The 230686-nt window shown below is 69.8% G+C and carries 187 protein-coding genes (2 of these 187 only partly in view); 98 read left to right on the forward strand and 89 right to left on the reverse strand.

Annotated features, from left to right (window positions below; genetic code table 11):
- The 3 genes from BO221_RS10780 to BO221_RS10790 all read left to right on the forward strand — a co-directional run.
- A protein-coding gene (locus BO221_RS10780) for a M14 family zinc carboxypeptidase (protein ID WP_073560345.1) crosses the window boundary here: on the forward strand, positions 1 to 82 show its final stretch. The gene continues 1676 nt to the left of window position 1, outside the view; the window shows 82 of its 1758 coding nt (coding positions 1677-1758); its start codon lies off the left edge, out of view; the stop codon is at positions 80 to 82.
- A 107-nt stretch (positions 83 to 189) separates the two neighbouring features.
- A complete protein-coding gene (locus tag BO221_RS10785) occupies positions 190 to 3525 on the forward strand; it encodes an adenylate/guanylate cyclase domain-containing protein (protein ID WP_073560346.1) in 3336 nt (1111 codons plus the stop codon).
- Between the two features lie 26 nt (positions 3526 to 3551).
- On the forward strand, positions 3552 to 3935 hold the full coding sequence (locus BO221_RS10790; RefSeq protein ID WP_073560347.1) for a DUF2914 domain-containing protein: 384 nt from the start codon (positions 3552 to 3554) through the stop codon (positions 3933 to 3935).
- A gap of 81 nt (positions 3936 to 4016) precedes the next feature.
- Here BO221_RS10790 and BO221_RS10795 read toward each other — a convergent pair whose 3' ends face one another.
- Positions 4017 to 4766, reverse strand: coding sequence for a YceI family protein (locus tag BO221_RS10795; RefSeq protein WP_073560348.1), 750 nt, complete (start codon positions 4764 to 4766; stop codon positions 4017 to 4019).
- Positions 4767 to 4891: 125 nt separating this feature from the next.
- Here BO221_RS10795 and BO221_RS10800 point away from each other — a divergent pair, with 125 nt between their 5' ends.
- Positions 4892 to 5635, forward strand: a complete 744-nt coding sequence (locus tag BO221_RS10800) for an SAM-dependent methyltransferase (RefSeq protein ID WP_073560349.1) — start codon at positions 4892 to 4894, stop codon at positions 5633 to 5635.
- An 83-nt stretch (positions 5636 to 5718) separates the two neighbouring features.
- Here BO221_RS10800 and cglD read toward each other — a convergent pair whose 3' ends face one another.
- Positions 5719 to 9048, reverse strand: coding sequence for an adventurous gliding motility lipoprotein CglD (gene cglD, locus BO221_RS10805; protein ID WP_073560350.1), 3330 nt, complete (start codon positions 9046 to 9048; stop codon positions 5719 to 5721).
- A gap of 283 nt (positions 9049 to 9331) precedes the next feature.
- Between cglD and BO221_RS10810 the strand changes: the two genes are divergently transcribed.
- Complete coding sequence (locus tag BO221_RS10810) at positions 9332 to 10165, forward strand: TIGR02266 family protein (RefSeq protein ID WP_233165898.1); 834 nt, start codon at positions 9332 to 9334, stop codon at positions 10163 to 10165.
- Positions 10166 to 10169: 4 nt separating this feature from the next.
- On the opposite strand, the gene BO221_RS10815 is transcribed toward BO221_RS10810, so the two are convergent.
- The 4 genes from BO221_RS10815 to BO221_RS10830 form a co-directional block, all read right to left on the reverse strand.
- The gene (locus BO221_RS10815; RefSeq protein WP_073560351.1) at positions 10170 to 13955 is read right to left on the reverse strand and encodes an AAA family ATPase; all 3786 of its coding nucleotides are present in this window, start codon (positions 13953 to 13955) and stop codon (positions 10170 to 10172) included.
- Positions 13952 to 15196 carry an exonuclease SbcCD subunit D C-terminal domain-containing protein gene (locus BO221_RS10820; protein WP_073560352.1) on the reverse strand — a complete coding sequence of 415 codons (1245 nt, stop codon included), beginning with the start codon at positions 15194 to 15196 and terminating at the stop codon, positions 13952 to 13954. Before BO221_RS10820 ends, BO221_RS10815 begins: the two co-directional genes overlap by 4 nt.
- Before the next feature lie 423 nt (positions 15197 to 15619).
- Positions 15620 to 16411, reverse strand: a complete 792-nt coding sequence (locus BO221_RS10825) for a PhzF family phenazine biosynthesis protein (protein ID WP_073560353.1) — start codon at positions 16409 to 16411, stop codon at positions 15620 to 15622.
- A gap of 15 nt (positions 16412 to 16426) precedes the next feature.
- Positions 16427 to 17218 carry an SDR family oxidoreductase gene (locus BO221_RS10830; RefSeq protein ID WP_073560354.1) on the reverse strand — a complete coding sequence of 264 codons (792 nt, stop codon included), beginning with the start codon at positions 17216 to 17218 and terminating at the stop codon, positions 16427 to 16429.
- Between the two features lie 384 nt (positions 17219 to 17602).
- Here BO221_RS10830 and BO221_RS10835 point away from each other — a divergent pair, with 384 nt between their 5' ends.
- Positions 17603 to 18316, forward strand: coding sequence for a YqiA/YcfP family alpha/beta fold hydrolase (locus BO221_RS10835; RefSeq protein ID WP_073560355.1), 714 nt, complete (start codon positions 17603 to 17605; stop codon positions 18314 to 18316).
- On the opposite strand, the gene BO221_RS10840 is transcribed toward BO221_RS10835, so the two are convergent.
- From BO221_RS10840 to BO221_RS10855, 4 genes are read right to left on the reverse strand one after another with little or no spacing between them, the layout of a single operon-like run.
- Positions 18310 to 20139 (reverse strand): hypothetical protein, encoded by a 1830-nt coding sequence (locus BO221_RS10840; protein WP_073560356.1) that lies wholly within the window; start codon positions 20137 to 20139, stop codon positions 18310 to 18312. The two genes, BO221_RS10835 and BO221_RS10840, sit on opposite strands and share 7 nt — an antisense overlap.
- Positions 20140 to 21186, reverse strand: a complete 1047-nt coding sequence (locus tag BO221_RS10845; protein ID WP_073560357.1) for a prepilin-type N-terminal cleavage/methylation domain-containing protein — start codon at positions 21184 to 21186, stop codon at positions 20140 to 20142.
- Positions 21180 to 21584, reverse strand: a complete 405-nt coding sequence (locus BO221_RS10850; RefSeq protein ID WP_073560358.1) for a hypothetical protein — start codon at positions 21582 to 21584, stop codon at positions 21180 to 21182. Before BO221_RS10850 ends, BO221_RS10845 begins: the two co-directional genes overlap by 7 nt.
- On the reverse strand, positions 21581 to 22114 hold the full coding sequence (locus tag BO221_RS10855; RefSeq protein ID WP_158079820.1) for a prepilin-type N-terminal cleavage/methylation domain-containing protein: 534 nt from the start codon (positions 22112 to 22114) through the stop codon (positions 21581 to 21583). The genes BO221_RS10850 and BO221_RS10855 overlap by 4 nt, the downstream gene beginning before the upstream one ends.
- Positions 22115 to 22345: 231 nt before the next feature.
- Between BO221_RS10855 and BO221_RS10860 the strand changes: the two genes are divergently transcribed.
- From BO221_RS10860 to BO221_RS10875, 4 genes are all read left to right on the forward strand, one after another.
- On the forward strand, positions 22346 to 24295 hold the full coding sequence (locus BO221_RS10860; RefSeq protein ID WP_073560360.1) for a metallophosphoesterase: 1950 nt from the start codon (positions 22346 to 22348) through the stop codon (positions 24293 to 24295).
- A gap of 75 nt (positions 24296 to 24370) precedes the next feature.
- Entirely contained in the window at positions 24371 to 25390 is a 1020-nt protein-coding gene (locus tag BO221_RS10865) for an alpha/beta hydrolase family protein (protein ID WP_073560361.1), read from the forward strand.
- Between the two features lie 85 nt (positions 25391 to 25475).
- Complete coding sequence (locus BO221_RS10870) at positions 25476 to 26021, forward strand: hypothetical protein (RefSeq protein WP_073560362.1); 546 nt, start codon at positions 25476 to 25478, stop codon at positions 26019 to 26021.
- A gap of 14 nt (positions 26022 to 26035) precedes the next feature.
- Positions 26036 to 27136, forward strand: coding sequence for a hypothetical protein (locus tag BO221_RS10875; RefSeq protein WP_073560363.1), 1101 nt, complete (start codon positions 26036 to 26038; stop codon positions 27134 to 27136).
- Here the strand turns inward: BO221_RS10875 and BO221_RS10880 are convergent.
- Positions 27127 to 27915 carry a hypothetical protein gene (locus BO221_RS10880; RefSeq protein ID WP_073560364.1) on the reverse strand — a complete coding sequence of 263 codons (789 nt, stop codon included), beginning with the start codon at positions 27913 to 27915 and terminating at the stop codon, positions 27127 to 27129. The two genes, BO221_RS10875 and BO221_RS10880, sit on opposite strands and share 10 nt — an antisense overlap.
- Positions 27916 to 27990: 75 nt before the next feature.
- Entirely contained in the window at positions 27991 to 29325 is a 1335-nt protein-coding gene (locus tag BO221_RS10885) for a DcaP family trimeric outer membrane transporter (RefSeq protein WP_143195383.1), read from the reverse strand.
- Between the two features lie 199 nt (positions 29326 to 29524).
- Here BO221_RS10885 and BO221_RS10890 point away from each other — a divergent pair, with 199 nt between their 5' ends.
- Positions 29525 to 31597 carry a neutral/alkaline non-lysosomal ceramidase N-terminal domain-containing protein gene (locus BO221_RS10890; protein WP_073560366.1) on the forward strand — a complete coding sequence of 691 codons (2073 nt, stop codon included), beginning with the start codon at positions 29525 to 29527 and terminating at the stop codon, positions 31595 to 31597.
- A 10-nt stretch (positions 31598 to 31607) separates the two neighbouring features.
- On the opposite strand, the gene BO221_RS10895 is transcribed toward BO221_RS10890, so the two are convergent.
- Complete coding sequence (locus BO221_RS10895) at positions 31608 to 32330, reverse strand: double-CXXCG motif protein (RefSeq protein WP_073560367.1); 723 nt, start codon at positions 32328 to 32330, stop codon at positions 31608 to 31610.
- Positions 32331 to 32355: 25 nt separating this feature from the next.
- A complete protein-coding gene (locus tag BO221_RS10900) occupies positions 32356 to 33075 on the reverse strand; it encodes a TIGR02269 family lipoprotein (protein WP_083680938.1) in 720 nt (239 codons plus the stop codon).
- A 161-nt stretch (positions 33076 to 33236) separates the two neighbouring features.
- Between BO221_RS10900 and BO221_RS10905 the strand changes: the two genes are divergently transcribed.
- The 8 genes from BO221_RS10905 to BO221_RS10940 all read left to right on the forward strand — a co-directional run bounded on the left by BO221_RS10905 (position 33237) and on the right by BO221_RS10940 (position 42858).
- Positions 33237 to 34772, forward strand: a complete 1536-nt coding sequence (locus BO221_RS10905) for an FAD-binding oxidoreductase (RefSeq protein WP_073560790.1) — start codon at positions 33237 to 33239, stop codon at positions 34770 to 34772.
- A 105-nt stretch (positions 34773 to 34877) separates the two neighbouring features.
- Positions 34878 to 35828, forward strand: coding sequence for a hypothetical protein (locus tag BO221_RS53605; protein WP_143195385.1), 951 nt, complete (start codon positions 34878 to 34880; stop codon positions 35826 to 35828).
- A gap of 106 nt (positions 35829 to 35934) precedes the next feature.
- Positions 35935 to 37122, forward strand: a complete 1188-nt coding sequence (locus BO221_RS10915; RefSeq protein WP_073560368.1) for a tetratricopeptide repeat protein — start codon at positions 35935 to 35937, stop codon at positions 37120 to 37122.
- A gap of 65 nt (positions 37123 to 37187) precedes the next feature.
- The gene (locus BO221_RS10920; RefSeq protein ID WP_073560369.1) at positions 37188 to 38900 is read left to right on the forward strand and encodes a GNAT family N-acetyltransferase; all 1713 of its coding nucleotides are present in this window, start codon (positions 37188 to 37190) and stop codon (positions 38898 to 38900) included.
- Between the two features lie 109 nt (positions 38901 to 39009).
- Positions 39010 to 39702, forward strand: coding sequence for a hypothetical protein (locus BO221_RS10925; RefSeq protein ID WP_073560370.1), 693 nt, complete (start codon positions 39010 to 39012; stop codon positions 39700 to 39702).
- Positions 39699 to 40031 (forward strand): transcriptional regulator, encoded by a 333-nt coding sequence (locus tag BO221_RS10930; protein ID WP_073560371.1) that lies wholly within the window; start codon positions 39699 to 39701, stop codon positions 40029 to 40031. The genes BO221_RS10925 and BO221_RS10930 overlap by 4 nt, the downstream gene beginning before the upstream one ends.
- A 72-nt stretch (positions 40032 to 40103) precedes the next feature.
- Positions 40104 to 40829, forward strand: a complete 726-nt coding sequence (gene ccmA / locus BO221_RS10935) for a heme ABC exporter ATP-binding protein CcmA (protein WP_073560372.1) — start codon at positions 40104 to 40106, stop codon at positions 40827 to 40829.
- A 10-nt stretch (positions 40830 to 40839) separates the two neighbouring features.
- Positions 40840 to 42858: an ABC transporter permease subunit/CPBP intramembrane protease gene (locus BO221_RS10940; RefSeq protein ID WP_073560373.1), complete on the forward strand. Its 2019-nt coding sequence runs from the start codon at positions 40840 to 40842 to the stop codon at positions 42856 to 42858.
- 27 nt (positions 42859 to 42885) lie between these two features.
- On the opposite strand, the gene BO221_RS56060 is transcribed toward BO221_RS10940, so the two are convergent.
- From BO221_RS56060 to BO221_RS10960, 4 genes are all read right to left on the reverse strand, one after another.
- Positions 42886 to 43557 (reverse strand): hypothetical protein, encoded by a 672-nt coding sequence (locus BO221_RS56060; protein WP_233165900.1) that lies wholly within the window; start codon positions 43555 to 43557, stop codon positions 42886 to 42888.
- A 48-nt stretch (positions 43558 to 43605) separates the two neighbouring features.
- Entirely contained in the window at positions 43606 to 44502 is an 897-nt protein-coding gene (locus BO221_RS52430) for a DUF2381 family protein (protein ID WP_073560374.1), read from the reverse strand.
- A gap of 23 nt (positions 44503 to 44525) precedes the next feature.
- On the reverse strand, positions 44526 to 46202 hold the full coding sequence (locus BO221_RS10955) for a serine/threonine-protein kinase (RefSeq protein ID WP_073560375.1): 1677 nt from the start codon (positions 46200 to 46202) through the stop codon (positions 44526 to 44528).
- A 131-nt stretch (positions 46203 to 46333) separates the two neighbouring features.
- Entirely contained in the window at positions 46334 to 46675 is a 342-nt protein-coding gene (locus BO221_RS10960; protein ID WP_043404129.1) for a hydrogenase maturation nickel metallochaperone HypA, read from the reverse strand.
- A 233-nt stretch (positions 46676 to 46908) separates the two neighbouring features.
- On the opposite strand from BO221_RS10960, the gene zwf reads away from it, so the two are divergent.
- The 4 genes from zwf (at position 46909) to BO221_RS10980 (ending at position 51017) form a co-directional block, all read left to right on the forward strand.
- Positions 46909 to 48453: a glucose-6-phosphate dehydrogenase gene (zwf, locus tag BO221_RS10965; protein WP_073560792.1), complete on the forward strand. Its 1545-nt coding sequence runs from the start codon at positions 46909 to 46911 to the stop codon at positions 48451 to 48453.
- The gene (pgl, locus tag BO221_RS10970; RefSeq protein ID WP_073560376.1) at positions 48450 to 49118 is read left to right on the forward strand and encodes a 6-phosphogluconolactonase; all 669 of its coding nucleotides are present in this window, start codon (positions 48450 to 48452) and stop codon (positions 49116 to 49118) included. The genes zwf and pgl overlap by 4 nt, the downstream gene beginning before the upstream one ends.
- 113 nt (positions 49119 to 49231) lie before the next feature.
- The gene (gene gndA / locus BO221_RS10975) at positions 49232 to 50653 is read left to right on the forward strand and encodes an NADP-dependent phosphogluconate dehydrogenase (RefSeq protein WP_073560377.1); all 1422 of its coding nucleotides are present in this window, start codon (positions 49232 to 49234) and stop codon (positions 50651 to 50653) included.
- Positions 50654 to 50765: 112 nt separating this feature from the next.
- Complete coding sequence (locus BO221_RS10980; protein WP_073560378.1) at positions 50766 to 51017, forward strand: hypothetical protein; 252 nt, start codon at positions 50766 to 50768, stop codon at positions 51015 to 51017.
- A gap of 14 nt (positions 51018 to 51031) precedes the next feature.
- On the opposite strand, the gene BO221_RS10985 is transcribed toward BO221_RS10980, so the two are convergent.
- Together BO221_RS10985 and BO221_RS10990 are read right to left on the reverse strand one after the other, a co-directional pair.
- Complete coding sequence (locus tag BO221_RS10985) at positions 51032 to 52360, reverse strand: aminotransferase class V-fold PLP-dependent enzyme (RefSeq protein WP_198956095.1); 1329 nt, start codon at positions 52358 to 52360, stop codon at positions 51032 to 51034.
- A 117-nt stretch (positions 52361 to 52477) separates the two neighbouring features.
- On the reverse strand, positions 52478 to 52975 hold the full coding sequence (locus BO221_RS10990; RefSeq protein WP_143195387.1) for a hypothetical protein: 498 nt from the start codon (positions 52973 to 52975) through the stop codon (positions 52478 to 52480).
- A gap of 205 nt (positions 52976 to 53180) precedes the next feature.
- Here BO221_RS10990 and BO221_RS10995 point away from each other — a divergent pair, with 205 nt between their 5' ends.
- From BO221_RS10995 to BO221_RS11005, 3 genes are read left to right on the forward strand one after another with little or no spacing between them, the layout of a single operon-like run.
- Positions 53181 to 53693: a (2Fe-2S)-binding protein gene (locus BO221_RS10995; protein WP_073560379.1), complete on the forward strand. Its 513-nt coding sequence runs from the start codon at positions 53181 to 53183 to the stop codon at positions 53691 to 53693.
- A complete protein-coding gene (locus tag BO221_RS11000; protein ID WP_073560380.1) occupies positions 53690 to 55849 on the forward strand; it encodes a molybdopterin cofactor-binding domain-containing protein in 2160 nt (719 codons plus the stop codon). The genes BO221_RS10995 and BO221_RS11000 overlap by 4 nt, the downstream gene beginning before the upstream one ends.
- Positions 55850 to 55858: 9 nt before the next feature.
- Positions 55859 to 57106, forward strand: coding sequence for a uracil-xanthine permease family protein (locus BO221_RS11005; RefSeq protein ID WP_073560381.1), 1248 nt, complete (start codon positions 55859 to 55861; stop codon positions 57104 to 57106).
- 68 nt (positions 57107 to 57174) lie between these two features.
- On the opposite strand, the gene BO221_RS11010 is transcribed toward BO221_RS11005, so the two are convergent.
- The 4 genes from BO221_RS11010 to BO221_RS11025 all read right to left on the reverse strand — a co-directional run bounded on the left by BO221_RS11010 (position 57175) and on the right by BO221_RS11025 (position 61354).
- Positions 57175 to 58563: a sigma-54 dependent transcriptional regulator gene (locus BO221_RS11010; RefSeq protein WP_073560382.1), complete on the reverse strand. Its 1389-nt coding sequence runs from the start codon at positions 58561 to 58563 to the stop codon at positions 57175 to 57177.
- Positions 58560 to 60023, reverse strand: coding sequence for a sensor histidine kinase (locus BO221_RS11015; RefSeq protein ID WP_073560383.1), 1464 nt, complete (start codon positions 60021 to 60023; stop codon positions 58560 to 58562). Before BO221_RS11015 ends, BO221_RS11010 begins: the two co-directional genes overlap by 4 nt.
- Before the next feature lie 114 nt (positions 60024 to 60137).
- Positions 60138 to 60779 carry a hypothetical protein gene (locus tag BO221_RS11020; RefSeq protein WP_073560384.1) on the reverse strand — a complete coding sequence of 214 codons (642 nt, stop codon included), beginning with the start codon at positions 60777 to 60779 and terminating at the stop codon, positions 60138 to 60140.
- Positions 60776 to 61354, reverse strand: coding sequence for an RNA polymerase sigma factor (locus tag BO221_RS11025; RefSeq protein WP_073560385.1), 579 nt, complete (start codon positions 61352 to 61354; stop codon positions 60776 to 60778). The genes BO221_RS11020 and BO221_RS11025 overlap by 4 nt, the downstream gene beginning before the upstream one ends.
- 287 nt (positions 61355 to 61641) lie before the next feature.
- Here BO221_RS11025 and BO221_RS11030 point away from each other — a divergent pair, with 287 nt between their 5' ends.
- The 4 genes from BO221_RS11030 to BO221_RS11045 are packed head-to-tail and all read left to right on the forward strand — an operon-like array spanning position 61642 to position 69495.
- Positions 61642 to 63291: a SulP family inorganic anion transporter gene (locus BO221_RS11030; RefSeq protein ID WP_073560386.1), complete on the forward strand. Its 1650-nt coding sequence runs from the start codon at positions 61642 to 61644 to the stop codon at positions 63289 to 63291.
- A gap of 37 nt (positions 63292 to 63328) precedes the next feature.
- On the forward strand, positions 63329 to 66559 hold the full coding sequence (locus BO221_RS11035; RefSeq protein WP_073560387.1) for a YbcC family protein: 3231 nt from the start codon (positions 63329 to 63331) through the stop codon (positions 66557 to 66559).
- A complete protein-coding gene (locus BO221_RS11040; protein ID WP_073560388.1) occupies positions 66546 to 67964 on the forward strand; it encodes a proton-conducting transporter membrane subunit in 1419 nt (472 codons plus the stop codon). Before BO221_RS11035 ends, BO221_RS11040 begins: the two co-directional genes overlap by 14 nt.
- Position 67965: 1 nt before the next feature.
- Entirely contained in the window at positions 67966 to 69495 is a 1530-nt protein-coding gene (locus BO221_RS11045) for a NuoM family protein (protein WP_073560389.1), read from the forward strand.
- Between the two features lie 5 nt (positions 69496 to 69500).
- Here BO221_RS11045 and BO221_RS11050 read toward each other — a convergent pair whose 3' ends face one another.
- Both BO221_RS11050 and BO221_RS11055 read right to left on the reverse strand, forming a co-directional pair.
- Positions 69501 to 71279 (reverse strand): serine hydrolase, encoded by a 1779-nt coding sequence (locus BO221_RS11050; protein ID WP_083680942.1) that lies wholly within the window; start codon positions 71277 to 71279, stop codon positions 69501 to 69503.
- A gap of 82 nt (positions 71280 to 71361) precedes the next feature.
- Positions 71362 to 73014: an acyl-CoA synthetase gene (locus BO221_RS11055; RefSeq protein ID WP_198956096.1), complete on the reverse strand. Its 1653-nt coding sequence runs from the start codon at positions 73012 to 73014 to the stop codon at positions 71362 to 71364.
- Positions 73015 to 73098: 84 nt separating this feature from the next.
- Here BO221_RS11055 and BO221_RS11060 point away from each other — a divergent pair, with 84 nt between their 5' ends.
- Positions 73099 to 73644: a metal-dependent hydrolase gene (locus BO221_RS11060; protein WP_073560390.1), complete on the forward strand. Its 546-nt coding sequence runs from the start codon at positions 73099 to 73101 to the stop codon at positions 73642 to 73644.
- 7 nt (positions 73645 to 73651) lie between these two features.
- Here the strand turns inward: BO221_RS11060 and BO221_RS11065 are convergent, their stop codons facing one another.
- From BO221_RS11065 to BO221_RS11080, 4 genes are all read right to left on the reverse strand, one after another.
- Positions 73652 to 74671: a type VI immunity family protein gene (locus tag BO221_RS11065; protein WP_233165902.1), complete on the reverse strand. Its 1020-nt coding sequence runs from the start codon at positions 74669 to 74671 to the stop codon at positions 73652 to 73654.
- Positions 74668 to 75474, reverse strand: a complete 807-nt coding sequence (locus BO221_RS11070; protein WP_143195388.1) for a hypothetical protein — start codon at positions 75472 to 75474, stop codon at positions 74668 to 74670. Before BO221_RS11070 ends, BO221_RS11065 begins: the two co-directional genes overlap by 4 nt.
- A gap of 74 nt (positions 75475 to 75548) precedes the next feature.
- On the reverse strand, positions 75549 to 80855 hold the full coding sequence (locus tag BO221_RS11075; protein WP_073560391.1) for an ATP-binding sensor histidine kinase: 5307 nt from the start codon (positions 80853 to 80855) through the stop codon (positions 75549 to 75551).
- A 109-nt stretch (positions 80856 to 80964) separates the two neighbouring features.
- Positions 80965 to 81849: a LysR family transcriptional regulator gene (locus BO221_RS11080; RefSeq protein ID WP_073560392.1), complete on the reverse strand. Its 885-nt coding sequence runs from the start codon at positions 81847 to 81849 to the stop codon at positions 80965 to 80967.
- A 133-nt stretch (positions 81850 to 81982) separates the two neighbouring features.
- Between BO221_RS11080 and BO221_RS11085 the strand changes: the two genes are divergently transcribed.
- From BO221_RS11085 to BO221_RS55425, 6 genes are all read left to right on the forward strand, one after another.
- Positions 81983 to 82618 (forward strand): CHRD domain-containing protein, encoded by a 636-nt coding sequence (locus BO221_RS11085; protein ID WP_073560393.1) that lies wholly within the window; start codon positions 81983 to 81985, stop codon positions 82616 to 82618.
- Between the two features lie 379 nt (positions 82619 to 82997).
- Positions 82998 to 83294, forward strand: coding sequence for a hypothetical protein (locus tag BO221_RS11090; protein ID WP_143195389.1), 297 nt, complete (start codon positions 82998 to 83000; stop codon positions 83292 to 83294).
- Positions 83295 to 83778: 484 nt separating this feature from the next.
- Positions 83779 to 84888: an S-(hydroxymethyl)glutathione dehydrogenase/class III alcohol dehydrogenase gene (locus BO221_RS11095; protein ID WP_073560395.1), complete on the forward strand. Its 1110-nt coding sequence runs from the start codon at positions 83779 to 83781 to the stop codon at positions 84886 to 84888.
- On the forward strand, positions 84888 to 85739 hold the full coding sequence (gene fghA / locus BO221_RS11100; protein ID WP_073560396.1) for an S-formylglutathione hydrolase: 852 nt from the start codon (positions 84888 to 84890) through the stop codon (positions 85737 to 85739). The genes BO221_RS11095 and fghA overlap by 1 nt, the downstream gene beginning before the upstream one ends.
- Positions 85740 to 85932: 193 nt before the next feature.
- Positions 85933 to 86976, forward strand: a complete 1044-nt coding sequence (locus tag BO221_RS11105; RefSeq protein ID WP_073560397.1) for a polysaccharide lyase — start codon at positions 85933 to 85935, stop codon at positions 86974 to 86976.
- A 172-nt stretch (positions 86977 to 87148) separates the two neighbouring features.
- A complete protein-coding gene (locus BO221_RS55425) occupies positions 87149 to 91621 on the forward strand; it encodes an AMP-binding protein (RefSeq protein ID WP_073560398.1) in 4473 nt (1490 codons plus the stop codon).
- On the opposite strand, the gene BO221_RS11115 is transcribed toward BO221_RS55425, so the two are convergent.
- On the reverse strand, positions 91558 to 91857 hold the full coding sequence (locus BO221_RS11115; RefSeq protein ID WP_073560399.1) for a hypothetical protein: 300 nt from the start codon (positions 91855 to 91857) through the stop codon (positions 91558 to 91560). The genes BO221_RS55425 and BO221_RS11115 overlap by 64 nt on opposite strands.
- Positions 91858 to 92102: 245 nt before the next feature.
- Between BO221_RS11115 and BO221_RS11120 the strand changes: the two genes are divergently transcribed.
- The 4 genes from BO221_RS11120 to BO221_RS57295 all read left to right on the forward strand — a co-directional run bounded on the left by BO221_RS11120 (position 92103) and on the right by BO221_RS57295 (position 99147).
- On the forward strand, positions 92103 to 92615 hold the full coding sequence (locus tag BO221_RS11120; RefSeq protein ID WP_073560400.1) for a hypothetical protein: 513 nt from the start codon (positions 92103 to 92105) through the stop codon (positions 92613 to 92615).
- 136 nt (positions 92616 to 92751) lie between these two features.
- Positions 92752 to 93300 carry a hypothetical protein gene (locus tag BO221_RS56065; RefSeq protein ID WP_233165904.1) on the forward strand — a complete coding sequence of 183 codons (549 nt, stop codon included), beginning with the start codon at positions 92752 to 92754 and terminating at the stop codon, positions 93298 to 93300.
- A 99-nt stretch (positions 93301 to 93399) separates the two neighbouring features.
- Positions 93400 to 97422: a serine/threonine-protein kinase gene (locus BO221_RS11130; protein ID WP_073560402.1), complete on the forward strand. Its 4023-nt coding sequence runs from the start codon at positions 93400 to 93402 to the stop codon at positions 97420 to 97422.
- An 87-nt stretch (positions 97423 to 97509) separates the two neighbouring features.
- Positions 97510 to 99147, forward strand: coding sequence for a hypothetical protein (locus tag BO221_RS57295; protein ID WP_143195390.1), 1638 nt, complete (start codon positions 97510 to 97512; stop codon positions 99145 to 99147).
- A 7-nt stretch (positions 99148 to 99154) separates the two neighbouring features.
- Here BO221_RS57295 and BO221_RS11140 read toward each other — a convergent pair whose 3' ends face one another.
- A complete protein-coding gene (locus BO221_RS11140; RefSeq protein ID WP_083680944.1) occupies positions 99155 to 100969 on the reverse strand; it encodes an OPT family oligopeptide transporter in 1815 nt (604 codons plus the stop codon).
- The gene (locus BO221_RS11145; RefSeq protein ID WP_083680945.1) at positions 100966 to 103275 is read right to left on the reverse strand and encodes an ATP-binding protein; all 2310 of its coding nucleotides are present in this window, start codon (positions 103273 to 103275) and stop codon (positions 100966 to 100968) included. Before BO221_RS11145 ends, BO221_RS11140 begins: the two co-directional genes overlap by 4 nt.
- Before the next feature lie 207 nt (positions 103276 to 103482).
- On the opposite strand from BO221_RS11145, the gene BO221_RS11150 reads away from it, so the two are divergent.
- Positions 103483 to 104874, forward strand: a complete 1392-nt coding sequence (locus BO221_RS11150; protein WP_073560404.1) for a serine/threonine-protein kinase — start codon at positions 103483 to 103485, stop codon at positions 104872 to 104874.
- Positions 104875 to 105210: 336 nt separating this feature from the next.
- A complete protein-coding gene (locus BO221_RS11155) occupies positions 105211 to 106143 on the forward strand; it encodes a hypothetical protein (RefSeq protein ID WP_073560405.1) in 933 nt (310 codons plus the stop codon).
- Positions 106144 to 106146: 3 nt separating this feature from the next.
- On the opposite strand, the gene BO221_RS11160 is transcribed toward BO221_RS11155, so the two are convergent.
- Both BO221_RS11160 and BO221_RS11165 read right to left on the reverse strand, forming a co-directional pair.
- On the reverse strand, positions 106147 to 106905 hold the full coding sequence (locus tag BO221_RS11160) for a YqjF family protein (protein WP_233165907.1): 759 nt from the start codon (positions 106903 to 106905) through the stop codon (positions 106147 to 106149).
- A gap of 42 nt (positions 106906 to 106947) precedes the next feature.
- Entirely contained in the window at positions 106948 to 108549 is a 1602-nt protein-coding gene (locus BO221_RS11165; RefSeq protein ID WP_073560407.1) for a Na+/H+ antiporter, read from the reverse strand.
- Positions 108550 to 108772: 223 nt separating this feature from the next.
- On the opposite strand from BO221_RS11165, the gene BO221_RS11170 reads away from it, so the two are divergent.
- The 3 genes from BO221_RS11170 to BO221_RS11180 are packed head-to-tail and all read left to right on the forward strand — an operon-like array spanning position 108773 to position 111357.
- Positions 108773 to 109963, forward strand: a complete 1191-nt coding sequence (locus tag BO221_RS11170) for a hydroxymethylglutaryl-CoA synthase (protein WP_073560408.1) — start codon at positions 108773 to 108775, stop codon at positions 109961 to 109963.
- 58 nt (positions 109964 to 110021) lie between these two features.
- Positions 110022 to 110579, forward strand: a complete 558-nt coding sequence (locus BO221_RS11175) for a hypothetical protein (RefSeq protein ID WP_143195391.1) — start codon at positions 110022 to 110024, stop codon at positions 110577 to 110579.
- 40 nt (positions 110580 to 110619) lie between these two features.
- Positions 110620 to 111357 carry a hypothetical protein gene (locus tag BO221_RS11180; protein WP_073560801.1) on the forward strand — a complete coding sequence of 246 codons (738 nt, stop codon included), beginning with the start codon at positions 110620 to 110622 and terminating at the stop codon, positions 111355 to 111357.
- 198 nt (positions 111358 to 111555) lie between these two features.
- On the opposite strand, the gene BO221_RS11185 is transcribed toward BO221_RS11180, so the two are convergent.
- Complete coding sequence (locus BO221_RS11185; protein WP_073560410.1) at positions 111556 to 112896, reverse strand: M24 family metallopeptidase; 1341 nt, start codon at positions 112894 to 112896, stop codon at positions 111556 to 111558.
- Positions 112897 to 113059: 163 nt separating this feature from the next.
- Here BO221_RS11185 and BO221_RS11190 point away from each other — a divergent pair, with 163 nt between their 5' ends.
- The gene (locus BO221_RS11190; RefSeq protein WP_198956097.1) at positions 113060 to 114403 is read left to right on the forward strand and encodes an MFS transporter; all 1344 of its coding nucleotides are present in this window, start codon (positions 113060 to 113062) and stop codon (positions 114401 to 114403) included.
- A 107-nt stretch (positions 114404 to 114510) separates the two neighbouring features.
- A complete protein-coding gene (locus BO221_RS11195; RefSeq protein ID WP_073560412.1) occupies positions 114511 to 114738 on the forward strand; it encodes a hypothetical protein in 228 nt (75 codons plus the stop codon).
- On the opposite strand, the gene BO221_RS11200 is transcribed toward BO221_RS11195, so the two are convergent.
- The 4 genes from BO221_RS11200 to BO221_RS11215 are packed head-to-tail and all read right to left on the reverse strand — an operon-like array spanning position 114727 to position 118292.
- Positions 114727 to 115335, reverse strand: a complete 609-nt coding sequence (locus BO221_RS11200; protein ID WP_073560413.1) for an MBL fold metallo-hydrolase — start codon at positions 115333 to 115335, stop codon at positions 114727 to 114729. The two genes, BO221_RS11195 and BO221_RS11200, sit on opposite strands and share 12 nt — an antisense overlap.
- Before the next feature lie 21 nt (positions 115336 to 115356).
- Positions 115357 to 116709 (reverse strand): coproporphyrinogen-III oxidase family protein, encoded by a 1353-nt coding sequence (locus BO221_RS11205; protein ID WP_073560414.1) that lies wholly within the window; start codon positions 116707 to 116709, stop codon positions 115357 to 115359.
- Entirely contained in the window at positions 116706 to 117845 is a 1140-nt protein-coding gene (locus BO221_RS11210) for a DegT/DnrJ/EryC1/StrS family aminotransferase (RefSeq protein ID WP_073560415.1), read from the reverse strand. The genes BO221_RS11205 and BO221_RS11210 overlap by 4 nt, the downstream gene beginning before the upstream one ends.
- 18 nt (positions 117846 to 117863) lie before the next feature.
- Entirely contained in the window at positions 117864 to 118292 is a 429-nt protein-coding gene (locus BO221_RS11215; protein ID WP_073560416.1) for a hypothetical protein, read from the reverse strand.
- A 343-nt stretch (positions 118293 to 118635) separates the two neighbouring features.
- Here BO221_RS11215 and BO221_RS11220 point away from each other — a divergent pair, with 343 nt between their 5' ends.
- Positions 118636 to 120579: a thiamine pyrophosphate-binding protein gene (locus BO221_RS11220; RefSeq protein WP_073560417.1), complete on the forward strand. Its 1944-nt coding sequence runs from the start codon at positions 118636 to 118638 to the stop codon at positions 120577 to 120579.
- 40 nt (positions 120580 to 120619) lie between these two features.
- Positions 120620 to 122173 (forward strand): peptide MFS transporter, encoded by a 1554-nt coding sequence (locus tag BO221_RS11225; protein WP_083680948.1) that lies wholly within the window; start codon positions 120620 to 120622, stop codon positions 122171 to 122173.
- Between the two features lie 13 nt (positions 122174 to 122186).
- On the opposite strand, the gene BO221_RS11230 is transcribed toward BO221_RS11225, so the two are convergent.
- Genes BO221_RS11230 through BO221_RS11295 form a run of 14 tightly spaced genes read right to left on the reverse strand, consistent with a single transcriptional unit; the run spans position 122187 to position 135278 of the window.
- Positions 122187 to 122933 carry a hypothetical protein gene (locus BO221_RS11230; protein WP_073560418.1) on the reverse strand — a complete coding sequence of 249 codons (747 nt, stop codon included), beginning with the start codon at positions 122931 to 122933 and terminating at the stop codon, positions 122187 to 122189.
- Positions 122930 to 123490 carry a hypothetical protein gene (locus tag BO221_RS11235; RefSeq protein WP_073560419.1) on the reverse strand — a complete coding sequence of 187 codons (561 nt, stop codon included), beginning with the start codon at positions 123488 to 123490 and terminating at the stop codon, positions 122930 to 122932. The genes BO221_RS11230 and BO221_RS11235 overlap by 4 nt, the downstream gene beginning before the upstream one ends.
- Before the next feature lie 50 nt (positions 123491 to 123540).
- The gene (locus BO221_RS11240; protein WP_073560420.1) at positions 123541 to 124443 is read right to left on the reverse strand and encodes a MerR family transcriptional regulator; all 903 of its coding nucleotides are present in this window, start codon (positions 124441 to 124443) and stop codon (positions 123541 to 123543) included.
- A 28-nt stretch (positions 124444 to 124471) separates the two neighbouring features.
- Complete coding sequence (locus BO221_RS57300; RefSeq protein ID WP_073560421.1) at positions 124472 to 125332, reverse strand: MerR family transcriptional regulator; 861 nt, start codon at positions 125330 to 125332, stop codon at positions 124472 to 124474.
- Positions 125329 to 126012: a lysophospholipid acyltransferase family protein gene (locus BO221_RS11250; protein WP_073560422.1), complete on the reverse strand. Its 684-nt coding sequence runs from the start codon at positions 126010 to 126012 to the stop codon at positions 125329 to 125331. The genes BO221_RS57300 and BO221_RS11250 overlap by 4 nt, the downstream gene beginning before the upstream one ends.
- The gene (locus BO221_RS11255; RefSeq protein WP_073560423.1) at positions 126009 to 126356 is read right to left on the reverse strand and encodes a lycopene cyclase domain-containing protein; all 348 of its coding nucleotides are present in this window, start codon (positions 126354 to 126356) and stop codon (positions 126009 to 126011) included. Before BO221_RS11255 ends, BO221_RS11250 begins: the two co-directional genes overlap by 4 nt.
- Positions 126353 to 126736, reverse strand: coding sequence for a lycopene cyclase domain-containing protein (locus tag BO221_RS11260; RefSeq protein ID WP_073560424.1), 384 nt, complete (start codon positions 126734 to 126736; stop codon positions 126353 to 126355). Before BO221_RS11260 ends, BO221_RS11255 begins: the two co-directional genes overlap by 4 nt.
- Positions 126733 to 127869: a glycosyltransferase family 2 protein gene (locus tag BO221_RS11265; RefSeq protein ID WP_073560425.1), complete on the reverse strand. Its 1137-nt coding sequence runs from the start codon at positions 127867 to 127869 to the stop codon at positions 126733 to 126735. Before BO221_RS11265 ends, BO221_RS11260 begins: the two co-directional genes overlap by 4 nt.
- Entirely contained in the window at positions 127866 to 128843 is a 978-nt protein-coding gene (locus BO221_RS11270) for a carotenoid 1,2-hydratase (RefSeq protein ID WP_198956098.1), read from the reverse strand. The genes BO221_RS11265 and BO221_RS11270 overlap by 4 nt, the downstream gene beginning before the upstream one ends.
- The gene (locus BO221_RS11275; RefSeq protein WP_073560427.1) at positions 128840 to 130297 is read right to left on the reverse strand and encodes an NAD(P)/FAD-dependent oxidoreductase; all 1458 of its coding nucleotides are present in this window, start codon (positions 130295 to 130297) and stop codon (positions 128840 to 128842) included. The genes BO221_RS11270 and BO221_RS11275 overlap by 4 nt, the downstream gene beginning before the upstream one ends.
- On the reverse strand, positions 130294 to 131616 hold the full coding sequence (locus tag BO221_RS11280) for a hydroxymethylglutaryl-CoA reductase, degradative (protein ID WP_073560428.1): 1323 nt from the start codon (positions 131614 to 131616) through the stop codon (positions 130294 to 130296). The genes BO221_RS11275 and BO221_RS11280 overlap by 4 nt, the downstream gene beginning before the upstream one ends.
- Positions 131613 to 132638: a phytoene/squalene synthase family protein gene (locus BO221_RS11285; RefSeq protein WP_073560429.1), complete on the reverse strand. Its 1026-nt coding sequence runs from the start codon at positions 132636 to 132638 to the stop codon at positions 131613 to 131615. The genes BO221_RS11280 and BO221_RS11285 overlap by 4 nt, the downstream gene beginning before the upstream one ends.
- Complete coding sequence (locus tag BO221_RS11290; protein WP_073560430.1) at positions 132635 to 134179, reverse strand: NAD(P)/FAD-dependent oxidoreductase; 1545 nt, start codon at positions 134177 to 134179, stop codon at positions 132635 to 132637. The genes BO221_RS11285 and BO221_RS11290 overlap by 4 nt, the downstream gene beginning before the upstream one ends.
- A gap of 13 nt (positions 134180 to 134192) precedes the next feature.
- Positions 134193 to 135278, reverse strand: coding sequence for a polyprenyl synthetase family protein (locus tag BO221_RS11295; RefSeq protein ID WP_073560431.1), 1086 nt, complete (start codon positions 135276 to 135278; stop codon positions 134193 to 134195).
- Between the two features lie 113 nt (positions 135279 to 135391).
- Between BO221_RS11295 and BO221_RS11300 the strand changes: the two genes are divergently transcribed.
- From BO221_RS11300 to BO221_RS11315, 4 genes are read left to right on the forward strand one after another with little or no spacing between them, the layout of a single operon-like run.
- Positions 135392 to 135946: a peroxiredoxin gene (locus tag BO221_RS11300; protein WP_073560432.1), complete on the forward strand. Its 555-nt coding sequence runs from the start codon at positions 135392 to 135394 to the stop codon at positions 135944 to 135946.
- Positions 135943 to 136845 carry a TIGR01777 family oxidoreductase gene (locus BO221_RS11305; RefSeq protein ID WP_073560433.1) on the forward strand — a complete coding sequence of 301 codons (903 nt, stop codon included), beginning with the start codon at positions 135943 to 135945 and terminating at the stop codon, positions 136843 to 136845. The genes BO221_RS11300 and BO221_RS11305 overlap by 4 nt, the downstream gene beginning before the upstream one ends.
- A gap of 55 nt (positions 136846 to 136900) precedes the next feature.
- A complete protein-coding gene (locus tag BO221_RS11310; RefSeq protein ID WP_369864711.1) occupies positions 136901 to 138127 on the forward strand; it encodes a metallophosphoesterase in 1227 nt (408 codons plus the stop codon).
- A gap of 46 nt (positions 138128 to 138173) precedes the next feature.
- Positions 138174 to 138809 carry a TetR/AcrR family transcriptional regulator gene (locus BO221_RS11315; RefSeq protein ID WP_073560434.1) on the forward strand — a complete coding sequence of 212 codons (636 nt, stop codon included), beginning with the start codon at positions 138174 to 138176 and terminating at the stop codon, positions 138807 to 138809.
- A 114-nt stretch (positions 138810 to 138923) separates the two neighbouring features.
- On the opposite strand, the gene BO221_RS56085 is transcribed toward BO221_RS11315, so the two are convergent.
- Positions 138924 to 143570, reverse strand: a complete 4647-nt coding sequence (locus BO221_RS56085; RefSeq protein ID WP_073560435.1) for an amidohydrolase family protein — start codon at positions 143568 to 143570, stop codon at positions 138924 to 138926.
- 251 nt (positions 143571 to 143821) lie between these two features.
- On the opposite strand from BO221_RS56085, the gene BO221_RS11325 reads away from it, so the two are divergent.
- A complete protein-coding gene (locus tag BO221_RS11325; protein WP_073560436.1) occupies positions 143822 to 144373 on the forward strand; it encodes an FHA domain-containing protein in 552 nt (183 codons plus the stop codon).
- Positions 144374 to 144397: 24 nt separating this feature from the next.
- Here the strand turns inward: BO221_RS11325 and BO221_RS11330 are convergent, their stop codons facing one another.
- The 4 genes from BO221_RS11330 to BO221_RS11345 all read right to left on the reverse strand — a co-directional run bounded on the left by BO221_RS11330 (position 144398) and on the right by BO221_RS11345 (position 149254).
- Positions 144398 to 145087 (reverse strand): tetratricopeptide repeat protein, encoded by a 690-nt coding sequence (locus BO221_RS11330; RefSeq protein WP_073560437.1) that lies wholly within the window; start codon positions 145085 to 145087, stop codon positions 144398 to 144400.
- Positions 145059 to 146384, reverse strand: coding sequence for a serine/threonine-protein kinase (locus BO221_RS11335; protein WP_083680952.1), 1326 nt, complete (start codon positions 146382 to 146384; stop codon positions 145059 to 145061). Before BO221_RS11335 ends, BO221_RS11330 begins: the two co-directional genes overlap by 29 nt.
- 177 nt (positions 146385 to 146561) lie before the next feature.
- Positions 146562 to 147986, reverse strand: a complete 1425-nt coding sequence (locus tag BO221_RS11340; protein WP_073560438.1) for a MopE-related protein — start codon at positions 147984 to 147986, stop codon at positions 146562 to 146564.
- Positions 147987 to 147988: 2 nt separating this feature from the next.
- Positions 147989 to 149254, reverse strand: a complete 1266-nt coding sequence (locus tag BO221_RS11345) for a PEGA domain-containing protein (RefSeq protein WP_073560439.1) — start codon at positions 149252 to 149254, stop codon at positions 147989 to 147991.
- Between the two features lie 212 nt (positions 149255 to 149466).
- Between BO221_RS11345 and BO221_RS11350 the strand changes: the two genes are divergently transcribed.
- Together BO221_RS11350 and BO221_RS11355 are read left to right on the forward strand one after the other, a co-directional pair.
- Complete coding sequence (locus tag BO221_RS11350; protein WP_143195394.1) at positions 149467 to 150033, forward strand: hypothetical protein; 567 nt, start codon at positions 149467 to 149469, stop codon at positions 150031 to 150033.
- 183 nt (positions 150034 to 150216) lie between these two features.
- Positions 150217 to 150687 (forward strand): NUDIX hydrolase, encoded by a 471-nt coding sequence (locus BO221_RS11355; RefSeq protein WP_073560441.1) that lies wholly within the window; start codon positions 150217 to 150219, stop codon positions 150685 to 150687.
- Between the two features lie 54 nt (positions 150688 to 150741).
- On the opposite strand, the gene BO221_RS11360 is transcribed toward BO221_RS11355, so the two are convergent.
- Positions 150742 to 151905, reverse strand: coding sequence for a M20 family metallopeptidase (locus tag BO221_RS11360; RefSeq protein ID WP_073560442.1), 1164 nt, complete (start codon positions 151903 to 151905; stop codon positions 150742 to 150744).
- A gap of 196 nt (positions 151906 to 152101) precedes the next feature.
- On the opposite strand from BO221_RS11360, the gene BO221_RS11365 reads away from it, so the two are divergent.
- From BO221_RS11365 to BO221_RS11375, 3 genes are all read left to right on the forward strand, one after another.
- Positions 152102 to 152536, forward strand: coding sequence for a host attachment protein (locus tag BO221_RS11365; protein WP_073560443.1), 435 nt, complete (start codon positions 152102 to 152104; stop codon positions 152534 to 152536).
- Between the two features lie 197 nt (positions 152537 to 152733).
- Positions 152734 to 154629, forward strand: a complete 1896-nt coding sequence (locus tag BO221_RS11370) for a methyl-accepting chemotaxis protein (protein WP_073560444.1) — start codon at positions 152734 to 152736, stop codon at positions 154627 to 154629.
- Positions 154630 to 154639: 10 nt separating this feature from the next.
- Positions 154640 to 155242, forward strand: coding sequence for an HAD family phosphatase (locus tag BO221_RS11375; protein WP_073560445.1), 603 nt, complete (start codon positions 154640 to 154642; stop codon positions 155240 to 155242).
- Positions 155243 to 155248: 6 nt separating this feature from the next.
- Here BO221_RS11375 and BO221_RS11380 read toward each other — a convergent pair whose 3' ends face one another.
- Together BO221_RS11380 and BO221_RS11385 are read right to left on the reverse strand one after the other, a co-directional pair.
- Entirely contained in the window at positions 155249 to 155902 is a 654-nt protein-coding gene (locus tag BO221_RS11380; protein WP_073560446.1) for a glutathione S-transferase family protein, read from the reverse strand.
- A gap of 38 nt (positions 155903 to 155940) precedes the next feature.
- Complete coding sequence (locus BO221_RS11385; protein WP_143195395.1) at positions 155941 to 156537, reverse strand: adenylate/guanylate cyclase domain-containing protein; 597 nt, start codon at positions 156535 to 156537, stop codon at positions 155941 to 155943.
- A gap of 231 nt (positions 156538 to 156768) precedes the next feature.
- On the opposite strand from BO221_RS11385, the gene BO221_RS11390 reads away from it, so the two are divergent.
- Together BO221_RS11390 and BO221_RS11395 are read left to right on the forward strand one after the other, a co-directional pair.
- Entirely contained in the window at positions 156769 to 157164 is a 396-nt protein-coding gene (locus BO221_RS11390) for a hypothetical protein (RefSeq protein ID WP_073560447.1), read from the forward strand.
- A 76-nt stretch (positions 157165 to 157240) separates the two neighbouring features.
- Complete coding sequence (locus BO221_RS11395) at positions 157241 to 157783, forward strand: OsmC family protein (protein WP_073560448.1); 543 nt, start codon at positions 157241 to 157243, stop codon at positions 157781 to 157783.
- Positions 157784 to 157985: 202 nt separating this feature from the next.
- Here the strand turns inward: BO221_RS11395 and BO221_RS11400 are convergent, their stop codons facing one another.
- Positions 157986 to 159983 carry a S46 family peptidase gene (locus BO221_RS11400; RefSeq protein WP_083681004.1) on the reverse strand — a complete coding sequence of 666 codons (1998 nt, stop codon included), beginning with the start codon at positions 159981 to 159983 and terminating at the stop codon, positions 157986 to 157988.
- Positions 159984 to 160175: 192 nt separating this feature from the next.
- Here BO221_RS11400 and BO221_RS11405 point away from each other — a divergent pair, with 192 nt between their 5' ends.
- From BO221_RS11405 to BO221_RS11445, 9 genes are all read left to right on the forward strand, one after another.
- Complete coding sequence (locus BO221_RS11405; RefSeq protein WP_073560450.1) at positions 160176 to 161309, forward strand: triacylglycerol lipase; 1134 nt, start codon at positions 160176 to 160178, stop codon at positions 161307 to 161309.
- A gap of 36 nt (positions 161310 to 161345) precedes the next feature.
- A complete protein-coding gene (locus BO221_RS11410) occupies positions 161346 to 162065 on the forward strand; it encodes a triacylglycerol lipase (protein WP_083680953.1) in 720 nt (239 codons plus the stop codon).
- 139 nt (positions 162066 to 162204) lie between these two features.
- Positions 162205 to 162762: a DNA starvation/stationary phase protection protein Dps gene (gene dps, locus BO221_RS11415; protein ID WP_083680954.1), complete on the forward strand. Its 558-nt coding sequence runs from the start codon at positions 162205 to 162207 to the stop codon at positions 162760 to 162762.
- Positions 162763 to 162846: 84 nt separating this feature from the next.
- Positions 162847 to 163710 carry an SDR family oxidoreductase gene (locus BO221_RS11420; RefSeq protein ID WP_073560451.1) on the forward strand — a complete coding sequence of 288 codons (864 nt, stop codon included), beginning with the start codon at positions 162847 to 162849 and terminating at the stop codon, positions 163708 to 163710.
- A complete protein-coding gene (locus tag BO221_RS11425; RefSeq protein ID WP_073560452.1) occupies positions 163707 to 164333 on the forward strand; it encodes a glutathione S-transferase N-terminal domain-containing protein in 627 nt (208 codons plus the stop codon). Before BO221_RS11420 ends, BO221_RS11425 begins: the two co-directional genes overlap by 4 nt.
- Positions 164334 to 164407: 74 nt before the next feature.
- Positions 164408 to 164884, forward strand: a complete 477-nt coding sequence (locus tag BO221_RS11430; protein ID WP_073560453.1) for a hypothetical protein — start codon at positions 164408 to 164410, stop codon at positions 164882 to 164884.
- 83 nt (positions 164885 to 164967) lie between these two features.
- Positions 164968 to 165516 carry an inorganic diphosphatase gene (locus tag BO221_RS11435; protein ID WP_073560454.1) on the forward strand — a complete coding sequence of 183 codons (549 nt, stop codon included), beginning with the start codon at positions 164968 to 164970 and terminating at the stop codon, positions 165514 to 165516.
- A gap of 13 nt (positions 165517 to 165529) precedes the next feature.
- Positions 165530 to 166420, forward strand: coding sequence for a CHAD domain-containing protein (locus BO221_RS11440; RefSeq protein WP_073560455.1), 891 nt, complete (start codon positions 165530 to 165532; stop codon positions 166418 to 166420).
- 60 nt (positions 166421 to 166480) lie between these two features.
- Positions 166481 to 167731, forward strand: coding sequence for an Hsp70 family protein (locus tag BO221_RS11445; RefSeq protein WP_073560456.1), 1251 nt, complete (start codon positions 166481 to 166483; stop codon positions 167729 to 167731).
- Positions 167732 to 167743: 12 nt separating this feature from the next.
- On the opposite strand, the gene BO221_RS11450 is transcribed toward BO221_RS11445, so the two are convergent.
- The 3 genes from BO221_RS11450 to def all read right to left on the reverse strand — a co-directional run bounded on the left by BO221_RS11450 (position 167744) and on the right by def (position 171278).
- Entirely contained in the window at positions 167744 to 169129 is a 1386-nt protein-coding gene (locus tag BO221_RS11450; protein WP_073560457.1) for a hypothetical protein, read from the reverse strand.
- Between the two features lie 150 nt (positions 169130 to 169279).
- Positions 169280 to 170548, reverse strand: a complete 1269-nt coding sequence (locus BO221_RS11455) for a cellulase family glycosylhydrolase (RefSeq protein ID WP_233165915.1) — start codon at positions 170546 to 170548, stop codon at positions 169280 to 169282.
- Between the two features lie 127 nt (positions 170549 to 170675).
- Positions 170676 to 171278, reverse strand: coding sequence for a peptide deformylase (gene def / locus BO221_RS11460; protein WP_073560458.1), 603 nt, complete (start codon positions 171276 to 171278; stop codon positions 170676 to 170678).
- Positions 171279 to 171440: 162 nt separating this feature from the next.
- On the opposite strand from def, the gene BO221_RS11465 reads away from it, so the two are divergent.
- Positions 171441 to 172421, forward strand: coding sequence for a M28 family peptidase (locus tag BO221_RS11465; protein WP_233165917.1), 981 nt, complete (start codon positions 171441 to 171443; stop codon positions 172419 to 172421).
- Between the two features lie 3 nt (positions 172422 to 172424).
- On the opposite strand, the gene BO221_RS11470 is transcribed toward BO221_RS11465, so the two are convergent.
- Positions 172425 to 172787 carry a helix-turn-helix domain-containing protein gene (locus BO221_RS11470; RefSeq protein ID WP_073560460.1) on the reverse strand — a complete coding sequence of 121 codons (363 nt, stop codon included), beginning with the start codon at positions 172785 to 172787 and terminating at the stop codon, positions 172425 to 172427.
- A gap of 191 nt (positions 172788 to 172978) precedes the next feature.
- On the opposite strand from BO221_RS11470, the gene BO221_RS11475 reads away from it, so the two are divergent.
- A complete protein-coding gene (locus tag BO221_RS11475) occupies positions 172979 to 174187 on the forward strand; it encodes a cyclic nucleotide-binding domain-containing protein (RefSeq protein ID WP_158079821.1) in 1209 nt (402 codons plus the stop codon).
- A gap of 6 nt (positions 174188 to 174193) precedes the next feature.
- On the opposite strand, the gene BO221_RS11480 is transcribed toward BO221_RS11475, so the two are convergent.
- A complete protein-coding gene (locus BO221_RS11480; protein ID WP_233165919.1) occupies positions 174194 to 174787 on the reverse strand; it encodes a chalcone isomerase family protein in 594 nt (197 codons plus the stop codon).
- A 165-nt stretch (positions 174788 to 174952) separates the two neighbouring features.
- On the opposite strand from BO221_RS11480, the gene BO221_RS11485 reads away from it, so the two are divergent.
- From BO221_RS11485 to BO221_RS11510, 6 genes are all read left to right on the forward strand, one after another.
- Complete coding sequence (locus BO221_RS11485) at positions 174953 to 176314, forward strand: erythromycin esterase family protein (protein ID WP_073560461.1); 1362 nt, start codon at positions 174953 to 174955, stop codon at positions 176312 to 176314.
- A gap of 46 nt (positions 176315 to 176360) precedes the next feature.
- Positions 176361 to 177143 carry an alpha/beta fold hydrolase gene (locus BO221_RS11490; protein WP_073560462.1) on the forward strand — a complete coding sequence of 261 codons (783 nt, stop codon included), beginning with the start codon at positions 176361 to 176363 and terminating at the stop codon, positions 177141 to 177143.
- 89 nt (positions 177144 to 177232) lie between these two features.
- Positions 177233 to 177670: a hypothetical protein gene (locus BO221_RS11495; protein ID WP_073560463.1), complete on the forward strand. Its 438-nt coding sequence runs from the start codon at positions 177233 to 177235 to the stop codon at positions 177668 to 177670.
- 78 nt (positions 177671 to 177748) lie between these two features.
- On the forward strand, positions 177749 to 178612 hold the full coding sequence (locus tag BO221_RS11500) for a general secretion pathway protein GspE (protein ID WP_073560464.1): 864 nt from the start codon (positions 177749 to 177751) through the stop codon (positions 178610 to 178612).
- A 123-nt stretch (positions 178613 to 178735) separates the two neighbouring features.
- Positions 178736 to 179509 carry a hypothetical protein gene (locus BO221_RS11505; RefSeq protein ID WP_073560465.1) on the forward strand — a complete coding sequence of 258 codons (774 nt, stop codon included), beginning with the start codon at positions 178736 to 178738 and terminating at the stop codon, positions 179507 to 179509.
- Positions 179510 to 179635: 126 nt separating this feature from the next.
- Positions 179636 to 179863 (forward strand): hypothetical protein, encoded by a 228-nt coding sequence (locus BO221_RS11510; protein ID WP_073560466.1) that lies wholly within the window; start codon positions 179636 to 179638, stop codon positions 179861 to 179863.
- Positions 179864 to 179872: 9 nt separating this feature from the next.
- Here BO221_RS11510 and BO221_RS11515 read toward each other — a convergent pair whose 3' ends face one another.
- The 9 genes from BO221_RS11515 to BO221_RS11560 all read right to left on the reverse strand — a co-directional run bounded on the left by BO221_RS11515 (position 179873) and on the right by BO221_RS11560 (position 193687).
- Positions 179873 to 180199: a hypothetical protein gene (locus BO221_RS11515; protein WP_143195396.1), complete on the reverse strand. Its 327-nt coding sequence runs from the start codon at positions 180197 to 180199 to the stop codon at positions 179873 to 179875.
- Positions 180200 to 180336: 137 nt separating this feature from the next.
- On the reverse strand, positions 180337 to 181134 hold the full coding sequence (locus tag BO221_RS11520; protein WP_158079822.1) for a nucleotidyl transferase AbiEii/AbiGii toxin family protein: 798 nt from the start codon (positions 181132 to 181134) through the stop codon (positions 180337 to 180339).
- Entirely contained in the window at positions 181131 to 181802 is a 672-nt protein-coding gene (locus BO221_RS11525; protein ID WP_073560469.1) for a hypothetical protein, read from the reverse strand. The genes BO221_RS11520 and BO221_RS11525 overlap by 4 nt, the downstream gene beginning before the upstream one ends.
- Before the next feature lie 11 nt (positions 181803 to 181813).
- Positions 181814 to 182560, reverse strand: coding sequence for an RNA ligase family protein (locus BO221_RS11530; protein WP_073560470.1), 747 nt, complete (start codon positions 182558 to 182560; stop codon positions 181814 to 181816).
- A gap of 309 nt (positions 182561 to 182869) precedes the next feature.
- Positions 182870 to 184513, reverse strand: coding sequence for a discoidin domain-containing protein (locus BO221_RS11535; protein ID WP_083680957.1), 1644 nt, complete (start codon positions 184511 to 184513; stop codon positions 182870 to 182872).
- Between the two features lie 1239 nt (positions 184514 to 185752).
- Positions 185753 to 187186 (reverse strand): hypothetical protein, encoded by a 1434-nt coding sequence (locus BO221_RS11545; protein WP_143195397.1) that lies wholly within the window; start codon positions 187184 to 187186, stop codon positions 185753 to 185755.
- A 260-nt stretch (positions 187187 to 187446) separates the two neighbouring features.
- Positions 187447 to 189786, reverse strand: coding sequence for an alpha-2-macroglobulin family protein (locus BO221_RS11550; protein ID WP_073560474.1), 2340 nt, complete (start codon positions 189784 to 189786; stop codon positions 187447 to 187449).
- Positions 189783 to 192851: an MG2 domain-containing protein gene (locus BO221_RS11555; protein WP_073560475.1), complete on the reverse strand. Its 3069-nt coding sequence runs from the start codon at positions 192849 to 192851 to the stop codon at positions 189783 to 189785. The genes BO221_RS11550 and BO221_RS11555 overlap by 4 nt, the downstream gene beginning before the upstream one ends.
- A gap of 74 nt (positions 192852 to 192925) precedes the next feature.
- Entirely contained in the window at positions 192926 to 193687 is a 762-nt protein-coding gene (locus BO221_RS11560; protein WP_073560476.1) for a GNAT family N-acetyltransferase, read from the reverse strand.
- A 189-nt stretch (positions 193688 to 193876) separates the two neighbouring features.
- Here BO221_RS11560 and BO221_RS11565 point away from each other — a divergent pair, with 189 nt between their 5' ends.
- The 4 genes from BO221_RS11565 to BO221_RS11580 are packed head-to-tail and all read left to right on the forward strand — an operon-like array spanning position 193877 to position 197671.
- Positions 193877 to 194347: an Lrp/AsnC family transcriptional regulator gene (locus BO221_RS11565; RefSeq protein ID WP_043403872.1), complete on the forward strand. Its 471-nt coding sequence runs from the start codon at positions 193877 to 193879 to the stop codon at positions 194345 to 194347.
- 2 nt (positions 194348 to 194349) lie between these two features.
- On the forward strand, positions 194350 to 195567 hold the full coding sequence (locus tag BO221_RS11570) for a PLP-dependent aminotransferase family protein (protein WP_073560477.1): 1218 nt from the start codon (positions 194350 to 194352) through the stop codon (positions 195565 to 195567).
- A 16-nt stretch (positions 195568 to 195583) separates the two neighbouring features.
- Positions 195584 to 196474, forward strand: coding sequence for a RimK family alpha-L-glutamate ligase (locus tag BO221_RS11575; protein WP_073560478.1), 891 nt, complete (start codon positions 195584 to 195586; stop codon positions 196472 to 196474).
- A gap of 9 nt (positions 196475 to 196483) precedes the next feature.
- Positions 196484 to 197671 carry a hypothetical protein gene (locus BO221_RS11580; protein WP_073560479.1) on the forward strand — a complete coding sequence of 396 codons (1188 nt, stop codon included), beginning with the start codon at positions 196484 to 196486 and terminating at the stop codon, positions 197669 to 197671.
- 13 nt (positions 197672 to 197684) lie between these two features.
- Here the strand turns inward: BO221_RS11580 and BO221_RS11585 are convergent, their stop codons facing one another.
- Both BO221_RS11585 and BO221_RS11590 read right to left on the reverse strand, forming a co-directional pair.
- A complete protein-coding gene (locus tag BO221_RS11585) occupies positions 197685 to 197969 on the reverse strand; it encodes a hypothetical protein (RefSeq protein ID WP_073560480.1) in 285 nt (94 codons plus the stop codon).
- Between the two features lie 78 nt (positions 197970 to 198047).
- A complete protein-coding gene (locus tag BO221_RS11590; RefSeq protein ID WP_073560481.1) occupies positions 198048 to 198275 on the reverse strand; it encodes a hypothetical protein in 228 nt (75 codons plus the stop codon).
- Positions 198276 to 198481: 206 nt separating this feature from the next.
- Here BO221_RS11590 and BO221_RS11595 point away from each other — a divergent pair, with 206 nt between their 5' ends.
- On the forward strand, positions 198482 to 198697 hold the full coding sequence (locus BO221_RS11595) for a hypothetical protein (RefSeq protein WP_043403859.1): 216 nt from the start codon (positions 198482 to 198484) through the stop codon (positions 198695 to 198697).
- A 13-nt stretch (positions 198698 to 198710) separates the two neighbouring features.
- Here BO221_RS11595 and BO221_RS11600 read toward each other — a convergent pair whose 3' ends face one another.
- Positions 198711 to 199613: an AEC family transporter gene (locus BO221_RS11600; RefSeq protein ID WP_073560482.1), complete on the reverse strand. Its 903-nt coding sequence runs from the start codon at positions 199611 to 199613 to the stop codon at positions 198711 to 198713.
- The gene (locus BO221_RS11605; protein ID WP_158079823.1) at positions 199610 to 200542 is read right to left on the reverse strand and encodes a LysR family transcriptional regulator; all 933 of its coding nucleotides are present in this window, start codon (positions 200540 to 200542) and stop codon (positions 199610 to 199612) included. Before BO221_RS11605 ends, BO221_RS11600 begins: the two co-directional genes overlap by 4 nt.
- Positions 200543 to 200665: 123 nt before the next feature.
- Here BO221_RS11605 and BO221_RS11610 point away from each other — a divergent pair, with 123 nt between their 5' ends.
- The 3 genes from BO221_RS11610 to BO221_RS11620 all read left to right on the forward strand — a co-directional run bounded on the left by BO221_RS11610 (position 200666) and on the right by BO221_RS11620 (position 203885).
- Positions 200666 to 201280, forward strand: a complete 615-nt coding sequence (locus tag BO221_RS11610) for a hypothetical protein (protein WP_073560484.1) — start codon at positions 200666 to 200668, stop codon at positions 201278 to 201280.
- A gap of 256 nt (positions 201281 to 201536) precedes the next feature.
- Positions 201537 to 202997 (forward strand): hypothetical protein, encoded by a 1461-nt coding sequence (locus BO221_RS11615; protein WP_143195398.1) that lies wholly within the window; start codon positions 201537 to 201539, stop codon positions 202995 to 202997.
- A 171-nt stretch (positions 202998 to 203168) separates the two neighbouring features.
- Complete coding sequence (locus tag BO221_RS11620) at positions 203169 to 203885, forward strand: hypothetical protein (RefSeq protein WP_073560486.1); 717 nt, start codon at positions 203169 to 203171, stop codon at positions 203883 to 203885.
- Between the two features lie 122 nt (positions 203886 to 204007).
- Here BO221_RS11620 and BO221_RS11625 read toward each other — a convergent pair whose 3' ends face one another.
- Both BO221_RS11625 and BO221_RS11630 read right to left on the reverse strand, forming a co-directional pair.
- Positions 204008 to 204475, reverse strand: a complete 468-nt coding sequence (locus BO221_RS11625) for a hypothetical protein (RefSeq protein WP_073560487.1) — start codon at positions 204473 to 204475, stop codon at positions 204008 to 204010.
- 134 nt (positions 204476 to 204609) lie between these two features.
- Positions 204610 to 205494 carry an ATP-grasp domain-containing protein gene (locus tag BO221_RS11630; protein ID WP_073560488.1) on the reverse strand — a complete coding sequence of 295 codons (885 nt, stop codon included), beginning with the start codon at positions 205492 to 205494 and terminating at the stop codon, positions 204610 to 204612.
- 311 nt (positions 205495 to 205805) lie between these two features.
- Between BO221_RS11630 and BO221_RS11635 the strand changes: the two genes are divergently transcribed.
- Genes BO221_RS11635 through BO221_RS11645 form a run of 3 tightly spaced genes read left to right on the forward strand, consistent with a single transcriptional unit; the run spans position 205806 to position 210403 of the window.
- A complete protein-coding gene (locus BO221_RS11635) occupies positions 205806 to 206837 on the forward strand; it encodes a histone deacetylase family protein (protein ID WP_073560489.1) in 1032 nt (343 codons plus the stop codon).
- 34 nt (positions 206838 to 206871) lie between these two features.
- Positions 206872 to 210120, forward strand: a complete 3249-nt coding sequence (locus BO221_RS11640) for a type 2 lanthipeptide synthetase LanM family protein (RefSeq protein WP_073560490.1) — start codon at positions 206872 to 206874, stop codon at positions 210118 to 210120.
- Between the two features lie 37 nt (positions 210121 to 210157).
- Positions 210158 to 210403, forward strand: a complete 246-nt coding sequence (locus tag BO221_RS11645) for a mersacidin/lichenicidin family type 2 lantibiotic (RefSeq protein ID WP_073560491.1) — start codon at positions 210158 to 210160, stop codon at positions 210401 to 210403.
- A 69-nt stretch (positions 210404 to 210472) separates the two neighbouring features.
- On the opposite strand, the gene BO221_RS11650 is transcribed toward BO221_RS11645, so the two are convergent.
- The 3 genes from BO221_RS11650 to BO221_RS11660 are packed head-to-tail and all read right to left on the reverse strand — an operon-like array spanning position 210473 to position 212194.
- A complete protein-coding gene (locus BO221_RS11650; RefSeq protein WP_073560492.1) occupies positions 210473 to 211141 on the reverse strand; it encodes an SRPBCC domain-containing protein in 669 nt (222 codons plus the stop codon).
- Positions 211138 to 211791 (reverse strand): 2OG-Fe(II) oxygenase, encoded by a 654-nt coding sequence (locus BO221_RS11655; protein ID WP_073560493.1) that lies wholly within the window; start codon positions 211789 to 211791, stop codon positions 211138 to 211140. Before BO221_RS11655 ends, BO221_RS11650 begins: the two co-directional genes overlap by 4 nt.
- 16 nt (positions 211792 to 211807) lie before the next feature.
- Positions 211808 to 212194 (reverse strand): VOC family protein, encoded by a 387-nt coding sequence (locus BO221_RS11660; RefSeq protein ID WP_233165921.1) that lies wholly within the window; start codon positions 212192 to 212194, stop codon positions 211808 to 211810.
- A gap of 105 nt (positions 212195 to 212299) precedes the next feature.
- Between BO221_RS11660 and BO221_RS11665 the strand changes: the two genes are divergently transcribed.
- The gene (locus tag BO221_RS11665) at positions 212300 to 213559 is read left to right on the forward strand and encodes an MFS transporter (protein ID WP_073560494.1); all 1260 of its coding nucleotides are present in this window, start codon (positions 212300 to 212302) and stop codon (positions 213557 to 213559) included.
- Positions 213560 to 213661: 102 nt separating this feature from the next.
- Positions 213662 to 215659, forward strand: coding sequence for a P-loop NTPase fold protein (locus BO221_RS11670; RefSeq protein ID WP_073560495.1), 1998 nt, complete (start codon positions 213662 to 213664; stop codon positions 215657 to 215659).
- Here the strand turns inward: BO221_RS11670 and BO221_RS11675 are convergent.
- The gene (locus tag BO221_RS11675; protein ID WP_073560496.1) at positions 215635 to 216165 is read right to left on the reverse strand and encodes a hypothetical protein; all 531 of its coding nucleotides are present in this window, start codon (positions 216163 to 216165) and stop codon (positions 215635 to 215637) included. The genes BO221_RS11670 and BO221_RS11675 overlap by 25 nt on opposite strands.
- A 155-nt stretch (positions 216166 to 216320) precedes the next feature.
- On the opposite strand from BO221_RS11675, the gene BO221_RS11680 reads away from it, so the two are divergent.
- The 5 genes from BO221_RS11680 to BO221_RS11705 all read left to right on the forward strand — a co-directional run bounded on the left by BO221_RS11680 (position 216321) and on the right by BO221_RS11705 (position 225006).
- The gene (locus BO221_RS11680; RefSeq protein WP_073560497.1) at positions 216321 to 216875 is read left to right on the forward strand and encodes a D-alanyl-D-alanine carboxypeptidase family protein; all 555 of its coding nucleotides are present in this window, start codon (positions 216321 to 216323) and stop codon (positions 216873 to 216875) included.
- Positions 216876 to 217058: 183 nt separating this feature from the next.
- The gene (locus BO221_RS11685) at positions 217059 to 218498 is read left to right on the forward strand and encodes a TolC family protein (protein WP_073560498.1); all 1440 of its coding nucleotides are present in this window, start codon (positions 217059 to 217061) and stop codon (positions 218496 to 218498) included.
- Entirely contained in the window at positions 218486 to 219694 is a 1209-nt protein-coding gene (locus tag BO221_RS11690; RefSeq protein ID WP_073560499.1) for an efflux RND transporter periplasmic adaptor subunit, read from the forward strand. The genes BO221_RS11685 and BO221_RS11690 overlap by 13 nt, the downstream gene beginning before the upstream one ends.
- 6 nt (positions 219695 to 219700) lie before the next feature.
- The gene (locus tag BO221_RS11695) at positions 219701 to 222871 is read left to right on the forward strand and encodes an efflux RND transporter permease subunit (RefSeq protein ID WP_073560500.1); all 3171 of its coding nucleotides are present in this window, start codon (positions 219701 to 219703) and stop codon (positions 222869 to 222871) included.
- Between the two features lie 905 nt (positions 222872 to 223776).
- Positions 223777 to 225006, forward strand: a complete 1230-nt coding sequence (locus BO221_RS11705; RefSeq protein ID WP_198956099.1) for an aminotransferase class I/II-fold pyridoxal phosphate-dependent enzyme — start codon at positions 223777 to 223779, stop codon at positions 225004 to 225006.
- A gap of 6 nt (positions 225007 to 225012) precedes the next feature.
- Here BO221_RS11705 and BO221_RS11710 read toward each other — a convergent pair whose 3' ends face one another.
- Positions 225013 to 226581, reverse strand: a complete 1569-nt coding sequence (locus tag BO221_RS11710; protein WP_073560503.1) for a DUF1570 domain-containing protein — start codon at positions 226579 to 226581, stop codon at positions 225013 to 225015.
- Between the two features lie 97 nt (positions 226582 to 226678).
- Positions 226679 to 228232 (reverse strand): DUF1570 domain-containing protein, encoded by a 1554-nt coding sequence (locus tag BO221_RS11715; protein ID WP_073560504.1) that lies wholly within the window; start codon positions 228230 to 228232, stop codon positions 226679 to 226681.
- 118 nt (positions 228233 to 228350) lie between these two features.
- Between BO221_RS11715 and BO221_RS11720 the strand changes: the two genes are divergently transcribed.
- On the forward strand, positions 228351 to 230686 hold the 5' portion of the coding sequence (locus BO221_RS11720) for a U32 family peptidase (protein WP_073560505.1). Its footprint extends 274 nt past the window's final position; the window shows 2336 of its 2610 coding nt (coding positions 1-2336); the start codon lies at positions 228351 to 228353; the stop codon falls past the right edge of the window.

The raw sequence follows: 230686 nt of genomic DNA on the forward strand, positions 1-230686 counted from the left end.
CCCCGCCCACGACACCCGCTTCAACCTCTACCCCGTCTTCCGCACCGACTCGGCCCCCGCCGGCCTCAAACCGGCGCGCTGACGCCTCTCACTCCGTGTAGGTGGCACACCCCGGAGCCCCCCGTTATCGTGATGGGTCGATCGCCGAGCATGTGGTGAAATAAGGCCCATGCCGGCTCCGGGAGGACGATGATCAAGGAACGCGACCTGCTCGAGCAGGCCATGGCCCTGCTGGAGGCCCAGCGCCCCATGCTGGGCCAGGAGGCCACCGAGGCCGCCCTGGCGGCCTTGCGCGCTCGGCTCGCGGCCCTCGCCTCCCGCGTTCCCCTGGAGCGCCGGCACGTCACGGTGCTCTTCGGCGACCTGTGCGGCTTCACCTCCCTCAGCGAGCAGATGGACCCAGAGGACGTCAGCGAGCTGATGAACCAGCTCTGGGCGCGCGTGGACGCCGCCATCGTCCGGCACGGGGGCCGCATCGACAAACACATCGGAGACGCCGTGATGGCGCTCTGGGGCGCGGACGGCGCGCGCGAGGACGACGCCGAGCAGGCCATCCACGCCGCCCTGGACATCCAGGCCCAGCTCGACTCCTTCCTGGCCGGCCCCCCCGAGGGCCTGCGCATGCGCATCGGCATCCACACCGGCCCCGTCCTCCTCGGGGTGGTGGGCACGCTCGGGGAGCTCACGGTGATGGGGGACACCGTCAACACCGCCAGCCGCCTGGAGCAGGCCTCGCCCGAGGGCGGCATCCTCATCTCCCACTCCACGCACCGCCACGTGAGCGGGGCCTTCGATGCCGAGCCCCAGCAACCCCTCCGGCTCAAGGGCAAGCAGGAGCCGCTCCAGGTGTACCGGGTGACGGCCGCCCGGCCCCGCAGCTTCCACCGCCAGGGACGCGGTCTGGACGGCATCTGGGCCCGGCTGGTGGGACGCGAGGAGGAGTCGCGCCAGCTGCGCTCCGCCCTGTCCACCGCGCTCTCCGGTGACGGCTGCCAGCGCGTCACCCTCACCGGCGAGGCGGGCATCGGCAAGTCCCGGCTGCTCGGCGAGTTCGAGACGTGGCTCGAATCGCTGCCCTCGCCTCCCCTCTGCCTGCGCGGCCGCGCCAGCCCGGAGATGCGCAGGCACCCCAACGCCCTGCTCAGGGATTTGTTCTCCTTCCACCTCCAGGTGCAGGAGAGCGATCTGCCCAGCGTGGTGCGCGCCCGCCTGGAGGAGAGCTTCTTCGAGGCGCTCGGCCCGGAAACCTCCAGCCGCTACCGCGCCCACCTCGCCGGCTCGCTCATCGGCTTCGACTTCAGCGACAGCCCCCTGTTGAAGGGCACGCCCCTGGACGAGCAGGGCCTCCGGGCCCGCGGCCTCGCCGCCCTCAGCGAGTACTTCCGCGCCCTGCTGAGCCGCGAGCCCATGGTCCTCTTCCTCGAGGACATCCATTGGGCGGATGACAGCGCGTTGGACCTGCTGGAGCGCCTGCTCCAGACGCTCGCCCCGGAGCGGCTGCTCGTGCTGTGCACCGCGCGGCCGGAGTTCTTCGAGCGGCGCCCCCAGTGGGCCACCGCCCTCCACCACACCCGGCTCGAGCTGCGCCCCCTCTCCCAGCAGGACAGCCAGGTGCTCGTGGCGGAGCTGCTGCGCAAGGTGGAGTCCATCCCCCCGGCCCTCCACGAGCTCGTGGTCTCCCGCGCCGAGGGCAATCCCTTCTACCTCGAGGAGCTCATCCAGATGCTGCTCGAGGAGGGTGTCATCCTCGCCGAGGGCGAGCACTGGCGCGTCGAGCCCCGCAGGCTCACCTCGCTCAAGGTGCCCTCCACGTTGAGCGGCGTCCTCCAGGCCCGCCTGGACAGCCTCCCCGCCCACGAGCGCGACGTCCTCCAGCGCGCCTCGGTGGTGGGACGCCTCTTCTGGGACGAGGCGCTCGAGCGGATGGGACAGGGCGAGGAGCCCCCCATCCCCATCCACCAGGCCCTGGCCGCCCTCCAGGAGCGCGAGCTCATCTTCGAGCAGTCCAACCCCGCCTTCTCCGGGACGCGCGAGTACATCTTCAAGCACGCCATCGTGCGCGAGGTCACCTACGACACGGTGCTCAAGCGCGAGCGGCGCGCATTCCATGGACGCATCGCCGAGTGGCTGCTGGCCCGCGGTGGCGAGCGCTCCCGGGAGCACCTCGGACTCATCGCCGACCACCTGGAGGCCTCCGGCCAGGGCGCCCGGGCCGCCGTCTACCTGCGGCGCGCGGGCGAGGAGGCACTGTCCCTCTTCGCCAACGCGGAGGCCCGTGCCTTCCTGGACCGGGCCCTGGACGTGACGTCCGAGGCGGACCTCCCCGAGCGCTACGCCATCGTGGCCGCGCTCGAGAAGGTCCACGGCGTGCTCGGCGAGCGGCAGGCCCAGCGGTTGGACCTGGAGCTGATGGAGGCGCTGGCCGAGCTGCTCGCCGATGATCGGCGGCAGACCGAGGTGGCCCTGCGCCGTGCCCTCTACGCCACGGAGATCGGCGAAATCACCGAGGGCGTGGAGGCGGTGCGCAAGGCCATCCGGCTGGCCCAGAAGACGGGAGACGTGGCCAGCGAGGCGCTCGGCCACCTGCGCTGGGGACGCATGCTGCGCCACCACCAGGGTGATTTCGAGGGCGCCCGGACCCAGTTCGAGCGCAGCCTGGCGCTCGCCGAATCCGCGCGGCTCGAGCAGCTGGAGGTGGAGAGCATCCTCAACCTCAGCGCCACCCTCAACGAGATGGGGGACCTGGGGCCGAGCCTCGGCTACATCCTCCGGGTGCTCCCCTTCTGCCGGGCCATGGGCAACCGCTGGCTGGAGTTCTCCGCCCTGCGGCACCTGGGGTACGTGCGCAAGAGCCTGGGTGACTTCACCGGAGCCCGGACCGAGCTCGAGCAGACCCTCCAGTTCAGCCGCGTCATCGGCTACCGCTTCTGGGAGTGCGTGGACCACTGCACGCTGGCGCTCGTCCACCACCACCTGGGCGACGAGCCCGCAGCGCTCGAGAGCGCCGAGCAGGCCCTGCGCATCGCCCAGGAGATCGGCAGCCCCCGCAACCAGGGTTATGCCTGGATGGCCCGGGGCCACGTGCTGCTCACCCTGGAGCGCCTGCCCGAGGCCCAGGAGTCCTTCCAGCAGGCCCGCAGAATCCGGGTGGAGACGCGGATGCGGCACCTGGAGATGGAGTCCGTCTCCGGCCTGGCCGCCGTCGCGCTGGCGGCCGGCGAGCAGCAGCAGGCCCTCGGGTACGCCGAGGAGCTCCTCTCTCACCTGGAGCAGGGCTCGCTCCAGGGCGTGGAGGAGCCCTTCGGGATGTGGCTCACGTGCTTCCGCGTCCTGAGCGGCCACGAGGACACCCGCGCAGCCCGGGTCCTGGAGACGGCCCACCGACAACTCCAGGAGCGGGCCGGGAAGCTCCAGGACGAGGGACTGCGGCGCTCGTTCCTCGCCATCTCCGCGCACCGCACACTCCTGGAGGAGGCCGGCCGCCACACCGAAAGCTCGACGCGTCAGGGGGATGAACTAGCGTAGGTGTTCCTCTCACCGAGGACACAACCATGCTCAAGACTGCCCTGAAGCTCCTGCTGCCCACCCTGCTGCTCGCCACCACCGCCTACTCCGCCGAGGCCACCGTGAAGATCGGCACCGGCGTGGAGAAGTATGAGATCACCGGCGCCTCCGACAGCTTCACCGTGGCCCCGAACACCCGCATCTACGCCGCCACCAGGCTCACCGGCGTTGAGCCCGGCGTCGTGAACGTCGTCTGGTCCAAGGACGGCAAGGAGGTCTCCAAGACGGAGCTGAAGGTGCCCCGCGCGTCGTACCGCACGCACGCCTACCGCACCTTCCGCGAGGGTGACAGCGGCGCCTGGACGGCCAAGGTGGTGGGCGCGGACGGCGCCGAGCTGGCCACCGCCAGCTTCCAGGTCACCGTCCAGTAACACCCCGCCGCACCCGGGGTGCCCCCGCTCCCCTCGTTGCCTCCAGGGGAGCATGGGGCGCCCCGAAGACGCTTCACCCTCTCACTTGCCCGTCACACGCTGGCCGCGCACGTCGACGACGAAGTAGAGCTCGTCCTTGTTCTTGAAGAGCCCGCCCATCATCGAATAGGGCTCGAAGCCGAAGTCCGAGTGGCGCGTGGTCAGCACGCCCCGGGCCGCCACGCGCTCCTCGTCCACCGCCACCTCCAGGGGAAGCACCACCTCCCGGGTGGCGCCGCGCAGCTTCAAGTCCCCCGTCACCGCCACCACCGAGCGCCCGTCCTGGCCCTTCTCGCCGGTGAGCGCGCAGGACTTCGAGGTGAACTCGATGCTCTTGTGCTCGTCCAGGTTCAGCTGCTCGCTGGCGCGCAGGTGATCGCGGATCTGCTCCCGGTCGGCCCGGGAGACGCGCTCCTGGCCCGTCAGGTCGCGCATCTCGTCACGCTCGGGGTCGAGCCCCTCCACCTGCACCGTCACCGACACCGCGCACGCGGACAGGTTCGACGGGTCGAAGGCAAGCGAGCCCCACCAGTCCGTGGCGCGCACCACGTGGTCATGCCCGAGCGAGGCGCTGAAGATCTGCACGAAGAGGTGGCTGCTCTCCAGGCCCGGGTCGAACGTATAGGTGCGCGAGAGGGACGAGAGGGACTCCATGTCACCCAGGCCCGGGAAGTCGTCCCGGGCGGGGAAGGTGATGCGCTCGCGGTCCTCGGCGGGGGTGGTGCCGCAAGCGGAGAGGGAGGCCGCGCCAAGAAGCGTCGCGGCCAGCACGAGGGGGAATCGGTGGTGCATGGATGAACTCCGTGACAAGGGGAAGGATCCGGAAGCCCGGAGCGGAGGAGTCTAGCAGCCCCGTCACCTCCCTTTCCCGTCGGCTATGGTGACGCCGTCCCGCATGGCGGGAGAGGGAGGAAGCGATGGGTCACGAAGCGGAGCCGACGGCGCCCAACACGGGCCGGATGATGGACTACTGGCTCGGAGGCAGTCACCACTACCCCGTCGACGTGGCGGCGGCGCAAGCCTTCGAGGTCGTCTTCAAGGACTTCCGCCCGGTGTTCCGCGCGCTGCGAGACTTCATCGGACGCGTCTCGCGCTACATCCAGGCCCAGGGCGTGGACCAGTTCCTCGTGCTGGGCGCCGGCCTGCCCACCCAGGGCAATGTCCACGAGACGGTGCCCGGGGCGCGCGTGCTGTACACGGACATCGACGACTCCAACGTCGCGCTGGGCCAGCGCATCCTCGCCGGCGTGCCGGGCACGGGCTACATCCGGTGCGACGCCACGGACCTGTCCACGCTCGACCTGGGCGTCCTGCGGCAGGTGCTCGGCCCCCTGCGCCGGCTCGGCATCATCGTGGTGGGCGTCGAGGCCTTCATGACCGACGAGCAGGTCCGCGACTCGTTCCAGAAGCTCCATGACCTGGCGCCGCCGGGCAGCTACCTCGCCTTCGACTGCGACAGCACCAAGGCCCTGGAGCACCCGGAGCTGGTGCGGATGATGGGGCCCAACTTCCACATGCGCACCCCGGCGCAGCTCGAGGCGGTGCTCGGCCCGTGGCGGCTCACCGAGGACGGCATCCAGCCCGTCGCCGTCTGGCGCAACCCGGAGACGCCCGCCAGCGTGGGCCCCTACATGAATGGGGGCGTGGCGGCGAAGCCCTGAAACACGAGGGCCGGAGACCGCTGGGACTTCCGCGGCTCCGGCCCGGTACCGAGCCCCTGTGGGGGCCATGCCCCGAGGAACGCTCAGTTCAGCTTGGGATCACACCGGCAGAGGCTCTGCCTGCATTCCGTCCCCGCCGGGCAGCCGCCACAGTCGTCCTTGCAGACACAGGCACAAGCGTTGGCGTCGGCCTGGTAGGTGGAGCCGCAGTTGAGCGCCGCCGTGTCACAGACGCACGCGCAGGCCGCCGGGTCGAACGTGAAGCCCGGCGCGCACGTGGCGCTCGCCATGCACTGGCAGGTGCACGTGGACGTGTTGCACGTCTGGTAGCCGCCACAGGTGCCACCGCAATCCGCCGTGCACGTGAAGTCACACACGTCCTTGCTGGTGTTGCACACCTGGCCCGGTGCGCCCCCTCCGCCGCAGTCCGAGGGGCACTCGCACCGGTTCGTCTGCCGGTTGCACGTGAGGTTGCCCTTGCAGAAGTCCGGAGCCGATGGGTCGTAATAGCCCGTGTCCGTCGAGCAGGGCGGCGGATTGCCGTCCTTGTTGGGCGTGAGGTCGCTCCAGTAGCGGTAGGAAACGGCGGCCTTCGTCGCCCCCGCGGAGGCCGGGCGGCAGGCGCCGTAGAAGGACAGCGCCCCACTGATGCCATCCACGTCGAAGCCGTTCGTCCGGCCACGGGGCAGATCGTTCGCCGTGCACGCCGCGGGGTTCTGCACCGACTCCAGCGCCACCCGCACCGAGGCGCCAATGGGCGGCTTGAGCGTCCGGTAGCCCGTGGAGGCGATAACGCTGTCCACGATGGTGTTGATGGCGTTCTGGATGGACGTGGTGCTGCGGATGCTGCCCACGATGCCGCCGGTGGCCTGGATGACGTCCAGGTGCCGCGGGTTGGCGGAGGGCTCGCCCGGATAGCAGTCGCCGCCGGCCGGGTCACAGATGATGCCGTGCATCTGGATGAGCCCACCGGTGGGGTTGGCCCCCTTGAAGTAGTCGATGTACGTGCTGACCGGGACGGAGTCGGGCTGGTCTCGCACGTCCGTGAGGAGGATGACCACGAGCCGGGCACCCGGGCGGTACTTCTTGTCCGCGGGCGTGCTGGCTCGGGTCATGTAGTCCACCGCCACGCGCGCGCCCTCCAGGGAGCGCTCCTCGCTGGCACCATTGATGTCCACCCAGCAGTACTGCGTGGGGTCCGGGCACCTCGCGCCCTGCTGCAGCCACGCCTTGAACTGGTCGATGTTGCGCGTGAAGCCGCGGAACACATCGCGGTTGGGCCACGTGTAGTCCGGCTGGGTGTACGACGTGGTCACCATGGCAATGCGCCAGTCGAGCTGCGAGTTGCCCAGCCGGTTGGCCACGGCCGCGGCGGCATCGCCCAGGGCGCCCTGCGAGGTCTGCATGGAGCCGCTGTCGTCCACCACGAAGAGGAAGTCGGCCATGCCGTTGCCCGTGGTGAAGGTCTCGCACTGCACCGCGTCCGCGTCACCGAACTGGGCCAGCGCCGTGCCGCCCGCGGTGTCTCCCATGACGAAGAGCCCCGGGGCCTTGTAGAGACTCGCCGGCGTGATGGCCAGCACCACCAGCACGCTCGCGTTGGAGCGGTGGACGTACTGCGCTTGAATCTTGTAGCCCCCGCTCACGCCCGAGCCGCCCGTGAGCGTCCCGGCGCCCGCGCCCACGAGCTGGTTGGCCACCGCGTTGGCGTAGTCGCGCAGGTTGGTGGTGGCCCCCTGGTCGTAGAAGGCCTGCAGCGCGGGGTGGCCATCCCACGTGGTGAAGGTCTGCGTGGTGCCCGCAGTCACCGATGGGGAGAACTGGCCACGCACGAACAGCTCGTCCCCCACCACCGTGGTGGAGGAACCCGCCTGGCCCCGCTTGTAGGCGATGAAGGCCACCTTGTTCGTGTCGTCGTAGCCGATGAAGCCCCGGCCCTTGCCGCCGAGGACGAGCTGCTTCACCTCCGTGAAGGAGGGCCGGAGCGCCAGACGGATGTCCCCGCCGCTGTCCTCCTTGAAGACGACCTCCCGCAGGTTGCCCGCCGCGCAGGCCTGGCCGGCCGGCGTGTTCGCGGCACCATCGGAGCCGTCGCGGGGATCCAACTCGCCCGGATCCTTCTGGCCGTTCTGGTTCGAGTCCTCGGCACCGTCGGCGATGCCGTCACCGTCGGAATCGGGGTTGAGTGGATCCGTGGAGGTTCCCGGGTTCGCGTCACCCGGGTAGCCACAGGTGGTGATGGGCGCCGAGCCCGCGGGAATGCCGCGCTCCACGCCATCCAACAAGCCATCCCCGTCCGTGTCGCGCTGGGTGGGGTCCGTCTCGCCCACGTCGCGCAGGCCGTTGCCGTTGGTGTCCTCGCCCTTGAAGCCACCCTGGTCCGCGCCGTCGAGCAGGCCGTCGCAGTCCGTGTCCTTCACCCGCGGATCGCTCTCGCTGGAGTCCACCACGCCGTTGTGGTTCCGGTCCTCCACACCGTCCAGCAGGCCATCTCCGTCCGTGTCCGCACGACGGAAGTCGGTCTCGGACGCGTCCCTGGCTCCGTTGCCGTTGGTGTCCTCTATCTCGTCCGGCAGGCCATCGCCGTCCGTGTCCTGGGTGCTGGTCCTGCCACCGCAGTCGGAGCCGTTCTTCGGGTCGGTCTCACCCGGGTCCTTCACGCCATTGCCGTTGCGATCCTCGGCCCCGTCCATGCACGAGTCACCATCGGTGTCGGCCTTGAGCGCTTCCGTCCGGGTGACGTTCAGCTCGGTGGAGTCCGAGAGGCCATCCGCGTCCGTGTCCCGCTTGCGCGGATCCGTCTCGCCGAAGTCCACCACGGTGTTCTGGTTGGCATCCTCCACACCGTCCTTCAGTCCATCCCCATCCGTGTCGGGGTTGACGGGATCCGTCTCGCCCGCTTCCAGCTTGCCGTTGTAGTTGCGGTCCTCCAGGCCATCCTTCAGCCCATCGCCGTCCGAGTCCGCGACGGTCGGATTCATCCTGGAGGCCCGGGATGGATCCGCGCTCGCGATGAAGCGGGCCTGGCACTCCGCGCTCTTGTTGACGGTGGTGGTACGGCCCACCTCGACACCATCACGCACGCCATCGCCGTCGGTGTCCCACCGGCCCGGATCAGTCCTCAGTCCACCGGGGTAGACGTTGCCGTGCTCCTCCTCGTCCGTGAGGCCGTCACAGTCGGTGTCGATCAACGCGTTGGTGGGGTTGACCGGGCCCGGAGGCTCTCCGAACGGATCCTCCTCCGTGGGCAACGGTGGAGGCGGAGGTGGGGGCGGCCGAGGCACCTCGTCAACAGGCTCCTCGGACTGTCCACCACCCGGTGGGGGGTCATGGACCACGTCGGTTCCACCACAGCCTGAGACAAACGCGGACACGAGCAACACGGCCGCGAGCAACCGGGAGGGAGTACTCATGGCGGTCAACACCGGGGGAAATGGGGAGAAAAACAGTCCGCCAAGCTGGGAACGCGGCCCTCCGTTGCCCAGGTGGGTGTCTAGGCGCAGGGCCCGGCATGCCCGAGCCAGGACGAACCGCCTCCCGGTGGCCCCTCCCCTTGTGCTCGCCTGCCCGCGGAGCGTTCAGTGACGGGAAATGCACGATGGTTGACCCACCCCCGGGCGGGCTCGGCTATTGTCCGTCGACGTGCCTGTGTTCGGTCTCGCGGCGTTGTGGAATGGCTCAGCCCGTGCGGAGCGGGTGAGAGAGCTGGTGGAGGGGCTGGGGGCATTGCTGCCCTCGCCGAAACCGCCAGGCATCGTCGTGGCCTTGCGGGAAGCCGAAGCCACCCTGGAAGTGAAACTGGAGGTCCCCAGCTACCCGCGCACCGCCCTCGAGGAACTGACCCAGCAGGTGGAAGAGAGTGGGGGCACGCTGGTGGAGCTGTGGCGCCTGCCCAAGGCGTCTCGCGACGCATTCCGCAAGGACTCGCTCACCGGCCCGGACACCCACCAGTTGGAGGACTTCGAAGCCGCCGCCATCGTCCTGCACGGACACCTGCAGCAGCTCGCCGTGCGGGAGCCCGTTCCGGAAGGGCCGCCCCCGGGGCCCGCCTCCGTCCCCATCGACTTCTTCGCCCAGGGGAACAAAGCCGCGGCCACGCCCGCGCCGGCCGAGCCCCCGAAAGCAGCCACGCCGGAGGTGGCCGCCGAGCCCGCTCCGGCGCAAGAGACGGCCCAGGAGTCCTCCCGCGCCTACGAGACGTTCGACACGCAGCGACTGGGGCGCCGCTTCGCGGTGAAGCTGGACATGGTGTTCCGCACGGAGCTGGACTTCGTGCGGGAGCACGCGACGAACATCTCCAACGGCGGCCTCTTCGTGCGCACGGCGCACCGGCCCCCCGTGGACAGCGTGGTGACGGTCCAGGTGAAGCTGCCCAACGGCGAGCGCCTGCAGGGAGACGCGCTGGTGGTGCACGTGGTGGATGACCCGTACAAGGGCGGCGTGGGGCTCGCCTTCCTCAACGACGACCCCACCTTCGCCGAGACGCTGGACCGCTACCTGGCGAGTCTCGCCAGCTCCCCGGCGAGCTGACGCCCTACCCCACCGACGCCGTGGGCCGTGGCTCGGAAGCCACCGGGACCAGGAGTCCCGGCTCGCCCACCACGACGAGCCGGCTGCGTCCGGCCCCCTGCTTCACCACGCGCACCTGCGCGCCAATGCGCTCGGCGAGCCCGGACACGTGGGAGATGATGCCCACCTGCCGGCCCGTGGCCTGGAGCGCATCGAGCGTGGCCAGCGCCATCTCCAGGGTCTCCGGGTCCAGGGTGCCGAAGCCCTCGTCGATGAAGAGCGTCTCCACCTGCGTCGTCTCCGACGAGAGCGAGGCGAGCCCCAACGCGAGCGCCAGGGAGACGAGGAAGCTCTCTCCGCCCGAGAGGCTGGAGACACCCCGCACCTCGTCACCCATGTCCCCATCCACCACCTGCAAATCCAGGTCGTACTTCGGCACGCGCATGAGGCGGTAGCGCGGGGCGAGCTCCTCGAGGTGTGCGTTGGCGTAATGCAGGAGCGCGTCCAGGGTGAGGCTCTGGGCGAACACCTTGAACTTGCGGCCATCGTGCGAGCCGATGAGCTCGCTGAGGGTGCGCCACACGCCGCTGGCGCGTTGCTTCTCCTCCAGGAGGCGGGCCTGCTCCCCGTGGCGGCGGCGGGCCTCATCGTCCTGGTCGAGCCGGGCCTTCAACGTGGCGACGGCCTGACGCCGGGCCTCGGTATCCGCGCGGGCCTCCTTGCAGACGGCGGGGGCATCCTCCTCGGGGATGGAAGGGAGACCGGAGGCCTCGTGGCGGGTGCGCTGCGTCTGGCGCTCCATCCGCACGGCCTGCGCGTGCTCATGCGCCTGACGAAGGGCCGACAGCGCACGCTCCTCGGCCTCGCACCAGGCGGCATCCCTCGCGAGCAGGAGACGCGCGGCCTCCAGCGTGAGGCTCCGCGCGGACAGCAACGCAGAGAGCGCCGCCTCGGCCTCGGCCCTGGCCGTTCCCGTGGAGGCATGGACCCGCTTCGCGTCCTCGACACGCGCGGCCGCGGTGGCGGCATCCCGCTTCGCCTTCTCGGCCCCATCTCGAACGGACTCGAAGGCCTGGGCGGCTTCCTTCAACTCCCGTTGGAGCGCCTCACGCACCTCGGCGGTGGGACGTCCGCCGAGCACCGACCCGCGCGCGGCCTGCTTCTCCCGCAGCGCCTCCTGTGCCCCGGAGAGCGCCTGGGCGCAGCTCTCGGTGAGCGCGTGCTGCACGCCGGCCGCCGTTTCCGCCGGCGTCCGCTTGTCCCGGGCCTGCGCGACGCGCGCCTCCGCGTCCTTCAAGGCCTGCTCGCGAGTGTTCCACTCCGCCACCCGCTTCGCGCAGTGCGCACGGAAGTCGACCGGCTTCGCGGACAGCGACTCCTGCCAGCGCGGCAGCTCCTTGAAGGGCACCGCCAGCACCTCCAACACCTCCTGACGGATGCGCGCGGCCTGCTCCACCTCACGCCCGGCGGCGGTCTCGGCGTCCGTGTTCTGGCGCAGCGCCTCCTCCGCCTCACGCACGGCCTTCTCCACCCCCTCCTGGCGCTCGAGCGCGGCGGTGAGCGCCACGCGAGCCTCCTTCGCCACACGCTCCAGCTTCTCCGCTGCCTCCTCCTCCGCGTTCAGCCCGGCCTGCCGCGCCTTCACCTCCGCGAGCGCCGCCTCCAGCCAGGCCTCGAGTCCCTCGGCCTCCACGTCCTCGGAAGGCAGCGCCCCCCCGAGTTTCGCGCGGGAGTCGCTCCAGGCCGCGCGTTGCTGCACACGCCGCCGCGCCGCGACCTCTCTCCGCGCCTCCGCCTGCTCCGCACGAGGGCCCGCCGCCGCCGCGCGCGCACTGGCCTCGGCCTCCGCCCGCGTCACCTGCGCGACCTCTCCCTCCAGTTCCTCCACCCGCGCCCGCGCCTTCGTGGCGAGCCCCTCCAGCGCCGTCCCCGTCCGCCGGTAGGGATGCTCGGTGGCACCACAGAGCGGACAGGGCTGGCCCTCCCGCAGCTCCGCACGGTGCTCCGCGAGGTCCAACGTCGCCCGCGCCTCGGCGGATGCCCGGCGAGCCTCCTTCAGCGCGGCTTCCCGCTCGAGGCGGCGCCCCTTCGCGGCGTCGGCCTCGGCCGTCGCGGACGCCTGCTCCGCCCGGGCCTTGCCGGCCTCCTCGGCCGCCTCCTGCTCCGCCCGGGCCGCCTCGCTCGCGCCCTTGCGCGCGTCCGTCAACGCCCGCAAACCCTCCTGCCGGGACTGCAGTTCCACACGACGGGCCCGCCGCTCCGCACCGGCCTCCTTGCCCTGTGCGGCCTCGGCGCTGGCCACCCGGGCCTTCGCCTCCTCCAGGGCCGCGTCCGCCTCGCGCTTCTCCCCTCCGCGACGCTCGGCCTCCGCGCGCAGCGCTCCAGACCGCGACCGCACCTGCTCGAGGGCGTTGCGCGCCTTCGTCTCGTCCTGGGCCGCGCGGCCGTAGCGGAGGAGCTCCGCCTCCCAGCGGGGCCACTCTCGGGCCATCGCCTCCAGGCGCTTGTTCTCGCCGAGCCACGCCTCCGCCGCCTTCTGCTCCGCGCGCGCGGCCTCCTCTTCCCGGGCCACCCGCTCCAGTGCTTCCCGCGCCACGCGCTCGGACTCGCGGGCGGACTCCAGCTTGCGCGCGGCCTCCTGCTCATCGCTCCGCGCGCGTGCCAGTTCCGCGTCCAGCTTCAGCGCTTCTTCCAGCGCCGGGCGCGCGGCCGTCTCCGCCTCCTCCGCCGCGGTCTTCCGTGCCTCCGCCTTCGCCCTCGCCTCCTCGCACACCTGTGCCGAGGCCCGTGCCGCTTCCACCTCCGCGCGCCGCGCCGCCAGCGCCGCTTCCGCCTCCACGAGACTCCGGGACGCCTCGTCCACCCGGTTCAGCGGCGCCCGCAGCACCTCCGCCGCGCGCACCCGCTCCAGCTCCGCCTTCCGGGGCTCCGCGGCCTCCAGCGCCTGGACCGCGCGCTGGCGCGACTGCTCCGCATCGGCCTCCTGCGCCACCAACCGCGCCCGCTCCGTGTACCAGAGCAGCGCCTGCTCGGCCCGCGTCTGTGCCGCTTGCGCCTCGCCCAGCGCCGCTTCCTCCCGCGCGCGCTGCGCCTCCGCCGCCGAGCGCTCCTCGTCGGACAGCCGGGCAATGGCCGCCACGCCCTGCTCCAGCTTGGACAGCTCCTCCTGCACCTCCTTGTGGCGCTGGTGCGCGGCCATGGACACCCGGCTGTACACCTCCGTGCCCGTCATCCGCTCCAGCAGCTCCGCGCGCTCGTTGGCGTCCGCGCGCAGGAAGGCGGCGAACTCGTTCTGCGCCAGCAGCGCCGAGCGCCGGAACTGGTCGAAGGACAGCCCCAGCCGCTCTTCAATCGCCTTGAGCACCTCGGACTTGGTGCGCCCGAACTGCTGCTGGCTGGCCACGTCGGTGAGGCTCATCTCCTGCGGCCGGAAACGGCCCTCGGCGAGCTTGCGCGCCCGCCACACGGACCAGCGCGCGCGGTAGCGCCGGCCGTCCTTGCCCAGGAAGTCCACCTCCGCGAAGCCCTCGCCCGCTCCGCGCCGCAGCATGCCGCGCACGTCGTTGGCCATCAGCCGCGCTTCCTCGTCCTCGTCGGCGCGCCCCACGGGGACACCACCGCGCTCGCCCAGCCGGGGGGTGCGGTCGAAGAGGGCCAGGCACATGGCATCCAGCAGCGTGCTCTTGCCCGCGCCGGTGGCACCGGTGATGGCGAACAGCCCCATCTTGTCGAGCGGCGGTTGATCCAGCTCCAGCGCGAAGTCACCCGCGAGACTCGTCAGGTTGCAGCCACGAATGGCGAGAATCCTCATGACGCGTCCTCCTGTACCTGGGTGAGCAGCGAGTGGAAGGCCTCGAGCAGCACGGGCTCCAGGGGCTCGGTGTAGTCGCGCGCGTAGCGGGCCCGGAAGACGTCCTCGGGAGTGCGCTCCTTGAGGGAGACCCCCGGCCGCGCGTCCGCGAGCGTGTGGCCGCTGCCGGTATAGGCGGGAGTGAGCTTCACCAACCGCGCGGCCTTGCCCTCGAGCGCGGCCTCCACCCGGCGGCGCAGCGCGGGCTCGGGGCGGGGCAGCGCGACGCACACCTCCAGGTAGGGGCGCCGCCAGTCGGGCGTGCCCTCCTCCAACGGGGGCAGGGCCTCCAACATCTGCACCACATCATCCAGCGTGGCCGCGTCGCGCTTGGGCACGCGCTCGATTTCCACCCGGCGCGGCACGTGCAGCGGCCGCACGGAGGAGAGCTGCGCACCGTCCAATTCCACCAGCAGCACCTGGTGCGCGTAGCTGGCCTCGGAGAGCGACAGGGGAATGGGCGAGCCGCTGTAGCGCACGCCCTCGCGCCCGCCCACGCGCTGCGCCTTGTGCAGGTGGCCGAGCGCCGCGTACGCCATGTCCTCGGGGAAGAGGTCCACCGGGAGCGCGTGCTGGTTGCCACCGAGAATCTTGCGCTCACTGAGCGCCGACAGCTCGGTGCCCACCATGTAGCAGTGGCCCATGGCCACGAGCGCCTGGTTCGGCTTGCGCTTCGCCCGCGCGCCCTCCAGCACCTCGGCGTACACCGAGCGCACCCCCTCGATGAGCTTGTCCCCCGCCTCCTCGGAGACGAGCGGCAGATCCGCGGGGCGCAGGTACGGCACGGCCGCCACCCACGCACCCACCTTGCCCTGGGCGTTCTTCAGCGGCACCAGCAGACGATCCAGGTCCAACGAGCCCCGGGCCTTGGGCAGGCCGCCCACCACGCGCACATCGAGCGCGGCGAAGAGGGGGTCTGGCGCATCCAGCCGGGCCGCCGAGTCATGGTTGCCGCCGATGACGACGACGTCGAGCTTGGGGCACCGGATGCGGGCCTGGGCGACGAAGCGGTACCAGGCGGCCTGGGCCTCGGCACTGGGGTTGGCGGTGTCGAAGATGTCGCCGGCCACCAGGAGCGCATCCACCTTCTGGGTCTCGAGCGTGTCGAGCAGCCACTCGAGGAAGGCCGCGTGCTCGGCCTCGCGAGAGGTGTCGTACAACGTGTGTCCCAGGTGCCAGTCCGACGTGTGCAGCAGGCGCATCCGACCCATCCCCTCCTGTGTCCGCTGCGAGGGGGTGGGGCGGGTCCCCGCCCTGCTCGCACGTTCAGGCGGCGCGCAGTGTGCCCGCTAGGGGACGCCGCGCCAATCCCGGGCATACACCTACATGGCGGATCCATCGGCAGCAGGGCGGGGGCAGCCTGTAAAAAATGCCGCGCGGCGGCCCGAGCCGTTTCACTTGTCGCCGGCGACAAGTGGAATGCACCCCCCTCGTTTCACTTCTCATCGATGAGAAGTGGAATGCGGGTGCCTCGTTTCACTTGTCACCGGTGACAAGTGGAATGCACCCCTCCCATTCCGGTTCTCATCGATGAGAAGTGGAATGCGGGTGCCTCGTTTCACTTGTCACCGGTGACAAGTGGAGCAGACCCTCACCCCAACCCTCTCCCAGAGGGAGAGGGAGTCTCACAGGGTGATGTGGCCCTCGAGGTACAGCACGGCCTGGCCGGAGATGCCCACGCGCTCGCCGCGGTCCTCGCACTGGAGCACGCCGCCCCGGTGGGAAATCTGGTGCGCCAGCAACTGCCGCTTGCCCAGCTTCTGGGCCCAGTAGGGCACCAGCGTGCAGTGCGCCGAGCCCGTCACCGGATCCTCCGGCACTCCCACCCGCGGCGCGAAGAAGCGCGAGACGAAGTCCGCCTCCGAGCCCCTCGCCGTCGCCGTCACCGCGAAGAACTCCAGTTGCGCCAGCTTCGCCATGTCCGGGGCCAGCGCCCTCACCTGCTCCTCCGTGTCGAAGACGGCCAGCAGATCCCGCGACAGCAGCGTCTCCCGCGGCTCGGCGCCCAGGGCCTCCGCCAGCCCTTCCGGTATCGCGCACGGCTCCGGCGGCCGCGAGGGGAAGTCCATCTCCATCCACTCCCCCTCCTGCTGCGTCACCACCAGCGGCCCCGAGCGCGAATTGAACTGGGCCCGCTCCAGTCCCGGCGCCAGCCGCGTGAAGAGGATGTAGGCCGCCGCCAGCGTGGCATGACCGCACAGGTCCACCTCCTGCGAGGGGGTGAACCAGCGGATCTGCCAGCCGCGGACCTCATCGCGCAGCACGAACGCCGTCTCGGAGAGGTTGTTCTCCGCGGCGATCGCCTGGAGCATCTCGTCCGGCAGCCACGCGTCGAGCGGACACACCGCGGCGGGGTTGCCGCCGAAGACCTGGGAGGAGAAGGCATCGACCTGGTAGAGGCGCAGGCGGGTGGGCATGGATGACCTCTTCCTTTACTTGCTGGACTGGTTGAGGGCGCTGGCGAACTGCATGGCGTAGTTCACCTCCAGGCCACCATCCACCACCAGCGTCTGGCCGTTCACGTACGAGGAACCCTCGGAGCACAGCCATTCAATCGTCTTGGCGATCTCATCCGCGCTGGCCACGTAGCCCACGGGCACGCTGTCCTTCACCTTGGCCTCCAGCGCCTCCCAGGCCTCGCCCATGTAGAAGCGGCTGGAGTCCGTGTCGATGTAGCCCGGGTTGATGGCGTTGACGCGCACGCCGGAGGACGCCAGCTCGGCGGCCAGGTACTTCACCAGGATTTCCATGGAGCCCTTCATCGCCCCGAGGAAGCCGTGGAAGGGCAGCGGCATGCGCGAGTCCATGCCGGACACCGCCACGATGCGGCCCTTGCGGCCCTGCATCAGCGGCACCGCGCGCTGGGCCCCCAGCAGGAAGCTCTTCACCGTGACGTTGAAGGTCTTGTCCATCTGGTGCAGCTTCATCAGCATCAGCGGCGTGAAGGCGGTGGAGGCGGCATTGGCCACGAAGACGTCCAGCCCGCCGAACTCCTCCTGGATGAGATCGAAGGCCGCGTGGAGACTGGCCGGCTCGAGCTGATCCGCGATGACGGTACGGCAGCGGCGGCCGAGCGCCTCCACCTCCCGGGTGAGCTCGGCGGCGGCCTCGGCGTCACGCCGGTAGGTGGAGACGATGTCGTAGCCCGCCTTCGCGAGCCGCAACGAGAGGGCGCGGCCCACGCCTCGCGAGCCACCGGTGATGAGCGCCACGGGTGCAGTCATATGACCCACGGCATACCATCTTCCGGCCGGGGAGCGCGCCTCCCCACCCTCGCGGGGTGTCCTGCTTCCGATCACCCGCCCGTCCGCGTGTCCCATTCCGGGACAGGCCCGCGCACGGCGGGTTTCCAGAGGGAATCCCAGAGGTTGGCTCCCGGAGTGCATGGCCGCTTTACACAGCCCCCGCGCGCCCATGTTCCAACCCCTCCAGCCCCGGGGCGGGTCCGAGCCAGGAACTCCAGGCACTTGGAGGTTGGCACGGGCAGTGCTCCAGGAGCGCGCGGCGGTCCGTGATTCGCGTCGTGCGGTCCCTGACGCGAGCTGGAGGGCCCCGGGTTTCCCACCAACCCGGGGCTCTCATCCTCGCGGACGGTAGAGTGCGCCGCCATGAGCGCCTCCCCTGCCCCGTCCTCCCCCTCCGGCCCCCGCTGGCTCTACCTGCACGGCTTCGCCTCGGGGCCTCAGTCCGCCAAGGGCGTGGCGCTCGCCGAGCACTACGCGCGCCAGGGCATCCACCTGGAGCGGTTGAACCTGCGGCAGCCCTCGCTCGAGCACCTGAGCCTGAGCGCGATGATGCGCACGGTGCGCGACGCCATTGGCGGCGAGCGGGACAGGGCCATCGTCTTCGGCTCCAGCCTGGGCGGGCTGACGGCCTGTCGCGTGGCGGAGGAGGACGCGCGGGTGTGCGCGCTGGTGCTGCTCGCGCCCGCCCTGCGCTCCCCGGAGCAGATGCGGCGCAACGTGGGCGAGGAGGGCATGCGCCGCTGGCAGGAGACGGGCTGGATGGAGACGCAGGACTACGCGGAGAAGCGCCAGACGCGCGTGCACTTCGGCCTCATCCATGACCTCGACACCCTCGACGCCCGCTCGGGCGGCTGGCCGGACGTGCGCGTGCCCACGCTCCTCATCCACGGACGCAAGGACACGACGACGCACATCCGTTATTCGCGCGAGTGGGCACACGGCAAGCGCCACGTCCGGCTCGTCGAGGTGGACGATGGCCACGAGCTGGCGGAGTCGCTCGGACGCATCGCCGCCGAGGCGGATGACTTCCTGCGCCCCTTCCTCGTCCCGGCGGAAGGGGCGGCGGGGCCTCAGTAGGAGGACTCGCTCCACTCGAGCACGGAGGCGGGCCGGCCCGAGGAGATGGGCGGCTGCTCCGGCACCTCGATGGTGGCGTTGCCCTTCAGGGTGACGCCGGAGGGGCCGTTGACGAGTCCGGAGCAGGCCCCCGCGTTCTCCACCACGAGCTGCCCCGTCAGGTGGGTGTTGGCGCCCATGTAGAACTGCTCGTGGACGAGCAGGGCCGCGCTCTCGCCACACGTGTCGATGAAGGTGTTGCCCTGCCAGACCTTCATGTCGCGGCCGGCGAGCAGGGCCACCCCCGTGGGGAGGGCGGGGCTCAGGCTCAGCCCGGCTTGAATGTCCATGTTCCCCTGGGCCAGGACGGAGGCCTTCCAACTGGTCGCAGCCGTACAGGACGGCGAGTTGCTCAGGAACTCCACGTTGCCCTCCACCATCCAGACCCCAGGGAGCAGTGCCCCTTGAGACTGGAAGCTCCCGGAAAAGGAGGCGTCCTTGCTCCACTTACCGGGCGATGGTTCCGGGTAGAGACCACTGCCCGGGTCACAACCCCCCGCGATGGAGGCGAAGGCCGGGTTGCTCGTCTTCCAGATCAACGGAGCCGAGTTGCCACACGGCGTCCAGGGATCGGGGTCGGGCTTCGTCAGGCCCGAGTCCTCGCTCTTGCGAACCTCCTTGGTCTTGGCGCCCGTACAGGTCGAGGCGTCGTAGACACTCTTCCAGCATCCGCCGCAGGTGGTCGCGGCCTCCCCGGGATGGAAGATGCGGGAGCACGTCTGGGGCTTCTCACAGCCGAGCTTCGAGTAGTTCCACATGAACACCTGCGCCCCACCGCTCTGTTCACGCAGATAGTAGAAGGGCGTGCAGAGGCCGCTGACACAGCCCGGGGGCGCGTTGAGGCTGCTCCACACCCGCACGGGCGGAGGCTGGGGCACGGTGGTGCCGGGGATGCACTGGCTCGACGAGCCTCCCCCCGTGGCGGAGCAGACGTCTCCGCCCGACTGAGCCACACAGGTGGTGTTGGCCTCGCACGCCTGCTTCGCCGGTGGGCCGCCCGTGCAGCCGGTGCCGCACATGCAGCCGGTGCCGGAGATGTCCCCCGTGGCGAAGATGTCGCCATGGGCGCCGCACACGTGCGAGGCGCCATCCATCTCGATGGTGCCTCCGGCGATGATGCCCGCCGCGGGCTGCGGCCCGACACGCACGCGCAGCACCTTGCGCGCCTGGGCGGTGGCCGGGTCCGTGCCCGGGTAGATGCCCACCACGGTGAGGATGACCGTTTGATCCCTGTCCCGCACCGGGTTGCTCTTTCCCGGCGCCAGGTCATCCCCCTCCGAGCAGCCGAGGCCAGGGTTGCTGAGGGTCGCGGCCTCGGAGGCGGGTGAATCCCCGTCATCGTCGTTGTCATCGAAGCGCACCAGGTACGCTCCGCCCTCGTGGGGGACGAGGCGGAAGTACTTGCCCGTGCCCGGCAGCTCCACATCCTCCCATCCGGGATCCGTGAAGACTGGCAGGTGGTCATCCTCCTGCCCGGCCCCGAGGGTGGGCAGCAGGATGCACTCGGTGTTCAGCATCGGGTCCAACGCCCGGTCCAGGTCCACGTCCGTGGCGAGCAGGGCGGCCAGGTACGCGCGGGAGCGTTCCACGCCGAGCTCGGCGAGCGCCAGCGCACGCGCGTCGTGACGCACGAGGCTCGCGCTGCGCCGCTCGTCCTCACCGAGCTGCAGCGTCGTGGCAACCACCAGGGTCATCGCGGCCAGGACGAGGAGAAGGGCCAGCAGCGTGAAGCCGGCACGCCCACCTCGCGGCTCTGCTCTCGCACTACACACGGGCGGACGCATTCATTGCCTCAGGGAGACGGAGAGGGAAGCGGAGTAACGCAGCACCTCGCCATCGGGCAGCGGGCGCTCGAGCTCGAGCTCGATGTCCACCCGGCGGATGCCGCGCAGGTCGGCCGGCTCCGTCACGGGAACGGGGAGCAGGGTTCCGTTGGCGCTCCAGTAGGTGAAGCGCAACCCGTTGGCGGCCGCATGGGGGGTCAGCGCCTCCCAGCCCGTCGCGTTGGAGGCGTAGAGGTCCGGACAGCCCAGCTCGAAGGGGCCGCCCGGCGAGGAGAAGAGGCTGCCCCAGCACTGGTTGCGCCTCACCTGGCCGTCCTGGAGCCCGTAGTACACACGGTCCGGCGTGGAGACGAAGCCCCGGTTGGAGCCGAAGAGGAAGTCCGGCGGGGGGGCCTGATCGAGGACGATCGTCCTGCGGCCCCCGGGGACCTCGGCATACAGCGACGGCTGGATGCGCCGCTCCACCCAACGGCCCTTCACGTTGGCCACGATGAGGTACTCGTTGCCCTGGTAGCGGTTGAGGCCCCAGGGGCAGGTGGGCGACGTGGGCTCGCTCGCGCAGTCGTCGATGCCCGCGCCCGGGCCGAAGAGCAGGCTCTCCTCGCTGGAGGAGCAGTGGGCGGGGGCGGAGGAGATGTCGCAGCCGCCGTTGAGCTCGTTGAGCAGGGCAATCCCATTGGCGGGGAGCCCCGTGGTCTGGTCATCCGCGAGCTGCGAGTACCCGTTGAAGTTCGAACCCCGCCGGGGCAGGTCCGCGAGGAAGCCGAGCTGATTCTCCTCGGCGGCCAGGAAGGTGGGCGGGAAGAGCTCGGCGGGGCCATCGGCGCGCGCGTGACGGGGACATCCGAGCCCGGCCTGCCGCAGCTCCGTGCCCAACTGCCCCAGCACGAGCGCGGCGCTCCGCTTCATCTCCGCGAGCTCCACCTGCCGGCGATGCATGACGGTGGTGCGCACGAAGGCGGCGAACGCCACGGCCAACACGACGAGGGCGACCGCGCCGCCCACCAGGAGCTCGATGAGCGTGAAGCCCCGGCGCCCCTTCACCATCTCAGCGCCTCCAGCGACAGCGAGGTGCCGCGGTAGCTCACCTGGACCACGGCCCTTTTGTAGGACAGGGCGCCGGAGACGGGCGCGCCCACGTCCGTGTCCGCCACCTCCGTCACGGTGACGGTGCACGTCCACCCGGTGGGCAGCGGCACCTGCAACGCCTGACAGGGCTTGGGGCCTCCCGCCCCCCAGGCCCCGGCCGTGGAAGGCTGCGCGCGCATCCACTCGAGCTGCTCGGTGGCCCGCTGCGCCGCGTCCTGATCCGCCACGGCCCGGCCCACGTCCTCTCCGCCCCGCGACAGGGCCCCGAACACCCCCACGAGGGCGAGCATCATCACCACCCCGCCCACCAGGGCCTCGGCGAGCACATACCCCCGCCTGCGCTTCGCTCCGCTCATGGACACACCTCCGACGAGGGCTCTTCCCTCACGCACACCGGGCCGTGGACCGCCAGCAGGATGGACAGCTCCTCGCCCCCGGACGTCACCCTCAGCTTCGCGGGCGTCTTCGCGATGTCCTCCGTGTGCAGCCGGCCGCTGGGCCGCCACACCGCCTCCACGCCGGGCTCCACCCGCACCGTCGTCAACGAGGGCATGGATATCCACTCCACGGGCTGCAGGTCCGCCACGGGGGTGGGGTGCTCACAGTCCGCGCTCGGACGGCGCGACAGGCGCAGCCGGTTGCCGGGAGTCCCGGTGCTCACCGGGGTGTCGTCCTGGTAGACGTCCAGGTGGAAGCACCGCCCCGAGTCCCGGGCGAAGAGCCGGGCCCGCGCCGCTCCCGCCGCGACCAGCTCCGCGGCCTGCCTCCGGCGATAGCGCCCGTTGAGGGGTCCGAGCGCCACCACGGCCATGCCCGCGAACAGGCCCAGCAACGCCACCGTCACGAGCACCTCGGTCAGTGTGAATCCACGTTTCTTCCGTGGCATGGAGGGTGCACGCATCGTGTCGCTTCCCGTGGCCTGTCCTGAAAAATCCGTACGTGGGAGAAGACCCCACAGGACTTGCATCGCTCACCGAAAACACGCCGGGGGCCCGGCTCCGGGCCGCGGTGGGACGGAAAACCCGGGCAATGGGCCCGTCAGCCCAGCAGCCGGGCACTCAGCGGAGCAGGCCTGGCCGAGGAATGCCTGCCCGGAGCTGCCGTTTGGGCACCCACGATGCACAAACGAAACCGACTGCTCTCCTCCTCGTGTCTGCTGGGCGTCCTGCTCACCACGGCGTGTGAAGCGCCCTCCACCCCTTCTCCCTCGGCGGCCCCGGCCTCCGAGGCCCCCACGGCCCCGGCTCAGGCTCCGGCCAGCCCACCCGCCGCCAGCCCGCCCGCTTCCGATGCACCCGAGACCCCGGCCGCCGGGAACCTGGGCAGCACCAGCTCCGGGCTCATCGCGAGCAACTGCCGCCAACTCACCACCGCCACGGCGACCGCCAGCGGCGATGACGGTCAGGGCAGCGTGGCCGCCAACACCCAGGACGACAAGCTGGACACGCGCTGGAGCGGCCCCGGCAAGGGCTCGTGGCTCAAGCTCGACCTGGGCAGCTCTCAGACGCTCGCGGGCGCAACCATCGCCTGGCACGAGGGCACCCGGCGCCAGAACCACTTCACGCTGGAAACCTCCGAGGACGGCACCACCTTCACCCAGGCCTACGCGGCCACCAGCGCGCTGACGGCCGACGCCCAGACGTACCGCTTCACCGGCACGCGCAAGGCGCGCTACCTGCGAGTCACCGTCAACGGCAACACCGTCAACGACTGGGCCTCCATCACCGAGGCGCGCGCCTGTGGCGACGACACCACGACGCCGCCCTCCGCCCCCACCACCGACTCGGGCCCGGCGCTGCCGCGCCAGCCGTACCTGCAGAGCGTGGGCACCACCAGCGCCCTGGTGGCCTTCCGCACCGGCGTGTCCTGCACGCCCTTCGTCCGCTATGGCGAGGGCTCGGACATCTCGCGCACCGCCACGGCCACGGCGGCCGGGTGGCAGCACGGTGTGAAGCTCACCGGCCTGCTCCCGGGGAAGACGTACAGCTACGTGGTCGAGGCCTGCGGCTCCGTCACCGGCGTGCGGCGCTTCCAGACGGCCACCGGTCCCGAGACGACGCGCCTGCACTTCACCGCCATGGGCGACTTCGGCACCGGCGGCTCGCTCCAGACCAAGGTGCTCCAGCAGCTCACGGCCGCGCGCGCCGGTGAATTCCTCCTCACGCTCGGTGACAATGCGTACTCCTCCGGCACGGACGCGGAGTTCCAGAGCAACATGTTCAAGCCCATGGCGGCCCTGCTGCGCGAGGTGCCCCTCTTCCCCACGCCGGGCAACCACGAGTACGTCACCAGCAACGCCAAGCCGTACCTGGACAACTTCTACCTGCCGGCCAACAACTCCGCGAAGAGCGAGCGCTACTACTCGTTCGACTGGGGTCCGGTGCACTTCGCCTCGCTGGACTCCAACTGCCGCAACTTCACCATCGCCGACTGCACGACGGCGCTGCAGAAGACGTGGCTCGCCCAGGACCTGGCCGCCACGAGCCGTCCCTGGAAGATCGTCTTCTTCCACCACCCGCCCTGGTCCAGCGGCGAGCACCTCTCGACCACGGCCATGCGCCGCGAGTTCGCTCCCATCTTCGAGCAGTACGGGGTGGACCTGGTCCTCACGGGCCATGACCACAACTACGAGCGCACCAAGCCGATGAAGGGTGACGCGGTGGCGCCCGCGGGCACACGTGGCATTCCCTACCTGGTGGTAGGCAGCGGCGGCGCGACCCTGCGCCCCTTCCCCGGCGCGCAGCCGAGCTGGACGGCCTTCCGCGACAACACCAACGTGGGCTACCTGGATGTGGTGGTGGACGGCGGCACGCTGACCACGAAGTTCATCACCTCCAGCGGCACCGTACGCGACAGCCTCACGCTGACGAAGACGCTGCCCGCCGCGGTGGCCTCGCCGTCCGGTGTCTCGGCCATGTCCGTGGACGCGCCCCAGGGCCCCACGTACGACCCCAGGCATCAGCCCGAGTTCCTGCGCGACCAGAAGCCGGTGCCTCCGGCCGACACGCTGGAGTCCGTGGCGGACGAGCCCGAGCCGGCGCCCGCCACCGCCCTCGAGCAGCAGTAACCTGGTACTTCCGGTTGGAATGCCGCCCGGACGCGGCGAGGATGCCGGGCGGCATTCCCCGGGAGTCCCACGAGAATGAATCGCATGCACTGGTTGGACGCGCTCGCCGCGAAAGTGACGGTGGCGCGCCAGCCCCGCTTCTTCGAAGACGGCTGGGGCTCCAACGCGCTGTTGGAGAAGCTCACCCGGGGCCCCCAGGGCTTCGCCTTCCCCGAGCTCTCCGAGGTGACGGTACGCCAGGCGAAGCGCGAGGGGCACCTGCTCGTCCAGGAGGGCCGCTTCCCCAGCCCCGCCGCCGTGGGCTCGCTGCCCGAGGCCTGCCGGGAGGCGCGTTTCCAACTGCTGCTGCCCCATGACGCGGGCCCCCGCCCGCCGGTGTGCGTCTTCCTGGCCGCCTCCGGAGACGAGGGCTTCGGCCTGCGCCGCTTCATCGCGAAGGAGCTGGCCCGGGAGGGCGTGGGCGCGCTGCTGCTGGAGAATCCCTTCTACGGCTCGCGCCGCCCGCCCGGACAGAAGGGCGCGGCGGTGCGCACGGTGGTGGATCTGCTGCTCATGTTCCGCGCCACGGCGGTGGAGGCGACGGCGCTGCTCGGGTGGCTGCTGGCCACCGGCCACCCCAAGGTGGGCATCTCCGGCTACAGCATGGGGGGCAGCATCGCGGCCTATGCCGCCGCCATGTTCCCACTGCCCGCGGCCGTCATCCCCCTGGCGGCGGCGCACTCGTCGGCTCCCGTCTTCACCGAGGGCGTGCTGTCCGCCGTCCCCGACTGGGAGACGTTGGGCCGCACCACCGGAAGCCCCGAGACGGCGCGGCAGCGGCTGGCCGAGCTGCTCTCGGCGGCGGCCACCACCGCGCTGCCGCCCCTGTCCAACCCGCGCCGCGCCATCCTCCTGGCCGCGCGCCAGGATGGTTTCGTCCCCTCCTCCTCCACCCTGCGCCTGTTGCAGCACTGGCGCGGGGCGGAGCTGCGCTACCTGACGGGGGGACACATCAGCGCCTTCTTCACCGGGAGGAGCACCATCATCCGGGCCATCCTCGACGCCTTCTCCCGCATCGAGCCCCTCCAGATCCCCCCCGAGGAGCAGCCCACGTGAGCACGCCCCGGTGGGCTGGCTGGTGGCGCATCGCCTGACGTACGCTCGGTGAGACGGGCCCGGAGGCCCGCCCCGAGGTGTGCAGATGGTCCGCTCCCCACTCCCGCTCGTCGCGCTCATGGGTGCCATGGGCTGCACCCAGGACGCATCCACTCCGGCCGAAGCGGCCGCCGATGACACCTCGCTCCTCCAGCGGATGAAGGGAGAGGACACCCGCGGGGGCTCCGGCATCCGCGCGATCTCTCCCGAGGAGCGCGCGAGCCTCTTCCCACAGCCCATCCCCGTCCCCGAGGGCTGGGAGGCACGGGACGCCTCCGTCGAGCCCGTGGACTACGCGGAGCAGCGCCGCCAGAGCTACGAGCAGCGCATGCAGCAGTTGCAGGAGGACGCGGCGCTGCGGGATGCGGGCATCGAGAGGACGCTCGAGGAGAGGGCGGCGGACGAGGCCCTGGTGATGGGCCCGGTGCCCCAGGACATCGCGGGCCAGCGCCGCCAGCAGCTCGCGAAGGAGCGGCTGGAGAGGGAGGGGTTCCGCAGGTTCGGCAAGGGCGGCGGCATGAAGCGCAGTGAGACCATCCACATCATCCGCGACCCTGACGGAGGCACCCAGGCCGCCGCGCTCAAGGAGTAACGGAGCACGCCCCCATGTCTCCCCCGAGCCCCCCGCTGCGCGTTGCCTACGACGTGGAGGCCGCCACCGTCCTCACACGCCACAATCCGCTCCACCCATACGCGCCAGACGTCGAGCGGATGAAGCAGAGCTCCGACGCCTTCCCGCTCGCGAAAGCGCTCACCCAGGCGGGCCGCCCGGCCACTCCGCTGGCGCTGGACGCGAACGCACTCGAGACCCTCCACGCCCTGGCCCGCGAGCGGCCACCGCTCGTCTTCAACCTGTGCGACACGCTCGGCGGCGAGGGGGCTCCGGCATTGCTGGTGCCCACCGTGCTCGACGCGCTGGCCATCCCCTACACGGGGGCGGACGCGAAGGGCCTGGCCCTCACGAAGAGCAAGCACGCCCTCAAGGCGCTGCTGGCCAGCGAGGGCGTCCCCACGCCACGCTTCCAGTGCATCCACGATGCGGCGGAAGCGGAGGGCTTCACGCTGACGCTGGAGCCACCCGTCGTCCTCAAGCCCTGCGGTGAGCACGCCTCCATCGGCCTGGAGGCGGCGAGCGTGGCGTGGAACGACGCCGAGGTCCGGGCCCGGGCGAGGCACCTGCTCGGCCGTTTCGACGGCCCGGTGCTGGTGGAGGAGTACGTGGACGGCCGCGAGTTCCACGTGTCGGTGGCGGGAGACCCGCCGCGGGCGCTGCCGGTGATGGAGCAGACGTTCGACGACATGCCCCAGGGCTACCTGAGGATGCGCACCTTCGACACGAAGTGGTTCACGGAGCCGGGCCTGTCCGGAGACGCACCGCTGCTCGAGCGGGACGCGCGGTGGAGCAGGCCGGTGCCCAGGCGGCAACCGGCCTCACCCTGGCGGCGGCGCGAGACGGTGGAGGAGTTGTGCGTGAGGGCCTTCCGGCTCGCGGGAGGCCGGGACTGGGGCCGGGTGGAGTTCCGGCTGGACGCGGGCGGAGTACCGCTGCTCATCGACATCACGCCCAACTCCTACCTGGCCCCGAGTGCCCCCTGTGTGCTGGCCGCGAAGGAAGCGGGCCTGTCCTACGCGGCCTTTCTCGGCCTCATCATCGACGGAGCCCTGGGCCGGGCGTCCGCGGGAGGCCGGACGCGGCGTCAGGGCTGATCGCCACCCTGCCCCTGCCCCCGCCCCCGCTGCCCTCCGCCCCGGGGACGCTCTTCACGCCGCTCCTCGCGCCGCATCTGCTCGTACTGCGCCCGCTGCGACTCATCCAGCACGGACGCCATCTCCTTGTCCGTCTGCTGGCGCAGCTGGCGGAGCTCCTGCCGGGCATCCCGGAAGGACTTGCTCCCGTCCCGCACCGAGTCGAAGAGCGCCTGGCGCTGGGTTTCCTCGGTCTGCATGCGCCGCGTGAGCTCCTGCTCCTGGCCGTAGCTCAACTTCGCGTCGGAGGCGAACTGGCGCAGGCGCTCGGTGCGACCCGCCTGGGCCTGGGCCTGAGCCTGAATCATCTGCTGCTGCCGGAGCTCCCGCTGCTCGGTCCGCATCTCCTCCTGCACCGAGCGCACCGCGTCCTTGAGGTAATCACGGCCGCCCTGGGAGTTCAGGGCCTCGCCGGCGATCATGCCGCGCACCTCCGAGCGAAGCTGCTCCACCTCGGCGGACAGGGAAGCCGGGACCGCGGCCACCACGCCCCCGTCGGAAGCCACCACCGGCCGCTGCTCCAGCAACATCAGCCGCTTGGACAGGCTCAGTGAGGTCTGCTCGAGGGATTCCACTCTCCGTTCGAGCGCCTCCAGCTCCAGTGAAGCGAAGGTGTCGGCATCGGAGGCCGGCTCGCTGGCCGGAGGGGGAGCCGCCGGCTCGCCTCGCCCGCCGAAGAGGGCGATCGCAAGCGCCAGGACGGACAGACCGAGGGAAGCGGGGCCAAGGAATCGATTCATGATGTCATCCAGACGGAGGAACGGGCTGCGTATTCCAAGATTCTACGGGCCCGTAGGATAGGGCCTGGTGACGGCTCAGTAGAAGACGCGGGTGGAGAAGATGAGCCGCACGGCGTTGTCCCCGGCGCCGTCCTTGTTCTCCCGCCTTCCGAAGAGCAGCTCCGCGCCGAAGGTGACGGAGCGCACCGGGGTCACGAGGAGGTTGCCGGAGAGGTAGTGCGTGCGCTTGAGCGTGCCGCCCGGCTGGACGTCGAGGGGGTACATCTCGAGGTAGCCGTAGACGAACGAGGAGGCGAGGTGCTCGGTCCAGCGAGGCTCGATGGAGCCGAACACGCCGAAGGTGGGCACCGCCTCCAGCCGGCCCGGGGCCACCACCACGGCGTCGAGCCCCAGCCCGGCGATGTCGGCCGTGTAGCCGCCGAGGCCGGCGCCGTAATGCACCTGGGTCGAGGCGCGCCAGCCCCGCTGGCCCCACGTCCAGAGCGCGCTCAGCATGCCGCCCCACCCCAGCACCGAGCCCTGCGCGCCGCCGGTCTCGTAGTACGAGAGCCACCGGGCGAGGCCCGCCGCGCGCACGTGACGGCCCTTGCCGAGGTTCCACTCCACCGCGCCCGCCACGTCCGGCAGGGGTGTGCGCTCCTCCTGCGTGTCCGGGTTGGAGAAGGTGAGGTCCGGCAGCGGCCGCTCCAGCGACGCCTGCACCAGCAGCGGGCCGAAGGTGTTGCCGTAGCGCAGCACTTCGTGCCGAGAGGCCAGCATGGAGCCCGGCCCCTGGAAGTCGAGCGTGTCGGGCACGGCCTCCAGGTCCATGAACGTCGTCCACTTCCGCCCCGCCAGCAGCGGGCCGATGATGGCGTACGCTTCGTAGACGCGGAAGTCACCGCCGCTGGAGCCCTCGCCGTAGAAGTCCGCGGAGATGTGGCCGATGAGCGTGCCCAACTGCGTCAGCTTTCCACCCTCGAAGAAGAGCCGGGACTGCTTCGCGTTGAAGTTCAGGTTGGGCCCCCGGGAATCCACGCCCACGGGGATGGAAGCCGGAACGAAGTCCTCTTCGTTGCCGATGGGCCGGAGGTCGTAGTTGACGTCCACCTTGAGGCGGGCGCGGAAGGAGACGTAGCCGCGCTTCAGGTCATCCTCCGTCGCCGGGCCCACCTTCATCACCATGCCCGTCAGGGAGGGGTCCACCACCGCCGGCTCCGAGCCCGGCGACGCTTCGAAGGGCTTCGCGCTCCCCGTGTCCGCTTCCTCCGCCTCGGGCTTCTGCTCCGGGGGAGACTCCGGAGTCTTCACACCGCCGGGCGTCTCGGGCGCCTCGGGGATGGAGGTGTCCTTGGATTGCGCGGAGGCACTCCCTCCGGCGACGGCGAGCAACGCACCCAACACTGCTCCGAGACGGCTGAGCCTCCGCATGCGGCGAGCACCTCCCCGGCACCTGTGTCCGGGGACAGGAGAGCATGGGGCCTCCGCTCCCGGTCAGCACTCGGGGGCCGGAAGCGGCTTCATTGTCGCGGACAGAACCCTCTCCTTCGACGCACCGCACCAACCGAAGCGGGCGGCAACCCGGGCAGACTACCGCCGACAATCTCCGAATTCCGGCACAGGAGCCTCCATGAAACGACGTCTCTTCTCCTCACCCCGCCTGCTGGCGGCCGTGGCGCTCGCACTCACCCTGGGTGCCTGCGACACGCAGTCCCCGGATGAGGACTCCCTCTCCACGCGGAGCGACGCGCTCGCCGACCCGTGCGCGGCCAACCAGGGTTTCCAGGTGGGCGCGGGCCTCTATGACATCACCGGCCCGGCGGCGGAGCTCGGCATGATGGGCTACGCCATGGTGGACCAGAAGACGGCGGGCATCCACCAGCGCCTGCGCTCGCGCGCCTTCGTCGTCGCCTCGCCCTGCAATGGCAAGCGCGCGGTGTTCGTGAGCGCGGACCTGGGCCAGATCTACCAGGGCGTGCGGCAGCAGGTGGTGGAGAAGCTGCGAGCCCGTTACGGCACCCTCTACACGGACGACAACGTGCTGCTGAGCGCCACGCACACGCACTCGGGGCCGGGCGGGCACTCGCACTACGCGCTCTACAACCTCACCATCCTCGGCTACGACAAGCAGGGCTTCGACGCCATCGTGGATGGCATCTTCCAGTCCATCGTCCGCGCCCACGACAACCTGGCGCCCGGCACCATCCGCGTCGCCTCGGGAGATCTGCTCGACGCGAGCATCAACCGCTCCCCCGGGGCCTACCTGCGCAACCCCGCCACCGAGCGCGCGCAGTACGCCCACGACACGGACAAGCGCATGACGCTGCTGCGGCTGCAGGCGGATGACGGGCAGGAGGTGGGCCTCATCAACTGGTTCGCCGTGCACGCCACCTCCATGGGCAACGACAACCTGCTCATCAGCGGCGACAACAAGGGCTACGCCTCCTACCTCTTCGAGAAGCTCAAGGGGACGAACTACTCCACGCAGCGCACCTTCGTGGCGGCCTTCGCGCAGAGCAACGAGGGAGACGTGACGCCCAACATCTACGGCGGCACCAACGGCGGCGGCGCCAACGACTTCGAGAGCACGGAGCTCTCCGGGCGCAAGCAGTACAACCTGGCGAAGACGCTCTATGACACGGCCTCGGCGCCGCTGACGGGCGGGGTGGACTTCCGGCACGCGTACGTGGCGATGGACTCGGTGCAGGTGGGGCCCGCGTACACGGATGGCGTGTGGCGCACCACCTGCGAAGCGGCCATTGGCGACTCCATGCTGGCGGGCGCCGAGGACGGCCCGGGCTACGGCTACGAGGGCTCCACCTGCGAGAGCATCGATGACGCCTGGGGCGTCTTCAACTGCGCCCTCTTCACCACGGCGTGCCAGGGGGAGAAGCCCATCGTCCTGGAGATGGGCACCATGCAGCCCTACCCGTGGACGCCCGAGGTGCTGCCGCTGCAGGTGGTGCGGCTGGGCAACGTGGCGCTGGTGGCGCTGCCCTTCGAGCCCACCACCATGGCGGGGCGGCGGGTGCGGCAGCAGGTGCTCGCGCAACTGTCCCCGGTGGGGGTGGATCAGGTGGTCATCGCCGGCCTGTCCAACGCCTACGCGGGCTACCTGTCCACGCGAGAGGAGTACGCGAAGCAGGACTATGAGGGCGCCTCCACGCACTTCGGCCCGTGGACGCTCGCGGCGGTGCAGCAGGAGGTGGACAAGCTGGCCAGCGCCATCCGCACGGGCGCCACGGTGGCCCCGGGCCCTACCCCGCGAGATCTCCGCAACAACCAGTCCACGTTGCAGACAGGCGTGGTGTACGACGACAAGCTGCTGACGGTGAGCTTTGGCAGCGTCGTGACGAACGCGCTCGCCAGCTACACCCGAGGCCAGACGGTGAGCGTGAAGTTCTGGGGAGGCCACCCGAAGAACAACCTCCGCCGCCAGGGCAGCTTCCTGCAGGTGCAGCGCAAGTCGGGCACCTCGTGGGTGACGGTGGCCAACGACTGGGACTGGGAGACGAAGTACCGCTGGAAGCGCTACGACTGCGCTCCTACCTACGGCTGCTCGCACGTCACCACCGAGTGGACGATTCCGGCGGACGCAGTGCCGGGCACCTACCGCATCCGCCATGAGGGCGACTGGAAGTCCGGCTGGGACGGGCTCATCCGCGCCTACAGCGGCACGTCGCGCGAGTTCACCGTGAACTGAGCCGTACGCGTCAGCGGACCTCCAGCTCGTGGAAGAGCACCCCATCCAGCTCCAGGCGCCGCACCGTCTCCACGAAACGCTCATTGGCGACGATGAGCGTTCCGCTCTGCCTCAACCGGAAAAGGTCGGGCTCCGAGGGGAGCGTAGCGGCATCGAGGATGATGGGCTCCGGGAGGGTGAGGAAGTCATTCCCGCAGGTGGGGCATGGGGGCTGGAGGTCTGGCGGCAGGCAGTCGGGGTGGAACTGGCCGTGCAGTTCCATCTGCAGCTCGAGCAACGTGGGGGCATGTTTGGTGCGGAAGCGGATGCGGGTGGGGCAACCCTGAAGGCCCCGCACGCCCGCTTCCTGTAAGCGCTCCAACGCCTCGCGGCGCAGGCACAGCGCCCAGGGCACATACAGATCCAACTGGCCGAAGTAACCCACCCCGGTGCCTTGCAGGGGCCCGAACAGTGTTCCTGGCTCCAGCATGGCTCCCGGAGGGACCAACGGGCGCACCACCTCCCGCAGCCGCTCGATCTCCTTGAGTGGGACGGGCCAGAAGTCGGACAGCTTCTTCAACTCGTGCGGTGGCAAGCTGGACAGGTCCACGCACGGGTATTCGAGGCCTGCCCCCGCCCCTCCGCATTTACATGTCGGGCAGGGCTCCAGACCGGGCAACCCCCACTTGTGCGCGGCATTCAGATAACCCGTGTAGCGTGGCGAGGGGTCTCGCTCGAGTTGATAGAACTTCATGCGTTCATGTCTCCATCCTCGGCGGTCACGGACCGAGGAGTTGGGGGCCTGGAGGGGAAACCGTGGCGGAGTACGGCATGAGGGGACCGACGATGTCGAAGCGGAAGGCGAACTCGAACGCCGTGCGCAGCAACTCCTCCGGCGACACACGGCGATACCGGTTGGCGCGCATGAATTGATCCCACGCCGCGTTCCACGCGCCGCCCCGCGCTCCACTGTGGATGCGCAAGTGCACATGCTCCGGAATGAGCATCGTCCACTGATGGATGTTGATACCTTGGATCTTGAACCACTGCGCCAGTTTCTCCTGCTGCGGGAACAGGTGGTGTTTGATCAGCCTGCCTTCGAGCCGGGGGAAGGCCGGAAGGTAGCCGTGGCGGTACTCGAAGTGGAACGTCATGCGGGGCCGGACACCATCCCTGAGCCCGGCACGCCTCCAGTTGCGCTGCGTACCAGGGGTGCGGAAGGAAGGACGGGAGCCGCGAGCCAGCTCCGCACCATGGCTCAGCTGCGCGCGTGCGACCGCCTCCGGATCCACATCCTCACACCCGAAGATGCCGCACTCGCCCTCTTCACAGGCCAGCACGACACACCGATCGGCGTCCGCGTCCTCACAGGCGAGGGCATCGTCATGCTCCGTCGCCTCCCACTCACGCACCACGGGTGAAGAAGTGGCGCACGCGGCCAGCAGCAGCGCGGCGGGAAACAGCGACAGCAAGGAGCGAAGTGGGAAGAGCCTGTGCATCCCGTCCCCTTGTATCAATGACGCGGAGGCACCGCGACGCACGCGCAGGCCCATGCGGTCCCGCTCGTGGTGTCTGGCATACTTAGGTGCGTGAGCCTTCACCACCGGAAGCCGTGCCCCCCTCCCCCGAGCCCGTGCCCGTCTCCGTCCTGGAGGCGCCCATGAGCGCGCTGGAGTCCGCCCTGGCCGCGTGGCGCTCCGCGCTGGGCGAGGAGCACGTCGTCACCGAGCCCGAGGCGCTCGCGGCCGCGGAGACGGCCACCTTCGCCACCACCCAGCGCATCCCCGCCATCCTCCGCCCGGCGAGCACCGCCGAGGTCCAGGCCTGCCTGCGCATCGCCCAGGAGCACCGCGTCCCCGTCTACCCGGTGAGCACCGGACGCAACTGGGGCTACGGCTCGCGCGTGCCGCCCCGGGACGGCAGCGTGTTGATGGAGCTGGGCCGGATGAACCGCATCCTCGCCCATGACGAGAAGCTCGCGTATCTCACCGTGGAGCCCGGCGTCACCTTCCGCCAGGCCCATGCGTGGCTGCGGGCCCGGGACTCCCGCACCTTCATCACCTCCATTGGTGGCTCCCCGGACGCGAGCATGGTGGGCAACGCGCTCGAGCGGGGGGACGGGCGCGGGCCACACGCGGACATCTTCCAGCACGTGTGTGCCCTGGAGGTGGTGCTTCCCACGGGCGAGCGGGTGGAGACGGGGCTGGCGCGTTTCCCCGGCGCCCGGGCCGCTCCCGTCTTCCGCTGGGGCGTGGGCCCCTCGCTGGACGGCCTCTTCAGCCAGTCCTCGCTCGGCGTGGTGACGCGCATGACGTTCTGGCTCGCGCGCAAGCAACCCTACCTCCGCGAGTTCTTCATCTCGGTGGACGAGGACGCGCAGCTCTTCGAGCGGTTGGACAAGCTCCAGGAGCTCGCGCTGGACGGCACGCTGCGCAGCAGCTTCTTCTTCTGGAACGACATCAAGGCGCTCAGCCTCGCGCAGCAGTACCCGTATGCCGCCACCAGTGGGCGCACGCCCCTGCCGGCCTTCCTGCTGGATCAGTTCCGCGAGGGCTTCGGCCGCTGGGCCATCAGCGGCGCCCTCCACGCCCCGGACGTGGACATGGGCGCGGTGCTGGAGCGGCGGCTGGCCTCCGCGCTCGAGGGACTGCCACGCCCGCTGCGCCTCTCGCCTCCTTCCGTGGACGGAGAGAGCCCCTTCCAGGGCGTCCCCACGGACATCAACCTGTCCATGACGTACTGGCGCAAGCGCACGCCCAAGCCGGACGAGCCCCACCCGGACCGGGATCGCTGCGGCTTCATCTGGTGCTCGGTGGCCCTGCCCTTCACGGGCGAGGAGGCCCAGCGCGCCGTGGCCATCGCGGACCGCCTCCCCCGCATGTTCGGCTTCGAGCCCAACCTGGCGCTGCTGGCCCACTCCGCCCGCTGCCTGTACCTCGTCGTGGCCCTCGCCTTTGATCGCGACAAGCGCGGCGAGGACGAGCGCGCCCTGGCCTGCTACCGGGCGCTGGCGCGCGAGCTCACCACCGCCGGCTACTACCCCACCCGCCTGGGCCTCCAGTCCGCGGAGGACGCCCTGCCCACCGGGGATGACTCGGCCGCGCTCCTGCGGCGCCTGAAACAGGCCGTTGATCCGGCCGGCATCCTGGCCCCGGGGCGCTATGTGCCCGGAATTCCTGGGGAAGACCCCGGGTAGTCCCGGGAAAATTCACGAAAAATAAGTGTGCAGGAAACTCCCCGCGATCACCGCCGATAACCTGTTCAACGCCGCACTCGCCAAATTCCCCTGGAGCCCCCCGTCATGACCTCGATCTCGCGTTCCGCTGAGTTCAACCGCTACCGTCCCGTGTCGCAGAGCCGCGCTGAGCCGGGTGCGGAGCGCAACCAGGCGCACCGTGAGATCCAGCGGGACTTCCGCGCGGACAACAACCCGCAGCGCCAGGCGGACATCGACGCCGCCGTTGCCAAGCAGAAGCGTGGCGAGACGCTCAACCCGCACGAGCAGGGGCTGATCGACGGCCAGCGCCGCACCACCAGCACCACGCAGACCAACAGCCCCGGCCAGACGGCCACCCAGAAGACGCTCGAGACGAGCGGCTTCGAGCAGGAGCTGGCCTCCGGCAGCGTGGGCGCGGAGTGGGCGGCGTTCCAGGGCTCGCACACCTCCGGTGATGTGAACGGCTCCTTCCACAACACGGTCGAGGGCCAGGCCCTGACGGCCGGCGCCAGCGCCAACGGCTCGGTGGCCTTCGACCCGGCCAACGGCAAGGTGATCGCCTCGGGCGGCGCCGAGGCCCAGGCCAACCTGGTGCGCGGCTCCGTCGAGGGCCACGTGGACAGCCCCGTGGGGAAGACCTCGTGGCAGGCCGAGGGCAACGTGGGCGCCGAGGCCAGCGTGCAGGGCCAGGTGGTGGTGGATCCGCTCAACGGTGACGTGGCGGCCACGGTGGGCGGCGAGGCGTTCGCCGGCGCCCGCGCCAGCGGCGAGGTGTCGCAGGAGATCGGGCCGGCCACCGCCACGGTGGGCGCGGAGGCCTTCGCCGGTATCGGCGCCGAGTTCGAGGCCAACGTGGGCCTGCAGGACGGCAAGCTGTCGGCCAACTTCGACGTGGGCGCCGCGCTGGGCATCGGCGGCAGCGTGGAGTTCGGCGTGGAGCTGGACGTGGGCAAGGCCGTGGACACCGTGAAGGACATCGGCGGCGGCATCAAGGACGCGGCCGAGGGCGTCAAGGACTTCGTCACCGCCTGGTAGTCCCTCGCGCTGACCGCTGTACCCAGGGGCCTCGCTTCGGCGGGGCCCCTTCGCGTTTCCAGCCCACGCTCGACAGCCCCCGGACCCTGGGGGACACTCCCACTCCATGAATCCTCTCGAGAAGCTCCTCGCGGCGGGGCAGCTGGCCCAGGCCCACGCGGAGGCGAAGAAGGTCCTCGCCCGTCAGCCCACGAACCGCGACGCCCTGGTGGTGCTGGCCAAGTTGACCCTGCTGCAGGGCAATCTCCCGCAGGCCGAGGAATTCATCACCAAGGCCGAGGCCCAGGGTCCCACCGGGGACACCGTGCTGCTGCGCGCGAACGTCGCCGCCCAGAAGGGCCAGCTGGACGTGGCCCTCAAGGCCTACCAGCAGGTGATGGCGAAGGAGCCCAAGCGCGCCGAGGCCCACTTCGGCCGCGGGATGATGCTCATCAAGCAGGACAAGACGGAGCAGGCGCTCGAGTCGCTCGCCAAGGCCGCGCAGCTCGACCCGGCCAACTCCGTCTTCCTCTACCGGCTGGGGCAGGTGCAGGTGGAGGCGGGCAAGGACGCCGAGGGCCTCGCCACGCTGCGGCAGGTCATCTCCAAGCACCCCCGCTTCATGCCCGCCTACCTCAGCCTGTCTCACGCGCTCGCGTCGCGGGATGACCTGCTGGGGGCCAAGCGCGTGCTCGAGCAGGGACTCAAGGAGATTCCCCGCCACCCGCGCCTGCTCGGGACCCTCACCGTGCTGAGCATGGCGCTGCGCGACGTGAACGCCTCCTACAAGGCGGCCTCGGCGCTGGCGGCGAGCCGGCCCAGGGATCCGGACGCGCAGGCCAACCTGGCGCAGCTCATGCTGGCGCGTGGCCAGTACCAGCAGGTGCTGCACCTGTGCCGCACCATGGACTCGCTGGGCCTGGCCACCGAGTCCCTCAAGATGGCGGAGGCCACCTGCTACGAGGCGGAGGAGCCGCCCGCGTACGACAAGGCGGTGGCGGCCTACGAGGCGGGCATGGGCCTGGCGCCCGACGGCTGGCGTGCCGCCAACAACCTCGGCCAGTTGCTGCTGCGCATGGCCGAGGAGAACGAGGCGCAACACCTCACCCGCGCCATCACCGTGTTGGAGGAGGCCACCCGGCGGGCCCCTCAGCGGCCCGAGCCCCTGCTCAACCTCGCCCTGGCCTTCGCGCGGGCGGAACAGCCGGCCAAGGCGCGCGAGCAGGTGAAGAAGGTGCTGGCCCTGCCCCTGCCCGAGACGGACGAGGTGCGGCAGGAGGCCGCCCGCCTGGAGCAGGCGCTGGCGAAGGCCTGACCCCCTGGCGGCCCCCGCCCGGGGAAACCGCCCGGGTGTAGAATCGGCCTCGACAGGAGGCCGGCATGAGGAGCGCGCTTCACGAGCGATTCCGCACCCTGGGTGAGCGCTACCGCACCGAGCGCACGAAGCAAGGCCGCCAGCGGCGCAAGGGCGAGGCGGCGGCCCCGGGTTTCGATCGCGCGGCGTTCCGGTGGCTCGGCGACGCGGGCCTGTTCCGCGTGGCCCTGGAGCCCTCCATGGGGGGCGAGGGACTGCCGGGCGCGGTGCATGCGCTCGCGGGCTTCGCGGCGGGCTCGGGAGACCTCGGGCTGGCCACCTCGCTGCTCGCGCACCTCGTCTGCGTGCGGCTGCTGGCCCGGGCCGGCACGGAAGCCCAGCTCGCGCGGCACCTGCCCCGGTTGCTGTCCGGCGAGTGGGTGGGCGCGGTGGCCAACACCGAGCCCCGCGCGGGCACGGACCTCCTCGCCCTGCGCGCGCGCGTGGTGCCCACGCCGGAAGGCCCCCGGCTGGACGCGCGCAAGTGCAGCATCACCAACGTGGGGCCCGCGGACCTGGCCATCGTCTCCGCGCGGCTGGGCGGCGTGCCTCCGGCCCACGCGGTGAACCTCTTCCTGGTGGAGACGGCCTGGCCGGGCGTGCACCTGCGCCCGGTGACGGACCTCACGGGACTGAACACCTCCGCCACCGGCAACCTCATCGCCCGCCGGGTGGTGCTGCCCGAGGACGCGCGGCTCGGCGAGCTGGGGGACGGAGTACGCCTGTTCCGCGCCACCTTCACCGAGGAGCGGCTGCTCACCGGGGTGCTGTACCTCGCGGCGGTGCGCCGCTGTCTGGAGCGCGGGCTGGCCCACGCGCAATCGCGCCGCACCTTCGGCGAGCCCCTGGGGCGCCACCAGTACATTCAAGAGCGGCTGGTGCGCATGCGCGTGGCCGAGGAGACGCTGGAGGCGCTGCTGGACGCGACGCTCGGCGCGCTGGCCCGGGGCGAGGAGGTGTTCGGCACCCTCTCCATCCTCAAGCTGCACGGCGTGGAGGCGGCGGTGGACGCGGCCCAGGGCCTCATCCGGATTCTCGGAGGCAAGGGCCTGCGCCGGGGCGAGGGCGCCGAGGGAATGCTGAGGGACTTGCTGTGCCTCTCCGTCTTCGGCGGCACCGTGGAGCTGCACAAGGTGGTGCTCTACAACGAGACGGTGAAGGCACGCGGGAGGGCCCGGCCCGCCGCCAGCGTGGACGAGTCGCTCGAGGTGCACGACACCCGGCAGCTGCCGCCCGGGCTGGAAGCGGAGCTGTGCGCCCTGGTGGCCCGCTGCATCCCGGGGGAGCCCGCGCTGCATGGCCGCTACTACTACGATACGCGGCCGGACCTGGTGGTGACGGTGCGGCGGGGCGGAGTGCTCGCGGGCTTCCGTGCCATCACCTTCCGCGAGGTGATGCTGGGCGGCCGGATGGTGAAGGTGGCGGGCCTGGGCATCGCCGTGGCGCCCGAGCACCAGCGGCGGGGACTGGGCACGCTCCTCACCCAACACGTGCTGGGGCTGCTCGCCGGGCGCGGCGTGGAGCTCGCCCTCGCCTTCCTCATCACCCGCGCCGGGGAGAAGCTGCTGCGCTCCTCCGGCTTCTCCCGCCTCGGCGCCCCGGTGACCTACCTCGCCCGGGACGACGGCCGGCTCGTCACCGAGTCCATGCCCGCCTACGCCCTGGCGCTCGGCGGCTCCGCGCTGCTGGAGGAAATCGAGGCCCGCGGCGGGCTGCACCTCGGCGTCGGCGTCTGGTGAACCGGGCGCGGTTTGCACCACAAACTGGTTGTTGACACCGAGCAGGCGGGCGGGTTACCTCTTGGTTTGTAGTGCAAACCTGTCTGCCCTGCTGAAGGGGGAGGCCACCATGTCCGAGCAACAGCTGCAGCGCATCCAGTTCGTGACGACGTACTACGACTGGGTGCAGGGCCTGCGCTTCGTGCCGCTGGGGGTGGTGTACCTCGGCTTCGCGGCGTGGATGGCGCTGCCCACGCCGGAAGGGGTGGACGCGAAGAAGCACCTGGCAATGGGCATCCTCGTCATGCTGGGGGCCTCGGTGCTGGCGCTGGGGTGCTACGCGCTGCTGGGGCCGTACTACCGCCGGAGGTTCGGCGAGGTGCGCCGGAGCGTCACCACGAATCGGCGCATGAATCGGGCCCTCGGCGTGTCGGTGGTGGCCGGGCTCGCCGTGGGCGTGCTCACCGTGGTGCTCCACAAGTCCATGCTGGCGAACCCAGCGGAGCCTCCGGTCGTCTGGATCCTCTCCGTCTCGGCGGTGGGGCTGGCGTGGTACTGGAAGTGGAGCGGCGGGGTGGCGGGCCACTACCTGGGCGTGGCCGGCGGCTTCGTGGCGATGGCGGTGCTGCACGCGATGGATGCCAACCCGGTGTACGCGCTGCTGAGGGCCCTGCCCTTCACGTCGGACGCGTGGGCCGCGGGAGTCACCCTGTCGGGGATGTGGGGTCTGGCCGTGGTGGTGATGGGGGTGATGGACCACCGGCTGCTCGTGCGCACGCTGGGCCATGAGCCCGAACCGGAGACCGAGGAGGTGCCGGGATGAAGGCGCCTTTCGAGGAGCTGGCGGCGCTGGACAGGCTCATCCACGAGCCCGCGCGGCTGGCGCTGCTCACCGCGCTGACGTCGTGCGAGAGCGCGGACTTCCTCTACCTGCAGCGGCTCACGGGCCTGTCCAAGGGCAACCTGTCCAGCCACCTGGCGAAGCTGGAGGAGGCGGGGCTGGTGGCGGTGGAGAAGCAGTTCAAGGGGAAGACGCCGCTGACGCGCATCGCGGTGACGAAACCGGGGCGCGAGGCGGTGGAGCGGCACTGGCAGCAGCTGGAGCAGTTGCGCAGCAAGGCCCGGGGCTGGGTGCCGCAGGGCACGGACTGAGCACGGACACATCGTGGAAGAGCACACGGCCCTCGCGCGCGGCGGGAGGGGCCGTCACGGGAGGGGTACGCCATGATCGAAGCGCGGAGGTTGACGAAGCACTACGGCGGCTTCACGGCCGTGAAGGAGGTGAGCTTCACGGTGGCCGCCGGAGAGGTGGTGGGGCTGCTGGGCCCCAACGGCGCGGGGAAGACGACGCTGTTGCGCATGCTGGCCGGAGTGCTGACGCCCTCGGAGGGGGAGGGCCTGGTGGACGGGGCGAGCACGGCGGCGGACGCCTTCCGCGTCAAGCAGCGGCTGGGCTTCCTCTCGGGGGACACGGCGCTGTCGCAGCGGCTGAGCCCGCGCGAGGTGCTCACCTTCTTCGGCCAGCTGCACGAGCTGGAGCCGGCGCACCTGAAGCGGCGCACGGAGGAGCTCATCGCGCGTTTCGAGATGGGCGCCTTCGCGGACAAGCCCTGCGGGACGCTGTCGGCGGGGCAGAAGCAGCGGGCGAATGTGGCGCGGGCGTTCCTGCATGACCCACCGGCGCTCATCCTGGACGAGCCCACCACGGCGCTGGACGTGCTCTCCGGACGCTTCCTGCTGGACGCCATCCGCGCGGCGAAGGACGCGGGCAAGGCCATCCTCTTCTCCACGCACGTGATGGGAGAGGTGGACTACCTGTGTGACCGGGTGGTGCTGCTGCACCAGGGCGAGGCGCTCGATCAGGGCCCCATCCCCGAGGTGTGTGCACGCGCCGGAGTCCGCACGCTCACCGAGGCCTTCCTCCACTACCTGCCCTCGCGGTCCGCCTGAGAGGTGTCCCATGCGTTTCGCCATTGCCTACGCGCTCTTCCGGAAGGACTTGCTGGAGGCCCTGAGAGACCGGCGCACGCTCGCGCTGCTCGTCGGGGTGCCGATGCTGCTCTACCCGCTCATCCTGGTGGGCTCCGTGCTGATGTCCGGGATGGCCAATCAGCGGTTCCAGGAGCAACCGTTGAAGCTGGCCATCTGGGGGCCCGCGCCCGCCTCGGTCCTGGAGCAGATGGAGAAGGCGGAGCACGTGGAGTGGGTGGAGCGCCGCGACGCGATTCCGGAGGCGCCCGCCCGCGAGGCCCAGAAGCTGATGGAAGAGCGCCAGGTGCAGGTGGTGCTCACCGTGAAGACGGTGCCAGTGGAGGGAGCCGGGGAGAGCCTCGTCCTGGAGCTCTACTTCGACACGGGGCGCCTGGGCTCGGCGGTGGCGCGCAAGCGGCTGGACAAGGTGCTGGAGGGGGTGCGGCTGCACGCGGTGCGAGGCCGCTTCGAGCAGGCGGGGCTGTCGCCGGAGCTGGCCGAGCCGCTCCAGGTGAAGGAGACGAACTTCCGCTCGATGGGCATATGGCTGGCGTGGGTGCTGCCGTACCTGCTGCTGTGCGCGCTGGTGATGTCGGGCTTCTACCCGGCCATCGACGTGACGGCGGGCGAGAAGGAGCGGGGCACGTTGCAGACGCTGCTCTGCGCGCCAGTGCGGCCGCTGGAGGTGGTGCTGGGCAAGTACGGGGTGGTGAGCATCTTCACGCTGGGCGGGGCGCTGGTGAACCTGGGGGCGATGGGGCTGGCCATCGTGGGAATCGCGGGAGGGGCGATGGGGCGGGTGCACGTGAGCGTGGGCGTGTTGGCGGCGGTGTTCGCCGCGCTGGTGCCGCTGGCGCTGCTGGTGAGCGCGATGCTCGTGGCGGTGGGGGTGATGGCGCGCAGCTTCAAGGAGGGCCAGAACTACCTCACGCCGCTGTTGCTCGTGGTGATGGCGGCGGCGCATGCGGCCATGGTGCCGGGGCTGGAGCTGACACCCGGGTTGGCCATGGTGCCGCTGGTCAACGTGTCGCTGCTGCTGCGCGAGCTGCTGACGGCGAAGGTGTCGGCGGGGATTTTCGGAGTGGTGTTCACGACCACGCTGGCCTGGGCGGTGGCGGGGCTGCTCTTCGCGGCGCGGGTCTTCGAGAGCGAGCAGGTGCTGCTGTCGGGAGAGAAGCCGTGGAGGGACGTATTCGGCCGGAAGGTGCGGCGGGGAGACCACTTCTCGCCCGGGAGCGCCCTGCTCTACTTCGCGGTGGTGCTGGTGGGCTCGCTCTTCGCGGGGGTGCTGCTGTGGAAGCGGCTGCCGATGTGGGGCGTGCTGGCGGTGAGCCAGGTGGGCATCTTCCTGGCGGTGGCGGTGCTGTGGGTGAAGCGCTCGGGAGCGGACATGCGGGAGGTGTTCTCGCTGCGGCTGCCCACGGGGCGAGGGGCACTCGCGGTGCTGCTGCTGGTGCCGGGGGTGTTCGGCCTGCAGGGAGTGCTGAGCCGGGTGCTGGAAACCGTATCGCCGCCGGGGACGGAGGAGTTCATGCGGCTGCTGGAGCTGCTGATGAAGGAGAGTGCCCGCTGGCCGCTCGCGTTGGCGCTGGCGGTGGTGGCACTGGCTCCGGCGGTGTGCGAGGAAGCGGCCTTCCGAGGGGTGATGTTGTCGGGGCTGTCGCGCACGGGCTCGCGCACGGTGGCGGTGGTGGGCAGCGCGCTGACCTTTGGCCTGCTCCACATCCACCCGGTGCACGTGCTCATCGCCGCGGTGGTGGGGCTGGTGCTCGGCTACGCCACGCTGGGCACGCGCTCGCTGCTGGCCGGAGTCGTCCTGCACTTCGTCAACAACGCCAGCAGCGTGCTGTTGGCGCGCATGGAGACGCAGCCGGCGTGGACCCAGTCCTGGCAGGTGACGCTCGTGCTGTGCGTGCCCGGGGTGGTGGCGCTGTGGCTGCTGCGCGGGGAAGCCGCGGTGCCGGCCCCTGAGCAGATCTCGCCCGTGCCGCGGCCCAATGCAGCCTGAGAGCAAGGCACTGCGAGCCAGGGAGTCTCAGGCCTGTCCGCCCGGAGTAGAGGGCGGCGGGCCACGCCTCAGCGGGTCCCACGTGTACTCCTCCGTGGGCGTCAGCTTCATGTTGGTGAAGCCATGCCGGGCCACGAAATCCGCGAAGCGCTTGGAGACGACAATGGAACCGGGCAGACCGCGGGCGGTAAAAATGTCGTCGCCATTCCAGCTGCCCTGTTCGAGAACAACCCCGTGGATGGAGTCTACTCCGGTCTCACGGCACCAGTTACAGGTGATGGGCGAGGAGCGCCGGATGCAGCTGCGGGCCTCATCCACCGCCGCACTACCGAAGACGGGCGTGACCAGGAAATAGCCAGGCACGATGGAGGGTTTGGGCCCTCGGCGCTGCCTGCGCACCCGCCTCACTTCCACGGGGTGGAAACCCTGCAGCCTCCTGAGGCCCTCCGAGCGGAAAGCCTCGGCGAAGCGCTCACTGACGAGCGAATTGCCAACCCCTCTCATGAAGTCACCCAACTCCTGACCATAGAGGTCCAACGTGACACGATAGGGAGGCAGCCACGGCAACATGCTGATGAAGTCTCCACATCGAGGGCATCGAGCGGCTTCACCTACGTTGTCGTCGTCATCGATTCTGCCGAACTCGGCATCGTGGACTCCCCTGTATTCATCTTTCAAAACGAAGAAGCGCGGTACCATGGTGGATTCAGTAACCCTTGGGGAACCATGCCCGTCCTGGAGCCCCGTCTACGGGAAGGTGACCTTGGGCAGCGTGATGATGCGTCCCCGCTCGTCCCACAGCGTCAGCGTCAACTCACCACGAGCCTGCGCGTAGGACGCATCCACTTCCACGATGACCGGTTTGAGCTGGCCGGGCGCGATGTCCTCGTCCTGCCGGAACTTCAACCCCCTCATCTCCACGCCCCGCGCGTCCACCAGTGAGCCTCCGGCCACTCGCCACGGCTCTGGCCCGGAGTTGCGCAGCCACACCTCCGCCGCCACGGTCTTGTTGGCACGGTAGCTGATCCCACTCACCCAGGAGAGGCCCCCTTCCGGCTGCCCGGGCCGTTCCGGGAAGATCGCCTGGGCCTGCACTCCGCTGGGCCCCATCGTCTTGCTGGCGATGAGGCTCCGCAAATCCCCCGACTGCGCGAGCAGGGCCTGGGTTCGCGCCAGCGCCTCGCTCAGTTGCGCCGTCCTGGCACGCTCTTGCAGCAACTCCTGCCGGAGCGACTCCCGGGTGCGCGCGTCGCGCGACACCTCTACCTGGTGTGTCGCCTGCCCCGAATGGCCCACCAGCATCAACGTGGTACCGCTCGAGGCCGGTTCTCCCTCGAAGCGCACCGTGAGCCGCAGCCGTTCCCCCGCGCTCATCTCGGGGGGCGGCATCACCGTGAGCAGTTTGCGGTTACGCACCACCGCCTCGAAGTGCACCTCGTCCTGCAGATCCACGCTCACGGGAGCGTCGAAGCGCAGGCTCGTCGTGAGCCCCGGACTGACACAGATCTCCCGGGCCGCGGCGGAGGGCTCGAGTGCCAGTTCGATGCGCTGGACGTCCTCGCAGCGAGCCACCGGGGATGGCTCCACGACGGCGCCTTGAAAGGGCAGGAGTGCCAGGAGGGACCAGAGCGGGGATGAGAGCACGGAAGACGGCCTCCAGCGCGGGACTAGCGGAAGCTGAACACGGACATGATGCGGGGATCCCACCAGATGTGTGCTTCCTTCGCCGTGCTCCCCGGGCGCATCTCCCAGCCAACGCCCGCGGGAGACACCCACTCCAAGCAGACGGGCAGGATCTCCCCTCCGGGCAGAAGGGCCTCGCTGAAGCGGCCATAGACCCGCCCCGTCCCGAAGATGGCCTGGCCCCGGAAGCGGGTGTGCTCCGGCAGTCTTCCCCAGGTGCCCAGCATCTCGACGGTGACCTCGCCCTCGCGGATGACGGCGATCCGGGTGCTCTCGAAGGCGGGAAAGATGGTGGGCTGCACCTCTCCCGCGGGAATCTGGAACCGCTCGCGGGTGGCGGCGGCTCCGGGCGGGCACTCGGCCGGAGCGGGAGGCGGGCGCTGCGCGCTCGCACAGCCGGAGCCAGCGAGACAGCCGGCGGCGAGCAGGGAGCGGGTCGTCTGGGATTTCTTCATGGCGGGTTCCTCGCTTCGCGGCGTCGCACGGGCGACTGGCGCGGAAGTGGAAGGGGGTGACGCCTCGGAAGCCGCGCCCTGGTCAACTTCTCCCGTCGTATGAGCGGACGCGACTTCCTGGCGTGGGACAGCCTGCTGCGACGGGAGAGGGGTGGTGGACGCGGGACGTTGGGTGGCTTCTGGCCGGCGCGCGGAGATTCCCCACAGGACGCCCCCCAGCACGGCCGCACAGAGCCCGGCGGCCCAGGGCCATCTCCGTCCCTCCGGACGAGAACGTGGCACCGGAGCCGGCTCGGGGCGCTTCTCCCGCTTCCCCCCGGGAAACAGCGGCACGCGCCAGGAGTCATCCGCCCGGGCCGCCGCGTCCTTCAGCGCGTCCTCCAGGGCCTCCTCGAGCGCCACGGCATCCGCGAAGCGGGCCTCGGGCGCCTTCTCCAGCATGCGCAGACACAGCGTGCCCAGTGCCGGGGGCACCCGCGGGTTGAGCACCTGGGGAGCCGGAGGCGTCTCCTCGAGGATGACGCGCATCAGGCCGGGGTTCTTCCTGTCCCCGAAGGGCAGCTCGCGCGTGAGGAGCCAGTAGAGCATCACCCCCAGCGCCCACAGGTCGTCCGACGGGCCGAAGGGATAGGGCTCGCCCTCCCACTGCTTCGCGAAGCGCAGCGCCTCGGGGCTGCGGTACTCCGGGGTGCCCGGCGGCAGTTGCATCGTCAGGCGCCGGGCGCCCTCGTACGCGGCGGCGCCGAAGTCCACCAGCACCGGCTGCCCGTCCGCCTCGCGCATGACGATGTTGGCTTCCTTCACGTCCCGGTGCACCACGCCTGCGGCATGCACGTCCGCCAGGGTGTCCACCAGCGGCACCAGCACCCGCTCCACCAGCTCGAGCGCGGACGGGTTCTCCTCGCGGACCCACGCGTCCAGCGGGAGGCCCTCCACCAATTCCAGGGCCAGGACGAGGAAGCGGGGCGCGTCCTCCGGCCAGACGCTGTAGCCGAGGAAGCCGACGACATTGGGGAACTGGGCCCGGCGCAACGCGTCCACCTCGCGCTCGCCCCGGGGGCCCATGCGCACCAGCTTCACGGCGAAGCGGCGCCCATCCCGGGAGGCCCTGAAGACGGTGCCGAAGCTGCCGGTGGCGATCTTCCCCTCGAGGGTGAAGCCCGCCACGCGCCCGCCCACACCGGGCCCGTCCATCTCATCGTGCATCCACACCCACCTCCAGCGGTCAGGTTACCCGACCGGTGGGTGGGGGCCCCGGACGCACTGGGTAGGGCCTGTTTCACAGGACGTCTTTGAGAAGCCCGCTGAGAGGCTCGGTGAGAAGCCCGGTGGGAAGCTCAGTCCACCTCGATGGCGGTGACGGCCAGGCCCGTCTGTCCGAGCTGCTCGCCGTCGCCGCTGCCACACACGGGGCAGCGCAGCAGGTGGTGCTCGGGGGCGTAGGTGCGGCCACAGGTGCGGCAGCGCGCCTCCACGTGGATGAGGTGGAGCAGGAGCCGGGCCCCCTCGGCCGGCGTGCCCCGGGCGTGGGTGGCGAACTGGGAGGACAGCCGCTCCGAGGACAGGGACTCCGTCTCCGCCACCCAGCCGCGCACCACACGGATGCGCGAGGTCCGATGGAAGACGGACCGCTGGAGGACGGTGTCGAGCACCTGCCGGGCGAGCGCGGACTCGTACATGGGACACTCTCGGGGGGAAGGACGCGGGGGCGGCCGTGCCAGCGTACGTGTCCGCCCCGAGCCGCCGCGAGCAGGGGGCCCCAGGCACGTCATCCGGCCAACGGTTGTCCCTCCCACATCCGGCACCGGACCGAGGGCTCGGACTCGTGGGAGGGGGCGTGTGACGACGTATTGATGCACCCGCGAGGAGCCGAGCGCATATGTTCCCCCGCATCGGCGTTCCGGAGGGTGACATGGACGAGCAGGGCGTACACATCGAGACCCATCCCCGCGAGGGAGATCCACTGCTGCGGGCGGGCAGACCGGACCCCTGCGTCATGGTCCTCTTCGGGGCCACGGGAGACCTGGCGCAGCGCAAGCTCTTCCCGGCGCTCTTCGAGCTGGCGCGGCAGGGGAATCTGCCGGAGCACTTCGCGGTGGTGGCCTTCAGCCGCTCGGAGCACAACCTGGAGCAGTTCCGCGCCCAGGTGAAGGAGGGGCTGAAGAAGTTCGCCCGCACGCAGCCGCTGGACGAGGCCACGTGGGAGCGGCTGTCCTCGAAGCTGGAGATGATGACGGGGGCGTACGACGACCCGGCCTCCTACCAGCGCCTGAGAGATCATCTGGAGCGTACCGCCGAGCGCTTCGGGACGCAGGGCAATCAGCTCTACTACCTGGCCACGCCGGCCTCCACCTTCCCCTCGTTGCTGGAGGGCCTGTCCGGCGCCGGGTTGCTGTACCGGGAGAGCGCCGGGGAGAAGCGGCCCTGGAGGCGGCTCGTCATCGAGAAGCCCTTCGGGAGGGACCTGGCCACGGCGAAGGAGCTCAACCGGGCGCTGGCGGCGGTGCTGGACGAGAAGCAGATCTTCCGCATCGACCACTACCTGGGGAAGGAGACGGTGCAGAACATCCTCGTCTTCCGCTTCGCCAACGCCATCTTCGAGCCGCTGTGGAACCGGCAGCACATCGACCACGTGGAGATAACGGCGGCGGAGAAGATTGGAGTGGAGGGGCGAGGGCGCTTCTACGACGAGACGGGCGTCATCCGGGACATGGTGCAGAACCACCTGTTGCAGGTGCTGGCGCTGTGCGCGATGGAGCCGCCGGTGTCGTTCGCGGCGGAGGACATCCGGGACGAGAAGAACAAGGTATTCCGCGCGCTGCGGCCCATGGTGGGGAGCGAGGTGGAGAAGTACGTGGTGCAGGGGCAGTACCGGGGCTACCGCGAGGAGCAGGGAGTCGCGAAGGACTCGAAGACGCCCACGTACGTGGCCTTGAAGACGTACGTGGACACGTGGCGTTGGCAGGGGGTGCCCTTCTACGTGCGCGCGGGCAAGGGCCTGAGCAAGCGGGTGACGGAGGTGTCCATCCACTACAAGTCCGTGCCGCACTGCCTCTTCAACACGAGCGACACGTGCCAGCGGTTGCAGCCCAACGTGCTCACGCTGCGCATCCAGCCGCGCGAGGGCATCGCGCTGAGCTTCGAGTCGAAGGTGCCGGGCGAGGACATCAACATCGCCGGAGTCACCATGGACTTCGACTACGCCAACAGCTTCCACAAGCCGGTGCCGGAGGCGTACGAGCGGCTGATGCTGGACTGCATGCGGGGCAACACGACGCTCTTCGCGCGGCAGGACAGCGTGGAGCAGGCGTGGGGGTGGGTGACGCCCATCATCGAGTCGCTGGACTCGGGGAAGGGAGGAGCGCTGCACACGTACGAGCCTGGGAGCGCGGGGCCGGACGCGGCGTCGGCGCTGCTGGGCCGGGACGGACGGCGGTGGATGGAGCTGAAGGGATGAGGCCGGCGCCCATCGTGGTGGAGAAGGAGGAGTTGGGGCGGGCGGGCGCGGACTGGGTGGCGCGGCAGTTGGTGGAGGCGGTGGCGGGAGGCCAGCGGGCGAGCCTCGCGTTGTCGGGCGGGAGCACGCCGGGGCCGGTGTACCGGGAGCTGGCGAAGCGGGACGTGCCGTGGGCGCTGGTGGACTTCTACTTCGTGGACGAGCGCTTCGTGCCGCCGGACCACCCGGAGAGCAACTACCTGTTGGCGGAGGAAGCGCTCTTCAAGCCGCTGGGGGTGCCGCCGCATCAAATCTTCCGGATGCAGGGAGAGCGGGCGGACCGGGAGCAGGCGGCGCGGGACTACGCGCGGCAGTTGCCGCCGGTGCTGGACGTGGTGGTGATGGGGATGGGCGAGGACGGGCACACGGCGTCGCTCTTCCCGGGGCACGAGGCGCTGAAGGAGGAGGAGCAGCGGGTGCTGGCGGTGGTGGGACCCAAGCCGCCGCCGTGGAGGATGACGCTGACGTTGCCGGTGCTGAGGTCGGCGAGGAAGGTGCTGGGGCTGGTGAGTGGGGCGGGCAAGCGGGACATGGTGCGGCGGGTGCTGGCGGGAGAGGACCTGCCGGCGGCGAAGGTGGAGCACGCGCAGTGGATGATGGACCGGAGCGCGGCGGGCCAGGAGTAACAGTCCCCTCCCCCGCCAATCACCCCTCTCCCCTCGGGAGAGGGACGGGGTGAGGGTATCGAGAACCCAGGGCTGAACGCCGTGAGCCCACGGCGGGCACAGGAGTCAACGCAATGACCACAGCACACGCGCAGTTCGGAGTGGCGGGGATGGGAGTGATGGGGCAGAGCCTGGCGCTCAACGTGGCGGACCACGGCTACCGGGTAGCGGTGTGGGACCGGCACCCCGAGCGCTTCGACGAACTGCGGACGAAGGGCGCACCCGAGAGCCTGAAGGGCCACGCGAAGCTGGAGGACTTCGTGGCGGCGCTGGAGCGGCCGCGCCGCATCATGCTGATGGTGACGGCGGGAGCGGCGGTGGACTCGATGATGGAGAAGCTGGAGCCGCTGCTGCAGCCTGGGGACGTGGTGCTGGACTGTGGCAACTCCTGGTTCCAGGACACGCGCAAGCGCGAGGAGGCGTGGAAGCAGAAGGGGCTGAACTTCATGGGGGTGGGCGTCTCGGGCGGCGAGGAGGGAGCGAGGTACGGTCCGTCGATCATGCCGGGAGGCCCGGCCGAGGCGTACGCGGTGGTGCGTCCGGTGCTGGAGGCGATCGCGGCGAAGAGCGAGGCGGGGGTGTGCGTCACGCACGTGGGCCCGGACGGAGCGGGACACTTCGTGAAGATGGTGCACAACGGCATCGAGTACGCGGACATGCAGCTGCTGGCGGAGACGTACGACTTGCTGCGCCGCGGGCTCGGGCTGCCGGCGGAGCAGGTGGCGGACCTCTTCGCGAAGTGGAACGAGGGCATCGCCGAGTCCTTCCTGCTGGAGACGACGGTCAAGGTGCTGCGCAAGAAGGACGGGGAGACGGGCAAGCCGCTGGTGGACATGGTGTTGGACAAGGCGGGCCAGAAGGGCACGGGGAAGTGGACGGTGCAGGTGTCGCTGGACCTGGGGGTGCCGGTGCCGTCGATCGCGGGGGCGCTGGACGCGCGCAACCTGTCCTCGATGAAGGACGAGCGCGTGGCGGCGAGCCGGGTGCTACCGGGTCCACAGGGCGAGGGCCTGTCGGCGGAGGAGAAGACGAACCTGGCGGCGTGGGCGCATGACGCGCTGTACGCGGCGCGGGTGGTGACGTACGCGCAGGGAATGCGGCTGATCCAGGCGGCGTCGAACGAGTACAAGTGGAACGTGTCGCTGGCGGAGATGGCGCGCATCTGGCGAGCGGGGTGCATCATCCGCGCGAAGCTGCTCACGCCGTTGCGAGAGGCCTTCGAGAAGAAGCCGGACCTGCCGAACCTGATGTTGGCGGACAGCCTGGCGCCGGTGCTGGGGAAGATGGCGCCGGCGTGGAGGCGGACGGTGGGGGTGGCGGCGCGGCTGGGAATTCCGGTGCCGGTGTTCAGCGCGAGTCTGGCGTACTTCGACAGCTACCGGAGCGCGGAGCTGCCGCAGAACCTGACGCAGGCGCAGCGAGACGCCTTCGGAGCGCACACCTACCAGCGCCGGGACAAGCCCGATGCGGGCTTCGTCCACTCGGACTGGAGCTGAAGCAAAGCGCCCCAGATTCCCCCACTTCGCCCAAATCCCCCACTCCGCCCAAATCCCCTCGCCCCCCGGGAGAGGGACGGGGTGAGGGTATCGAGAATCCCGGGTTGAACCCATGACTCCGCACCTCGTCGCCGGCCCGGTGTTCTCCCATTACGGGTTCAAGAACTGGACGATGCTCTTCCTACCGGAGGAGCTCGTCTGTGTTCCCCACCGCCTCTGGCCGATCTTCCAGATGGGATTCTTCGCGGGTCTCCTCATGCATGGTCAGGCCTACGCCGTGGCCAGGAAGGAGCTGGCCAGGGCGCGCGAGGAGTGGAGCACCGTCGACCGCCGGGCGTATCCGCGCATCTACTTCGAGCAGTAGCGCCCGGCGCCCACTCACACCATGGAGCGGATGGCGGCGAGCGTCTTCTCCACCTCGGCCGTGGTGTTCTGGATGCTGAACGCCACCCGCGCGAAGGGCACGGCGTAGGGCGTGGTCGAGGCGAGGATCCTGTTCCGCTCCGCGAGCCGCTGCACGACCTGCTGCGGCGACATGCCCTTCACGTCGAAGCAGACCATGCCGGAGGACAGCTCCTTCGAGCGGGGCGTGTACAGGGTGACGTGCTTCATCTTCGCCAGGCCCTCGCGCATCTGGGCATTCAACTCGTGGATGCGCTCGGTGATGCGAGCGGGGCCGATGGCCCGATGGAACTCGAACGCGGGGGGGACGGCCCAGTAGTGCTCGAAGGCCTGGAAGCCGCCGGGGGAGAACCAGGTGGCGCGAGCGGGCATGTCGGGAGGCTTCTCACCGGCCCAGGCGAAGAACAGCTCGGCGGACGAGGTGCTCGGCATGAGGGGCCGCATGACGGACCACACCTCGGGGCGGGCCCAGACGAAGCCGGTGCCGCGCGGGCCAAATATCCACTTGTGCGTCCCCGCGGAGAACGCATCCATGCCCATGGCCACGATGTCCGGCGACTCGACGCCGAGCCCATGCACCCCATCGACGACGAAGAAGACCCGGCGATCCGGGGAGCGCTCGCGATTCACCACCGCGAGGGCATCGGCGATGCGCCGGAGCGGCAGCTTGAGCCCACTGCTCGAGTGCACCCACGTCACGCCCAGCACGCGTGTCTCCGGACGGATGGCCTTGCGCAGACGCTCGACCATGTCATCGGCGGAAACACTGTCGTAGGAATCGAAGAGCGGAATCTTCCGCCACGTCGAGCCAGCGCGCTCGGCCGCGAGGCGGATGGCCTCGTGGTGCACGAAGTGGTCGTGCGTGGTGGTGAGGATCTCATCTCCGGGCTTCAGGGGCAGGCCCTGGTAGATGACGGCGAGTCCGGTGGTGGTGTTCTGGGTCAGCGCGATGTCATCCGCGCTCCCGCCGATGTACGAGGCAATCGCGTTGCACACCTTCGCGGGGACGTGCTCCTCGGGCGGCCCACCGAACGCCAGCCGCTCCACGGTCTGGAGCGGGTTGGATTCGAGTTGCTGGCGGTAGGCCGCGATGGCCTCACGCACAGGGCGCGGATGCGACGTGAGGAAGAAGAGGCTGAGGTGGATGTAACTCGGGTCGAGGTCGAACTGCCGCCGCACGGCGCCCCAGTCCTTCGAGTCGAAGGGAGCGGCCCTCGGCTTCTTCTCCGCGGCGACTCCGGTGGGAACAGCACCCGCACCCGCGGCGAGCGCACTGGTGAGGAGAAAACCGCGCCGGCTCAGCATGCACGCAACTCCTTCCAAGGATGGTCATGCAAAGCCTAACGGCGCACGCGCGGGCATTCCATACGCACTTCTCACATTCTCCGATGTTGCAAGTGTTTCATGCCATTGGGCCCGCGTTCACCGGGACTCGGGGGATTTCGCGACCCGCCGCCCGCGGAGCCACACCCTGGCGGGCCAGAGACCCAGCAGCAGCGGTGGCAACCAGCTCGGAACGCCCACCCAGAACGCCCCCGCGTTCGCCGAGGATTGCACCGGCACGAGGGGCCGCGGGTGCTCCGCGTGGATGAACCAGAAGCCCACCCGGTTCCACGAGGAGCGAGGCTGTGGCCTGCGCGGCGCACGGAAGAAGGCACCACCCAGGTCGAAGGCATCCACGGGCTCCGAGGCCGGCATCCAGAACGACTCGGCACCCACCCAGAAGGAGCCATCCCCTGGCCAGCGGATCCGATGATGCGTCCGCCTCACGGCACCTTCCCGCTCCCGGTCCATGTCGAGCCCAAACGAGGTGTAGAAGCCGTAGCTGAACGCCCACATCACCAGGAAGGCCAGACACGGCAGCCACACGGCTCCACGGAGGAGCCCGGTCAGGAAACGAGCGGAGGTCGCTGTCTTCATGCGCGGCCGCATGCTGAAGGGCTCCGGTGGCGTCCATCAACACGCAAAAGAAGCACACTCCACGGAATGCGCACCCGGAGTAGCGGCGAGCATGGAGGCAGGCGGAGGAATGAGAACCCGAGGCGCACGCCCTGCCGCTGGGTTATCTTTCCTCACCCCCCTGGCAGAGGAAGCACAACCCCTGCCCGCCCCCCCTGAAAAACACATGAAGCTCACCATCAACGACCGGGAGTACGAGGTTCCCGACGAGAACCCCCACCGCGTGCTGCTGTGGGTCCTTCGGGACGAGCTGGGCCTGGTTGGCACCCGCTTCGGCTGCGGTGCCGGCATCTGCGGTGCGTGCACCATCCATGTGAATGGAGTGGCCACGCGCGCATGCCTCACCCCGGTGTCCACGCTGGCCGCTGACGCACGCATCCGCACCGTGGAGGGCCTGTCCACCCCGGGGCCGGATGGCAAACCCCAGCTGCACCCCGTGCAGCGGGCATTCCTCGACGTGCAGGTGCCCCAGTGTGGGTGGTGCATGAGCGGGCAGATGATGAGCGCCGCCGCCCTGCTGGAGCGCAACCCGAGCCCCACGCCCGACCAGGTGGTGGAGGCCATGCAGAACAACTACTGCCGCTGTGGCACCTATTGCCGCATCAAGAAGGCCGTGCTCTCGGCGGCGCAGCAGCTGGCGCAGGAGACGAAGCCGCTGACCCAGGAGACGAAGCCATGAGTGACGCGGTGGCTCCGAAGAAGAGCTGGCGCCCCACGCGCCGGCAGTTCCTGTTGGGCCTCGGCGTGGGTGGCGTGGGAGCGCTCGCCCTGGGCCTGCCCGCCATACGCCTGGAGGTGGCGCGCGCCGTGGACAAGGGCCTCGTCCCCTCGTCGGATCCGCTGGACCCCACCCTCTGGTTCGAGGTCCTGCGGGACGACCGGGTGCGCCTGCACCTGCCCAAGGTGGAGATGGGCCAGGGCATCCACACCGCGCTGGCGCAGATCGCCGCCGAGGAGCTGGAAGTCCCCTGGGAGCGGCTGGAGGTGGTGCACGCCACCACCGCGCATGGACCGGTGGACAAACAAGGCACCTCGGGAAGCATGACGGTGGTGGGCCTGTACCAGCCCCTGCGCGAATCAGCCGCCACGCTGCGGGAGATGCTGCGCGCCGAGGCCGCCCGTCAGCTGGGCGTGCAGGCCAGCGCGATCGTGGCCGCCGGGGGGACGCTGAGCGTGAGGGACCAGCCCGAGAAGAAGCTGCGCTACGGCGAGGTGGTGGCGAAGCACACGGGCACGTGGGAAGTGCCCGAGCAGCCACCGGCGCTCAAGCCGGCGAAGGACTTCCAGTTCATCGGCAAGTCGATGCCGCGTGTGGACCTGGAGGCCAAGCTCACCGGCCAGGGCGTGTATGGCTATGACCAGCGGCTGCCCGGCATGCTGTACGGGGCCACGGCCCGGCCGCCGCGGCTGGGGAGCACGCTGCGCGCCGCGCGTGAGGGCAAGGCGCGCCAGCAGCCCGGCGTGGTGGAGGTGCTGATTGGAAGCGACTTCGCCTCCGTGGCCGCCGAGTCCAGAGAGCAGGCCCACGCGGCCCTGGCGCACCTGGAGCTGGAGTGGACCGAGGGCGAGTCGCTCCAGCAGGCGGACGTCGACGCGCGGACGACGGTGAAGGACGGAGAGGGCGTGCTCGTCCAGGAAGAGGGCGACGTGCCGGCGCACCTGGGGCGCGGCAAGCAACTGAGCGCCGAGTACCGCACGCCGCTGGCGGCGCACGCGCACCTGGAGCCTCAGGCCGCGCTGGTGGAGGTGAAGCCGGAGCGGGTGCGGGTGTGGACGTCCACCCAGATGCCCGGGAGCATCCGCAAGCAGGTGGCGAAGGCGCTGGAGCGGGACGAGGAGAGCGTCGAGATCGTCCCCACGCACCTGGGGGGTGGCTTCGGCCGGCGCCTGGACGCGAAGGCCCCCATCGAGGCCGCTCGGCTGTCCCGAGCCACGGGCCGGCCGGTGCACGTGGGGTGGACGCGCGCCGAGGAGTTCCGCCATGGCTTCTTCCGCCCGCCCACGCACCACGTACTGAAGGCCTCGCTGGAGTCCGGCAAGGTGCTGGCCTTCGACCACCAGCAGGCCAGCGGTGACGTGATCTTCGCGCTGATGCCCGGAGCCGTGAGCGCGGTGATGGGAGCGGACTTCGGCTCCTGGCGAGGGGCCACCATCCGCTACGACATGCCCCACCGCCGGACGCTGGCCCAGCGTGTGGAGCTGCCCGTGCCCACCGCCACCTGGCGGGGCCTGGGCCTGCTGGCCAACACCTTCGCGGTGGAGGGCTTCATGGACGAGCTCGCCCACGCGGCGGGCGAGGACCCACTGGCCTTCCGGCTCAAGCACCTCGGCGACGACGAAATGGGACGCCGCTTCCGCCGGGTGCTGGAGGCCGCGGCGAAGAAGGCCGGCTGGGGCACGGCCGCTCCCGAGGGCCGGGCGCGGGGCATCGCGTGCTCCGTGGACATGAACACCGTGGTGGCCCAGGTGGCCGAGGTCTCCGTGGAGAACGGGCGGCCGCGCGTGCACCGCTTCACCTGCGCCGTGGACTGCGGGCTCGTCATCAACCCGGACGGCGCCGCCGCCCAGGTGGAGGGCGGCATCATGATGGCCCTGAGCTCCACCCTCTCTGAGCGGATCACGCTCAAGAACGGGCAGGTGGAGGCGGAGAACTTCTACGACTACCCGCTGCTGACGATGCGGGAAGCGCCGGACATCGACACGCTGCTGGTGGGCGAGGGCGACAAGCCGCTCGGCATGGGCGAGCCGCCCATGGGTCCGGTGGCCGCCGCCGTGGCCAATGCCCTCTTCACGCTCACCGGGAAGCGCTTGCGGACCCTGCCCCTGAAGCTCTAAGGCGGGCCCATGCCCCTCCCGCTCCAGAAGAAGGTCGTGCTGGGCCTCCAGCACACCATCGCCATGTTCGGCGCCACGGTGCTGGTGCCGCTGCTCACCGGCCTCAATCCCAGTGTGGCCCTCTTCGGAGCCGGGCTCGCCACCCTCCTCTTCCACGTGCTCACCGGGCTGGGCGTGCCCATCTTCCTGGGCAGCAGCTTCGCCTTCATCGCCCCCATCATCGCCGTGCTGAAGGCCGAGGGCCCCGCCGCCGTGGGCGGTGGGCTCCTCGCCGCGGGCGCCATGTACCTCGTCTTCTCCGCCCTGGTGAAGGCCGTGGGCATCCGCCTCGTCCAGCAGGTGTTTCCCCCCATCGTCACCGGCCCCGTCATCATCGTCATCGGGCTGAGCCTCGCCGGCGTCGCCGTCAACCAGGCGCAGAGTCACTGGGTCCTCGCGCTCGTCACGCTGCTGGCCGCCATCGTCACCAGCGTCTTCGCCCGCGGCCTCTTCAAGATGATTCCCATTCTCATCGCCGTCATCACCGGCTACCTCGTCGCGCTGGTGCTCGGCGCCGTGGAGCCCGCGAAGCTCGGCGCCATCCGCGATGCCGCCTGGGTGGGCCTGCCTCCCTTCCACGGCCCCGCGTTCTCGTGGAGCGCCATCTTCGTGCTCGCCCCGGTGGCGATCGTCACCTTCATCGAGCACATCGGCGACGTCATCGTGAATGGCCGCGTGGTGGGGAAGAACTTCCTCGAGCGCCCCGGCCTGCCGCGGACCCTCTTCGCCGATGGCCTCGCCAACATGGCCTCGGCGGTGCTCGGAGGCCCCGCCGCCACCACCTACGCGGAGAACACGGGGGTGCTCGCCGTCACCCGTGTCTATGATCCCGCGGTGCTGCGCATCGCCGCCGGCTTCGCCATGCTCTTCGGCCTCTCGCCCAAGCTGGCCGCCGTCTTCCAGAGCCTCCCCGCGGGCGTGCTCGGCGGCGTCAGCATCCTGCTCTTCGGGATGATCGCCTCCGTGGGCATCCGCACCCTCTCCGAGGCGCGCATCGACTTCGCCCACAGCCGCAACCTCATCGTCGTCAGCCTCATCCTCGTGCTCGGCCTGGGCGGCGCGAAGATTCCCGTGGCCTTCGGCGACGTGCACCTGGAGTTGCACGGCATGGCATTGGCCGCGCTCGTGGGCATCCTCGCCAATGCGCTGTTGCCCGCCTCGCTCGACCGCGAGGAGGTGGATGCCCATCCCGCCGGGGAGCCCCCGTCCGGCTCGTGACAGGGGCTCAACCCGGGAACTCCGATACCCTCACCCCGTCCCTCTCCCGGGGGGAGAGGGGTTGTGACTCAGGCCTTGTCGTCCTTGTCCTCGGCACCAGCGTGGCGCCGGCCCAGCTTGCGGTAGATGGTCTTCCGGTCCACCCCGAGGATGCGCGAGGCCAGCGTCCGGCTGCCCCCCACCGCCTCCAGCACCCGCTGGATGTAGCGGCGCTCCATCTCCTCGAGTGACACCAGCTCGGACACGTCATCCGCCTGGGCACGGTTGGAGCCGCGGTAGTCGCGGATGCGCTCGGGCAGGTCCTCCACGGTGAGCTGCTCGTAGGAGGTGAGGGCCACGGCGCGCTCGATGCAATTCTGCAACTCACGCACGTTGCCGGGCCAGGTGTAGGCCAGCAGCCGCTGGGCCGCTGCGGGGCTGAGTCCCAGGACGCGCTTGCCGCCGCGGCCGGCGAAGTGCTCCACGAAGCGCTGGGCCAGCAGCAGCACGTCATTGCCGCGGGCACGCAGCGGGGGCAGCTCCAGGCCGATGACGTTGAGCCTGTAGTACAGGTCCTCGCGGAAGCGCCCCTCCTCCACGGCCAGCTCCAAATCCCGGTTGGTGGCGGCGACGATGCGCGCGTCGAAGGGCAGCTCCGAGTCCCCTCCCACCGGACGCACCGTGCGCTCCTGCAGGGCCCTCAGCAGCTTGGGCTGCAACGCCAGGGGCATCTCCCCCACCTCGTCCAGGAAGAGGGTGCCGCCATTGGCCTTGATGAAAAGGCCGGTGCGCGCGGCCTTGGCATCCGTGAAGGCCCCCTTGGCGTGGCCGAACAGCTCGCTCTCCAGGAGCTGCTCGGGCATGGCCGCGCAGTTGATGGCCACGAAGGGCCCCGCGTGGCGCCGGCCGCGCGCGTGCAGGGCCCGGGCGGCCACCTCCTTGCCCGTGCCGCTCTCCCCGGTGATCAGCACCGAGGTGTCCGAGTCCGCCACCCGCTCGATGAGCTCATACACCCGGCGCAGTGCCGGGCTCTCCCCCACCCAGCCTCCGTCCGCGGACGCATCCCCCAGGGCCTGGCGCAGCCGGCGCACCTCCTCGCGCAGTGCCCGGTGCTGCACCGCCCGCTCCAGCACCAGCACCAGCGCGTCCACGTCCACCGGCTTGGTGACGAAGTCGTACGCCCCCGCCCGGATGGCCGCCACCGCCGTCTCCAACGTGCCGAACGCCGTCAGCACCACCACCGGAATGTCCGGCCGGTTGAGGACGATGCGCTCGCACAGCTCCAACCCGTCCATGCCCGGCATCCGCAGGTCCGTGAGGACGGTGTCGAAGTCCTCCGTCTCCAGCAACGGGAAGGCCTCGTCCGCACGGCCTCGCACCGTGGGGATGAACCCCCGGCGCGCCAACCCCTTCTCCAACAGCGCGCGCATCTCACGCTCGTCCTCGACGATCAGGATGCGGCCCTTCGTCGCGCTCATGCCTCGGCCTCCTGGGACTCGCCGCCCCCGGGTGGAAGGAAGATGGAAAAGCAACTCCCGCGCCCGGGCTCGCTGCTCACGGATATCCATCCTCCATGGTCCCGGATGAGTCCATAGGAGACGGACAGCCCCAGGCCCGTCCCCTCCCCCACGTCCTTGGTGGTGAAGAAGGGCTCGAAGACGCGCGGGAGCGTCTCCGGGGAGATGCCCTCCCCCTCGTCCAACACGTCCATGCGCACCCACTCGGCCTCGGGGCCACCCAGCTCCACTGGAGGCAGGGCGCGCGCGTGGCCCAGCCGCACCCTCAAGGTGCCCGGGCGCTTCATCGCGTGGATGCCATTGACGACCAGGTTGGTGAGCGCCTGCTGGATCTGCCCACCGTCCACCTCCAGCCGCAGCGGCCCCTCGGCCTCGCTGGCGAGGTGGATGCCCCGCCGCGTCGCCAGGGGGTGCAACATCCGCAGCGTGTGCGCCACCAGCTCCGCCAGGTCTTCCGGGGCCCGCTGGGGCGTGCGCCGCCGGGCGAAGTCCAGCAACTGCCGGATGATGCCCGTCATGTGCTGCACCTGCTGAGTGATGATCTGCGCGCACTCGCGCGTCTCGTCGCCCTCGGCCTCCCCGGAGGCGATCATCTTCGCCCGGCCGAGCACCACGTTGAGCGGAGTGCCCAGCTCATGGGCCACGCCGGAGGCGAGCTTGCCCACCGTGCCCAGCCGGTCCGCGTGCCGCAGGTGCTCGAGCGTGGCCAGGCGCGCCGCCGTCTCGGCCGCCACCTGGGCGCGAGCGGCCGCCAGCCCACTGGCCATCTGGTTCATCGCCTCCGCGAGGGTGGACAGCTCGTCCTTCTGTCGCAGGTGGACGCGCGCCTCCAGGTCTCCCTGGCCGATGCGCCGCGTGAACTCCACCAACTGCTCCACCGGACGGCCCACCAGCCGGTGGCCCATGGCCATGGCCACGCCCAGGAAGGCCAGGAAGATGAGGGCCGTGGCCACCGCCATGCCCAGCACCGTCCGGCTCACGTACAGGCGCTGCTCCGTCAGGGGCTCGGTGATTTCGATGACGCCCTGCCGGGGGCCGATGCCCACCGGGGTGAAGGAGCGCAGCACGCCCGGAGCCCGCCGCTCGTCCACGAAGGAAACGTCCTGCCCCGCGAGCAGCTCCGCCCGTTGCTCGGACGACAGGTCCGCCGCCTCCGGCGAGTCCAGCCAGAGCCAGCTCAGCTTCACCTGCTCCTGGAAGCGGTTGGCCTGCGACAGCAACATCAGCGCCTGCTCCCCGCCCTCCACCTCCCAGGCCCGGACGAGGGAGCCACCCAGCGCGTGGCCGAGCAGGCGGTGATCCTGCTGCATGTCCAGGGCCGATCGGGACAGCTCCCGCCGCACCTCCACCGTCTCCAGCCCCGCGATGACCGCGAAGGCGAGCAGCACCAGGGCGAAAACGAGCTTCCTCGCGAGCGTCATGCCGCCATCCACACCACGGCCCGCCCCGCGATGTCCAACCTGTCCACTGGCGCGGGGCAGAATGCCCCCTGGGGGCAAAATGCCCCATTCACGTCATGCCGGGAGCCCGGCGCTTCAGTGCCCCGCCTCCACGACGAAGCGCTCGTTGATCTGCCGCTCATCCGAGGCATGCGACACGCGGAACTCGTAGCGGCCCGGCTTGTGGATGCGCACGCGCAGCGGCTGGGCGGCCGAGCCGCTCGGAGCCTCGAACTGGTGCAGGCAGCGATCCGCCTCGCAGCTCACCAGTTGGAGTGCGGGCAGGTGCTCGGCGTGGTGCTCGTGGAAGTTCATCTCGGCCGGGGTCTCCATGTGCACCACGGCCGTGCCCTCGGGGTGGTTGTCGATGTTCCAGGGGAGCTCCACCCAGCCGAAGCCCTCCTCGGGAATCTGGACGGACAGGTGCCGTGCGGGCAGGGACTCGTGGGAGATGAGCTGGGAGTCGTCGCCGTCGAGGTTGACCGTCACTCCCAACATGAGCGCGCCCGTGAGCACCGCGCCCATGGCCACGCGGAGCCCGGCGGAGGCGCGCCAACCGGCGTACTTCGGGGGAGGCGCGGGCCGTGGGGGCGCGGACCGGCCGGCCTCGGCCGCCTCGAGCGCCTCGTGGATGCGGAAACGGGCCTGCGTCGAGGGACGCTCGGAGCGGAAGGCCTGGATGGCGAACCGTGCCTCCTCGGGCAGCGGCGGCAGCTTCGTCTCGTCGTCCTTGCTCACGAGCCTCCTCCTGTGCGCACGGCGCACTCCTGCTGGTCCAGCTCCGCCTGGAAGGCTGTTCCCAACTGGGCCCGGCCGCGGAAGTGACGGCTCTTCACCGTCCCCACGGGCACCCCCAGGATGGAGGCTACTTCCTCGTAGCCCAGCTCTTCCACGTCACACAGCAACACCACCAACCGGTACTTCTCCGGCAAGGCATGCAGGGCGCGCAGCAGCATGGCCGACTGCTCGGACTGACAGGCCCGCGACTCCGGATCCGGCTGCTCCACCCCTCCCGTGAAGAGGGAGCCGAGCACCGACGACGCCCCCTCCAGCACGCTGTCCAGGAGCGAGCGGCGCCGGGCCGCGGACCGCCGGCCCTCGATGAACTGGTTGCGGACGATTCCGCACAACCATCCAAAGAAGGAGCCATGCCCCTGGTAGCTGCCGCGGTGGAGGTACGCCCGCACCAGGGAGTCCTGGAGCAGATCCTCCGCCTCCTCCCGATCCTTGCACAGCGTCAGACAGAACCGATGGAGCCGGGGCATGAGCGCTTCGACGTCGGCCTCGAAACGGGCCCGCTCGTTAGCGGACACGGGGGGCCTGCCTCTCCCGGCCTCTACCTCCAACCACCTGGCGCCCTGTTGTCCCATGCATCACATCCACCCTCCAGACGGAACGAACCGTCGGCCGGTTCCCACTCATTTTGTTTTCCGAGACGTTTCTCGGGAGGTGCCAGGAACCCGGCGGCCGTGCGTCCGGCCCGCCTGGGTGCCCAGAGGGGAAACAAGCGGGAAACGAGGGAAAAAACCCATCACGGGAACCGGAAGGCGGCTCATCCCATCCCCAGTGAATCCGATGCAGAAGAGGAGTCACGAACCCCATGCAATCCCCTTCCACACCTTCCTCCACGCCCCGCCCCGAGCAGGCGGACGCGTCGACCTGGAAGAGTGATCTCGTCTCTGGCTTCCTGGTCTTCCTCATCGCGCTGCCGCTGTGCCTGGGCATCGCCATGGCGAGCGGCTTTCCTCCGGTGTCCGGCATCCTCACCGCGGTGGTGGGCGGCATCCTGTCCTCCTGGCTGGGAAGCGCCCGGCTGACCATCAAGGGGCCAGCGGCGGGTCTCATCGTCATCGCGCTCGGCGCTGTGCAGGAGTTGGGCCAGGGTGACATGGCCCTGGGTTACCGCCGGGCGCTGGCCACCATCGCGGTGGCGGCGGCCATCCAGATCGCCTTCGCGCTGCTGCGCGCCGGAACGCTCGGGGACTTCTTCCCCTCTTCGGTGGTGCACGGAATGCTGGCGGCCATCGGCGTCATCATCTGCTCGAAGCAGGTCCATACGCTGCTGGGCGTGGCGCCCAAGGCCAAGGAGCCGCTGGCGCTGCTGGGTGAGATTCCCCAGAGCGTGGGGCGGCTGAACCCGGAGATCGCCCTCATCGGTGTCATCAGCCTGGTGCTGCTCTTCGGGCACATGGCGCTGTCCAAGAAGGTGGCGATCCTCAAGCGAGTGCCGGCCCCGTTGCTGGTGCTGCTCGCCGCGGTGCCCATGGGTCTGTATTTCGATCTGGACCACGAGCACACCTTCACCTTCTCCGACCACCTGTATTCTGTGGGCCCCAACTTCCTCGTGAACCTGCCGGGCAATCTGCTGTCGGCCATCACCTTCCCGGACTTCTCAGTCGTCGCCTCGAGCACTTCCATCAAGTACATCGTCATGTTCTCCTTGGTGGGCAGCATCGAGTCGCTGCTGAGCGCCAAGGCGGTGGACATGCTGGATCCGCAGAAGCGCCGCTCGGACCTGGACAAGGACCTGCTGGCCACGGGCGTAGGCAACCTCATCGCCGGCCTCATCGGCGGCCTGCCGATGATTTCGGAGATCGTCCGCAGCTCGGCCAACATCGGCTACGGGGCGAAGAGCCGGCTGTCCAACTTCTTCCACGGCCTCTTCCTGCTGTTGTTCGTGACCTTCGCGCCCATGCTCATCCACCGCATTCCGCTGGCCGCGCTGGCCGCGATGCTCATCTTCACCGGCGTGCGGCTGGCGTCGCCGAGCGAGTTCGTGAAGACGTTCCGCATCGGCGCCGAGCAGCTCACCATCTTCAGCTTCACGCTGGTGGTGACGCTGGCCACGGACCTGCTGGTGGGCGTGGCGGCGGGCATCGTGCTGAAGCTGGTGGTGCATGTGATCAACGGCGCGCCGCTCGGCGGCCTGTTCCGGCCCGCCATCGAGGAGCAGCTGCACGGGGACAAGGTGGTGCTGCGCGTGCGGCACGCGGCCGTCTTCAGCAACTACCTCAAACTCAAGAAGCAGATCTCCAAGCACGCCCAGGCGAAGCACGTGGAGCTGGACCTCGAGGACGCGCGCCTGGTGGACCACACGGTGATGGAGCGGCTGCACGAGCTGGAGGATGAGTTCTCCCGCTCGGGCCGGCACCTGCACATCCGTGGGCTGGACCAGCACCGAGGCCTGTCGAGGCACCCGCTCGCCGCGCGCAAGAAGCTGCCGGGCAACAACCCCGTCGGCGCCCAGTAGCCATTCCTTCCGGTACCCCTGAACCAGGACGTCTCAGATGAGCCACTCCCACGCCTCTCCGCACGGCACTCCAGAGGACCGCGGCCAGCACCTGCACGAGGTGCTGAAGCATGCGGCCCACCTGCTGCCGGCCCAGGGCCCCATCGGCGTGTTCGTGCACCACAACACGCTGCATGCCTTCCAGCACCAGCCCTTCCACGAGGCGGTGGAGGCCGCCAGTGCCGTCTTCGGCACGGAGGGCTACTACCCGGAGTCGCGCTTCCGCGAGCTGTACCAGCGCGGACGCATCACCGACGGGGACCTCGAGGCGGCCCTGGCCGAGCGTCACGAGGGCAGGCCGGTGGTGGAGCTCGCTCCGGGCGCCCTCACCCCGCTGGAGGTGGAGCGGCTGGCACTGCGCCACGCCATTCCGGTGGAGACGGCGGCCTCGCTGCGCTGGAAGCTGGAGGAGCTGTCCTCTTCGCGGCGGCTGCGTCCGGACGTGCCGGAGGCGGCGCGGGCCCGGCTGCTGCAACGCTCCACCGAGGGCCTGCGCGGCTGGATGGATCGGGTGGGTAGGGACTGGACCTTGAACGACCTCGCGGCGGCGCTGCTCGGGCCGTCGTGGAAGCCGGCGGACGTGAAGGCGGTGACGCGGGAGCTGGCGGCCATCTTCGGCGGCAATGGCAGCCTGCCCTCCCTGCGCGAGCGCCTGGCGAAGGAGCCGGAGGTGTTCGCGGTGAGTGCGCTGTGGGCCGCCTGCCGGACCCCGCTGCTCACGCCGGAGACCCCGGAAGCGCCGGCTCCGGAGACAGTGCGCAGCCACCGCGAGGTGCTGCGGGACATCACCGGGGAGGATGCGTCGGACCTGGTGAACCCGCACCTCATCCGCGCCTGCGCGGCCTTCCTCGACGAGGGGGTGTCGCACTGGCCCATGCCGGAGCGGGAGCGCGGGCTGTTCGCCGCGTGGCGCGCCTTGAAGCTGCGGGGCAGCGGTGTGTTGCCCCACTGGCTGGCGGGGCTGCACGAGGAGCTCGCCGAGTCCGAGCGCCGGGGCCTGTCCGCCCGGGACACGGTGCTGGCCGCGCTCGACACGCTCGGCGTGCCCGAGTCGCAGTGGGAGGAGTACGTCGTCCGGGTGCTGCTGGCGCTGCCCGGCTGGGCCGGCATGGTGAGCCGCCTGGAGCAGAACCCCGCGGACCGCGCTCCGGGGGCGCCTCCGGCCGCGCTGGTGGACTTCCTCGCCGTGCGCCTCACGCTGGAGCTGTACGCGCTGCGGGACGTGGCGAAGCGGCGCCTGGAGTACACGGGTCCGCTCTCCGGGTTGATGGTGCACGCCCGGAACCTGCCGCCCCGGAACGGCTTCACCGAGCGCCCGGAGGAGGAGGGCAGCTGGCGTTTCTTCCAGCTCGCGCAGGTGGCCGGACTCTCCGCGCCGGAGGTGGCCGGGCTTCCGGTGTCCCAGCGCCGCACGCTGCTCACGTGGCTGGAGTCCTTCGACGAGCTGGCGCGCCGCCGGGTGTGGCAGGAGGCCTACGAGCACCGCTACCGCATGGAGGTGCTGCACGGCCTGGAGCAGAACCAGCAGCGTCCCGAGCCGCTGCGGACGGTACACGGCGCCCGCTTCCAGGTGTTCTTCTGCATCGACGACCGGGAGGAGGCCATCCGCCGGCACTTCGAGGAGCTGAGCCCCGCGCACGAGACGTTCGGCGCGGCGGGCTTCTTCGGCGTGGCCATGGACTACCGGGGTCTGGACGACGCGAGCCATGCCTCGCTGTGCCCGGTGGTGGTGACGCCCGGGCACGAGGTGGTGGAGCAGGCGCACCCGGGGCACGAGCACCTGGCGCGGGCCCGCGCCCGGACGCGCGCCCTGTGGGCCCGCTTCGACCACTGGCTGCACGGCGGGGCCCACTCGCTGGAGCTCGGCTGGCTGCTGACGCCGCTGGTGGGGTTGCTCTCCGCGCTGCTGCTGCCGCTGCATGTCTTCTTCCCGCATCAGGTGGACCGGATGCGCCGGGCGCTCGCCAGGAAGATGGTGCCCACGCCGCGCACGAAGCTGGCGAGCCTGCGGGACGAGTCGCTCCCCGCGCCCCAGGTGGGCAAGTCGCGGGGCTTCACCGTGGCCGAGAAGGCGGACCGGGTGGCGGCCCTGCTGGACAACGTGGGGCTGGTGAAGGACTTCGCCCCGCTGGTGCTGCTGCTGGGGCACGGGGCGGTGAGCGTCAACAACCCGCACATGTCCGCCTATGACTGCGGTGCCTGCGGCGGCCGCCACGGCGGCGCCAACGCGCGCCTCTTCGCGGAGATGGCCAACCGGCCCGAGGTGAGAGCGCGCCTGCGCGAGCGCGGCATCCACATTCCCGCCGGCACCTGGTTCATCGGTGGGCTGCACAACACCACCACCGACGAGGTGGTGCTCCTCGACACGGAGGAAGTGCCTCGGGCCTTGCAGGGCGAGCTGGAGGAATTCCGGCGCGAGATGGACGAGGCGCGGGCCCTCTCCGCGCACGAGCGCTGCCGGCGCTTCGAGTCCGCTCCGGCCCGGCTCTCGCCCAGGGCCGCGCTGCGCCACGTGGAGGAGCGCGCGGTGGACCTCAGCCAGGCCCGCCCCGAGCTGGGCCACGTCACCAACGCCTCCTGCATCGTGGGCCGCCGCTCCCTGTCCCGCGGCCTCTTCCTGGACCGGCGCGCCTTCCTCGTCTCGTACGATCCCACCCACGATCCCACGGGCTCCATCCTCGAGCGCGTCCTGCTGGCGGTGGGGCCGGTGGGCGCCGGCATCAACCTCGAGTACTACTTCTCGTGCGTGGACAATGACCGGTACGGGTGCGGCACCAAGCTGCCCCACAACCTCACCGGCCTGCTCGGGGTGATGGACGGCGTGGAGAGCGATCTGCGCACCGGCCTGCCCCGGCAGATGATTGAAATTCACGAGCCCATGCGCCTGCTGCTCGTCGTGGAGGCGAGCGTGGCGAAGCTCGCGGCCATCTACGAGCGCCAGGCGTCCATCCGCGAGCTGGTGGGCAACGAGTGGGTGCAGCTGGTGAGCGTGGACCCGGAGACGGGCGTGATGACGCGCTTCACGCCCAAGGGGGGCTTCCGTCCGGTGGCCCTGCCCTCGACGAAGCTGCCGGTGGTGGCGCACTCGACCGATTGGTACCAGGGGCATCGGGACTTCCTGCCTCCGGCGTTGATTCAGCTGGCGGAGCCCTCGGGCTCGGCGGTCCCCCGGGTGGGCCGCGGCGCCATTCCCTCGCTTCAGGGAGATTCCATCCATGCAGCTCAGTGACGTCGTGGTGGGAGGAATCGCCACCACCGTTCCGTTCTGGCCCCTGCTGGCCTTCGTGGGGCTGGGGCTCGTGACGCTGGCGCATCGCACGCCGAGCGAGCGGACGGTGGCGGGGTGCGTGTTGTGGTCGCTGTCGTTGTCGCTCATTGGCTCGCTGGCGACGGCGGCCTTCATGCTGTCGCACCACCAGGATGTATTGATGGTGGACGTGGGCCCCTGGTTCTCCACGGGGACGTACACCTTCGAGATCTCCTTCCTGGTGGACCGGCTGTCGGTGACGATGATGGTGCTGTCGAGCGCCATCAGCCTGCTCATCGGCCGCTTCTCGGTGAACTACCTGCACCGCGAGCCGGGCTTCACGCGCTTCTTCCTGCTGCTGGCGCTGTTCGCCACGGGGATGATGCTGCTGGTGGAGGCGGGCAGCATCGACCTGCTCTTCGTGGGCTGGGAGCTGGTGGGGCTCACCTCGGCGCTGCTCATCGGCTTCTTCCACGAGCGGACGACGCCGGTGAGGGCGGGGCTGAAAGCCTTCACCATCTACCGGCTGTGTGACATCGGCCTGCTGCTGGCGGTGGTGCTGCTGCACCACTACGCCGGGAGCGCGGAGTGGGTGGAGGCCTTGGGCGAGTGGGCGTGGCCGGGCCCGGCGGCGGTGATGGGTGTGGGGCCGGCGACGGTGCTGGGGCTGTGCCTGGTGCTGGCGGCCATGGGCAAGTCGGCGCAGCTGCCCTTCAGCAGCTGGCTGCCGCGCGCCATGGAGGGCCCCACGCCGTCGAGCGCGCTCTTCTATGGAGCGCTGTCGGTGCACGCGGGCCTGTACCTGTTGCTGAGGGCCGAGCCCCTGCTGCAGCGCGCGCCGCTGGCGTCCGGGGTGCTGGTGGTAGTGGGCCTGCTGACTGCGCTGCACGCCACGCTGGTGTGGCGCGTGCAGACGGACGTGAAGAGCGCGCTGGCGTACGCGGTGCTCACCCAGGTGGGCCTGATGTTCGCCGAGGTGGGCATGGGGTGGTACCGGCTGGCGCTGGTGCACCTGGTGGCCCACGCCTGCCTGCGCTGCCTGCAACTGCTGCGCGCCCCATCCGCGCTGCGCGAGGTGCAGATGCGGCACGCTGCCACCCAAGGCGTGAAGCCGCCGTCGGTGGCGGTGGCCCACCATGTGATGCCCGAGGGCCTGCGGCAGCGCTTCTACCGGCTGGCGCTCGAGCGCTTCGCACTGGACGTGCTGCACGAGCAGTGGGCGCTGCGTCCGCTGCTGTGGCTCGGCGCGTGGATCGACAAGGCGGAGCGGGTGTGGGTGGGCGTCGTGAGCGGCTGGATTCCGCGTGCGGCGGAGACCCGGCGGTTGGAATCCGAGCACCGTACGGCCACGGAGCCGTCGGACGGCAAGTCGACAGGAGCGGTGTGAGATGCAAGCGAGTGTCCTTCCTCTTCTCTCGATGATGGTTCTGCTGCCGGCGCTGGGCGCGGCGGTGCTGGGGCGGGTGGTGTCGCCGGAGCGCACCCGCCGGATGGCGGTGACGGTGGCGTCGCTCGCGCTGGTGCTGGCGGTGGGCGTGCTGGCGCTCTTCCAAGCCGGCGCGGGAGCACAGGCGACGGCGTCCTGGGGCCAGGTGCCGGGGCTCGGGCTGAGCCTGCGGCTGGGCGTGAATGGCATGAGCGTGGTGGCGATGCTGCTCACCGCGCTGCTCACCCTGGGACTGGTGGCGGCAGGTCCTCGCCAGATGCTGGACCTGGCGACGCTCCGGGCCCTGCTGCTCACCGAGAGCGCCGCGCTCGGCTTCTTCTTCGTGCAGGACCTGGGGCTGATGCTCGTCTTCTGGGTGGCCATGCTGCTGCCAGCGGAGGTGCTCATCTCCCGCCGGGCCAAGGCCCAGCCGGAAGCGCGGGCGCTGCGGACCTTCCGCATCTACCTGCTGGCGGGCTCGCTGCCGCTGCTGGCGGCGGTGGTGCTGCTGGGGCTGCCGGGCTGGCAGTCCGGCGCGGAGGCCCCGCTCGGCCTGTCCGAGCTGCTCGCGCGAGGCATTCCCGCCCCGCGGCAGACGGCCATCCTGGCGCTGATGATGCTGGCGGTGGCCTTCCGCATGGCGGTGGTGCCCTTCCACTCGTGGCTGCCCGTGCTGCTGGCGCGGGGGCCCTTCGGCGTGGGGCTGCTGATGGTGAACGCCCACACGGGGCTGTACCTGCTGGTGCGGGTGGCGATGCCCTTGCTGCCCGAGGCGTGGACGGCCTTCAGCCCGCTGATCGAAGGCGTGGGCCTCTTCTGCGCCTTCTACGGGGCGGTGCTGGCGCTGGCCCAGGTGGACCTGCGCCGCACGGTGGGCTTCCTGCTGGTGAGCCAGTCGGGGCTGATGCTGGCGGGGCTCGCGGAGCGCAACCCCGAGAGCCTCGCCGGGGCGCTGCTGCAGAGCGTAGCCGCGGCGGTGCCGCTGACGGGGCTGATGCTGGTGGTGCGGGCCATCGAGGTGCGCACGGGCACGGCGGACATGACGCGGCTGGGCGGGCTGGTGCGCCGCGGCCCGAGGATGGCGGCCCTCTTCTTCCTGCTAGGTATCGCCAGCCTGGGTTTCCCGGGCACGCTGAGCTTCGTGGGCGAGGACCTGTTGCTCCACGGAATCCTCGGCACGCATCCGCTGGTGGCGCTGCCGCTGCTGCTCACCACCGCCATCAACGGCATCACCTTCCTGCGGGCCTTCCAGCGCACCTTCCTCGGGGTGCCGGCGCACGGCCATGCGTCCGTGCTCGCCACGGTGGAGGATCTGCTCCCTCGCGAGCGGATCGCCGCGCTGGCCTGCTGCGTGCTGGCCTTCCTGGGCGGGCTGTTCCCCGGACCGCTGATGCGCCTGCGGGAGCACGAGGTGTCGTCCCTGTCGGTCCCGGCGGCCGGCGCGGCGCACGCCGATGCCGGGGCTCACGGTCCGGCCATCGCCTCCCACTGAAGGACTCACCGCGTGTTGACCGCACGGAGGATGAGCTGGGGGAGCAATTCCTCCCGGAACTTCCTCCAGATGGACACATGGTTGTAGTTGCCAGCGGTGAACATGACGACGAGGTCGAGCTCGGGGACGACCATCACCAACTGCCCACCGTTCCCGCTCGCCTCATACTCTGAATAGACGCGGTCGCCGGCGCGGATGTCATGGCGCCACCATGTGTAGCCGTACGTTCTGCCTGGCTCCAGGGTCGCGTGCTTCGCCGTGGAGCGCTCGACCCATTGCTTGCTCACGACACGCCTCCCGTTCCACATGCCGCCGGAGAGGTAGAGCTGCCCGAGCTTCAACGCATCACGCGGGCGCATGTAGATGCCCCCACCCAGGTACTGCTCGCCCGAGGGCATCAGGTCGACATGGTATTTCCGCATCTGGAGCGGCGTGGCCAGATGGCGCTCGAAGAACTCCGGAATCCAGGTGTGCGTGGCGTTGCGAAGGACCCCGCCCAGGAGGTTGATGTTCGCGGAGCAGTACACGCCCTTCTCTCCCGGCGCCGTCACCATGGGCAGGTCGAGCGTGTACTTGTACCAGTCCGCCACATCGTCCTGGAGCCGCTCCTCGTTCCCCGGAGAGGACGCATCATCGTCGTCGCACGCCAGGCCCGTCGACATCGTCATCAGATGCTCCACCGTGAGGCCGCGCTTGCGCTCGTCCAGGTGGGAGATGCCGCCCTGGTACTCGGGGAACAGGGAGACCACGGGCGTGTCGACGGAAAAGGCCGCCCCCTGGTCGAGCGCAATGCCAATCAGCACCGAGGCATAGGTCTTCGCCGCGGAGCGGAGGTCATGCGGCCGCTCCTTGTCGAAACCGTAAAAATACTCCTCGACCACCAGCTTTCCATGGCGCGCGATGAGCAGCCCCTGGATTGCTGGAGCCGAATTTGGGCCGGGCTCCTGCTCGAGGATCTGCCGCACGAGCTGGCGGATGGGCTCGGCATCCATGCCGACGTCGGCGAGCGAGGCAGTTGCCCAGCCATCCTCCTCCGCGATGGGTGGGCGGTAGAGGTACGGGCCCGGTGCCGGCGTGCGCGGGTAGAGACCCACGGCATGGTTCCGGTCGCGCCGTGTGAAGTCGAAGGTGCGGTCCAACTGCGGGAAGAGCAGCGACAACCGCTCGGCCCGCGCGTCGACCGTGCCCTCGAAGCTCATCCCACCCGAAGTGGCGACGAGCCGGACCACGCCCTGCCGGAGGGTGACGCGGAACATCAGCCTGTTTCCGAAGTTCCTCTCCGGATTGCGGAAGAAGGCACCGATGGACCCATCCGGCTGCTTCTGGACCACCAGGTACAGGGAGAACCGGTCCTCGAGTGGAGCCACCTCTCCGCGCCAGACGTCCTTTTGAAGGGAGCGCAGCTCCACCGGGGTGGCGAACCGCATCCCGCTCATGAGGACGCGTGGTTGCAGCCAATGCCCGCGGATGCTCTTCCCGTCCTCCGCCACCGAGGCCCGCAGCTCCCCCTGCCCTCCCGGAAGAACGACGGAGACCTTCTTTCCCTCCACCCGTGCTGGCACGTCGAAGCCCGCGATGCGGGCACGCCACACGTCCGCGCTACGCACCAGGGTCAATTCCCCATGGACTTCCGGACCCAGACGCGGCTCGCTTCCCCATATCCCGACGAGCTGCTCCACCGGGGCTCGCGGCGCCGGACCGGCGGCCACGAACGCGGGGAACAAAGTCAGGAGGAGCCACGCCACCCGCCAGGCTCGAGCCGTCTCGTTGCGAAGGGCAGTCATCGAGCGATGCTGCCACAGCGCATACGGCGGACGCAGAAGGCATCCGCCTCCCGCGAGCCTTCTCACAGGCCGAGAAGAAGGTTCAGTCCTTCTTGGCGGGCTGCTGCGACATGGCCCGCAGCTCCGTGCGGCGGATCTTCCCGCTCACCGTCTTGGGCAGCTCCGTAACGAACTCGATGTCCCGCGGGTACTTGTACGGGGCCGTCGTCTTCTTCACATGCTCCTGGAGCTCCTCGGCGAGCTTCTCCGAGCCGGTGAACCCCGGCGCCAGCACCACGTAGGCCTTGATGCGCTGGCCGATGCGCTCGTCCGGGACCCCCACCACCGCAGACTCCGCCACCGCCGCGTGCTCCAGCAGCGCCGATTCCACCTCGAAGGGGCCCACGCGGTAGCCAGACGTCTTGATGACGTCATCACTGCGCCCCACGAACCAGAGGTAGCCGTCCGCGTCCTTCACCGCCCGGTCTCCCGTCACGTACCAATCGCCCCGGAAGGCCGCCAGATTCGCCGAGTCGTCGTTGAGGTAACCCGTGAAGAGGCCCACCGGCGGCACCGGCTTCACCCTCACGGCGATGTCTCCCTCCTGGCCGGTGGGGACTTCCTTCCCCTCACCGTCGATGACGGACACGTCGAAGCCCGGCGACGGCTTGCCCATGGAGCCCGCCTTCGGCTCCAGCGCGGGGAACATGCCCACCACCACCACGGACTCCGTCTGCCCGTAGCCCTCGCGGATGTGCAGCCCCGTGGCCTGCTTCCAGGTGTCGATGACCTCGGGGTTGAGTGGCTCGCCCGCGCTCAGCGCGTGCCGGATGGAGGACAGGTCGTACTGCGACAGGTCCTGCAACACGAGGGCCCGCCACGCCGTGGGCGGCGCGCAGAACGTCGTCACCCGTTGCTGCTCGAGCATCCGGAGGATGCGCGCGGCGTCGAAGCGTCCCCGATAGTCGTACACCACGTTGCACGCGCCCTGGCTCCACGGGCCGAACAGCTTGCCCCACGCGCACTTGGCCCAGCCGGTGTCCGACAGCGTCAGGTGCCGGTCCTCGGGGGTCAGGTCCAGCCAGTAGCGGCCGGTGATCTGATGCCCCAGGCCGTAGCTGGCCTGCGTGTGCTGCACCATCTTCGGCATGCCCGTGGTGCCCGAGGTGAAATAGATGAGCATCGGGTCGTCCGCCCGCGTGCGCTCGAAGTTCCCACCGTGCTGGCCGGTGCCCGCGGAGCCCGGCGCGTAGGACACCCAGGGCGAGGGCGCGTTGCCCACGGCCACCCACGTCTCCACGCGGCCCGTGCCCGCCAGGCCCTCGAATCTGTCCAGGCAGCTCGTGTCGGCGATGACGCCGTTGGCATCCGCGGCCAGCAGCCGGTAGCGGATGTCCTTGGCGGTGAGCATGGGCGTACCGGGCATGAAGACGATGCCCGCGCGGATGCAGCCCAGCACGAGGAACCACCACTCCGGAATGCGCGGCATCATCACGAAGACGCGGTCGCCCTTGTGCAGGCCCTGGCTGGTGAGGAACTGCGCGGCGTGCAGCGAGTGCTGTTTCACGTCCTTCCACGTGAAGAGCCGCGAGTGTCCCGCCTCGTCACTCCACTGAAGGGCGGGGGCATCGGGACGCTCGGAGGCCCAGCGGTCGACGAAGTCGGCGGCGAAGTTGAAGTACTCGGGGCGCTCCCACTGGAAGGCCCGGTGGGTGGCCTCGTAGTCGGTCATGTTGCGCGGAGAGGGTGTGGACATGACTCGCTCCTGGAGTGAAGGACGCCGCGAGCCTGCCACGGCACGGGCTGGCAAAGCACGGGCTCCGGGCACCAGAATGTCCACATGAATCCCATCGTGCACGCCGAGCTGTCCTGGTTGGTGACACAACGCCTGGAGGCGCGGAGGGACCGGGTGCTCGTGGTGTGCGCGGGGCTGGCGCCGGACCTGGATGGGCTGACGATTCTCGGCGGGGGCGAGCTGTACGCGCGCTACCACCACCTCATCTTCCACGGGTACGTGGGAGCGCTGGTGACGGCGGGGGTATGCGTGGCGCTGGCGCGGCAGCGGCTCCAGGTGGGGCTGCTGGCGTTGCTGACCTTCCACCTCCACCTGCTGTGTGACCTCGCGGGCAGCGGCCCGGGTTGGCCCATCTGGTACTTCTGGCCCACCAGCCTGCGCGAGTGGTTCTGGGACGGCCAGTGGGATCTGGCCTCCTGGCAGAACAGTGTCATCGGCCTGGCGGCCACGCTGGTGTGCCTCGCGTGTGCACTGCGCTACCGGCGCACCGCCGTGGAGCTGCTCTCCACGCGCTGGGACGCGGAGGTGGTGCGCACCCTCCGGGCCCGCTTCCTCGGCGAGGGCAGGCCCGATAGCCCATCCCAGCCCTGATTCGTGCTCAGTCGAGGAAGCGGAGCCACCACCTCAGGGCCTCTTCCTCCGTGAAGCCCATGAGGGAGTTCCCTGCGGCCATCCAGGTGTTGGGAGATGACCGCTCCAGGGGTTCGAGCAGTGGCCTGAGGACGAGTGCAAGCTCCCGGTAGGCAGGCAGGGTCAGCCCCCGCTCCAAATCACCCGACTCAGGCCATTCCCCCAGTGTGACGAGCACACGGTCTCCATCGAGCGTCTCCACACGTATGCTTTCGGAGCGGAGCCGCTCCCGGAGGCCCCGCGCTCCGCCAGGCGTCCCGAGCACGGAGGGAGCGAAAAAATTCAGCCAGTGGACACCATCCACGTGGAGGCCCACATCCTCTTCCCAAAGCCAGGCCGGGCGCAGATCGATACCTGGATACCGGAAGGCCGCGGCACGAAGAGCGGCATCCGTGGATCTCAAGGGCCAATAGAGTTGAAGGGCGAGGCCTGCATGCCCCGTGGCGAATCGAAGCTGGGAAGCCATCGTGCGAGCGAGCCCGGCCACGTGGGCAGGCCCGTGGGTCTCCAGGAACTCGGTGGGAACAGTCGCCGTCAGCAGACTCACCTTGTTCGAAGCAGGCTCCCGCCATGGGATGCGCGCTCGATACCGGAAGCTGTAGCCATTCCGAGCGCTACCTCCCTCGAGGAAGAGCTGCGTCTCATAACGTCTCTTCTCCACGCGATTCGCGTAGGACTCGCTGTAGTCGTCAGCGAAGCGCCAGTGGCGCTCGGGCCGGAGACGCTGGCGGATCGACTGCCAACGTTCCGGTGAAAGAGGCGCTCCCTCATCGTCATCGACGAAAGCCTCGTGGATGGTCGCGGAACCTTCCCCCACCGCCCGCATGTAGCTGTCCAGGGCAAGGCTGACGCCCGAGGCGATGTCCGGATGATCGTACGGCAGATAGAAGGCGAGCCGGACAACTTCACGGGCGAGCAACTCCTCGCCGCACGCCCCCGCCCCGGGAGGAACGCCCACGGGACGGATTCGAGGGTAGCGGTGCATCATGGCGGTAGATGAGTCATGCCCATCTGAGGAGTCACAACCGCTGGCTGGCATTCCATGCTCAAGGGTTTGTAGCTCAGAAGTTGCTGGAGGATATCCGGGTCGCCCAGCGGGTTTCCCATCCGTTTGGGAAGACATGGAAATTTGAAATCAAAGACGCACTGGATCCGGGTCGCGTTCCGCGTGAAGTGCAGGACGAAGTCCGGCTTGAGGGAACCGATCTTCCGGTCGGTCAGAACATAACCACTCGTGCCCGGGTCTGGATCTCTCCGGTACCTGGGCTCGATGGAGAAATTGTCCGGAAACCTTGGAGAGAGACGTGCCTTCACGCAATCGAAGGCAGCCGAATGTTTCAGACGCCCGAGTTCCCTGGCGAGCGTCACTTCCTCATCGCCTTCGATGCGGAGGACCCTGTTGCATTCATTCTCGTTCGGGAACTGACCATTCGTGAATCGTCCGATGTCCTCGCGCTTCTGGGCTGCCTGGTTGACGTCCGCCTCGGCCTGCTTCGCACAGTCCTTCAGGATGTCCTCCACTTCGGCCACTTCAGCCTCGGTCAGCAATCTTTCGAGCGTGATGTAGCCCTGGATTGCCTCGACGGCTCGTACGGAGGTTCTGATGGCCTGAGTCGCTCTACCTGCTGCCGGGATGAGAATTTCCCCAGTGCTGGTGGGCGCCGATGCGTTGCAGATGGCAGCGCCGGCCGGAGTCGAACACGACTGGTTGTACCGGCTCGGAACACCAGGAGAAATGGCACACGACACGAGGAGCAGGAGCGGAGTCGAAGAAAGCCAGCCGCCAGCCACGGAGCGACTGCTCGGAATGCCAGCGAGGCGTGAGAACAAGATACGCCCTGGAACCATGAACGTGGTCCTCCACCCTAACGCGTGAAGGGAAGCTCGAGGGTGGCGGTAGCGCCCTTCCCCGGTCCCTCGCTCTCCAAGGTCAGCCGTCCACCCATGAGGCGGGCCGCCAGCGCGCTGGCGTGCAGGCCGTAGCCATAACCATCCTTGCGCGTGCTGAAGCCCTGCGTGAACAAACGCTCGCGCACCTCCGGAGCCAGGCCCTCGCCGTTGTCCACCACCTGGATGCGGACCCAGCCGCCCTCCACTTCCATCCGCACCCCCAGGTAGCGCTGCGCCTCGGGGATGGGATCCAACGCACTGCGCGCGTTGCTGAGCAGGTTGAGGAGGATCTGCAACATCCGATGCCGGTCCACCCTCACCGGAGGCAGCGCCGCGAGTTCCTTCGACACCTGGACCGGGGACTGACGCGAGGCCACCTGGTGGATGCGCAGGGCTTCCTCCACCAGCCCGCCCAGGTCGCACTCGTCCGCCAGCAGCGTGGACTTCGCGTAGGTGCGCTGCATCTGGATGATGGTCCGCACCCGCTCCACGTGCCCATCCAGGTCCTCCAGGCCCTGCCGCAGCACCGCCTGCTCTCCCAGCAGCTCGTCCGCGAGCCCGGAGAGGTAGGACGGCAGGAGGGCGCCGCGCGGGTCCCGGGAGAGGAAGTCCCCCAGGTCCTCGCGCCGCGCATCCATCATCTCCACCACCTGCTTCACCCGGCCCACCCGCGACTCCTCCACCGTCCTGCGCAGCAGGTCCGAGTCCACCACCACGCTCGTGAGGGCATTGCCCGCGTCGTGGAGGATGTTGGAGGCGATCTCCTCCATGCCCACCACGCGCGCCGTCTCCATCAGGTGGGCCTGCGCCTGCTTCAGCTCGCGCGTGCGCGCCTCCACGCGCCGCTCCAGCTCGTCATTGGACTGGCGCAGCGCCGTCTCGGCCCGCCGCACCTCCTCGTACAGGCGCGCGTTCTCCACGGAGATGGATGCCTGCGAGGCGATGTGTTTGAGCAACGAGATGCGGCTCGGGGAGAAGGCCTCGGTGGTCAGGTCGTTCTCCAGGTACAGCACTCCGCCGAGCGCCTCCCCACGGCCCAGGGGCAGGCACAGCAGGCAGCGGGCCGCCCCGTGGGAGAAGTAGGGATCGTTGGAGAAGGCGTGGGGCTGGGAGATGTCATTGAGGAGCACATGCGAGCCCGAGCGCCGCACGTACGTCAGCAGCGTCCAGGGCAGCCGCCGGGCGGGATCCTCGGGGAGGGGAGCCCGGCCCGGGGTGGCGTCCACGATGGCCGCCACCTCCAACGTGTCCTGCCGCAACAACAGGAGCGCGCCGCGCTGGGCACCGGCCGTCTCCAGCGCCACGCGGATGAGCGTGTCCACCAGCCGCTCCAGGACGATCTCACTGGAGATGGCCTGCTGGGCCTTCACCACCGTGAGCGCATCCAGGTGGTTGGAATTCGTGTCGTAGCTGGTATCGGATTCCTGGAGCCCCACCTTGGGCGAGGCCAGGGACGGCCACTGCTCGTCCAGGTGCCGCACCTTGGCCGCGGCCCCCCATTGCGCCCAGGCCTCGCGGGCCTCCCGGGCGAAGAGGAGCGCGGTGGTGGACATCCCCCGCTCCTTCCAGAAGCCCGCGGCCAGCTCACAGATCAGGGCCGCGCTCTGCAGGGAGCCCTGCTCGCGGGCGGACTGGAGTGCCTCCTCGTAGGCGCGGTGGGCCTTGTCCGGTTCTCCCGCCAGACGCGCCAGCTCCGCGGCCACCAGCCGCTCGGCCGCGCGGAAGTTCTCCGGACAGTTCCCCGCCCACTCCGCCAGTTGCCGGTGGTGCTGTCCGATGGTTTCCAGGTACTCGAGCCGCCGCGCCGGCGGAGCATCCCGGCAGCACGCCGCCAGGGTCAGCGCCTCGTACAGCACGTACAGGTAGTAGTAGAGCTGGCCGATCGTGGACCAGAGCAGCCCCTTGACGCTCTCGGCCGCCTGCCGCGCCTGCTCGTACGCGCCGCACATGAAGCGCGACATCATCTTCACGATGGCGTAGCTGGAGCGCAGGGGAATCAGGCTTCCCGCGGCCAGCCTCGCCTCGAAGGCCGCCTCGTCGAAACCCTCTCCGTTCAACGAGGAGAAGGATTCGGAGCGCCCCTGCAGCTGCGCCACGAGCCGCAGGAAGACGCGCATCATCTGGATGACGTCCCAGAACAACACCTTGGAGGCGAAGTCGAAGCCCACCAGGGCTTCCCGGCGGACCTCCTCCAGTTCGCGCCCCATGACGAGGGGAATCAGCGTGCTGTGGTTGAAACAGAGGCTGGCATTGCGGAAGGCCCCCGCCTGGGACGACTGCTGGATGGCCTTGTGGATGAGATCCCGCGAGGAGGACAACGGGCCCACCCAGACGCCGTTCATGGACCGGGCGTGGAGGGCCTCGCCCTGGAAGGTGGTGCTGCCCTGCCGCTCGGCGAGCCTGCACGCGAAGTCGCTGATGGCCAGCCCCTCGCGGTAGCGCTTGAAGACGTTGCTGCTCAGGAAGCCGAACCACGCGTAGGCGTGCGCGGAAGCATCCACATGCCCATGCCGGATGGAGAGCGTCACCATGCGGCAGATGTGCAGGACGTGCAGGTTCCTCCGGCTGAAGAAGGCCGGCGCGTACAGGGCCGCGAGGACGCCCAGGACCGCCCTCATGTCCGGATCCGTCAGGGCCGGCAGCGAGAGGAAGCTCTCCAGGGGACGCGCGTGGAGCAGGGACCACGCCTCCTCGTGGGCCGCCACCACCTCCTCCCAGGAGGGCTCCAGCGGCAGGGGCATGCCGAACTTCTCCAGGCACTCCAGCAGACAGGCGACGGCGCCCTCCGCGTCACTGGAGGAGAGGAGCAGATCGCTCTTGAAGCGGTAGGCCTTCGCCATCTCCGAGCGCGTGCGGGCCCAGGGCAGCGCGCCGTCCACCAACCGGCGCGCCTCGGAGGCGTTGCCGCTCATCACCTCGCTGCTCGCCTGGGTCAGGCGCAGCTTGAAGGCCATGGCCCTGTCCGTCTCCCAGGGGTTGCCGGGCAGCAGGGAGAAGGCCGTGTCGAAGCACGTCACCGCCGAGCGGTGGGCGCTGGAGGCCTTGGCCTTCCAGCCCGCTTCGGCGTTCAGGTACGCCAGGTGGGAGCGCTCCGAGTCGTCCCGCATCAGCTCCACGCCCATGTTGAGGTGGCTCACCACCTCGAAGAGCCGCTCGCGCAGCTCCTCGGGTGACAGCCGCTCCAACAGCAGCCGGCCCACGCGCAGGTGGACGGCCTTGCGCTCCTGCTCGGGGATGAGGGCATAGGCCGCCTGCTGGATGCGGTCGTGCGCGAAGCGGTACCGCTCGGCATCCGCCCGCACCAGCAACTCCTCCTGGAGCGCGGGCTCCAGGTCCTGCTCCACCTGGGAGCTGTCCTGGTGGGAGAGGAAGGCCAGCTTGAGCAGGGCGAAGGAATTGCCCATGCACGCCGCCAGGCTGAGCATCTGCCGGGTCTGCTCCGGCAACTGCAGCAGGCGGCCCACCATGAAGTCGATGACGTTGTCCGAGTAGCCCCGGGCCCGGACACCCGCGGCGTCCCAGCGCCAGCCGCCCTCCGGGGCCCGCACCACCAGTCCGTCCTGGTGGAGCGCCTGCACCCACTGAAGGAGGAAGAAGGGGTTGCCGCCCGTCTTCTCCTGGACGAGCGACGCCAGGGGCACCACCAGCTCCTGCCCGGCCCCGGGAAAGGCATCGGCCACCAGCCGCCGCGTGTGCTCCAGCGTCAGCGGGCCCAGGTAGATGTCCCTCACCCGCGTCCCGCTCGCGCGGACCTCCACCAGGGTCCGCGCCAACGGGTGCGAGGGGCTCACCTCGTTGTCCCGGAAGGCGCCAATCAACAACACGGGCGGCGTCTCCGGGTCCGTGGCGATGTACCGCAGCAGCTCCAGGCTGGCCGGGTCCGCCCACTGCAGGTCATCCAGGAAGAGGACGAGGGGACGCTCGAGGCTGGCGAAGACGCCGAGGAAGCGCTGGAAGACGCGGTTGAAGCGGTCGCGCGCCTCGAAGGGGGGCAGCTCGGGGAGGACGGGCTGCTTGCCGGCGACGCGCTCGAGCTGGGGCACCAGGTCCACCAGCAACTGGCCGTTGCCCTCCCACGCCTCCAGCAGCCGCTGGCGCCAGACCGCCACCTCCTCGTCGCTGCCGGCCAGCAGTTGCTGCACCAGCTCCTGGAAGGCCCGCGCCAGGGTGGAATACGGAACGTCGTGCTGGAGCTGGTCGAACTTGCCGCTGAGGAAGAAGCCGCGCCGCCGCAGCACGGGGCGGTGCAGCTCGCGGACGGCGGCGGACTTGCCGATGCCGGAGTAGCCCCGCACGAGCACCCACTCGGTGCGCCCCGAGAGCGACACCCGCTCGAAGGCCTTCAGCAGGGCTTCCACCTCCGCCTCGCGGCCGTACAACCGCTGGGGGAGCTGGAAGCGGGCGGGGACGTCCCGGCTGCCCAGGGGAAAGGTCTCCAGCGAGCCGAGCCGCAGCGCCTCCTGGCACTGCTCCAGGTCCGCCCGCAGCCCCTCGGCGCTCTGGTAGCGCTCCTCGGCCACCTTGGCCAACAGCTTCATCACCACCGCCGAGAGCGCGGGGGGAATGGACGGCACCACCTGGTGCGGAGGCACCGGGGCCTGGGCCAGGTGCGCGTGGAACCACTCCAGCATGTCCTGCCCGCGGAAGGGCAGCCGCCCCGTCAGCACCTCGTAGAAGGACACCCCGAGTGAATAGAAGTCCGTGCGGTAGTCCACCGCGCGGTTCATCCGCCCCGACTGCTCCGGGGACATGTAGGCCGGAGTTCCCTCGGCGAGCGGCTGCTGGAGGACGACCTCCACGTGCTCCACCCGCTGCAGGGTGGCGATGCCGAAGTCGATGAGCCAGGCCTTCCCCGAGGGCGAGACGAGGATGTTGCCGGGCTTGATGTCCTTGTGGATGACGCCGCGCCGGTGGACCTCCCCCAGGGTGGCCACCAGGGAGGGGGCCCAGGTGAGGAAGCGGGACGGCTCCAGGGCCTTGCTCCCCTGCTCCGAGAGGGCCTTGCCCCCCACGTCCTCCAGCACGAGGATGGGCCGCTCCTGGAACACCTCGAGTGCGTGGGCGGTGAGCACTCCGGGTATGCCCTTGAGGTGGCGCAACAGCTCGTACTCGCGCCGGTAGCGGGCACGCTCGCGGGCGCCGACGGGCCAGGAGCGGGGCGCCTTGATGATGACGGGTAGCCCATCCGCCTCACGGACCGCGCGGAAGAGAAGGCTCGTCGCCGTCTCTTGAAAGCGGCCCAGGAGCCTGTACCCGGGGAGGAGGAGAGACGTGATGCTCATGAGGTCGGGCCCTGCTCTTCTCTGAGGCGTAGAGCCATGGGACACCATATCACCTCCGGCGTGCTGCTCTCGCGGCTCCCCCCGAGCCCCTGGTCCGCCCGGCCCCCCGTCACAGAGGCTCCAGGAACTGGCGGATATGCGAAAGCACCCATTTGATTTTTGGAATCTCGGCGAGCGCCTCGGGGACGCTGATTCTCACCGGGCGCTCCCGCCCCACCAACTCGGGCAGTACGGGCACCAACGAGTCCGCCGGGATGCCCGGGTCCTCCAGCTCGACGCTGGGCACCAGGCCGATTCCCAGCCCCGCGAGGCAGCAGGAGCGGATCAGATGGATGTCCGGTGTAACGAGCGCCGGGGCGACGGTGAAGGTGGCGCCCCGGAGGGTGGGCCAGGAGTGCGCATCGTCCCCCGGGGCCTCCCAGGAGAAGAGCTCGTGGCCCTGTAGCTCCTGGAGCGAGCCCGGGGTTCCCCGCCGCCGCAGGTACTCCCCGCTGGCGAAGAGCCCCTCCCGCACACGCATCACCACGTGGGAGAGCCAGGGCCCCCGGGGCATGTCCTCCCCGAAGTGGACGGCCATGTCCACGCCATCCAGCGGCTCGCCCAGGGGATCTCCGCTGAAACGGGCATGGACGCGCAGCAGCGGCCAGGTGCTCCGCAACAGCCCGAAGACGGGCGTGAGCAGATGCGGTGGCAGCCCCACGGGCAGCACCAGCCGGAGCACCCCCGAGGGCGCCTGGCCCACCTCGCGGATGGACGACAGCAGCGCGCTCGTCTCCTGCATCATGACGCGTCCGCGCCGGGCGAGCACCTCACCGGCTTCCGTCAGGATGATGCCCTGGGCCGTGCTCTTGAGGAGCGGCACGCCGGCCCGTGCCTCGAGCGCCTCGACGCGGCGCCGCAGGGTGGTGCGCGACACGCCCAGGGACTCCGCTGCGGCCAGGAACGAGCCCGTGTGCACGACGTCGAGAAAAGCACGCAACTCTTCCAGATCCATGCTCTTGCCTCGCTGCCTGGGACTCCGGCGCCCGACGCTGTGCAGGGAGTGGCCACCCCCTGTCCGTCTGCGGCCATCGGCCGCGCCTGGAGGGAGCTACGAAGAAAGGCGTCCCTTCCAGGAGGAACGCCCCATGCGTACACCCACCACGGCCCTTGCCTTCGCCCTCGCGCTGTCCACCCTGCCCGCCCACGCCAAGGACCCGGCCCTCGGCGCGACGACCTTCACCGTCTACGAGGCCTTCCTGAGCCCCGCCCAGGAGCCCGGTGAGGAGTCGGAGGTCCCCAAACCGCTGGAGAAGAGCCTCGGCGCCACGGCCCCCTCGACGCCCCGCGAGCAGCGGAAGTCCCGGGGGCATGGGCAGCTGCGGTTCGCCCGCGACCTGAGCAAGGCCTATGTCGAAGTCGAGATCCAAGGAGTGAACCCCGCCGACATCGTCATGTTCCACATCCACTGCGGCCCGCCGGGAGTGCTGGGCCCCATCATCGTGGACTTCGGTGAAGCTGGCAGTCCGGCGAAGAAGTTCACCGATGGCAGGTTCTCCGTGGAGCTCACCAACAAGAACGTCGTCTTCGTCAAGGATATGCCGGGCCTCAAACCCTCGCTACCCGAGGGCTGCCCATCCGAACTGGGACTCCCGGGACAGGTCAAGACGCTCTCCGGGCTCGAGTACCTGGCGAGAAAGGGAGTGCTCTATTTCAACCTCCATACGAAGGCGCACACCTATTACGGGGAGATGCGCGGCCAGCTCTACCCCGCGAAGGACTAGCCCTCCAGGACAGGCAGGTACGGCACCGCACGGGCCCGCAATGGGCCGTGTGGCGCTGAATTCAGCGCGATCTCCACGCGGAGGGCGGACGCGATGTATCTGGTGGTCGTCCCGAGCGCGTCGCTCCAGGCCACCCTGAACACGCCCACGCGGAGGCGGTCCGGAGTCCCATTCGCGGTATGCGCGAGACGGTGGGCCCTCGGGCCCGTGCGCGAGCACGAGCCCTCCCACGGTTCCCCAGGCCACGGAATGTGGCGGGGTCTCCTCTGGGCCCGGGGGACGTCCCACCGCTTCAGGTGAGCGTCTCCACGGCCCCTCCACGCCCGCTGTTCCACCCGGTGTCCTGGGGGTTCCACGGTGCGCGAGGAGTGGCGGAGGGGTGGGAGTGCCCATCAGCGGGCGCTCCACGGTGTCCGACGGCTCGGTGGAGTGCACCCACCTGCCACGGACGACGCCTTGCAGCCGCGGCGCGCTCACGCTGACTGCCAGACGGATGGCCTTCACCGGCCGCGAACCGGAGGAGGCCGGCGGCCGCGCCAGGTCCCTGGGCGCGGCGACCCGTGTCCGCGCCAGGGCGGACCCGGCACCGGGTGTGAGTCCCGTCTTCACCTGCGGGGACTCGAGTCTCCGGGCCTGCCTCGGAGGCGGTGCCTCCTGGCCCGGCGGGGACCGGTGAAGCCCGGTGCCCCCTGTGGGCGGAATGTCCGCGCGGCTGACCGCGAGACCCGCGATGAGCGCTCCCCGGACCCGGGCGGAGCGCTGCGTGGGCTCCGGCTCCCACTCACGCACCGAGGCCTGGTGCGGGAGAGCCGTGCCCTGTCCGGACTTCCCGGCGGTGCCGTGCCGGTGCCGGTCCCACTCCTCCAACCGGAGGGTGAGGGAATCAATGGAATCGTTCAGCTGGCCGCACCCGGAGGCCGACACGGCGAGCAGCAGCGCCACCAGCAGGACACTCGTCCCGCCGGGCCGCTCCACTGCCCTCGTTCTGTCGGCCACGCCGCTCATGCGCCTCGTCCAGTGTTACTTCGATGACCAGCCAATCCCACCATGTGTTACCGCGACTGCCGGGAAGCGCAATTCTTCGGCCGGTGCACCCACGAGGCCTCTCGCGTGCTAGCTACCGTCCGACTCAACCCGCTACATCCCTGGAGGACACGAGCATGGACATCAAGGCAGCGGTGGCATTCGAACCCGGTAAGCCCCTTCGCATCGAGACGGTGCACCTCGAAGGCCCCAAGGCCGGCGAGGTCCTCATCGAGCTGAAGGCCACGGGCATCTGCCACACGGACGCGTACACGCTCTCGGGCAAGGATCCGGAGGGACTGTTCCCCAGCATCCTCGGCCACGAGGGCGCGGGCGTGGTGGTGGACGTGGGCCCCGGCGTCACCTCGTTGAAGAAGGGTGACCACGTCATCCCGCTCTACACGCCCGAGTGCCGCCAGTGTAAGTCGTGCCTGTCGCAGAAGACGAACCTCTGTACGGCCATCCGCGCCACGCAGGGCAAGGGCCTCATGCCGGACGGCACCAGCCGCTTCCGGATCGGCAAGGACCCCGTCCACCACTACATGGGCACGTCCACCTTCGCGACCCACACGGTGCTCCCGGAGATCGCCGTGGCGAAGATTCGCGAGGACGCGCCCTTCGAGAAGGTCTGCTACATCGGCTGCGGGGTGACCACGGGCATCGGCGCCGTCATCTACACCGCGAAGGTGGAGGCGGGCGCGCGCGTGGTCGTCTTCGGCCTGGGCGGCATCGGCCTCAACGTGGTGCAGGCCTGCCGCATGGTGGGCGCGGATCAGATCGTCGGCGTGGACCTCAACCCCGCCCGGCGCGAGATGGCCGAGAAGTTCGGTATGACCCACTTCGTCAACCCGAAGGAGGTGGGCGCGGACCTGGTGCCCTACCTCGTCAACCTCACGGGCGGCGGCGCCGACTACAGCTTCGAGTGCATCGGCAACGTGACGACCATGCGGCAGGCACTCGAGTGCTGCCACCGCGGCTGGGGCGAGAGCATCATCATCGGCGTGGCGGCGGCCGGGCAGGAGATCAGCACCCGTCCCTTCCAGCTCGTCACCGGGCGCGTGTGGAAGGGCAGTGCCTTCGGCGGCGCGCGCGGCCGCACCGACGTGCCCCGCATCGTCGACTGGTACATGGACGGGAAGATCTCGATCGACCCGCTCATCACCCACACGCTGCCGCTGGAGCGCATCAACGAGGGCTTCGACCTGATGCACAAGGGCGAGTCCATCCGCGCCGTGGTGAAGTACTGATGGACACGACCCTCCGGCTGGCCTCCGAGCACCGCTGCTTCGGAGGCACCGTCGCCTTCTACCGCCACGACTCGGCGGTGTGCGGCGGCGAGATGCGCTTCTCCGTCTACGTGCCCCCCCAGGCCCAGACGGGCAAGGTGCCCGTGCTCTACTTCCTCTCGGGCCTCACCTGCACCGAGGAGACCTTCCAGATCAAAGGGGGCGCGCAACGGCTCGCCGCCGAGCTGGGAGTGATGCTCGTGGTCCCCGACACCAGCCCGCGCGACACCGGCATTCCGAACGAGAGCGCAGACTGGGAGGTGGGCACCGCCGCTGGCTTCTATGTGGATGCGACCCAGGCGCCCTGGGCCTCGCGCTTCCGCATGTTCAGCTACGTCACCCAGGAGCTGCCCGGGCTCATCGGCAAGCACTTCCCCGCCCGCATGGACCGCGAGGGCATCTTCGGCCACTCCATGGGAGGACATGGCGCCCTCGTGTGCGCCCTGCGCCAGCCTGGCCGCTACCGCTCCGTGTCCGCCTTCGCCCCCATCTGCGCGCCCATGCGCGTGCCCTGGGGACAGAAGGCCTTCCGCACCTACTTCGGGGCCGACTCCGAGGCCTGGAAGCAGTGGGACACCACCGAGCTCATCCGCTCGGCGGGTACGCGTCTTCCCCCACTGCTGGTGGATCAGGGCACGCGTGACAAGTTCCTCGGGGACCAGCTCAAACCCGAGTTCCTCCGCGATGCCTGCGAGCAGGCGGGGCAGCCCCTGACGCTCCGCTCCCAGGACGGATACGACCACGGCTACTACTTCGTCTCGACCTTCATGGCGGACCACCTGCGGCACCACGCCGCGGCGCTAACCGCCTGAAATCGTGGAGTGCATGAGCCTCCTCGCCGGACGGGCAACCGGCGAGGGGCTCGTGTGTCCCGAAGCAGCACGAGGAGGCCAGACGGCTCCTGCTCCAAGGAGCCTCCAAGGAGGGCTGACAGGGAAGCACGCCGGGAAGTGGGAAGGCGTTCCGTTTGTCCGAGGTGACCCAAACGGAACGAAAGGACAGAGCTTGAAGCGTTTGCTGAAACTTGCCCCCTTCGCGTTGCTGCTACCCACCCTGGCGACCGCCTCCACCGTGTGGCGGGGAGATTTCGAGACCGGCAACCTCTCGCAGTGGGACCGCGAGCAGACCGTCTCCTCGAGCCGCCTGCTGGTGGTGAGCTCGCCCACGCGAGAGGGCCGCTACGCGCTGAAGACCACCGTCCGTCAGGGCGACAACCCCATCAACGCGAGCGGCAACCGCAACGAATTGCTCTACCTGGACCGGGAGAAGGCCGGCTCCGAGTTCTTCTACAAGTGGAGCACCCTCTTCCCGAAGAGCTTCCCGCGCTCTCCCAAGTGGCAGATCTTCACCCAGTGGCACCACGACGGGAACGGTGGCTCGCCGCCGCTCGAGTTCTACGTGGTGGATGATCAGCTGCGCCTGCGTGTGGGCGGCACCAGCGGGAAGATCATCTGGCGGGCTCCGCTCCAGCGCGAGCTGTGGAACGACTTCGTGTTGCACGTGAAGTGGTCGCCGGATCCCAAGGTTGGCTTCGTCGAGCTGTACCACAACGGCAAGGTGGTCGTGCCGCTGACGAAGATCGCCACGCAGTACTCGGGCCAGCTCAACTACCTGAAGCTCGGCCTGTACCGCGACGCGTCCATCGCCCCCGAGGGCGTCGTCTTCCACGACGGCTTCGTCCAGGCCACGCGCCTGGAGGACGTGATGCCCCCGCCCGTCGTCGCCACCCCGGAGCCCCAGCCCGAGCCCCAGCCGGCCCCGGAGAGCCCGCCGGTGGATGGTTCCTCCGATGAGGGAGATCCTCCGCCCGAGGAGTCGGACCCCATCGCCCAGCAGCCCTCGGACTCCGCCCCGGGAACGGGCAGCCTCGTCCCCGGGGACGCGACGCTCTCCGGCACGGGAGTGCCTCCCGCGAGCTGCGGTGCGTCGTCGACCGGGGGAACGCCCCTGCTCGTCGCCGCCGGGCTGGCCCTGGCCGCACTGATGGGCCGGCGCAAGGCGGCCACCGCGCCCGCCCACGCACGGCGCTCGCACTCCCAGCGTCGCTGAATACCCGGGTGGGGTGACCCTGCCCCACCCGGTGCATCCAGGCTCTCCCCACCGGCATTGAAGCCCGGAGGCGGGCGGATGAAGATCCGTCCGCTGGGGGGAACCCCCTCATGTCCCCCGGCACCGCCGCGTCCCCCACGCGGCGGCCCCCCCATCCGCAGTGCCGAGAGACATGAAGCCCCAGGTAGTGGTGCGTCGCGAGCCCGGCTCGACCTTTGTGGACATCCTGCGCAAGAGGGCTCTGGAGCAGCCCTCGCGCCGCGTCTTCACGCTCCTGGAAGACGGAGAGACGGAGACCCGGCACCTGGACTTCGCGGGCCTGGATCAACGGGCCCGGGCCATCGCCGCCACGCTCCAGCGCTCGGCCGCGGCCGGCGAGCGCGCCCTGCTCCTCTACCCCTTCGGGCTGGACTACGCCGCCGCCTTCTTCGGGGCGCTGTACGCCGGCGTCGTGGCCGTGCCGGTGTATCCGCCAGACCCGTCGCGCCTGCACCGCACGCTGCCGCGGCTGCGCGCCATCGTCCAGGATGCCCAGGCCACCCTGGTGCTCACCACCCACGCCATCCGCGAGCTGGTGGATGGGCTCACCAGCCACGCACCGGAGCTCGCCTCGCTGCGCTGGGTGGCCACCGATGCACTGGAGCCGGACAGCGAGCGGACGTGGCGGCCTCCGGAGGTGACGGCCAGTACGCTCGCCTTCATCCAGTACACCTCGGGCTCCACCGCCGTGCCCAAGGGCGTGCGGCTCACCCACGGCAACCTGCTGCACAACTCCGCCATCATCCAGCGGGCCTTCGGTTCCACGGAGGACTCCGTCGGCGTGAGCTGGCTGCCGATGTACCACGACATGGGACTCATCGGCTGCGTGCTGCAACCGGTGTACGCCGGCTTTCCCATCGTCCTGCTGCCGCCCGAGTCCTTCCTGCAGAAACCGGTGCGCTGGTTGCGCGCCATCTCGCGCTACCGCGGCACGCTCAGCGGCGGGCCCAACTTCGCGTTCGACCTGTGCGCGCGCAAGGTGACGCCGGAGCAGCGCGTGGGGCTGGACCTGAGCAGTTGGAGCTACGCCTTCAACGCCGCCGAGCCCGTGCGCGCCGACACGCTGGAGCGCTTCACCCGGACGTTCGCGCCCACCGGCCTGCGCTCGGACGCGCTGCGCCCCCTGTACGGCCTGGCCGAGGCCACGCTCATGGTGACGGGCGGCTTCCAGGGCACACGCCGCACGGTGCGCACGGTGGACGGCGCGGCGCTGGAGTCCTGGTGGGTCGTCGAGCTGCCCGAGGGCACGCCGGGCTCACGGCGCCTGGTGGGCCTGGGCCGCCCGTGGCTGGACGAGCAGGTCCTCATCGTGGACCCCGTCACGCGCACGCGTTGCTCCTCGGACCGGGTAGGAGAAATCTGGGTGTCGGGCCCGAGCGTCGCCCAGGGCTACTGGAACCGCACCGGGGAGAGCGAGCACACCTTCGGCGCGATGCGCGCGGACACCGGTGATGGCCCCTGGCTGCGCACCGGGGACCTGGGCTTCCTCCAGGAGGGCGAGCTGTTCTTCGCCGGCCGCATCAAGGACCTCATCATCATCCGCGGCCGGAACCACTACCCGCAGGACCTGGAGCGCACCGTCGAGGAGAGCCACCCCGCGCTGCGTCCCGGCTGTGGCGCCGCCTTCTCCGTCGACTCCGGGCAGGAGGAGCGGCTCGTGGTGGTGCAGGAGGTCCACCGCGACCACGAGGGAGACAGCCCCGAGGACATCACCCACGCCGCGCGCCAGTCCGTGGCCGCGGCGCATGGCATCCACCTGGGCACGTTGGTGCTGGTGCGCCACGGCACCATGCCCAAGACGTCCAGCGGCAAGATTCAGCGGAGCGCCTGCAAGCAGGAGTACCTCGCGGGCTCGCTGGAAATCCTGCACACGGCCCGGCTCGCGCCGCCCCGCGCCGAGCCCACCGACGCGAGCCCCTCCGCCTTCCTGCGCGAGCAGCTCGCCCGCCTCATCGGCATCGCCCCCGAGGCGTTGGACCCGAGGCTCACCCTGGCGGAGCTCGGGCTGGACTCGATGCGCCAGCTCGAGCTGCAGCAGTTGCTGGCGGACCGGTACGGGCTCACGCTCCGGGGGGAGGAGCTGCTGAGCCATCCGCTCGGGCAGTTGCTGGAGGAGCTGGGCACGCGCAAGCCGCGCGCGGAGTCGGGCCCGTTCTCCATTGCCTGGGACGTGGCCCGCGACGCGCCCGCGCTCTGGCGCTACCTGCGCGAGGCCGAGCCCTGGGTGGCCGAGGAGCTGGAGCGGATGAAGCGGGACATCCCCGTGCCGCCCACCAACGGCACGTTCGACACCGAGGGCTTCTTCCGTCCCCAGGGCCACTTCCGCTCCTTCTACCGGCGCGGCCCGGGCGAAAGCGTGCTGGCCATCAAGGGCGCCGAGGTGCGGTGCGAGGATCAGAGCGGCTTCTTCCATCTGCTCCAGCAGCGGCTCTTCGAGCGCTTCGCGAAGCACTCGGTGACGAACACGCTGGAGTACTTCCTCATCCAGGAGCGCAAGGTGCCCGGCGCCGTCACGCTGCCCGAGGCGCTCACCGAGGCGCAGCGCGCGGCCGAGCTGCAGGGCCGTTTCCTGGAGGAGTTCCACGAGCCCGGCGGGCTGCCGCTGCCGCTGCTGGTGGTGCGCTGGTCCGAGGAGGTGGTGGCGCGCTTCCGTTCACGGCTGCTGCCGCTGCTGTCGGGCTTCACGCTCACCATCGCCCAGAACGAGCTGCGCGATGGGCTGGCCTGCTACGTCTACTGGTTCCCCAAGGCGCCCTTCCCGCGCGTGAGCCACTTCGCCGGCACCCTGGCCCAGGAGAGCCAGCGCACCGGCTCGGGCGGTTTCTCCAACACGCGCCTCGTCTACGCCACCCTCAAGCACAACCTGGATCCCGAGGCCGTCGTCGACTCGTGGGTGCGGCTCACCGCGCGCATGCTGTTGCTCGGTTACTTCCCCAGCGACATCCAGCACTTCAAGAACGGGCAGTGCATCGAGCCGCAGAACGTGCTCCTCAACGGCACCTTCGCGGACCTGGACTCCGTCATCCCCATGCGCCAGCTCGGGAGCGACCGCGAGTTCTACGCCAGCTTCCTCGCCATGCTGAACCTGCTGGCGCACACCGTCCGCGTCTTCCTCACGGCCGAGAGCAACGGCACCACCACGCTCCCTGGTCCCTTCCCCCAGCAATTCCAGCGCCCCGACTTCCTGGAGATGCTCTCCGTCATCCACATCTGGGAGCGTCTCAAGGTGCACCTGCGTGAGCAGCGCCAGGGCCTGCGCGGCACGTTGGACCCGAGGCTGGAGGAGCTCGTCTCGTCCCGCCTGTCCTTCCCGGTGCTCTTCGAGAAGGTGCTGTTCTCGCTCTACTACGCCGGGCCCACCCTGCCCGAGAGCGCCGTGCACCTGCTCTCCGTCGCGGACGTCTACAACGACGTGGGCGGCGCCGAGGAGCGCAAGCCCGCGCGCAAGGTGGAGTACAGCGCGAAGCTCTCCGTGGACGCCGCCGCGCTCGCCACCCTGCCCCGTGCCTTCCTGGAGCAGTTGCGGCTCACGCCCCGCGAGTTCATCCGCGACTGTCTCCACGGCGAGGCCTCGCTCGTCAGCGTGTACGAGACGTTCCTCGGCCGCATCGGGCTCATCGTGCTGCCGCTGGAGGACGCGGGACTCTACGTGGACAAGCAGCGCACCGTGGACGCCGTCGTCCGGGGACTCGAGGAGGCCGCGCGCCTGGGCGCCGACACCGTGTCCCTCACGGGCCTGGTGCCCTCGGCCACGGACTACGGACGTGCACTCGTGGAGGCCACGGCTGGCCGCTCCGGACTGCCCCGGCTCACCACCGGCCATGCCACCACCGCCGCCTGCTTCGTGATGATGGTGGAGCAGGTGCTGCGCGCCGGAGGACGGAGGCTGGAGGACGAGCACGTGGCGCTCCTGGGTGCTGGCTCCATCGGCACCGCCATCCTGCGCCTGCTGCTGCGCACGCTGCCGCACCCGCGCTCCCTCCGGCTGTGTGACGTCCCAGCACGGCGCGAGTACCTGCTGCGGCTCACCGAGGAGCTGGTGACGGAGCTGCGCTTCCAGGGGAAGGTGGAGGTGACGTGCATCTCCGGCAACACCGCGCCCGACGAGGTGTACGAGGCCTCCGTCCTGCTCAGCGCCACCAGCGCCGCGAACCTGCTCGACGTGGACAAGCTGCGCCCCGGCACGCTCGTGGTGGATGACTCGGCGCCCCACTGTTTCGATCCGCGCCGCGCCATCCGCCGCTTCCAGGAGCGCCGCGATGTCCTCTTCACCGAGGCCGGCGCCATCCGCAGCCACAGGCCCGTGGGGGAGATCCGGGAGATCACCTTCGCCACCGGATGGGATCACAAGATTCGCGCCGCGCTCAAGCTGCTGCACCCGCTCGATGACACGCTCATGGGGTGCGTCTTCTCCAGCATCCTCAGCTCCCGCTTCGAGGACGCTCCGTGCCTCGTGGGCACGCCGGCTCCGAGAGACCTGGACCTGCACTACCGCAAGCTGCGCGAGCTGCGCTTCGAGGCCGCGCGGCTCTACATCGAGGATTACGTGCTCGATGAGGACCTGGTGGCCATGTTCCGCGCACGCTTCGGCTCGGGCTCACGGTAGCTCTTGGAGTGGAGGCCCCTGGCGAATCCAGCGGGGAGGCTCGCGCGGGCCCGGGCCTCGGCCAGCAGCTCCGAGAGGGCCTGCTGCCCCATGGGCGTCGCGGCCATCACCCGCTCCTGGAGGCGGAAGAGCAGCGTGGCCGCCCCCAGCACCAGCGGGTGCAACCGCTTGCCCAGGAGAATCGAACCGGCACCCACCCCGAGCCCCAGCAGGAACGAGGAAAAATCGAGCTTCACTGGAGATACCTCCCAGAGTGGCTCCCCCAGCCTCCACCCGTGACCCTGACCCCTTCTAGGTGGAGCCGCTCGCCCGCCGGTGCAAGGTGTCACGCTCCCCGCCTTCGCGGAGCAGCGGACGGAGCGCCCCTCTCTCGTCCCCTTGCACCTGGGAGAGCCCGTGCGTAGGGGCTCGCATCCTCGGCAACAACCCCACGCGCCCACGCGGTAGCTTCCGGGCCCCATCACGGAGACAGAGGAGCCCCATGTTCGCGAGCCTGCTGGTGCTGCTGCTCACGCAGCTTCCCTCCACACCCGACCCAACGCCGGTGGAGTGCCTGTGCGACACCGAGGCGAGGGTGGTCGACGCTGCCATGGAGGCCGTGAAGCTCATAGAGAAGCTCTCCTCGCGGAACAGTGAGGTGGAGAAGGCCATCCGTAAGGGGGATGACATCCTGCAGGATGTGGCCTCGGACTGCTCCGAGCCCATCCAGTGCACCGGACAGTTGCACCACATCATCTCCCGGCTCATCGCCAAGGAGTTACAGGAGCACAGGACGCTCAAGGGCCAGTACAAGGAACGTGACCCGCGCTTCGTCAGCCGGGCCGTGGATGAGAAAGCCCACTGCGGCTACCAGCAGTGGCACCGGGATGTGGACGCGGAGGTCGTCGAATGGCTCAAGCGCAACCGCGATGCGACCGCGAAAGAGTTCGAAGCCCACCTCCGGGAGATCTACAACCGGCCCGACATGTTGGCGAGGTTCCCCCATGGTTTCTGAGCCAACGGCTTCCCCACGATTCTTCATCCTGGAGAAGGACAAGCTACGGTCCCGTTACGATGTCGAGGTCGACAAACTTGACCCCATCAATCGCGGAGAGGGGCCCGACTGCCCACGGTGCGGTGGTGCGATTGGGATGCTGGAGTGGCTGCCCCCCTACCGCGTCGAGTTGGTACTGCACGGTGAGGAGCTCGGGGACTTCATCGAGCCCTCGGGTGATGACCTGCTCGTGTCCGAGCGGTTCGCCCAGGCCTTCAAGGAAGAAGGGCTGACGGGGCTGGAGGGCTTCCACCCGGTGGAGGTGGCCCGGGTGCGCCGCAAGCGGCGGGGCCCCAAGGCTACCCACGTTCCCGCGTACCTCGTCGTCAGGACCAGCCCCATCAGCCGCGCGGCCGTGGACATGGCGCGCAGCCGCATCGTCTACGCCGACGCCCCTCCCACATGCGAGGAATGCCGCGAGGCGACCAAGAACGCCATCTACGGCTACACCCTGGAGCCTGGCACCTGGGGAGGAGAGGACATCTTCCGTCCTCGGGGACTGTATGGATGCCTGACCGTCTCCGAGCGCTTCGCGCGTTTCGTCGAGCGCCACGGGTTCACCAACATGAAGCTGATCCCCACCGAGCAGCTCGTGTGGGATCCCCTGCGGCGCGGGCCACCACGCACGAAGCCGGACGCGCTCTGAGTCCTGCTTATCGGGTGGGTTCATTCCAACCCCCTGGGGGGACTCCCGATTTTGGCCCGGAAGCGGCGAAAGCCGGCCGGGTTGCGGTAGATTGGGGACGTGCCGCGTTGTGTGACATGCGGGCAGCGTTGGGAGGGGACCCACGCGCACTGTCCTCGAGGAGCCACCCCGACCAACGCCCCCTCCGCGGGGCGTGGCCGGCCGTCGCCGTCCCTCGAGCTCGCCGGCTACCGGCCCGAGGAGGAGGTGGCCCGTGGCGGCTTCGGCACCCTCTATTCCGCCCGGCGCGAGCACGATGGCTCACGCGTGGCCATCAAGGTGGCCCACTCCGAGGTGCCCCTCGCCCGCGCGCAGCTCGCCCGCGAGAGCGAAGTCCTGCGCGTCATCGGCCCGCCCACCGTCCCCGCGGTGCATGACACGGGCACCCTCCCCAACGGCGCCCCGTACCTCGTCATGCAGTTCATCGCCGCGCCCACCCTCGCGCAGCGCATGGCGCAGGTGTCCGGCCCCATGCCGCTCGCCGAATTCACCTCGCGCACGCAGTCCCTGCTGGACGCACTCGCGGTGGTGCACGGCCACGGCTACCTCCACGGCGACCTCAAGCCCGAGAACGTCTTCCTCGATGACGCCACGCGCTCCGCCGGATTCTTCGACTTCGGCCTCGCGCGCTCCGTGAGCACGCCAGCCCACTCCTCCGCTGACGAGCCCACGCCCCCCATCGGCGACTCCTTCGCGGGCACCGTCGAGTACATGTCCCCGGAGCAATGCTCCGGCCAGTCCGGCCTGGACATCCGCTCGGACATCTACTCCCTGGGCGTCCTCCTCTACGAGATGCTCACCGGCCGGCCGCCCTTCTTCGGCACCCCGGCCGACGTCATCCACGCCCACCTGGCGCGCCGGCCCCTGCGTCCCTCGGAGCTGGTGTCCGTGCCCGCGGCGCTCGAGCAGGTGGTGCTGCGCTGCCTCACCAAGGAGCGCGAGCGCCGTTATGACTCCGTGTCCGCCCTGCGGCTCGCGCTCCAGGAGGCACTGGCCAGCACCGAGAAGCCCTCCACCCCGCCCCCCCTCGCACGCGAGAAGGCCGCCCCTACCCCGCCCGCGCCCGTGCGGCGCTCGGTGGCGGTGCTCTTCTTCCGCTCGGGCGCCAACCCCGTCACCGTGCAGAAGGCGCTCGCCGGCTTCGGCGGGCAGATGGCCTCCCACGAGGGCACCCGCTTCGCTGGCGTCTTCGATCCGGACGCGGGAGAGAATCCCGTGCGGCGCGCCCGGCAGGCCGCCGAGGGCCTCGCCGCGCAGAACCTCGCGCCCGCCGCGCTGATCGACGTGGCCACGGTGACGGTGCAGCGCCGTCCCGGTGGCCCCGCGCGCTACCTCGGCCCCATCTTCGCGCGCAAGGACCGCTACCCCACCGACGACGATCCCTCCACCCTGCTGCTCACCACCGCCGCGGCCGAGGCCCTGCCAGACCTGCCGTGTGAGCCGGTAACGGGCCGCGAGGGCGTCTTCCGCCGCGCGCCGGCGAGCCTGGGACGCGAGGACGTCACCATCCTCCAGCATGGCAGTGGCGTGCTGGTGGGCCGCGGCAGCGAGCTGGCCGAGCTGATGGAGAGCGCGGGCCTGGCGCTGGTGGAGGGCGCGCCCACGCTCGTCACCGTGCTGGGAGACCGGGGCCACGGCAAGACGCACCTGAGCGCCGCGCTCACCCAGCAACTTCAGGTGGCCCTGCCCAACGCGCGGGTGGTCACGTGGCGCGCCCGCGAGCCGGTGCAGGGCGATCCCGAGGGCACCCTGCGCATGCTGCTGCGCGGCGCCCTGTACGACTTCCGCGGCGACGCCGAGCTGACGGGCTCCGACCACGAGGGCCGCGCCACGTGCTTCGAGCTGCTGGGGCCCCAGCTGGCCACCGAGCTGTGGCCCGGCGTGGCCTCCACGTTGGGGTGGCTGGCACCTGGCGCCGCCGGACTGCAGAACTGGGCCGCTGCACCTGGCGCCCTTCGCTCGCTGGCCATGCGCGCCGCCGGTGAATTGCTGGCCGCGCGTGCCCGCCGCCGGCCGCTGTGCCTGCTGCTCGACGACGCCCAGTACGCCGAGGAGACGGCCCTGGACGCGCTGGAGTACGCCGCGCTCGCCGAGTCCCGCCTGCCCCTCTGGGTGTGCGTGCTGGCGCGCCCCGGCTTCGAGCGCCTGCGCCCCTCCTGGGGTACGCGCGCCGCCCGCCGGCACGTGCTGCCGCTCGGCCCGCTTTCACCGCCCAGCGCCGTGGAGTTGTGCCGCACCCTGCTGCGCCCCGCGGAGAACATCCCCGCCGCCGCGCTCGAGCACCTCTCCGAGCGCGCCCAGCGCGTCCCCCTCTTCCTCGTGGAGCTGGTGCGGGGCCTCAAGCGCCAGGGCCTCGTGCGTCAGCGCGCCAGTGGCGGCAGCTGGTTCCTGGCCACGGACGAGCTGGACCGGATGCCGGAGCTGCGGCTGGTGGACTGGCTGGCGGACCGCGAGTTGGGCGCGCTGCCCGTGGAGCTCGCGGCCCACGCGCGGCTGTGCGCACTGCTCGGCCCGGACTTCACCGCGGCCGAGGCCGAGGGCGTGGTGCACGCGTTGGAGGAGGACGGCGGCGCGGCGGACTTCCCGTTGGATCCACGCCATGCCACGCGCCGGCTGTTGGACCTCGGCCTGCTGGTGAGCCACCGCCAGGAGGGCCTCAGCTTCCGCAACGAGCTGCTGCGCGCCACGGTGGAGCGCTCGCTGCCCGAGGCGGACCGGGCGCGCATCCACCGCGCCGCGTTCCGCTACTACCAGAGCAAGGCCGGAGCCGCCGAGCGCCAGCGCCTGCCCCGACTGGCCCTGCACGCCGCCGCCGCCGGCCTGCGTGACGAGGCCGCCGCCCTCTACATCGACCTGGCCGAGTCCGCGCGGGGCCGCCACGCCTATATCGAGGCCGAGTCCACCTATACGCGCGCGCTCGAGTTGCTGGAGCCCGATGACCGGCGCCGCCGCCTCACGGTGCTCCGGGGACGGGGCCTCATGCGTTACCGCGTGGGGCGTTACGAGGACTCGCTGGCGGACTTCGCCGCGGCGCGCGAGCTGGCCCGGCAGCTGGAAGCGGTCTCCGACGAGGTGGACCTGCTGCTGGACGAGGCCATGGCCTACGACTGGATCAACGACTACGCGCGCTCGGAGGAGCGGGTGTACGCGGCGCAGGATCTGGCCTTCTCCCGGAAGCTGCAATCGCCGCTGCTGCAGCTGCGGCTGCTGCTGGGCCTGGGGCGCGCGCAGTTCCGCAACGGCCAGTGGGTGGAGTGCTGCGAGCCGCTGCGGGAGGCGGCCGAGCGGGCGCGGAAGCTGGGAGATGCCGGCTACGAGTCGCTGGTGGTGGCGCAGCTGCTGCTGGGAGTCATCCTCCCCAACATCGGCCACATCGACGAGGCGGAGCGCATCCTCGAGGAGGTCATCGCCGAGTGCAGCGAGCGCGGGGACCGGCTGCACCTGGGCAGCGCCATCAACAACCGGCGCAACCTGTGGGTGGCGCGCAACGACGTCCAGGGGGCGATGCAGGACCAGGAGCGCTTCCTGCACCTGGGGCGCGAGCTGGGCATGGTGGGCTGGGAGTACTTCGCCGAGCACAACATGGGCGAGCTGCTCCACCAGGCGGGGAACGCGGAGGCGGCGGCCCCGCACATCATCCGCGCCATCGAGCTGGAGCGGCACCACCCGGAGATGGCCCCGAGGCCCTGGGCGCTGCTGTTGCAGGCCCGGGCCCTGGCCTACCTCGGGCAGGACGAGAAGACGCGCGTGCTGCTGACGGAGATCCGCCAGACGTTGAAGCAGAGCGGCGCGGAGTTCAGCCCCTCGGAAGAGGTCATGTTCGACGCGGTGGATCTGGCCACGCGCGACGCCACCGACGCGGAGTGGGAGGCACTGCTGGAGCGCTCCAACGAGTTCTCGGTGGAGCAGGAGCCCCTGGAAGTGCTGGAGCTCATGGGGCGGGCCTTGCTACGGCGGGGCCGCCGGAAGGAGGCCGTGCGCATCCTGGAGGAGGCCCTGCGCCGGGCGGAGACGATTCCCAACGTCATGAGGGACCGGCTGAAGCGCAGCCTGGAGAGCGCGCGCCTCTTCCCCGAGGCGTGAGGCCGCGAACCAGCGGGGCGCTTGCCTGGAAGCCCGGTGGAAGGTCCGTGCCGGCCACGTCCCGTGAGGTAGAGTCGCGCCCTTGCCATGAGCAGCGACCCCTCCGCCCCGAGTCCCTCCGTCCCCGCCTCCACGACCCTGGAAAGGCGCCTTGGCTGGCTGGTGGGCGTGGGCTGTGGGGTGGCGGTGCTGGCGCTCACCTTCGCCCTCGCACCCGAGTACTGGCGGTCGCGCGGCTTTCCGCTCGATGACGCGTGGATCCACGCCGTCTACGCGCGCAGCGTGGCCCGGGGGGATTGGCTCAGCTACAACCCCGGCGTGCCGGCCACCGGGGAGACGTCCCCCCTGTGGGCCTTCGTGGTGTCGGTGGCGCACCTCGGCGAGGCGAGCGTGGGGCGGGCGGTGCTCGTCACCAAGCTGCTCGGCTTCCTGCTGCATGCGCTCACCGCGGCCGGCCTGTACGCGGTGCTTCGGGACGCGGGCCGGCTCCGGGCCCTGAGCGCGGCCCTGGTGGTGCTGGTGAGCCCTCACCTGGTGGGGGCCAGCATTTCCGGCATGGAGGTGCCGCTGGCCACGCTCGCGGCGGTGGGCTTCGTGCTCGTGCAGCGCGGCCAGCGCCCCTGGCTGTACGCGCTGTGTGGCGCGCTCGGTCCGCTCGCCCGCCCCGAGGTGGGCGTCTTCCTGGTGCTCCTGCCGCTCGTGGTGCGCCCCCAGCCCGGGTGGAGGCCCGTCGTGAGGCGCTGGCTCGAGGCGGCGGCGGGGCTCGTGCTCGGCGGCGGCGCGTGGGCCGCGTGGAACCTGTATGCCTCCGGCCGGCCGCTGCCGGCGACGTTCTACGCCAAGGTCACCTCCTCCCGCGCTCCGCTGCTCCCGTCCCTGTGGCACTCGCACCGGGTGGGCTACTCCGAATTGCTGCCGGAGGTCTCCTGGCCCGGGCCCGTGCTGCTGGTGCTGGTGGCGCTGGCGCTGCTGACCGTGTGGCGCCGCCAGTCCGCGAGCAGCACGGAGCGCCTGGCGGCCGGACTCGTGGCCGTGGGGCTGGCGTTCTGCTCCGTCTCGCTGGCGCTGGGGCGCCTGGGCAAGGTGGAGAGCTTCTATGCGCAGCGCTACGTGCTGCCCGCCCTGCCCTTCCTCCTGGCGGCCCTGCCGGTGCTGCTGGGCGGGTGGCTGGAGCGGCGGCTGGCGAGCCACGGCCCCCGGATTCCCGCGCTGGCCGTGGCGGTACTGCCCCTCGTGATGGCCACGGGGCTGGCGCCCCGTCTGGCGCGGCTCGAGAACGACGCGCACAACATCGACGATCTGCAGGTGCAGGAGGGCCTCTTCCTCTCGCACGCCTCGCCCGGGGACGTGGTGTGGGTGCTCGACGCGGGCGCCTCGCGCTTCTTCGGCAACGCCTTCGTGGTGGACCTGCTCGGCCTCAACACGCCGCAGATGCTGGAAGAGGACGCGCAGGCCTGGCTCACCCAGCACCCGCCGCGCTTCCTCGAGTGGACCAAGGGCTGGGCCGCCATCCAACCGGACGACAGGTCCGGGCTGCGAATCGCCGGCACCTTCCAGACGAGCACCGAGTACACCGTCTCCCACCAGAAGGAGATGGGGACGCGCCTGTTGATGGAGTGCAGCCCCGGGGTGGGAGGCGTGTACGCGCGCAAGTCGAACCGGTGGCGCTACGCGTGCGCGGCGGCGCCCTCCGCGCAGCCCGTGGTGGAGGACGCCCAGCCCTGAGCCGCGCTCACCCCTGGTGGATGAGACCGGCGGCGATGAGCGCCGCGATGAGGACGCTCAGGAGGGACTCGCCGATGATGGCGCCCGCGCCCGCCGACTGCACCGTCTGCGTGGCCGAGGGACGGAAACGAGCCACCCCGGCGGCCAGCAGGGACCCGAGGCACAGCGTCACCGCGTAGTAGGCCGGCACGACGAAGCCGATACCCATGGCCGCCGCCGAGGGCAGCCACTTCGCCAGCCGCCCGCGCGCGCCCACCGACAACAGCACGCCCGCGAGGAAGCCCAGGCCCGTGGCCAACGCGGAGGACTGGGGCAGCTCTCCCAGCCCCTTCGAGGCCAGCTCCGCCACGGCCTTGAATTGCTGCGCCGTGGGCATGGGCAGCGTCTCGGAGCCCAGCCCGTGCGCGGACACCAGCAACGCGTACGTGGGGATGGCCACGGCGGCGCCCAGCAGCACCCCCGGGAGCTGGACGAGCAACTGGCGCGAGGCACTGGCCCCCAGCAGCCGTCCGGCCTGGAGCGACCACAGGCTGCCGCTGGTATGCGACGCGGCGCCCGACACCACGCCACCGGCCGCGACGTTGAGGCCGGGATGGCCCGGCACGCCCAGGCCGAAACCCACCTGCGCGAGCTGTCCCACGGGGCTCATGGGCGCGATGTCCGTCTGGCCCGTCGCCCGGGCGCACACCGCGCACAGCGGGAACGTCAGCAGCAGCGCCAGCAGGAAGTACAGCGGGCTCAACTGGAAGGCGAACCACGCCATCACCCCGGTGAGCACGATGGCCGGGAGCACCGCCCTCGCCACCCACCGGCCGGCCGTGGACTCCCAGCCCGTCCCGTCCTGTCCCAGCTTGCGCAAATCCCTCATCACCGAGGGAAGGGCCCCCACCTGGGACAGGAGCGACGTGGCCGCCGCCCCCACCATCAGCCCCACGCCGGGCCACAGCAGCCACCCGGCGAGCGTGGGGAACGAGGCATCCTTCACCACCTCCGCGCGAACCAGCCAGGGTGCCAGTCCGGTCCACGCGAGCGCCGAGCCCAGCAGGATGCTCAGCCCCGCCTGCGGTCCCACCAGCACGCCGATGCCCAGCATCATCGGATTCCAGCCGATCCCCAGCATCAGGCTGTTCGCGCCCAACCCGCCCACCGTCAGTGAGCCGGGCAGCAGCGAGGCCTGGGGCACGAGGCCCCACGCATCCCGCGAGAAGGTGAGCCCCATGGAGGCCAGTCCGCTCACCCACAGGCCCCGGACACGCGCCGCGTAGGCCGAGCCGGTGGAGTGCAGCGTGGAGATCAGCTGCGCGGTGGCGGCACCGGTGGGAAAGGGCAGGGCCTCGTCCTCGAGCAGGCGCCGGCGCAGCGCGAAGGCGAACAACACCCCGAGCGTCCCCAGCCCCACGCCCCACAGTGCCACGGCCCAGCCCGGCGGCTGTGTCCCCAACATGGCGAGCGCGGGCACCGCGCCCAGCAGTCCCGCGGTGGCGGGCACCGCGCCCACGGAGACAGCGGCCGTCTGGGAGAGGTTCGTCTCCAGCGGGGAGACAGGCGGGCCACGCCGGGCCATCGCCGACAGGCCACCGAAGGCCAGCAGCGAGGACAGCACACACCCCGACTCCCAGAAGCCCGTCTTCAGCCCCGTGTACACGTTGGTGATGGCCACCACCGCGCCGATGAGCCCTCCGGCCACCAGCGCACGGGCCGTCAACTCGGGGGGACTGGAAGCCGGCGCCACGGCGGGCACCGGGTGGAGCGAGGGAGGCGAGGACTCGTCTGGAACGAGCACGGGGGTGGCCGCGGCGCTCCCGGATTGCCGCTCACTCATCTGGCGTCTCCCTGGAACACGGTCACGGGCGAGGACGGTGACGGCGTCGTGGCCGGAGACTGCGCGGAGCGGCCCACCAGCGCCTTCAACTGGCGCATATCCAACGGCTTGCTGAGCTTCGGGTTGGACACCTCCTGCAGGAAGCTCAGCGCCCTCGGGGTGAAGGCCCCGCCCGTCATGAAGACCACGCGCTGGGCCTGGTCCGGCGAGGAGCGGTTCAGCTCGGCGTACAGGTCCATGCCCGTCATCCCCGGCATCATCACGTCGCAGAGGATGAGGTCGAAGCGGTTGCCCTGGTCCATCAGCTTGAGCGCGGCCCGGGCACCGTTGACGGTGGCCACCTCATGGTCCGGCGACAGCGAGCGCTGGAGCGCCCGCGTCACGTACGGCTCGTCGTCCACCACCAGGATGCGCGCGCGGCCCGCGGTGGGCACCGGCGCGGGCTCGGCCCGCACCTCGACCGGCGTACCCGCCACGCCCAGGCTCACGCGGAACGTGCTCCCCTTGCCCGGATGGCTCTCCACGCTGATGCGTCCACCCATGGAGTCGACGATGCCGTGGCAGATGGACAGCCCCAGCCCCGTGCCCTCGCCCACCGGCTTGGTGGTGAAGAAGGGATCGAAGATGCGCGCCTGCACCTCCGGCGCCATGCCCACGCCCGTGTCGCGCACCTCCACCACCACGTCTCCCGAGCCGCTCTCGCGGATGACGACGCGAATCTCGTGGTCCCTCGCATCTCCCTCGGGAATGGCGTGCGCCGCGTTGAGCAGCAGGTTGAGGAACACCTGGCACAGCCTCGACTCGTTGCCCTGCACCGAGGGCACCGGCTCGAACTGCGTCACCAGCCGCGCGCGGTGTTTGATGACGTTGTCCGCCATCTTGCACGCCAGCTCCACCGCCTTGCTCACCTCCACCGGTCCCAGCCGGTCCTCCTGCTGGCCCCGGGCGAACGTCTTCAAATCCCTCACGATGGAGGCGATGCGCTCGGCGCCCTCCACCGTCTCGCGGATGACCTGGTGCAGCGGATCCACCGTCTCCGCCACCGGCGAGCTCCGCAGCCGGTCCAACCCCTCGGAGATGAGGTGCAGGTTGACGAGCATGTAGGCCAGCGGGTTGTTGATTTCGTGCGCCACGCCCGCGCCCAGCGTGCCCACCGAGGCCAGCCGGTCCGCCATCTGCAGCCGCGACTGGAGCAGGCGGCGCTCGGTGGTGTCGCGGTGGACCATGATGTGGGCGATGGTCCGGCCCTCCGCGTCCCGCAGCGGCGCCACCACGGACTCGCAGTAGCTCTGCGTGCCATCGGCCCGCTTGAAGTCCATCTCCCCCGTCCACCGGCCGTCACGCTCCAACGCGGCGAGCACCTCGCCCGTGCGCTTGTCCTCCACGCCCGGGTGCAGCAGCGAGAAGAGCGTCTGCCCGAGCGCCTCGGCCTTGCCCCGGCCGAACATCTTCTCCGCGCTCGCGTTCCAGTCGATGATGCGCCCGGCCCGGTCCGTGACGACCACGCCCTCGCACAGGCTCTCGAAGATGAGCGCCTGACGGCGCAGCTCCTGCTCGGCCACCTTGCGCTCGGTGATGTCCATCACCGTGCCGGTGATGCGCACCGGAGTGCCCGTCTCGTCGCACAGCACGTCACCCTTGCAGGACAACCACCGGCCGCGCGCGCCCGTCAGCTCGATGCGGCACTCCACGTCCAGGTGGACGCGCTGGGCGAGCGCCGTGGCCAGCGCCTCGCGCACGCGCTGGAGATCTCCCGGGTGCACCACCTCGGACAGGTCCGTGGGGCGCCCCGACAGCGAGCCCACCGGCAGGCTCAGCAGCCGGTCCACCTGCTCGCTCCACGTCACCGCGCCCGTGACGGCGTTCCAATCCCAGATGCCCACGCGCGCCGCGCTCAGGGCCTGGCGCAGCTGCTCCTCGCCCTGCTCCACCAGCTCGCGCATGGAGAAGCGCAGCACCGTGACGGTGCCAATCTGGACCCGGTCCCCCTCGTGCAACTCGGCGGACGCGATGCGCACGCCATTGAGGTAGGTACCATTGGTGGAGCCCAGGTCCGCCAGGTGGAAGTTGCCCTCGGGCGCCCGGGTGATGCGCGCGTGCCGGCGCGACACACCATGGTCGTTGATCTGGAATCCCGCGTCCGCTCCCCGTCCAAGCACGTGCTCCGCGGTCTCGATGCGGAACACCTTTCCGATCGCCGCCGGCGTCGTCGTGCTGGTGAGGATGAGGCACGCACTCTCCGAGGACTGGAGCGGCTTCGCGGGCCCTCCACACATCGTGAGATCGTCCACCATCTTCATGGCCATGCTCTTCCCGGGGGCAGGAGTTTTTCGTCAGCTGAGAAAGTATCCCGCAGAGTCGGGGCTCGGGGCACCTCACCCTCCCGGTGTCTCGCGAGCCCATCCATCCACCAGTGGACACCTCGTTCCACGAGGGTAACCCAAGTGCCGTGCGCTCGACAGAGGGGGGGCCCCCTCCGGAGGCCCTCGTCCGGGGGTGGTAAACTTGAAGCAATGGCGGACACGGACAGCACTTTTCACATCCTCCCCCGCACCGAGCGGACGCCGCCCCGCGAGCAACCCGCCCGCGTGCAGCTCGCTCCCGGTGCCCTCGCCGGTGAGTACATGCTCAAGGCGGTGCTCGCCTCGGGCGGTCATGGCGCGGTGTACGAAGCTGAACATCGCATCCTCGGCCGGCGCGCCGCGGTGAAGGTGCTGCATCCGCACCTGACGGATCAGGGCGAGATGCTGCAGCGCTTCGTGCGCGAGGCGCGGGTCGTCAACCAGATACGCCACCCGCACATCGTGGACGTGTACGACTTCGGCATGCTGCAGGACGGCAGCCCGTACTACGTGATGGAGCTGCTGCCGGGGCGCACGCTCAGCCAGTTGTTGCAGGAGCGCGGGCGGCTGTCGCCGGAGCGGGCGCTGGCATACCTGGAGCCGGTGTGCGCGGCGCTGGAGGCGGCGCACCAGGCGGGCGTGGTGCACCGCGACCTCAAGGCGAGCAACGTGGCGGTGGTGTCCGAGGGAGAGTCACCGGTGGTGAAGCTGCTGGACTTCGGCATCGCCAAGTTCATCCACCCGGAGCCGGGGCAGGAGGGGCTGACGGTGGCGGGCCAGCGGCTGGGCACCTCGCAGGCCATGGCGCCCGAGCAGTTCCGCAGCGGCCACATCGGGCCCGGCACGGACATCTACGCGCTGGGCGTGCTGCTGTACCAGATGCTGACGGGCCACTACCCCTTCCAGTCCGAGGACCGGCTGGAGGTGGAGCGGATGCACCTGGAGGCGCCGGCGCCGCGGCCGAGCAGCGAGGTGCCCGTGCCGCCCGCGGTGGACGCGGTGGTGCTGCGCTGCCTGGAGAAGGAGGCGGAGCGGCGCTACCCGGACGTGGCCTCCTTCCGCGCCGCGCTGCGCGAGGCCGTGGCTCCGGCGGGCCCGGGCAAGGCGACGGCGCAGGGCCGCAGCGTGCGCGCCTTCGCCCTGCACGCCGAGGTGGAGCTCGAGGAGGGCGCCGAGGATGACGCCGCGTATGCCGCCGTCAGCGAGGTGCTCGACGGCCTGGAGCAGGAGCTGCGCGCCGCGGGCTTCGTGCTCGCCGTGCAGACGGGCATGGCGCTGCTGGGCGTGTGCCCGCTCGACGAAGCCTCGCACGCGGATGCCCGGGAGCTGCTGGAGAAGGCGCGCGAGCTGCACCAGCGCGCGCGGAAGCTCGCGGCCGGCACGCGCGTGAGCGTCCACGCCTGCGTCCACGTGGGCCAGGTGGATGCGCGGCGCGGCCCCGAGGGCCTCGACATCACCGGGGGTCCCCTGGCGGACATCGCCGGCTGGGTGGTGCGGGACGCGAGCGGTTTCGGCGTCACCCCCTCGGCCGCGCGCGCCTGCTCCCTGCCGCTGGCCGGCTGACGCGGGCCGGTAGCAACTCCCCTTTCCCTCTCTCAATCCCAGACGGCGTGAGGCCTCGCGCTTCACGCCGTCTTCGCACGTCCACGGACAGGACGTGAAACGCCATTCACTGCCTGACGTCGCGGGTGGGCCGGTTGCCCATTACCGACGTTTCAGGTGTCTCAATTTTGACCGACTAGGCGGTTTTCACCTGATTACCCTTTCTTTCATCAATACCAGTAGTCACACTGATGGCGTGGAGTTCAGCTTGTCGGGCTGGAATTCCGAAGGGCTCCACGAGGGGGAGTGAAAGGCAGAGCGACATATCCCGCGTCATCCGTTCCCAGGGGGTGGACCATGCTGTTGAAGACCTTCGAGTCTCGGCGCAACGGTTGGGAGTTTCTGGCAGTGGTGCTGGCCTGCGCCGTGGGGTGCGGACCGGCGGAGGAGCTGCCAGAAGAGATGGGCGGGCAGGAGGAGTGGGGGAGCACGGCCCAGGAGATCATCGTGGGCAACGGGCTGAGCCTGAATGGCCTGAGCCTCAACGGGCTGAGCCTGAATGGCCTGAGCCTCAACGGGCTGACGCTCACCGGTCTGGCGACGAGCAGCTTCAACACCTGGTTCCAGGGCGACCCGACGGTGCGCAACGAGGTGATGAAGTACGTGGTGGCGTGCGCGGTGCCCTCGGGCCAGACGCGCTCGTACACGGGCGGGGGCACCACCTATACGTGGAATGGCCTGCTGGGACTCGCCCCGGGCTGGGCGGGCGGCTCGGCGGCCACCACGGCGGAGTTGCAGGTGGTGTCCGGCTGCATGGCGGCGCACGCCAACAAGTTCGGCATCAACGTCACCATCTCGCTGCTGGGGCTGGACGGGGCCGGCAACACCATCACCTATACGACGCAGGAGCTGGCGGACTACAGCGTCAAGGAGGCGTGCTTCTTCGGCAACCTCTTCGACGGGAGCACCGGCGTCTACGGCGGCAACGACGGCCTGAGCCTGACGAGCAGCCAGAGCAGCCCGCGCGTGTGTGGCCTCGCCGGCTCGCCCAATGCCTCGCAGTGCACGCCCATGACGTACGTGGGCAGCTGCTCCAACTACTGCACCCGGGACGGGACCAACACCTTCTACACCACGTGCACCTACAACGGTGTCACCTACCGGCCCATCACCACGCGCATGAAGCCCTCGGACTTCTACACCTGCGGTGACGGCGTGTGCCAGGCCACGGAGAGCTGCGGCACCGGCACCACCGCCAAGAGCTGCGCGGCCGACTGCGGCTCCTGCTGAACGTCACCGCCCTGAAAGGGATTGGACGCGCCGGAGGCTGAACACGTCCACGTCGACGCCTTCCGAGAAGAGCGCCATCGGAGGCTCGGCGGGACGGGGAATGCCAGCGGCCGCCAGGAGCGACTCGTCCAGGCCCTCCGCATCCGCGCCGCGCACCTGGTAGGGCGGGTGGTGCACCTGGCCGCGAAAGAGCGAGCCCCTCGCGGTGGAGTAGAGGAAGTAGCGCTCGACGAGGAAGTGCTGGAGCGTGCCCGGAATCGAAGGCGCGGCCGGACCCCGGGGCGTGCAGCGCACGGCGCACGTGGCGGGCGTGGGCCCGGGCCAGAGACGCTCGGAGCGGTAGGCGAAGGACTCCCCTGCCCCGCCCACGGTGAGCTCCATGCGCGCGTACTGGTAGGGCAGCTTGAACCACGCCCGCGCGAGCCGCACCGCGATGGCATTGGCGGCCTCCAGGCTGAAGAACCAGACGCCGGGGTCCTTCCCCTGGAAGTGCACGTACGTGCGCACGTTGGTCTCGTGGAAGTCCGACAGGAAGCCCACCGCGGGAAGGCCCCGGGGCCGCACGCCGCGCATGGTGAAGGGCACCAGGCCCACCCATGCCTGGCCATCGAAGGTGTCCAGCGTCAGGCCCGGCGGCAGCAGCGGCGCCATCACCTCCGGCGGCAGCGGCCAGTGCAGGAAGAGCAGATGGCGCCAGCTCTGGTACATGACGGGCCGCTCGTCCGGCCGGCGCGTGGGACTGAGGCGATCGATCTCGGGCACGGGCTCCTTCATAACCCCGGAGCCCGGCGCGAGCCTACGGTCTCAGGTCCCCACCGCTCCCGGAGCTCCGGGGGCACCGCCCTGCTCCGGGGGCACATGGTTCTCGGCGGCGTCCGCCCGGGCGATCCGCTCGTCCAGGTCCGCCATCAGGTGCTCGAAGGCCTCCTTGCCGATGGCCGCCTTCTGGTACGCCTTGATCAGCGCCTCCTTCTCCACGATGAGCACGCGCCGGACCGCCTCCTGGTGCTCCTCCTCGTGGAAGCGCATGGACTGCTGCTTGAGCGCGGACAGCTCCTGCTCGGCGGCGGCCGCCTTCTGTTGATAGTCCCGCTCCAGTTGCTCCAGCACGTCGGCGGGAATCTCCCGCGTGCGGCGCATGCCCTCCAGCGCGGCCAGCGCGGCGTGGACCGAGCCCAACCGGCCCCGCACCATCTCGTACTGCTCCTGGTAGGCGTCCTTCATGCCGGTGATGCCCAGCCGCTTCAGCAGCGGCGCCATGGTGAGCCCCTGGAAGATGATGGCGAGCACCACCACGCCGAACGTCATGTTCACCAGCAGCTCCCGGTGGGGGAAGGTGGCCGGCAGACTGAGGATGAGCACCATGGAGATGGCCCCGCGCAGCCCGCTCCAGGTGAGCACCGCGCTCCAGCTCCAGGGCATGCGCTCCGAGGTGAAACGCAACAGGCCCGACACGCCGTACACCACCAGCGCGCGCCCCGCCACCACCGCCACGTACGCCGCGAGAATCGGCTTCCAGGAGGCCAGCAGCGAGCCGAGCTCCACCTCCAGGCCGATGAGCAGGAACACCACCGAGTTGAGCGCGAAGGCCAGGTACTCCCAGAAGCTCTCCACCGCCACACGCGTGGCGGGGCTCATGCCCTCGTGCGCCGCCCAGTTGCCGCACAGCATGCCCGCCACCACCGTGGCGATCACACCCGAGAAGTGGAAGTGCTCGGCCACCACGAACGAGCCGTACGCCGCGATGACGGTGAGGGTGATTTCCACCATCGCGTCATCCACGCGCTGGATGACCTGCGCGACGGCGAAGCCCACCGCGCCGCCCACGGCCACGCCCATGCCGGCCACCTTCACGAAGTCCCACACCGCCCCGCCCACCGTGAAGTGGCCTCCGTTGGCCACCGCGACGATGAGCGTGAAGAGCACCACGGCCGTCCCATCGTTCAGCAGGCTCTCGCCCTCCACGAGGATGGCCAGGCGCTTGGGCGCTCCCAGCGCCTTGAAGAGCGCCACCACGGCGATGGGATCCGTGGAGACGATGACCGCGGCGAACACCAGCGCGTGCATGAAGCCGAAGCCGGGCGCGAAGTGCCACTGCGAGAGGATGAGCGCGGTGACCCCCACGGAAGCCACGACACCGGGAATGGCCAGCGAGTGGATGGCCAGCTTGTTCTTCCAGAACTTGCGGAACTCCACATGGAAGGCGGCCTCGAACAACAGTCCCGGCAGGATGATGGCGAAGAGCAACTCCTTCGTCAGGTGCGGCGGCTCGAAGATGTGCACCGAACCAAGCACCAGGCCCGCCACCACCAGGGCCACCGTGTACGGGAACTTGAAATAGCGCGCCGCGATCGCCACCGCCGTCGCGATGGAGAAGACCAGCACGAAGGCCAACTCGAAATGCATCCCTCAACTCCGTTTGAGCTCAAAGCAATTGACTTTATCACAGCCTCGGCCCCGGCTCCCAACCCGGGCCACGAATCCGGACCCCGAATCCGGGCCACATGCACCCACCTTGTCACCAGGACAAAGGGGCCGGCGGGGGGTGGAAACGCACCCGGTGGATGGGTCAGACTGTTCTCCCCCCAACCTTCAGTGTTCCCCTACTGAAGAATTGAAGGAGTGCTGGATGCAGGCAGGACTGGAGAGCCTTGGTATCGCGGTACCGCCCACGTACGTGGAGTTGGCGGAGCTGGCCAGGGCGCGCGGTGTGGCGCCGGGCAAGTACGTGGATGGGCTGGGCGTGACGCGGATGGCGGTGCCGTTGGTGGAGGAGGACACGGTGACGCTGGCGGCGCGCGCGGCGCGCATGGCGATGGAGGCGGCCGGGTGCACCGCGGAGGACGTGGGCATGCTGGTGGTGGGCACCGAGACGGCGGTGGACCACTCCAAGCCGGTGTCCTCGTACGTGCAGGGCCTGCTGGGGCTGTCCACACGCTGCCGCGTCTTCGAGACGAAGCACGCCTGCTACGGCGGCACGGCGGCGCTGCTGCTGGCCATGGACTGGGTGCGCTCGGGAAGCGCCAAGGGGAAGAAGGCGCTCATCATCTGCTCGGACATCGCGCGCTATGGCGTGGGCACGCCGGGAGAGCCCACGCAGGGCGCGGGCGCGGTGGCCCTGCTGGTGTCCGACAAGCCGAAGCTGCTGGCCTTCGAGACCGGGAAGACGGGCGCGTACGCCAAGGACGTGATGGACTTCTGGCGGCCGCTCTACTCGAAGGACGCGGTGGTGGACGGGCACTACTCGGTGCAGTGCTACCTGGACGCGCTGGAGGGAGCGTACAGGGCCTACCAGGAGGCGGCGGAGGACGCGGGCGGCGAGGGCGCGTACAGCGACCGTTTCGCGGCGCTCGTGTACCACGTGCCGTACGGGAAGATGTCGCGCAAGGCGCACCGGCACGTGCGCACGCTGGATGGGGACAAGGAGCCGGACGCGAGCTTCGACCGGCTGGTGGGCCCGAGCCTCGTGCTGCCCTCGCAGGTGGGCAACATCTACACGGGCTCCATGTACCTGGCGCTGGCGAGCCTCCTGTCGTGCTCGCGCGAGGATTTGACGGGCAAGCGGGTGGGCCTGTTCTCGTACGGCAGCGGCTCGTGCGCGGAGTTCTTCAGCGCGGTGGTGCAGCCGGAGGCGCAGGCGCGGGTGAAGGCGCTGGGCCTGGAGGTACTGCTGGAGAGGCGGCGAGCGCTGAGCATCCCCGAGTACGAGGCCATCATGGCCGCGCGCGAGAAGCTGGACGACAAGCCCGCCGAGGAGACGCCGGGCGAGGGCTTCCGCTACCAGGGCACGCGCGACCACAAGCGCATCTACGCGCGCTGAGCACCCCGGGGGACGTGGGATTGCACGGCCCGCGAGCCGCCTGACATGCTCGCGGGCCATGAGCTCCGAAACGCGGCCCCCGTTGAAGCCCCCCAAGGGCTTCCGCTTGGAGGAGGACGGCCAGCGGGCCACACTGACCTGGCGGTGGTACTCGACCGACACGGTCGCCCTGATGATTGTCAGCGTCTTCTGGACCGTGTTCCTGCTCGAGAAGCACTCCCGGCTGAGCCTGCTCGAGCTGTTCTTCTTCAGCTCGGTGGCCGGGGCCTTCGTCTACGCCACGCTGATGGGCCTGCTGAACTCCACCCGCGTCGAGGTGGGCAACGGCGAGCTGCGCATCCAGCACGGCCCCCTCCCCTTCTGGCGCATGACCCGGAGCCTCACGATGTCCGGCGGCTCGCTCACCCGGCTATACGGTGAGGAGTTCCGGAACGCGAAGGGAGGGCTCTCATACACACTGCTCGCGCTCGACACGCGGGGACGCCAGGTGAAGCTGGTGTCGCGTCTCGAGAACAAGGAGCAGGTGCTCTACCTGGAGCGGTTCCTGGAGCACCGGCTCGGTATCGAGGATCGCCCCGTGAAGGGAGAAGTCGCCCAGCGCGATCAGGTAGCATGAGGCTCCGCACGCCGAGCGCCCTGCTCTATGCTTGCGGGCCATGCAGCTCGAGTGCGAAGCCTGCCATTCCCCGTTGCGCGCCCAGGACGTGAACTTCGACCTGGCGCTGGCGAAGTGCCACGCGTGCAACGCCGTCCATGATTTGTCGGCCCGCCGGGGCCTCGGGCCCTCCCCCGCCCCCGCCTCGAGGCCAGCCGCGCGTGAGCGGGCGCCCACCCGGGCCAGGGTGACGCTCCCCGTGCGGTTCCACATGACGGAGGATGAGCAGCGCACCGTCATCTCGTGGCGCACGTTCGATGGGATGGAGCGCGTCCTGCTGCTCATCGTCAACGCCATCTGGAACGTGCCGCTCCTCCTGCTCTACCGGCACCTGCTCTCGACGGACACGTCCCTGATGTTCCTGCTCCTGCCGCTGCTCTTCGTGGGACCGGGCCTGTTCCTCGCCCATACGGCGCTCGTGAGCTTCCTGAACAGCACCCGTATCGAGGTGAGCCGCGACAAGCTCACCATCCGCTGCGGTCCCCTCCCCTGGTCGAAGAACCACACCCTCTCCGGTAAAGAGCTCGTCCAGCTCTACGTCCACGAGCCAGCGGACCACACGCAGACCTCGACCTATAGCCTGCTCGCGCTCGACAAGCATGGCCGCAAGGTGCAGCTGATCACGGGACTCGAGAAGGAGCAGGTGCACTACCTGGAGCAGGCGCTGGAGCGGCAACTGGGCATCGAGGACGCTCCCGTGGAGGGAGAGATGTCCCGGCGCGCCGGGGACGCGGCCTGAGCCCTCGCGGGCCGGGGTGGGCCCGGGCGCCCAAGCCATCGGAACAAAGTCCTTTCAGGGGTGGGTGAGTCCGCCTTCCGGGCGCGCTCTTCACGAACTTGTCCAACTGTTGGACAAGTCTGGCGAGACCGTGCCCGGAGGGCTCCCTCCTGCTTTCGAGCTGAGGACAGCCCCCTGAACGGACTGACTTCGGCTGGCTTAGGGGATGAGGTAGTACGCCTCCTGCCGGGGCACGAAGAAGCGCCAGCCCTCGGTGGTGAGATACGCGGGGTCCTCCTCCATCACGTACACCTCCTCGCCGTCCCACTCGGGCACCGGGGTGCGCGTGTTGAGCTCGATGGAGATGTACGAGCCATCGCGCAGCTTCCTCGGCTCGTCCTTGCGGTTGGCCGAGCGGAAGTCGATGGAGGCGCCCAGCGCGTGTCCCTGGTTGCCCAGCGGGTGCGAGTACACCTGGGCCACGATTCCCCGCTCCTTCATCGCGGCCATCACCGCCTCGTACACCTCGCCGGACAGGCGCCCCGGACGAGACTCCTTCACCATCGCGTCCTGCAGCGCATTCGTGTTCGCCAGCGCCCTCTTGAGACCCTCGGGCGCGTCCTTTTCGCCCTCGCGCAGCACGTAGGCCATCTTCTGCCAGTCGCTGTGCAGGCCCATGTAGCTGATGCCGAAGTCCACGTGCAGCAGGTCTCCCCGCTGGATGACCACGTCCTCCTTCGCCACCGCGAGGAAGCCCCGCGACGAGCCGTAACCCTGCCCCTTGCGCTGCACACGCAGGTCCGGCTGGAACCAGGTGCCCACGCCCCATCGGCCCAGCTCGTCATAGAGCCAGCGGCGCACGTCCCCTACCGTCGTGACACCCGGCTTCACCACCTCCGGCGAGAAGGCCTGCTTCACCATCCGCTCCGTGAGCGCCACCAGCGTGCGGTAGTGCTCCAGCTCCTCGGGGATGCGCGTGTCCAGGTACTCCTCGATGAGCGGCGCCGCGCTGACGAAGCGTGCCTCCGCCTCGGGTCCCAGCGCCTCGACGAGGTACGTGTACGCATCCCGCGTCAGGCTGTGCGTCACCGCGCGCCTGCCGCCGATTCCCAGCGCGATGGTGGCCGGCCGGTATTGCTTGTCGAGCTCACCCAACACCTGCTTGTAGACCCGCGTCTGAGACGGCACCTCGAAGAAGCGGGCGAGGTTCTCCTCCTCATAGGCCGGGAGTGCGTACTTCTTCAGTCCCTGCTCACCCGCGTCGATGAAGACGAAGACATCGCGGAGCCCCACGTAGGGCCTCGGCGGCGCCACGTATTGGGTGAGCGGATCATCGTGGAACTCCTCGTTCACGATGATCCACATGCCCACGCCGTGCTGACGCATCATCGGCAGGAGCATCTCGTGACGCTTCTTCAACCACGCCTCGCGCACGTCGAGCTGCTGGGACCAGGACAGCAGCCGGAGAGGCTCCTCGCCCGTGGGGGCGGAGCGGGCCGTGGCACACGCCACGTTCAGGGCAAGCAGACAGACGACGACTGCACGGCGGTCCAACGTCATCGAGCGACTCCAGCGCAAGGGGCGTCCAGGTTACCCCTGGGAGGCCGGTGGCGCTCGGCTGACCGAGGCCGGCTGGCTCGTGTTGAGGCGAGCTTGTAGCATGCGCCAGTGCTCCAGATGAGCCCCGGTGGCGCTCGTGGCATGCGAGCGGCGAGGCAACAGCGTGTCTGAGCGGACTCCGAAACTGAGCGGCATGACGGGCTTCACGGCGGCGTGGCTGGGCCAGATGGTCTCCGTGTTCGCCACGCAGATGACGGCGTTTGGCGTCACCCTGTGGGTGTACGAGCGGACGGGGAGCGCCACGGCGCTGGGGCTGACGCAGTCCTGCTTCATGGCGCCGCTGCTGTTGTTGTCTCCGCTGGCCGGGGCGCTGGTGGACCGCTACGACCGCAAGTGGCTGATGGTGGCGAGCGACCTGGGGGCGGGGTTGGGCACGGTGACGATGCTGGTGCTGCAGTCCCTGGGATGGCTGGAGACGTGGCACCTGTACGTGGTGAACGCGGTGATGGGGGCCTTCCAGAGCCTGCAGTGGCCCGCCTGGTCCGCGGCGGTGAGCACGATGGTGCCGAAGGAGCAGCTCGGGCGGGCCAACGGGATGATGTCGCTGGTGGAGGCGGGGCCGGGCGTGCTGGCGCCGCTGCTGGCGGGGGCGCTGCTGCCGCTGATCCACCTGCGGGGATTGCTGGTGCTGGACGTGCTCACCTTCCTGGTGGCGGTGGGCACACTGCTGATGGTGCACGTGCCAGCACCGCGGGCTACCGCCGAGGGACGGCGGGCCCGTGGGAGCATGCTGGAGGAGTCGCTCTACGGCTTCCGCTACATCGCCGCGCGGCCGGGCCTGCTGGGACTGCAGCTGGTGGTGTTCGCGGGCAACATGGTGGTGGGCATGGGCTTCACGGTGCTGGCGCCGCTGCTGCTGTTGCGCACGGGGAACAATGGGCTCGTCTTCGGCACGGTGCAGTCCATGGGCGCACTGGGTGGGGTGGTGGGTGGGGTGCTCATGAGCGCATGGGGAGGACCCCGGCGCCGGGTGCACGGGGTGCTGATGAGTTGGATCATCGCGGGACTGTTCGGCCAGGTGCTGCTGGGGCTGGGGCGGAACCTGCCGGTGTGGAGCACGGCGATGTTCGTGCTCGGGCTGGTGGCCGCGGTGAGCAGCACCTGCAACCAGACGCTCTGGCAGGCGCAGGTGGCGCCGGACATCCAAGGCCGGGTGTTCGCGGCGAGGAGGCTGGTGGCGTGGCTGGCCGTGCCGCTCGCGCCCCTGCTGGCCGGCCCGCTGGCGGACCACGTCCTGGAGCCGGGCATGAGGGAGGGTGGAGGCCTGACGGGGCTGTTTGGAGGCTGGGTGGGCACGGGCCCAGGGGCGGGCATGGCGCTGCTCTGCGTGCTCTCCGGCCTACTCATGGCGCTGGTGAGCCTGGGAGGCTACCTGTGGCCGGCGGTGCGGGAAGTGGAGGGGCCTCGATCTGAGCAGCAACCGGCCTCCCTCGAAGGGCAGGTCTGACTCCGCTCCCCTCCGCGATACGTGAGAGCGGGCCACGGCACGCCTTCCCGCTGGGAGGGCGGCCGGGACTCCTTGCGGGTGGGGTAGCGGGCGGTTACACCCTCGGGGTGAGCGACGTGAAAGACCCCCGCGTCCAGGAAGCGCTGCGGCAGGCGTGCGACGAGCTCGGGCTGCCCCTCACCTACCGCGGCTGCGTCCATCCCCTCCTGCGCGACCCCGAGGGCGAGTGGCCCCAGTGCTGCGGCGGAGGTTGCTATCCGTGCGCGCAAACGCTCGTCGATGTCGCGGTGCGCACGCTGCAATTGCTCGGGACTCCGCGCACCTCACCCCTGTAATGCCTGCGCGAACTCCTCCAGGGCCGCGCGCCCGCCGCGGAATACCGGCCAGCCATCCCCCACCAGCACCGCGTCGATGCGCGGCCATCGCGCCACCAGCTCACGCACCGAAGCGCGGGCACGGCTGGCGTCCTTCAGCTTCGCATCTGGCAGGAGGTTGAGCCGGCCGCCCATGTGGCCGCGAATCAGGTCCCCGGTAATCAGCGTGGTGTCCTCGAGGAGCAGGGCCAGCTCGCCAGGTGTCTTGGAGCCGTGGAGCTCCAGCGCCACCAGCCCGGGGACGAGCTCATCACCCGTGGCGAGCCACCGGTCGCACTGGAGCGGAAAGGTGTCAGCCTCGGCGCGGGGGCCGGCCACCTTCGCGCCAAACGCAGAGACCAGCTCGCGGGTGGCGCGGACATGCTCCGAGTTGGTCACCACCACCCACGCCACGCCTCCGAGCGAGCCCAGGTGCGCGGCATCGTGCGTGGACAGCGGGAGTGGATCGATGACGACGTTGCCCTCGGGGCGCACCCACAGGACGCTGTGGAAGTCCAGGTTGCGCGCCTCGTTGAAGACGGACCAGCCGTAGAGCTCTTTGCGATGCAGGGCTTTCATGGCGCCCGAGACTACGCGGGCTCAACCCGTGGTCCGCAATGCTTCCGGCAGTGGCATGCGCCCAGACAGCCACTCCACTGCTCCCGGGGCGTAGAAGAGGGCGCGGATCCACGGCAGCTCGCGGAACCGGCCCGACTCCACTCCGTACACCCCACCCTTCTCGCGCAGCCAGCCCACCCGCCGCGCATGTTCGAGCTGCGGCCCGTACATCGTCTCCAGCGCCACGCCCGCGAAGGCCTGGAATCGCACCGGGTCGATGAGCCCGAAGTTCAACGAGAGCAGCACATACTTCGCGCACCGCTCCGCGTCCGGAAGCGTGTACCCGTCCTCCTCCGGCAGCACCGCTCCGCCCTCCACCGCCTCCACGTACGCGTCCACCTCGTACGGCGCGAACCACCAGCGTGGCCCCACCATGCTCGATGCGTAGTTGCCCGCGCCCACGTACGGCAATCCGTCCAGCAGCCGTCCCTCGAAGTACGGCGACGTCCCCGTCTCCCCCGCGTGCCGCGAGAAGTTCACCGAGCCATAGGGCGCGTGGAAGCCGTTCGCCGTCAGGTGCTCATACGCCAGGTCGTACAGCGCCCCGTAGTCCTCCGGCGTGGGCCGCACCGCCGTCAGCCTCGGCATTGCCCGTCCCGCTCCCCGGTACAGGCAGTCGTACGTCGTCACCGAGTCCACCGGCAACGCCGTCACCCGCTCCAGATCCGTCCACCAGTGCTCCCGCGTCTGCCCCGGCAGCCCGAACACCAGGTCCACGTTCACCCGCCGGAAGCCCACCGCCGCCAGCGCCTCCACCGCCCGCTCGCCCAGGCTCCGCTGCGCACGCCGGTTCACCTGAGCCAGCGTCTCGTCATTCGTGCTCTGCAACCCCATCGACACCCGGTCCACCCCGCCCGCCTTCAGCACCGCCAGCCGCTCCCCGTCCGTCGCCGCCACCCGCGGCGTCGTCTCGATGGACACCGGCCACGCCTCCTCGCACCGCCGCCTCCACGGGCGCAGCGCCTCCAGCACCCGGCCGAGCAACTCCGGCGGCAGCAGCGTTGGCGTTCCTCCGCCAATGTCGATGCCCGGCACCGTGCACCCCGCGGGCAGCGCCGCGTCCAACCGCTCGAGCTGCGCGCACAGCGCGTCCACGTAGCGCGTGTGCACTCCCGCGCCCTTCCGCAGGTCCACCGCGAAGTTGCAGTAGAAGCACTTCGCCTCGCAGAACGGCACGTGCACGTACAGCAGCACTCGCTTCAGCGCCTCCAGCGACACGCCCGCTCCAGGCGGTGACGTGAAGCGCTCGCGGAAGTACTCCCGCGAGGGCGGGTACTGAATGGTGAAGTCCAGCGGCCGCGCCGAGGCCAACGCCAGCGCCCGCCTCCAGCTCACCGCCGCGACTCCTCGGCGATGATGCGCGCCACCGCCGCCACGTCCCCCTCGCTCAGCGTCTGGTGGATGCCCACGAAGAGCGACGCCTCCGCCAGCGCAGTGCAATTCGCCAGCCCATCGTGCGGCAGATCCTTCCACGCCGGCTGCCGGGTGATGGCTCCACCCATCAACGTGCGAACCTCCACCCCGCGCCCCAGCAACCGCTCGGCCAACCCCGCCGCGCTCCCCGTCTTCACCGTGAACGGGAACACGAAGGGCGAGCCATTGTCCCTCGGCGCCGCGTACACCGTCAGGCCCCGCTCGTCCCGCAGCGCCTCGTACAGCGTGGCGTAGTGCGCGTGCCGCTTCGCCTCGTGCGCCTCCCATTTGCGCAGCTGGAAGCGCCCGAAGCAGGCGTTCAGCTCGGACATCTCCAGGTTGTGCCCCTGGCGCACGTAGTGGAAGTTGTGGTGGATGCCCGGCGGCGCCGTGCACGCACCCGGGTCATAGTGACAGGTGCACTCGCGGCCCCAGTGCGTCACCGACTCCACCACCCGCTGCCAGCTCGCATCCGGGCACACCACCGCGCCCCCTCCAAACGAGGACAGATGATGCGGGTGGTAGAAGCTCCACGTCGCCAGCGTTCCGTACGCGTGCGCCGGCTTCCCGCCGATGCGCAGATCCATCGTCTCGCACGCGTCCTGCAGCACCAGCAGATCGCGCTCCCGCGCCAGCTCCAGCAACGCCTCCAGCGCCGCCGGGAAGCCCAGGAAGTGCGTCACGCACACCACCCGCGTCTCCGGCCGCAGCGCGCGCCGCACCGCCTCCGGATCGATGCAGAAACCGCCCGGTTCCGTGTCCACCACCGTCACCGCGAAGCCCGCGGTGCGCAGCGACGACACCGTCGTGGGAAAGGTGAAGCCCGCCGTCACCGCGTGCGCCCCGGGGCCCGCGCGCTCCGCCAACGCGAGCGCCGCCGCCAGGTTCGCCGAGCTGCCCGAGTTCACCAGCGCCAGGTGCCTCGCACCAAAACGCTCGCCCAGCTCCCCCGCGAAGGCCTTCAGGTTCGCCCTCGCGGGGCCCAACTGCCCCGCCACGAAGTGCTCGAAGCCCTCCGTCTCCACCGGGCCGGTGCAGGGATACCGATAACGCGCCATCGCAGCGGCCCTCCGCGCTCAGCGCGCCTGCTTCTGCGCCGGCTGCGGCAGATCCGGATCGAGGCCGCGGACGATCCAATCCACCGCCTTCGCCTCCCACTCCGGATCCTTCAGCGCGTCCAGGTAGCGCTCGTACGCGTACACGCCCGTGGCCTTCGCCAGCCGGAGGATTTGGATCAGCGCCACCGTGCTGTCCAACACCACCACCGAGCGCTCCATGCCATGGCCGCGCAGCCACACCATGGACTCCTTGATGAGCTCCTGCGTGTCCGGCGGGTTGGCCTTCTGCGATCTCGAATCCACCAGCAACCCGAAGGACTTGCCCTCGAGCGCCACCACCCGCGAGCGCAGATCCTCGAACCAGGCACGCGCCTCCGCCGGAGTGATGTACCCGGGCGCGTGCACCCGGAAGCCGTAGTCCGTGACGACGTTTTGTGGGACAGGCATCACTTGCCTCGTGTTCCTGCTGGGGACGCCCCTCGCGCCCCGATCAGCCCCCGATGGGACCGCGGAGCTTAGCCCGAACTCTCTTCCGCTCGGAAATTCAAGGGGTTGGACGGAGGCCGCGCGCCCTTACCACATCCAAAATCCAGCGGACCTGAAAACTTTTAATTTAATTGTTTTCTTCGTTGGAGAAACTGGGGTACTTTGCGATGCTGTCACCCTCCGACACACCGCGTCGCGCGCACGCGAGCCTCGCCTTCTCAGTACCTGAGATCCAAGCGAGGTCCACAAACCCGCTGTTCTGGGGAAGCGCGTACCCCGGACGTCGAAGAAGAAAGGGGAGCCAGTGTCCCAGCCCGCCCTCGCCAAGTCCCTCACCAGTGCCCTGCTTCGTGGAGAGAGCACCAGCGCCCTGTTCCCGCAGGGGATGAGCCCCCTGAGGGATGGCTCGAGGGACGGGAGGATGGAGGCGGCCGGAGCGGAGCCGAACGCGCGGCAGGAGGAGCCGCAGGTCCGGATGGCGCTGCGCTCCTTCCACACGTACGAGGACCTCACGGTGGCCGAGGCGCTGCTGGCGCACCTGGAGGCCGAGCAGGTGGACGCGGTATTCGGCATCCCCGGGGGCAACATCGCGCCGCTGGTGCAGGCACTGCGGCGGCAGGCGCGCATCCGCTTCATCATCGGCAGCCATGAGGGAGGCTCGGCCTTCATGGCGGACGGGTACGCGCGCGCCACGGGCAAGCTGGGCGTGTGCGCGGTGACGGCCGGCCCCGGAGCCACCAACGCCATGACGGGCGTGGCCTCGGCGCACCTGGATCAGGTGCCGCTGCTCACCATCAGCGGGCAGGTGTCCACCGAGCGCTTCGGGCTGGGCGCCATCCAGGAGAGCACCGACGAGGGCGGCATCAACACCAACGAGATGTTCCGCCACTGCACGGCCTCGAGCACCACCATCGTGGACGCCAAGAGCTTCCCGCGGCTGCTGGAGCGGGCACTGAAGACGGCGCACGCACTGCCGCACGGCGCGGTGCACGTGAGCATCCCCACCAACATCGCCCGGCAGAAGCTGGCGAAGGTGAGCGTGCCCACGGCGCCGGGAGCCTGGAAGGGCACCCTGCCCGCGGCGCCGGCCTCCGAGGTGTACACGGCGTTCGAGCTGCTGCGTCACGCGAAGCGGCCGCTGGTGTACCTGGGCTCGGGCGCGCGCGAGGCGCTGGAGAGCCGGGGCCCCGAGTTCGCCGCGTTCGTGCGCCGCTATTGCGTCCCCGTGGCCACCAGCCTGCGCGGCAAGGGGCTCTTCTCCGAGGAGGATCCGCTCTCGCTGGGCGTGCTGGGCATCGCCGGCAGCAAGCGCGCGGAGCAGTACCTGGCCGAGGGCGTGGACGTGCTGATGGTGCTGGGCAGCCGCCTGGGCGAGTGGGCCACCAAGAGCTTCTCCTCGCTCTTCGAGACGGCGCACACCGTCATCCAGGTGGACGCCACGCCGTCCGTCATCGGCCAGTTCCTCCAGGTGAACCTGCCCATCGTGGCGGACGTGGGCTCGGTGGTGGCGGGGCTGGTGGAGTTCGGCCATGGCGCCGCGCCGGGCAACGAGGCGCACGTGCGCGAGCGCCGCCAGCACCTCAACGCGTTGAACCTGGCCCACCGCCTGGCCACACCCGTGCTGCCCGAGGACGGGCCGCTCAAGCCGCAGCACGTGATGCAGGAGCTCAATCCGCACCTGCACACGAACACGGACCTGTACGTGGACATGGGTAACTGCACCGGCTGGGCCACGCACTGTCTGCGCATCACGCCGCCGGCCCGTGTGTTCTACCCGTGTGGCCTGTCCTCCATGGGCTGGTCCATGGGCGCGGTCATCGGCGGGAAGGTGGGGAGGCCGGAGAACACGGCCATCGCGCTCACCGGGGACGGCTCGTTCCTGATGAATGGCACGGAGCTCGTCACGGCGGTGCGCTACGGGGTGGGCGCCGTCTACATCGTCCTCAATGACAACTACCTGGGGATGGTGAACCACGGCGAGCACGCGCAGTCCGGAGGCGAGTACGAGCTGGACGACCCCTACTTCAGCCTGGGAGACCCGGACCTGGTGAAGTTCTCCGAGTCGCTGGGCGCGCGGGCCTACGAGGTGACGCGGCCGGGCCAGCTGGCGGAGCTGCTGCCCGAGGTGCTCAAGCGCGCGGACGAGGAGCGCCGGCCGCAGGTGCTGGTGTGCCGCATCGACCACCGCGAGGTGCCGCCGTACGGGGACCGCTTCGCCGCCGTCGCCTCGGCCCCGAAGGAAGACTGAACCCGCCTTCACGGGTAGAGTCCGGGCGCAGGAGCCCGGAATGAACCAGACCCCCGCACCGCAGTCCGCCAACGACCCGGCCGTCCCCTTGGTCCCTGGAGGCCCGTCCTCCCGCCCGGAGCAGGGGAGCTTCTTCGGCCACCCGCGCGGACTCTCCACGCTCTTCTTCACCGAGCTGTGGGAGCGCTTCAGCTACTACGGCATGCGGGCGCTGCTCATCCTCTTCATGACGGCGGCGGTGGACAAGGGCGGCCGGGGTTTCGACACGAACAAGGCGGGGGCCATCTACGGCCTGTACACCTCGGGCGTGTACCTCGCCGCCATGCCGGGCGGGTGGCTGGCGGACCGGTTCATCGGCCAGCGGCGCGCGGTGCTCTATGGCGGCATCATCATCGCCCTGGGGCACTTCAGCATGGCACTGCCCGGGACGTTCTTCTTCTTCCTGGGGCTGTTGCTCATCGTGATGGGCACGGGACTGCTCAAGCCCAACATCAGCAGCATGGTGGGCGGCCTCTACCCCGAGGGCGGCGCACGGCGGGACGCGGGCTTCTCCATCTTCTACATGGGCATCAACCTCGGCGCCTTCGCCGCGCCCATCGTGGTGGGCACCCTGGGGGAGAAGGTGGACTGGCACCTCGGGTTCGGCGTCGCGGGCCTGGGCATGGTGTTCGGCGTCATCCAGTACCTGGTGGGCGGCAAGCACCTGGGCGACGTGGGGCAGAAGCTCCAGAGCGAGCCCCCGGCGCCTGGACAGGCGGAGCGCGGCGGCGGCTCGCGCACGGTGGGGTTCGCGGTGGTGGGCGTGCTGGTGGGGCTGCTGGTGGTGCTGCAGGTGCTCGGGGTGGTGGATCTGACGACGGCGGTGGGACTGGCCAACGCGGGCGGCCTCATCATCGTGACGCTGGCGCTCGCCTTCTTCGCCTTCCAGTTCACGGCGGGCGGGCTGGACGCCACGGAGAAGCGGCGGCTGGCCGTCATCGGCGTGCTCTTCATCTGCTCGGCCATCTTCTGGGCGGGCTTCGAGCAGGCGGGCTCCTCGCTCAACCTCTTCGCCCGCGAGCTCACGGACCGGACGGTGTTCGGCTGGCAGATGCCGGCGAGCTACCTGCAGACCGTCAACGCGCTACTCATCATCAGCTTCGCGCCAGTGTTCGCGTGGCTGTGGGTGTGGCTCAACAAGCGCGGGCTCGAGCCGTCCAGCCCGGCCAAGTTCTCGATGGGACTGGTGCTGCTGGGCTTGGGCTTCGGGGTGATGGTGGCGGCCTCACTGGCGGCCGCGGGAGGCAAGCAGGTGAGCCCGCTGTGGCTGGTGCTCACCTACCTGCTGCACACGCTCGGAGAGCTGAGCCTCAGCCCGGTGGGACTGAGCACGGTGACGAAGCTGTCCCCGCCGCGGGCGTTGGGGCAGATGATGGGAGTGTGGTTCATGTCCATGTCGCTGGGCAACCTCATCGCCGGGCGCGTGGCGGGACAGTTCGAGGCGATGCCGCTGCCCCAGCTCTTCGGCGCGGTGGCCGCCGTGGCCATCGCAGCGGGCCTGGTGCTGTCGCTCTTCGTGCGCCCCATCCGGCGGATGATGGGCGGGGTGCACTGAGCCCGCGGACGGCTCACCGCGAGGCACTGAACTCGGCGGCGAAGTCGAGGAACTTCAGGGCGGCCTTCCGGTGGTCGCCCTGGCAGTCCTGAAGGTATTTGACGTGCCAGCCCTCGCCCGGGGCCTCCTTCTTGACGTCCCGGAGCCAGTCCTGGAAGGGCGCTACCGTCAGGTCCTTGCTCTGGTTGAAGACGGAGTTCTGGATCCAACCCAGGGTGAAGGAGTGAAGCGATTCCACGGTGTCCTGCCCCGTCAAGAACGACAGCTCCCGTCCTTCGCGCATCCGCTGCCGCAACCACAGCAGCGCATCCAACAATTCCACCTGACGCCCGCCCCACGCCTTGGGCAGAGGCCCATAAGTCGCGGCGACTCGCTCATCCGTGGCACTGGCGCGGCCTCTCGGAGTCGGGCTGAATCGCTCCACGTAGGTGGCGACGAGATCGAGGAGCACCAACACGGCTCTCTCGTGGTCGCCCTCGCAATCGCGCAGAGGCTTGACGTACCAGTCCTGGAGCAAGGGCTCGCCCTGACTGCCCTGGTACCACTCCAGAAACTCCTGCCAGGCCAGATCGTGCCCTCCATTGAAATGGGTATGCGCGAGCCATCCACGCGTCATGGGAAGGAGTGAATCGACGCTTTCAAAGCCGGTGATGAACCACAGCGCATGCCGCTCCCTCACCCACCAGCGGCACCGAAGCAACGCATCGAGCAGCCCCACCCTTCGTCCGCGCCACGCCTCGGGGAGTTGTTCCTGGCTCATGGCTCGTCCACCACCTCGTGGATGACACGGCTCCCGTGGACCGTGCTGAGCCGGGACAGGTACTCACGCAGGGGAAGACCTACCAAGCCTGTATAGGCATCGATGACTTTGTCACCCAGCTTCACCGCCACATGTTGGCCGGTCGATGAGACCTGGAGGTTCCTGACCACCACGCCATTGCTGGTCACATCGTAGCCCAGTTGCTTGAATTCACCTTCCACGGTGAACCGGATGAACACTGGCTTCTGCGCGAACTTGAGCAGGCCCTCATGGATGGCCCTGGCCACCTTCTCGCATTCACCCGCGCGGCGGTTCGCCACGGCGAAGGCGTTCTGGAACGCCACCAACCAGCCCGGCATCCTGCCCAGGTTCTTGAGTAACAGGTACTGATCGACGACACACTGCATCTCCCCCATGAGCAGGCAGGCCTTGATCCGGGCCCGGATCGACTCATCCTGTGGTCCCGGAGGGGAGGCCCACGCCACCTGATAGAAGAGCAGCACTGCCACGAGGGCAGGCCAGTTCCACCTGATGGCGCTTCTCGCCGTGATCATCATCCGGACCTCCCAAGCACTGGCACTCATCCGTACCAGCCCGGCGGAAACACTCACCCGCCCAGCAACCGTGGCCAGTCGTCCGCGCTGTCGAACAGGTGCACGCCCAGCCGCTCGCAGACATCCTCGTGCACCCGGGCCGCCGCTCCACCCACCCAGATGGGCGTCCCCTTGGGCACCCCCGCCACGATGCGGGACAGCGTCTCCTCGAAGTCCTGCGCCCCGTGGTCCGTCACCGCCGACAACCCCACGAACTCCGCCTTCAGCTCGCGCGCCATCCGGCCCACCTCCGCCGCCGGCATCCGCTGGCCCAGCAACGTCACCGACAGCCCCGCGTGCCTCATCCGCAACGCCGCCCCCAACAGGCCCAGCTCGTGCTGCTCGTCCGGAAAGCACGCCAGCACCACGCGCCGGCGCCCCGTGTCCGGCGCCGCGTGCAGCAGGCTGATGACCCGCGCCCGCACCTCCTGCGTCACCAGGTGCTCCTGCCCCACCGAGAACGCCCCCGCATGCCAGCGCTCGCCCACCTCGTGCAGCAAGGGCACCAGCATCTGCTCGTAGGCCTTCAGCGGTGTCAGCGACGCCAGCACCTCGTCCAGCACCCGCGACACCCGCCGCTGATCCAGCGCCGCCGCCGCCGCCAGCACCTCGTCCCTCCAGGCCGTCAGGCTCGTGGCCCCAGGCTCCGGCGTGGGCTCGGGCTCCGGCCGCGCCGTGTCCAGCTCCGCCTGCAGCTGCGGCAGCATCGTCGCCGCCTCGCTGATGGACACGCCCTCCTCGGTGAGCTGCTTGAGCCTCCGCAGCAACGCCACGTCCCGGTCCGTGTACACCCGGTAGCCCGATGGCGTGCGCCGGGGCGCCAACACCCCGTAGCGCCGCTCCCACGCGCGGATCAGCTCCACCCTCACCCCCGACAACTCGGCGGCCACGTGGATTCTATAGCTGCGCTCGGCCATCCCACTCCTCCTCCGCCCCCCAACCTCCTCAGGTGCGGTTCGACGCGCCGCGCGCCTGCTGCCAGAGGGCCACCAGCTCCTCCGTGGACTCCGCGTACTGTGCTCCCGAGCCGAAGATGACCTTCAGGTGCTCGCGCGCGCCCTGCCCCCCTACTACTACCATCGCCGGAGCACACGCCTCCACCGCGCTCTGCAACACCTGCCGCAGCTCGTCCGCCTCCCGTCTCCTCACGCACGAGAGCGCCACCACGTCCGGATTCAACTGCACACATGCCCCCCGCAGGGCCTCGGCCGGTGTGTCCGCTCCCAGAAACGTCACCTGCCAGCCCCTGCGCTTGAGGTGCAGGCCCAGTGCCAGCAACCCGCCCTCGTGCATGTCACGTTCCGGACAGGCCAGTAGCACCCGGGGGCCTCCCGGCCGGGAGTCCTCCGCCAGCAGCAGCGTCCGCAGCCGCTGGCGGATGAGCGCCGAGGCCAGGTGCTCCCGTGCGATGTCCAGCCGATGCTCCATCTCCCGCAGCAGCGGCATGAGCACGGTGTCCACGTAGGGCTCCACCGCCATGGCCGCCTGCGCCTCGCCCAGCACCCGGTCCGCCGCTTCCCCGTTCAACACCATCACCGCCGACCAGAAACGCTCCTCCAGCCGCTCGCGCACCGGCAGCTCCGCCACCGGCACCGAGCGCACCTGGGCAATGGCCTCGCTCACCGACAGGCCCTCGGAGATGAGCTTCGCCACCCGGTGGATGTTCTCCACCTCTTCCCGAGAGTAGACGCGGTAGTTGCTCTCCGTGCGGTGCGGGCGCGGAAAGCCATAGCGCCGCTCCCACGCCCGCAGCGTGGCCTCGCGAATGCCCGTCAGCCGGGCGATGGTCCGGATGCGCAACGTCATGCCGAGGGCGCCCTCCCCCGCACCGCGTCCCAGCGCTCCGCCACCCCCAGCCCTCCCGACACCACCCGCGTGAAGCCCTCCAGGCCCGTCACCCCGGAGAGCCGGCGCACCGAGCCCTCCAGCTCCGACTGGAAGCGCGCCAGCGCTCCCGCCCCGTGCGGCGCTCCCACCTCCACCAATACGTCCGGCCGCTCGTGCTCGAAGAAGGCGTAGCGGATGGCCAGCGGCACGCACTCCACCTGCCCCACCCGCGCCAGCAGCTCCACCCCGCGCTCCAGCTTCAACGGCAGCACCCCGAAGGGGCGCAGCCCGCCCTCCGGGAAGATGCACACCGCGGCTCCCGGCCTTCCCAGCAGCTCACGCGCGTAGCGCAGCGTCTCCAGCGACGAGGCCGCCTCGCCCCGGCGGATGCTGAAGGCGCCCAGCCTCGACAGGAAACGGTAGCGCTCCAGGTTCCGCTCCTCCATCACGCAGTACGTGTCCCAGCCCGCCGCCTGCCCCACCTGGTGCAGCACGAAGCCGTCCCACCAGTTGGAGTGGTTCGCGTACACCAGCCGCGCCCCCTCTCCTCCCGGCAACTGCCCGCGCACCCACAAGCCCCGGAACGCCGACCGGAACTTCCACCCCACGTACCCGTCGAGCACCCACCCGAAGAGCCCTCCCTTCGCCGCGCGTATCACGGCGCTCGCGCCTCCCGCCGCGAGAGAAGCACCGTGAAGAGCGTCAGCCCGAGCGACACCATCACGCTCGTCAGCAGGAAGAAGAAGATCTCCTCCAACGGCACCCCGGCCACGTACACGCCCAGGTGCTTTCCCTCACCGAAATTCCAGATGCCCACGCGGATGGCCAGGTGGTCCGCCACCGCCAGGTACGTCCCCACTATCAGCGCCGGCGGCAGCACCGCGCGCAGCACCGCCCACGTGCGGCTCCGGAAGTGGTGCACCAGAAACCCCAGCTGCAGCACGATGAAGGGCACCGCCCACGCAAACAGGTGGATCATGTACGCCCAGCGCGACTCCATCATGACGCCACCTCCTCGGCGTCCAGTGGCTGCTTCGGTGCTTCCGTACTCCCGGCCGGACGCCGCTGGGGCTCGGACGCCTCCAGCACCCGGAGCAGCCTCGCGCGCGCCCACAGGCCCACCAGCACCGTCTGCAGCCCGAAGAAGAGGTACTCCTCCAGCGGCAGGTAGCCCAGCTTGATGCCCCAGATGAGCTCCGGCTTGAAACCCCACAGGCCCCACTTCACCGCCAGGTTGTCCCACGGCGACGTCGCCGCGTAGACCACCACCAGCAACACCCCCATGGGCGCCAGCCCCCGCGGCGTCAGCGTGCGCCGGTAGCGCACCAGCAGGAAGAGAATCGGCAGGACCACGAACAGTCCCAGGAAACGTGCGTACGTCATCCCCGGCCTCCACCGAGCTCCGGCGACATCCGGCCACCGGAATGCAATTCGTAGGTGCGGCCCCTCCACGTCACCCGCGACGGCCGCACGAGAGAAGTCATGAACGCGGCGAGCAACAGCGCCTCGCCCAACAGCCAGTCCCACAGCAACGGGGACGGAGAGGTGAACCCGGCACCCTCACCCCGTCCCTCTCCCGGGGGGAGAGGGGAAGTGAGTACGGTCAGGCGCCAGGAGAGGAGGGTTCTCACCGTCAGGAGACCCGCGACTCCCACGAGCAGCCACACCGAGCCCGTGAACAGGCCTAGTGCCAACAACGGCCACGTCGGAGTGAAGAGCAGTGGCACCGTCGGATACAGCCCTGGACGGTGGCTGCTCAGCACCTGCATCCACCTCGTGAAGCGCTCCAGCGCCGCGCTCCACGTCCCCGGCGCCATCGGCACCACCGCCGGTACTTCGCACAGCTCCACCTCGAGGCCCTTCGCGTGCAACCGCTTGGAGAGCTCCAGGTCCTCGCCGATGTGATCCTCCAGCGCCCGCAGCTCTTCCACCGCCCGGTCGCTCAACCCGAGCGCCTTGCCGCACACCGCCCTCGCCCCCGCGCTCATCACGTGCAGCGCCCGGAAGCTGTGGTGCGTGCGGCGCAGCAGCCCCGCCACCGCCCGGTCCGCCAACGCCCGCTCGCCCACCGGCGTCGGCGCCGCCGTGCTCAGCGCCGCCCCCGCCGCTACCGGCGCCGCCAGGCCTTCCACCAGCTCGCCCGTCACCGCCACGTCCGCGTCCACCACCAGTACCACCCGCCCGTCCCGCGGCAGCTTCTCCAGCGCGTACAGCAGGTGTCCCACCTTCCGGTTCGGCGCCACCGGATCGCTCCGCAGCCACTGCACGTCCTCGGGCAGCCGCGGCCGCTGCGGCGAGAGCACCACGTGCGTCAGCGGCCCCTCGTAGCCGATGGGCCTCGACAGGTTCTCCAGCTCCCGCTCCGTGGGCACGTCCACCGGCCGCAGCAGCAACACCGGCACCCGCGTGGACCCCGGCGCGCGGCGGCGCTGGCTCAGCAGGCGTCCCAGCGCCACCGCGCTGAAGCCTCCCGCCAGCACCACCCAGCCCAGGCCCATGGCCTCCAGCGCATTCATGTCCCGCGCTCCACGCGCGTGCGGAAGTGCGCCATCCAGCGGATGAAGGGCGAGTGGAACCGGCGGAAGTCCGCCACCTCCCCCATCACGTCCAGCCCGTCCCGCCGCGCCTCCACCCGCGCGTAGAAGGGCGAGGACTCCAGCAGTCTCGGCTCGCCCACGGCCTCGTTGCCCGCGTACAGCCGCGATGGCACACGCAGGCCCCACCCCGTCAGGCGCGTGTCCCGCGCCTCCGCCAGCAGCGGCCTGCGCTCGGACTTCGTGCCCAGCGCGCCCGCCGTCACCCGCAGCGGCGCCACTCCGCCCGGCAGGTGGTAGTCCACCACCGTCTCCTCCGGGCCGTGCACCCGCGCCCAGTGCCACCCCGGCAGCCGCGCGCCCAGCAACTCCTCGCCATGGTTGGTGTCGTGGTAGCCGATTCCCTCCGCCACCACGCCCTCGGAGGACACCTCCAGCCGCGCCTTCGCCCGGGGCGCCAGCGCCCGCCAGTAGTGCGGCAGCCCCGGCACCAGCTGCACCTCCTCCGCCGCCGTCACCTGCGGCTCCAGCTCCAGCCGCGCTCGCACCGGCCCACCGAAGGGCGCGCACCGCTCGTCCACCTCCATGCGCACCGTGCCGTCCAGCCCGTACTCCAGCAGCGAGCGGCCGATGCGCAGCGCCCGGCCATCCCGCTGCACCTCCACCGCCGCATGCGGGTACTCGCTCAACACCCAGCGCCGGTTCGTGCTCCGGTGGTACAGCGCGAAGTTCACCGCGCAGTGCTCCAACGGCAGCGCGCCCCGCTTCACCCCCGCCGAGTAGCGCGGAGAGAAGAGCGAGCCCATCATGAAGATGCACACCGCGCTGTACTCGCCCGCCGTCACGTCGGCGTAGAACCAACGGTACGCCCCCGAGGTGCCCGGCGGCGCCGGCAGCGCGTCCCGCCACGCGTACCCCTCCGGCGAAACGGGGATGGCGAGTTCCATCCGCCTCATGCGCTCCTCCGCAGGTGCTCGGACGCCATCTCCGCGGCGAAGCGGCCCGACAGCATCACCAGTGGAACCCCGCCGCCCGGGTGCGTGCCTCCACCCGCGAAGAAGAGCCCCGGCGTCCCGCCCCGGATGCGCGGACGGCGGAAGGGACCGAACTTCCCGTGCGGCAGGAAGCCGTAGATGGAGCCACCCGGCGCGCCCAGGGCCGCCAGATCCACCGGCGTGCGCTGCCCCACCACCCGCATGCGCCCGCGCAGCTCCGGGTAGTGCGCCAGCAACTTGTCGAACATCTGTGTCTTCACCCGCTCGGCCTGCAGCTCCCACGCGGCCGCCGCCCGCTCAGACGCGGCCGGCTCGCGCGGCAGCGCCGGGGCATTCACCATGACGAAGAGCCCCGTCTTGTCCGGCGGCGCCACCGTCGGATCCGACGCCGAGGGGTTGCAGAAATACACCGTCGGATCATCGGCCAGCTGGCCCCCGAAGAGCTCGTCGAACTCGCGGCGGTAGTCCCGGCCGAAGAGCACCGTGTGGTGAGGCAGCGCGGGGCGGCCGTCCACCTCCAGCAGCAGCACGTAGCCCGACAGCGACAGCGGCTCGCTTTCCCGCCCCAGTTTGTCCAGCGGGTCCGCGTTCACCACCACCGAGTCGAAGCGCGCCTCTCCGCCCGGAGGCCCCACGAGGTACCCCCGCGCGTCGCGCTTGTAGCCCACCCGCGCGTTGAGGTGCACCTTCACGCCCTGGCGTTTCACCGCCGCGCCCAGCGCGTCCACCAGCGCGCCGATGCCACCCCGCACGTGGTGCACGCCATACGCGCGCTCGATGTGGGGGATGAGGGCGTAGGCCGCGCTCGCCTCGTACGGCGAGGCCCCCGCGTACGTGGCGAAGCGGCCCACGAACTGCTGCATGTGGTCCGTCTTGAAGTGGGCCCGCGCCAGCTCGTCCAGCGTGGCCAGCTTCATCCCCTTGGCCATCGCCGTCACGCCCCGCCGCGCCACCCGCGCCATGAAGCCGGCCATGCCCTCGAAGGGCGCCTCCAGGTACGGCTCGCCCGCGGCGCGCCAGATGGCCTCGGCCTCCTCGTAGAAGCCGAACACCCCACGCCGCTCACTGGACCGTAGCTCGCCCGCGCTCTGCGCCGTGCGCTCGAGGTCCCTGTACGCCACGAAGCCGCACCCGTCCGCGAAGCGGTAGGTGCACTGGGGCTCCAGCTCGGCGATGGGCGGCAACAGGTCCGCCCCGCCCAGCCGCTCGAACAGCCCCTTGACCACGTCCGGCAGCGTGAGCAGCGTGGGTCCGGTGTCCAGCCGGAGCCCATCCACCCGCACGCACTGCGCCTTTCCTCCGAGGGTAGGGCTGCCCTCGAAGAGCGTGACGTCGTGGCCCTCCTTCGCCAGGAGCCCGGCGGCCGTCAGCCCTCCGATTCCGCCGCCCACCACCGCGACACGCATCGTCTTCATCTCGAGGCCCCCTTCCGCCGGACCTCCTCGGCGAGGATCTCCCGTGCTCGCTCCGGCCGGTAGACGCGCTCACGCGCCAGACGCTCGGCGACGATCTCCACCAGCTCGCCCTGGGCGCCCGCCTCCGCGGCCACGCGCCGAGCGTGCAGCGCCATGTGGCCCTTCTGGATGCCCTCGGTGGACAGCGCCTTGAGCGCCGCCAGGTTGGTGGCCAGTCCCGCCGCCGCTGCCACTCCGGCCAGGTCCACCGCGCTCGTCACCCGCGCCAGCTTCAGTGCCCGCTGCACGCCCGGATGGGTACGCGCCGCGCCGCCCACCGTGGACGTGGCCAGGGGCATCTCCAGCAGGCCCACCAGCTCGCCCGCCGGGCCCTTCTTCCACGCGGTGAGCGGCCGGTACACGCCCGAGCGCGCCGCGTACGCGTGCGCCCCCGCTTCCACCGCGCGCCAGTCGTTGCCGCATGCCACCAGCACCGCGTCCACTCCGTTCATCACACCCTTATTGTGGGTGACGGCCCGGTATGGATCCATCTCCGCGAACGACTGGGCCTCGAGGATGGCGTCGCGCACCGCCTCGCCCTCGGTAAAACCCTCGGAGACCAGCGCCGCCGCTGGCACCGTCGCGCGCACGTACACCTTCCGGCGATCCGCCAGGTTGGTGAGGATCTTCAACCCCACCCGGCCGCCCGAGAGGGCCGCGAGCCGGGGAGCCATCCGCTCGGCCAGGCCGTTGACGAGGTTGGCCCCCATGGCGTCCCGGGTATCCACATGCACGTGGACGACGAGCGTGGTGGCGTCCAGCACGCGCACCTCCAGCTCCCGCGCCCCGCCGCCCCGGGCGCACATGGCGCCCATCCCCGCGTTGGCCTCGGCCAGCAGCTCCGCCGCGTGGGCGCGCAGCACGGCCTCGGCGTTGGCCAGCACGGGCACCTCCAGCAGCTGCACCTGGGCGGTGGTGATGGGCTCGTCCCACGACACGGAGAAGCCACCGCCCTCGGCGCACAGGCGCGCGGCGTAGCTGGCCGCGGCGATGATGGAGGGCTCCTCCACCGACATGGGCACCAGCCGGTCCTGCCCGTTCACCACGAAGTTGAGCGCCAGGCCCAGCGGCAGGCCGTGCAGGCCGATGACGTTCTCCACCATGGCGTCCGCGCAGGCCTCGTCGAAGCCGCCCAGCCCCGCGCACGCCTCGGCCTCCTCCGGCGCCAGCCAGCGCGACTCCACCAGCCGTGTCCGGCGGCTCTCCGGCGTCTGCCGGTAGAAACCCGACAGGCGCGAGGAGCGCTTCACCTTCAACGTCTGTACCTTGTCGTCGCTCATAACCGCACTCCCGTGGTGACCCCCGTGGGCAGCAGGGGCACCGACACCTCGGGCGTCTGCGGCGCGGGCAGCACCGCCGCCGGCCGCACCAGGATGGTGGAAGCCAACGCCAGCTTGCGCTTGCCCGGCACCGACAGCCGGCCCTGGAAGACGTCGTAGTCGTTCTCCTCGATGACGCGCAAAATGTCCCCGTAGATGGAGCCCATCAGCTTCACCATGCGCTGGCAGCCGAAGCCGGTGAGCGCGGGGATGCCCGCCGCCGCCCGCGAGTAGTACGCGCGCGCCCGGTCGATCTGGAAGCGCATGAAGCCGCGCCACCGGTCATCCACCACGCCCGCGCGCAGGTCGTCCACCGTGAGGCCGAAGGCCGCCAGCTCCTCCAGCGGCAGGTAGACGCGGTCTCGGTCCAGGTCCTCCTTCACGTCCCGGAGGATGTTGGTGAGCTGCATGGCGCGGCCCAGGTCCGCCGCCGGCCCGAGTGCCCACTCCGCCGAGCACCCGAGCATGGGCGCCATCATCAGCCCCACCACGCCGGCCACCCGGTAGCAGTACAGGTCCAGCTCGGCCCAGCTCTCGTAGCGGCGCTGCGTCAGATCCATCTCCATGCCGGAGATGAGGTCCTGCATGGGCTGCTCGGGGACGCGGAAGCGGCGGATGACGTCCTGCAGGGCGGCGAACTCGGAGGGATCCCACGGGCCATCACCACCGCTGGCGCGCGTGGCGGGCGGAGGCATGCGCGGGTCTCCCAGCTCCGGCACGTCCACGAAGAGCTCGGCCACGGCCCGGCGCGCACGTATCAGCCGCTCGCCCAGGTCCTCGGGCACCGCGCCCCGGTCCGCGCCGTCCGCCACGTCCACCATGTCGTCCAAGCGCCGGCAGTAGGCATAGAGGGCGAACGCCGCCTTGCGCCGCATTCCGAAAAGCATGAAGGAAGCGAAGAAGAAGCTCTTGGCGTGATGACGCGTCACGCGCTCCGCCATCTCGTAACCACGTGTCACCAGGGTGTTGTCGGACTTCCTCATGCCGCCTCCTCGATTGCTGCGCGTCCGTCACTTCCGGGCTCCGTCACCACATCCGCCGCTCCCGACCACGCCAGGATGCGTTCCACGGCCAGCCGCGCCGAAATGAGCACCGTGGGAAGCCCGGTGCCCGGCTGCGTGGAGGCCCCCACGAAGAACAGGTTCCGCACCCGTGCATCCTGGTTCGCGGGGCGGAAGGGGCCAATCTGGAAGAAATTCTGCGCCAGCCCGAAGGCGCTGCCCCGGGCCAGGTTGAAGGTGGCCGCCCAGTCATCCGGCGTGTAGACGCGCTCCACCTCGATGTCCCGCTCCAGCTCCGGGTAGCCCAGCTCGGCCAGGCGCCGGAACACCTTGGCCCTCACCTTCGGGCCCTCCACCTTCCAGTCCAGCCCCGGGTGCTGATGCGGCACCGGCACCAGGATGTAGAGCGCGTCCTTGCCCGGCGGCGCCAGGCTCGGGTCCGTATGCGCCGGTGCGTTGACGTAGAAGCTGGGGTCCTCGGGCACGCGGAAGCGCTCGAAGATGTCGTCGAACGAGCCCTTGTAGTCGCGGCCGAACACCACGTTGTGGTGGTGGAGCCCCTCGTACCGGCGCTTGAGTCCCAGGTAGAGCATGTATCCGCTGGACGTGTAGCGAAGCTTCTCCGCGCGCTTGAGCCGGGTGACGCCCGGATCCAGCAGCTTCTCGTACGCGTAGGGGAGATCCGCGTTACACAGAACCACGTCCGCCTTCACCACCTGCCCGTCCTCGAGCTCCACGCCCACCGCGCGCGAGCCCCCGGTGAGGATGCGCTTGACGGGTGTGCCGTAGTGCAGCCGTACACCCTCCTCGCGCGCCACCTTCTCCAGCGCGAGGGGAATCGCATACAGGCCCCCCTTGGGGAACCACACGCCCACGCCCAGCTCCGTGAAGGGCAGCAGCCCGTACACCGCCGGCGAGGCGAAGGGCGACACGCCCAGGTACATCGTCTGGAAGGTCATCGCCGCGCGCAGGCGCTCGTCCTGGAAGAAGCGGCTGACGTCCGCGTACATGCGGCGGTGGGCGCGCACTTGAAAAATCTTCTTCAGCACCGAGGGCGCGAAGTAGTCGGAGATGCCCGCGTAGTTGCGGCCCACCAGATGATCCAGGCTGGTACGGTACTGGGTGCGGCCCTGGGCGAGGAAGGCGAGGTAGCGCGCGTAGCTGCCGGGCTCTATCCGCTCCAGCTCGCGCCCCATGGCGCACAGCTCGGAGGTGAAGGTGATGGCCGAGCCGTCGCGGTAGTGGATGCGGTAGTTCGGGTCACACCGCACGAGCGTGAGGTAGTCCTCCAGGCGCCGGCCGAGCGAGGCGAACGTCTCCTGGAACACCTCGGGCATGAGGACGATGGTGGGGCCGATGTCCCAGGTGAAGCCGTCCACCTGGAGGCGGTTGCAGCGCCCGCCGGGGCCGTCCGTCTTCTCGAAGAGCTGGACGTCGAAGCCCTGGTGGGCCAGCCGCGCCGCCGCCGCGAGCCCGCCGACGCCCGCGCCCACCACCACCGCCTGTCGCTTGCCACTGCTCACGGTACGGCTCCTCTCAAACGATGCGGTGTGCCAGCTGGCCGATGAGGGCCTGCACCAGCTCACGCAGGCCATTGGGGTTGGGCAGCTCCGCGAGCGCGTGCACCGCGCCGTGCGAGGCCCGTGTCACCAGATGCTCGGTGGCGCTCCGCCCCCCGCTCTCCTCCACCAGCCGGCGCACCCGCCCGAGCGCGAGCTCATCCCTCCGCTCGGCGGGCAGGCTCCACAGCGCCTCCAGCTCCCGGCGCGCCTCGGGCAGTGCCCGGGACCAGGCCGCCGCCACCGGAAAGGTCCGCCGGCCCCGGAGGAAGTCGCACCGCGGAGCCTGGACGGCCCCTCGCGCCTCTCCGAAGAGGCCCCTCAACTCCTCGCGCAGCTCGTGGGCCAACCCCATGTGGCAACCCACGCGCGCGAACCGCAGCCGCAGCTCCGCGTCCGCCCCGGCCAGCATCGCCCCGCACACCAGGGCCGGCGCCAGCCCCTCGCGCACCATCCGCAGACGCGCCAGGCGCCAGGTCCGGAGCACGCCGCCGGGGCCCAGGAACGCACCGCCCCGCTCCAGCTCCGCGTAGCGCCCCACCGCCGAGTAGCGGCACAGCTTCAGGAAGTACTGGCTGGCCTGCGTGGCGCCCGGCAGCTCCGAGCCCAGCAGCGTCTCCATGGCGCGAGCGTAGAGGTGGTCTCCCACCACCACGGACAGGTGCTGGCCGGTGGCGCCCGGTGCCAGCAGGTGGTGCAGCGTCAACCCTCCGCGCCGCAGCACCGACTGCTCCGCCGCGTCGTCATGGATGGCCGCGCAGGCATGCAGCAGCTCCAGCCCCGCGGCGAAGCGCCACAAGCCCGCCGGCACGGACGCCGAGCCGCGCGCCAGGCAATAGCCCGCCAGCAGCAACGCCGGCCGCATCCTCCAGGTGGGGCGCAACACGTACTCGCGGACGTAGCCCAGGGCTTCCGTCCAACGAATGTCCAACCTGGCCTCGTCCGGCAGCTCCAACAGTTCCGCCAGCGACGCATCCACCCGGGCCCGCACCAACTGCAGCCACGCCTGCTCCACCGAGGGAGCCGGCATGGGCGCTGCAGAGATGAAGGGCGTGAGCCCCATGCAACCTACCTCCCGGCGGATGGGTGACCTCTGTGTAGGAGGTAACCTTTGTGTCCACATTCTGTCAAGGCTATGTTCAAGGTTCGTACAAGCTTCGTTCACAGGAGGCCCCGATGACTGCACGGATTGCTGGCATGCTGACGGCGGCTTTGTTGGCCGTGAATCCATCGCTCGCCGCCGAGCCACAGGTTGGACCGATGGATGCAACCTTGCGGGGCTCCAACGGAAAGGAAGTGGCGCTCTCCAGCTGGCGGGGAAAACCCGTCATTCTTTTTTATGAGGATCGCCACTCCACGACACTCAACTCGTCCTTGAAGGAGGCCCTCTTCTCGAAGGGCCGGGAACTGGGGCTGTTGGACGCGGCGTCCGTGGTGGCGGTGGCCAACCTGGAGTCGTTCAACTTCTTCCCCGCTCGGGGCATCGCCTTGTCCCACGTGCGCGACGAGGAGAAGAAGTGGGGCATTCCCATCCTGGTGGACCTGAAGGGCACCCTGGGGGCGGCGCCGTGGAACCTGCCCACCAAGACCTCCTCGGTGTTGCTGCTGGACAGTCAGGGGGCGCTCGTCTACCGCTACTCCGGCCGCATGAAGGAAGAGGATCAGAAGGCCTTCTTCCAGACACTCGGCGCCCTGCTCGGCCGGGAGATTCCCGAGGAGAGCCACCCATGAAAGTCGCCGTCACCGGAGCCAGTGGTTTCCTCGGCCCGCTCTTCGTCCAGCGGTTGATGGAGAGGGGCCACACCGTTCACGTGCTGGCGAGGAACGTGGAGCGCACGCTGGGCAAGCTGCCCCAGGGGGTGGGCGGCTCCTTCTTCGACGCGGCCACGCCCCTGTCCCCGGAGGCCCTGGGAGGAGCCGAGGCGGTGGTGAACCTGGCGGGCGAGCCGGTGGCACAGCGGTGGACGGAGAGCGCGCGCCAGCGCATCCATGACAGCCGGGTGGTGGGGACGCGGTTGCTGGTGGAGGCCATGCGGGCGGCGGGCACGGTGCGGCACTTCGTGTCGGCCTCGGCCATCGGCTACTACGGAGATCGGGGCGCGGAGCCACTCACGGAGAGCAGCGCGCCCGGGGACGACTTCCTCGCGCGGGTGTGCCGGGATTGGGAGGCCGAGGCCCAGCAGGCGGCCACGGCGGGCATCCGCACGGTGACGGCGCGCATCGGCGTGGTGGTGCACCCGGAGGGCGGCGCGCTCCAGCAGGTGCTGCCCCTCTTCCGCCTGGGCGTGGGTGGGAGGATGGGCTCGGGGCGGCAGTACATGAGCTGGGTGGACCGCGAGGACACGCTGGGCCTGCTGCTCTTCGCGCTGGAGAACCCGGAGCTGAAGGGCCCGCTGAACGTGACGGCGCCGGAGCCGGTGACGAACGCGGACTTCGCGCGGGCCCTGGGGGCGGTGCTCCACCGGCCGGCGGTGCTGCCGGTGCCCGGCTTCGCGCTGAAGGTGGTGATGGGGGAGATGTCCGAGGCGGTGCTGGGAGGCCAGCGGGTCCTGCCCCGGCGTGCGCTCGAGGCCGGCTACCGCTTCCAGCACCCCGAGCTGACCGGCGCCCTCCGCGCGATGCTGGGGTGAGGGCGCGGCTTCACGTTTCTTCACGTACGATTGGGTTGCGGCGCACGGGGCGCCGATGAGTATTCGGACCCACATGCGCTTCACGCTTCAATCCCTCATCTTCTTCGGCACCATGTCCCTGCTCGTGGTGCTGGGGCATGTCTACCTGTACCGTCGGCTCTTCCGGGACACGGCGAAGCACCCCCACTGGCGGCGGGCCGGCGTGGTGCTGATGGGCCTGCTGGCCACGCTCATGACGAGCTGGTGGTTCGTGCCGCGCCTGCTGCCCGGGGAGACGGCGTCCGTCCTCTCGCGGCTCAACTGGTTCTGGATGGGGGTGGCCACCTACCTGCTGCTGGCGGTGCTGTCGCTGGGGGGTCTGCGCGGACTCACCGGCTGGTTGAAGCGCGGCCGCGTGGCGGAGGCGCCCGTGGCCCCGGTGGTGGACCCGGTGGTGGATGAAGCGCGGCGGCAGTTCCTCGCCCGGACGACGGCGGGGGTGGCGCTGGCGGCCACGGGAGGCGTGGCCGGCTACGGCGTGTGGCGCGCCTACCACCCGCCGGTGGTGAACGAGGTGGCGGTGAAGCTGCCCGGCCTGCCCAAGGCGCTGGACGGCTTCAGCATCATCCAGCTCAGCGACGTGCACGTGGGCCCGCTCATCCAGCGCCGCTTCATGGACGCGGTGGTGGCGCAGTGCAACGGCCTGAAGGGCGACCTGGTGTGCATCACGGGAGACCTGGTGGACGGCCGGGTGGCGCAGCTGGGGCACGGGGTGGGCGCGCTGAGCAACCTGCGCTCACGGCACGGCACGTACTTCGTCACCGGCAACCACGAGTACTATTCGGGTGACGAGGAGTGGGCCGAGGCGCTCACGCGCATGGGCGTGACGGTACTGCGCAACCGCCACGTGCGCATTGGCGAGCCGGGAGCCTCGTTCGACCTGGTGGGCGTGGACGACTGGGGCGCCCACCGCTCGGGCTACCCGCGCGAGCGCAGCTATGACCTGGCGGCGGCCACGGCGGGGAGGGATCCGTCACGTGCCTCGGTTCTGTTGGCGCATCAACCAGCGGGCTGGCGCGAGCACGCGCTGAAGGCGGGCATGGGGCTGCAGCTGTCCGGGCACACCCATGGGGGGCAGTTCTTCCCTTTCAACCTGGTGGTATCTGCCATCTGGGAACATGACGCCGGCCTGTTCCGCGAGGGAGACAGCCACATCTACGTGAGCCGCGGCACGGGCTTCTGGGGCCCCCCCCTGCGGGTGGCCGCCCCGCCGGAGATCGTCAAGGTGACCCTCCTGGCATGACACGACGTGACGCAACTCGCCGTGCGTGGGTAGGATAATCACGTAGATGCGTAAGGCAGCGGCGAAGCGGGAGATCAAGCAGGAGCGCGCGGCTCGGACGCGAGTGGAGATCCTGGAGGCGGCCATCACGCTGTTCGCGAGACGAGGAATCCTCGCGACGACGATGGCACAGCTGGCCAAGGCGATCCGGATGACACCGGGGGCGCTCTACTGGCACTTCCCCACGAAGGAGGACCTGCTGCTGGCGGCCATCGACGAGCTGCACGCGCGTTACCTCGCCGAGTTCGAGGTGGTGTTGGACGAGCACCGCCAGCATTCGGCGAGCGTCCAGCTGAAGAGCTTCATGGAGCGCACGCAGCAGTTCCTGCGCTACCACCGCGAGTACGGCATCTTCTTCGGGATGGTGTCGGCGGAGTCGGCGGAGAACAACGACCGGGTGGCGGATGCCATCCGGGAGAAGCTGGGCATCTACGTCCTGGCGGTGGAGAACATCATCCGCTACGGCCAGGACAAGACGAAGGAGTTCCGGCTGGACGTGGACGCGCACCAGGCCGCGCACAACATCATCGGCGGCTACATCGGCGCGGTGGTGCACCAGAACCTGTTCCGCGAGTCGGTGACGTACGACGCCACGCTCACCACGCTGGCGCGGCTGCTGGTGGAAGGCATCGTCGCGCGCTGAAACGGCAACGCCCCCCGCGTCACCCGGACTGCGTGACACGGAGGGCGTGAGGACTTCAGGGGACTTCACCGGCCCCGCCCGCCCCACGGTGGAGGCGGACGGGTCCAGCTTGGCTCAGGGAACCGGCACGATCTGGTTCACCGCGCCCGGCGTGCTCTTCGTCGTGAACTTGAAGTCGTCCGCGTTCGAGTCGGAGTCCTGGCTGGTGATGCTGCGCGACAGCGAGCCATTGGTGCCAACGCCCGGATCCACCAGCCCGGTGGTGGACTTGGGGCCCTCCGTCAGACTGAACTTCGTCGCCGTCTTGTCGAGCGTGACGCTCCGCATGTCACCTTCGTACGACAGCGAGTCGACGAGCATGTCCGTCGCCGTGTTGTAGATGGCCAGACTGTCGGGCGCGCCGTTCTGGATGTTGTCCTTGGCGAGGCCGGCGGTGATCTTCTTCACGCTGTCTGGCACCGTCTTGAGGAGCTCGGCAGAACCGAAGACCAGGTACTCACCGGCCCCCAGCGTCGTGAACGCGGTCTGGGACAGGTTGACCCGGAGGTATTCGGTGTTGTTGCTGCCATTGGCCAGGACGAGGACCAGACCCTCCAGCGAGATGGGCTCGGTCGAGGAGTTGTAGATCTCCACGAACTCCAGCAGGTCGTCGCCAAGCTGGTCGTAGTCCACCTCGTTGATGACGAGCCCCTTGCGGTAACCCACCACCGTCACCGGGGTGGTGAGCGTCACGCCGTCGTAGGAGGCACGGAAGGTACCGCTCGCCCCTTCGGTGCTGTCGGTGGCGGTGAACGTCACCTTGCCCTCGGTCGCGTCCTTGGCGATGACGATCGTCGCGGCGCTGAGCTGGCCCAGACCGGAGGCAGGCTCCAGCGAGACGTCGACCGTGACCGTGGCCTCCGCCGGCTTGTCCAGCGCCACGGTGAACTCCTGGGTCTCCGACGGCTTCACCCGCGGGTTGGCCGGAGTGATGCTGGCGAGCTTCGGGAACGTCGGGCGCACCGTCACCGTGGCCTCGGCCCTCGAGGTGCCGAGCGAGGCCCTCACCTTGAACGTGCCAGTGGCCGTGCCGGTCGCCGCCGCGGTGAAGAGGAAGGTGGCCGAGTCACTGCCCTTGGGCACCACCACCGTTGCGGGAACCGAACCAAAAGCCGTGCTCTCCGAGGGAGGATCCAACGCGAGCTTCACCGCCACATCCCCCTCCGTCTCCTTGTTCAGCTTCACCGTAAACGCCTGGGTCGTACCGTAGAAGACGGTGACCGGGGACGGGGTGAGGCTGGTGACGGTCGGGAAGTCGTCGGTGAAGCTGACCGGGACCGACACCTCGCTGGCCCCCAGCCTGACCGTGATGGTTCCCGTGTCCGTGATGGTCGCCGTCTCGCTTGCGAGGAAGGTGAAGCTGACCGAGGAGGCGTCCGGCGTGACGTTCACCGTGGAGGGCGTCACCGTCCCGAGCTCCGCCGGCGTCACGATGACGTCGACGGTGGTGCCGGTGGGCGCGGGGATGTCCAGGGTGGCGGTGAGCGTCGTGTCGAAGCCCGCAGCGGTGACGAGCGGATCCGGCGTGAGCGTCTTGAGCGTGGCCGCCTCGTCGGTGGCCAGCACGCGCACCTTGGTCTCCAGGTCCACGGCGCGCAGAGAAGCGGTCAGCGTCACCTCCGCGGCCCGGGCCTTCGGAATGAGCTTCACCTCGGCGCTGGTCTGTCCGGCGGGGATGACCACCATGCCGACACCCGCCACCGCCAGCGCGTCATCGTTAGAGGAGGTGACCTGGACGGCCACGTCCTCGGCGTAGGTGCTGGCGATGCTCACCCGCAGCTTCGTGGAGCCGATGATGGAGCAGCCAGCAGTACAGTCGGAACCCAGGCGGATGAACTGACCCGAAGCCATGCCGAAGGAGACGAGCTCCGGCTGCGGTCCGAGCAGATCATTGGCACCGAGCGGCTCCAGCTTGGAAGCGCTGTTGCGCCAGTTCAGGACGCCGCGGATGACGTGGTACTCCGTCCCCACCGTCGGCAGGGGCGAGGGCTTGTAGACGAAGTCATCCACGACGAGGCCCCTGGCCGCCGGGTCCGAGTCCTTCGCGGTGTCGACGACGAACTCGCCGGCGCCGGAGTCCACCTTCGTCACGAAGACGTCGGTGAGCTGCACCCGCACACCCTCGAGCGCCGCGGCGCGCGAGCCGCCCGTGCGCACCTCTTCCGGGGTGACGAGCACGGGCGCCGGCAGCGCCTTGCCGCTCTCCACGGGCGTCTTTTCATCGAAGAACGCGTCGTTGAGCTGGAGCTGCCCGTAGTAGTCCTTCAGCACGGCGTTGTTGATCTTGATGACCTCGCCGACCTTCGGCGCGGCAGCCGTGGAGGACCTGGGGTAGACGTAGATACCGGACCAGTCCGCGCCCTCGGTCCGATCCTCGTCGGGCACCTGCAGGAAGAAGTGGTTGCCCGACACCGCCGTCACCAGCGCCTTGGGAATGGTGACGGTGTAGCCCACCAACGACGGGAAGGGAGCAACAGCCGGCTTCTTGAGGTCATAGACAGTGACCGAGCAGAGCACGTCATCCGGGTTCTTCGAGCGGCAGGCGTCGCACGCGTCACCGCGGCCATCGCCATCCGAGTCCGCCTGGTCCGGGTTGGCCACGCCGGGGCAGTTGTCGGTGCTGTTGGGATTGCCGTCACCGTCCTCGTCCGCCGGATTGCGCGCCGTGCAGGTGGTACCGCCGAGCGGGCACGGATCGCACGCATCACCGATGCCATCGTTGTCGGAGTCCGCCTGCTTGCCGAGGTCCATCGGGCGGATGGGGTTGAAGACGATGGGGCAGTTGTCGTCCTGGTTGGCGATGCCGTCACCGTCGGAGTCGGCGAGCCGGCGCGTGCCGGAGTAGACGGTGGAGCCATTCACCGAGGCCGCCACGGGCGCGGAGGCCGTGCGCTGCGGGGTGCAGGTAGGCTCGTTCGTCGGCGCCGTGTTGCGGCAGAAGAAGAGCTCGTAGGCGTTCTTGTTGAACTCCTTCAGCGCCGGGAAATTCTTGCCCGGCGTCGTCCCCAGCGCCGTCTCGGACTTCACGCACACCGCCTTGGTGGCGCCGCACATGGGCAGCTCGTCACACTCATCCGCGCCCTTGAGCCCATCCACCACGTTCTTGTCGCCGTAGAGCGGCTTGCCGCCACGCACGGTGAGGACCACGTCCTCCGTCCCGGCCTCGATGACGGCGCGGTGCGGCGAGTAGGCGAAGGAGCGCAGCTTGAAGATGGCCAGGTCCGCCACCTTGCCCGGAGCGATGCGGCCCAGCTTCTCCGCGGTCTCCGTCACGTCCGCCGCGTTCGCGGTGACCATCCGCCACAGTTCCTCATCGGTGAAGGACTGCGAGTAGTGCACCTGGTTGAGGTAGTTGGCGCACTGCAGCTCGCGCAGGATGTTCATGGAGCCCGACTGCAGCCAGTCCGTCCCCAGCGCGATGCTCACGCCCAGCTGCTTGTAGGCGGTGACCATGGCCGTCTCGCCATACAGGGAGATGTTGGAGCGGGGCGACCAGACGAGCCCCGTGCCACGCTCGGCCATCTTGCCGATCTCCGCCGCCGTGAGGCCGATGCCGTGGATGAGGGCCGTGTTCGCCCTCATCAGATCCTGGCTGCCGGAGCCCTCACCGGACAGGCAGCGGAACTCGTTGTGCGCGGAGGACTCGATGCCCTCGGACACGTGCGGCATGTAGGCCGAGAGGGGCGGAATCGCGTCCGGCCTGTCGATGCTCCCGTAGGAGCACCCGCTCTCCAGCTCCTTGCCGCCCGAGTCATCCAACGGGAAGGTCTGGAAGAACGCGGGCATCTCGCGCAGGCCTTCCTGGCTGGTCCGGGTGCTGTAGCTCTCGGCGGTCAGGTCGCGCAGCAGACCCGAGATGCCGCCCGAGCCCACCATGGAGGTGGTGCCGGCGACCACATGGCGCAGCTCGGCCCAGCGCAGCAAGTCATCGGGAGAGCTGCTGCTGCCCTGGTTGAGGGACGTGTGGCCGTTGTTGCCCTTGCGCCAGTCATGGCGGTGCTCGTAGCGCTCCGCCTTCCCGGCCTCGGGAGCCTTCTGGTAGGAGATGTGGTCGTGCGCGTTGATGAGGCCCGGGGAGATGACACCCTGCGGGCAGGAGATCTTCGTGGCCGTGTCCGCACCCGCCGCGCTCGAGCAATCGCACGCCGAGCACTGGATGATGCCCTTGTCGTCCACCAGCACCTGGCCGCCGGTGAGCGTCTTGCCGTCCATCAGCACCACGCCCATGTAGAGGCGCGCGGCGCCGGTACCGGCGATCACCTTGCAGGTCTCACCGGCCTCGGGCTGCGGCAGGGTCGCCGCCCCGGGGCACACTTCCGGCGCCGGCCGGGTGACCACGCAGTTGCTCTCGCACCCGTCACCGTCCGTCTTGTTGCCGTCGTCGCACGCCTCCGAGATTTCCCGGGTGCCGTTGCCGCACACGGCCAGCACTTCCTGATCCGGCCGGGTGATGCTGCAGTCGTTCTGGCAACCGTCACCGTCTACCTGGTTGCCGTCGTCGCACGCCTCGCCAACTTCCTGCTCGCCGTTGCCGCAGACGGCCTGCGCGCTCTCGGTGGTACAGGTATTGGAACAGCCGTCACCGTTGGCGGTGTTGCCGTCGTCACATTGTTCCTTGCCTTCGACGCGGCCATTGCCGCACTCCTCGGGCGAAGGGCACGCGGTGAGCAGGAGAAGTCCTGCACTCAACAGTGCCAGGAGATGGCGGGGGTGATTGCGCATGCAGTCCCTTGGGGGGTTGGGGGTTGGACCTGCGCAGTGGGCTCCCGCTTCGTGACAACGGAGTGAAGCCCACTGAAACATTTAAGCGACACCTTACGCCGGAGGTGGGCCGGGTGAAAATCCGTCCCCCCCGTTTGGACGCCTGTCCACGCCCGAAATCGACCCTCTCAAACGCGCACTCTTGGACAACCCGGCGACTCCGGACACGAGAAGGGGTGGCGATCACGCCCCGGAGGTGTTTCTCTCCCCTCATGGCGCGCTCCCTGCTGCTCTCGCTGCTCGTGCGGCAGCACCTCGCACTCAAGGAGAAGTTCCGGGCCCGCTACCCGCACTGCTGGCTGGTGTGGGAGGCCGGTGTCTGGAACGTTCCGGAGAATAGCGAGCAGAACCACGGCACCACCCGGCTGCCCACCTCGGATCTCCGCGACTGTCTGCCGTCGGGGGATGCCATGTGCTTCGAACTGGCGGCGGCGCCAGGGCGGGACACGCTCACGCTGGGGCGGGCCTCGCACAACGTCTTCGTCATCAACGACGCCACGGTGTCCCGCGAGCACCTGGCGCTCCACGCCCAGCCGGACGGAAGCTGGACGGTGGAGGCGCTGGTCCAGGGCGGGCCGGCGATGCTCAGCGGAAAGCGGATGCGGCCCGGGCAGATCCTCCCGCTGGAGTCCGGCATGCAGCTGCAGCTGGGCGACGTGCGGCTCACCTTCCACGACGCCGAGAGCTTCCACACCCGCATGGGCCACACGGCCGCGCTGATGCTGGCCCATCAGCGGGGCGGCTCCCAGGAGACCCCGGCCTGAAAGGGCCCGGGCCCGCGGCCCCGGCTAACGCACGGTGCCCAGGGTGGTGGGGCGCGGCTGGGGCGCGGTGGCCGCGTAGACGATGCCGCCGGCGATCACCGCCACGGCGCCCGCCCCCGCCCACACCCACCACTTCGTCAGCGGGTTGTCGCCCTTCACCTGGGCCTCGCTCCGCGCGGAGGCCTTGGCGCGGGGCACCAGGGCACCCTTGCCCTCCCCCTGCTGGACACGGCGCGCGGCGATCGCCTCCGTCTGGGCCCGCAGCGCCGCGGCCTTCGCCTGCTCCCTCGCCGTCTCCTCGCGCGTCTGGCGCCGCTGCTGCTCCCGGCGCACCGCCTCGTCCATCTCCGCGATGAGCTCCCGCACCAGCGCGGCGTTGGACGGCTCCTCCTTGGAGAGCGTCAGGTAGCGCCGGTAGAAGAAGCCGGCGCGCTCGGGACGGCCCATCTGCCGGTGGCACTGGGCGATGTTGAAGAGGAAGCCCGGCAGCGGCATCACCCGGTACGCCTCGCTGTAGGCGTCCAGGGCCTTCTGGAACTCGCCCAGGTCATAGGCGATGTTGCCCTCGGAGAATTTCGCGCGGGCCTGAGACTCCACGCGGGAGTCCGCCTCCACGTTCGCGGCGCGCGCGGACAGGGGCGACAGGGCGAGCGCCACCGCCACCAGCACCGGCAGCAGGGAGCGCTCAGCGAGCGAACGGATCAATGATGTCATCGCGCACTCCGGGGTTCTGCTTGCGGTGGGCAGCGGGGCGGACCTGCTCCCGAGCCTGCTTGCGGCCCGCGCGCGGCTCCGCCTCGGGCACGAGCGGCGCCTCGAGGATGCCGGGCGAGCCGGGCAGCGCCTCCTGCCCGGTGGTGAGGGGGACAGGGGCCTGAGCGGCGGCCTCGTGCGCCTCGGCCCCGGAGGCGGCGCCACGCCGTACGCCCCACGAGAGCACGAGCCCCGCGAGCGCCAGGGCCACCACACCCGAGGCGATCAGCGGCCAGGGGCGCCGCGCACCGGACAGCGCCGCGGGCACCGCCATGGGCTGGGTGGGCCGATCGTCCTCGGAGAGGACGGGGGAGACCGCCCGCGGTTCCATCCCCGTGTCCGACAGCAGCGCGGTGATGACCTCGGAGAGCTGCTGCGGCCGGTCCCCGGGCTCCTTGGCCAGACAGCGCAGGGCGAGCTGGGCCAGCCCCTGCGGCACCGGCTCTCCCGCTGGCGTGTGCGAGGGCAGCGCGGGGGGCGGCTCGGTGAGGATCTTCACCATGAGCTGGCCGAAGTTGGGCGCCTGGAAGGGCGGCCGTCCGCCGAGCAGCTCGTAGAGGACGGTGCCCACCGCGTAGATGTCCGCGCGATGATCCACCGGCAGGCCCGCGGCCTGCTCCGGCGACATGTAGGTGGGCGTGCCGATGATGGTGCCGTCCAGCGTGCCGCTGGTGCTCTCGGCGGTGAGCAGCTTGGCCACCCCGAAGTCGAGCACCTTCACGAAGTCCTGCTGCCCGCCCTTGTGGGTGACGAAGAGGTTGTCCGGCTTGATGTCCCGGTGCACCACCCCGAGCTGGTGCGCCGCCCCCAGCGCCGCGCACACCTGCACCAGCATGCGGCGGATGCGCAGCAGGGACAGCTTCTCCTCGTTCAGCAGGGCGGAGAGGCTCTGCCCGCGCAGCAACTCCATCACGCAGTAGACACGTCCGTGCTCCGCGTCCTCGATGAAGTCGAAGATCTCCACGATGTGTTCGTGGTTGATCTGATTGACGGCGCGCGCCTCCTGGAAGAAGCGCTGCACGAAACCGCGATCATGGGAGAAGGCCGAGCGCAGCACCTTGAGGGCCACCTGGCGTCCCAGCCGCGTGTGGCGGGCCTGGAACACCTGGCCCATGGAGCCCTCGCCCAGCAGGCGCTCCAGCTGGTAGCTGCCGAGAATGTCGCCTTCTTGAAGCTCGCGGTCCACGACCGCCGAGCCGTCTGCGGCTTGGAAGCTGCCTGAGAGCACCGTGCCCGAGATGAAGTCGTCGCCGCGCATGGGCGGCAAACCTTTTCATCCTCTCATCCCCCGGCAACCCACACGGCCAACGTTGTCGTCAGGGTGACGACTCTTCTGTCCCACCCAGGGCAGTGGAATCCTTCTGGGAGCCATGAAAAGAAACAGGCCCGCCCCGGAGGGCGGGCCCGCGCTCAGGTGTGAATCAAGCGCACAGGCTCAGTTGCACGAGCCATTGCTCTGGCACGTTCCCGCCGAGCCGTTGGTGCGGGTGCAAGCACTGCCGGAGGGGCAATCCGTCCTGTCCGCGCAATCGATCTGACCGTCGCCATCGTTGTCGGTGCGGTCATTGCAGATGGTCTCCTTCCTGGCACAGTTCGACAGGGAGCAGCCCGCGCCGCACAGGCCGTTGACGCAATTGGGATCCGCGTTGCCGGAGACGCAGTCGAGCTTGCCGCCGTTCCCATCGTTGTCCCTGCCGTCCGTGCAGGCGACCTCCACGCGCTTGCCTCCCGCGCAGATGGTGCCGTCGCCGAAGTTCGTCCAGTTGCAGTCAGGGTCCGCGCAGTCCACGTCGCCCTTGCCGTCATTGTCCAGCTCATCGTTGCACACGGTCTCCTTGGCGGTGCCACCCGTGCACACACAGCCACCGGCAACGCTGCAATCCTTGCCGTTGCAGTCGGAGTCCGCGCAGTCGATGCCCTCGGTGCCGTCGTTGTTGATGCCATCGGAGCACACGGTCTCCACGGCCTTGCCGCCCGTGCAGGTGCAGCCGGTGCCGCACGACTGGTTGGCGCAGTCGGGATCCGCGCAGTCGATGCCCTCGTTGCCATCGTTGTTGATGCCGTCGCTGCAAACGATTTCCTTCTTCACGTAGTTGGAGCAGACGCAGCCGGTGCCACACGACTTGTTGGTGCACTCCTCCTCGACGCAGTCGATGAACCCGTCCGGAATGGGCTCGTTGTCGATGCCGTCGCCGCAGTTGGCCTCGCCAATCGTCCGGTCGACGCAGATGCAGTTCTTGGCCGTGTCGCCGGCCTTGCACAGGCGCGTCTGGAGGTCGCAGTCGCTGTCCGCGCAGTCCTTGGCGCCGTCCCCGTCATCATCGGTGTCGTCTTCGCAGAGCTGCTCGCCGCGCGTCTTGCAGGCCCCGTCCACGCAACTCTCGGTCAGGGCATTGCAGCGGTTGCCGCACCGGCCGCAGTTGGCGTTGTCCGTCTGGACGTTGAAGCCCTCGTCCAGCTCGCCGTCGCAGTCGTCATCGACGCCGTTGCACGACTCGGTGGCGGCGGGCACGACCTCGCCGGCACAGATGATGGAGCCGTTGGCGCCGCAGGCGGCCCGGCCGGACTTGCAGCCGCCCACGTCCCGCGTGGCCTCGGGGCCGGTGTAGCAACTGGCGGCGGCCAGGTCGTCCAGCTGGCCGTTGCAGTTGTCGTCCTGGCCGTTGCACACCTCGTCGGTGGGCGTGCAGCAGTAGCCGCGCAGGCCCGCGCCGCGGGGAGCACACACCACGCCCTCGGCGGCGCAGTCCTCGGGCTTGTCGCAGCTGAAGAGGGTGTCGTCCGGAAGCTCCGGCACGAAACAGCCCGCGGCGGACAGCGCGAGCACCAGACAACAGAAGAGGGAAGAGAAGGACTTCATGTTCAGAAGCTCCCGCCAATCACGAAGTGGAGGGCCGTGCCGCTGGTGCCCTTCCCGCTGGAAACGGGGGCCACCGAGGAGGACACCGGCTCGGAACGAGCAGGGACGATGAAGAGCCACAGCAGGCTGCCGCCCGCCACCGCTCCACCGCCCGCCATGAGCGCCGTGGCGATCATCGACTGCTGCCGGGCGGCCAGGTACTCGGCACGGGACACGTCCATGATCCCATCGCCGTTGGCGTCCTGCACCTTGCCCTGGAGGCCCATGCCCATGGCCACGCCCGCGCCCACCGCCGCCAGGCCCAGCACCGTGGTGTAGAGGGCGGGACGGCTGAAGACGGAGGGACCGGAGGGGCCGCTCGACTTCTTCTTCTTCACGCCCGCCACGGCGTCCGACGGGGGGCCCTCCGGCGCGGGGCCATTGAGCTCCAGCCGCACCGCCACCTCCTGCGTCTCACCCGACACGAGCGTCAGCGTCTTCGTATAGGTGGAGTATTCGTCGGCCTCCACGATGAGCTGCACCTCGCCGGGCGGCAGCTTCGCCTCGACGGTGCCCACGCCCAGCATGCGCTCGCCCACGCGCACCACCGCCTGCGACACGTTGCTGGACACCTTCAACATCGAACGCGGCCGGGCCAGCTCCGTCACGCGCCTGGACAGCACCTCGCCCGCCTCGCGGATGAAGTTGCTGTCGGTGGGCTTGCGGCCCGTCACCACGTCCGTCTCCACCACGCCCCGGTCCCGGTCATACGTCCACAGCCGCAGCGTCCAGCCCTCGTCCTCGAGCGCCAGGCGCGCCGTGGTGAGCAGGTCCGCGTCCATCGTGTCCGCCGGCCCGCTCAAGCACGAGGCCTCCTGGCAGCGCAGGGCGGCCTCGTAGTCCGACGCGAGCTGCTCGCGGACCTCGGAGGGCTCGGCGGCCCTGGCCACCCGGCCGGTGCGCAGCGCCACCGCCTGCAACCAACCCATCCACCGCTTCGCCGCCGCGGCGCCAGCGCGCTCGGGCGTGTCCAGGCCCACCAGCGCGAAGCGCGGCTGGAGGTCCGCTCCCGGCGTGCCGCTGCTCAGGTCCAGGCCCAGACCCATCCCGCCCTGCTCGCCGTCCGGTGGAGTGCCCTCTCCAGAGCCCTCTCCGGAATCCTGCTGCTGCTCGTTGCTCTGGGTGCTCGAATCACCGGACAGGTCCAGCCCGAGGCCCTGGGCTCGGACCGGGCCGGCGGCCAGCGCGAGTGCCAGCAGGCCGGCCACATACACGACGGGGGTACGCATACGCACTGTTGTACCGCGAACAGCGCCCGCTGCGGAGCACCGCCCACGTCACACCACGCACCTGCCTTGGGAGCAGGCAGGTGACTGCCACGCCCGGGTCCGCTGTGTAGCCTCCAGACACACCTCGAACCCTATCGGGGTCCCCCCGTGGCAGACTCGCGCGAGGAACGAGGTGCCGCGCACGGGCGGACCCGGCCGTGGAGGAGGTTGCTGTGTCAAGGGATGAGACGGGGCCGTCTGGCGACGGCAGGCAGCGGAGGGTGGCCGGGTATCTGGGCTCGCTGGTGTTCCACGTCAGCTACGTGACGCCCATCTTCTGGTTCGTGGAGCTGCTGCAGAACCAGCTCTACTGGAAGCTCACCGGGGAGCCAGGGTGGACGTATCCGCTCTCGCCCTACCACTGGTTCTCCTTCGAGAGCGTGGGGCTGTGGGCGGGCTCGGTGACCATCATCTGGTGCCTGAATTTCTTCTGGTTCCTGCGCCGGGACGTGGGGCTGGTGAAGCGGATGGTCATCGCCGGGACGATCTGCTTCGCGGGCGAGTGGCTGGCGGGCTTCGTGGCCGACCGGGTGCTGGGCCATCCGCTGCAGATCTGGACGAACGCGCCGCTGGTCTACATCAAGTTCAGCGCACTCTTCTTCTGGTGGTGGGACGTGCTGCTGTACGAGCTGCTGACGGTGGACATCGCCAGGCTGGGACGGCCCGCCGCGGCGGCGCCGGAGCCGGGTGGGCAGGCCGAGCCACTTCGCGGCTCGAGCTCCTCCTCGTCACTCCGATAGCCCATCGACGACGGGCGCCCTGTTCTGGCTCTCGAAGCCTGGCGCTGTGATGCGGCAGCATCGGGCACGGTAGCCATGCCCATCGGGGTGAGGGGCGATATCCAGGGTCCGTCCCCTGAAAAACGTGGCGAAGCGCATGAGGGATTACAAGATCCCGATGAACTTCACCCGTTGGAGCGGAAGATGAGCGGCGGACAGGCGTGGCAGGGAAACGTGAGGGCGCGCCTGTACGAGCGGATCCGCGAACGAGGCTACGACTCGCTCACGGCCTTCGCTGAGGCGCGTCCCGCTGTGCCGCTGTACTTGCTGGCCGAGGAACTTGGCAGGGATGACGTTGCAGCAGTGCAGGTGTTGAGCGGGTTGCTCGCCGAGGCGGAGCAGCACAAGCGGGTCACTCGCTTTGTCCGCGATGTGCTTGTGCGCGAACTGGCGGAGAGTCTCCCAGATGGGTGGCCGGCCGTGCTGGACGACGCAAACCGTGTAGAAGTTGCCATGGCGCTCGGCACCTGGACTGCCTACACCCCGGAAACGCATAAGCAACGCGTAAAGCGGGCGGGAAATGCACTCCTCGCCACACCACCTCCGCCCGGTTGGCGCCCGCGCGGCCCCGATGACGAGCTGCTCCTCACGCTCCTGCCCGACGAGGAAGTCTGAATTCCCCTCCTGGAAGCGGAGCCGTTACCGGCCCCACTCCCGCCCGCCAGGGGCCTAACCCGCGCGCGACGCGAGGTAACGCACCAGCGCCTGGGCCTTGGGAATCAGGGTATCCACCTCGATGAACTCATCCACCGTGTGGAAGCCCTTGCCCCGGGGGCCCAGCCCATCGATGGACGGAATCCCCATGGAGGACGAGGTGCTCGCGTCCGAGCCACCGCCCACCAGCGGCGCCTCGCCATGGCCCAGCCCGGAGGCGTGGGCACACACGCCATACGCCGCCATCAGCGCCGCGGAGGCCTCGGTGCGCTCCAGCGGCTCGCGAGCCACTCCACCCTTCACCTCGATGCGCGTGCCGGGAACACTGGCCGCGGCCTCCTCGGCCGCCCGTTGGAAGCGCTGCACCAGATCCTCTCCATCCGCGCGCGTGCAGAAGCGCAGGTCCACCTCCGCCACCGCGTGGTCCGGCACCGTGTTCTTCCCCTGGCCGCCCGTCACCTTGCCCACGTTGACGGTGATGCCACGCGGGTAGTCGGTGAGCTGCTGCACCCGGTCCACGAAACGGGCGAGCGCCCACAACGCATTGGCCCCCTCCTGGTGCGCGTTGCCCGCGTGGGCCGCCTTGCCGTGCGCCACCGCCGTGGCCATGCCGGTGCCCTTGCGCCGGGTGATGATGGCGTCCGCCGCCCGCCCCGACTCGAAGACGAGACACGCCCCCGCGCCAGCGATGGCCTCGCGGATGACGCCCGTGCCCTCGGGCGAGCCCACCTCCTCGTCCGACACCACCACCAGCCGCAGCGGCGGCAGCTTGTCCAGGCCTCCCGACGCCGCGAGCGCCTTGAGTGCCCAGGCGATGACGACGAGCCCACCCTTCATGTCCAGCACGCCCGGCCCGCGCCGCAGCGCCCCGTCCTTCCGGTAACCCTCGAACTTGCCCGGGGGAAACACCGTGTCCAGGTGGCCCACCAGCGCCACCGGCTGGAGCCCCGCCCGGCCCTCCGAGCGGAACACCAGGTGATCCGCGTACCGTGTGCTGGGGACCACCTCGCCCACCAGCCCCGGCATCGTGAACTGCTCACGCAGCAGGGCGCCCACCTTGCGGCCACCCTCCGCGTTCTCCGTCCACGAGTTCACCTCCACCAGCGCGGCGAGCGCTTCCTCCATCTCCCCCAGCCTGCCCACCAGCCAGCTGGCCGCCGCTTCATCCATCTCGCGCATGTCCTCGGCCTCCCGCCGAAAAGCTTCACACCCCGGGGTGCATCCCCGGTCGTCCCCCGGGCATATGCCAGGCCCCCGGCTCCAGGGAAGGTGCCCCGGCGCCCGCCCGCCCGGCGCCCCGGCACGGGTCCCCCGGAGGAAGGAAGCTTGCCGGGGACGGTGGGGGTCCGCACCTCAAGGAGCAGGAGGATGAACGATGGCGGACGCGCTGTGGATATTGGTGGCCAATGGAAGCCGGGCCAAGCTCTTCGCGACGGACGAGCGCGCGGAGGTCTGGAACCTCAAGGAGGAGTTCCACCACGAGGAGAGCCGGTCCATGTCCCGGCAGCTGCTCAACCAGCCGGACAACCCGAACGCCGGCTCCCTGCACAAACCCCAACCCGAGAACCAGCCCGATGCTCGCCAGCAGCTGGAGATCGACCGCTTCGCCCGCGAGCTCGCCGCCCGCCTGGAGCGCGGCCTCAACGACCACGCCTATGACCGGCTGGTGATCGCCGCCCCGCCCGGGCTGCTCGGCATGATGCGCAAACTCATCAGCCCCCGCGTGCACCAGCGGCTGATGCTCGACTTCCGGGCGGACTACATGAACGTGCCGGACCGCGAGCTGCCCGAGCGCATCCCGCTCTCCTAGGTAGGCAAGCGGATGGACAGGCGGCCCGGAGCTTCCTACGTGCTCCGGGCCTCGTCCGTCTGGGGCTCCCACCTGGACCCACAACATGGAACGTGCCCCCTCCGCTTGGACGCGCTCCGTGGTACAGGAGGAAGGGGCGTCGGCTGTGAGGACATTGGGGTCCCTCTCGGCGCCTCCCAGCGGACGTCACCAGATTCATGAAACTTCCCCTGATCGGCACCCTCAAGCTGCGCGGCCGCCTGACGCTGTACGTCACCCTGCTGGCCGTCACGCCGCTGCTGCTCTCCACCCTGGCGGGGGTCACCACCACCCAACAGATGATGCAGGCGCAGGTGCACGAGATGCTCCGCATCGAGGCGGAGGGCCTGAAGGATCTGGTGGAGGCCTCGCTGGCGGAGCGCGAGACGAGCGTGCGCAGCTGGGCCGAGGACGCGCTGCTGCGCGAGTCCCTGCAGCGCGACAGCTATGGGCTGAGCGACGGGGTGCTGGCGCGGCTGCAGTTGCGCTACACCACCTTCACCGGGCTGGTGCTCTTCACCGACGACGGCCGGGCCGTGTCCGCCAGCACGCCGGCGCTGCGCGACTCCTTCGCGGGACAGGAGGCGGCGGTGCGCGGCTCGGCTTGGTTCAAGGCGGCCCAGGAGGGGCGCTTCACCAGCGAGACGCTCGCCAACGAGGACCCCGTCTTCGGCATGCAGGTGCTGCACCTGGCGGCGCCGGTGATGGAGTCACGGGGCGGGCGGCGGATGGGCGTGCTGCTGGCGGCGTATGACTGGGGCCAGGTGGGCGAGGTGGTGAAGGCCGCGCTGGCCCGCGCCCGCTCGCGCAAGAACGAGAGCTTCGCCCTGGAGGTGCGCACCGCCACGGGCACGGTGCTCTTCGACTCGCGGGGCAAGGACGCCTGGAACATTCCCAACGCCGTGGCCGAGCAGGCCATCAACGGGCCGGAGATTCCGGACGTGGGCGATGACTGGCGCTTCGTGGCCCTCTCGGACCCCGAGGAGGTCTACGCCACGATGAACCAGCTGCGCGTCGGCACCGCGTTGGCGGTGATGGCCGTGGTGGTGCTGGCCGCCCTGGCCGCCCTGCTGCTGTCGCGCGGCATCACCGCGCCCATCACCCGGCTGAGCCAGGTCGTGCACCGCATCGTCCAGGAGGGAGACCTCACCCAGAGGCCCGACGTGCGCTCCGACGACGAGGTGGGCGAGCTGGCCCGCTCCTTCGTGCAGCTGGTGGACCACCTGCGCGAGACGACCGAAAGCCTTCAGCGCGGCACGCAGGTGCTCACCGACACCGTGGCCGAGCTGACGCGCGCCGCCGAGCAGGAGGAGAGCAACCTCACCCGCCAGGCCGCGGCGCTGCAACAGACGCAGGTGACAGCGCAGGAAATCAAACAGACGTCGGAGGTGGCGGCCGAGCGGGCCGCCGCGGTGCTGACGGTGGCCACGCGCGCCGAGGAGCTCGGCCACGGGAGCGCCCGCGCCCTCGCCGAGAGCATGAGCGGCTTCCAGGCGCTGCGCGACCAGGTGAACGACATGTCCGAGCAGATCAGCGGGCTCAACGAGCGCGCCCAGCGCATCGGCGGCATCACCCAGACGGTGAAGGGGCTGGCGGACCGCTCCAACATGCTGGCGCTCAACGCGGCCATCGAGGCGGTGCGCTCCGGTGAGCACGGCAAGGGCTTTGGCATCGTGGCCAAGGAGATCCGCACCCTGGCCAACCAGTCCATCCAGTCCACCGTCCAGGTGGGCGGGCTGCTCGAGGACATCACCCAGGCCATCGTCAAGACGGTGGAGCTCAACGAGCAGGGCCATGCGCGCATGGAGGCGGGCATGGACCAGGTGCGCACCAGCGGCGAGAGCATCCACGCCCTCACTGAAATCGTGCAGGACAACATGAACGCGGTGCGGCAGATCTCCGGCGCGGTGAGCCAGCAGAACGCGGGCATCAACGAAATCTTCAGCGCCCTGACGGACCTCTCCAGCCTGATGCACGACACCATGGTGGGACTGCAGGCCACCCAGCGCGTCACGCAGGCGTTGCGAGAGGTGGCCGAGCAGATGCAGCACGTGGCGCGCAGCTACCGGGTATAAAACCCGGTCCATGAGCCCTCCGCTTCGCGCCATCATCCTGGACCTCGGCAACGTCCTCGTCTTCCACGACAATGCCCTGCTGTTCCGCAGGCTGGGGGCGAGGGCGGGGCTGCCGCCCGCGGAGGCCGAGCGCCGGCTGGCGGGCGCGGGCTGGACGGCGGCCAACCGGGGCCTCGTCGGCGCCGAGGGCATCCGGCGCGACGTGTGTGGCGCGCTGGGGGTGGACCTGCCGGCCGGGGAGTTCAACGCCCTGTGGAGCAGCCACTTCACCGTGCACGAGGCGGTGCTGCCGCGGGTGGAGGGACTGGCGGGGCGGGTGAAGCTGGTGCTGCTGTCCAACACCAACGTGCTGCACATGGAATGGCTGCGGCCGAGGCTGCCGGTGCTCGAGCGCTTCGATCACCTGGTGCTCAGCTGCGAGGTGGGCCTGGTGAAGCCCGAGCCCGCCATCTATCAGGAGGCCCTGAAGCACGCGGGCTGCGAGCCGCACGAGGCCGCCTTCTTCGACGACATTCCCGAGTTCGTCCAGGCCGCGAGCGCGCTGGGCATCCGCGGCCACCTCTTCACCACCGCCCAGGCCTTCGACGCGCAGTTGAAGGCGCTGGGGCTGTAGCGAGCCCTACTTCTTCTCGTAACGCGCCACGGGCGGCTCGTGGCGGGCGGCCTCGGTCCAGGCCTTCATCGCTGGCAGGGCGAGCACCGCGTCCCGGTAGGCGGCGCCCTCCGCGTCCAGCTCCACGTCATAGGTGACGAAGCGCGTGACGACGGGCGCGTAGAAGGCATCCGCGATGGAGAAGGCGCCGAAGAGGAACGGCCCGCCCTGCCCGAAACGCCGCCGGCACTCCGTCCACAGCGAGGTGATGCGGGAGATGTCCTCGGCGACGCCGGGGGCGCGGCCTTCACCGGGCCTGCGGGCGTGGAGGTTCATGGGCATGTGGTTGCGCAGGTTGGAGAAACCCGAGTGCATCTCCGCGGTGACGGAGCGGGCCATGGCGCGGGCGGCGCTGTCCTGGGGCCACAGCTTCGCCTGGGGGAACTGCTCGGCCAGGTACTCGCAGATGGCCAGCGAGTCCCAGATGGCGAGGTCCCCGTGCAGCAGCGCCGGCACCCGGCCACTGGGCGAGTACTTCGCGATGTTCGCGGCGGTGTCCGCCTGGCCCAGCGGCACCACCACCTCGCGGAAGGGCTGTCCGGTGTGGGCGAGCGCGAGGTAGGGCCGCAGCGACCAGGAGGAGTAGTTCTTCGAGGCGACGACGAGGGTGAACTCTTTCATGGGGGCGCACCATATAGCGCCCCGGTCCACGCGAGCGCTCAGCTGCCGGGACGCAGCAGGCCGCGCAGGCGCGACATCCACGAGCCGCGGCGGCGGCGCACGGGCGGATCGATGCGGTAGACGGACACCGGCAGGCGGATGTTCTTCAGGTCTCCCCGGCCCAGGCGCACCACGGGAGCCTGGACCTGGCTCTGCACCTGCCGCACCACCGGCTCGCTGACGTAGAGGCTCCCGGGCCGGGCGAGCGACTCCAGGCGGGCGGCCACGTTGACGCCCTCGCCGAAGATGTCACCGTCCCGGTGCACCACCGAGCCCAGGTGGATGCCGATGCGCAGCTCCACCCGGCGCGTCTGCGGGACACATTCGTTGCGCGCGCACAGCGCCGACTGCAGCTCCAGCGCGCAGGCCACCGCGGGCAGGGCCTCGTCGAACTCGACGAGGAATCCATCCTCCAGCTGTTTGATCTCCCGGCCTCCGTGACCGGAGAGCAGACCGCGTACCAGCCGGCCATGCTCCTGACGCAGCTCGTGGTTGAGCGCCTCGTCCCGCCGAGCCTCGGGGCTGAGCTCCACCATGTCCGTGAACATGATGGCCGCTACCTTCCTGGGTTCCGGTTGCGGCACTTCCGCCATCATCAACGCGTCTCCTTCCCCCCCACCCACGGCAGCGAATGTTACCTGAGGGACACTCGCCTGGTCTGCACGGGGGCAATCCGGCAGCCGCGCCTAATCCCACCTGCTGGCCTGGATGAAAGTAATTCATTGCTGACGCAACGCACAATGCACGGGGAGCGCGAGGGTCCACGAGACGACACAGGGCGTCACGGGAGTGTCGCCCTGTTACTGTCGTGGGCGAGCCTGCCGCCCATGTCCGTCCCCGAGGATGAACAAGACCCACACGCGCCACTCTGGCCGCCGCTGCTGGCGACGCTGGGGGTGCTGTGGGTGGCCACGCAGGTGCGGGAGCAGAAGCTGGTGCTCAGCGCGCTGGCCACGCTGGTGGCGCTGCCCACGCTGTGGCGGGTGGTGACACGCCGGTGGGTGCGCGGGGACGTGCTGCGAGGGTTGGCCATGGGTTACCTCGCCTGCCACCTGCCGTTGCTGCTCGGGGCCTGCTCCACGCTGGACCGGCCCGAGTGCCGCATCCGCCTGTGCATGGATGGAGTGCTCGCGGGAGTCCCGTACGTGCCCTGGGCGGGAGTGCTGGGCACCCTGCTCTACTGGGCGTGGGGCACCCTGAGTGGAGGCCGCCGCGCACTGTGATGCCGGGTACGGGCGGCTTGCGGCCCCGAATGGCACCGCCCTAGCTTCGACGCCCCTCGAACATCTGGAGACAGTCATGGAGAACATCACCGGCAGCTGCTGCACGCTCGATCTCGACACGTTCCAGAAGACGAAGGCGCACGTGTCGGCCAACCCCGAGGCGGGCAAGGGCCGATTCGAGACGGTGACGGAGTGGCGTGATGGGGCGCAGGCGGTGACGAAGGCGCGCTCCTTCACGCTGGAGACGGATGAGCCCACGGCGCTGGGCGGCAAGGATCAGCACATCGATCCGATGGAGTTGCTGTTGGCCTCGTTGGGCACGTGCCTGACGATCGGCTGGGTGACGCAGGCGCGGATGAGGGGATTGGACTACCGCAACCTGCGCATCAAGGTGAGCGCGCCGTTCGACCTGAGGGGCTACCTGAACCTGGACCCGAAGGTGCGCGCGGGCTTCTCCGAGCTGCAGTACACGGTCGAGGTGGACACGGACGCGGACGCGGCCACGCTGGAGGAGATCCGCAAGGCGGCGGAGAAGACGAGCCCGATGTTCGACAACATCCTCAACCCGACGGCCATCTCGGGCCGGGTGACGAAGCTCAGCGGCACCGTGGCGGCCTGAGCACATCTCCCCAAACAGAAGACATTTCCCCAAGCAGAAGACATTTCCCCTCTCCCCCCGGGAGAGGGACGGGGTGAGGGTATCTCGTGGACCCGGGTTCGCATCCACACGGGTTCAACCCGTGGGCCCCGGCACCCTCACCCTGACCCTCTCCCGAAGGGAGAGGGAAGGGATTGAGGGTAGGGATTGGGATGAAGGAGGCTCAGCGCTGATTCGCGCGCAGTTCCTTCACGAGCCGCCCGGCGCCGTAGATGTGCTCGAGGGCCCGCAGCAGGCCCTCACCATGCACGGACACGGCGCGGTTGGTCTCCGGCACGTACGCATAATCGCCCCCGAGCGAGTGCAGGTTGCCATCGAAGATGAGCCCCACCACGCGGCCCTCGCGGTCCACCATGGGCGAGCCCGAGTTGCCGCCGATGATGTCGTTCGTCGTGGCCACGTTGAAGGGCGTCTCCCCGGGCACCTTGCCCCGGGCCTTCATCCACGAGTCCGGCAACCGGAAGGGCTCCTTGCCCGTGTGGCGCTCATACGCACCGGCGAACGTCGTCAGCGGCGACACCTGGCGCCCACCCTCCTCCCAGCCCTTCACCGTGCCGTAGTTGAGGCGCAGGGTGAAGGTCGCGTCCGGGTAGCCCGTGGTGCCATGGGCCGCCAGCCGGGCCTGCGCGAGCAGCTCGCCATTCTTCTTCAACACCGGCTCCACCGTGTCCTCGTAGCGCTTGCGCACCTCCCGTGACTGAGCGTCCACCCGGCGCGCCAGCAGGATCATCGGATCCTTCGAGGCCTCCACCGCCGCCTTGCCGCCGTCGAGCAGCCGCTTGCGCTCCTTCACGTCGAAGAGCTTCGTGCCCTTCACCAGCGCGCGCGCCAGTTCCTCCGGGGCCTCGCGGCCGAGCACCGTCTTCACGAACGGATCATCCGCGCCGAGCGTCTCGCGCAGCTTGTTGAAACCAAAGGTGAGCGAGATGGCCTCCAGCTCCGCGGGGATGGGGGCCTCGCGCAGCAGCCCCATGCGCAGGGCGGGGAGCTGTCCCTCCGTGTACTCGCGCAGCCGCTCCGTGTTGGGCTTGGGCAGCTCATCCGCCGCGCGCACCAGGTGCTGGGCGATGTCGAAGAGCTCGGACGAGAAGCCATACCCGTCCTCCTTCAGCCGGTACTCGGCGATCATCGTCCGGTAGGTTTCCAGCGCGCGGGCGATGGCATCCCAGGAGCCCGCGGTGGTGGCCGCGAGCTTCGGGTCCGCCTTCACCTTCGCGCGGAGGTCCGCCTCGGCCTCGCGCTTGGCGGCGAGCAGCGAGGGCTCGGCCAGGGCCTGGTGCCGGCCGCGCAGCGCCTTCAGCCCGTTCTCCACCGAGCGCAGCCTCGCCCGCGTGGTGCGGAAACGCTCCGGCGAGGTCGAGGCGTACTCGCGCAGCATGCCGCGCCGCTCCGCCAGGTACATCAGCGCGAACGGCAGCGCCACGTCGCGCTGGAACTCCAGCTCCGCCACGGTGAGCTGCCGCTGGGTGGTGCCGGGGTGGCCGGAGACGAAGACCAGGTCCCCCTCCTTCGCGCCCTCCTTCGCCCAGGGCAGGTAGTGCTCCGTCTTCAGCGGCTGCCCGTTGGCGTCCCACACGCGCAGGAAGGCCGCGTCGAAGCCGTAGCGAGGGAAGTTGAAGTTGTCCGCGTCCCCGCCAAAGGCGGCCATGGAGAACTCGGGCGCGAAGGCCAGCCGCACGTCCTGGAAGCGGCGGTACCGGTAGAGCTGGTACTTGCCTCCGTGGAAGAGCGTCACCACGTCACAGCGGACCTCGGGCCCGGTGGCGCACTCGCTCTCGATGGTGGACATCTCCGCCTTGAGGGCGGTGTTGAAGGCCGCGCCGCTCAGCCCCTTCGTGGCGGTCTGGAGACGCGCGGTGACGTCCGTCATCCCCAGGAGCTGGTTGGCCTCCACCTTGGGGCAGCGCAGCTCGTCCTTCAGCTCCTTGGCGGAGAAGCCCGTGGCCAGGTAGTCGCGCTGGGGCGAGGACAAATCCTGCACACAGGAGCGGATGCAGTGGTGGTTGGTCATCACCAGCCCGTCCGGGGACACGAAGCTCGCCGAGCACCCGCCGGCCAGCCGTACCGAGGACAGCCGCAGGGAATCCAACCATTCCTGAGAAGGCTCGAAACCATGGGCGGCCTTCACGGCGGCCCGGGGAAAGGCGTCATAGGTCCACATCCCCTCCTCCGCGGCGGCGGGGAGGGCGAAGAGCAGGCCGAGGGCGAGCAGTCGTTGCACGGGCGGGCGATCCTTCCTGAGGAGGGAGAGGGGCCGGGTTGTGGCCCGGGAGTGGCGTGCCGTCAACCCGGGCGGACGGAGGATGCACGTCGGACTTGAGTTGGAGGCGGGGACTGCGGAAGGTTGGGGAGAATGGCGACGAAGCACCACATCTACCTGGTCCCCGGTTTCTTCGGCTTCGCCAACCTGGGAGAGCTGCTCTACTTCGGGCACGTCCGCGACTACTTCGTGGCGGAGATGGCGCGCCGCGGCGTGGAAGCCGAGGTGGTGCAGGTGCTCTCCCACCCCACCGGCTCCATCCGCACGCGCGCCGCGGACCTCTACAAGGCCATCGAGGCGAGCGCGAAGAACGACGACGGCCCCATCCACCTCATCGGCCACTCCACCGGAGGGCTGGACTCGCGGCTGTTCGTCAGCCCGGGCGCGCTGCTGGGCGACGACATCGACGTGGAGCCCTATGCCCGCCGGGTCCGCACCGTGGTGACGGTGTCCACCCCCCACTCGGGCACCCCGCTGGCGACCTTCTTCCTGGGACTCTTCGGACAGAAGCTGCTGCAACTGCTGTCGCTGTTCACCGTGTACGTGCTGCGCTTCGGCCGGCTGCCGCTGACGGTGGCCTTCCGCCTGGGAAGCCTGCTGACGCGTTGGGACGAGCAGCTCGGCTTCCGCCCCACCATCCTCGACCAGCTCTTCGAGCAGCTGCTGGGGGACTTCTCCGTCGAGCGCCGCGAGGAGCTCGTCCGCTTCCTGGGCGACGTGACCCACGACGCCTCGCTCGTCCCCCAGCTCACCCCCGAGGGCATCGACCTCTTCAACGCGACCACCGTGGACCGGCCCGGGGTGCGCTATGGCTCGGTCATCACCCAGGCGCGGCCGCCGTCCCTGCGCGCGCGGTTGAGCGCGGGGTTGGACCCGTACGCCCAGATTACCCACACCGTGTACGGCTTCCTCTACGGACGCACCCAGCGTATGCCCCTCACGGCGATTCCCCTTCACACCCCGGCGCAGACGGCCGCACTGGTGGAGGCCTACGGGGCGATGCCCGGCCCGCAGGCCTGTGACGGCATCGTTCCCACGCGCTCCCAGGTGTACGGGCGGGTGCTGGCGGCGGTGCGCGCGGACCACCTGGACGCCATCGGCCACTTCGACCAGCCGGCGCACAGCCCCCCCCACGTGGACTGGCTCATCTCGGGCTCCGGCTTCCGCCGGCTCCAGTTCGAGCGCCTGTGGAACACCGTGGTGGATTTCGTCCTGCTGGAGACCTGATACACAGCGGGCCTGGCCGTCGACCTGGAGCCCACCATGTGCACCCCTCTTCGTGACCTGCCTCGCGCCCGGCGCGCGCTCGTGCTGGCACTGCTCGCCGTCGTGACGGGCTGTGCCACCGCCCCCGGGACGAAGCCCACCCCCGCCGCCGAGCATGTCCCCGTGTTGTTCGTGCCCGGCACCGATGACTCCCCGGGCGCCTTCTTCGCGATGGTGGATGCCTTCGAGCAGGCGGGCTGGCCGAAGGAGCACCTGTACGCGGTGCGGCTGCACCCCAACAACGGCCAGGTGCCCATCGAGGTGATGGCCTACCAGGTGCGCCGCGCGGCGGAGGGCCTGCGCAAGCGCACCGGCGCCGAGCGCGTCGACGTGGTGGCCTTCAGCCAGGGCGCGCTGTCCACGCGCTACTGGATGCAGGAGCTGGGCGGCCAGCCACGCGTGCGCCGCTTCATCTCCATCTCGGGGCCGCACCGCGGCACGCGGGCGGCGTACCTGAGGGCGGACCCCGCCCTGGTGCAGATGCGCCCGGACAGCACCTTCCTGCGCGAGCTGAACCGCCGCGAGAACCCCTTCGGGGACACCGAGGTCTTCTCCTTCTGGTCGCCGCTGGACAGCACCGTCGTCCCGGCCGACAGCTCGCGCCTGCCCGGCGTCACCGAGCGCACCTTCTTCGTGCCCGCGCACCAGCTCATGCTGAGCGCCCCGGCCGTCATCTCCGCGACGGTGGAGGTGCTGGCGCAGGCTCCGCGGCAGTAGCCCGGGACAGGAGGGGCTCGCCCGCCCGCACGCCCTCCGGACATGCGCGATTGGATTGGCGCGAGCCCCCCGTCATCCCCACCGTCTGAAGAAACCATCGGCTTTCGTGGCCGGTCGGAACCACGACGAGGGATGACGCATGACCACGAAGTTCCCCAGCCATATCAACCTGCCACGCGAGTCCCGCGCGGAGCTCATCGAGCTGCTCAACGTCTGCCTCGCCACGTCCATCGACCTGCACTGGCAGGTGAAGCAGGCCCACTGGAACATCCGCGGCAAGGACTTCATCAGCCGCCATGAGCTCTTCGACGACGTGGCTGACCACGTGCGCAAACAAGCCGACGAGTTCGCCGAGCGCGCGGGCGCCCTCGGGGGTTACGCCCAGGGCACCATCCGCCTGTCCGTCAAGAACAGCGAGCTGGAGGAGTACGACCTGAGCGCGGTGAACGGCGATGACCACGTGCGCGTGCTCGTGGACCGCATCACCATCTACGCCTCCACCATCCGCGGCGGCATCCAGCGCGCGGGCGATCTCAACGACCCCGTCACCGAGGATCTGTTCACCCGGATCCTCGGCGAGGTGGAGCAGGACCTCTGGTTCCTCGAGAGCCACCTGTACGGCTCGGCCGTCACGGGCCGCGACGAGGTGGCTCCCTCCGCCATCATCGAGGAGCGCGGCACCGCGCCCAACGCCTGAGCCCGTCCCAGGGCTCGCGCGACGGCGTGCGCGCGGGCCCCCCGGCGCATTATAGAGGGCGCTCATTCTGGAGGGTCATACCGGATGACGCCGGGACACATACAAGGGAAGGTCTGCCTCATCACCGGAGCCACCTCGGGCATCGGGCTGGAGTCGGCCCGGGCGCTCGCGCGCGCGGGGGCCACCGTGGTGCTGTCGGGACGTGACAAGGGCCGGGGCGAGGCCGCGCTCGCCGAGGTGCGCCGCACCGTGCCAGACGCGAAGCTGGATCTGCTCCTCGCCGATCTCACCTCGCTGGCTTCCGTCCACCAGCTCGCGAAGGATTTCCAGGCCAGGTATTCGCGGCTGGACGTGCTGCTCAACAACGCGGGCCTCATGCTCGACCGCCGCAAGGTGACGCCCGACGGCTTCGAGGCCACCTTCGCCACCAACCACCTCTCCCACTTCCTGCTCACCCATCTGCTGCTGGACCTGCTCGAGAAGAGCGGCCCCTCGCGCGTGGTGAACGTCTCCTCCGAGGGGCACCGCATGGGCTCGCTCGACTTCCTCGAGGACCCGCAGGCCGAGCGCGGCGGCTACAGCGGCATGAAGGTCTATGGCAACTCGAAGCTGGCCAACATCCTCTTCACCCGTGGCCTGGCCAGGCGGCTGCAGGGCACGAAGGTGACGGCCAACAGCCTGCATCCAGGCGTGGTGCGTACCGGCTTCGGCCTCAACTCCGAGGGCTTCTTCAAGCACCTGGTGAAGCTGGCCGCGCCCTTCATGCTCTCGGCCGAGGGCGGCGCCCGCACCTCGGTGTACCTGGCCTCCTCGCCCGAGGTGGAGGGAGTGAGCGCGAAGTACTTCATCAAGAGCAAGGTGGTTCGTGAATCCAAGGCCGCCCAGAGCGACGAGGGCGCCGAGACACTGTGGCGCAAGAGCGCCGAACTGACGGGAGTGGGACGATGATCGATCTCTACACGTTCACGACGCCCAATGGGCGCAAGGTGTCCATCGCGTTGGAGGAGCTGGGGCTGCCCTACAAGGCCCACGTGGTGGACATCACGAAGGGTGACCAGTTCAAGCCCGAGTTCCTCGCCATCAACCCCAACAACAAGATTCCGGCCATCGTGGACCCCCAGGGTCCGGGCGGAAAACCGCTGTCCGTCTTCGAGTCCGGCGCCATCCTGCTCTACCTGGCCGAGAAGACGGGGAAGCTGCTGCCGGCGGACCCGCGCGCGCGCGCCGAGGCGGTGCAGTGGCTGATGTTCCAGATGAGCGCCGTGGGGCCCATGCTGGGGCAGCTCGGCCACTTCAAGCGCTTCGCCACGGAGAAGATTCCGTACGCCATCGAGCGCTACACGAAGGAGTCCGAGCGCATCCTGGGCGTGCTGGACAAGCACCTGGCGCAGCACGAGTTCCTGGCCCCCGAGTACTCGGTGGCGGACATCGCCACGTACCCGTGGCTGGCTGGCGCGACGCAGTACTACCCGGAGCTGCTGCCGGCGGTGGCCAACGTGCGGCGCTGGATGGACACCGTGGCCGCCCGCCCGGCGGTGCAACGCGGCATGAAGGTGCCGGAGCTCAAGTAGTCTCCCCACCGGCCAGACAGGCGGGCCCGCGGGACGGGAACACCGCGGGCCCGGTGCCTAGCTTGAGGGGCACCATGAGTGAGCTCGTCACCCAACCTCGCGGCTTCTTCCAATCACTCGGCCCCGGTCTCGCGGGCGCCGTCTCCCTCACGCTCGTGCACCAGGGTGCGCGCGCCGTGCTCAAACACCCTCCGCGCATGGATGTGCTCGGCATGCGCTCCATCAAGAAGATCTCCAAGCGGCTCGGCCTGCCCACGCCCCATGGCCGCGCGCTGTACCAGCAGAGCCTCATTGGCGACCTGCTGAGCAACACCCTGTACTACGCCCTCGTCTCCATGGGCCGCCCGCGCCGCATCTACCTGCGTGGGGCCCTCCTCGGTGCGCTCGCAGGCCTCGGCGCCGTGGTGCTCCCGCCCTACCTCGGGCTCGGCAAGCGCCCCAGCCGCGCGAAACGCTCCACCGCCTTCTTCACCGTGCTCTGGTACACCCTCGGCGGCCTCGGCTCCGCTCGCGCCGCGAAACGCTCGCTCCTGGCCTCCGCCACGCCCTGACGGCGGGCCTCGAAGGTTGTCGAGGTGAAACTCTCCTCCGGGGGCACTTGTCCCCGGGGACAGTCCGTCCGAGCCTCGACATCATGACCACGGACCTCACCCGCATTCCCCTGCGCGGCAGGGACGGCTCCTTCCATGTCGTCGTCGAGTCGCCCCGGGCCTCCACGGTGAAGCTGAAGTACGAGCCGAAGCTCGGCGCCTTCACCGTCTCCCGGCCCCTGGTGCACGGAATGCGCTACCCCTTCGACTGGGGCTTCGTCCCCAGCACCGAGGCCCCTGACGGAGATCCGCTCGACGCGCTGGTGTATTGGGATCAATCCACCTACCCCGGCGTGGTGCTCCCCTGCCGCGCGCTCGGGGTGCTGAAAGTGGACCAGAAGAAGAAGCGCGGAAGTGGCCGGGAGCGCAATGACCGGTTGCTCGTCGTACCCATCATCGCGGCACGCGCGGAGAACCTGAACTCCATCCAGGACCTGTCACGCCGGGAGCGCCAGGAACTGGAGCACTTCTTCACCGCCGCCGTGGCCTTCGCGGACAAGGATGTGCGCATCCTCGGCTGGGAAGGAGCGGAGGCCGCCGAGAAGATGGTGAGCAATGCCGCCAACACGTACCAGATGAAGGCCCGGCGTTAGGAAGAGTGGAGCCATGCCTCGCCCTACCCCCATCCGCGGGCTCGGCCCGGACAGCCGCCTGGAAGAGGCCGCCCGCCGCCTCGTCTCCAGCCGCCTGGCCGATGTGCGCCACGAGCAGGACGCCCTCGACGGTCAGCTCACCGAGGACGGTGTCCATGACATGCGCGTGGCCACCCGCCGCCTGCGCGCGGCGCTGAAGGTGTTCCGCCGTCTGGGCGGGCTGGCAGCACTGGAGCGCGAGGTGAAGAAGCTCCAGGACGCCCTGGGCGAAGTGCGCGACATCCACGTGCAGGGCGCCTGGCTGAAGCAGGCGGCCCGGAAGGAGAAGCCGGCGAAGCGGGCTGGATTCGAAGCGCTGCGCGCGAGCGTGGAGTCCCAGCTCGGCGCGAAGGAGAAGCAGTTGCGGCGCGTGCTGAAGCGCTGGGACACACGGACGGTGCCCGCGCTCCTGGACGAGGCGAAGCGGTTGGAGGGTCCCGGGCGCTATGGAGGCCAGCGCGTCCGCCGTCAGCTCCGCCGCCGCCTGCGCGAGGTACAGCGGCTCATGGAGGACTACGCGGCCGCTCCGGATGCCGCCACGGCCCATGAGCTGCGCAAGGAAGTGAAGAAGCTCCGTTACGAGGCGGAGATCTTCCGGCCCGCCATGCGCCGGAGGATGGAGGCGATGCTGGAGACGCTGGTCCCCCTCCAGGAGTTGCTGGGCGAGCTGCACGACTCGGACGTACGGTTGGGGCTGCTCGAGGGTTTCGCCGCGAAGGGCACCGCCGCCGAGCGCACCGCCGCACGCACGCTGCAGGAGCACGTGCGCGAGGAGCGGGCCGAACGCGCCGCCCACACTGCCCGTGAGCTGCAACGCTGGCACGCCGAACGGCTGAACCGTGGCCTGCGCCAGCTGTTGGATTGAGGGCCGCCCTGCACTCCGCGCTACCCATGCGCACCGTTTGCGCGTAGAGGAGGCCCCCCCATGGCCGCCTGCGGACTCGACTTCGGAACCAGCAACACCGCCATCGCCCTCCCGGACGGGACGGTGCTCCCCATCTCGCCCGGCTACAGCGATCCCCGCCTCTACCGCTCCGTCATCTTCTTCCCCGAGGACGAGCGCGAGGTGTACACGGGCGCTCCGGCCATCGCCCGCTACCTCGAGGACCACACGGGCCGCTTCATCCAGTCCGTGAAGTCCTTCCTGCACAGCGCCTCCTTCCGCGCCACGCAGATCCGCGGCCGCACCTGGCTCATCGAGGACCTCGTCGCCCTGCTGCTGCGCCGCGTCCGCGAGGCCGCCGCCCCCCACACCGGCGGCGCCCCCGAGTCCGTGGTGCTCGGCCGCCCCGCCATCTTCTCCCCGGACCCCGAGGCGGATGCACTCGCCGAGCAGCGCCTGCGCAAGGCCGCCGAAATCGCCGGCTTCACCCACGTCCAGTTCCTCATCGAGCCCATCGCCGCCGCGCTCTCGTACGAGGCCCAGCTCACCCGCGACGAGCTGGTGCTCGTGGCCGACTTCGGCGCCGGCACCACGGACCTCACGCTCATGCGGCTGGGCCCCTCGCGCCGCGGCAATCCGGACCGGCGCGCGGACGTGGTGGGCTCCACCGGCGTGCGCATCGGCGGTGACCGATTCGACGCCGAAATCATGCGCTACAAGCTCCTGCCCCGCTTCGGCGCCGGCTCCACCTACAGGGTGCGGGGCTTCAGCGACAAGCGGCTGGCCGTGCCCCAGCACGTCATGTCCAAGCTGCTCTCCTGGCACGAGATGTCCTTCATCCGCGAGAAGTCCACCCAGGAGCTGCTGGAGCTGATGCTCGAGTCCAGCGACAAGCCCGCCGAGGCCGAGGCCCTGTACGACCTCGTCATGGACAACCTCGGCTACCGGCTCTTCCGCGCCATCGAGGCCGTCAAGGTCCAGCTCTCCTCGCAGGAAGAGGCCACACTCGACTTCGAGGAGGCCCGCATCCACCTGCACGAGCCCATCACCCGCGCCGAATTCGAGGCAGCCTCCGAGCCGCTGCTCACCGAGCTGCGCCAGGTCACCGAGGGGCTGCTGGAGCGCTGCGCGGGAGCCGGCGAGGTGGACGCCGTCTTCCTCACCGGAGGCTCCTCTCAGATTCCCGCCGTGCGCCGGCTCTACACCGAGCGCTTCGGCGAGGAGCGGGTGAAGACGAAGGACGCCTTCACCTCCGTGGCCGAGGGCCTGGGGCGGGCCGCGGCGTCTGCTTGAATCCGCCGCGCCTCAGCGGCGCTGCACCCAGTCGAGGATGGGCGTCCACACCGCGTTCTGCGCATCGGCGGCCAGGAACAGGTCCGCGTGGCCGTAGTCCACCGCGCGGTACATGTCCGGGAAGCGCTGCACCACGAGCGAGGAGACGTCCGTGCTTCCCAGCAGGGAGAGGCTGTGCAGGCCGTAGCCGCCCATGCCTCCCGCGGCGCCCACGTACAGCACCGGCACCCGCACCCACGCCAGGTGGTCGTCATACGGGACGGCCGGCGCACCGCACCACATGGCGAAGGTGTCCACCTGCTCGCCAATGCTCTGGTAGGGAGAGGCTTGCGCCAGGGTGTCGAAGAAGAAGGGCGCGGCCGTCCACGAGAGCCCCGTGGGCAGGCCTTCCGCGCTGAACTGGCCGCCCGTCCAGTGATAGTTCGGGATGACGGGCGGAGTCTGGAAGGCGTGCGTCGCCGCGCCGAAGAGGAGCGCCACCTGCCGGTTCGTGCTCCCCGGAAGAAGGCTCGAGGGCGCCGCGGGCTGATGGATGGCGAGCCCCGCGATTCCCTGCATCGTCAGCCCCAGCATTCCTCCCTCGTACTGCCCCGAGGCCTGGACCTGCGCGAGCGCCGCATGCGTCTGACACGCCGCCTGACGCTCCTGCGTGGCGCCCGGCGCGAACGTGTAGGCCATGTCCACGGGGATGAAGCCGCTCACGTGGCGCTTGTCCAGCGGCTGCTGCGTCTCTCCATTCAGGTAGGCGTAGGAGATGGTGGCCCCCCGGCTCCAGCCCAGCAGCACCATCCGCCCGTTGCCGTTGCCCGTGAATGAACGCCACCCGCGCGCCAGGCCCAGACCGATGCCCACGTCCTTGGCGTGCATGCCCAGGTTCCAGCCCTTCATGAAGGAGAAGTCCGTCGTCCCGCTCGGAACATGCACCCAGCGCAGGTCGATGCCCCACACGTCCACCCCCCGCCGCGCCAGGAAGACGGCGATGGATTGACTCGTGGGCACCGCCGGGCTCGCGGCGCTGGAGAGGAACGCGCCCCGGAAACCCAGTGCATCTCCATGCACCAGGAACATCGACTTCTGCGTGCGCACCGGCGACCACTGGCCATGCTCGCGCACCACCCGGTGCAAGGTGATGAGATCATAGGCCCCAGGCCCCACCCGCACGCGATAGCTGTACTCGTAGATGTCATCGACCAGTTGCCGGCGCTCGACGTTGCTCAGCGTGCAGGGCTCGCCGTCGTCACCGTCACCGCCGTCGTCATCGTCGTCACCGTCCTCCTCGCCGTCACCGTCACCACAAAGCGCCTCGAGGCGCTCCGTGTCCCATCCCTCCCACTCCTCGTCATCGGCGCGGGCCTGCTGCGCCAGACCCAGCACACCGATGCAAAACCACGCGGCCATCCTGCCCGGAATTCTCATACGGCTTTCCTTCCTCATGGGGACTCTCTTATGCGGGAAAACTGGTCATCCCAGCCATTCCCGACAACCCCATTCCATGTCTTTCTTCAGCGGGACATGAGGTTTTTTGGAGAGGCCACGCGGAAAGACAGCTCAACGCGTGCCAGAGAGCGCCGTGGCTTCGACGACGAGGTCCGCGTAACGGTTGCGCGGATCCGCGGGCACGGTGCCATCGCGGTAATAGAAGGTGAACTCGTCCCACTCATCCGGCCGCGAATCATTCGCGAACATCCACGGGCCGCTGGCGCCCGCGCCCACGCGCCAGGCACAGCGGAACCAACCGCGGTACATGGCCCGCCGCTCGTCGAGCGAGAAACCCTCGTGGTTGCGCAGGGCGAACTCGCCGATGAACAGGGGTTTGCCCACGTCCCGGGCAATGGCGGCGTGCTCGAAGAACCAGTGCGCCCCGGCGCGGGCCGTGTCGTCCCGCTTCACCCCGTAGAGCTCCGGGTAGAAGTGCACGCTGGCGAAGTCGATGAAGGGCGAGGCCGTGTTGCGGCGGAAGCTGCTGCCTCCCTCGAAGAAGGGAGAGGACGCCGCGCCCCGCCAGAAGCGCTCGTCATAGCCCGCCAGCGAGGTGTCGAAGCCCTCCTCACCCGTACCCACCAGGTGCCCGGGCGCGTACTCCTTCACCACCGCGGCCACCTCGTCCACCCAGGCGCGCATGGCCGCGCCCTCCGGGTCCAATCCCTTGCCACGTGGCTCGTTGAGCAACTCCCAGGCCAGCACGGCCGGGTGCTCGCCGTAACGCAGCCCGTCGAAGGTGTTCTCGCGCGAGAGCAGCCGGGCCACGTGCGCCTTGTAGTGGTCGATGACGGCGCGCTCGGTGAAGAAGCGCGGATCTCCCTCCACCGGCGAGGGCAACCCCGCCCACTCCACGTAGCGCCGGGTGCCTCCGTAGGCGTCCCAGTAGTTGCCCAGGGGCAGGATGAGCTTCACGCCGTACGCGGCGGCACGGGTGAGCACCAGATCCAGCCCGCGCAGGGACACCTCGTCATATTGCAGCGGCGCCACCTGGATGGCGGAGTCACCCCGCTTGTCGGCCCCGTCGTTGTAGCCCGTGGTGCGCACGGCGTGGGCTCCGAGCGCCGAGACCTTGGCGAACGTCTCCTCCACCGCGGGCGATTCGGTGCGGCCCCGCCGCAGGTCCCTCGTGGCCTCCTCCTGGAGGTAGTAGGCATTGAGCACCACCGCCGCGGAGGGCGCCACGCCCAGACGCATCGCGGGCGCCTCGGGGCAATCCGAGGCCTCGTCCTGGAGCAACGCCAGGGAGTCCTCGCCACAGCCCACCGCTGTGAGCAGCAATGCCAACAAGACAGGAGCACGCATGCGCGACTCGCGGCGGAAAGGCACCATGCCCATACCACCCGAGCCTCTCCTCCAGGTTACCTCGCACTCTGACACGGCGCTGCCCTCCCGTGTCTGTCTTGTTGGCCCGTGCACGCCTTCATCGCCCCACAGATTTCGGGCTCGGGAAGTACCGCGGAACTCAGCCCCGAGGCTCGGACAGCCCGAGCGCCTGGCGCACCTCGGCCACCTGACGGGAGGCCCAATGACGGCGGTGGTTCTCCAGGGTGGTGAAGCTGCGCGGCTCCATCCGGTCGAGGTAGAGCATGCCGTCCAGGTGGTCGATTTCATGCTGGAGGATGCGGGCATACCAGCCACGCGCCTGGAGGGTGATGGCCTCGCCGTTCTCGTTGAAGGCCTCCACACGCACGGCGCGGGCCCGCCGCACCAGCGCGGAGAAGCCACTGACGCTCAGGCAGCCCTCGTAGAACTCCACCGGCTCCGAGTCCTCCACGGTGAGGCGCGGGTTGATGATGACGTGGAAGTCCACCGGCTTGCGCTCCCGCGCGGCCAGCTCCTCGGGGGAGAGGGCCGCCTGGTACTCGGCCCGGTCCTCGATGACCGCGAGCCGTACGTCCACCCCCACCTGTGGCGCGGCCAGTCCCACTCCCGGCGCGTCCCGCATGGTCTCGCGCATGAGGGTGATGAGTTGCCGCACCGCGGGGCTCATCATCTCCTCGGGGGTGAGCTCTCTCGCGCGCCGGCGCAACACCGGCTCTCCAGCCTGGACGATCTTCAGCATCATGGCCCACGAGGATACGCGGAGTGGTGCGCGCGGGGGCACTCCCAGCACCGCCCTCGTGCCCGCTCGTGGACGGGAAGCCCGCCCGCCCCATGGACAGACCCCCGCCCGGCGTGGCTTCGTCCGCTCGTGGATTCTTCGAGGACATCTTGGAAGCGCCCCCTCGTGCTCGGGGCGGTGGTGGGACTCGGTATGATGGGCGCGGCGGCCTCCTGCTGGATGGGGCGAGCGCCGCCCGAGCCGGTGGCCGCCCCCTGTTCCCCCGCACAGGTGGACCCCGAGCGGTTGAAGGCCCACGTGCGCACCCTGAGCGAGACCTTCCACCCGAGAGACCACCAGCACCCGGACAACCTCGAGCGCACCGCGGGCTACATCGCCGAGGCGCTGTCCCGCGCGGGCGGGCGCGTGAGCTCGGAGCCCTACACGACGGGCGGCGCGAGCTACCGCAACGTCATCGCCACCTTCGGCCCGGACAGCGAGGAGCGGCTCGTCATCGGCGCGCACTACGACGCGGCGAAGGGAGCACCCGGCGCGGACGACAACGCCAGCGGAGTGGCCGGCCTGTTGGAGCTCGCGGTCTGGCTGGGCGAGCACCCACCGCCCATGCGGGTGGATCTCGTGGGCTACACGCTGGAGGAGCCACCCCACTTCCGCCGGAGCACCATGGGCAGCAAAGTGCACGCGCGGGGACTGCGCGAGCAGGGCGTGAAGGTGCGCGCGATGATCTCCATCGAAAGCATCGGCTACTTCTCCGACGACCCCGACAGCCAGCGCTACCCGGTGGCCTCGCTGAGGCTGCGCTACCCCACGGAGGGCCACTTCATCGCCGTGGTGGGCCGCACGGATGAGCGCGCACTGGTGGACCGCGTGCACCAGACCCTGGGGACCGCGAGCGAGCTGCCCGCGGAGTCGCTCGCCGCCCCCCGAGGCCTCAAGGGCGTGGACTTCTCGGATCATGGCAGCTACTGGGACGAGGGATACCCGGCGGTGATGGTCACCGACACCGCCCTCTTCCGCAATCCGCACTACCACACGCCCCAGGACACCTGGGACACGCTCGACTACGCGCGCCTGGCGAAGGTGGTGCGGGGAGTCCAGTGCGCCGTCGAGACCCTCGCCTCGCCCGCTGCACCGGGAGCACGCTGAGCCCTACCTGCTCCCCACGGCGGTGGCCACGGCCGTGAGCGTGCGGAGCGCGGCGGGGGAGAGCGTACGCACGAGGGACGCGAGGCGGCGCAACTCGGGTGACGGTTCCGGCACGGGCAGGCCGGCGAGGGCTTCACGCTCGGCGGGATCGAGCCCCAGGAGCACATCCGAGGAGACGTTCAGGGTGGCGCACAGGCGGCACAGCGTGGGGACACTGGGAAGCATCTGTCCGCGCTCGATGCGGCCATAGACGGCGGGGGCGATTCCCGCTTGCGAGGCGACCTCGGCCTGCGTGAGCCCGGATTGCTCCCGGGAGACCAGGAGCGCACCGCCCAGCATCCGCTTCAATTTGCCGATGTCGTCCATGCGAGTGGATACTACCTCAAAAAACGGCCCGCAGGGAGTAACTTCCCAGGTAGATTCGAGACATGCCAGACGGCCCGTGGAACACGTCGTTTCCGTGCCATGGAGCCAACATCCACTGTGGCTTTACCCGGCCCTCCATCTCGTCGATCATGCGGTCGCGTCGTCCTCGCCGCACCCGTCTGGAGGTTCCCGTGGCACACCCCACCGATGAGGCCTGGCAGCTGAGCCGGCAATACAAGGACAGCGCCGCCGCCAACATCCTCCAGGGCAGGCCCGAGGAGGCCCTCGCCGACTACCGCAAGGCCGTAGAGCTCAACCCCCATGACTCCGCTGCCCGCATCAAGGTGGCCGAGCTCCTCGCCCAGCTCGGACACCGGCAAGAGGCCATCCGCGAGCTCCACTCCATCGCCATCCGCTACGCCACCGAGGGCAACACCCTCCACGCCATCGCCGCCTGCAAGCTCATCCTCGCGCTCGAGCCCCAGCACGCGGAGACCCCGGAGAACCTCGCCAGTCTGATCGCCATGCGGAACGCCGAGGAGCACCCTCAGCCCAACGAACCCGAGCCGCCCGGCACGCCGCTGTTCTCCAGGCTCCCCAAGGACGTGTTCCTCGCGCTGCTCGAGCTGCTGGAGATGCGCCGCGTGAACGGAGGCGAGCACATCATCACCGAGGGCGAACAGGGCCGCTCCATGTTCATGCTCGTGACGGGCACGGTGCGCGTGGTGCACACGCCCAGGAACGCTCCACCCCGCACACTCGCCGAACTGGCCGAGGGCTCCTTCTTCGGCGAGCTGGGACTCATCTCGGACGCGCCCCGCACGGCCAGCGTCATCTCCATCCGCGACTGCACCCTGCTGGAGGTGACGCGCGACATGCTCGCCCAGCTCGGCGCCCGCTTCCCCACCTTCGAGCGGATGGTGCAGCAGTTCTACAAGGACCGGCTGCTGAACAACCTGCTCGAGTCCAACCCCGTCTTCCAGCCGCTCTCCGGCGAGCAGAAGCGCGCCATCGCCCAGCGCTTCCAGACGCGCACCGTGGAGCCCGGCACCGTGCTGCTCCAGCAGGGCCAGCGCAGCCAGGCACTCCACCTGCTGCTGCGCGGACGCTGCTCCGTGGTGCACCAGGATCCCGACGGCGGCGAGCGTCCCTACCCCGACATGACCGAGGGCGCCCTCTTCGGGGAGATCTCCCTGCTGTTGGATCTGCGCGTCACCGCCACCGTGCGCGCCGCCACCTCGTGCCTGCTGCTGGTGCTGGATCAGGAGACCGTCAAGGAGCGGGTGCTCACCCACCCCGAGGTCCGCCGCGCGCTCACCCACCTCAGCCGCGAGCGCCTGGACCGGACCGCGGCCATGCTCGCCGAGGGCGCCGAGGTCCGGGGCTCCTACCTCATCTGAGCGCGGCTAACGCTCGTAGATGGGGTTCTCCGACAGCCACGCGTCGAAGAGCGCGTCCGCGAAGGCCTTGCCGGGAATCGTCGCGCCCTGGCTGCCCTCGCCGGAGATGAGCAATCCCTTGTCCGGCAGATAGGTGATGAGCAGGGTGTCACCCTTGCGCACGCCCTTGAGCGACTGGAGGAGCATCTCCGATTGGCGCTTCATCTCCGGGGAGCGCAGCGCCCGGCTGTTGGAAAGGAAGGCGCGGAAGGCTTCCGCCAACTGCTCGCGCTTGATGCTCCGCCGGAAGTGGAGCTGCAACTGCTTGGGTCCCTGGAAGGCGATGGCCTGCTGGGTGGAGGCCGGCTTCTGTTCCAAGTAGAGACCCCAGACGTAGAGCTCGAAGAAGAGCTTCTTCTTGAGCTCCACGTGATCCAACAGGAGTTCCTTGCCCTGGAGCGAGATGGCATCCGGCAGCCGGACTCCCGCCATCACCTTCGCCTGGGCCGTGCCCACCATGAGTGTCATGGCCAGCACCAGCCACCGCGCGCCCCGCCAACACCTCCCCGCAGACACCGTCCTGTTCTCTCGCTTGGGCTCCATGTCGTCGAAGGTGTTCATGCCCTCCAGGGTCGGCCAGCCTGCTTATTCCGGAGTTGAAAGAGAGCGCCTGCCCGCTCGCCTGGAGGGGGCCAGATGGGAAGCGGGCGTGCCCTCCCGTCTGTCAACCCTCCGGCTTGTCGGGGCCGCGTGGGCAGGTCCGGGCCGCCTGCCCACCTTCACTGCATGAATCCGTTCGATGAAGACAGACCCGGCGCGCAGGATCTCCGTCCAGAGCTCATCGATGGAGTGCGCACCGCGGCCATCCCCTTGAAGGATGACGATTCGGACTTCGACGCGCTCCTGGAAGGCATCGGTGACGCGCGCTTCGTCCTGCTGGGCGAGGCCACGCATGGAACCCACGAGTTCTACCGGGCCCGCGCCGCGCTCACCCGCCGGCTCATCGTCGAGCGGGGCTTCAGCGCGGTGGCGGTGGAGGCGGACTGGCCGGACGCGCTGCGGCTCAACCAGTACGTGCACGGCCAGGGCCCGGACACGGATGCACGGCGGGCACTCGACGGCTTCGAGCGCTTCCCCCGGTGGATGTGGCGCAACCAGGAGGTGCAGGAGCTGGTGGAGTGGATGCGCGCGCACAACGCCGCGCGCGGGAAGGACGCGCCGCGGGTGGGCTTCTACGGGCTGGACCTCTACAGCCTGCACGCCTCCATGCGCGAGGTGATTCGCTACCTGGAGACGAGAGACCCCAAGGCGGCCGAACAGGCCCGGCACCGCTACGCCTGCTTCGACCGCTACGGCACGGACCCGCAGGCCTACGGCCACGCCACGGCGTATGGCTACGCGGACACCTGCTCGGAGGAAGTCCTCGAGCAGTTGCTGGACCTGCGCCGGCGCGACGTGGAGGGAGCACTCGAGCAGGACGCGCTCTTCCACGCGGAGCAGAACGCCCGGCTGGCGCGCGACGCGGAGGCCTACTACCGCACCATGTTCGCCGGGCGCGACGAGTCGTGGAACCTGCGCGATACCCACATGGCGGACACCGCGGACGCCCTGGCCGAGTACCTCGGCCACCGCTACGGCAACCCGGCGCGCATGGTCATCTGGGCGCACAACTCGCACCTGGGCGATGCCCGCGCCACGCAGATGGGGGACCAGGGCGAGCTGAACCTGGGCCAGTTGATGCGCGAGCGCCATGGCCGGGAGACGTACAACGTGGGCTTCACCACGTACTCGGGCACCGTCATCGCCGCGCGGGAGTGGGACATGCCGGGCCTGAGACGGCGGGTGCGGCCCGCGCTGGGAGGCAGCTACGAGGCGCTCTTCCACGAGGTGGGCCTGCCGGGCTTCCTCCTGCGGATGGAGGACCTGGGCGAGGCGGGCGCGGGCCTGCGCGAGCGGCGGCTGGAGCGCGCCATCGGCGTCATCTACGCGCCCCACAGCGAGCGCTACAGCCACTACTTCCACGCGGACCTGCCGACGCAGTTCGACGCGGTGCTGCACTATGACCTCACCAGCGCGCTGCACCCGCTGGACCGCGACGCCGGCCACGAGGAGGAGGATGCCGCGGACACCTGGCCCTTCGGGATGTGAGCGAAGGCGCTGCGAGGCGGAGGCACTCGGGATATAGGAGGCAACCGTGATTCTCGAGAGCTTCCAGGTGGGAGAGGGGCAGCGGCCCACGGTGCTGCTGCATGGTTTCCTCGGCACGGGGCGCAACCTGCGCTCGCTGGCCACGGCATGGAGCGAGGCGGACAAGAACCGCCGCTTCCTCCTGCTGGACATGACGGGTCATGGCGCCTCGCCACGGCTGCCGCCCGGGGCCACCCTGGCCACGGTGGCCGGAGACGTGCTGGAGACGGCGCGCGCGGCCGGGCTGCAAGGGCCGCTGGACCTGGTGGGGCACTCGCTGGGAGGGCGCGTGTCGCTCGCCGCGAGCCTGCGCTCCCCCGCCGACGTGGCGAGCGTGACGTTGCTGGACATCACCCCCAGCCCCATCCCCACCCAGCTGTCGGAGAGCGGCAAGGTGTTGGAGATCCTCCGGGCCGCGCCTCCCAGCGCGCCGGATCGCCGGACGATGCGCACGGAGCTGACGGGACGCGGGCTGTCCGGCCCCCTGTCGGACTGGCTCCTCATGAACCTGGAGCCGGCGCCGGACGGCACGGTGCGCTGGCGCTTCGACCGCGAGTCGCTCGCCGAGTTCCACGGGCGGGTGAATGGCGAGGACCTGTGGGCCGCGCTGACGCGCCCGGGCGCGAAGGTGCGCTGCATCCGCGGCGGCCGGGCCCACTACGTCTCCGACGCGGACCTGGCACGGATGGAGTCCCTGGGCTGCCCGGTGGCCACCCTTCCCGACGCGGGCCACTTCGTCCACGTGGACGCCCCGGAAGCCCTGCTGCGCTGGCTCACCTCGGAGCCCTGACACGAGGGCCGTCACGTCCGGGAATTGATTCCTCCATCTTCCTTGGCAGCCCTCTCCGGCTGCACTGGACCCGATCAGGAGGAGCACCCATGGACGCCACGATGGAAACCGCACCCGTACACGTCATCCCCGAGACCCGCGCCGAGCCCGTCGTCCCCAACATGTTCGAGTTGTTGGGCCGGGGCGTCTCCATCCACTTCTCGACCACCAGCTTCACCGGCGAGCCCCGGCTGCACTACCAGGACTCCTGCCGGGAGGTGAACGCGAGCGGCGAGGAGATCCGCCAGGAGGAGACGGAGCTCGGCACGTTGGTGACCATCACGCTCGAGCCGGACGCGGATGCCGGCTCGCTCCTCTTCACCGTGGTGATTCCGAGGGCCCGCGTCGATGGTCCCGAGCGGGAGGTGCGCATCGAGACGCAGGGCTTCCTCACCCGCAGCCGGTTCTCCCGGCTCCCCACCGACGCCCAGTTGCAGACGTACATCGCCGTCCCGCTCCGGGGCCGGGCCTCCCAGGTCGACTTCTGACCGGAGGGCAGCCGGCGAGACGGGGGCTCGTCGCGCTGCCCATCGCCGGGCTCGGGCCGCATGGCAACGGTTACAGCCATGCAGCTCGGGTCCAAGCGCATGCTCGGCGAAATCCTGATGGAGCTGGGGCTCATCGACCGGGCCCAGCTCCGCCTCGGGCTGGTGCACCACCACGAGACCCGGGTTCCACTCGGACGGGCGCTGGTGCGCGAAGGGCTGTGCACCGAGGACGAGGTTCTCCGCGCCCTCTCCCTTCAGCTCGGCCTGCCCGCCATCGACCTGGATCGCGAGCGGCTGGATCCCAAGCTCACCCGGCTGGTGCCCAAGCGCATCGCCCAGAAGTACCGGGTGGTGCCGCTGCGGCTCGAGAAGGGCGAGCGCGTGGTGCTGCACGTCGCCCTGCCCGCCCCGGCCTCGCTCGAGGCGCTGGACGCGGTGCGAGCGGTCTCCGGCAAGCCCCGCGTCGAGCCGCACCTCGCGTCGGACACGGCGCTGGGCCACGCGCTCGCCGCGCTGTATGGCCTCCAGGACGACGCCACGGAGCCGGCCTTCGGCGCCACGGGCGCTTCGGGTCCGGACTCGCCACTGCTGCTCTACGCGTGGCCTCCCGTCACCGCTACCCTCATCTCAAGAGCGCTCGCGCGGCACGGAGTGCGCTCCAAGGTCGCCACTCCGCTGGAGGTCATGCACTCGACGCCCTCGGACATCGTGTTCGCCCCGGTGCAGGCCATGGAGGGGCTGCTGGCGGGGGAAGCGCGCATCTCGGGGGCTTTGCTCCTCTCCGGCGGCTCCACGGACGAGGACCTCGAGCGGGCCCACCAGATTGGAGCGAAGGGCTACGTCGCCAACCCGCTGGACGGCGAGCTGCTGCTGCGCGCCATCCGCCGGCTGCGCTCCATACCCGGTGACACGTCGCAGCCCCTGCCGGGCCCGAACGGCTGAACCCTCTGTATGCCCGGGCCCGGCCCGGCTACAGAGACCCCACCACGTGCATGGCTATGGGTCCACGCTGGCATCCGGTAGAGTCCAGCGCATCCGATGAATCCTTTCCATGTGAGGGGGAAGATGAACCCGAAGTCGGCCGTCGCCAGTGGAATGCTCACGATGGTGTTGCTCGGCGGTTGCCCGAACCCGAGCCGCTCGCAGCTCCGGGAGCAGCCGGAACAGCCCGCCGCTCCGGCGATGAAGAGCACCCCGGCGGCGCTGTCGTCTGCGCCAGCACCGGCGTCCGGAAAGCCCGTGACCGAGGGCCGTCTCATCGACTCGGGATTGATCATCGAGACCTTCGCGACGCGGTTCGGGAAGAAGGATCTCAAGCAGGTGCCGTCGGAGGTGATCGACACGGGCATCTTCCGGTCCGTCCCCTACCTCACGTACGAGACGTCCCGGGGCGAGCTCAACATCTACGGGGACCCCCAGCACCCCGCGGGCGTGGAGATCGGCATCTACGCGGGCAAGACGAGCACCAAGGAGGAGCTGCGCAACCTGATGGCCGGGCTGCTCCAGCAGGCCGCCGACCGGGATCTGGTGCACAGCCTGTCGCTCGATGAAGACAAGCTGGAGCGAGCGGGCCTCACGTTCGAGGTCACTCCACCCACCTCGGATGAGAGCTATGGAGGCTGGTGGATCTCCATCTATGACGCAGCCGCCATCGACAGGGCCCGAGCCTCGGATGCCGAGCTGAAGACGATCGCCGTGGAAGCGCCCGAGCGGAAGGACGAGCCGCCGGCGGAGCCGAAGAAGCCGCCGCGCAAGAGCAAGAAGCCGGACACGTCGGATCGCGTCTACATCCCGGACTACAGCCGGGAGGAAGGCACCTACGTCCGTCCGCCGCTGTAAACCGCCCACACCGAAGCTCCCGGGTTCTCACCGCTCGCCCGAGTGCCCGGGAGCCGAGCCTTGTCCCCATTGCCGGAGGTGAAGACCGTTCAAGGAGCGGCGGCTCCCAGGCCGCGGGAGGCCCACATGCTCCATCTCCGCGCACTGCACGCATTCCTGTGGTCGCTCTTCATCACCCCGGCGCTGGCGCTCGCGCAGACGGCCGAGCCCATCGCTCCCTATGAGGTCTACGACTCCACCCGCTGGGGACTGGGCTGGCTGTGGCTCGCGGTGCTCGCGGTCGTCATCGTCGCGCTGGTGGCCTGGGGCTTGTCTCGGGACAGGACGCATCGGGGTCCGCCATTGCCCCATTGATGCGGAGTCTTATTGGTGAGCGGGAGAACCCTCGGAGCCCGTGTTGGAGCCGAGAAGCTCGTGGGGCAGGCGGACGAGCACACGGCCGATCCCGCGCACCACGACCCGCCGCGACTCCGCATCCAGGCTGAGTTGCACACAGCAGCCCTGCGCGTAGAAGCGCAGGCCTTGTTCGTCCTGATAGGCGAGTTGATTCCACCTCGCGTCATCCGGCGGCCAGAGCGCCGCCAGCTCCGCGATTCGCGCGAGCATCAGGTGGATGGTCGCGCGCGTGCGCTCGGGCAACTCCTCCATCAAGGCGAACAGGTCATCCGATAGCTCAATGACATAAGGCATTCCCAGAGGGTGGGAACCCTTGGTGTGCCCAAGAACTGTACTGGGGGCCGTTGACGCCGTCGCCCAGGCCTACCCAGGCCTGCTCTCCCCCTCCCCTGCCAGTCCCCTGCATCCCTCCGCGCCAGGTCTTGCCCGAATCACGGCCGGGGCCTATCCGCCCGGGCTGCATCCCATGTGGGCCGGAGCGCCGTGGCGACCGCGGCCACCACCTCGGCCAGGGCCTCGGGACGACCCTCGGGCTGGCCATGGCGATAACGCGCCCACTTCTCGTTGCTCCAGGGGCTCCGGCCGAACTCTCCCGCCATCAGCCGCTCCATCAGTTCCAGCGAGTCCCCGCGTGATTCGAACGCCAGCCGCAGCGCCCGGGGCAGCAGCGCCGTGTCGAGCGGCGCGTACCGGGTGAGCAGGTACACGTCGAAGAGATCCTTGGGACGGAAGCGGCCCTTTCCCCGCTCGAAGAGGCCGTGCACCTTCCAACCGAGCAGCGTCTCCGGCCGGCACGCGAGCACCCGCGCCGCCTGGGCTTCCCCGACCTCGTACTCCGTCCACGCGGGCCCCGGGTCCATGGGGTCACCGAAGCCCGTGTCGATGCGCAGCTCGAAGCTCCCGACCACGCCGGGCAGCCGCGTCTCCACGAAGACCCGCACGCCCGGGAACGCCGTCTCCGCCCAGATGACCTCGGACTTCAGTGCACCAAAGGAGAATCCATCCTCCACCCCGGCCCGCAGGACGGACTCCAACCGCTTCACGGTATCCGCCGCGTCGAAGGGAAACAGGGCGAGGAAGTCCAGATCCTCCACCGGACGCGGCACCGGACCGCTCCACAGCCGCATCATCAGCCCGCCGCGCAGGACGAACGACTCCCGCTCCGGGGACAGCGCGAGGCGGCGAAGCACCGCCGCCCCGGCGCGAAGTGGCAATTCATGGGCACTCACGTCACGTCTCCCAGCCAGCCCCGGTCCAGCCCGCGGTTGGAGTCGTACACCGTCCACTCACGCATCCGCTGCGTCAGCTTCAACCCCGTCGCCGCCAGGTCCTCCAGCAGCGCCGAGAAGCGCGCCTCGGCGTTCGCACGGCCCAGGCCGTACACCCGGAGCGTGACGAAGCGCTCGGACGCACCATCCTCCCGCACCTTCCGCGCGTTGCGCGACAGGTGCGCGCCATGGCTCTCACAGCGGGCCCGCAACGTGTCCAGGTCCGTGAGCCCGGAGGGCAGCAGCACCTTCACGTGGAACTCGAAGTAGTTCGCGGGCTGGGCCCGTGCCGTCGCGTCGTCCTCGGGGATGTCCCGGTTCTTGCCGAGGGCCTCGAGCTTCAGGCGCTTCACGTCGAAGCCCTCGGCGGCCAGGGCGCGCGCCATGGCCCGAGCCTCCTCGAGCGCATGAGGGAGCGTGCCATGGTGGTACGAGGCCGTCATGGGCTGGAAGGGCTCGGCGCCCCGGCCCAGCTCGATGAAGATGCACTTCACCGAGGCCGCGTCGCAGAACGCGCGGAAGCGCCGCAGGTCGTCCTCGGAGCGCGCGGCGACGGTGATGTGCGCCTCGAAGGCGCCTCCCTGGCTCTGGGTCTTGGACGGGTTCCCGGTGACGATCGAGCCAGACACGGCGGCGCCTCCTACGGCTGCGGCGCCTCGGGGCGCCAGTTCCACACGGCGGCCCTCCCTGTGTTCTCCGGCAGGAGGCTGCCATCCACCTTCTCCGGCCGTACATACTTGGCGAGGAACTCCACCCTGACAGCGTCGCCCTCTCGCCGCTCCACCCGCCAGACAGCCCCCTCCACCGGGTCCACGGCCCCATGGAAGCCGCCCGCCTGGAGCCGCTCCATCACCGCGGAAATTCCCAAGGGCCCGCCCTCGTGGATCAACCCTGGCGTCACGAAATTGCCCGCACGGATGCGCTCGGTGACGGCGTGCCACGGCAGCCGCTCTCCGTCCCGCATCAGGTCGAAGGCGACGAAGGGCTCATGCGGCAGCACGTAGCGGGTGCCATGCGCGAGGGCCAGCCACTCGCCCACGAGCCGCTCTCCGGGTTGGAGCACGGCCAGGAAGCGCTCCGCGTGCACGGCGACCCAGGCAGCCCAGAGCCGGCGGGCCTCATTGGGAGACTGCGACGCCAGACGCCCCTCGCGGCCCAGGGCGAGCACGGAGTCCCCCACACGAGCCGCGGCCACGCACGAGCCGTCGAGCTTCTCCAGCACCACGATGTGGTCTCGCGTGTCGCGGGTGCGCTCGGTACAGATGCGCGCGAGCGCTGGGGAGAGGTGGCGATCCGCCGGCCCGGTGCGTGAGCCCGGGAGGTGGGGAATCGAGCCATAGGCCTTACGGCCGAGGGGACGGAAATCAGGGGCGGGACGCGGTTCCACCGGTGCGAGGGTAACACCGATGTCGCCAAGCCAGCCTGATTCCTCCTGGTGTCTCCCCACCAGGAGGAATCGAGTTCCAAGCGGCAAGGGCGTGAGGAGCCGTCCAGGCTGTTCGACAGCACCAGACGTCCCACGAAGCCCTTGAAGCCATGAGTGCCTCACCAAGTCGCTGCCGTCGAGGATGGCAGCGAAACGGATGATGGCATCCTGGTCTCGTCACCACTGATTCTCAAGACAACGACCCTAGCACTCACCACGCACAAACGCTGTTCTCAAGGCACAGTCCTTGTCGGTATACCAGTCGGAGAACTATTTGAACCAAAGTCGGACTGCCTGGTCTGTAGTGCCCGCACAACTGATTGCGGCTCCGGCTGGCCATGACGGCTCCTGATCGAACATGAATGCCCGGATGCTGCAGTACCGCCCATAATTGTTCTGACCAATCCCCATGCTACCATTGACTGGCGTCACCGGGGACACAGGGGTCGAGAAGGACGGAGAGGAAAACCCCTGATTACAGGAGCCTATAGGCTTGTTGAACAGGCTGTTTTCCCAATCCACCACACAGGTAGGCCGGAAGTAGACTCGATTGAATTGATCGGTCAAAACCCAGGCGACCGTCGGCCTCAAGATCCTGATGGCGCTACTGCCTAGCCGATATGACTCCGTCAGGCCACCAAAGTTCTGGGCGTTGACGGTGCTAAAAATATATGGCAGCAGTTCGGCAGGGCTCTGATTCATCACCAGCGTCCACCCACCTCCATCGCTTGTCATATCGCAGTAGACCCAAGTAGGAGCCAGAGAACCCATGTCATCGAAGTCTACTTGGTACACACCACTGCCCGTAGACATCCCACTCTCAAGAATCCCCTGGCAACTGGCCTTGAGCGGCAAGCTCATGACTTCGACCTCTGCGAGCGAGAGATAGTCAGTCCCCGCCAACTGAACTCGGACGTAGCGCCCTGTCCGGTTCACTGCGAGCGCGCTGGGAGTACCTGCTTGACCAAAGATGACATAGGTGGAAACTCCAGGCTGGGCACGCGTAGCACTCGGGTCGTTCGATGTGAATGGCACATCGGAAACAAAGACATAGACATTACTCAAGCGTTTCGTGCAGCAGTCCGTGCGATTCCAGAGGTTGATCTGCTGAATGCTCCGCACAGTCTGCAGGTCGACTTGCCACCACGGATTGGCCTCGAGCCGGGTGTGAGTCACCGAACCGTGATACCAATCCCCATCAATGTTGCCATCCACGGCGCGACTACTGACTCCTTCCAGCGTGCTCGATTGACTGGTCGGTCTGCCGAGAGCCAAGTTGAGCGCTGGGGCAAGCACCTCGACTTCCGCCAGTGAAAGGTAGTTGGTCCCAGCCAACTGTACTCGAATGTAACGTCCACTCTGGTTTACGCTGATCGCACTCGGAATGCCTGCTTGACCAAAGATAACATATGTCGAGACCCCGGACTGAGAGCGCGTGATGTCCGGATCATTCGATGCAAATGGCGCATTAGAAATAAAAACATAAACATTACCCAGGCGATTCGCGCAGCAATCCGTGCGATTCCACAGATTTACCTGCTGGATGTTTCTCACAACCTGGAGGTCGACCTGCCACCAAGCATTGCTCTCCAGCTGGGTGTGGGTCACCGAACCGTGATACCAATTTCCATCGGTGTTGCCATCGACGGCGCGACTGCTCGTCCCATCTAGCGTGCTCGACTGGCTGGTCGGCCTGCCAAGTGCAAGATTTGCATGTACGCTTCCCAAGCCTTGTAGCAATGCCCCGATCTCCGGGCCATCACTCTCTCCTTGTACAGCATCAACTCCTGATTTTTCGAGAGAAACTTCGGGCACACCACACCCCACAAACACGAGCAATGCGCAGAGTCCCACCCATTTCAAACTCACATGACACAGGGCACCACTCCTCCTGCATGCGCTCGACATGAACATGTCTCTCCATTCGTTCAGCCTGTCCTTTTTTGGCCGTAGCAATCTGGGCAGACCGAGCGCAGACACAATGCCTATCTGGCTTTTCGCGCAAACACCGTTTCTTAGAGGTTATTGCAGAGATTGGCTTTGTTGATTGGCGGAGAATTGTGAACTGCTCTTCATTCAGCAGTTACCAAGAGGCCCAGTCCCCTGCGTCTCCCCTCACGGAGTGCCAGGGCAGCCGCTCTTCGTCCCGCATCGGTCAAAAGCTACGAAGGGTTCATGCGGCAGCATGTAGCGGGTGCCGTGCGCGAGGGCCAACCACTCACCCACGAGACGCTCTCCGGGTTGGAGCACGGCCAGGAAGGGCTCGGCGACCCAGGCGGCCCAGCGCCTGCGAGCCTCGTTGGAGATTGCGCCACCAAACGTCCCTCGCGGCCCAGGGCGAGCACCGAGTCCTCCACACGGGCGGCGGCCACGCACGAGCCATCGAGTTTCTCCAGCACCACGAGGTGGTCGCGCGCGTCGCGGGCGCGCTCGATGCAGATGCGCGCCCACGCGGGGGAGAGGTGACGATCCGCCGACCCGGTGCGAGAGCCCGGGAGGTGGGGAATCGACCCGTAAGCCTTGCGGCCGAGCGGACGGAAATCAGGGGCGGGACCGGGGTCCACCGGTGCGAGGGTAGCACCAATGCCAAGCCGTCCTGGTATCGTGGAAGCACAGGAGACAGAGCGCATGCAGACCCCTCATGCCATGAAGAGCGCATGTGCATCCGCCCGCGAAACGCCGGGTGTGTGGTGCTGGTGCGTTCTCGTCGTCCTGTTGATGGGCTGTGTTTCCAAGCAACGCCACTGGGAGGAGTTCCGGGGTAGCAGCTTCGAGCAACTGCGCCGGGATTACGCGTGTGCCGTTTCGATGAGTTACGAGCCCCCGATGTCCAACGAGTGTTTGAGGATCTCCTGGACCGCCATGAGGATGATGGAGCAGCACCAGCAATGCAGTGCGGATTCAGACTGCATCGTCAGGAGCCTCTGGCCGCCCGTCAGTCCCTGCTGCACCGCTGTGAATCGCGCATGGATTCTCGGCCAGGAGGCCTTGGACCTCGAAAGGGATGTGGAAGGAGTCTGTGGCTATGTCGACCGCATCTGCGCGCGAGCCTCCTCCTGCGAGGCTCGCTGCGTGAAAGGCCAGTGCGCTCTCCGAAACCCCGAGCCCTACCTGATTCCCGCGGACGCCATCTGTAGCAATCCCTCTTGAGGCTCAATCGTGGGTCTGGATGCCCACGGTGGCCCCCGTGTCGTCCCAGACGTTCCCGGTGAAGGTGCCCGTCGTCCCCGTGCTCTTGAGGATGGGACAGTTGTAGTAGGAGTTCCGGCCGAAGCGATTGTTCGTCGCCGACACCGTGAGCGACGTGCCGCCCTTGTGGGAGAAGTTGAACGTGCAACGGCCTCCGTCCGCCCAGTTGCGGCGGATGAAGAGCGAGCTCACCACGCCGAAGTCCTGCGTCACCTGGATGGCCGCGTTCTGGCTCTCCGGCATGACCAGGTTGTTGTCCTGCACCTGGATGTTGCTGCCGCTGAGGATCTGGATCGCGTCGTTGTGGCTGTTCTTGCCGCCCTGGTTCGGGTCGACGCTGAAATACGTCATGTCGTGGATGTAGCAGCGCTCGATGACCGTGTTGCTGCCCGCCTTGATGCCATCCACGCCGCCGTGGATGTTGAGCCTGCGCGCCGTGAAGTTCGAGCCGCCGAGGTTGTCGATCCACGCCGATGGGTTGGCGACCGTCAGCTCGCTGTCCTCGATGAGGTTGTCCGTGCCCGACTCGAAGGACACCACCTTGCGGTTCCGGGTCGCCACGCCTCCACGGATGATGGAGCGGCGGATCACGACGTTGCTGGCGCGCACCGTGACGAAGCCGTGGATGTCCAGCCCTTCGATGACGGTGCCATTCGTCGTGATGGTGAGATCTCCGTTGTGGACCGTCAGGGCCGCCCCCGATGGAACGCCCGTGTTGGTCGCGTCCGGGCGGCCCGTGATGACGGCGAAGTTGTCGAAGCGGCCATTGTTGTCCCGGGAGCCCACCCCCACCTGCCCGCTCGTGAGCTGCGACTCGGTGGCGGAGGCCAGCTTCACACCATTCAAGTAGACGGCGACGGCGTTGCCGTTGCGGATGACGCGGATGCGGTAGGAGGTGTTCGCGGCAATCTGCCCGGAGAAGTCCGCCAGCTGCGTCTGCACGCCATCCACCACCCGGAACAGGCCGTGGGTGTTGGCGTCGTTGCTGACGTTGAAGCTCGCGTAGAGGTAGCGCGTGCTGCTCTGCCTGCCGAACACCACCGCGAAGTCGGCCCACAGGTGGGAATCCGTCGTCCGGGCATCCACCTCCAGCTGGAAATCGCCAGTGACGGAGGTTTTGTGCAGCGCGGTGTTGGCCAGCCCCAGGGTCTCTCTCTCGGAGGCCGCGGCATTCGCGAGGACGAGCTGCCCGCCCGTTACGCTCCACGTGCCGCCCACCGTCGTGAAGTTCGCGGCGGAGGTATCGAAGGTCTCGGAGATGAGCGCGGTGGCGGCCGACTCCACCTGCCCCGCTGCATCCGTCACCTCCTCCGGAAGGGCGGGACCTCCGCACCCCAACAGGACGCCCAGCGCTCCCGCCCCCAGCATCCGCATTCCGAACCACCGTGTGTCAGCCATGACCTTCTCCCATGTTTCAGCTAGAGGGAGATGGCGGACTAGTCCACATAGTTCATGAATACCAGTTTTTCAGTTTGATGCATGAGTCTGGCCCCAGGCTTTGTCACACAACTTTCTCGGGTGCATGTGAAAAGCAACCTGGGGAGCTCGATACCCTCACCCCGTCCCTCTCCCGAGGGGAGAGGGGATATTGGGGAGATTGGACTCGGCGCACCGCCTTGGTTCAGCGCGCCTCCTTGTTTCAACGCGCCGCCCCTGGCTCAGCGCACCGCCCAGGTGGCCGGTGGCACGTGGAAGACCAGTTCCGGCCGGTCCACCGGCGTCAGGCTCGACGCCCCCGCCTGCAGCGTGCCCGACAGTGTCGGCACCACCCGGAACCTCGCACTGAAGGGCTCGGCCGCGCCTCGCGGAGGTAGCGTGAGGCTCACCGCCCCATCCTCCACCTCGTAGGACGTCACCTTCCCCTCGTTCACCAGCGCGTCCAGGCTCGCCCGGTCCACCTGCACTCCCGCCGGCAGTCCCTGGCGCAGCGTGAGCGACATCCCCGCGGGCGAAGCCGCCTGCACCGTCACCTCCGCCGGCATCCCCACCTTCACCTCCGCCGGTCCCTTCACCGCGAGCTCCAACCCCTTCCCTGTCTCGCTCGCACGCCACGGCACGTAGGCACCCAACGTGAGGGAGAAGCCCAGCCCCGGCACCGCCGGCTCCGCGCGCACCACCCACGTGTGCTTGCCCGCCGAGCCCGTGGCCGCCCCCTCCAGCGCGAGCACCTCCCGCAGCGCCTTCGCGTCGAACGTCCCTTCCGTCACCACCTTGCCGTCCCGCTCCAGCACCACGCTCACCTGGGACGGCAGCGGCTCCTTGAAGAGCGCCAGCGCCGCCCGCAGGCCCACGAGGTTCGCGCGCCCGTCACCCCATCCCCGCTCGGGCCGGTAGTCCGCGAGCAGCGAGGTGCCCAGGTCCGCCAGCGGCGCCTCCTTGTCCTCCACGAGCGCCAGCACCGCGAGCGCCGTCGCCTCCGTCTCCGAGGGGACGAACCCGTCCGCGCGCACCACGCCCGGTCCCACCGGCAGGAAGGCCGAGCCGTCCGGCCGCTTCTGGAGCGCCTCCCGCACCTGCTTGCGCAGCGTGTCCCGCACCGTGCCGGACACGCCCCCGCTGGCCAGCACCGCCGCCGCCGTGTAGCCGTCCTGCACCCGTGCCACGTAGCGCTCGAAAGCGCCCGCCACGCGCGCGCCGAAGGCCGAGGCCCTCCGGCGTCCCGCGTCCGAGCCCGTCCCGGCACGCACCGCCCGGGCGCAGTCCGCCGTGGCCACCAGCAGCCGCTGCAACGTCCACCCGTCCGCGCCCTGGCACGTCCCATCCGGCCGCTGCGCCGAGGCCACCTGGCCCGACAGACGCTCGCCCAGCCGCGCCAGCACCGGGTTGTCCGGGTGCGCCAGCGCCGCCTCCGCCAACAGCGCCGCCGAGGCCACGTCCGGCGCACGGCCCGCACGCAACACCCGCTGCCCGGCCAGCGCCGACATGCGCTTCAGCGACTCCGCATCCGCCGTGCCTCCCAGCGACGTCAGCAGCTCCGGCGCACGGCCGGCGAGCAGCAGCGCGTAGGCATCCTCGGCCACGCCCCCTCGCCCGAATGCCGCGCTCAGCTCCGAGCGCAACACGCCCAGCGCCCCCGGGAAGACGAGCAACCGCACCCGCTCGCTGCCGGCCACCGCGTTCTCGGGGCCCTCCAGTTCCAGCGTGCGCGGCGCCGCCAGGGTGCCTCCATGCGTCTCCACCACCGGCCGGCCCGTGGGCCACACGTCGAAGGTCCGCACCACCGAGTCCGTGCCGCCCAGCGAGGCCCTCAGCGTCACGGGCCCCGGCTGCGCCGCTCGCACCGTCACGTACTCCACCACGCTGCCCGCCGCTGGCACCGTCACCGTGCGCGAGCCCCCCTCCACCGCCGCTCCCTGCGCCTCCACCTTCAGCGGGCGCGTCACCGGCGAGCCCGTCGTGTTCACCACCTGCACCGGCACGCGCACCACATCCCCCGCACGAAGGAAGGGCGGCAGCACCGGGTCCACGTAGGTGGGAAGCGTGCCCGCGAAGCTGCTCACCGCCCCGGCCTGCGCTCCCGAGCGCGAGTGCGCCAGCGCCAGCACCCGCCAGTTCGTCAGCCGGTCCGGCACCTTCACCGGCACCGACGCCAGGCCGGACGCATCCGTCACCACCAGCGGCTCGAAGAGGAACGTCTCGGGGAACCAGGCCCGTCCCGGCGTGGCGGGCGCCTCGGCCACGGGTGGAGGCGGCGGTGCTCCCGGTGCCTCCTCCTTCATCGCCACTTTCTTCCCTCCACCTCCCCTGGCTGACCCGAACCCCCCCATCGCGGACTGGACGGGAGCAGCCATCATCGGCGGCGCCTCCGCCTCCTCCATCTCATCCGCGTCATTCTGGCCGAAGGTCTGGAGGTTCTTCCTCGCGTACATCCGGTCCTCGCCCCCCCCCGCCAGTGCGTCCGCGGAAGTGGCGTAGGAGTACGCCAGGCTCCGCACGCACGTGTTCAGCGCGAAGCCCGCGACGAGGCACACCCCACCCACTGCGACGTAGCGCTTCATGGCGCCTCCCGGGCGACCCACGCGCCCCAGTTCTCGACGTCCTCGGGCAACCGCGTGCCGTTCACCACCACCGCCCGTGGGTCGGTGAGGGCCAGCAGCTCCTGCGGCAACCGCGACAGCTTCAACCGGCGGCCGTAGGCGTCCGTCACCGCCTCGCCGCGCTTCTCACAGGCCTCGAGCGCCTTCTCCCACAGCTTCGCCATCCCCGCCGGGGAGAGCGTCTCGTCCTTGGGCGCCGACTCCTCCCAGGCGCGCGCCTGCACCGTCAGCTCCGACAGCACCCGGTAGAAGGGCTCGGTCAGCTCCACGTCCGGCTCGAAGGGAGTCGACACCTGGAGCGACACCCGCCGCTCACCGCCATCCCGCGACGGCAGGCCCGACACCCGCAGCAGCGTGGCCGCGGCCGCGTTGGCACCCCGGATGCGGCCCATCGCGAGCGCCGTCCCATCCAGCACGTTGAAAGCCGGCGAGGACACCGTGGGCACCGGACGCATGCCGTCCAGCGCCCCCGTCCCCGGCAGCGGAACGAGCTGCGACAGGCTCTCGTCCACGCCGAAGAGGCCCACCGCCGCCGGGCCGTCCTGGCCGTCCACCCGCGTGTGCACCTGGAGGTGCGCCAGCTCACCGGGCGCGTAGGCCTTCTTGTCCGGCGTCACCTCGAGCGCCAGCTGCGCGCGCGGCGCCACGTACACCCGGGCCACCGCGCCCGCCCAGTTCGCCTCGGCCCACCCATCGAAGTCCTCGGGCAGACGGAAGCGCGCCGCCTTGTTCTCCACCTTCGCCTTCAGCTTCTTCTCCCCGGCCATGAGGACGAGCTCCTCGGGCAGCTCCCCGTGGAAGTCCGGGCCGCGCAGCAGCTCGAGGCGCACCTCGTCCCCTCCACGCGCCAGCACCGGCGTGGCCCTCAGACGCGCGGGCGGCAACCGCACCGGGTGCACCACCCACTTCGTCGAGCCCAGCTCCTCCTTGTCCGCCTTCGCGCTCACCATCAGCTCGTAGCCGAGCAGCGTCGTCTCCTGGGCCACCGCTCCATCGGAGCCGCTCCCCGTGGGCTCGGCGGTGAAGCGCACCACGCCCATGGCACTTCCGGGCTCGGCGCCCAGCACCAGCCGGGAGAAGCGGGACTGGATGCAGGACAGGTGGGCGGCGGGCAGCATGTCCTCCCCCGGGGGCAGGGACGACCAGCCCACCTCCACCTCGCGCTGCTTCGGACGCGTGCGCCAGGTGAGCGCGGACGGCAGCGCCGCGGACAGCGACAAGTTCGCGGGCAGGCACTCGCGAGCATCGAGCGCCGCGGCCCGCAGCGTCTCCTCCAACTCCTCGCTGGCACCAGCGACGTCGAGCACCTCGAACTCGAGCGAGGGCAGCCCCGGGTCGCGCACGTCCAGGGTGAGCCCCAGCATCCGCTCGCGGCCGGGCGGCAGCGAACGCGCCCGCACCACCGAGGCGAGGCAGGAGCCCAGCGGCGAGCCATCCGGCACCACGTCCACCACCGAGCCTCCCGCGGCCACGCGCACCCCCAGCGTCACCTGGGTGGAGCCCGAGTCGGGCGACACGAAGCGCGCACAGGGGCGCAGGGATTCCAGCCAGCGCTCCAGCGCGAGCTGATCCTCCAGCGCGGGCGAGCCGTCATCCGAGAGGAGATTCCGCACCGAGCCCAACCCCACCGGAGGCGGCGGAGGCCTGCGGCGCACCGGCATGGCGGGAAGGACGACGTTGACGGGCGGGCCCGGGTCGAGCTGGAAGGAGGCCACGCCGTCCTCGTCCGTCACCGCGCGCACGCCCTCGTCCCGCGGGTCCCACGCGCGCTTCACGGTGAGCTCCGCGCCGGGCAGCAACTGGCCATCCGCGGTGGTGGCGCGCAGGTAGACGCGGTTGCTGTAGCCGTCCGCCAATCCATCCGACAGCTCCGTCACGGCCGACACGGAGAGCGCGTCCTCGGCGAGCAGCACCGAGGCGCCGCCCTGCACCTGGTCTCCCGCGGGGTCCGTGGCGGACAGCCACGCGGAGAGGGTGGCCTGGCCGCGCAGGTCATACGGCACACGCGGCAGGGTGAGCCGGAAACGTCCCGAGCCATCCGTGCGCGCCTTCTGGGGCAGCGCGTCCTTCGCCTTCGCGTCGAGCCACTCGAGTGGAGCCGGCCATTGGCCCGAGGCATTCCAGGAGATATCCACGGCCGCGTCCGCCACCGGCGCGCCCGAGCTGTAGACGACGCGGCCCTCGACGGTGGGGGACTCGCCCACGCGCCAGAAGGGCTTCGTGCTGACGGCCTCCACGCGGAAGCGCGGCAGGGTGAAGGGCTTCACCTGGAAGGAGGCCACGCCCGAGGCATCACCGCTCGTCCAGCGCGCCGTCCAGGTGCCGGTGGGCGCGCCTCGGTCGAGCGGGAAGTCCCCGGCCACCACGCCCCACGGGCCCGCGGGCATGCGCTGCTCCAGCACCACCTCGCCGGAGGGGTCGGTGACGAACCACGTGCCCGGGCGTCCGTCGATGGGCGCGAGGTCCTTGGCGCGCAGCACCACGGCGCGGAAGCGGACCTGGTGGCCGGGCTCGTAGAGGGGCCGGTCGGTGAGGACGTGGACGCGGGCGGGAGCGTAGAGGGCCAGCGGCGCGTCCACGGTACCGGTGCCGAGCGGAGTGGTGACGCGGGCGCGCAGCGTGTAGTCCCCATCCGGCAGCGCGGGCAGCTTCACCCGGGCGACCTGTGCGAAGTCGGAGTCCCGCTGCTCCCATCTCTCGGGAGCGAGGGGTGACTCCTTGCCCCCGGCATCCACGAGGAAGAGCGAGGCCTCCAGGCGCCGCACCGGGGCGTTCAGCAGTACCTGGGCGTCGGTGATGCCATGGGCCTCGGCCGACACATGGACGGAGCCCGTGGCCTCCCGGGCGAGCCCATCGGCGCGCAGGCCCAGCGTCTGCCGGAAGTCTCCGTCCGGGCAGCGGTACACCTTCACACCCTGGAAGGCCCACGCGGACACGCACACGTCCGAGGTGGCCCACCTCACGAGCCCCACGGCGACCACCGCGGCGATGCCGAGGGCGACCCGGCGGTTGAAACGGATGTTCATCAGCTCTCCCCAGCCACCACTCTATGCCGGAGCGAGCCTTCCGCGCCTCCTCCCTCCTACCGATGCGAGCCGCCTCACGGCCCGGGTAGCACGCACGTCACCTGCTCGAGCTCCCCCCATACCCGGAAGCCCGCGCGCGCGTAGATGCGCTCCGCCTCGGGGTTGGACACCTGGAGGAAGAGCGGCACCATGGCCCTGCGCTGTATCCAGGTGATCAACGCCGACGCCAGGCCGCGCCGGCGATGCCTGGGCCGCGTCGCCACCTCCTGGACCAGCGCGCAGCCCTCTCCCTCCTGCAGGGCCGCCATCGCCGCCGGCACGCCGTCCACCCGGGCGAGGTAGTAATGCGACGCGGGACCCGGCACCAACCGCTCCAGGTAGCGCACCAGCCAGCCGCGCTCCTCCCAGCCGCAGGCTTCTCCCTGAATCTCCGCCAGGGACGCGATGGTCTCCGGGCCCGCCACCTCCAGCGTCACTCCCGAGAACAACACCGGAAGCGGACGGGAGGCGCCCAGCGCCCAGTGCATGAGGCGCATCTCCTGGGAGTCCTTCTGGAAGCCCCGGACCACCAGCCGCTCCACCACGTCTCCGGGTGCGCTCAGGTCATCCACCCGTACCCGCGGCACGAGCCCCCGTGCCCGGTAGAGCGCCACCACTTCCTCGATGGCGGCCTCCGGCTCCTCCGCTCGCAGCCAGCGCGCGGTGTTCGCATCCCAGTGGTGGGGATTTCCCACCTCGTGGACGAAATATCCCCACGGCCGTGCCTCGACGGTCGCGAAGCGCCGGGCCAGCGTCAGATCGAGTCCCAGGAACTGCTGACGGAAGGCGGAATCCATGGCTGCGCTCCTCGGGGCCCACCGGCGCGAGACGTGCATTGCCAACAGAGGAGGCCCCCCGTGTTCGTGACGGCACGGTGGAGGAAGCTCGCCCGCCTGCCTGCCACCCTCTTGCACCGCCCCCGAGAGACATATACCTTATAGGTATCAAGTCACTGGGACTTATAAAAATAAGGTCGCTGACCCGCCATGGATGAACTGGACCACCGCCTCGTCGATCTGCTGCAGCGAGATGGGCGAGCCACGCAGCTGGAGCTCTCCCGCTCGGTGGGTCTGTCCCAGCCGGCGGTGGCCGAGCGCATCCGCAAGCTCGAGGAGCGGGGGGTCATCACCGGCTACACGGCGCGCGTGGACGCGTCGAAGCTGGGCAAGGACATCACCGCCTTCATCGGCGTGAGCATCGAGCACCCCAAGTACTTCGAGGGGTTCGCCCGCAAGGTGCTGGCCATGCCCGAGGTGCTCGAGGCGCACCGCGTCGCCGGCCAGGACTCGTACATCCTCAAGGTGCGCACCCGGAACACGAAGACGCTCGACTCCCTGCTCGTGGAGACGCTGCGGACCATTTCCGGCGTCACGCGCACGCACACCACCATCGTTCTGACATCCATCAAGGAAGAGACGTACATCCACGTCTCCCCCGAAGAGCTGAAAGGAGCCTGACCATGACCGCGGCCACCCCCATTATCGCTCCTCCGCCGTTCCCGCTGGCCCAGCGCATGTCGCGGGTCAAGGCCTCCGCCGTGCGGGAGATCCTCAAGGTGGCCGAGCGTCCGGACGTGCTCTCCTTCGCTGGAGGGCTGCCCGCCCCCGAGCTCTTCCCGGTGGAAGCCATCGCCCAGGCGCACGCCGAGGTCTTCGCCGAGGAGGGCCGCGCGGCGCTCCAGTACAGCACCACCGAGGGCTACGGCCCGCTGCGCGAGTGGATCTGCTCGCACCTGGGCGGCCAGGGCCTGCACGCGGCGACGGACCAGGTGCTCATCACCAGCGGCTCGCAGCAGGGCATCGACCTGGTGGCCAAGGTGATGCTCGACCCGGGTGACGTGGTGGTGGTGGAGAATCCCAGCTACCTGGCCGCGCTGCAGACGTTCAGCGGGTACGAGGTCTCCTACTCCGTCGTGGGCAGCGACCGGGACGGCATGCGCGTGGACGAGCTGGAGACGCTGCTGCACACCGTGGGCCGCAAGCCCAAGCTCATCTACCTGGTCCCCAACTTCCAGAATCCCAAGGGCACCACCCTGTCGCTGGAGCGCCGGCAGGCCCTGGTGCGCTTCGCCCAGCGCCACCGCATCCTCATCCTCGAGGACAACCCCTACGGCGAGCTGCGCTTCCGGGGCGAGCACCTGCCGTCGCTGGCCTCGCTCGACACCGAGGGTGTGGTCGTCACCCTGGGGACGTTCTCCAAGACGCTGGCCCCCGGGCTGCGCATCGGCTGGGCCGTGGGCCCGCGAGAGATCATCCGGGCGCTCACCGTCGTCAAGCAGTCGGCGGACCTGCACACCGCCACGGTCGCGCAGCGCGCCACCGCCCGGCTGCTGTCGAGCTTCGACTACAACGCCAACCTGGAGAAGCTGCGCGCCGTCTACGGTGACCGGTGCCAGGTGATGCTCGCCTCGCTGGAGAAGCACATGCCCGAGGGCACCCGGTGGACGGAGCCGGACGGCGGCATGTTCCTGTGGGTGGAGCTGCCGCGGGGCATGAGCGCGGATGCCCTCTTCCCGCTGGCGCTCGAGAAGCGCGTGGCCTTCGTGCCCGGCGCCTCCTTCTTCGCCGGAGAGCCTCGCACGGAGTTCATGCGGCTGAACTTCTCCAACCGACCGCCGGAGCTCATCGAGGAAGGCATGCGCCGGCTCGGTGCGGTCATCGCAGCCGCCCGGAGTTGAGGTATCTCTCACGGCCATGTCCGTGAATGAGAATGCCTACGACGTCGCGCTCGTCACCTCGTCCACCTTCCCCGAGTGCCTGCCCGATGAGCATCTGCTCGCCCAGGCACTCGCAGCGAGGGGCCTGAAGGCCGGGCCCGTCATCTGGGACGACCCGGCCGTGGACTGGAGCCGCTTCCGGCTCGCGCTCATCCGTACCGCCTGGGACTCGGATGCGCGCCGGGAGGAGTTCGTGGCCTGGGCCGAGCGCGCCGGTGCCCGCTGCCCGCTGTGGAATCCGCCCGAGGTGCTCCGCTGGAACACGCACAAGGGCTACCTGCGCGAGCTCGCGGAGCGCGGCATCGCCACCGTGCCCACCGCCTGGCTGGAGCGCGGCTCGCGGCCGGACGTGAAGGCGCTGCTCACGGAGCGCGGCTGGGCTGACGCGGTGGTGAAACCCGCGGTGTCCGCGGGCGCTCGGGACACGCTGCGCGTCCGGAGGCCCGAGGACCTCCCCGCCGCCCAGGCGCTGGTGGAGCGTGTCCTCCCCCACAAGGACATGATGGTGCAGCCCTACCTGCCCTCGGTGGAGGGCCATGGCGAGCGCTCCATCCTCTTCCTGGGCGGTGAGCACACCCACGCCATCAAGCGTCAGCCAGCCCTCTCGGGCAACCCGGGCTACGACGCCACCGCCGCCGAGCCCGCCCCGTCCTCCGAGGACGAGCGCGCCTTCGCCCGCCAGGTGCTCGCCGCCACCGGCTTCGAGCTGCTCTACGCCCGGGTGGACGTGGCGCGGGACGAGCACGGTGGGCTGCTGCTGATGGAGCTGGAAATCACCGAGCCCAACCTCTTCCTGCGGCAGGGCGGACCCCGGGCGGTGGACACGCTGGCGGACGCGATCGTCCACAAGGCACGCCGGATGGCTTAGCCTGCGGCCATGCCGCCTCCGGAGAAGAAGCCCCGAGCCCCGCAGGACACGCTGCCTCCCCGGCTGAAGACGCTGCTGGAGGAGCTCACCCACCGCGCGCTGGCCTCACGGCTGGAGCGCGTGTACCGGGCCGCGGCGCTGGCCATCGACCGGCTGGGGCACCTCAACATCGTCAAGTACGAGCCCACCACCCTGGAGGAGACGGAGGGGGCGGACCTGTCGCTGTGGGAGACGATGGCCCCGGCCATCCGGGACACGGTGGTGGACGTGAACGCCCTGGTGTCGGCCATCCACGAGGCCTTCCCCTCCTCGGTGGAGGCCGCGCGCGACGGTGCGTGGGAGCCTCCCCCCGCGGGCGTGGACGAGCGGCTGTCGCGGGAGGTGGAGGTAGTGCTGGGCGCGTGCGCGGGGCGGCTGTCGCGGCGCGTGGCGGACCTGGGCCAGCGGGTGCGGCGGCCCGAGGTGGTGAGCGACCGTTGGGCGCTGATGGCGGAGCTGCAGTCGTTCCGCGCGGACTTCCGCGCGCAGATGGGAGACCTCGTGTACCTCACGGCGGCGGCCTTCGCGGACGTGCGGCGCGAGGACGTGGTGCCGGGCTACCAGGGGCAGGTGATGGCGGCGGCCGTGCTGCGTGGCGGGGTGGCGGAGCTGCGGCGCTCGCTGCAGTCACGGCTGGAGAAGGCGGCCACCGCGTCCCCGCGGGAGGGGCCGGGGCTGGCGCGGAGGCTGGAGGAGATGCTCGCGGCCTTCGCGGGGATGAACTCCTCGCTGACGATGAAGACGCGGGACAAGCGCCTGGTGGTGGAGGTGCGCGAGCGGCTGCGCGCGCTGGCCTCGCTGCCGGAGGTGCCCGCGGACGAGTTGAAGACGCTCGTGGAGCCCTTCCTCGGAGAGCTGGGGCGGGTGGGCGCGGAGCTGACGCAGCGCACGCTGACGGCGCACGACCGGGCGGTGTGGGCGGCGTGCGGGGCACGGCTGGAGCAGGCGGCGATGCACCTGTTCCTGAACTCGCCGGGCACCGAGCGCGTCATCCGCGAGGCGGTGGACATCGCGGGAGCGCTCTACGGCCGGGCGCCGGTGTTCGATGGCTTCCTGCGCAAGGCACGCCTGGGCCTCGAGCAGTCCATCGAGGAAGCGGAGCTGCGCGAGACGCTGGAGGTGTTCCGGGAGCGTCTCGCGGCCCTGCCCTTCACCTGAGGCGGCCGGGAAACTACTTGGACTCGGCCTTGGCGCCCTCGGGCAGCGCGGCGGCGGCCGGCACGGGGAGGCGCGGAACCTTCAGGTTGCGGTACTCGGTGGCGAGGTTCTCGGGCGTCATCTCCTCCTGCCACTGCTTCGGGTTGGTGTTCCACCCGTAGTCCGCCGGCACCTTGCCGCCACCCTGGTTCTTGTAGCCAATCATGTCCGGGAACTTCGCGGACCAGCGGCCTGCTGGATCCGTCTCACGGGTGATGGGCTCGCGGTTCGGGCGGGGGGTGTAGTTGCTCTTGCTCATGAGGCGTGACTCCTAGCAGGTGCGCGGCCTCTCCGGAACCCCCACGGAGGCCCGGGAGATGCCCCGCCGCCCCGGGGCCTACGCGGGCCCGCCCGCTGCCCGCCCGGCGGAGGAGGCCCCGGCCCGGGAGCGCCGCCGCCGTGATACCGGCGGCAGCCAGCTCGGTCCCAACTCGAACACCGCGGCGAAGTAGCGCGCCTGCGCCTCGCTGCCATAGCGATAGCGCCGCACACCGCCCCCCTCGAGGGTCACCTCCACCCCCCAACCCTTCCCACGTCGGCGAAGCGCGACTCGCGCAATCTCCATGCCCGCCCTCCCCCCTCAGGAACGCCCTTCTCTTGAAAGCGGCGTGCCAAGGCGAGCGCCTGTCTTCAGCGGGTTGCGGTGTGCGGCGGTGGACAGGTGCCGGAGAGACGGTAGGCGCTACAGGCCCGCCTGCCTGCCCTCCAGGGGTGCACGGAAAACACGGCCCGGCGGCTTGTGGCCGCCGATTCCTGCGTTACGTGAAAGGCATGACCGGAACCACTGAGAAGAACATGGGTGACGCCGTTTCGGAGTTCACCCTTCCCGATGGCTGCATGCTGTGCGGCGGCGCGGTGACCATCCGCAGCACGCCGGGAAACGGCGCGCACAGCTACTGCGCACACTGCCACTGGCTGTCGCGCACGCGGCTGCGCATGCGCAAGGAAGGCCTGGAGATCGCCTACGCCACGCAGGCCGTCGCGTAGGCGGCGCACGCTCTCAATGCAGGAGCCACAGGGTGACGGGCACCGTGGCGAACGAGAGTGGAATGCCCAGCCCCACCATGAGGGCGGAGAGCTCCGGATCCAACCCATTGTCCGCGGCGAGGATGGCGGCGGTGACCATGGGAGCCATGGCGGCCTGGAGAACGGATACCTCGAAGGTGAGCCGGCCCATGCCGGGCAGCAGCAGCAACAGCAGCGCAATCGCGAGCGGCGCCAGCGCCAGCTTGTAACCGAGCCCCAGCGCGAGCGCGCGCATCCGGCCCTTCACGCCCGAGGGCCGCAACTGGAAACCCACGGAGAAGAGCGCCAACGGGGTGAGCATGTCGCCCAGGCGGCCGAGCACCACGTCCACGGCCTGGGGCCAGTCCCACGGGTGCAGGACGAACCCGGCAGTCAGGGCGATGAAGGGCGGAAAGGCCACCACCTTCTTGAGCAGCGCCCCGAGGCGGGTGTCCTTGGCGGCGGCGTGCGTGGCGAAGAGGGTGGCCACCGTGCCCAGCGCCAGGAACGAGCCGAGCTGATCCACGACGACGGCCACCTGTAGCGCATCGCGGCCCATGAGTCCCTCGATGAGGGGCAGGCCCACGAAGGCGGTGTTGCTCAACCCGCCGGTGAGGACGAGCGCCGCCACGGTGCCGGGCGCGAAGCCCAGCCGTGGGCCCACCGTGCGGAAGAAGAGCCACGAGCCGCCGAAGACGAGCCAGGGCGTGGCGGCGGCGGCGAGCAGCTCGGGGACGAGCGTCAGCCGGTGCACCGAGCGCAGCACCAGCGCGGGCAGCGCGATGTTGAGCACGAAGGCGTTGAGGGCCAGCGCCGTCTGCTCCGGGAAGCGGCCGCTGCGCCGGGCGAAGGCTCCGAGGAGGAAACTGGCGGCCAGCAGACCGGCGAGCTGGCTCACGAGGAACGCCTCCCGGAGGAACGCGGGGCGGGACGGCCCTCGCCGGACAGGAGGGGGCGCTCGCGCTGGATGAGCTCGGTGAGGAAGTGGAGGGTGGCGCGCACACGCGCGTTGTGCTGCAAATCCGGGTGGACCACCAGCCAGATGTCACGGCGCAGCGAGGCCACGAGGGGCGCCACCCGCCGCAGTCCCGGCTCCCGGTCCCCACACAGGCACGGCATCACCCCCACGCCCATGCCCGCGGCGGTGGCCGTCACCACCGACAGCAGCGAGTTGCAGCGCACCGCCACCCGTGCGCCCGGAGCGGCCTCGGCGAGCCAGCGGGCCTCGGGCCACTTCGCCGCGGCGTCCGCGTAGCCGATGACGTCATGCCCCGCGAAACCCCGCGCCGGATCCGGTGCGCCGCGCCGCTCCAGGTACGCCTCGGAGGCATAGGGCGCGATGGCGATCTCCCCCACCTTGCGTGCCACCAGCGTGTCACCCTGGGGCCGGGTGAGGCGGATGGCGATGTCCGCCTCGCGCCGGGCCAGGTCCAGCGCGCCGTAGTCGGTGAGGAACTGCACCTCGATGCCGGGGTGGCGCTCGCGGAAGGGCGCGAAGCGCGGCAGGATGATGTCCACCGCGAAGGCCTCGGTGAGGGTGATGCGCACCACGCCCTCCAGGCGCGCGTCCTCTCCGCTGGCCCGGCGCTCCACCGCGAGCGCGGCCGCCTCCATCTCCTCCACCGCCGAGTGGATGCCCCGCCCCGCGTCCGTCAGCACCAGCCCCGAGGGCGTGCGATCGAAGAGTTTGGAGCCCAGTTCCTCCTCGAGCGCCGCGAGCCGCCGGCCCACGGTGGAGGCATCCACCTCCAGGCTCCGCGCGGCCGAGGCGAGCGTCCCCTCCCGCGCGATGGCGAGGAAGTAGCGGAGATCATTCCAGTCCGGCACGCCCTGCAAATTCGCATGCCCACCCTGCAATCTCCAGCGTTTTCGCAAGGGGTGCTTCCGGGGCATTCCTTGGCTCGCCCGGGCCGCACGGAGCGGCCGGAGCCAGACCTCTGGAGCAGAACCATGAAGACGATGAACCGCCTCGCGCTGACCGTTGCCACCCTGGGCCTCGCGGCCGGCTGTGCCACCACGGGAGGAGCCTCGGGGACGCGCGTGAAGACGAACGAGCTGACGGGCGCGTGGACGAGCGCGGTGTGCGAGTCGATGCCCAACCCGGACGGCTCGAAGACGTACTTCAAGCGGAACTTCCAGCTGACGGAGAAGGACTGGTCGCTGAAGTTCGAGACGTTCGGGGACGAGGGCTGCACGGCGAGGCTGTTCACCGCGCGTTTCGAGGGCCCCTACACGCTGTTGAAGGACTCGGAGAAGGTGGAGGGGGCGACGGAGGGGAACTTCGGCTTCGCGCGGCACTACATGACGGCGCACGTGCAGCCGGTGGCGGACTGGTTCCAGGGAGCGAAGTGCGGGACGGGTGCGTGGAAGGTGGGCGAGGAGCAGGAGACGAGCACGACGGGGTGCGTGTTCCTGCGGCCGGTGACGGCGTGCGGAACGGACCACGACATCGTGAAGGTGCAGGGCAACCAGCTCTTCTTCGGGAAGCGGCCGGCGGACGGCGACATGTGCACGCCGGACAAGCGCCCCACGGCCCTGACGCCCGTGGCCGTGGTGCGCGGCTGAGCCACTCTTCCTCCGGGCCTCCATCGTTCTACACTCCCCACGAGTTCACCATCGTGGCCGAGCAGCCCGCGACGAGGGGGGAGACATGGTCAGGCCCATCCAGATGGCCGTTTCCCTGCGAGCGCTGTTCAGCGTGAACGGCAGCTCGCAAGCCAGGTGGGGCTCACAAAGCGCACATCCCGTCGTCAATCCTGAGTCCCATCTTCGATCGTGCAACGGCCATCGCCCTCAAGCGCGTTGTCCTGGATCGTCAGCGATGAAAGGGATCCCCATGCAGCCGTGGAGCATCGGCGTCGTCTGTGCCCTGCTCTGGGCCCTCCCGGCGGCGGCCAGCGCCCCCCAGGAGACTCCGCCCGAGCACACCGCGTGGAAGCCCTCCGCGCCACTGCAAGCCTCCCCTCTGTTCGCCACCGGGGGTGGTGAGCCCACGAGCCCCGACCGTGGCGCCTGGATCTCGAGCGATGGCAAGAGCGTCGCCTTCCTGACCCGCGAATCCTCGGCCGCCGAAGGCAGCGCCCGCGCGCTGGTCGTGAAGGACGTGGACACGGATGCCGTCGTCTTCGAGAAGGTGCTGTTCTCGGAGGAGGAGGGTTTCCAGCGGAGCGGCCCGGACCTGGAACGGCTGGCGAGGTCCCGTGCATGGGAGGCTCGTTCCTACCTGGCCCAGCGCGAGTGGAAGCCCCTGCTCTACCGCGAGAATCCCCAGCACGACGCGGAGTTCTTCTCGGATGCGTGCTTCATCCAGCGGAAACGTCCGAAACGCTCGGTGTCCCTCGAAGAGCTCAAGCTCACGTACCAGGAGCCGCGACTCGAGATCTCGCGCCGGGGCAAGAAGGTGCTCGACCGGCGGTTTCCCTCCTGGGGAGTTCGCCAGCAAGGGTGCGAGCACGCCAGCCCCTCATGGCTGAATGGCACCTTCGTCAACCCGGAGCGGAACGTGGTGTTGATCGAACTGGGCTTCTGCGGGGTGGACAGCTGCCCCGAACCGCCAGCGGCGTTTCACGTGCTCCGCCTGCCCCCGGACAAGTCTCGCGCGGGAGCCACGGCTTCTGACCAGACGAAGGTTACGCCCCGAGGCCCGTTCGTCGGGTACGAGAAGCCAGACGCCGTCAGCGCGTCGCTCTACGCCACCGGGTTCCCCGCCATCTCGGAGGATGGGAAGCTCGTGGCCCTGGCGGAGGTCTTCGCGGATGGTGAGCGCAAGGACCCCAACCTGCTCATCACCCTACGCAACGCCCAGACCAACGAAGTCACCTGGAAACTGCCCGTGCTCGAAGCCGGAGAGGTGTCACCCGTGCTGCGGTCGCTGCCGCTGTCCCGGGAGCTCGACAAGAAGGTGCTCGAGAGAATCCGGCAGGTGAATGGCGCCCTTGGCAGGACACGGTGGGTGGCGCTGGAGGAACAGCCTCCGCAGCCCATGGTGACGGAGAGCTGCCAGCAAGCCCCGGCCCAGAAGCTGCAACTGCCCGAGCTGGAGATGACATTCAACCAGGGTCACCTGGTGCTGAAGCAGACCGGGAGCGCTCCACCCATCGAGCTGAAGCTGAATCGCCCGGGCGACAACGGGGCGGATGCGTGCAAGACGGCCAGCCGAACCTTCATGGACGCCGCCTACGTGGACTCCTCTAGAGGAGTCGTCCTGTTGCGCCTCTCCACCTGCGGCGACGAAACGTGCCCGGCCCAGGACAGGTGGTATCACGCCATCAAACTGCGTTGAGCGGACACCGCGCCGCGTATCAGGCCGGGAACATGCGCCCGCGGAGTTCCTCGATCCCGCGGCGAGCACAGCTCCTCCGAGACCACGAACTGCCCCGCGCCTGTCCACCTGACCGCATTCTGGGCTGTGATGGAAACAGCCGAGAGAGCACTCCTGTTACGCTGAGACAGCATGCCGACTACCCCCACTCGCGAGATAGTCACGCTGTCCGGAGAGCTCCACCTCGTGCCCGTCGTCGAGTTCGAACCGGGGAGCTATGCCCGCCAGGAACGCCCGCGCCCAGGAGGTTCGGGCGAGGAGGTCCCCAGGGACTGGCAACACTATTGGGAGCAGAGCCTCGCGGACTCGGGTCTTCATCTGGAGCCACTGTTCTCGGGAAGCTGGTTCGTTCCGATATCGCGACTCACGGACCCTCACGTCCTGCGCCAGATGCTTCGAATCAAGCTGGAGACGATTGACTCCGCTGAGCCAGTAGAACTGTTCGATCGCGTCATCGCGATGTCGGGAGGACAGGTCCTGTTCGAAGGCGAGCACGTTGTACTGACTCCCCGATGCTGCGGAGACCTGAGCGACCTGGAGAACTGGGAAGCCGCCGCACGTCGCGAGCCCGACGGATTCTGGATCGGCCACCCCCAGGTATTCGCCTCCTGGGAGGAACCGTGGTTGCTCCTCCGTGAAGAAGAGCCGGACCGAAACGGCGTGCACCGCGCATGGCACCTATCGCCTCATGCGCTCGCAGAAGCTGTCCTCGCAGCCCGAAAGGAGCAGGAAGACTTCGCGCGAAGGCTCATCCCCCTCCTGTCGGAGCGATTCCCACCCGAAATGACTCATCCGCTCGCGTCCGTGCTCTCGGGACTGGGTATGCCCGAAGGCACAGACAACCCCTGAGCCCACGAACTTCAGCGAGCCACACCCCTCAACGCCGCGAACAGCGCGCGCAACTATGCTCGCCGGAAGCCCGGTGGGTAGCCACGTCATCAAGCTGCGTTGAGCGGACACCGCGCCGCGTATCAGGCCGGGAACATGCGCCCGCGGAGCTCCTCGATCCCGCGCGGCGAGCACAGCTCCTCCGAGAAGAGCACGTCGAGCGCACGCTGGGCCAACCCGGCTGCGGGCGCCGCGACGAGCACCCGGCCACACTCCTCGAGCTGCTCGCGGATGAGACCAATCTCTCCGTACATCTCCGCGAGCTTCATGCGGTCCTCGACCGTCAGCTCGCGCTTCATCTCCGCGATGACCTGGCGCAGTTCCACCGTCTTTCCATCCGCGCGCTGCACCGTGGGCTCGGGCTCATCATCCACGTCGTCGGCGAGCAGCGGCCAGATGTCCGTCAGCTGCGTGGGATCCTGCACCAGCAGATGTCCCACACGCTGGGCACAGCCCTGACACGCGGCTCCAGCGAAGCGCGGCAGGTTCAGCGCTGGAGAGGCTCCAGCGCCACAGAGCAGACAGGTGGCCAGATCGGTGGTGGGCTCCATGGGGCACTCCCTTAACGTCCCCGCCCGGCCGATGCCATCTTCAACCGGGGCCTGTCACCGTTCTTGTTGGCTACCCCCCAGGCGAGCCCGGCAACCCGGGCCCGCCTTCCAGCCCCTCGTCTACAGCTTGTCAGTCAACGCTCCACGCCCAGCAACGCCGCGAACAGCTCGCGCGGGTCGATGCTCGCCGGGAGCCCGGAGACGCCTCCGTCGTTCACCTCGACCACCACCCAGCGGCCGTCCTCGAGCATCGCGACGTCCATGGTGAAGAAGCGCGCGTCGATCTTCCGTGCGAGCTTCTCGAAAGCCGAGAAGTCCGGGACGTCGACGTCGAAGTCATCGTAGGACTCCGCCGCCAGCAGCCGCCCTCGCCCGAAGAAGAGCCGGAACTCGAGGTGCGCCGGTCCGCTCGGCGTCCGCCCCCGCACCTTCAACGGCAGGAAGCGCCTGACCACGAACCCCCGCTCGAAGCGGTCCCCGCGCTCCTCGAGCAGGTTGCCGCAGATCCGCTCGAAGTCCTCTCGCGTGGCGCCGGCCGGGACGAAGCACGCCTCCGCCCAGCGCTCCTTCGCCGACTTCACGTGGTCCTTCACCAGCCACGGCGGCGAGCCCAGCTCCTGCGCGGCCTCCCACGCCTCCGAGGCGTCCGTGCCCTCGGTCCACACGGAGCGGGCGGTGTACCCCTTCAACCGTGGGTACCAGTTCGGGAGGTAGTGGGCCGCCGCGTACTCCGCGGGAGTCGTCATCAGCGCGTGGCCCCGCTCGTCCAGCGCTTCGTCCAGGGCTTCGTATTCCTCGCCCGTGAGCATCCACCCCCGGTAGAGCAGTCGCAGGCGGCCCCGCTCCGGAAGAGCGGCGAGTGCCCGCTCCGTGTTGCCCTCGAGCAGCGCGTGCAGGTCGAGCTGGAAGGTCTCGATACCCAGGACCTCGGCCGCTTCGGCCTCCGTGTCGAAGGTATCCGGCTGATGCGGATTCCGGCCAAACACGATCGCCTGCTTGATGCGGGGATTCGTCGCCATTCGCGAACCTCTCGTCTGCGGGTGGGCCCAGCCAGACGGTGGTTTCTCGCGAGGGCTGACAAAGACGCGGCGGCGCCTCCGCGGGAGCGGTGGCCGATCTCATATCGCGCTCTCTGGCCTTCCAACCCCCCGACGCGCTCCCTTCCGGGAGGCTGACAACTCCGATTTTTTCCCGCGGCCGGTGCCTCGCCGCCGGGTGTTGCTCCACTTCACGCGCGTGCCGGGGCGGAAACCCCCTCCCTTGGATGACGGACCCACGCTGCGTTACAACTCGCCGCGCCGCTCCTCCTTCAGCCCTGGAGACTCCCCCGGTGAAAGTCGTTCATTCCCCGCTGCACGCCCGCCATGACGGCGGCATGGAACTGCATCGCGGCGAGCTGGTGCCGTGCTTCGAGATGCCGGTGCGCGTCGACTACATCCTGAAGGCCGTGGAACGCGCCGGACTCGAGGTCATCGCGCCGCGCTCCTTCGCCCACGAGTCCCTGCTGCGCGTCCATGACGCCGCGTTCGTCGAGTTCCTGCGCACCGCCCATGCCGAGTGGCGCTCGCTCGGCAAGGAGGGCTTCATGCTGCCGAGCGGCTTCCCCGCCCGCGGTATGCGCCGGGACCACATCCCCTCCGGCATCAACGGCCGGATGGGCTACTACGCCTTCGACTCCAGCACGCCCATCGTCGAGGGCACCTGGGACGCCGTGCTCGCCACCGCGCACTCCGCCCTGACCGCCGCCGCGCTCGTCGCCGAGGGGGACAAGAGCGCCTACGCCCTGTGCCGTCCTCCCGGACACCACGCCGGGCACTCGGTCTACGGCGGCTACTGCTTCCTCAACAACGCCGCCCTCGCGGCCCAGCACCTGCGTGACCGGGGGTTCGCCCGCGTGGCGGTGCTCGACGTGGACTACCACCACGGCAATGGCACCCAGGACATCTTCTGGGAGCGCTCCGATGTGCTGTTCGTCTCCATCCACGCGACCCCGGAGACGGACTACCCCTACTTCCTCGGCTATGCCGATGAGCGCGGAGCGGGCGCCGGGGAGGGCTACACCCTCAACCTCCCGCTGGAGCGCGGCACCGGCTGGAACGAGTACAGCGCCGCCTTCGGAGCCGCGCTGGACGCCATCGGGACGTTCTCGCCCGAGGCCCTGGTGGTGTCGCTCGGCGTCGATACCTACGAGGGCGATCCCATCAGCGCCTTCAAGCTCGCCCAGGAGCACTACCCGCTCATCGGACAGCGGCTGGCCGGGCTGAAGCTGCCGACGGTGTTCGTGCAGGAAGGCGGCTACGCGGTGGATGAGATCGGCACCAACGTCACCGGAGTGCTGGAGGGATTCCTCGGCCGGCGCTGAGCCACCCGCGACGACTCCGGGGTACAGTCGCCCCATGCCCCGGAGCCCTTCCCTTCCTGGCTGGCCGAGCCAGGCCGCGTGGAGCCAGGCGCTCTCGCTCGCCGAACGCGCCCGCTCGCGGCAACTTGTGCTGCGGCCCCCCGCTCCGCTGCCCGAAGAGCTGGAACAGGCGAACCGGCGCGTGGCTCGCTGGCGGACCCAGGCCCCTTTCGACGACCCCTCCCTCTGGCATGAGCGGCTCGCTCTCGACGGTCTCGATGAGTCCGGTCTGCTCGAGCTCCTCGCGGCCCGGGCGGACCTCCTCTCCTCGCGGGAGTCCCCGCCGGAATGGCTCGAGTCGCTGCGGCTCGCTTATATGGAGGCCGAAGCCGGGCTCCCGGCCGCGCCTCTCTCTCCAGACGGTCTGCTGGCTCCCGTGGCTCCGCTCGTGCGCTGGGGCCATCAACGCCTCGTGGACGGTATGCGGCGGCTCGCTTCACCCGGGGAACCGCTCCGCTTCGAGCCCGAGGCGGTGGGCACCGCCCTGCTCCGTCAGCTCGAACGCCGCCTGAAGAGCCGGCTGGCCCGTCCCCTCGCGCTCGAGCTGCACATCGCCGGTCTCGAAAGCCGGCTCTCCGGTGACACGCCCGAGGCCCGCTTCGCCAGCTTCGTCGCCCGGACCCGTCAGCCAGCGGAGGCCCTCGAGCTGCTCGGGCGCTACCCCGTCCTCGCGCGCCAGCTCGCCGGCTGTGTCGAATCCTGGGTCCGCTTCGGCCTCGAGGTGCTCGGGCACCTGCAGCGCGACTGGACCGCGCTGTGCGAACGCTTCACCCCTGGAGCGGAGCCCGGCCCGCTGATCGCCATCGAGGGCACGTCCGGAGATCCGCATGCCGGTGGGCGCAGCGTGCTCGTGCTGCGGTTCCAACGGGGCTCGCGCCTCGTCTACAAGCCCCGTTCCCTGGCGCTCGAGGCCGGCTTCCACGCCCTGGTCCACTGGCTCTCGCCGCACCTCGAACTCCCGCTGCGGGCGCTCACCGTGCTCGACCGGGGAGACCACGGCTGGGTCGAGTTCGTCACCGCCGCTCCCTGTGACTCCACCGACGCGCTGGAGCGCTTCTACACGCGCCAGGGCATCCTCCTGGCGCTCTTCCACGTCCTCTCGGCCACCGACTTCCACCACGAGAACCTCATCGCCGCCGGCGAGCACCCCGTGCCCGTCGACCTGGAGACGCTCTTCCACCCTCCCTCGCCGCGAGCCCACGTAGCCAGCCCCGGTGACGACGGCATCGAGGAGAGCGTGCTCCGCGTGGGTCTGCTGCCTCAGCGCATCCTCCCCCTGGGCAATGGCGAGGGCATCGACATCAGTGGCCTCGGCGCGACACCGGGCCAGAAGTCTCCCACCGGCTCCCTCCAGCTCGTGGACCCGGGCACCGAGCGGATGCGCTTCGTCGCCGCCTCGCGGCACCTCGGCACGCCACCGAGCCGGCCGACCCTGCGCGGCGCCCCCGTGGAGCTGGTAGATCATCTCGAGGCCCTCGCCCGCGGATTCACGAGCACCTACCGCCTCCTCATGCGGCGGCGTGATGCCCTGCTCGGCGAGGACAGCCCCCTGAGCACGATGGCCGGCGCCGAGGTGCGGATGGTGGCACGGCCCACCCGCGCGTACGGCACCCTCCTCTCCGAGAGCACGCATCCGCACTACCTCCAGGACGCGCTCGAGCGGGAGCGCCTCTTCGACAGGCTGTGGTTGGGTGCGGCCGGGAATCCCTTCCTCCAGGCGTTGATTGCCTCGGAGCGGGAGGACCTGGAGCGGGCCGACATCCCCCGCTTCTCCACACGCGTGGACTCCCACACCCTCTGGGACAGCGCGGGACGTGCCCTGCCGGTGCGCCTCGAACAGAGTGGATTGGAGCGGGTCCGCCAGCGCCTCGCCGGCGCGAGCGAGGCCGACCTGGAGCGGCAACTGCGCATCATCCGTCAGGCGATTGGCCTGGAGTCCCTCGCACGGCGTTCCTCTCCGCGGCCCCGCTCCACCGTGGTGCCAGGCGAGGTGGCCGCCAGCCGGGATGCGCTCCTCGCCGCCAGCGCCGCCGTGGCCACGCGGCTCGCGGAGCTGAGCTTCCGCGGACCGGCCCAGGCGCGTTGGCTCGTGCCGCGCCGCCTCGAGGGCCGCCACTGGACGCTCGGCGAGACGGGGCCGGATCTGTACTTCGGCCTGTCGGGCATCACCCTGTTCCTCGCCTGGCTCGGCGCGGTGAGCGGAGCACCCCAGCACCGCGAGCTCGCCGAGGCCGCCGCCGCGACCCTGCGCGGTCAGGTGCGCTCCGCCTCGGGACGGCGGCCCACGCTGAAGCTGGACAAGGTGGGGGCCTTCGATGGCTGGGGCGGTGTCCTCTACGCCTGTACCCACCTGGGAGCCTTGTGGCGGGAGCCCGCCTTCTGGGACGAGGCGGAAGCCGCGCTCGAGCGTGTGTCTCCGGCCATCGACGCCGACGTGCATCACGACCTCCTCAGCGGCAAGGCGGGCTGTCTGCTCGGTCTGCTGCGGCTGGCCCGTCATCGCCCTTCCTCCCAGGCACTGCCGTTGGCGCGGCGCTGTGGCGAGTTGCTCCTCGCGGCGGCGCGGCCGGCGGGGGCGGGACTCGGCTGGCTTCCAGCGCGGGGTTCCTCGCAACCGCTCAACGGCCTGTCCCACGGGGCCGCGGGCATCGCCTGGGCGCTGTTCGAGCTCGGCGCGGCCACCGGGGACTCCCGCTACCGCGAAGCCGCGGAGGGCGCGCTGGCCTACGAGCGCGGGTGGTTCTCTCGCGAGCAGGGCAACTGGCCCGATCTGCGCGACGGCGGGCCGGAGGACGACGCCACCCGGGACACGGCGGGAGGCGCCGGACACTTCCTCACCGCCTGGTGCCATGGCGCCCCCGGCGTCGGTCTGGCCCGGTTGTCCGTGCGCCCGTACCTGGAGGACGCGTCCATCGAGCGCGAAATCGACGAGGCCGTGGCCACCACCCTGCGCACCGGCTTTGGCCTCAACCACAGCCTGTGTCATGGCGACCTGGGCAACCTCGACTTCCTGCTCGAGGTGGCGCGCGCCCGGGGAGACGGGGAGTTGGAGGCACGGGTGTACCGCCTCGCCCACGGCGTGCTCGAGAGCATCCAGCGGCAGGGGTGGCTGTACGGCACACCTGCTGGGACCGAGCCGCCGGGATTGATGGTCGGCCTCGCGGGCATCGGCTACGGCCTGCTGCGGCTGGCCGCGCCCGGCGAAGTGCCCTCGCTGCTGCGCCTGGCGCACCCTTCGGGCTAACATACCCGGAGCGGACCCCCCCGCACGGAGAGTCGACATGAAGCCACTCAGCACGGAAGACATCATTCGCGCCTGGCGCGACCGGGATTTCTACCTGCAGCTCGACGAGGCGCAGCGCGCTTCACTGCCCGCCCATCCGTCGGGCCTCACCGAGCTCTCGGACACCGATCTCGAGAGCATCTACGGCGGTTACGTCGCGGGCACCCACTATTCGCACTGCGACCCCACGGCCGACTGGTGCGATGACTGCAAGAGCAGCGACAGCTTCGAGCACGCGAAGTAAGCGTCTCCGGCGTCCCCGGGCCCTGCCCTCCTTCCAGGGCCGGGCCCGGCACGAAGTAGGGGCCCGCCTTCAGCCGCCACCCGAAAGCATGCCCTTCAGGCGCTCGCGAAGCACCGCCCCGAGCACGCCCGCCGTCTCCTCGGGCACGCGCGCGAGGTGCGTATAGAGCGTCTCCTCCAGTTGCGCGAGCGTCTCCGGCGGCACCCCGGCCTCCTTCATGCCGGCGAGCACCGTATAGGCCGCCAGGCCGAGCGGCTCGACGTAGCCCCCCGACTCCTCCCAGAACTCCTCGAAGCAGGGCACCGCTTCTCCAGAGGCGACGCGGATCAAACGCCCCACGTTGGCCTCCCAGTACGCCCGGTACGCCGCCAGGAGCTCGGGGCTCGAGACCGGACCCTGACGAACCTTGATGCGCGTGCCATCTCCGGAGGGCTCGAGCTCCATGGAGAGGCGCGTCGTGTCGCCGCCGAGCTCCCCGCCGTCCCAGGACAGTTCCATCATGAAGCCCCGGCCCGGAGACACCTTGAGGATACGGCCCGTCTGCGTCCGGAGGACCCCCTTCGCATCGAGCACGTTCACCTGGAACGGCTCGCCTGCTTCCGCGTCCCCCTGTTCCCCGAGACGCTGGCCACCCGGAACCGCCCCGTACCAGCGCCGCATCTGGAAGGGATCCTCGATGGCCTGGAAGACCCGCTCAGGACTCTGGGCCACCCACCACTCCATCGACAGCTCGCTCATATCATCACCGTTCCCGCCCGGGTCCGCAGCTCCATCCGAGGCACCCGCGCGAGCAGCTCCTCCGGCAGACGGTACTGCTCGACCACCAGGCTGATGCGCGCCGCCGAGATCTCCGGAGCCCCGGACTCGACCGCTATCACCTCGTGCGCCATGTCTCCCCGGAACGTCACCAGCGAGTTCGGCCGGGGTGCCAGCGCCGCCACCCGCTCACCCCGGTGATACAGCCGCAGTTCTCCTCCCGCGAGCTGCTCGGGAACCTGGATGTAGAGCACGCTCACGGCGACCGGACAGCCGATCGTGTCCCCGTAGTACATCATGCTCTTGTCCAGGTGGGCCTCCACCCCGCGCCCGTTCTGGATCAACAGCGGATTGAGCAGGAACGCGTTGCAGACCGGCAGCAGCGCGGCGTCGAGAAACGGAACGAAGGTCGGGAAGCGGTCCTTCACATCGGAGAGCGCCTCGCGCTGGAAGGTCACCGAGAAGCCATAGGTGCCCGAGAACTGGGACGTCAGGTTGGTCTCCCCGAGCAGGGAGGAGCCCAGGATGACCGAGCGCATGGCCTCGATGTCTGCGGGGGGCAGGGCATCGAGCTTGCGGTGGAAATAGGTCTGGAGGCGGAAGGCCCCGCCCCACGGCGGTTGGAAGCGCATGCGAGGGACTCCGGCCTCAGTCCATCTGGGTGGAGATCCACCACGTATTGCCCGAGGGATCCTTCACGCCACCGCGGCGATCCGGATCGCCCTTCTGCTGCGGCTCCTGGACGGAGACTCCACCCGCCGCGAGCGCGCGCTGGTACGTCGCATCGACGTCCGGGACATAGAGGTGGAGCCACACGGGAAACGCCGGGAAGGAGCCTCCACCATCGGAGAGCATGATCACCGAGTCGTCGATCCGCACCTCGACGTGCATGATCGACCCGTTCGGGCCGTCGTAGCGGCGCAGCTCCGTGGCGTCGAAGGCCTTCTTCAAGAAGTCGATGACGCGCTGGGCGCCGTTCACCATCACGTAGGCCGAGACACTCGGGTAACCATCCGGCTTGTAGGGTCGAGTCACGCGTGTTCCTCCGGGTGTGAATCCTATGCGGTCCAATCACTCCGGGAGTAGGGGGAAGGCCCGCCCCTGGCGCCCCCGGGCCGCTTCCAGCAAGCTGCGCCCGTCATGAAGCACCTGTTGGGGCGATTGAGGGCGGAAGTCCAGGCGACGGCGGGGGGACTGCCGGGCACGTACTGGTATCTCTGGACGGGAACGTTGGTGAACCGGCTGGGCGCCTTCGTGGTGCCCTTCCTGGCGCTGTACCTCACGCGCGAGCGCGGCTTCCGGGTGGAGGAGGCCGGGATGGTGGTGTCCCTGCACGGCGTGGGCGGCGTGCTGGCGGGGCTCGTCGGCGGGACGCTGTCGGACCGGGTGGGCCGGCGCAAGACGCTGGTGTCGGGGCTGTGGCTGGGCTCGGCGGCGATGCTGTCCATGGGCTTCGCGAAGGAGACCTGGCACATCTGCGTCTCGGCCTTCCTGCTGGGCCTGCTGGGCGAGCTGTACCGGCCCGCGGTGTCGGCGGCCATCTCCGACGTGGTGAAACCCGAGGACCGCGCGCGCGCCTTCGCCCTGCTGTACTGGGTCATCAACGTGGGCTTCTCCATCGCCCTGCCCCTGGCGGGCCTGGCCTCGCGCTTCGGCTTCCTCGTGCTCTTCGTGGCGGATGCCTGCACCACCTTCCTCTACGGGCTGCTCGTCTGGTGGAAGGTGCCGGAGACACGCCCCGCCCTGGCGGACCGGGGAGCCGAATCCTCCCGCCGGCTGCCCTCGCTGGCGCCCTTCCGGGACGAGGTGTTCCTCGCCTTCGCCCTGCCCCTCGTCCTCACCGCCATCATCTTCACCCAGGGCAACGTGACGCTGCCGATGGACCTGACCGCGCAAGGCATGTCACCCGCCACCTTCGGCACGGTCCTGGGCGTGAATGGCGTGCTCATCGTGCTGCTGCAACCCTTCGCCGGCCGGATGATGGGGCAGGTGCGGCGCGCGACGGCGCTGGCGTGGGCCTCGGCGCTGACGGGGCTGGGCTTCGGGATGTACGCGCTCGGCGCGAACCCGGGGCTGGCGGCGCTCGCGGTGGTGGTGTGGACGCTGGGAGAGATTGCCCAGGCGCCCGTGGCCTCGGCCGTGGTGGCGGACCTGGCGCCCCCCGAGCAGCGCGGCACCTACCAGGGCGCCTACTACATGCTGTGGGCCCTCTCGGCCAGCATCGCCCCCACGCTCGGCTCGTGGGTGCTGGGACACTTCGGCGCACGGGCCCTGTGGGGCGGCTGCCTCGTGGTGGGCTTGTTCGCCGCCGGCTGGCACCTGGCCGTCGCCGATGCCCGCCGCCGCCGCATGGCTACCCTGCGCCTCACCCGCACCGACGTGAGCGCCGCGCTGGACTGAGACACGGCGGGGGCTCGCCAGGCTCCCGAGCGAGTCTCCCCGTGGAGGCGGGCGTGCATGCCTTGCCCGGTCCGGAGTGTTCTTCCTCTTGGGGGGAAGCCCATGGCCGAGCCACCTCTCCGCCAACTGTTGTCCCTGGCGGATGACCCCATCGCGAAGGCGGATGACGACGAGCTGGAGCGGGCCGCGTTCGCGGAGCAGATCGTCAACGTCCTCGAGCTGGTCCGGGCCCAGCCCTCCAGCACGGTCCTGGCCCTCATTGGCCCCTGGGGCAGCGGCAAGTCCTCCGTCCTCGAGCTCGTGGCCGAGCGCCTCGCCCCGCTCGAGGACGAATGGACCGTCGCGCACTTCAACCCCTGGGAGCTCAGCAGCCTGGACGGGTTGATGTTCAACTTCTTCGAGGTCCTCTCCAGCGCCATGCCGGATGACTTCAAGGACCGCACCTTCCTCGACTCCTTCCGCGCCTACGCCAGCAAGCTCCTCTCGATGGGAGGGGCGATCACAGCCCCCCTGAGCTTCCTGACCGGAGTCGATCCAGGCAAGCTCGCCGAGGGAATCTCCAAGCTCCTCGAGCCTTCCCGCTCCGTCCAGAAGCTTCGCGAGCGGCTCGAGGAGACCCTGTCGAAGCTGCCCCGGCACATCCTCGTCGTGATGGACGACGTCGATAGACTCGCCCCCAGCGAGCTGCTGATGCTCTTCAAGCTGGTCAGGCAACTGGGGCGGCTGCCCAAGGTCTGCTACCTGCTCGCGTACGACGAGCAGACGCTGCTCTCGGTGCTCCAGGAATCGGAGCTGGCACGCAATAATCCCAGCCGTGCGCTCGCGTATCTGGAGAAGATCGTCCAGCTCCGCCTGGACCTGCCCATCCTGCATGAACATCATGCGCGCAGGATGGTCGATCGCAGCCTGGAGTCACTCCCACCGCAACCCCCCGCGGTGCAGGCCCGCCTCCTGGATCTCTTCGACAAGTGGCTGCTGCTCCGTCTGAGCGAGCCGCGGAGCATCAAGCGCTTCTTCGCTCAGGTCAGCGCCTACCTGCCCCTGGTAACGGGAGCGGTGGACCTCGCGGACTTCCTCGCGCTCACCTACCTGCGAACCTTCTACCCGCTCCTGTACCGGGAGCTTTACCATCGAAAATGCGAGCTGACCGTCTCCTCTGATGCGCAGCGAGCGAGGCGTGCGGCCTTCGAGCCCCTCCTGCTCGACACCGGCATCTCGGACGCTCGAGAACGGCAATCGCTCGAGCGCCTCCTGGACTCACTGTTTCCCGAGCAGCCTGGGAACGAGGAGGAGTTCATCAAGGGCAATCGGGTCAGCAGCAACGAGTCATTCGACCGCTACTTCTACTTCGGCGTCCCCCCGGGTGATGTATCGGATGCGATGCTGGCCCGGATGCTGGAGGCACTGAAGGAGCCCCCTCCACCCGGGAAACAGGACGAGCTCGCACTCGCGCTCCGCGCGCGGCTGGAACTGGTTCTTCCGAAGCTCATGGATCTGGAGCAGGAGCTGGATGTCGAGCAGCGGGTGCGGTTGCTCGTGATTCTCTCCCGGCTCTACCGGGAGCGGTTCGGGCAACAGGAGCCCACCCCACTCAAGGACAGGCTCCTCGAGCTGGGCGCCTTCGTGGAAATGGGATTGGACGAGGCCGCGGCCCGGAGGGTCCTCGATTCCCTCCCGGACCCGCTCGATAGGGATTATCTCGTCCTCACCTCGGCCCGGATTGCCTCGAGAGTTCACCTGGAGACGCTCTGGAGTGAGCTATCGAAGGCGTTCCCCGCCCGGCTGGAGCCGCTCCTTCAACAGCCGATGGGCGAGGTCAGGTGGTGCCTCGAGCTCATCTCCGCCTGGGCGCGAATCCATTGGCCCCAGAAGGTACAGGAGTGGTTCGAGGCACAGCTCGATTCCACCCGGACGAAGTGGACGTCCCAGGACCTCGCGCTCCACGGTGCCTCCATCCTCTTCGTGGTGGAGGCGCGCTCGGGGAGGAGGCGCATCCAATTCGATATGGACAGAGGTCTGCCCTTGTCACCCGAGCTGAGGAATCGACTCGATGAACTCCTCGAAAACGTGGGGTCTCAGCTGCCCTCGGATCCGGTATGAGGCCCCTGGGCAGCGGCCGAGCGCCGGAAGCCATACACCCAGGCCGCGGCCGCGCCGAGCGCCGGCAACACCACGGACAGGGTGAGCACACCGAACACGGCGTCATTCACGGGCTCGCCGGTGGCATCCACGCCGGACACGCGCAGAAACGCCTTCACCCCGGTGACGAACCAGTTGGCGAAGTTGGACACGATGAAGGCCCACGCGAGCCGGCGCTGGCCCGTGGCCCCGTAACGCAGCATCGGCAGCGTCCACGCCACGCCCAGCAGCAGGAAGGCCCCCATCAGCGCGTTGAGGTGCGAGGCGAGCGCGGCGTGGGGATCCGCGGGCACCTTGCCCGTCATGGCCGCGGACACGAAGCCACCGGTGAGCAGACCCAGCAGGGTGAGCCACGCGGCGGCGTGCGCCATCAGCCGCGCGGCGGGCAGCGGGGCGGGAATGGAGACAGCGGCGGGAGCGGGAGAAACCTCCTCGCTCGGGGGCACGGGACGCAGGGCGGTCGTCATGGAATGTCCCCACTCTAACGGGAGAGCAGCCAGACAGACGAGCCGAGGGCGGTTCGGAGCCAGCGGGCCATGCGGCGCCTGCCCGGCCGCCTGCTCGCATTCCGGGAATAGATGTGAGAGCAACCATCTCTGCCTCTCTGGACAGGAACCGCCTCATGCCGTTCCCGCCGCTGCGCTGGAGCCTTTTCCTAGCCCTCGTGTGCCTGCTCGTTCCCGGTCTCGCGCCCGGCGCGGACGTGAAACGCAAGCGGGCGAAGACGGCCACCGCCAAGCACCTCGTCGCCCTGCCCGGTGGCAAGTCGCTGCGCCGTGACGCCGCGGCCTCCTTCCTGCGCATGGCCACCGCGGCCCGCGGGGATGGCATCGGGCTCTGGGTGACCAGCGGCTACCGCACCCGCCGGGAGCAGCGCCTGCTCTACGAGCGCTACCGCAAGGGCCTGGGCCCCAAGGCCGCGCGCCCTGGCCGCTCCAACCACCAGCGGGGGCTCGCGGTGGACGTGGTCGTCGGCGACGAGGAGTCCCCCACCTACCGGTGGCTCGCGGCCAACGCGTGCCGCCATGGCTTCCGGCGCACGGTGCCCTCGGAGCCGTGGCACTGGGAGTACCGGCCCCGCACCACCCGCGCGCCCGCTCCGGGCACCGACTGCGCCGGCCAGCCCCTGCCCTCCGAGGAGCCACCTCGGACCGCCACCAAGGACCTCAGCAGCTGACGCCGGGAACACTCGCGGCCGAAGTGCCCACTGGCGGGCATCCGCCTCGCCCCGCTGTCGCATTCCTGCTCCAGGGTGACGCAAGTGCTCGCTAGCGAGCACCCGCAGTGTCCTGCTGTGTCATGAATGTCCTCCAGCCGGAGGCAATGCGGTGGGGCAGGCAGCAATGTGGGCGGTCCGTTTATGACCGCCCTCCTGCTCACAGCCCTGCTCTGGCACGCCGGTCTTCCCGCCGGTGCCCTGCCCGCCCAGACCGGACCGGGGACTGCTCCGCCGCAGCAGCCCGCGCCCGTGTCTCCGCCCTTTCAACCCGAGGTCTCCGATCCGCTGCTCGAGCCCGTGTCTCCGGCTCCGGTGCAGGTGGGCTCCTGGGACGAGGCGCTCGCGCTCCTGCGCCAGCAATCCACGGACCTGCGCGCCGCGCTGGCCCGGGTGGAGTCCGCCGCGGGACTGCGGCGCGTGGCGCTCGCCGGACTGCTGCCCACCCTCAACGGCTCGGCGGGTGTCCAATACAACGTGCTCGACCCCTCGACGGCATTCATCGGGGGCGGCATCGGTGGAGGCGGCATCGGTGGAGGCGTCGGCGCGGGCGGGGGTGACGGTCAGCGGCCCACCGCGCCCCTGGCCACCGCCACGGTGACGGCCTCCCTTCCCCTGCTCGACTGGGGCGCCATTCAATCCCTGCGCTCGGCCAACGCCTCCCGCCGCGCCGCCGAGCTGTCGCTGGAGGAGACGCGGCGCCAGCTCACCGGGGAGCTCGCCCGGGCGCTGGCGCGGGTGGCCTCCTCCGAGCGGCTCTCCGAGGTGAACCGCGTCAACCTGCGCTCCGCACTGGAGCGGCTGGCGCTGGCCCAGCGGAGGTTGGAGCTGGGGGCTGGCACCCAGTTGGACGTCGTCCGCCTGCGGCAGGACGCGGAGTCGGCACGCTCGTTGGTGGTGTCCGGGGACAACACGCTGCTGCAAGCGAGGGATACCCTGGCGCTGATATTGGGCCAGGAGCAGCCGGTGGGGCTGGCGCGCGGCGTGTCCCTGGAGGAGCTGCTGAATCGCGGCCGGGCGCAGTGCCAGAACCTCCAGGCGTTGGACCAGCGGCCGGACCTCGCGGCGTCGCGCGCGCAACTGGAGGCGGCCGGTCACGACGTGTCGGCGGCCCAGGCGCAGTACCTGCCCACGCTCGCGGCGCAGAGCACGGTGTTTGGCTTCACGGTGGACCCGGGCTTCGCGCGGGTGCCCGTCTGGAACATCGGCGCGGTGCTCACCCTGCCCTTCTATGAAGGAGGCGCGCGCGGAGGTCTCGTGCGGCAGGCACGGGCCCAGGAGGAGGCGGCGCGCCAGGACGTGGTGGCCAGGCAGCGCGGGGCCACGGTCGAGGTGAGGCAGACGCGGCGCGAGGTGGGCGTGGCGGGGGCGGAGCTGGAGATCGCCACACGGAACCGGGAGCTGGCGGCGGAGAACGACCGGCTCACCCGCCGGTCCTTCGAGGTGGGCACCGGGACGAGTCAGGACCTGGTGGTGTCCGCGGCGGCGCTGCGGCAGGCGGAGCTGAACCTGGTGGTGAGGGAGTTCCAGGTGTTCCAGGCGCGAATCGAGGCGTTCTTGGTGGAGGCGGCATGCGACTGGTGAGGTGGGGAGTGTGGCTGGCGGCCCTGGCGCTGGCCGGGTGTGAGCGCACACAAGGACAGGGAGGCCCCCAGGGAGGAGCCGGCGGCCCGGGAGGCGGCGGACAGCCCCTGCCGGTGGAGGTGATGGAGCTGCGGCCGGGCCCGGTGCGCGACACGGGTGAGTACCTGGGCACGCTCATCTCCCGCCGGAGCATCACCGTCTTTCCGCAGGTGGCCGGCTACGTGCAGCGCATCGCGGTGAAGCCGGGCCAGGTGGTGAAGGAGGGGCAGTTGCTGCTGGAGGTGGACCCGAGGCGTGAGCGCGCGGGCGTGCAGAGCGCCCGGGCCCAGCGTGCCTCGGCCCTGGCCCAGCGGGAGTTCGCGCGCAGCACCCGGCAGCGCGCCGAGCAACTGCTGCGCGAGGGACTCATGAGCCGGCAGGACTATGAGCAGGCGGTGGCCCAGGCGGCGGCCGCCGAGGCCAGCGCGCGCGGGGCGGAGGCGCAGCTGCAAGCGCAGCAGGTGGAGCTCGGCTACTACCGGGTGGAGGCGCCCTTCGCGGGTGTGATGGGCGACATCCCCGTGAAGATGGGTGATTACGTCACGCCGCAGACGGCGCTGACGAACGTGGACCAGAGCCGGGCGCTGGAGCTCTCCGTCTCGGTGCCGCCCGAGCGCGCCTCGGAGGTGAAGCCAGGCAGCACGCGGCTGGAGGTGCTGGACAGCGAGGGCCAGCCGGTGGTGAGCGCCCCCGTCTTCTTCGTGGCACCCACGCCCGACCCGCGCACGCAACTGGTGGAGCTGAAGGCGGCCTTCGACAACACGCAGGGGCTGCGCGCCGGCCAGGTGGTGCACACCCAGGTGGTGTACGCCACGCGCGAAGCGCTGCGGCTGCCCACCTTCGCGGTGACGCAGCAGAGCAGCCAGTTCTTCGCCATGGTGGCGGTGCAGGGCGATGGCGGGCCCATGGTGGCGCAGCGCCGGCCTGTGAAGCTGGGCGGGCTCCAGGGCAACTACTACGAGCTGCTGGAAGGCATGGAGCCGGGAACGCAGGTCATTGTCGGTTCGCTCCAGCAGCTACGGGATGGACAGCCCATCCAGCCCAAACCCGCGAAGCAGTTGCCGGGCGATGACTCCGGCGTGGGCGGCGGCGCGGACGCGGGTACGGGTGGAGCCGGGGACGCGGGCACGGCGCCGAGCCCAGACGGGGGGAAGTGAGCGCCCATGTTCTCCGACTTCTTCATCCGCCGGCCCATCTTCGCCAGCGTCATCTCCATCCTCATCACGCTGGTGGGAGCCATCTCCATTCCCAGCCTGCCCGTGGAGCAGTACCCGGAGCTCGCGGCGCCGCAGGTGACGGTGACGTCCACGTACATCGGCGCTTCCGCCGAGGTGGTGGAGAGCGCGGTGACGACGGTACTGGAGCGCCAGCTCAACGGCCTGGAGGGCATGCGCTACATCTCCTCCACCAGCAGCAACAACGGCACCAGCACCATCACCGTCACCTTCGAGCCGGGCCGGGATCTGGACGTCGCCGCGGTGGACGTGCAGAACCGGGTGGCCACCGCCTCGGCGCGGCTGCCCGCCGAGGTGAACGCGCTGGGCATCACCATCAACAAGACGCAATCGCAGCTGCTCATGTCCTTCGGCCTGTATGACGAGGCGCAGCGCTACGACACGGGCTTCCTCAGCAACTACGCGGACGTCTACATCCGTGACGCGCTGCTGCGCGTGAAGGGCGTGGGCGACGTGCGCATCTTCGGCGAGCGCCGTTTCGCCATGCGGCTGTGGTTGGATCCCACGAAGCTGGCGAGCCGGGGCCTCACCGCGCAGGACGTGGTGGGCGCGCTGCGCGAGCAGAACGTGCAGGTGGCCGCGGGCCAGGTGGGCCAGCCTCCCTCGCCGCGGGGGCAGACGTATCAAATCAACGTGCAGGTGCTCGGCCAGCTGTCCACGCCGGAGCAGTTCGGGGACATCGTCCTGCAGCGCGGCGAGGACGGCACGCTGGTGCAGATGAAGGACGTGGGCCGGGTGGAGCTGGGAGCGGAGAACTACAACCAGCTCCTGCGCTTCAACGGCCGGGACGCGGTGGGCCTGGGCATCTTCCAGCTCCCCGGCTCCAACGCGCTGGAGGTACGTGAGGGCGTGGTGGCCGAGCTGGAGCGGCTGAAGGCCAACTTCCCGCCGGGCATGGTCTACGAGAGCGCCTTCGACACCACGGCGGCGGTGCAGGCCTCCATCGAGGAGGTGCTCAAGACGCTGGTGGAGGCCATCGCGCTGGTCATCCTCGTCATCTTCATCTTCCTGCACGGCTGGCGCAGCATCCTCGTGGTGGCCACGACGCTGCCGGTGTCGCTGGTGGGCACCTTCGCCTTCGTGAGCGCGTTCGGCTTCTCGCTCAACACGCTGACACTCTTCGGCCTGACCCTGGCCACGGGCCTGGTGGTGGATGACGCCATCGTGGTCATCGAGAACGTCGAGCGCGTCATGGTGGAGGAGAACGTGGACGCGCGTGAGGCGTCGCACCGGAGCATGAAGCAGGTGGGCGGAGCGGTGATCGCCACGGCGCTGGTGCTCTCGGCGGTGTTCGTCCCGGTGTCCTTCTTCCCGGGCACCACGGGCACCATCTACCGGCAGTTCGCGCTCACGCTGGCCTTCTCCATCAGCTTGTCCGCCCTGGTGGCCCTCACCCTGTCTCCCGCGCTGTGCGCCCGGCTGCTGCGCGCGCACGAGGGACAGAAGTGGCGCTTCTTCCGCTGGGTGGACCAGGCGATGGATGCCTTCCGGCGCGGCTACGCGAGCTTCCTGGGCAAGCTGCTGCTGCCGGGCATGCGCTGGGTGGTGCTGGGCGTCTTCGTGGTGCTCCTGGGCGTCACGGCGCTGCTCTACCGCCTGACCCCCACCGGCTTCATCCCCGAGGAGGACCAGGGCTACCTCATCGTCGCCATCCAGGGCCCGGAGGGCACGTCGCTGGACTACACGCGGCAGGTGCTCATCCAGGCGGAGGAGGTGCTGCGCCAGCAGAAGGAGGTGGCGGACATCTTCACCGTGGGCGGCTTCTCGCTGCTGGGTACTGGCCCCAACTACGGCGTCCTCTTCATCAACCTCCACCCGTGGGAGGAGCGCGAGGAGAAGGAGCAGAGCGTGGCCGGGCTGGTCAACCGGCTGCGCGGGCCCTTCGCCGGCATTCCCGGAGCGCGGGTGCTGGCCTTCCAGCCGCCCACCATCCGCGGCGTGGGCAGCGTGGGTGGATTCGAGTTCGTCCTGGAGGACCAGCAGGGCAACCACACGCTGGACGAGCTGGCGGCGGCCACGCAGCAGCTCTCGGGGCGGGCCAACCAGTCACCGGACCTGCGCAGTGTCTTCTCGTCCTATACGGCGAGCACTCCGCTGCTCAACGTGTCGGTGGACCGGGAGAAGGCCAAGTCGCTCGGCGTGCCGCTGGACGCGCTGTACTCCACGCTTCAGGTCTACATGGGCAGCAGCTACGTGAATGACTTCACCTTCGCCAACCGCGTCTACCGCGTCTACGTGCAGGCGGCCATGCCCTTCCGCAACGAGCCCAAGGACATCTCCGCCTTCTACGTGCGCTCGACGCAGGGGCAGATGGTGCCGCTGGAGAGCCTGGTGAAGGTGGAGCCCGTCACCACCGCGCAGAACATCCAGCACTACAACCTGTTCCGCTCGGCCACCATCAACGGCCAGGGCGCGCCCGGTGTCAGCACGGGCCAGGCGCTGGAGGCCATGGAGGCCGTGGCCCGCCAGGGACTGCCGGCCGGCTTCACCTTCGAGTGGACGGGCCTGTCGCTCGAGCAGAAGCAGTCCGCGGGCAAGGTGCTGCTCATCTTCGCCCTGGGCGTCGTCTTCGTCTTCCTGGTGCTGTCGGCGCAGTACGAGAGCTTCGCCCTGCCCTTCGTCATCATGCTGGCGGTGCCGGTGGCCATCCTCGGCGCGCTCGGATTCCAGCTGCTGCGAGGGCTCGCCAATGACGTGTTCTGTCAGGTCGGTCTGCTGATGCTGGTGGGCCTGTCCAGCAAGAACGCGGTGCTCATCGTGGAGTTCGCCGAGCAGTTGCGCCATCAGGGCAAGAGCGTGGTGGAGGCGGCCATCCAGGCGGCGGACACGCGGCTGCGGCCCATCATCATGACGTCCTTCGCGTTCCTGCTGGGCGTGGTGCCGCTGGTGCTGGCCACGGGCGCGGGCGCCGCCTCGCGCAAGTCGCTGGGCACGGCGGTGTTCGGCGGCATGCTGCTGTCCACCTTCGTCAACCTCATCTTCATCCCCGTGCTGTACACGTTGGTGGAGACGGCCCGGACGAAGCTGCTCAAGCGCCACGAGAATGGCACCCCGCCTCCCACTCCAGGCGAGGGTGGACAGACGCATCGTCCGGCGTGAGCAAGAAATGACTCCAGGGACAGGCTCCCTGGAGTCAGCACCTGCCCCACCCATGCTCAGCTGGAGAGTTAGAGAACTACTTCTTGAGTCAAGCGGGGGATTGACAGAGACGTAACTCCTGGAGTCACATTTGCTCAGGCGGAGTTGACTTGGTGATGTGCTAACCGAACAACGTGGCACGCACCATCTAGGAGACCCTGATGTGCAGTGGCACTTGCGAATACCAGCGAGAAGCCGCTTGGAAGCATTTCGTCCAGTGGCGCGAAAAGGTCCGTCAGATAGCGTGGCAAGAAAGCTGGCTGGAAGGTTTCCGGGAGGGGTGGAGGAATGCCCTGCTGATAGTGCTTGAGGCCCGTGGCCTCCTGATGGACGAGCAGTCCCGTCAGCGCATTGCCGCCTGCTCGGACCTTGCTCAAATCGAGCGCTGGCTCCTCAAGGCCGTGTCCGTGCAGTCCGTGCAGGAACTCTTCGAGCCCTGACCCGCCTGACCCGCAAAAAAAAACAGCGACGGATGGGCCCTCTGGGGAGGCTCATCCGCCGCTCACCACAGCGGGACGTCAGAGGAGGAGGAGTTGACGGCCCGTGTCTCGGTGTAGGCACCTCTTAAGCACTCAGCGTGCCAGCGGCCAAGCGCTCGATATTGCTCGGAGTCCAAAACCGACCCGGTGCGTCAGGGCTCCACTTCCCATCCGGAAAATGTAACGCGCCGTGACAGATTTGCCTGAATCCATCGGCATTTCAGGGGTTTACACGCGAAATTTGCCACTGTCCCAGAATCGGTCACTTCTGTCCTGAGTCCGGACACCCGCCTTCTCCCGTGTCGTCCGCCGCACCGGGGGAGAAGCTCCAGCACCGCGGGACGGGGGGTGTTGCTACATAGACAGCGACCCTTGCCGAGGATTCCCGTGATTCCCGCCGCCAGGCACATCGAAAACGTCCGATACGCCATCCGCAACGTCGTGGCCGAGGCGAGCCGCCTGGAAGCCCAGGGCCAGCGCATCCTCTTCCTGAACATCGGCGACCCACTGAAGTTCGACTTCCGGACGCCGCCGCACCTCATCGAGGCGGTGCACCGCGCGATGCGCGACGGCCACAACGGCTACGCGCCCTCGGCGGGCATCCCGGCCGCGCGAGAGGCCATCGCCCGCGAATGCACGCGCATCGGCATCCCCGGCATCAGCCCCTCGGACGTGGTGGTCACCAGCGGCGCCAGCGAGGCGCTCGAGCTGGCCCTCACCGCCATCCTGGAGCCCGGCGAGCGCGTGCTGCTGCCCTGTCCCGGCTACCCGCTCTACAACGCCCTCATGTCCAAGCTGAGCGCCCAGGGCGTGCCCTACACCCTGGACGAAGAGCACGGCTGGACGTTGGACCTGGAGGAGATCGACGCGCTGTGCACCCCCGGCACCCGCGCCCTCCTGCTGTGCAACCCCAACAACCCCACGGGCGCGGTGCTCGACCGCAAAGTGCTCGAGGGGCTGCTGGAGATCGCCCGGCGGCGCGGACTGGTCATCCTCTCCGACGAAATCTACGACAAGCTGCTCTACGACAAGGACCACACGCCCACCGCGTCGCTGGCCACGGACGTGCCCATCATCACCTTCAATGGCATGTCCAAGGCCTACCTCGCTTGCGGCTGGCGCATGGGGTGGCTCGTCTTCTGCAACTCGCACCTCATGCCGGCGCTCAAGAGCGCGGTGATGCGGCTGGCGGATGCCCGGCTGTGCGCGCCCACCCCGCAGCAGTACGCCATCCAGCCCGCGCTGGAGGGGCCGCAGGACCACATCCCGGAGATGATGAAGCGGATGCGCTCACGGCGCGACCTCACGATCCGCCGCATCAACGCCATTCCCGGCCTGTCCATGGTGGAGCCCGACTCCGCCTTCTACGCGATGGTCCGCCTCCAACTGCCCGGCGTGACGGACGACGAGCAGTTCGTGCTGTCGCTGCTGCGCGAGACGGGTGTGCTCTTCGTCCACGGCAGCGGCTTCGGGCAGAAGGCGGGCACCCAGCACTTCCGGGTGGTGTTCCTCCCGCCGGAGGACATCCTCACCACCGCCTTCGACCGCCTGGACGCGTTCGTCCGCGAGCACTACGTGGCGGGAGGGCACGGGACTCCCGCCAGCGGCCCTCCCTGAGCCACCTCAGGGCGTGAGCTGGGGGACACAAGACGTGGGAGTGAAGGCCGCGAGCCGCGCGCGGAACTCCTTCTCCAGCGTCTCGTTCGGCTGCTCCTGCAGCATGTCGAGCGCCCGCTGCTCGGCGAGGATGGCTTCGGGGCAACGGCCGAGCCCCGCGGCGGCCATGGCGAAGGTATCCAGGATGAGGGCATTCCAGGGGGCCAGCTCGATGGCGCGCGACGCCAGCGGCATCGCCTCCGCGTAGCGCTGCTGGGTGACATACAACCACGCCAGCCCGTTGGCCGCGCTCGCATCCCCCGGAGCCAGCTCGACGGCCTTCTTGTACGCGGCCTCGCGCTCCGCCACCTCCGGCGGACTCCTGCCTACCCGCAGGGCCTCGCCCAGCAGCAGCCAGGCGCGCGCCTCGTGGGGATGGGCCTCCACCGCCGCGCGCGACAGGGACACCGTCTCCTCGGGCGAGGCATCTGTCAGCTGCACCTCGAGGGCGAGCATCCCCTCCGGCTCCAGCCGGAGCACCTCTTCGTACTCGGCGCGCGCCAGCTTCCGCCGCGCCGCCCTGTCCTCCTGGGACATGCCGGCGGCCGTCAGTGCCAGCATCCCTCGGAGGGCGTGGACCTCGGCGTCATCCAGCGTGCGCTCGGAGAAGCTGTTGGCCACGGGAGGCACCTGGACGGTGATCTCCTCGTAGGAGCCGCTCTGGAGGTACTCGAAGAGCCGCTTGTCGAGCCGGGCCGAGGACAGCTCGGGCAGCGCATCACGCTGGGAGGGGACGGGATCCTTCCCCTGCGCCAGCATCCCCTGGAACCGCGCGAAGGCGTCGGGCTGCGTGTTGTAGAGCCAGTGCACCAGCAGCCAGCTGCCCGAATAGTTGGTGGCGAGCTCCCAGTCCTCGAATTCGTCCCGCCGCCGGTCATCCCAGGCGAGCACCCGCTGCATGGACCACTCGTTGTCGCGCAGCAGCCCCCGCTGGGACAGGTCCAACACCTTCTTCATGAACACGGCCGAGTCGATGTGCGGGGTGCCCATGGTGGCGGTCCTGCCATCCTTGGACAGCCGCAGCGTCTCCAGGAACTCGGCCAGCCCCTCGGACAACCAGTGCGGCCGGCGGAGCAGGGTATAGGTGCTCAGGTGATGGGTGAGCTCGTGCTTCAGCGTGGAGGAAGACGCCTCCGAGAACCCCGAGAAGCGCTTCTCCCAGGTGTCCGGCGGGCCATGGAGAACGATGAAGGGCTCATCGCCCTGCAGGGAGAAGAACCCGGCGACCCTCCGGGGAAAGAGGTTCTCGAAATCCGAGCTCTGGCCGAAGACGTAGACGGTGACCCGGGCCATCTTCCGCGTGCTCGCGGAAGGCCACGCGGCCGCGAGGATGGCGGCGCGGGTCTGCTCCAGGTAGCGCGCCGCCTTGTTGGCCTCCTCGATGGGGAGATCGGTCTGCAGCGTGAAGTGCTCGCTCTCCACCTCCTGCCAGGGACGGCCGCCCTGCGCGGGACATTGCGCGAGACGGGGCCCCAGACAACCCGTGGACGCGATGAGAACGGCGAACAGGATGACGGCCCGAAGACTTCGGTGCATGGATGGAATCCCCCTCTGGAGCCCCCACAGCGATGGAGGAGGGCTCCTCCCCAGCACTCTACCGCCCACGCAACGGGCTCCTCATCCGGGGAAACCCTCACGGCGTGAGCTTGGGGACACAGGACGTAGACGTGAAGGCCGCGAGCCGCTCGCTGAACAGCTTCACCAGCTTCGGGTCCTGGGAGTCCTGCAACACGTCGAGGGCGCGCTGCTCGGTCAGGATGGCCTCCTCGCAACGGCCGAGCCCCGCGACCGTCATGGCGTAGGTGTCCAGGATGGAGGGATCCCAGGGTGCCAGCTCGACGGCGCGCGCCGCCAGCGGGAGCGCCTCCGCGTACCGCCCCTGGAGGACGTACACCCAGGCCAGTTCATTCGCGGGGCTCGCGTCATTCGGGGAGCGCGCGACGGCCTTCGCGTACGCGGCCTCCCGCTCCGCCAGCGTGGACGCATCCTGCCCCAGCACCCCGCCCAGCAACCTCCAGGCGCGGCCCTCCTCGGGGTGCGCCGCCACCGCCGCGCGGACGAGTGGCAACAGCTGCGCCTCGGGCACGTCGCCCATGCCCACCTTCAGCCAGATGGCGGAGAAGTTCGCCGGTTCCAGCCGGAGCGCCTCGTCCAGCTCGGTATGAGCCAGCGCCCGCCGCTCCTTCGATCCTTCCTTGGAGAGAAAGGACGCCGTCAGCGCCAGCCACGCCCGGACGGCATGGACCTCGGCGTCCCCCAGGGGGAGCTCGGTGGCGCTCGTCGTCACGGAGGGCACCTGCACGGTGCGCTCCTTGAAGGAGCCCCGGAGCAGGTACGGCAGCAGCATGCTGTCGATGTCGGCGCCGCGCAGGTCGGGGAATGCCTCCGCGAAGGACTGCCGGGGGTCCGCGCCCTTCGCCAGACGGGCCTGGAATTTCGAGAAGCCCTCGGGGCGGGTGTTGGAGAGCCAGTGCACCAGCAGCCAGCTCGTCGCGTAGTGGACTGAGCGCTGGTAGGGGGTGTCCTGGTCCAGCTTCCGCGAGTCCCAGTTGAACACGCTCCAGGCGGACCAGGAGAGCACCTGACGGTTGCGCACGAGTTGCAACTGGTAATCCATCCACGCCGCGGCATTCGGGGAGGGCTTGCCCACCGTGGCCGTCTTCCCGTCCTCCGACAGCTCCAACGTCTCGAGGAACTCGGCGAGTCCCTCGCCCAGCCAGCGCGGCTGGCGGAGCTGGAAGTAGGCACTCAGGTAATGGGTGAGCTCGTGCTTCACCGTGGAGAAGGAGCGCCCATCGGTGCGGGCCGACCACGTGGAGGGCGAGCCGTGGAGGAAGATGGAGAGTTCTCCACCGATCCGGGTGAAGAGCCCATCGAGACTGGAGGGAAAGAGGTTCTCGAAGTCCTGGCTCCTACTGAGCACGAAGACGGTGACCTTCTCCATGGGCCGGTCGTGGGCCTCGGGCCACGCGGCGGCGAGCAGGGCGGCGCGCAGCCGCTCCAGCCAGGCGATGGCCTCGTGGGCCTCCTGGGAGGGAAGGTCGGTCTTCAGGGTGAAGTGCTCGCTCTCCAGCGTGCGCCAGGGGCTGCCCCCGTCCGCGGGGCACCGCGCGAGCCGGGGTCCCAGACAGCCCGTCGAGAGGGTGAGAATCGCGAGCAGCAGGCCCGCGGCAAGGGTCTTGTGCATACGGAAACGTCCTTTATTCCAAGGGAGGCCCCGCGTGCGCCCCTCAGCCGCCCGGGGGATGGGCGGGGGAGTGCTCCGGGCGGGCACCGGAACACGGACCGCGTGTTATGGAGGCAGCATGCCTTCCCGACGTCCTGAAATCCTCGCACCCGCGGGAGACCTCGATTCACTGCGCGCGGCGCTCGCCAGCGGCGCGGATGCCGTCTACTTCGGGTTGGACGAGGGCTTCAACGCCCGCGCCCGCGCCGACAACTTCTCGCTCGAGCGGCTGCCCGAGACGATGGTGCTCGTCCACCGCGCCGGGGCCCGCGCCTACGTGACGCTCAACACGCTCGTCTTCGAGCCCGAGCTGCCCATGGTGGAGCGCATCCTGCGCCGCGTGGCCGAGTCCGGTGTGGACGCCCTCATCATCCAGGACCCGGCCATCGCCCTGCTGGCGCGCGCCATCTGCCCCCAGTTGGAGCTGCACGCCTCCACGCAGATGACGGTCTCCAGCGCCGAGGGCATCCGCTTCGCCCGGGGCCTGGGCGTCACCCGCGTCGTCGTGCCCCGCGAGCTCTCCACCACCGAAATCCGCCGCCTGGCCAGCCAGACGGACATGGAGCTGGAGGTCTTCATCCACGGCGCGCTGTGCATGTCCTGGAGCGGCCAGTGCCTCACCAGCGAGGCCTGGGGCGGGCGCTCGGCCAACCGCGGCCAGTGTGCCCAGTCCTGCCGCCTCCCCTATGACCTGGTGGTGGACAGCCAGACGAGAGATCTCGGCGACGTGCGCTACCTGCTCAGCCCCAAGGATCTGGCGGGCGTGCGGGCCGTGCCCGACCTGGTGGACATCGGCGTGCACAGCCTGAAGATCGAGGGCCGCCTCAAGGGCCCGCAGTACGTGACGACCACCGTGCAGGGCTACCGGCGGTGGGTGGACGGAGTCATCGCCGGCAAGCCGGATGAGCGCCAGCTCGAGAAGGACCTGGCCGACATGTCCCTCACGTACAGCCGGGGCTTCTCCAATGGCTTCCTCGGGGGCTCGGACCACCAGACGCTCGTCGAGGGCCGCTTCCCCAAGCACCGGGGCCTGTACCTCGGCCGCGTGCGCTCCGTGTCCGGCAAGGAGGTCTTCGTCACTCCCGACGAGCGTCCGTGGACCGGAGCGCTCGGCCTGGGCGAGCAGCGCCCCGAGGCGCCCAATGGGGCCATCTCCTCTCCCCTCCCCGGTGGCGAGCCCACGCCGGCCCATGTGGACCCGCGGCCGGGCATGGGCGTCGTCTTCGATGCGAACGCTCCCGAGGACAAGCACGAGCCGGGTGGCCCCATCTTCCGCGTGGACCGCAAGGGCCAGGGCTGGGTGCTGGGCTTCGGCCACCCGGGTCCGGACCTCGGGCGGGTGGCGCCGGGGCAGCGCGTGTGGCTCAACAGCGACCCGTCCCTCGTCCGCCGCACCGAGGGAATGCTCTCCCATGGCGAGCCCGAGGGCCGCATCCCACTCACCCTGAAGGTCTCGGGCGCCGAGGGAGCTCCGCTGCGCCTGCATGCGAGCGCCTGGGGACACGAGAGCTCGGCCATGAGCCCGACGCCGCTCACCGCGTCGCGGGGCAAGGGCCTGGACGAGGAACTGTTGAAGGACAAGCTGGGCGCCTTTGGAGGCACGCCCTTCACGCTGGAGAAGCTGGACTGCGCGGAGCTGCCGCCGGGCCTGCACCTGCCCGTGTCGGAGCTCAAGGCGCTGCGCAGGGATCTCGTCGCCGAGCTCACCGCGGCGGTGGAGCGGGGCCACAAGCGCACGGTGGTGGAGACGCCAGTGCTGGAGCAGGTGCGAGCCTCGCTGCTGGCGCACGTGCCCGAAGCCGCGGCCGAGGAGGCGCCGCGCCTGTTGCCGCTGTGCCGTAACGACGCGCAGTTGGAGGCCGTCCTGGCCGCCGGCATTCGCGAGGTGGAGCTGGACTGGATGGAGATGGTGGGCCTGCAGCGCGCGGTGGAGCGGGCGAGGGCCGCCGGGCTGCGGGTGACGATCGCCACGGTGCGCGTGCAGAAGCCGGGCGAGGAGGGCTACGACGCGCGCATCGACAAGCTGCGTCCCGACGCGGTGCTGGTGCGCCACTGGGGAGCGATGATGCACTTCCTGGAGCGGCCTGCGGGCCAGCCGCGCCCGGTGTTGCACGGGGACTTCTCACTCAACGTGACCAACTCGCTGACGGCGGCACACCTGCTGGGGCTGGGGCTGGACACGCTCACCTTCTCGCACGACCTGGACGAGACGCAGCTCTTCTCGCTGCTCGACCACACGCCGGCGGACCGCTTCGCGGTGGCGCTGCACCACCACATCGCCACGTTCCACACGGAGCACTGCGTGTACTCGCACACCCTGTCCAACGGGCGCGACTTCAAGAGCTGCGGCCGGCCGTGTGAGAAGCATCAAATCTCCCTGCGGGACCGGATCGGCCTGGAGCACCCGGTCATCGT

Origin of the sequence: Archangium sp. Cb G35, assembly GCF_001896145.1 — a bacterium.
GTDB lineage: Bacteria > Myxococcota > Myxococcia > Myxococcales > Myxococcaceae > Archangium > Archangium violaceum.

Excerpts from the sequence above, each read along its gene's own strand:
- BO221_RS10785 (WP_073560346.1), top strand. The coding sequence starts at position 190 with ATGATCAAGGAACGCGACCTGCTCGAGCAGGCCATGGCCCTGCTGGAG.
- BO221_RS10790 (WP_073560347.1), top strand. The coding sequence starts at position 3,552 with ATGCTCAAGACTGCCCTGAAGCTCCTGCTGCCCACCCTGCTGCTCGCC.
- BO221_RS10795 (WP_073560348.1), bottom strand. The coding sequence starts at position 4,766 with ATGCACCACCGATTCCCCCTCGTGCTGGCCGCGACGCTTCTTGGCGCG.
- BO221_RS10800 (WP_073560349.1), top strand. The coding sequence starts at position 4,892 with ATGGGTCACGAAGCGGAGCCGACGGCGCCCAACACGGGCCGGATGATG.
- cglD (WP_073560350.1), bottom strand. The coding sequence starts at position 9,048 with ATGAGTACTCCCTCCCGGTTGCTCGCGGCCGTGTTGCTCGTGTCCGCG.
- BO221_RS10815 (WP_073560351.1), bottom strand. The coding sequence starts at position 13,955 with ATGAGGATTCTCGCCATTCGTGGCTGCAACCTGACGAGTCTCGCGGGT.
- BO221_RS10820 (WP_073560352.1), bottom strand. The coding sequence starts at position 15,196 with ATGCGCCTGCTGCACACGTCGGACTGGCACCTGGGACACACGTTGTAC.
- BO221_RS10825 (WP_073560353.1), bottom strand. The coding sequence starts at position 16,411 with ATGCCCACCCGCCTGCGCCTCTACCAGGTCGATGCCTTCTCCTCCCAG.
- BO221_RS10830 (WP_073560354.1), bottom strand. The coding sequence starts at position 17,218 with ATGACTGCACCCGTGGCGCTCATCACCGGTGGCTCGCGAGGCGTGGGC.
- BO221_RS10835 (WP_073560355.1), top strand. The coding sequence starts at position 17,603 with ATGAGCGCCTCCCCTGCCCCGTCCTCCCCCTCCGGCCCCCGCTGGCTC.
- BO221_RS10840 (WP_073560356.1), bottom strand. The coding sequence starts at position 20,139 with ATGCGTCCGCCCGTGTGTAGTGCGAGAGCAGAGCCGCGAGGTGGGCGT.
- BO221_RS10845 (WP_073560357.1), bottom strand. The coding sequence starts at position 21,186 with ATGGTGAAGGGGCGCCGGGGCTTCACGCTCATCGAGCTCCTGGTGGGC.
- BO221_RS10850 (WP_073560358.1), bottom strand. The coding sequence starts at position 21,584 with ATGAGCGGAGCGAAGCGCAGGCGGGGGTATGTGCTCGCCGAGGCCCTG.
- BO221_RS10855 (WP_158079820.1), bottom strand. The coding sequence starts at position 22,114 with ATGCCACGGAAGAAACGTGGATTCACACTGACCGAGGTGCTCGTGACG.
- BO221_RS10860 (WP_073560360.1), top strand. The coding sequence starts at position 22,346 with ATGCACAAACGAAACCGACTGCTCTCCTCCTCGTGTCTGCTGGGCGTC.
- BO221_RS10865 (WP_073560361.1), top strand. The coding sequence starts at position 24,371 with ATGAATCGCATGCACTGGTTGGACGCGCTCGCCGCGAAAGTGACGGTG.
- BO221_RS10870 (WP_073560362.1), top strand. The coding sequence starts at position 25,476 with ATGGTCCGCTCCCCACTCCCGCTCGTCGCGCTCATGGGTGCCATGGGC.
- BO221_RS10875 (WP_073560363.1), top strand. The coding sequence starts at position 26,036 with ATGTCTCCCCCGAGCCCCCCGCTGCGCGTTGCCTACGACGTGGAGGCC.
- BO221_RS10880 (WP_073560364.1), bottom strand. The coding sequence starts at position 27,915 with ATGAATCGATTCCTTGGCCCCGCTTCCCTCGGTCTGTCCGTCCTGGCG.
- BO221_RS10885 (WP_143195383.1), bottom strand. The coding sequence starts at position 29,325 with ATGCGGAGGCTCAGCCGTCTCGGAGCAGTGTTGGGTGCGTTGCTCGCC.
- BO221_RS10890 (WP_073560366.1), top strand. The coding sequence starts at position 29,525 with ATGAAACGACGTCTCTTCTCCTCACCCCGCCTGCTGGCGGCCGTGGCG.
- BO221_RS10895 (WP_073560367.1), bottom strand. The coding sequence starts at position 32,330 with ATGAAGTTCTATCAACTCGAGCGAGACCCCTCGCCACGCTACACGGGT.
- BO221_RS10900 (WP_083680938.1), bottom strand. The coding sequence starts at position 33,075 with ATGCACAGGCTCTTCCCACTTCGCTCCTTGCTGTCGCTGTTTCCCGCC.
- BO221_RS10905 (WP_073560790.1), top strand. The coding sequence starts at position 33,237 with ATGAGCGCGCTGGAGTCCGCCCTGGCCGCGTGGCGCTCCGCGCTGGGC.
- BO221_RS53605 (WP_143195385.1), top strand. The coding sequence starts at position 34,878 with ATGACCTCGATCTCGCGTTCCGCTGAGTTCAACCGCTACCGTCCCGTG.
- BO221_RS10915 (WP_073560368.1), top strand. The coding sequence starts at position 35,935 with ATGAATCCTCTCGAGAAGCTCCTCGCGGCGGGGCAGCTGGCCCAGGCC.
- BO221_RS10920 (WP_073560369.1), top strand. The coding sequence starts at position 37,188 with ATGAGGAGCGCGCTTCACGAGCGATTCCGCACCCTGGGTGAGCGCTAC.
- BO221_RS10925 (WP_073560370.1), top strand. The coding sequence starts at position 39,010 with ATGTCCGAGCAACAGCTGCAGCGCATCCAGTTCGTGACGACGTACTAC.
- BO221_RS10930 (WP_073560371.1), top strand. The coding sequence starts at position 39,699 with ATGAAGGCGCCTTTCGAGGAGCTGGCGGCGCTGGACAGGCTCATCCAC.
- ccmA (WP_073560372.1), top strand. The coding sequence starts at position 40,104 with ATGATCGAAGCGCGGAGGTTGACGAAGCACTACGGCGGCTTCACGGCC.
- BO221_RS10940 (WP_073560373.1), top strand. The coding sequence starts at position 40,840 with ATGCGTTTCGCCATTGCCTACGCGCTCTTCCGGAAGGACTTGCTGGAG.
- BO221_RS56060 (WP_233165900.1), bottom strand. The coding sequence starts at position 43,557 with ATGGTACCGCGCTTCTTCGTTTTGAAAGATGAATACAGGGGAGTCCAC.
- BO221_RS10955 (WP_073560375.1), bottom strand. The coding sequence starts at position 46,202 with ATGCACGATGAGATGGACGGGCCCGGTGTGGGCGGGCGCGTGGCGGGC.
- BO221_RS10960 (WP_043404129.1), bottom strand. The coding sequence starts at position 46,675 with ATGTACGAGTCCGCGCTCGCCCGGCAGGTGCTCGACACCGTCCTCCAG.
- zwf (WP_073560792.1), top strand. The coding sequence starts at position 46,909 with ATGGACGAGCAGGGCGTACACATCGAGACCCATCCCCGCGAGGGAGAT.
- pgl (WP_073560376.1), top strand. The coding sequence starts at position 48,450 with ATGAGGCCGGCGCCCATCGTGGTGGAGAAGGAGGAGTTGGGGCGGGCG.
- gndA (WP_073560377.1), top strand. The coding sequence starts at position 49,232 with ATGACCACAGCACACGCGCAGTTCGGAGTGGCGGGGATGGGAGTGATG.
- BO221_RS10980 (WP_073560378.1), top strand. The coding sequence starts at position 50,766 with ATGACTCCGCACCTCGTCGCCGGCCCGGTGTTCTCCCATTACGGGTTC.
- BO221_RS10985 (WP_198956095.1), bottom strand. The coding sequence starts at position 52,360 with ATGCTGAGCCGGCGCGGTTTTCTCCTCACCAGTGCGCTCGCCGCGGGT.
- BO221_RS10990 (WP_143195387.1), bottom strand. The coding sequence starts at position 52,975 with ATGAAGACAGCGACCTCCGCTCGTTTCCTGACCGGGCTCCTCCGTGGA.
- BO221_RS10995 (WP_073560379.1), top strand. The coding sequence starts at position 53,181 with ATGAAGCTCACCATCAACGACCGGGAGTACGAGGTTCCCGACGAGAAC.
- BO221_RS11000 (WP_073560380.1), top strand. The coding sequence starts at position 53,690 with ATGAGTGACGCGGTGGCTCCGAAGAAGAGCTGGCGCCCCACGCGCCGG.
- BO221_RS11005 (WP_073560381.1), top strand. The coding sequence starts at position 55,859 with ATGCCCCTCCCGCTCCAGAAGAAGGTCGTGCTGGGCCTCCAGCACACC.
- BO221_RS11010 (WP_073560382.1), bottom strand. The coding sequence starts at position 58,563 with ATGAGCGCGACGAAGGGCCGCATCCTGATCGTCGAGGACGAGCGTGAG.
- BO221_RS11015 (WP_073560383.1), bottom strand. The coding sequence starts at position 60,023 with ATGACGCTCGCGAGGAAGCTCGTTTTCGCCCTGGTGCTGCTCGCCTTC.
- BO221_RS11030 (WP_073560386.1), top strand. The coding sequence starts at position 61,642 with ATGCAATCCCCTTCCACACCTTCCTCCACGCCCCGCCCCGAGCAGGCG.
- BO221_RS11035 (WP_073560387.1), top strand. The coding sequence starts at position 63,329 with ATGAGCCACTCCCACGCCTCTCCGCACGGCACTCCAGAGGACCGCGGC.
- BO221_RS11040 (WP_073560388.1), top strand. The coding sequence starts at position 66,546 with ATGCAGCTCAGTGACGTCGTGGTGGGAGGAATCGCCACCACCGTTCCG.
- BO221_RS11045 (WP_073560389.1), top strand. The coding sequence starts at position 67,966 with ATGCAAGCGAGTGTCCTTCCTCTTCTCTCGATGATGGTTCTGCTGCCG.
- BO221_RS11050 (WP_083680942.1), bottom strand. The coding sequence starts at position 71,279 with ATGACTGCCCTTCGCAACGAGACGGCTCGAGCCTGGCGGGTGGCGTGG.
- BO221_RS11055 (WP_198956096.1), bottom strand. The coding sequence starts at position 73,014 with ATGTCCACACCCTCTCCGCGCAACATGACCGACTACGAGGCCACCCAC.
- BO221_RS11060 (WP_073560390.1), top strand. The coding sequence starts at position 73,099 with ATGAATCCCATCGTGCACGCCGAGCTGTCCTGGTTGGTGACACAACGC.
- BO221_RS11065 (WP_233165902.1), bottom strand. The coding sequence starts at position 74,671 with ATGATGCACCGCTACCCTCGAATCCGTCCCGTGGGCGTTCCTCCCGGG.
- BO221_RS11075 (WP_073560391.1), bottom strand. The coding sequence starts at position 80,855 with ATGAGCATCACGTCTCTCCTCCTCCCCGGGTACAGGCTCCTGGGCCGC.
- BO221_RS11080 (WP_073560392.1), bottom strand. The coding sequence starts at position 81,849 with ATGGATCTGGAAGAGTTGCGTGCTTTTCTCGACGTCGTGCACACGGGC.
- BO221_RS11085 (WP_073560393.1), top strand. The coding sequence starts at position 81,983 with ATGCGTACACCCACCACGGCCCTTGCCTTCGCCCTCGCGCTGTCCACC.
- BO221_RS11095 (WP_073560395.1), top strand. The coding sequence starts at position 83,779 with ATGGACATCAAGGCAGCGGTGGCATTCGAACCCGGTAAGCCCCTTCGC.
- fghA (WP_073560396.1), top strand. The coding sequence starts at position 84,888 with ATGGACACGACCCTCCGGCTGGCCTCCGAGCACCGCTGCTTCGGAGGC.
- BO221_RS55425 (WP_073560398.1), top strand. The coding sequence starts at position 87,149 with ATGAAGCCCCAGGTAGTGGTGCGTCGCGAGCCCGGCTCGACCTTTGTG.
- BO221_RS11120 (WP_073560400.1), top strand. The coding sequence starts at position 92,103 with ATGTTCGCGAGCCTGCTGGTGCTGCTGCTCACGCAGCTTCCCTCCACA.
- BO221_RS56065 (WP_233165904.1), top strand. The coding sequence starts at position 92,752 with ATGCTGGAGTGGCTGCCCCCCTACCGCGTCGAGTTGGTACTGCACGGT.
- BO221_RS57295 (WP_143195390.1), top strand. The coding sequence starts at position 97,510 with ATGAGCAGCGACCCCTCCGCCCCGAGTCCCTCCGTCCCCGCCTCCACG.
- BO221_RS11140 (WP_083680944.1), bottom strand. The coding sequence starts at position 100,969 with ATGAGTGAGCGGCAATCCGGGAGCGCCGCGGCCACCCCCGTGCTCGTT.
- BO221_RS11145 (WP_083680945.1), bottom strand. The coding sequence starts at position 103,275 with ATGGCCATGAAGATGGTGGACGATCTCACGATGTGTGGAGGGCCCGCG.
- BO221_RS11150 (WP_073560404.1), top strand. The coding sequence starts at position 103,483 with ATGGCGGACACGGACAGCACTTTTCACATCCTCCCCCGCACCGAGCGG.
- BO221_RS11155 (WP_073560405.1), top strand. The coding sequence starts at position 105,211 with ATGCTGTTGAAGACCTTCGAGTCTCGGCGCAACGGTTGGGAGTTTCTG.
- BO221_RS11165 (WP_073560407.1), bottom strand. The coding sequence starts at position 108,549 with ATGCATTTCGAGTTGGCCTTCGTGCTGGTCTTCTCCATCGCGACGGCG.
- BO221_RS11170 (WP_073560408.1), top strand. The coding sequence starts at position 108,773 with ATGCAGGCAGGACTGGAGAGCCTTGGTATCGCGGTACCGCCCACGTAC.
- BO221_RS11175 (WP_143195391.1), top strand. The coding sequence starts at position 110,022 with ATGAGCTCCGAAACGCGGCCCCCGTTGAAGCCCCCCAAGGGCTTCCGC.
- BO221_RS11180 (WP_073560801.1), top strand. The coding sequence starts at position 110,620 with ATGCAGCTCGAGTGCGAAGCCTGCCATTCCCCGTTGCGCGCCCAGGAC.
- BO221_RS11185 (WP_073560410.1), bottom strand. The coding sequence starts at position 112,896 with ATGACGTTGGACCGCCGTGCAGTCGTCGTCTGTCTGCTTGCCCTGAAC.
- BO221_RS11200 (WP_073560413.1), bottom strand. The coding sequence starts at position 115,335 with ATGAAAGCCCTGCATCGCAAAGAGCTCTACGGCTGGTCCGTCTTCAAC.
- BO221_RS11210 (WP_073560415.1), bottom strand. The coding sequence starts at position 117,845 with ATGGCGCGTTATCGGTATCCCTGCACCGGCCCGGTGGAGACGGAGGGC.
- BO221_RS11215 (WP_073560416.1), bottom strand. The coding sequence starts at position 118,292 with ATGCCTGTCCCACAAAACGTCGTCACGGACTACGGCTTCCGGGTGCAC.
- BO221_RS11225 (WP_083680948.1), top strand. The coding sequence starts at position 120,620 with ATGAACCAGACCCCCGCACCGCAGTCCGCCAACGACCCGGCCGTCCCC.
- BO221_RS11230 (WP_073560418.1), bottom strand. The coding sequence starts at position 122,933 with ATGAGCCAGGAACAACTCCCCGAGGCGTGGCGCGGACGAAGGGTGGGG.
- BO221_RS11235 (WP_073560419.1), bottom strand. The coding sequence starts at position 123,490 with ATGATGATCACGGCGAGAAGCGCCATCAGGTGGAACTGGCCTGCCCTC.
- BO221_RS11240 (WP_073560420.1), bottom strand. The coding sequence starts at position 124,443 with ATGGCCGAGCGCAGCTATAGAATCCACGTGGCCGCCGAGTTGTCGGGG.
- BO221_RS57300 (WP_073560421.1), bottom strand. The coding sequence starts at position 125,332 with ATGACGTTGCGCATCCGGACCATCGCCCGGCTGACGGGCATTCGCGAG.
- BO221_RS11255 (WP_073560423.1), bottom strand. The coding sequence starts at position 126,356 with ATGATGGAGTCGCGCTGGGCGTACATGATCCACCTGTTTGCGTGGGCG.
- BO221_RS11260 (WP_073560424.1), bottom strand. The coding sequence starts at position 126,736 with ATGACGTACGCACGTTTCCTGGGACTGTTCGTGGTCCTGCCGATTCTC.
- BO221_RS11265 (WP_073560425.1), bottom strand. The coding sequence starts at position 127,869 with ATGAATGCGCTGGAGGCCATGGGCCTGGGCTGGGTGGTGCTGGCGGGA.
- BO221_RS11270 (WP_198956098.1), bottom strand. The coding sequence starts at position 128,843 with ATGAGGCGGATGGAACTCGCCATCCCCGTTTCGCCGGAGGGGTACGCG.
- BO221_RS11275 (WP_073560427.1), bottom strand. The coding sequence starts at position 130,297 with ATGAAGACGATGCGTGTCGCGGTGGTGGGCGGCGGAATCGGAGGGCTG.
- BO221_RS11280 (WP_073560428.1), bottom strand. The coding sequence starts at position 131,616 with ATGAGCGACGACAAGGTACAGACGTTGAAGGTGAAGCGCTCCTCGCGC.
- BO221_RS11285 (WP_073560429.1), bottom strand. The coding sequence starts at position 132,638 with ATGAGGAAGTCCGACAACACCCTGGTGACACGTGGTTACGAGATGGCG.
- BO221_RS11295 (WP_073560431.1), bottom strand. The coding sequence starts at position 135,278 with ATGGGGCTCACGCCCTTCATCTCTGCAGCGCCCATGCCGGCTCCCTCG.
- BO221_RS11300 (WP_073560432.1), top strand. The coding sequence starts at position 135,392 with ATGACTGCACGGATTGCTGGCATGCTGACGGCGGCTTTGTTGGCCGTG.
- BO221_RS11305 (WP_073560433.1), top strand. The coding sequence starts at position 135,943 with ATGAAAGTCGCCGTCACCGGAGCCAGTGGTTTCCTCGGCCCGCTCTTC.
- BO221_RS11310 (WP_369864711.1), top strand. The coding sequence starts at position 136,901 with ATGAGTATTCGGACCCACATGCGCTTCACGCTTCAATCCCTCATCTTC.
- BO221_RS11315 (WP_073560434.1), top strand. The coding sequence starts at position 138,174 with ATGCGTAAGGCAGCGGCGAAGCGGGAGATCAAGCAGGAGCGCGCGGCT.
- BO221_RS56085 (WP_073560435.1), bottom strand. The coding sequence starts at position 143,570 with ATGCGCAATCACCCCCGCCATCTCCTGGCACTGTTGAGTGCAGGACTT.
- BO221_RS11325 (WP_073560436.1), top strand. The coding sequence starts at position 143,822 with ATGGCGCGCTCCCTGCTGCTCTCGCTGCTCGTGCGGCAGCACCTCGCA.
- BO221_RS11330 (WP_073560437.1), bottom strand. The coding sequence starts at position 145,087 with ATGACATCATTGATCCGTTCGCTCGCTGAGCGCTCCCTGCTGCCGGTG.
- BO221_RS11335 (WP_083680952.1), bottom strand. The coding sequence starts at position 146,384 with ATGCGCGGCGACGACTTCATCTCGGGCACGGTGCTCTCAGGCAGCTTC.
- BO221_RS11340 (WP_073560438.1), bottom strand. The coding sequence starts at position 147,986 with ATGAAGTCCTTCTCTTCCCTCTTCTGTTGTCTGGTGCTCGCGCTGTCC.
- BO221_RS11345 (WP_073560439.1), bottom strand. The coding sequence starts at position 149,254 with ATGCGTACCCCCGTCGTGTATGTGGCCGGCCTGCTGGCACTCGCGCTG.
- BO221_RS11355 (WP_073560441.1), top strand. The coding sequence starts at position 150,217 with ATGAGCGGCGGACAGGCGTGGCAGGGAAACGTGAGGGCGCGCCTGTAC.
- BO221_RS11360 (WP_073560442.1), bottom strand. The coding sequence starts at position 151,905 with ATGCGCGAGATGGATGAAGCGGCGGCCAGCTGGCTGGTGGGCAGGCTG.
- BO221_RS11365 (WP_073560443.1), top strand. The coding sequence starts at position 152,102 with ATGGCGGACGCGCTGTGGATATTGGTGGCCAATGGAAGCCGGGCCAAG.
- BO221_RS11370 (WP_073560444.1), top strand. The coding sequence starts at position 152,734 with ATGAAACTTCCCCTGATCGGCACCCTCAAGCTGCGCGGCCGCCTGACG.
- BO221_RS11375 (WP_073560445.1), top strand. The coding sequence starts at position 154,640 with ATGAGCCCTCCGCTTCGCGCCATCATCCTGGACCTCGGCAACGTCCTC.
- BO221_RS11380 (WP_073560446.1), bottom strand. The coding sequence starts at position 155,902 with ATGAAAGAGTTCACCCTCGTCGTCGCCTCGAAGAACTACTCCTCCTGG.
- BO221_RS11385 (WP_143195395.1), bottom strand. The coding sequence starts at position 156,537 with ATGATGGCGGAAGTGCCGCAACCGGAACCCAGGAAGGTAGCGGCCATC.
- BO221_RS11390 (WP_073560447.1), top strand. The coding sequence starts at position 156,769 with ATGTCCGTCCCCGAGGATGAACAAGACCCACACGCGCCACTCTGGCCG.
- BO221_RS11395 (WP_073560448.1), top strand. The coding sequence starts at position 157,241 with ATGGAGAACATCACCGGCAGCTGCTGCACGCTCGATCTCGACACGTTC.
- BO221_RS11400 (WP_083681004.1), bottom strand. The coding sequence starts at position 159,983 with ATGTGGACCTATGACGCCTTTCCCCGGGCCGCCGTGAAGGCCGCCCAT.
- BO221_RS11405 (WP_073560450.1), top strand. The coding sequence starts at position 160,176 with ATGGCGACGAAGCACCACATCTACCTGGTCCCCGGTTTCTTCGGCTTC.
- BO221_RS11410 (WP_083680953.1), top strand. The coding sequence starts at position 161,346 with ATGTGCACCCCTCTTCGTGACCTGCCTCGCGCCCGGCGCGCGCTCGTG.
- dps (WP_083680954.1), top strand. The coding sequence starts at position 162,205 with ATGACCACGAAGTTCCCCAGCCATATCAACCTGCCACGCGAGTCCCGC.
- BO221_RS11420 (WP_073560451.1), top strand. The coding sequence starts at position 162,847 with ATGACGCCGGGACACATACAAGGGAAGGTCTGCCTCATCACCGGAGCC.
- BO221_RS11425 (WP_073560452.1), top strand. The coding sequence starts at position 163,707 with ATGATCGATCTCTACACGTTCACGACGCCCAATGGGCGCAAGGTGTCC.
- BO221_RS11430 (WP_073560453.1), top strand. The coding sequence starts at position 164,408 with ATGAGTGAGCTCGTCACCCAACCTCGCGGCTTCTTCCAATCACTCGGC.
- BO221_RS11435 (WP_073560454.1), top strand. The coding sequence starts at position 164,968 with ATGACCACGGACCTCACCCGCATTCCCCTGCGCGGCAGGGACGGCTCC.
- BO221_RS11440 (WP_073560455.1), top strand. The coding sequence starts at position 165,530 with ATGCCTCGCCCTACCCCCATCCGCGGGCTCGGCCCGGACAGCCGCCTG.
- BO221_RS11445 (WP_073560456.1), top strand. The coding sequence starts at position 166,481 with ATGGCCGCCTGCGGACTCGACTTCGGAACCAGCAACACCGCCATCGCC.
- BO221_RS11450 (WP_073560457.1), bottom strand. The coding sequence starts at position 169,129 with ATGGCCGCGTGGTTTTGCATCGGTGTGCTGGGTCTGGCGCAGCAGGCC.
- BO221_RS11455 (WP_233165915.1), bottom strand. The coding sequence starts at position 170,548 with ATGGGCATGGTGCCTTTCCGCCGCGAGTCGCGCATGCGTGCTCCTGTC.
- def (WP_073560458.1), bottom strand. The coding sequence starts at position 171,278 with ATGATGCTGAAGATCGTCCAGGCTGGAGAGCCGGTGTTGCGCCGGCGC.
- BO221_RS11470 (WP_073560460.1), bottom strand. The coding sequence starts at position 172,787 with ATGGACGACATCGGCAAATTGAAGCGGATGCTGGGCGGTGCGCTCCTG.
- BO221_RS11480 (WP_233165919.1), bottom strand. The coding sequence starts at position 174,787 with ATGAACACCTTCGACGACATGGAGCCCAAGCGAGAGAACAGGACGGTG.
- BO221_RS11485 (WP_073560461.1), top strand. The coding sequence starts at position 174,953 with ATGAATCCGTTCGATGAAGACAGACCCGGCGCGCAGGATCTCCGTCCA.
- BO221_RS11495 (WP_073560463.1), top strand. The coding sequence starts at position 177,233 with ATGGACGCCACGATGGAAACCGCACCCGTACACGTCATCCCCGAGACC.
- BO221_RS11500 (WP_073560464.1), top strand. The coding sequence starts at position 177,749 with ATGCAGCTCGGGTCCAAGCGCATGCTCGGCGAAATCCTGATGGAGCTG.
- BO221_RS11505 (WP_073560465.1), top strand. The coding sequence starts at position 178,736 with ATGAACCCGAAGTCGGCCGTCGCCAGTGGAATGCTCACGATGGTGTTG.
- BO221_RS11510 (WP_073560466.1), top strand. The coding sequence starts at position 179,636 with ATGCTCCATCTCCGCGCACTGCACGCATTCCTGTGGTCGCTCTTCATC.
- BO221_RS11515 (WP_143195396.1), bottom strand. The coding sequence starts at position 180,199 with ATGCCTTATGTCATTGAGCTATCGGATGACCTGTTCGCCTTGATGGAG.
- BO221_RS11535 (WP_083680957.1), bottom strand. The coding sequence starts at position 184,513 with ATGTTCATGTCGAGCGCATGCAGGAGGAGTGGTGCCCTGTGTCATGTG.
- BO221_RS11545 (WP_143195397.1), bottom strand. The coding sequence starts at position 187,186 with ATGGCTGACACACGGTGGTTCGGAATGCGGATGCTGGGGGCGGGAGCG.
- BO221_RS11550 (WP_073560474.1), bottom strand. The coding sequence starts at position 189,786 with ATGAAGCGCTACGTCGCAGTGGGTGGGGTGTGCCTCGTCGCGGGCTTC.
- BO221_RS11555 (WP_073560475.1), bottom strand. The coding sequence starts at position 192,851 with ATGAACATCCGTTTCAACCGCCGGGTCGCCCTCGGCATCGCCGCGGTG.
- BO221_RS11560 (WP_073560476.1), bottom strand. The coding sequence starts at position 193,687 with ATGGATTCCGCCTTCCGTCAGCAGTTCCTGGGACTCGATCTGACGCTG.
- BO221_RS11565 (WP_043403872.1), top strand. The coding sequence starts at position 193,877 with ATGGATGAACTGGACCACCGCCTCGTCGATCTGCTGCAGCGAGATGGG.
- BO221_RS11570 (WP_073560477.1), top strand. The coding sequence starts at position 194,350 with ATGACCGCGGCCACCCCCATTATCGCTCCTCCGCCGTTCCCGCTGGCC.
- BO221_RS11575 (WP_073560478.1), top strand. The coding sequence starts at position 195,584 with ATGTCCGTGAATGAGAATGCCTACGACGTCGCGCTCGTCACCTCGTCC.
- BO221_RS11580 (WP_073560479.1), top strand. The coding sequence starts at position 196,484 with ATGCCGCCTCCGGAGAAGAAGCCCCGAGCCCCGCAGGACACGCTGCCT.
- BO221_RS11585 (WP_073560480.1), bottom strand. The coding sequence starts at position 197,969 with ATGAGCAAGAGCAACTACACCCCCCGCCCGAACCGCGAGCCCATCACC.
- BO221_RS11590 (WP_073560481.1), bottom strand. The coding sequence starts at position 198,275 with ATGGAGATTGCGCGAGTCGCGCTTCGCCGACGTGGGAAGGGTTGGGGG.
- BO221_RS11595 (WP_043403859.1), top strand. The coding sequence starts at position 198,482 with ATGACCGGAACCACTGAGAAGAACATGGGTGACGCCGTTTCGGAGTTC.
- BO221_RS11610 (WP_073560484.1), top strand. The coding sequence starts at position 200,666 with ATGAAGACGATGAACCGCCTCGCGCTGACCGTTGCCACCCTGGGCCTC.
- BO221_RS11615 (WP_143195398.1), top strand. The coding sequence starts at position 201,537 with ATGAAAGGGATCCCCATGCAGCCGTGGAGCATCGGCGTCGTCTGTGCC.
- BO221_RS11620 (WP_073560486.1), top strand. The coding sequence starts at position 203,169 with ATGCCGACTACCCCCACTCGCGAGATAGTCACGCTGTCCGGAGAGCTC.
- BO221_RS11625 (WP_073560487.1), bottom strand. The coding sequence starts at position 204,475 with ATGGAGCCCACCACCGATCTGGCCACCTGTCTGCTCTGTGGCGCTGGA.
- BO221_RS11630 (WP_073560488.1), bottom strand. The coding sequence starts at position 205,494 with ATGGCGACGAATCCCCGCATCAAGCAGGCGATCGTGTTTGGCCGGAAT.
- BO221_RS11640 (WP_073560490.1), top strand. The coding sequence starts at position 206,872 with ATGCCCCGGAGCCCTTCCCTTCCTGGCTGGCCGAGCCAGGCCGCGTGG.
- BO221_RS11645 (WP_073560491.1), top strand. The coding sequence starts at position 210,158 with ATGAAGCCACTCAGCACGGAAGACATCATTCGCGCCTGGCGCGACCGG.
- BO221_RS11650 (WP_073560492.1), bottom strand. The coding sequence starts at position 211,141 with ATGAGCGAGCTGTCGATGGAGTGGTGGGTGGCCCAGAGTCCTGAGCGG.
- BO221_RS11655 (WP_073560493.1), bottom strand. The coding sequence starts at position 211,791 with ATGCGCTTCCAACCGCCGTGGGGCGGGGCCTTCCGCCTCCAGACCTAT.
- BO221_RS11665 (WP_073560494.1), top strand. The coding sequence starts at position 212,300 with ATGAAGCACCTGTTGGGGCGATTGAGGGCGGAAGTCCAGGCGACGGCG.
- BO221_RS11670 (WP_073560495.1), top strand. The coding sequence starts at position 213,662 with ATGGCCGAGCCACCTCTCCGCCAACTGTTGTCCCTGGCGGATGACCCC.
- BO221_RS11675 (WP_073560496.1), bottom strand. The coding sequence starts at position 216,165 with ATGACGACCGCCCTGCGTCCCGTGCCCCCGAGCGAGGAGGTTTCTCCC.
- BO221_RS11680 (WP_073560497.1), top strand. The coding sequence starts at position 216,321 with ATGCCGTTCCCGCCGCTGCGCTGGAGCCTTTTCCTAGCCCTCGTGTGC.
- BO221_RS11685 (WP_073560498.1), top strand. The coding sequence starts at position 217,059 with ATGACCGCCCTCCTGCTCACAGCCCTGCTCTGGCACGCCGGTCTTCCC.
- BO221_RS11690 (WP_073560499.1), top strand. The coding sequence starts at position 218,486 with ATGCGACTGGTGAGGTGGGGAGTGTGGCTGGCGGCCCTGGCGCTGGCC.
- BO221_RS11695 (WP_073560500.1), top strand. The coding sequence starts at position 219,701 with ATGTTCTCCGACTTCTTCATCCGCCGGCCCATCTTCGCCAGCGTCATC.
- BO221_RS11710 (WP_073560503.1), bottom strand. The coding sequence starts at position 226,581 with ATGCACCGAAGTCTTCGGGCCGTCATCCTGTTCGCCGTTCTCATCGCG.
- BO221_RS11715 (WP_073560504.1), bottom strand. The coding sequence starts at position 228,232 with ATGCACAAGACCCTTGCCGCGGGCCTGCTGCTCGCGATTCTCACCCTC.